This is a genomic window from Paenibacillus sp. J31R98, assembly GCF_056269245.1.
On sequence record NZ_JBWDNO010000001.1, the window covers coordinates 1268353 to 1499038 of the forward strand.

General features: G+C 47.0%; 203 protein-coding genes, 5 pseudogenes and 2 riboswitches (2 of these 210 running past the window's edge). Of the genes and pseudogenes, 152 read left to right on the forward strand and 56 right to left on the reverse strand.

All coding sequences use genetic code 11. The features are described 5' to 3' along the window. On the forward strand, positions 1-4285 hold the 3' portion of the coding sequence (locus AC0YNX_RS05675) for a sugar-binding protein (protein WP_475814655.1). It extends 2951 nt beyond the left edge of the window; the window shows 4285 of its 7236 coding nt (coding positions 2952-7236); the start codon falls outside the window, past its left edge; its stop codon occupies positions 4283-4285. A gap of 92 nt (positions 4286-4377) precedes the next feature. After that, entirely contained in the window at positions 4378-5412 is a 1035-nt protein-coding gene (locus AC0YNX_RS05680; RefSeq protein WP_475814656.1) for an S-layer homology domain-containing protein, read from the forward strand. 255 nt (positions 5413-5667) lie between these two features. Here AC0YNX_RS05680 and AC0YNX_RS05685 read toward each other — a convergent pair whose 3' ends face one another. From AC0YNX_RS05685 to AC0YNX_RS05695, 3 genes are all read right to left on the reverse strand, one after another. Beyond that, on the reverse strand, positions 5668-7065 hold the full coding sequence (locus AC0YNX_RS05685; RefSeq protein WP_475814657.1) for a hypothetical protein: 1398 nt from the start codon (positions 7063-7065) through the stop codon (positions 5668-5670). 193 nt (positions 7066-7258) lie between these two features. Then, positions 7259-7675, reverse strand: a complete 417-nt coding sequence (locus AC0YNX_RS05690; RefSeq protein ID WP_475814658.1) for a VOC family protein — start codon at positions 7673-7675, stop codon at positions 7259-7261. A 58-nt stretch (positions 7676-7733) separates the two neighbouring features. After that, on the reverse strand, positions 7734-8927 hold the full coding sequence (locus AC0YNX_RS05695; protein WP_475814659.1) for a cytochrome P450: 1194 nt from the start codon (positions 8925-8927) through the stop codon (positions 7734-7736). A gap of 162 nt (positions 8928-9089) precedes the next feature. On the opposite strand from AC0YNX_RS05695, the gene AC0YNX_RS05700 reads away from it, so the two are divergent. The 4 genes from AC0YNX_RS05700 (at position 9090) to AC0YNX_RS05715 (ending at position 12265) form a co-directional block, all read left to right on the forward strand. After that, positions 9090-9530: a VOC family protein gene (locus tag AC0YNX_RS05700; RefSeq protein WP_475814660.1), complete on the forward strand. Its 441-nt coding sequence runs from the start codon at positions 9090-9092 to the stop codon at positions 9528-9530. A 55-nt stretch (positions 9531-9585) separates the two neighbouring features. Next, positions 9586-10281 carry a class I SAM-dependent DNA methyltransferase gene (locus tag AC0YNX_RS05705; protein ID WP_475814661.1) on the forward strand — a complete coding sequence of 232 codons (696 nt, stop codon included), beginning with the start codon at positions 9586-9588 and terminating at the stop codon, positions 10279-10281. A 62-nt stretch (positions 10282-10343) separates the two neighbouring features. Continuing rightward, a complete protein-coding gene (locus tag AC0YNX_RS05710; protein WP_475814662.1) occupies positions 10344-11141 on the forward strand; it encodes a methyltransferase domain-containing protein in 798 nt (265 codons plus the stop codon). 77 nt (positions 11142-11218) lie between these two features. Beyond that, positions 11219-12265 (forward strand): phosphotransferase, encoded by a 1047-nt coding sequence (locus AC0YNX_RS05715; RefSeq protein WP_475815190.1) that lies wholly within the window; start codon positions 11219-11221, stop codon positions 12263-12265. Positions 12266-12345: 80 nt separating this feature from the next. On the opposite strand, the gene AC0YNX_RS05720 is transcribed toward AC0YNX_RS05715, so the two are convergent. Continuing rightward, positions 12346-13209: a hypothetical protein gene (locus tag AC0YNX_RS05720; RefSeq protein ID WP_475814663.1), complete on the reverse strand. Its 864-nt coding sequence runs from the start codon at positions 13207-13209 to the stop codon at positions 12346-12348. 110 nt (positions 13210-13319) lie between these two features. Between AC0YNX_RS05720 and AC0YNX_RS05725 the strand changes: the two genes are divergently transcribed. Then, the gene (locus AC0YNX_RS05725) at positions 13320-13787 is read left to right on the forward strand and encodes a hypothetical protein (protein ID WP_475814664.1); all 468 of its coding nucleotides are present in this window, start codon (positions 13320-13322) and stop codon (positions 13785-13787) included. Between the two features lie 90 nt (positions 13788-13877). Here AC0YNX_RS05725 and AC0YNX_RS05730 read toward each other — a convergent pair whose 3' ends face one another. Continuing rightward, positions 13878-14480, reverse strand: coding sequence for a YjgB family protein (locus AC0YNX_RS05730; RefSeq protein WP_475814665.1), 603 nt, complete (start codon positions 14478-14480; stop codon positions 13878-13880). 243 nt (positions 14481-14723) lie between these two features. On the opposite strand from AC0YNX_RS05730, the gene AC0YNX_RS05735 reads away from it, so the two are divergent. The 12 genes from AC0YNX_RS05735 to AC0YNX_RS05790 all read left to right on the forward strand — a co-directional run bounded on the left by AC0YNX_RS05735 (position 14724) and on the right by AC0YNX_RS05790 (position 29549). Then, complete coding sequence (locus AC0YNX_RS05735) at positions 14724-16295, forward strand: FAD-dependent oxidoreductase (RefSeq protein ID WP_475814666.1); 1572 nt, start codon at positions 14724-14726, stop codon at positions 16293-16295. A 454-nt stretch (positions 16296-16749) separates the two neighbouring features. Next, complete coding sequence (locus tag AC0YNX_RS05740) at positions 16750-17628, forward strand: phosphotransferase family protein (protein WP_475814667.1); 879 nt, start codon at positions 16750-16752, stop codon at positions 17626-17628. A 34-nt stretch (positions 17629-17662) separates the two neighbouring features. Then, on the forward strand, positions 17663-18298 hold the full coding sequence (locus AC0YNX_RS05745) for an HAD family hydrolase (RefSeq protein ID WP_475814668.1): 636 nt from the start codon (positions 17663-17665) through the stop codon (positions 18296-18298). Positions 18299-18311: 13 nt separating this feature from the next. Further along, the gene (locus AC0YNX_RS05750; protein WP_475814669.1) at positions 18312-19316 is read left to right on the forward strand and encodes a phosphotransferase enzyme family protein; all 1005 of its coding nucleotides are present in this window, start codon (positions 18312-18314) and stop codon (positions 19314-19316) included. Between the two features lie 28 nt (positions 19317-19344). Further along, complete coding sequence (locus AC0YNX_RS05755; protein ID WP_475814670.1) at positions 19345-19725, forward strand: DUF2500 domain-containing protein; 381 nt, start codon at positions 19345-19347, stop codon at positions 19723-19725. A gap of 57 nt (positions 19726-19782) precedes the next feature. Next, positions 19783-20970, forward strand: a complete 1188-nt coding sequence (locus tag AC0YNX_RS05760) for a hypothetical protein (RefSeq protein WP_475814671.1) — start codon at positions 19783-19785, stop codon at positions 20968-20970. A 132-nt stretch (positions 20971-21102) separates the two neighbouring features. Beyond that, positions 21103-22821 (forward strand): ABC transporter ATP-binding protein, encoded by a 1719-nt coding sequence (locus AC0YNX_RS05765; RefSeq protein WP_475814672.1) that lies wholly within the window; start codon positions 21103-21105, stop codon positions 22819-22821. 199 nt (positions 22822-23020) lie between these two features. After that, the gene (locus tag AC0YNX_RS05770; protein WP_475814673.1) at positions 23021-24010 is read left to right on the forward strand and encodes an ABC transporter substrate-binding protein; all 990 of its coding nucleotides are present in this window, start codon (positions 23021-23023) and stop codon (positions 24008-24010) included. Between the two features lie 118 nt (positions 24011-24128). After that, positions 24129-25745, forward strand: coding sequence for a helix-turn-helix domain-containing protein (locus AC0YNX_RS05775; protein ID WP_475814674.1), 1617 nt, complete (start codon positions 24129-24131; stop codon positions 25743-25745). Positions 25746-25880: 135 nt separating this feature from the next. Then, positions 25881-27344 (forward strand): spore germination protein, encoded by a 1464-nt coding sequence (locus AC0YNX_RS05780; RefSeq protein ID WP_475814675.1) that lies wholly within the window; start codon positions 25881-25883, stop codon positions 27342-27344. Beyond that, positions 27325-28425 (forward strand): GerAB/ArcD/ProY family transporter, encoded by a 1101-nt coding sequence (locus tag AC0YNX_RS05785; RefSeq protein ID WP_475814676.1) that lies wholly within the window; start codon positions 27325-27327, stop codon positions 28423-28425. The genes AC0YNX_RS05780 and AC0YNX_RS05785 overlap by 20 nt, the downstream gene beginning before the upstream one ends. Positions 28426-28442: 17 nt before the next feature. Next, on the forward strand, positions 28443-29549 hold the full coding sequence (locus AC0YNX_RS05790; protein WP_475814677.1) for a Ger(x)C family spore germination protein: 1107 nt from the start codon (positions 28443-28445) through the stop codon (positions 29547-29549). Between the two features lie 31 nt (positions 29550-29580). Here AC0YNX_RS05790 and AC0YNX_RS05795 read toward each other — a convergent pair whose 3' ends face one another. Beyond that, entirely contained in the window at positions 29581-30186 is a 606-nt protein-coding gene (locus tag AC0YNX_RS05795) for a TetR/AcrR family transcriptional regulator C-terminal domain-containing protein (protein WP_475814678.1), read from the reverse strand. Positions 30187-30386: 200 nt separating this feature from the next. Here AC0YNX_RS05795 and AC0YNX_RS05800 point away from each other — a divergent pair, with 200 nt between their 5' ends. Continuing rightward, the gene (locus AC0YNX_RS05800) at positions 30387-31355 is read left to right on the forward strand and encodes a quinone oxidoreductase family protein (RefSeq protein WP_475814679.1); all 969 of its coding nucleotides are present in this window, start codon (positions 30387-30389) and stop codon (positions 31353-31355) included. Between the two features lie 31 nt (positions 31356-31386). Here the strand turns inward: AC0YNX_RS05800 and AC0YNX_RS05805 are convergent, their stop codons facing one another. Further along, a complete protein-coding gene (locus tag AC0YNX_RS05805) occupies positions 31387-31701 on the reverse strand; it encodes a hypothetical protein (RefSeq protein ID WP_475814680.1) in 315 nt (104 codons plus the stop codon). An 84-nt stretch (positions 31702-31785) separates the two neighbouring features. On the opposite strand from AC0YNX_RS05805, the gene AC0YNX_RS05810 reads away from it, so the two are divergent. The 4 genes from AC0YNX_RS05810 to AC0YNX_RS05825 all read left to right on the forward strand — a co-directional run bounded on the left by AC0YNX_RS05810 (position 31786) and on the right by AC0YNX_RS05825 (position 34550). Then, positions 31786-32640, forward strand: a complete 855-nt coding sequence (locus AC0YNX_RS05810; RefSeq protein WP_475814681.1) for an ABC transporter ATP-binding protein — start codon at positions 31786-31788, stop codon at positions 32638-32640. After that, entirely contained in the window at positions 32633-33289 is a 657-nt protein-coding gene (locus AC0YNX_RS05815) for an ABC-2 transporter permease (protein WP_475814682.1), read from the forward strand. The genes AC0YNX_RS05810 and AC0YNX_RS05815 overlap by 8 nt, the downstream gene beginning before the upstream one ends. Further along, the gene (locus tag AC0YNX_RS05820) at positions 33286-33651 is read left to right on the forward strand and encodes a GntR family transcriptional regulator (protein ID WP_475814683.1); all 366 of its coding nucleotides are present in this window, start codon (positions 33286-33288) and stop codon (positions 33649-33651) included. The genes AC0YNX_RS05815 and AC0YNX_RS05820 overlap by 4 nt, the downstream gene beginning before the upstream one ends. A 104-nt stretch (positions 33652-33755) precedes the next feature. Beyond that, on the forward strand, positions 33756-34550 hold the full coding sequence (locus AC0YNX_RS05825) for a class I SAM-dependent methyltransferase (protein ID WP_475814684.1): 795 nt from the start codon (positions 33756-33758) through the stop codon (positions 34548-34550). 77 nt (positions 34551-34627) lie between these two features. Here AC0YNX_RS05825 and AC0YNX_RS05830 read toward each other — a convergent pair whose 3' ends face one another. Genes AC0YNX_RS05830 through AC0YNX_RS05845 form a run of 4 tightly spaced genes read right to left on the reverse strand, consistent with a single transcriptional unit; the run spans position 34628 to position 38723 of the window. Beyond that, positions 34628-34861, reverse strand: coding sequence for a hypothetical protein (locus AC0YNX_RS05830; RefSeq protein WP_475814685.1), 234 nt, complete (start codon positions 34859-34861; stop codon positions 34628-34630). Continuing rightward, positions 34861-36045 (reverse strand): Ger(x)C family spore germination protein, encoded by a 1185-nt coding sequence (locus AC0YNX_RS05835; protein WP_475814686.1) that lies wholly within the window; start codon positions 36043-36045, stop codon positions 34861-34863. Before AC0YNX_RS05835 ends, AC0YNX_RS05830 begins: the two co-directional genes overlap by 1 nt. 4 nt (positions 36046-36049) lie before the next feature. Then, entirely contained in the window at positions 36050-37159 is a 1110-nt protein-coding gene (locus tag AC0YNX_RS05840) for a GerAB/ArcD/ProY family transporter (protein WP_475814687.1), read from the reverse strand. A gap of 28 nt (positions 37160-37187) precedes the next feature. Further along, positions 37188-38723: a spore germination protein gene (locus AC0YNX_RS05845; RefSeq protein WP_475814688.1), complete on the reverse strand. Its 1536-nt coding sequence runs from the start codon at positions 38721-38723 to the stop codon at positions 37188-37190. A gap of 207 nt (positions 38724-38930) precedes the next feature. On the opposite strand from AC0YNX_RS05845, the gene AC0YNX_RS05850 reads away from it, so the two are divergent. From AC0YNX_RS05850 to AC0YNX_RS05905, 12 genes are all read left to right on the forward strand, one after another. Further along, on the forward strand, positions 38931-40409 hold the full coding sequence (locus tag AC0YNX_RS05850) for a sensor histidine kinase (protein ID WP_475814689.1): 1479 nt from the start codon (positions 38931-38933) through the stop codon (positions 40407-40409). A 7-nt stretch (positions 40410-40416) separates the two neighbouring features. Then, positions 40417-41121 (forward strand): response regulator transcription factor, encoded by a 705-nt coding sequence (locus AC0YNX_RS05855; RefSeq protein WP_475814690.1) that lies wholly within the window; start codon positions 40417-40419, stop codon positions 41119-41121. A 138-nt stretch (positions 41122-41259) separates the two neighbouring features. Beyond that, positions 41260-42732, forward strand: a complete 1473-nt coding sequence (locus tag AC0YNX_RS05860) for an S-layer homology domain-containing protein (RefSeq protein WP_475814691.1) — start codon at positions 41260-41262, stop codon at positions 42730-42732. A gap of 173 nt (positions 42733-42905) precedes the next feature. Then, positions 42906-44045, forward strand: coding sequence for an acyltransferase family protein (locus tag AC0YNX_RS05865; RefSeq protein WP_475814692.1), 1140 nt, complete (start codon positions 42906-42908; stop codon positions 44043-44045). A gap of 171 nt (positions 44046-44216) precedes the next feature. Next, positions 44217-45776 (forward strand): spore germination protein, encoded by a 1560-nt coding sequence (locus tag AC0YNX_RS05870; RefSeq protein WP_475814693.1) that lies wholly within the window; start codon positions 44217-44219, stop codon positions 45774-45776. A 13-nt stretch (positions 45777-45789) separates the two neighbouring features. Then, the gene (locus AC0YNX_RS05875) at positions 45790-46980 is read left to right on the forward strand and encodes a Ger(x)C family spore germination protein (protein ID WP_475814694.1); all 1191 of its coding nucleotides are present in this window, start codon (positions 45790-45792) and stop codon (positions 46978-46980) included. 6 nt (positions 46981-46986) lie between these two features. Further along, on the forward strand, positions 46987-47217 hold the full coding sequence (locus AC0YNX_RS05880) for a hypothetical protein (RefSeq protein WP_475814695.1): 231 nt from the start codon (positions 46987-46989) through the stop codon (positions 47215-47217). A gap of 33 nt (positions 47218-47250) precedes the next feature. Further along, positions 47251-48351: a GerAB/ArcD/ProY family transporter gene (locus AC0YNX_RS05885; RefSeq protein ID WP_475814696.1), complete on the forward strand. Its 1101-nt coding sequence runs from the start codon at positions 47251-47253 to the stop codon at positions 48349-48351. A 245-nt stretch (positions 48352-48596) separates the two neighbouring features. After that, the gene (locus AC0YNX_RS05890; RefSeq protein ID WP_475814697.1) at positions 48597-49493 is read left to right on the forward strand and encodes a nucleoside hydrolase; all 897 of its coding nucleotides are present in this window, start codon (positions 48597-48599) and stop codon (positions 49491-49493) included. Between the two features lie 89 nt (positions 49494-49582). Next, a complete protein-coding gene (locus tag AC0YNX_RS05895) occupies positions 49583-50449 on the forward strand; it encodes an ABC transporter permease (RefSeq protein ID WP_475814698.1) in 867 nt (288 codons plus the stop codon). Positions 50450-50488: 39 nt separating this feature from the next. After that, positions 50489-51409: a carbohydrate ABC transporter permease gene (locus tag AC0YNX_RS05900; RefSeq protein WP_475814699.1), complete on the forward strand. Its 921-nt coding sequence runs from the start codon at positions 50489-50491 to the stop codon at positions 51407-51409. Between the two features lie 51 nt (positions 51410-51460). Next, the gene (locus AC0YNX_RS05905) at positions 51461-53029 is read left to right on the forward strand and encodes an ABC transporter substrate-binding protein (RefSeq protein ID WP_475814700.1); all 1569 of its coding nucleotides are present in this window, start codon (positions 51461-51463) and stop codon (positions 53027-53029) included. A gap of 54 nt (positions 53030-53083) precedes the next feature. Here the strand turns inward: AC0YNX_RS05905 and AC0YNX_RS05910 are convergent, their stop codons facing one another. Further along, positions 53084-54886, reverse strand: coding sequence for a sensor histidine kinase (locus AC0YNX_RS05910; RefSeq protein ID WP_475814701.1), 1803 nt, complete (start codon positions 54884-54886; stop codon positions 53084-53086). Next, positions 54883-56463, reverse strand: a complete 1581-nt coding sequence (locus AC0YNX_RS05915) for a response regulator (protein ID WP_475814702.1) — start codon at positions 56461-56463, stop codon at positions 54883-54885. Before AC0YNX_RS05915 ends, AC0YNX_RS05910 begins: the two co-directional genes overlap by 4 nt. A gap of 263 nt (positions 56464-56726) precedes the next feature. Between AC0YNX_RS05915 and AC0YNX_RS05920 the strand changes: the two genes are divergently transcribed. The 3 genes from AC0YNX_RS05920 (at position 56727) to AC0YNX_RS05930 (ending at position 60563) form a co-directional block, all read left to right on the forward strand. Next, entirely contained in the window at positions 56727-57557 is an 831-nt protein-coding gene (locus tag AC0YNX_RS05920; RefSeq protein WP_475814703.1) for a vWA domain-containing protein, read from the forward strand. Between the two features lie 10 nt (positions 57558-57567). After that, the gene (locus AC0YNX_RS05925) at positions 57568-58341 is read left to right on the forward strand and encodes a hypothetical protein (protein ID WP_475814704.1); all 774 of its coding nucleotides are present in this window, start codon (positions 57568-57570) and stop codon (positions 58339-58341) included. Between the two features lie 203 nt (positions 58342-58544). Continuing rightward, positions 58545-60563 carry a BUD32 family EKC/KEOPS complex subunit gene (locus tag AC0YNX_RS05930; RefSeq protein WP_475814705.1) on the forward strand — a complete coding sequence of 673 codons (2019 nt, stop codon included), beginning with the start codon at positions 58545-58547 and terminating at the stop codon, positions 60561-60563. A gap of 80 nt (positions 60564-60643) precedes the next feature. Here AC0YNX_RS05930 and AC0YNX_RS05935 read toward each other — a convergent pair whose 3' ends face one another. The 4 genes from AC0YNX_RS05935 to AC0YNX_RS05950 all read right to left on the reverse strand — a co-directional run bounded on the left by AC0YNX_RS05935 (position 60644) and on the right by AC0YNX_RS05950 (position 67290). After that, the gene (locus tag AC0YNX_RS05935; RefSeq protein WP_475814706.1) at positions 60644-63223 is read right to left on the reverse strand and encodes a bifunctional 2',3'-cyclic-nucleotide 2'-phosphodiesterase/3'-nucleotidase; all 2580 of its coding nucleotides are present in this window, start codon (positions 63221-63223) and stop codon (positions 60644-60646) included. A gap of 186 nt (positions 63224-63409) precedes the next feature. After that, positions 63410-64507 carry a GerAB/ArcD/ProY family transporter gene (locus AC0YNX_RS05940; RefSeq protein WP_475814707.1) on the reverse strand — a complete coding sequence of 366 codons (1098 nt, stop codon included), beginning with the start codon at positions 64505-64507 and terminating at the stop codon, positions 63410-63412. A 14-nt stretch (positions 64508-64521) separates the two neighbouring features. Further along, entirely contained in the window at positions 64522-65700 is a 1179-nt protein-coding gene (locus tag AC0YNX_RS05945; RefSeq protein ID WP_475814708.1) for a Ger(x)C family spore germination protein, read from the reverse strand. A gap of 39 nt (positions 65701-65739) precedes the next feature. Then, positions 65740-67290: a spore germination protein gene (locus AC0YNX_RS05950; protein ID WP_475814709.1), complete on the reverse strand. Its 1551-nt coding sequence runs from the start codon at positions 67288-67290 to the stop codon at positions 65740-65742. A gap of 890 nt (positions 67291-68180) precedes the next feature. Here AC0YNX_RS05950 and AC0YNX_RS05955 point away from each other — a divergent pair. The 11 genes and pseudogenes from AC0YNX_RS05955 to AC0YNX_RS06005 all read left to right on the forward strand — a co-directional run. Then, a pseudogene (locus tag AC0YNX_RS05955) lies at positions 68181-71768 on the forward strand (Ig-like domain-containing protein); the annotation flags it as partial. A gap of 105 nt (positions 71769-71873) precedes the next feature. After that, positions 71874-72407 (forward strand): annotated as a pseudogene (locus AC0YNX_RS05960) (chitinase N-terminal domain-containing protein); the annotation flags it as partial. A gap of 171 nt (positions 72408-72578) precedes the next feature. Continuing rightward, positions 72579-73463, forward strand: a complete 885-nt coding sequence (locus AC0YNX_RS05965; protein WP_475814710.1) for a M15 family metallopeptidase — start codon at positions 72579-72581, stop codon at positions 73461-73463. 122 nt (positions 73464-73585) lie between these two features. Beyond that, positions 73586-74239 carry an alpha/beta hydrolase gene (locus AC0YNX_RS05970; RefSeq protein WP_475814711.1) on the forward strand — a complete coding sequence of 218 codons (654 nt, stop codon included), beginning with the start codon at positions 73586-73588 and terminating at the stop codon, positions 74237-74239. A gap of 53 nt (positions 74240-74292) precedes the next feature. Next, positions 74293-74859 carry a dihydrofolate reductase family protein gene (locus AC0YNX_RS05975; protein ID WP_475814712.1) on the forward strand — a complete coding sequence of 189 codons (567 nt, stop codon included), beginning with the start codon at positions 74293-74295 and terminating at the stop codon, positions 74857-74859. Between the two features lie 35 nt (positions 74860-74894). Continuing rightward, entirely contained in the window at positions 74895-75830 is a 936-nt protein-coding gene (locus AC0YNX_RS05980) for a phosphotransferase family protein (protein WP_475815191.1), read from the forward strand. A 187-nt stretch (positions 75831-76017) separates the two neighbouring features. Then, positions 76018-78261: a glycoside hydrolase family 76 protein gene (locus tag AC0YNX_RS05985; protein WP_475814713.1), complete on the forward strand. Its 2244-nt coding sequence runs from the start codon at positions 76018-76020 to the stop codon at positions 78259-78261. Between the two features lie 46 nt (positions 78262-78307). Further along, a complete protein-coding gene (locus tag AC0YNX_RS05990) occupies positions 78308-79222 on the forward strand; it encodes an acetamidase/formamidase family protein (RefSeq protein WP_475814714.1) in 915 nt (304 codons plus the stop codon). Positions 79223-79435: 213 nt separating this feature from the next. After that, positions 79436-80830 (forward strand): spore germination protein, encoded by a 1395-nt coding sequence (locus AC0YNX_RS05995; protein ID WP_475814715.1) that lies wholly within the window; start codon positions 79436-79438, stop codon positions 80828-80830. After that, positions 80827-82005, forward strand: a complete 1179-nt coding sequence (locus AC0YNX_RS06000) for a Ger(x)C family spore germination protein (RefSeq protein ID WP_475814716.1) — start codon at positions 80827-80829, stop codon at positions 82003-82005. The genes AC0YNX_RS05995 and AC0YNX_RS06000 overlap by 4 nt, the downstream gene beginning before the upstream one ends. Before the next feature lie 31 nt (positions 82006-82036). Further along, the gene (locus AC0YNX_RS06005; protein WP_475814717.1) at positions 82037-83143 is read left to right on the forward strand and encodes a GerAB/ArcD/ProY family transporter; all 1107 of its coding nucleotides are present in this window, start codon (positions 82037-82039) and stop codon (positions 83141-83143) included. 59 nt (positions 83144-83202) lie between these two features. Here the strand turns inward: AC0YNX_RS06005 and AC0YNX_RS06010 are convergent, their stop codons facing one another. Further along, positions 83203-84132 (reverse strand): tyrosine-type recombinase/integrase, encoded by a 930-nt coding sequence (locus AC0YNX_RS06010; RefSeq protein WP_475814718.1) that lies wholly within the window; start codon positions 84130-84132, stop codon positions 83203-83205. A gap of 256 nt (positions 84133-84388) precedes the next feature. On the opposite strand from AC0YNX_RS06010, the gene AC0YNX_RS06015 reads away from it, so the two are divergent. Then, on the forward strand, positions 84389-85255 hold the full coding sequence (locus AC0YNX_RS06015) for an aldo/keto reductase (protein ID WP_475814719.1): 867 nt from the start codon (positions 84389-84391) through the stop codon (positions 85253-85255). Positions 85256-85341: 86 nt separating this feature from the next. Here AC0YNX_RS06015 and AC0YNX_RS06020 read toward each other — a convergent pair whose 3' ends face one another. Beyond that, a complete protein-coding gene (locus AC0YNX_RS06020) occupies positions 85342-86805 on the reverse strand; it encodes an aminotransferase-like domain-containing protein (protein WP_475814720.1) in 1464 nt (487 codons plus the stop codon). 106 nt (positions 86806-86911) lie between these two features. Here AC0YNX_RS06020 and AC0YNX_RS06025 point away from each other — a divergent pair, with 106 nt between their 5' ends. The 11 genes from AC0YNX_RS06025 (at position 86912) to AC0YNX_RS06075 (ending at position 99769) form a co-directional block, all read left to right on the forward strand. Further along, on the forward strand, positions 86912-87814 hold the full coding sequence (locus AC0YNX_RS06025; RefSeq protein WP_475814721.1) for a DMT family transporter: 903 nt from the start codon (positions 86912-86914) through the stop codon (positions 87812-87814). A gap of 103 nt (positions 87815-87917) precedes the next feature. Further along, positions 87918-88814, forward strand: a complete 897-nt coding sequence (locus AC0YNX_RS06030; RefSeq protein ID WP_475814722.1) for an AraC family transcriptional regulator — start codon at positions 87918-87920, stop codon at positions 88812-88814. 229 nt (positions 88815-89043) lie between these two features. Continuing rightward, positions 89044-89916: an SDR family oxidoreductase gene (locus AC0YNX_RS06035; RefSeq protein ID WP_475814723.1), complete on the forward strand. Its 873-nt coding sequence runs from the start codon at positions 89044-89046 to the stop codon at positions 89914-89916. Positions 89917-90041: 125 nt separating this feature from the next. Beyond that, positions 90042-90734: a response regulator transcription factor gene (locus AC0YNX_RS06040; RefSeq protein WP_475814724.1), complete on the forward strand. Its 693-nt coding sequence runs from the start codon at positions 90042-90044 to the stop codon at positions 90732-90734. Positions 90735-90758: 24 nt separating this feature from the next. Then, positions 90759-91889, forward strand: coding sequence for a sensor histidine kinase (locus AC0YNX_RS06045; protein ID WP_475814725.1), 1131 nt, complete (start codon positions 90759-90761; stop codon positions 91887-91889). Positions 91890-91989: 100 nt separating this feature from the next. Continuing rightward, complete coding sequence (locus tag AC0YNX_RS06050) at positions 91990-92925, forward strand: ABC transporter ATP-binding protein (protein ID WP_475814726.1); 936 nt, start codon at positions 91990-91992, stop codon at positions 92923-92925. 28 nt (positions 92926-92953) lie between these two features. Continuing rightward, positions 92954-94069: an ABC transporter permease gene (locus AC0YNX_RS06055; RefSeq protein ID WP_475814727.1), complete on the forward strand. Its 1116-nt coding sequence runs from the start codon at positions 92954-92956 to the stop codon at positions 94067-94069. Positions 94070-94071: 2 nt separating this feature from the next. Then, positions 94072-95223 (forward strand): ABC transporter permease, encoded by a 1152-nt coding sequence (locus tag AC0YNX_RS06060; protein WP_475814728.1) that lies wholly within the window; start codon positions 94072-94074, stop codon positions 95221-95223. Positions 95224-95526: 303 nt separating this feature from the next. Next, positions 95527-96453 (forward strand): alpha/beta hydrolase family protein, encoded by a 927-nt coding sequence (locus tag AC0YNX_RS06065; protein ID WP_475814729.1) that lies wholly within the window; start codon positions 95527-95529, stop codon positions 96451-96453. Positions 96454-96642: 189 nt separating this feature from the next. Next, positions 96643-97599 carry a peptide-methionine (S)-S-oxide reductase MsrA gene (msrA, locus tag AC0YNX_RS06070; protein ID WP_475814730.1) on the forward strand — a complete coding sequence of 319 codons (957 nt, stop codon included), beginning with the start codon at positions 96643-96645 and terminating at the stop codon, positions 97597-97599. A gap of 250 nt (positions 97600-97849) precedes the next feature. After that, entirely contained in the window at positions 97850-99769 is a 1920-nt protein-coding gene (locus tag AC0YNX_RS06075; RefSeq protein ID WP_475814731.1) for an ATP-binding protein, read from the forward strand. Positions 99770-99869: 100 nt separating this feature from the next. On the opposite strand, the gene AC0YNX_RS06080 is transcribed toward AC0YNX_RS06075, so the two are convergent. From AC0YNX_RS06080 to AC0YNX_RS06090, 3 genes are all read right to left on the reverse strand, one after another. Beyond that, on the reverse strand, positions 99870-100103 hold the full coding sequence (locus AC0YNX_RS06080; protein WP_475814732.1) for an NHLP leader peptide family RiPP precursor: 234 nt from the start codon (positions 100101-100103) through the stop codon (positions 99870-99872). Between the two features lie 208 nt (positions 100104-100311). After that, positions 100312-101253: a hypothetical protein gene (locus tag AC0YNX_RS06085; RefSeq protein WP_475814733.1), complete on the reverse strand. Its 942-nt coding sequence runs from the start codon at positions 101251-101253 to the stop codon at positions 100312-100314. A 27-nt stretch (positions 101254-101280) separates the two neighbouring features. Then, positions 101281-102114 (reverse strand): class I SAM-dependent methyltransferase, encoded by an 834-nt coding sequence (locus tag AC0YNX_RS06090; RefSeq protein WP_475814734.1) that lies wholly within the window; start codon positions 102112-102114, stop codon positions 101281-101283. Between the two features lie 159 nt (positions 102115-102273). Here AC0YNX_RS06090 and AC0YNX_RS06095 point away from each other — a divergent pair, with 159 nt between their 5' ends. After that, positions 102274-102627, forward strand: coding sequence for a hypothetical protein (locus tag AC0YNX_RS06095; protein ID WP_475814735.1), 354 nt, complete (start codon positions 102274-102276; stop codon positions 102625-102627). Between the two features lie 43 nt (positions 102628-102670). Here AC0YNX_RS06095 and gcvPB read toward each other — a convergent pair whose 3' ends face one another. Genes gcvPB through gcvT form a run of 3 tightly spaced genes read right to left on the reverse strand, consistent with a single transcriptional unit; the run spans position 102671 to position 106642 of the window. Next, complete coding sequence (gene gcvPB, locus AC0YNX_RS06100; RefSeq protein ID WP_475814736.1) at positions 102671-104134, reverse strand: aminomethyl-transferring glycine dehydrogenase subunit GcvPB; 1464 nt, start codon at positions 104132-104134, stop codon at positions 102671-102673. After that, the gene (gene gcvPA / locus AC0YNX_RS06105; protein WP_475814737.1) at positions 104131-105495 is read right to left on the reverse strand and encodes an aminomethyl-transferring glycine dehydrogenase subunit GcvPA; all 1365 of its coding nucleotides are present in this window, start codon (positions 105493-105495) and stop codon (positions 104131-104133) included. The genes gcvPB and gcvPA overlap by 4 nt, the downstream gene beginning before the upstream one ends. 43 nt (positions 105496-105538) lie before the next feature. Beyond that, complete coding sequence (gcvT, locus tag AC0YNX_RS06110; protein WP_475814738.1) at positions 105539-106642, reverse strand: glycine cleavage system aminomethyltransferase GcvT; 1104 nt, start codon at positions 106640-106642, stop codon at positions 105539-105541. Between the two features lie 138 nt (positions 106643-106780). Beyond that, a riboswitch (glycine riboswitch) is annotated at positions 106781-106892 on the reverse strand. A 3-nt stretch (positions 106893-106895) separates the two neighbouring features. Next, positions 106896-106999, reverse strand: a riboswitch (glycine riboswitch). Between the two features lie 147 nt (positions 107000-107146). On the opposite strand from gcvT, the gene gcvH reads away from it, so the two are divergent. The 7 genes from gcvH to AC0YNX_RS06145 all read left to right on the forward strand — a co-directional run bounded on the left by gcvH (position 107147) and on the right by AC0YNX_RS06145 (position 114126). Beyond that, complete coding sequence (gcvH, locus tag AC0YNX_RS06115; protein WP_475814739.1) at positions 107147-107533, forward strand: glycine cleavage system protein GcvH; 387 nt, start codon at positions 107147-107149, stop codon at positions 107531-107533. After that, entirely contained in the window at positions 107514-108428 is a 915-nt protein-coding gene (locus tag AC0YNX_RS06120) for a lipoate--protein ligase family protein (protein ID WP_475814740.1), read from the forward strand. The genes gcvH and AC0YNX_RS06120 overlap by 20 nt, the downstream gene beginning before the upstream one ends. 84 nt (positions 108429-108512) lie before the next feature. Beyond that, the gene (locus tag AC0YNX_RS06125; protein ID WP_475814741.1) at positions 108513-109343 is read left to right on the forward strand and encodes a gamma-glutamyl-gamma-aminobutyrate hydrolase family protein; all 831 of its coding nucleotides are present in this window, start codon (positions 108513-108515) and stop codon (positions 109341-109343) included. Continuing rightward, positions 109270-110769: an NAD-dependent succinate-semialdehyde dehydrogenase gene (locus AC0YNX_RS06130; protein WP_475814742.1), complete on the forward strand. Its 1500-nt coding sequence runs from the start codon at positions 109270-109272 to the stop codon at positions 110767-110769. Before AC0YNX_RS06125 ends, AC0YNX_RS06130 begins: the two co-directional genes overlap by 74 nt. A gap of 3 nt (positions 110770-110772) precedes the next feature. After that, complete coding sequence (locus AC0YNX_RS06135; protein WP_475814743.1) at positions 110773-112215, forward strand: glutamine synthetase family protein; 1443 nt, start codon at positions 110773-110775, stop codon at positions 112213-112215. 19 nt (positions 112216-112234) lie between these two features. Continuing rightward, positions 112235-113005 carry an SDR family NAD(P)-dependent oxidoreductase gene (locus AC0YNX_RS06140; protein ID WP_475814744.1) on the forward strand — a complete coding sequence of 257 codons (771 nt, stop codon included), beginning with the start codon at positions 112235-112237 and terminating at the stop codon, positions 113003-113005. Between the two features lie 125 nt (positions 113006-113130). After that, entirely contained in the window at positions 113131-114126 is a 996-nt protein-coding gene (locus AC0YNX_RS06145; protein WP_475814745.1) for a Gfo/Idh/MocA family protein, read from the forward strand. Positions 114127-114608: 482 nt separating this feature from the next. On the opposite strand, the gene AC0YNX_RS06150 is transcribed toward AC0YNX_RS06145, so the two are convergent. From AC0YNX_RS06150 to AC0YNX_RS06160, 3 genes are read right to left on the reverse strand one after another with little or no spacing between them, the layout of a single operon-like run. Continuing rightward, positions 114609-115682, reverse strand: coding sequence for a Ger(x)C family spore germination protein (locus AC0YNX_RS06150; RefSeq protein WP_475814746.1), 1074 nt, complete (start codon positions 115680-115682; stop codon positions 114609-114611). After that, on the reverse strand, positions 115666-116745 hold the full coding sequence (locus AC0YNX_RS06155) for a GerAB/ArcD/ProY family transporter (protein ID WP_475814747.1): 1080 nt from the start codon (positions 116743-116745) through the stop codon (positions 115666-115668). The genes AC0YNX_RS06150 and AC0YNX_RS06155 overlap by 17 nt, the downstream gene beginning before the upstream one ends. Continuing rightward, positions 116738-118081, reverse strand: coding sequence for a spore germination protein (locus tag AC0YNX_RS06160; RefSeq protein WP_475815192.1), 1344 nt, complete (start codon positions 118079-118081; stop codon positions 116738-116740). The genes AC0YNX_RS06155 and AC0YNX_RS06160 overlap by 8 nt, the downstream gene beginning before the upstream one ends. 219 nt (positions 118082-118300) lie before the next feature. On the opposite strand from AC0YNX_RS06160, the gene AC0YNX_RS06165 reads away from it, so the two are divergent. The 16 genes from AC0YNX_RS06165 to AC0YNX_RS06240 all read left to right on the forward strand — a co-directional run bounded on the left by AC0YNX_RS06165 (position 118301) and on the right by AC0YNX_RS06240 (position 138771). Continuing rightward, positions 118301-120331 carry a TIM-barrel domain-containing protein gene (locus AC0YNX_RS06165; protein ID WP_475814748.1) on the forward strand — a complete coding sequence of 677 codons (2031 nt, stop codon included), beginning with the start codon at positions 118301-118303 and terminating at the stop codon, positions 120329-120331. A gap of 192 nt (positions 120332-120523) precedes the next feature. Beyond that, positions 120524-121219 carry a response regulator transcription factor gene (locus AC0YNX_RS06170; RefSeq protein WP_475814749.1) on the forward strand — a complete coding sequence of 232 codons (696 nt, stop codon included), beginning with the start codon at positions 120524-120526 and terminating at the stop codon, positions 121217-121219. Beyond that, entirely contained in the window at positions 121209-122672 is a 1464-nt protein-coding gene (locus AC0YNX_RS06175; RefSeq protein WP_475814750.1) for a sensor histidine kinase, read from the forward strand. The genes AC0YNX_RS06170 and AC0YNX_RS06175 overlap by 11 nt, the downstream gene beginning before the upstream one ends. Before the next feature lie 80 nt (positions 122673-122752). Further along, positions 122753-123874 carry a TolB family protein gene (locus tag AC0YNX_RS06180; RefSeq protein ID WP_475814751.1) on the forward strand — a complete coding sequence of 374 codons (1122 nt, stop codon included), beginning with the start codon at positions 122753-122755 and terminating at the stop codon, positions 123872-123874. 26 nt (positions 123875-123900) lie between these two features. After that, positions 123901-124464: a hypothetical protein gene (locus AC0YNX_RS06185; RefSeq protein ID WP_475814752.1), complete on the forward strand. Its 564-nt coding sequence runs from the start codon at positions 123901-123903 to the stop codon at positions 124462-124464. A 216-nt stretch (positions 124465-124680) separates the two neighbouring features. Then, positions 124681-125211 carry a hypothetical protein gene (locus AC0YNX_RS06190; protein WP_475814753.1) on the forward strand — a complete coding sequence of 177 codons (531 nt, stop codon included), beginning with the start codon at positions 124681-124683 and terminating at the stop codon, positions 125209-125211. Positions 125212-125516: 305 nt separating this feature from the next. After that, on the forward strand, positions 125517-126119 hold the full coding sequence (locus AC0YNX_RS06195) for a TetR/AcrR family transcriptional regulator (protein ID WP_475814754.1): 603 nt from the start codon (positions 125517-125519) through the stop codon (positions 126117-126119). 216 nt (positions 126120-126335) lie between these two features. After that, on the forward strand, positions 126336-127379 hold the full coding sequence (locus AC0YNX_RS06200; protein ID WP_475814755.1) for a stalk domain-containing protein: 1044 nt from the start codon (positions 126336-126338) through the stop codon (positions 127377-127379). Positions 127380-127554: 175 nt separating this feature from the next. Further along, on the forward strand, positions 127555-129702 hold the full coding sequence (locus AC0YNX_RS06205; RefSeq protein WP_475814756.1) for a penicillin-binding transpeptidase domain-containing protein: 2148 nt from the start codon (positions 127555-127557) through the stop codon (positions 129700-129702). Positions 129703-129733: 31 nt separating this feature from the next. After that, entirely contained in the window at positions 129734-130402 is a 669-nt protein-coding gene (locus AC0YNX_RS06210) for a DNA alkylation repair protein (protein WP_475814757.1), read from the forward strand. Positions 130403-130522: 120 nt separating this feature from the next. Further along, the gene (locus AC0YNX_RS06215) at positions 130523-132139 is read left to right on the forward strand and encodes a response regulator (RefSeq protein WP_475814758.1); all 1617 of its coding nucleotides are present in this window, start codon (positions 130523-130525) and stop codon (positions 132137-132139) included. Continuing rightward, positions 132129-133910: a sensor histidine kinase gene (locus AC0YNX_RS06220; RefSeq protein WP_475814759.1), complete on the forward strand. Its 1782-nt coding sequence runs from the start codon at positions 132129-132131 to the stop codon at positions 133908-133910. Before AC0YNX_RS06215 ends, AC0YNX_RS06220 begins: the two co-directional genes overlap by 11 nt. Before the next feature lie 178 nt (positions 133911-134088). After that, positions 134089-135021, forward strand: a complete 933-nt coding sequence (locus AC0YNX_RS06225; protein WP_475814760.1) for an ABC transporter permease — start codon at positions 134089-134091, stop codon at positions 135019-135021. 41 nt (positions 135022-135062) lie between these two features. Next, positions 135063-135944 carry a carbohydrate ABC transporter permease gene (locus tag AC0YNX_RS06230; protein ID WP_475815193.1) on the forward strand — a complete coding sequence of 294 codons (882 nt, stop codon included), beginning with the start codon at positions 135063-135065 and terminating at the stop codon, positions 135942-135944. Between the two features lie 74 nt (positions 135945-136018). Then, positions 136019-137647, forward strand: a complete 1629-nt coding sequence (locus AC0YNX_RS06235) for an ABC transporter substrate-binding protein (RefSeq protein ID WP_475814761.1) — start codon at positions 136019-136021, stop codon at positions 137645-137647. 125 nt (positions 137648-137772) lie between these two features. Next, a complete protein-coding gene (locus AC0YNX_RS06240; protein WP_475814762.1) occupies positions 137773-138771 on the forward strand; it encodes a type I glyceraldehyde-3-phosphate dehydrogenase in 999 nt (332 codons plus the stop codon). A 103-nt stretch (positions 138772-138874) separates the two neighbouring features. Here the strand turns inward: AC0YNX_RS06240 and AC0YNX_RS06245 are convergent, their stop codons facing one another. Next, a complete protein-coding gene (locus AC0YNX_RS06245) occupies positions 138875-139126 on the reverse strand; it encodes a hypothetical protein (RefSeq protein ID WP_475814763.1) in 252 nt (83 codons plus the stop codon). A gap of 77 nt (positions 139127-139203) precedes the next feature. After that, a complete protein-coding gene (locus AC0YNX_RS06250) occupies positions 139204-139404 on the reverse strand; it encodes a cold-shock protein (RefSeq protein ID WP_078496932.1) in 201 nt (66 codons plus the stop codon). Positions 139405-139737: 333 nt separating this feature from the next. Between AC0YNX_RS06250 and AC0YNX_RS06255 the strand changes: the two genes are divergently transcribed. Continuing rightward, positions 139738-141465 carry a P-loop domain-containing protein gene (locus tag AC0YNX_RS06255; protein WP_475814764.1) on the forward strand — a complete coding sequence of 576 codons (1728 nt, stop codon included), beginning with the start codon at positions 139738-139740 and terminating at the stop codon, positions 141463-141465. A gap of 218 nt (positions 141466-141683) precedes the next feature. Continuing rightward, entirely contained in the window at positions 141684-142385 is a 702-nt protein-coding gene (locus AC0YNX_RS06260) for a Crp/Fnr family transcriptional regulator (protein ID WP_475814765.1), read from the forward strand. Between the two features lie 112 nt (positions 142386-142497). Here the strand turns inward: AC0YNX_RS06260 and AC0YNX_RS06265 are convergent, their stop codons facing one another. Next, complete coding sequence (locus tag AC0YNX_RS06265; protein ID WP_475814766.1) at positions 142498-142959, reverse strand: cupin domain-containing protein; 462 nt, start codon at positions 142957-142959, stop codon at positions 142498-142500. 278 nt (positions 142960-143237) lie between these two features. Here AC0YNX_RS06265 and AC0YNX_RS06270 point away from each other — a divergent pair, with 278 nt between their 5' ends. The 15 genes and pseudogenes from AC0YNX_RS06270 (at position 143238) to AC0YNX_RS06340 (ending at position 155841) form a co-directional block, all read left to right on the forward strand. After that, on the forward strand, positions 143238-143522 hold the full coding sequence (locus AC0YNX_RS06270; protein ID WP_475814767.1) for a GNAT family N-acetyltransferase: 285 nt from the start codon (positions 143238-143240) through the stop codon (positions 143520-143522). 7 nt (positions 143523-143529) lie between these two features. Continuing rightward, a complete protein-coding gene (locus AC0YNX_RS06275; RefSeq protein ID WP_475814768.1) occupies positions 143530-143703 on the forward strand; it encodes a GNAT family N-acetyltransferase in 174 nt (57 codons plus the stop codon). A 21-nt stretch (positions 143704-143724) separates the two neighbouring features. Further along, a complete protein-coding gene (locus AC0YNX_RS06280; RefSeq protein WP_475814769.1) occupies positions 143725-144438 on the forward strand; it encodes a Crp/Fnr family transcriptional regulator in 714 nt (237 codons plus the stop codon). 92 nt (positions 144439-144530) lie between these two features. Further along, positions 144531-145268 carry a Crp/Fnr family transcriptional regulator gene (locus tag AC0YNX_RS06285; RefSeq protein WP_475814770.1) on the forward strand — a complete coding sequence of 246 codons (738 nt, stop codon included), beginning with the start codon at positions 144531-144533 and terminating at the stop codon, positions 145266-145268. A gap of 178 nt (positions 145269-145446) precedes the next feature. After that, on the forward strand, positions 145447-146553 hold the full coding sequence (locus AC0YNX_RS06290; protein WP_475814771.1) for an oxidoreductase: 1107 nt from the start codon (positions 145447-145449) through the stop codon (positions 146551-146553). 298 nt (positions 146554-146851) lie between these two features. Next, positions 146852-148168 carry a spore germination protein gene (locus AC0YNX_RS06295; protein ID WP_475814772.1) on the forward strand — a complete coding sequence of 439 codons (1317 nt, stop codon included), beginning with the start codon at positions 146852-146854 and terminating at the stop codon, positions 148166-148168. Positions 148169-148199: 31 nt separating this feature from the next. Then, positions 148200-149288, forward strand: coding sequence for a GerAB/ArcD/ProY family transporter (locus AC0YNX_RS06300; RefSeq protein ID WP_475814773.1), 1089 nt, complete (start codon positions 148200-148202; stop codon positions 149286-149288). Beyond that, positions 149278-150348 (forward strand): Ger(x)C family spore germination protein, encoded by a 1071-nt coding sequence (locus AC0YNX_RS06305; protein ID WP_475814774.1) that lies wholly within the window; start codon positions 149278-149280, stop codon positions 150346-150348. The genes AC0YNX_RS06300 and AC0YNX_RS06305 overlap by 11 nt, the downstream gene beginning before the upstream one ends. Before the next feature lie 62 nt (positions 150349-150410). Then, a pseudogene (locus tag AC0YNX_RS06310) lies at positions 150411-150713 on the forward strand (winged helix-turn-helix transcriptional regulator); the annotation flags it as partial. Between the two features lie 6 nt (positions 150714-150719). Beyond that, the gene (locus AC0YNX_RS06315; RefSeq protein ID WP_475815194.1) at positions 150720-151061 is read left to right on the forward strand and encodes a winged helix-turn-helix transcriptional regulator; all 342 of its coding nucleotides are present in this window, start codon (positions 150720-150722) and stop codon (positions 151059-151061) included. Between the two features lie 293 nt (positions 151062-151354). Continuing rightward, a complete protein-coding gene (locus AC0YNX_RS06320; protein ID WP_475814775.1) occupies positions 151355-152095 on the forward strand; it encodes an SDR family oxidoreductase in 741 nt (246 codons plus the stop codon). A gap of 221 nt (positions 152096-152316) precedes the next feature. Then, the gene (locus AC0YNX_RS06325) at positions 152317-153612 is read left to right on the forward strand and encodes an ABC transporter substrate-binding protein (RefSeq protein WP_475814776.1); all 1296 of its coding nucleotides are present in this window, start codon (positions 152317-152319) and stop codon (positions 153610-153612) included. 257 nt (positions 153613-153869) lie between these two features. After that, positions 153870-154847: an alpha/beta fold hydrolase gene (locus AC0YNX_RS06330; protein WP_475814777.1), complete on the forward strand. Its 978-nt coding sequence runs from the start codon at positions 153870-153872 to the stop codon at positions 154845-154847. Between the two features lie 76 nt (positions 154848-154923). After that, a complete protein-coding gene (locus AC0YNX_RS06335) occupies positions 154924-155391 on the forward strand; it encodes a hypothetical protein (protein WP_475814778.1) in 468 nt (155 codons plus the stop codon). Positions 155392-155589: 198 nt separating this feature from the next. Further along, on the forward strand, positions 155590-155841 hold the full coding sequence (locus AC0YNX_RS06340) for a YolD-like family protein (protein WP_475814779.1): 252 nt from the start codon (positions 155590-155592) through the stop codon (positions 155839-155841). Between the two features lie 102 nt (positions 155842-155943). On the opposite strand, the gene AC0YNX_RS06345 is transcribed toward AC0YNX_RS06340, so the two are convergent. Beyond that, positions 155944-156459, reverse strand: coding sequence for a GNAT family N-acetyltransferase (locus tag AC0YNX_RS06345; protein WP_475814780.1), 516 nt, complete (start codon positions 156457-156459; stop codon positions 155944-155946). A 472-nt stretch (positions 156460-156931) separates the two neighbouring features. Here AC0YNX_RS06345 and AC0YNX_RS06350 point away from each other — a divergent pair, with 472 nt between their 5' ends. Then, entirely contained in the window at positions 156932-157381 is a 450-nt protein-coding gene (locus tag AC0YNX_RS06350; protein ID WP_475814781.1) for a hypothetical protein, read from the forward strand. A 350-nt stretch (positions 157382-157731) separates the two neighbouring features. Here AC0YNX_RS06350 and AC0YNX_RS06355 read toward each other — a convergent pair. Beyond that, positions 157732-157914, reverse strand: a pseudogene (locus AC0YNX_RS06355) (tyrosine-type recombinase/integrase); the annotation flags it as partial. Positions 157915-158135: 221 nt separating this feature from the next. Between AC0YNX_RS06355 and AC0YNX_RS06360 the strand changes: the two are divergent. The 3 genes from AC0YNX_RS06360 (at position 158136) to AC0YNX_RS06370 (ending at position 161675) form a co-directional block, all read left to right on the forward strand. Further along, entirely contained in the window at positions 158136-159749 is a 1614-nt protein-coding gene (locus tag AC0YNX_RS06360; RefSeq protein WP_475814782.1) for a type 2 periplasmic-binding domain-containing protein, read from the forward strand. 91 nt (positions 159750-159840) lie between these two features. Further along, entirely contained in the window at positions 159841-160740 is a 900-nt protein-coding gene (locus tag AC0YNX_RS06365; protein WP_475814783.1) for an ABC transporter permease, read from the forward strand. A gap of 44 nt (positions 160741-160784) precedes the next feature. Then, on the forward strand, positions 160785-161675 hold the full coding sequence (locus AC0YNX_RS06370; protein ID WP_475814784.1) for a carbohydrate ABC transporter permease: 891 nt from the start codon (positions 160785-160787) through the stop codon (positions 161673-161675). On the opposite strand, the gene AC0YNX_RS06375 is transcribed toward AC0YNX_RS06370, so the two are convergent. Further along, positions 161672-161854 carry a response regulator gene (locus AC0YNX_RS06375; protein WP_475814785.1) on the reverse strand — a complete coding sequence of 61 codons (183 nt, stop codon included), beginning with the start codon at positions 161852-161854 and terminating at the stop codon, positions 161672-161674. The genes AC0YNX_RS06370 and AC0YNX_RS06375 overlap by 4 nt on opposite strands. A 35-nt stretch (positions 161855-161889) precedes the next feature. On the opposite strand from AC0YNX_RS06375, the gene AC0YNX_RS06380 reads away from it, so the two are divergent. The 15 genes from AC0YNX_RS06380 to AC0YNX_RS06450 all read left to right on the forward strand — a co-directional run bounded on the left by AC0YNX_RS06380 (position 161890) and on the right by AC0YNX_RS06450 (position 177889). Beyond that, entirely contained in the window at positions 161890-162642 is a 753-nt protein-coding gene (locus tag AC0YNX_RS06380) for a phytanoyl-CoA dioxygenase family protein (protein WP_475814786.1), read from the forward strand. A gap of 331 nt (positions 162643-162973) precedes the next feature. Continuing rightward, on the forward strand, positions 162974-163852 hold the full coding sequence (locus tag AC0YNX_RS06385; RefSeq protein ID WP_475814787.1) for a sugar phosphate isomerase/epimerase family protein: 879 nt from the start codon (positions 162974-162976) through the stop codon (positions 163850-163852). 480 nt (positions 163853-164332) lie between these two features. Then, positions 164333-166663, forward strand: coding sequence for a helix-turn-helix domain-containing protein (locus AC0YNX_RS06390; RefSeq protein WP_475814788.1), 2331 nt, complete (start codon positions 164333-164335; stop codon positions 166661-166663). A gap of 192 nt (positions 166664-166855) precedes the next feature. Further along, a complete protein-coding gene (locus AC0YNX_RS06395) occupies positions 166856-167797 on the forward strand; it encodes an ABC transporter permease (RefSeq protein ID WP_475814789.1) in 942 nt (313 codons plus the stop codon). A 7-nt stretch (positions 167798-167804) separates the two neighbouring features. Further along, positions 167805-168698, forward strand: a complete 894-nt coding sequence (locus tag AC0YNX_RS06400) for a carbohydrate ABC transporter permease (protein WP_475814790.1) — start codon at positions 167805-167807, stop codon at positions 168696-168698. Positions 168699-168825: 127 nt separating this feature from the next. After that, positions 168826-170382 (forward strand): ABC transporter substrate-binding protein, encoded by a 1557-nt coding sequence (locus AC0YNX_RS06405; protein ID WP_475814791.1) that lies wholly within the window; start codon positions 168826-168828, stop codon positions 170380-170382. A gap of 141 nt (positions 170383-170523) precedes the next feature. After that, positions 170524-170889, forward strand: a complete 366-nt coding sequence (locus AC0YNX_RS06410; RefSeq protein WP_475814792.1) for a hypothetical protein — start codon at positions 170524-170526, stop codon at positions 170887-170889. A gap of 2 nt (positions 170890-170891) precedes the next feature. After that, positions 170892-171095 (forward strand): hypothetical protein, encoded by a 204-nt coding sequence (locus AC0YNX_RS06415; protein WP_475814793.1) that lies wholly within the window; start codon positions 170892-170894, stop codon positions 171093-171095. 298 nt (positions 171096-171393) lie between these two features. Beyond that, positions 171394-172851 (forward strand): hypothetical protein, encoded by a 1458-nt coding sequence (locus AC0YNX_RS06420; protein WP_475814794.1) that lies wholly within the window; start codon positions 171394-171396, stop codon positions 172849-172851. 315 nt (positions 172852-173166) lie between these two features. Continuing rightward, entirely contained in the window at positions 173167-174036 is an 870-nt protein-coding gene (locus AC0YNX_RS06425; protein WP_475814795.1) for an alpha/beta hydrolase fold domain-containing protein, read from the forward strand. A gap of 617 nt (positions 174037-174653) precedes the next feature. Next, the gene (locus AC0YNX_RS06430; RefSeq protein ID WP_475814796.1) at positions 174654-174824 is read left to right on the forward strand and encodes a glycine zipper domain-containing protein; all 171 of its coding nucleotides are present in this window, start codon (positions 174654-174656) and stop codon (positions 174822-174824) included. Positions 174825-175066: 242 nt separating this feature from the next. Continuing rightward, positions 175067-175981: a phosphotransferase gene (locus AC0YNX_RS06435; RefSeq protein WP_475814797.1), complete on the forward strand. Its 915-nt coding sequence runs from the start codon at positions 175067-175069 to the stop codon at positions 175979-175981. A gap of 369 nt (positions 175982-176350) precedes the next feature. Then, the gene (locus AC0YNX_RS06440; protein ID WP_475814798.1) at positions 176351-176536 is read left to right on the forward strand and encodes a hypothetical protein; all 186 of its coding nucleotides are present in this window, start codon (positions 176351-176353) and stop codon (positions 176534-176536) included. A gap of 450 nt (positions 176537-176986) precedes the next feature. Continuing rightward, the gene (locus AC0YNX_RS06445; RefSeq protein ID WP_475814799.1) at positions 176987-177376 is read left to right on the forward strand and encodes a VOC family protein; all 390 of its coding nucleotides are present in this window, start codon (positions 176987-176989) and stop codon (positions 177374-177376) included. 93 nt (positions 177377-177469) lie between these two features. After that, positions 177470-177889 (forward strand): hypothetical protein, encoded by a 420-nt coding sequence (locus AC0YNX_RS06450; RefSeq protein ID WP_475814800.1) that lies wholly within the window; start codon positions 177470-177472, stop codon positions 177887-177889. 454 nt (positions 177890-178343) lie between these two features. On the opposite strand, the gene AC0YNX_RS06455 is transcribed toward AC0YNX_RS06450, so the two are convergent. After that, positions 178344-178907, reverse strand: coding sequence for a YmaF family protein (locus AC0YNX_RS06455; RefSeq protein WP_475814801.1), 564 nt, complete (start codon positions 178905-178907; stop codon positions 178344-178346). A 243-nt stretch (positions 178908-179150) separates the two neighbouring features. Between AC0YNX_RS06455 and AC0YNX_RS06460 the strand changes: the two genes are divergently transcribed. The 3 genes from AC0YNX_RS06460 (at position 179151) to AC0YNX_RS06470 (ending at position 182636) form a co-directional block, all read left to right on the forward strand. Continuing rightward, positions 179151-181268, forward strand: a complete 2118-nt coding sequence (locus AC0YNX_RS06460; protein WP_475814802.1) for a helix-turn-helix transcriptional regulator — start codon at positions 179151-179153, stop codon at positions 181266-181268. A 65-nt stretch (positions 181269-181333) separates the two neighbouring features. Further along, entirely contained in the window at positions 181334-181987 is a 654-nt protein-coding gene (locus tag AC0YNX_RS06465; RefSeq protein ID WP_475814803.1) for a DUF4386 domain-containing protein, read from the forward strand. Positions 181988-182051: 64 nt separating this feature from the next. Further along, complete coding sequence (locus tag AC0YNX_RS06470) at positions 182052-182636, forward strand: Crp/Fnr family transcriptional regulator (protein ID WP_475815195.1); 585 nt, start codon at positions 182052-182054, stop codon at positions 182634-182636. A 7-nt stretch (positions 182637-182643) separates the two neighbouring features. On the opposite strand, the gene AC0YNX_RS06475 is transcribed toward AC0YNX_RS06470, so the two are convergent. Both AC0YNX_RS06475 and AC0YNX_RS06480 read right to left on the reverse strand, forming a co-directional pair. Beyond that, positions 182644-183363, reverse strand: coding sequence for a DUF4386 domain-containing protein (locus tag AC0YNX_RS06475; protein WP_475814804.1), 720 nt, complete (start codon positions 183361-183363; stop codon positions 182644-182646). Between the two features lie 452 nt (positions 183364-183815). Further along, positions 183816-184358, reverse strand: a complete 543-nt coding sequence (locus tag AC0YNX_RS06480) for a YjgB family protein (protein ID WP_475814805.1) — start codon at positions 184356-184358, stop codon at positions 183816-183818. A gap of 433 nt (positions 184359-184791) precedes the next feature. On the opposite strand from AC0YNX_RS06480, the gene AC0YNX_RS06485 reads away from it, so the two are divergent. The 5 genes from AC0YNX_RS06485 (at position 184792) to AC0YNX_RS06505 (ending at position 187863) form a co-directional block, all read left to right on the forward strand. Then, the gene (locus AC0YNX_RS06485; protein ID WP_475814806.1) at positions 184792-185454 is read left to right on the forward strand and encodes an NAD(P)H-dependent oxidoreductase; all 663 of its coding nucleotides are present in this window, start codon (positions 184792-184794) and stop codon (positions 185452-185454) included. Positions 185455-185485: 31 nt separating this feature from the next. Continuing rightward, the gene (locus AC0YNX_RS06490; protein WP_475814807.1) at positions 185486-186034 is read left to right on the forward strand and encodes an acireductone dioxygenase; all 549 of its coding nucleotides are present in this window, start codon (positions 185486-185488) and stop codon (positions 186032-186034) included. A gap of 14 nt (positions 186035-186048) precedes the next feature. After that, a complete protein-coding gene (locus AC0YNX_RS06495) occupies positions 186049-186768 on the forward strand; it encodes an alpha/beta fold hydrolase (RefSeq protein ID WP_475814808.1) in 720 nt (239 codons plus the stop codon). Positions 186769-186806: 38 nt separating this feature from the next. After that, complete coding sequence (locus tag AC0YNX_RS06500) at positions 186807-187250, forward strand: cupin domain-containing protein (RefSeq protein ID WP_475814809.1); 444 nt, start codon at positions 186807-186809, stop codon at positions 187248-187250. A gap of 484 nt (positions 187251-187734) precedes the next feature. Next, positions 187735-187863 (forward strand): hypothetical protein, encoded by a 129-nt coding sequence (locus tag AC0YNX_RS06505; protein ID WP_475814810.1) that lies wholly within the window; start codon positions 187735-187737, stop codon positions 187861-187863. A 109-nt stretch (positions 187864-187972) separates the two neighbouring features. Here the strand turns inward: AC0YNX_RS06505 and AC0YNX_RS06510 are convergent, their stop codons facing one another. Both AC0YNX_RS06510 and AC0YNX_RS06515 read right to left on the reverse strand, forming a co-directional pair. Next, on the reverse strand, positions 187973-188608 hold the full coding sequence (locus AC0YNX_RS06510) for a nuclear transport factor 2 family protein (RefSeq protein ID WP_475814811.1): 636 nt from the start codon (positions 188606-188608) through the stop codon (positions 187973-187975). 788 nt (positions 188609-189396) lie between these two features. Continuing rightward, positions 189397-189726, reverse strand: a complete 330-nt coding sequence (locus AC0YNX_RS06515; RefSeq protein ID WP_475814812.1) for a winged helix-turn-helix transcriptional regulator — start codon at positions 189724-189726, stop codon at positions 189397-189399. 440 nt (positions 189727-190166) lie between these two features. Here AC0YNX_RS06515 and AC0YNX_RS06520 point away from each other — a divergent pair, with 440 nt between their 5' ends. From AC0YNX_RS06520 to AC0YNX_RS06555, 8 genes and pseudogenes are all read left to right on the forward strand, one after another. Beyond that, positions 190167-191591, forward strand: coding sequence for an MFS transporter (locus AC0YNX_RS06520; RefSeq protein ID WP_475814813.1), 1425 nt, complete (start codon positions 190167-190169; stop codon positions 191589-191591). A 19-nt stretch (positions 191592-191610) separates the two neighbouring features. Further along, positions 191611-192044, forward strand: a pseudogene (locus AC0YNX_RS06525) (cupin domain-containing protein). A gap of 108 nt (positions 192045-192152) precedes the next feature. Beyond that, on the forward strand, positions 192153-192452 hold the full coding sequence (locus tag AC0YNX_RS06530; RefSeq protein WP_475814814.1) for a Dabb family protein: 300 nt from the start codon (positions 192153-192155) through the stop codon (positions 192450-192452). Between the two features lie 207 nt (positions 192453-192659). Beyond that, positions 192660-194087, forward strand: a complete 1428-nt coding sequence (locus AC0YNX_RS06535) for a VanZ family protein (RefSeq protein ID WP_475814815.1) — start codon at positions 192660-192662, stop codon at positions 194085-194087. Between the two features lie 146 nt (positions 194088-194233). Then, positions 194234-194917: a response regulator transcription factor gene (locus AC0YNX_RS06540; RefSeq protein ID WP_475814816.1), complete on the forward strand. Its 684-nt coding sequence runs from the start codon at positions 194234-194236 to the stop codon at positions 194915-194917. 1 nt (position 194918) lies between these two features. Next, a complete protein-coding gene (locus AC0YNX_RS06545; RefSeq protein WP_475815196.1) occupies positions 194919-195920 on the forward strand; it encodes a sensor histidine kinase in 1002 nt (333 codons plus the stop codon). Between the two features lie 98 nt (positions 195921-196018). Continuing rightward, the gene (locus tag AC0YNX_RS06550) at positions 196019-196702 is read left to right on the forward strand and encodes an ABC transporter ATP-binding protein (RefSeq protein ID WP_475814817.1); all 684 of its coding nucleotides are present in this window, start codon (positions 196019-196021) and stop codon (positions 196700-196702) included. A 53-nt stretch (positions 196703-196755) separates the two neighbouring features. After that, a complete protein-coding gene (locus AC0YNX_RS06555) occupies positions 196756-199281 on the forward strand; it encodes an ABC transporter permease (protein WP_475814818.1) in 2526 nt (841 codons plus the stop codon). 46 nt (positions 199282-199327) lie between these two features. Here the strand turns inward: AC0YNX_RS06555 and AC0YNX_RS06560 are convergent, their stop codons facing one another. Then, on the reverse strand, positions 199328-200098 hold the full coding sequence (locus AC0YNX_RS06560) for a class I SAM-dependent methyltransferase (RefSeq protein WP_475814819.1): 771 nt from the start codon (positions 200096-200098) through the stop codon (positions 199328-199330). Positions 200099-200336: 238 nt separating this feature from the next. Between AC0YNX_RS06560 and AC0YNX_RS06565 the strand changes: the two genes are divergently transcribed. The 3 genes from AC0YNX_RS06565 to AC0YNX_RS06575 all read left to right on the forward strand — a co-directional run bounded on the left by AC0YNX_RS06565 (position 200337) and on the right by AC0YNX_RS06575 (position 203977). Continuing rightward, the gene (locus AC0YNX_RS06565) at positions 200337-201206 is read left to right on the forward strand and encodes an alpha/beta fold hydrolase (RefSeq protein WP_475814820.1); all 870 of its coding nucleotides are present in this window, start codon (positions 200337-200339) and stop codon (positions 201204-201206) included. A 105-nt stretch (positions 201207-201311) separates the two neighbouring features. Further along, positions 201312-202826, forward strand: a complete 1515-nt coding sequence (locus AC0YNX_RS06570; protein ID WP_475814821.1) for an ABC transporter substrate-binding protein — start codon at positions 201312-201314, stop codon at positions 202824-202826. A 164-nt stretch (positions 202827-202990) separates the two neighbouring features. Beyond that, entirely contained in the window at positions 202991-203977 is a 987-nt protein-coding gene (locus AC0YNX_RS06575) for an oxidoreductase (RefSeq protein ID WP_475814822.1), read from the forward strand. A gap of 252 nt (positions 203978-204229) precedes the next feature. Here AC0YNX_RS06575 and AC0YNX_RS06580 read toward each other — a convergent pair whose 3' ends face one another. The 3 genes from AC0YNX_RS06580 to AC0YNX_RS06590 all read right to left on the reverse strand — a co-directional run bounded on the left by AC0YNX_RS06580 (position 204230) and on the right by AC0YNX_RS06590 (position 206689). Next, a complete protein-coding gene (locus AC0YNX_RS06580; RefSeq protein WP_475814823.1) occupies positions 204230-204757 on the reverse strand; it encodes a GNAT family N-acetyltransferase in 528 nt (175 codons plus the stop codon). A gap of 278 nt (positions 204758-205035) precedes the next feature. Continuing rightward, on the reverse strand, positions 205036-205554 hold the full coding sequence (locus tag AC0YNX_RS06585) for a nuclear transport factor 2 family protein (RefSeq protein ID WP_475814824.1): 519 nt from the start codon (positions 205552-205554) through the stop codon (positions 205036-205038). Positions 205555-206080: 526 nt separating this feature from the next. After that, positions 206081-206689 carry a TetR/AcrR family transcriptional regulator gene (locus tag AC0YNX_RS06590; RefSeq protein WP_475814825.1) on the reverse strand — a complete coding sequence of 203 codons (609 nt, stop codon included), beginning with the start codon at positions 206687-206689 and terminating at the stop codon, positions 206081-206083. A gap of 312 nt (positions 206690-207001) precedes the next feature. Here AC0YNX_RS06590 and AC0YNX_RS06595 point away from each other — a divergent pair, with 312 nt between their 5' ends. The 5 genes from AC0YNX_RS06595 to AC0YNX_RS06615 all read left to right on the forward strand — a co-directional run bounded on the left by AC0YNX_RS06595 (position 207002) and on the right by AC0YNX_RS06615 (position 212026). Continuing rightward, positions 207002-208432: an MFS transporter gene (locus AC0YNX_RS06595; protein ID WP_475814826.1), complete on the forward strand. Its 1431-nt coding sequence runs from the start codon at positions 207002-207004 to the stop codon at positions 208430-208432. A gap of 18 nt (positions 208433-208450) precedes the next feature. Beyond that, complete coding sequence (locus AC0YNX_RS06600; protein WP_475814827.1) at positions 208451-209479, forward strand: LLM class flavin-dependent oxidoreductase; 1029 nt, start codon at positions 208451-208453, stop codon at positions 209477-209479. 233 nt (positions 209480-209712) lie between these two features. Beyond that, complete coding sequence (locus tag AC0YNX_RS06605; RefSeq protein WP_475814828.1) at positions 209713-210396, forward strand: DsbA family oxidoreductase; 684 nt, start codon at positions 209713-209715, stop codon at positions 210394-210396. Positions 210397-210440: 44 nt separating this feature from the next. Beyond that, positions 210441-210740 (forward strand): Dabb family protein, encoded by a 300-nt coding sequence (locus tag AC0YNX_RS06610; protein ID WP_475814829.1) that lies wholly within the window; start codon positions 210441-210443, stop codon positions 210738-210740. An 884-nt stretch (positions 210741-211624) separates the two neighbouring features. After that, a complete protein-coding gene (locus tag AC0YNX_RS06615; protein WP_475814830.1) occupies positions 211625-212026 on the forward strand; it encodes a hypothetical protein in 402 nt (133 codons plus the stop codon). 168 nt (positions 212027-212194) lie between these two features. Here AC0YNX_RS06615 and msrA (AC0YNX_RS06620) read toward each other — a convergent pair whose 3' ends face one another. After that, positions 212195-213181 (reverse strand): peptide-methionine (S)-S-oxide reductase MsrA, encoded by a 987-nt coding sequence (gene msrA / locus AC0YNX_RS06620; protein ID WP_475814831.1) that lies wholly within the window; start codon positions 213179-213181, stop codon positions 212195-212197. 265 nt (positions 213182-213446) lie between these two features. Here msrA (AC0YNX_RS06620) and AC0YNX_RS06625 point away from each other — a divergent pair, with 265 nt between their 5' ends. Next, a complete protein-coding gene (locus AC0YNX_RS06625; RefSeq protein WP_475814832.1) occupies positions 213447-213932 on the forward strand; it encodes a C40 family peptidase in 486 nt (161 codons plus the stop codon). A gap of 89 nt (positions 213933-214021) precedes the next feature. Here the strand turns inward: AC0YNX_RS06625 and AC0YNX_RS06630 are convergent, their stop codons facing one another. The 6 genes from AC0YNX_RS06630 to AC0YNX_RS06655 all read right to left on the reverse strand — a co-directional run bounded on the left by AC0YNX_RS06630 (position 214022) and on the right by AC0YNX_RS06655 (position 219105). Next, positions 214022-214585, reverse strand: coding sequence for an NUDIX domain-containing protein (locus AC0YNX_RS06630; RefSeq protein WP_475814833.1), 564 nt, complete (start codon positions 214583-214585; stop codon positions 214022-214024). Positions 214586-214704: 119 nt separating this feature from the next. After that, on the reverse strand, positions 214705-216111 hold the full coding sequence (locus tag AC0YNX_RS06635; RefSeq protein WP_475814834.1) for an immunoglobulin-like domain-containing protein: 1407 nt from the start codon (positions 216109-216111) through the stop codon (positions 214705-214707). A 250-nt stretch (positions 216112-216361) separates the two neighbouring features. After that, a complete protein-coding gene (locus AC0YNX_RS06640; RefSeq protein WP_475815197.1) occupies positions 216362-216988 on the reverse strand; it encodes a cell wall hydrolase in 627 nt (208 codons plus the stop codon). Between the two features lie 163 nt (positions 216989-217151). Next, positions 217152-217841: a hypothetical protein gene (locus AC0YNX_RS06645; RefSeq protein WP_475814835.1), complete on the reverse strand. Its 690-nt coding sequence runs from the start codon at positions 217839-217841 to the stop codon at positions 217152-217154. Further along, the gene (locus AC0YNX_RS06650; protein WP_475814836.1) at positions 217841-218737 is read right to left on the reverse strand and encodes an ABC transporter ATP-binding protein; all 897 of its coding nucleotides are present in this window, start codon (positions 218735-218737) and stop codon (positions 217841-217843) included. The genes AC0YNX_RS06645 and AC0YNX_RS06650 overlap by 1 nt, the downstream gene beginning before the upstream one ends. Before the next feature lie 5 nt (positions 218738-218742). Beyond that, positions 218743-219105: a GntR family transcriptional regulator gene (locus AC0YNX_RS06655; RefSeq protein ID WP_475814837.1), complete on the reverse strand. Its 363-nt coding sequence runs from the start codon at positions 219103-219105 to the stop codon at positions 218743-218745. 149 nt (positions 219106-219254) lie between these two features. Between AC0YNX_RS06655 and AC0YNX_RS06660 the strand changes: the two genes are divergently transcribed. Next, positions 219255-219701, forward strand: a complete 447-nt coding sequence (locus AC0YNX_RS06660; protein ID WP_475814838.1) for a hypothetical protein — start codon at positions 219255-219257, stop codon at positions 219699-219701. Between the two features lie 36 nt (positions 219702-219737). Here the strand turns inward: AC0YNX_RS06660 and AC0YNX_RS06665 are convergent, their stop codons facing one another. Continuing rightward, positions 219738-221198, reverse strand: a complete 1461-nt coding sequence (locus AC0YNX_RS06665) for an RCC1 domain-containing protein (RefSeq protein WP_475814839.1) — start codon at positions 221196-221198, stop codon at positions 219738-219740. A gap of 172 nt (positions 221199-221370) precedes the next feature. Between AC0YNX_RS06665 and xerS the strand changes: the two genes are divergently transcribed. Continuing rightward, complete coding sequence (gene xerS, locus AC0YNX_RS06670; protein WP_475814840.1) at positions 221371-222453, forward strand: tyrosine recombinase XerS; 1083 nt, start codon at positions 221371-221373, stop codon at positions 222451-222453. Between the two features lie 77 nt (positions 222454-222530). Here xerS and AC0YNX_RS06675 read toward each other — a convergent pair whose 3' ends face one another. Both AC0YNX_RS06675 and AC0YNX_RS06680 read right to left on the reverse strand, forming a co-directional pair. Continuing rightward, the gene (locus AC0YNX_RS06675) at positions 222531-222983 is read right to left on the reverse strand and encodes a GyrI-like domain-containing protein (protein WP_475814841.1); all 453 of its coding nucleotides are present in this window, start codon (positions 222981-222983) and stop codon (positions 222531-222533) included. A gap of 35 nt (positions 222984-223018) precedes the next feature. Further along, the gene (locus AC0YNX_RS06680; protein WP_475814842.1) at positions 223019-224755 is read right to left on the reverse strand and encodes a proline--tRNA ligase; all 1737 of its coding nucleotides are present in this window, start codon (positions 224753-224755) and stop codon (positions 223019-223021) included. A gap of 511 nt (positions 224756-225266) precedes the next feature. Here AC0YNX_RS06680 and AC0YNX_RS06685 point away from each other — a divergent pair. From AC0YNX_RS06685 to AC0YNX_RS06695, 3 genes are read left to right on the forward strand one after another with little or no spacing between them, the layout of a single operon-like run. Further along, positions 225267-226811, forward strand: a complete 1545-nt coding sequence (locus AC0YNX_RS06685; RefSeq protein WP_475815198.1) for a spore germination protein — start codon at positions 225267-225269, stop codon at positions 226809-226811. Positions 226812-226836: 25 nt separating this feature from the next. Then, positions 226837-227907, forward strand: coding sequence for a Ger(x)C family spore germination protein (locus AC0YNX_RS06690; protein ID WP_475814843.1), 1071 nt, complete (start codon positions 226837-226839; stop codon positions 227905-227907). Then, complete coding sequence (locus AC0YNX_RS06695; protein WP_475815199.1) at positions 227907-229004, forward strand: GerAB/ArcD/ProY family transporter; 1098 nt, start codon at positions 227907-227909, stop codon at positions 229002-229004. Before AC0YNX_RS06690 ends, AC0YNX_RS06695 begins: the two co-directional genes overlap by 1 nt. Positions 229005-229293: 289 nt before the next feature. Here AC0YNX_RS06695 and AC0YNX_RS06700 read toward each other — a convergent pair whose 3' ends face one another. The 3 genes from AC0YNX_RS06700 to AC0YNX_RS06710 all read right to left on the reverse strand — a co-directional run. Further along, complete coding sequence (locus AC0YNX_RS06700; protein WP_475814844.1) at positions 229294-229797, reverse strand: GNAT family N-acetyltransferase; 504 nt, start codon at positions 229795-229797, stop codon at positions 229294-229296. A gap of 38 nt (positions 229798-229835) precedes the next feature. Continuing rightward, a complete protein-coding gene (locus AC0YNX_RS06705) occupies positions 229836-230069 on the reverse strand; it encodes a helix-hairpin-helix domain-containing protein (RefSeq protein ID WP_475814845.1) in 234 nt (77 codons plus the stop codon). 74 nt (positions 230070-230143) lie between these two features. Then, a protein-coding gene (locus AC0YNX_RS06710; protein ID WP_475814846.1) for a DUF4153 domain-containing protein crosses the window boundary here: on the reverse strand, positions 230144-230686 show its end. The gene runs 966 nt beyond the window's last position; the window shows 543 of its 1509 coding nt (coding positions 967-1509); its start codon lies off the right edge, out of view — the gene reads right to left on this strand; the stop codon is at positions 230144-230146.

Genomic DNA, 230686 nt, shown 5'->3' on the forward strand with positions numbered 1-230686 from the left:
GAACACTTCGGGCGGAGACGGCGGACCATGGTCGACGTTTGATACGACTACACAAGGCAAAGCATACTTCAACGCAGCAGGCGGCTGGTGGCATGATTCATGGGCGTATATGTACGACAACTCGAACAACAATGGCGACACGCTCGGATTCACTTTCGACGGTACTGCGGTGTCGGTCTTCATGCGCACCTACAGTGGCGGAGGTCTGCTGGATGCCTATATTGACGGCGTTTATCAGTCGACGATTGATTCCAGAAGCACGGATACGGTATCGAATGCAAAGGTATTCGAGAAAACCGGCTTGCGAGGCGGCGAGCATAAGCTGGAACTGAAGGTGAAGAGCGAATCCGGTCGAGAAGCCGTCGTCATTGACGGGTTCGAGTACGTGTACGACCCGAACGCAGTCGTTCCGGGCTTCACGGCTCCAGCTTCGATCAATGTGGTGCAGGGCCAGAACGCAAGCATCAGCATCACGCGTGACGAGAATGCACAAGAGATGGCTGGTACGTACGAAGTCACGTTCCCAGACACGAATTGGTCTGTCGTATCGGGCGGCAGCTTCTCGGCTGGCAGAGCAAGCGACACGATCGTCGTAAGCGTGCCGGCAAGCTACGCGCTGCCTAACGGAACGATCAAGATTGCGCCGATAGTTAATGGCATTAAATATACAACGCAGACAGTGAACATTGTAGCTCCGAAGATTGCATTGCCTGATCTGGTGACCCTGCAATCACCAGCATACCGGGCGGAAATCAGCGGAGAAACGACGCTGAACTTCACGGTGAAAGGCGGCTACGCTACTGCCAAAGGTTACATGCTTCATCAACCGGACGCATCGCATTCGGATGTATCCGGATATATCGTCAAAGTGGGAGACGTGACTCTGGATGGCGACGGCGAAGGCTCGTTCACGTTCGATGCCGATCAATTCCCTCGTGGACCGGTTGCCGTGAAGGTGACGGCTGCGAAGGCGAATGGCACGTCAATTGATGATTACTTCCAGTTCTACAACACGGGCGGCGTCGAATGGAATATGGGGCTTACTAGTACGCCGATGCCTTCCCAACTGGACAATCTCAACATGCAAGTGACATTCCAAGATGACTTCAAATCCATGCCATCGATATCAAAGACCGGCATCGACGGGAATGGACAGCGCACGACATACACTTCGCATAAACCGGATTATCTCGACTACGGCGATGCTTTATTCGCGAGCCGCGGCTCAGCTTATGATCCATTCGAGCAAGTCGAAGACTATTTGAAGATCAAGACCAAATACTATGAGGATCCGCTTCCTGCGAGCGTTGACGGCTATCAGCGCCATTATACGACGGGCTTCCTCAGCTCCGTCGGCGATGACGGCACGGGCTTCCGAACAAAAGGCTATACGGATCAATACCTGGAGGCACGCTTCTTCGTCGGTGCTAACCCTCGCCAATGGCCAGCCTTCTGGACATTGACCGGCGTCAACGACGGTCCGACCGATGAGCTCGACATTATCGAAGCTTATCCGCCGAACGTATCCGGCTACTCCATCGCGACCCACGCATGGGGCTATGATAATCTGGACGGCGGCGGCAAAGCCGTTAACACGGTCGACTTGATCGGCAGCGACGCGGGTAACATCTCGATGGGCTTCCATACCTATGGCGTGCTGATTCAAGAAGATTACACGACGTATTATTTTGACAACATCGAAGTTTATAAGCAGAAGACGCTTCCGCTGTCGTGGCGCAAAGGAAACTACTTCCTGATCAACAATGCGATGACACAGAGCGACGCATTCCCTCCGGGCTATGGATTCGACCGTTACGGCGATCAATCCGACATGTATATCGACTGGGTCCGCGTGTACGAGAAGCCTGCGAATCCATCGAATGTTGTTTTTGATACAGCGGCTTACAGTCCGGTTAACGTAACGCCAGGCGAGGATCTGAGCCTTGATATTAACCGCGTGACGGATGGGGCGAAAGCGCTTAGCGGCACGTATCAAGTTCAAATGCCGGAAGGCTGGTCGATTGTTTCCGGCGGCTCCTTCAGCACAGGTTCATCCAAAGATACGCTGGTGCTCCACATTCCGGACAATTACGCGAAGTACACGTATGACCTGAAGATCACGCCTGTAGCAACGAGCGGAACGAGCTACAAGACGCTGACCGTTCAAACGAAGAACACAGATGATTCGATTGGCGTTGAGATTTATCCGGTGCAGAACTCCGCGAATAACGGCTGGGATGTGAAAGTCGCACTTACGAACAAGCATGATTCGGGCAGCATTGCTGGAGGTACTGTGCATATTGATGAGCCAGCTGCCGTCTCCGGCGATTATACCTTCGGCGAAATTGCTGGCGGGGAGACGCAATATGTAACGATCCCAGCGTCGATGCTGTCTGCAGACAGCCGTACGCACTTCACGTTCCATATCACGAACGAGGACGGCTATGACCGTTCCTTCGAGAAGAACATTAGCGATCTGACAGCAACACGTGTTAATCCAGAGCATCCGATTGTCGTGGACGGCTCCATTGATGCTGATGCATGGGCAGGTTCGCAGGTCATTCATCTGGGCGAGCAGCAGTCGACTTCGACCGATGGCAAACCATATAGCGCAAGCGATCGCTCGGCTGACCAATACGTGAAATGGGATGACGATTATCTGTATCTCGCCGTTCAAGTGACCGATGATGCGCACAGCATGGACGCGGCAGATGTATATGGCTCATGGGGCTCTGACAGCTTGCAGGTATCTTTCGACCCTGAACGCGCGGGCAGAACGGCATCGAGCGACAGCCATCCGCGCTTTATCGCTTCGTTGAACGCCACAACAGGTGCATCCGCGCTCGGCGTTGAAACGTGGGGCCCGGTCACAACGGGCAACTTGAATGATATTCATTACAAATTTACCCGCGATGAAGCGAATCACCTGACGAATTACGTGATCGCCTTCCCGTGGAGCAGCATACTCACGGATGCGCGCAAACCGGCGACGGAGGATCTGACTGACCTCGGCATCTCCGTACTCGTCAACGATAACGATGGCGCAGGCCGCGAAGGCTGGATCGCTTACATGGATGGCATCGCAACAGGCAAAGATCCGCTCAAGTTCGGTGATTTGATTCTGTCGTCTGAGCAATCCCTGCAGCCGCAGGAGCCTTCGGATTCGCTGCATGCAACATTCACAGGACCATCGTCCGCGCTCATTGGGCTGCCAGTTGGTTTGAAAATCGGTATTGCAGGCGTTAACGACCCGTTCACTTTGGCCGATATCATCGTCCAATACGATCCGAACAGCCTTACATTCGCGACCGACGTAGATGAAGACGGCAAATTAAGCCTTGCAGACGGTGCACTCACTTCGTTGAAAGATGGGTTCCATGTTCTTGGCACGGCGGTCAAACCGGAGCTCGGCCAGATTCGCATTCTGATGGCGAGCGAAGGGGCGAGCAGCGGTGTGACACAAAGCAGTGACCTGCTGCAGCTGCACGGTTTGGTGAAACAGGATGCGGAGCTCGGATCAACATCTGTCTCCTTGTCAAGTTTCAACATCAGCAACGACGGTGATACAGCATCCGTAGATACTTCTTCGGCATCGGTAAGCATCGCGATCGGTACCACCGACAATTCCGCGCTCAGCCAAGCAATCACGGCTGCACAAAGCTTGCACGACAGCGCAGTTGAGGGTACGGCGGACGGTAATTACCAAGTCGGCGCGAAGGCAGCATTGCAATCGGCTATCGACAGTGCAGCAGCGGTGAGAGACGATGCTGCGGCAACGCAAGACGAGGTGAATGCAGCTGCGGCGGCACTTGCGAACGCGGTAACGACGTTCAACAGCAAGAAGGTTGTCATCGTGGTCATCGCCGACAAAACGGCACTGAATGCTGCGATTACGGCTGCGCAAAGCAAGCTTGTTGGAGCTGTAGAAGGAACGAAGCTCGGCAAATACGCGGTCGGCTCGAAGGCTGCGCTGCAATCGTCCATCAATGCAGCAACAGCTGTTACGAATAACGCTTCAGCTACGCAAGCGCAAGTGAATCAGGCTGTCACGGAACTGAATGCTGCGGTGCAGACATTCCTGACCTCTCTGATTACTCTCGTGCCGGGCGAAACAAGCATTACGATCAAGGATCTGTCGCTTGTCGTGAAATACTTCGGCAAGAAATCGACAGACGAGGGCTGGGCTTCCATCGCCGCTGCCGACATATTCGACAATGGCGAAATTACGATTCAGTCGCTTGCTGCGGTTGCCCGCATGATTCTTGACGATTGGCTCGCCGAGTAACGGAAAAGGGAATAGTCGAATTCGATTGTACGGAGGAAGGCTTACGGGCCTTCCTTTCCGTCTTCGTATACCAGGAAGGAAGTGCGATCGTCATGTCGAGGAAAATATGGTTTGGTTTGCTTGTTTGCCTGCTTCTATGCAGCCAGCTGCTTGCGACGGCTAGCGCAGCGGAAGCTCCGGCATTCACGCTTGCAGCGAACTCTCAATCGGCGGCTGGCGGAGGCGAACTCAAAATCTCGCTGCAAGGAAAGAATCTGGCGGATGTTTACGCCTTCGATGTAACGCTTGGCTACGATTCGGACAAACTGCGGTTTAAGAAGGCGGAAAGCAGCATCGCGGGCATGTCGACAGAGCCGATCCTGGAGAAAGGCAAAGTACGCTATGCCCATACGCAGGTCGGCAAGAAGGCTGGAAAAAGCGGCAGCGCGACTTTAGCCGTGCTTACCTTTACGATTATAGGCAACGGTCCGGCCAGGATCGATATCCAGGATTTGAAGCTGGTCAATTCGAAGCTGGCGATGACCTCGCTTCATCCCGATGCAAGCGTGACGGCACAGCTCAATTTGGCGAATGCGTACACGGATCTAGGCTCCAAATGGGCATGGGCGGCGGAGGCGATCGGCTATCTGGCTGAGAGAGGTATTGTAACTGGAACGGGCAACGGCAAGTTCGAGCCTGCGAAGGCAGTCAAGCGCGGAGATCTCATCTTAATGCTCGATCGGGCATTCAAGCTTAAGCCGAAGATGGGAGCGAGCGGATTCTCTGATGTTCCGAAGGGCAAATACTATGCCGAAGCCATCGCCACAGCCCAATCCCTAGGTATCGCAACCGGCGACGGAACAGGCTTTAAACCGGAAGCAGCCGTATCGCGCATGGAGATGATGGTTCTGATCGACCGCACGCTGCATGCGATCGGCAAGGATCTGCCTAAGCCGAGCGGGAAGGAGCTTGATGCATTCCGTGATAAGGACCGTGTATCCGACTATGCCAAGCTGTCCTTAGCCGCTATGGTGAAAGCGGGCATCGTGAAGGGCGGGACCACAGGAATTGAATCGACTCAGCCGACGAACCGTGCCGAGATGGCGGTCATCCTGTACCGGATTCTCACTCTCCCGCAAGCCAAGTAGTGCGTTTTGAATCGAAAAAAGCAGCCGTTAACGCGCAGTTAACGGCTGCTTTTGCCTAGAAGTATCGTGACCCTAGGCACTCAGAGTATAGAAAAACCCATGTTTATTCAAAAACTTTCGTAAGATAAGGACGCTGTCCAGATCTCGGCAGCATGCGAAGCTGAGAGTACAAAAATCGAACTCTCATTCTGTCGAGGTTTTCTCGACAGAATGAAAGCAGCCGCTAACGCGCGGCTGCTTTGTTTTGACAAACTCTTATAGAGGGTCACCGTTCAAATAGTTATAGAACGGGATGTCGGTCCAGAAATCATAGCTCTGAACGTCGACCGAAGGATCTACGTGCTTGAATCCGTCGACGACGGATTTGGATTGCTCCTTCAGAGAGAACGATTGCGCGTAATAGCGGCCGAGCTGGATTTTGTTATTCGTGATTTCCTTATAGTCGGCGAGCGGCGTCAGCGAGTAGTATAGTGGCTGCCACCACGAACTAGCGAGAAGCCCGGTTTGATTTTCTTCGTTTTTCTTGGCGTAGGTGCTTATGATTGTGTTAAAGCGCTGCTTGTCGGCAGCATTCTCGAATTCGAAGGCGATATCGTATTCTTTCGCATATTCGATGTAATTGCCGTTCGCAATTTGACGAACTTCGTATTGATCTGAAACGCCAGGCTCGCCCCATTCTTTCAGATAGACGAAGGCGGAGGTTTTCGGTTCGAATTGGACCTTGGCTTCGATGTCCTCGCTTCGCAGCAGCCCGATCAGCTGGAGGGCGTGTTGGAGATCAGAATGGCCATAGACGAGCTTTAAAGATTCAATGAAATTAGGGTCATAATGGCTATCTTTCAGGTTGTAGCCCGTAACCAATCCCTGCTCCAGCGCACCATCCACGATCTTCTGCAGCTGGTCGTCTTTGATGATGACCGATCCATTATATGCATCGGTAAGTTTGGTATAGATGTCGGAGTCGTCTACATAGCCGAGGTAATGCTTATATTGTCCCTTGAAGACGAGCGTCTTGCCAATCAACAGGTTCGCCAAGTCCGCAGTGACAGGTGCATTAGGAGCGAGCTGGTCAAAATAGGAAGCAGGCAGCAAGCCTGTATCGATTGCCGCGGCTAGCTCCTGCTTCGTTTGCAGGTTGAGTGAGGATAATTTGATCGGAAGCTTGGCGATTGCTTGCTCCGCTTTCGCTTCGGAATAAGTGTTGGCCAGTTCCTTTAAGCCGGACAATCGAAGCGCGAGCTGCACGGCATTGACTGCTTTAAGCGGTGCAGATGCATTCGTAGTATTAGATGACAGCAGCCCGTTCTGATACAGCGCCGCGGCTGCATTGTAGTAAGGGCTCGACGTGTTCAAGTCACTAAAGGTTACGGGCTTGTCCACGGGTGCCAGTTGCAGCGAACGCACTACATCGGCGAAGAACTCGCCGCGGCTCACGTTTGCGGAGAGCGTTAGGCCGAATTTGTCCTTCAGGAACGCGGCGTATTCCGCGGAAGAAATCTCTTTCGACGAGCCCGACTCGATTGAGAGAGCCGAAGCGGAATTCACAGATGTTGCAGATGAGGCATAGGCAGGTGACTGGGCGGTTGCCAGCAAAGCAGCTGATAAAGCAGCTGTTAGGAGAACCCTGTTGCGTACGGATAGAAGAATGGACATGAGAGAAGACCTCCTAGTATTTTTAATTCATATTAATTTGATCTTATTAGTAGGATATACTATCATTCCGTCTATTTCCTGTCAATACTAACCATTAGACTTAACCAATCTTCATTAAGAACCTTATAAAAAAGAGATGATGCCACGAAGGCATCATCTCTTTTTTTATAATGTAACAACGATATCGAACGTCTTAACCCTGCGGAATTGCGCTTTCATCCATATAGCCGATCTCCCATTGATGACCGTCCAGGTCTAGGAAGCTTCGCTGATACATGAAGCCGAGATCTTGTGCCTCATTCGCAATCGTGCCGCCTGCTGCAATCGCACTGTCAACTAACTTGTCCACCTTTTCGCGGCTCTCGACCATTAATGCAATTAAGACTTCGGTTGTCGAGGATGCATCAGTAATCTGTTTCTTGGTGAAGGTCTTGAAATACTCTTCAACCAACAGCATGGCGAAAATGTTTTCACCGATGACCATGCAAGTTGCATTGTGATCAGTAAAGTTTGGGTTGAATGCAAAGCCTACTGTGGAGAAAAATGCAATAGATTTCTTCAGGTCACTTACTGGTAGATTAACAAACATACTTTTGGCTGTTTCTGCCATTTTCGATCACCTCAACTATACAGTAGCATTATGATAAATTGGATGTCAAAGCATTGTGCTAGGTCAGTCGGTTAAACGTAATCGGATAATTTTTTAACCCAAATACGAAAGCGCTATTGATTGGCTTCACCTGGCTGCCTGCTGCCAATTGGATATGATTGATTCGCTTAAGTAGAAATCCTATCGCAATTTGAGCTTCCAAGCGGGCAAGCGGCGCGCCTAAGCAGAAATGAATGCCGAACCCGAACGATAGATGTGGATTTGGTTTACGCTGAGCGACAAACGTATCCGATTCGGTAAACTTCGCTTCATCACGGTTCGCCGCGCCAATCCAAGCGACTACTTGATCCCCGGCACCAATTGTTTGCTCGCCAAATGTTGTACTTTCTTTCGCGACACGTCCGACAGCGACTATAGGCGGATAATAGCGGAGTACTTCCTCGATGAAGGCTGGAATGCCCAATGGATCCGCGGCCAGCTGTCTCTGAAGCTCAGGCTGTTCAGCAAGCAACCGAATGCTGTTTGTAATTAAATTCGTTGTAGTTTCATTGCCGGCAACCAAGAGTAGAATGCAGAAATTGATGATTTCGCGTTCGCTCAGTTTTTCACCTTCGATTGTTGCTTGCAGCAGGGAGGAGATCAGATTGTTGTGGGTTGTTGCGTTCTGGGTGACCAAGATTCGTTTAAAGTAAATGATTAGCTCTTCGATGGTTTTGGTTCGCCTTTGCGTACGTGCTTCGAAAGCTTCGTCGCTCATTTCCTCCGCACTTTCCACTAGGATATCCGACCAGCGTTTGAAGTGGGATCGATCGCTAGCAGGGACCCCAAGCAGTTCTGCGATCACAATGACTGGTAGTGGAGTCGCAAAATCATGAACAATGTCCATGCTCTGATCGGTAACCCCAGCGTATAGGCTCTCCGCAATATCTTCGATGTGCGGCGCCAAGTCTTTTATCGCTTTCGGCGTAAATGCTTTGTTCACGAGATCACGCAGCTGATTATGTTTTGGGGGATCCATAAACAATAAGTTCTGATTGGCTGCCGTACCGCGTGCTGATGAGAATGTATGGGGGTCCTTGAGCACTTTTTGTACATCTTCGTAGTTAAATACATCCCAACATTGCCGCCTGGTATCGAAACGTATAGGAGAGGTCTGAGTCAATTCCTTATATATTGGAAAAGGGTTGAGCTTACATTTAAGTGAATCCAATTCCGGAAGTGTTAATAGATTTGCATACTTTGCTTCAGTCATTAACGCATCTCACCTCTGCTACAAATTCGGGATCCTCTATGGGGTTAAGCATTTAGTCAGATTTCCAAATTTAGTGTTAATTTATTCAAATTAAGATTGATTTAAATATACAAAAGAATGTAAATAAACTAGAATATGGTTATAGATGAGAGGAGGAGTAAGATGAGTGAACAAGTTGTAGAGCCAAGAACCGCGCCTTACATCATCGATTTAATGACACTTTATCTTCCAGCAAAAGATCCATATCTTACAGCTAAATGGTACGTCGACGTATTTGGTTTTAATCCTAATGCATCTAGCCATTCACCTCTCCAGCCAGATAAAGATTTAGTAGTCCTACATACTGTAAGCGGTTTAACATTGTTTTTCATCCAGTCAGAAGACAAATTAACGCTTAGTTTTAACAACGCGGATGGATATAATCATGCGGTTCTTCTCTTTAGAGTGAATGATTCAGAACTGGATGAAATGTATTTGAGAATGAAAGAACATGGGGTAGAGTTAGCGACTGATGGGATCAAGGACCGTGGCGGGTGTGGCAGGGAAATCGCATTTTACGATCCAGATGGACGGAAAATAGAGATTAACACGTATGGAACGTAATTATGTAAAGAACTGGTAGAGCAAAGGCCGCGACATTCGCGGCTTTTATCTGTTCATGGAGCTAATCGGGGAGAATAAGCTGGAGGTGTGGAACATATTGAACGATTCGCAGAATGATAAGACGAAGCTAGCGCAAATGTACGACGAAGTTGCTGAGATTTACGAAGAACATACTTTGCCTCTAACCCACTTTCAAACCTCTATAAAGTCTTTCTTAGAAGAGAACGTTAGGAATGGGCAACGTATACTTGATCTTGGTTGCGGACCTGGACATTTGACTAGCGCACTACCACTTGAAGTGGAGGTGGTCGGACTTGATTTATCGGCTTCTATGGTGGATATTGCGAGACTGAAACGTCCTTCTGGTACTTACTTTGTACATGATTTCCACAATGCGCTACCTACTGAACTCGGCAAGTTTAATCTTATTTTAGCTAACGGATGCTTCGATTTTTGTGAGAACCTAATACAAGTCATCGGTAATTTGTCAGCCGTTCTAGAACGTGGCGGCCGTTTTTACTTCACGATTAACGAGCGCCGTGCTGAATTGCCCTTCCATGATGCCCCTTGGATTGATGCAACTGGGGGATTAACTGATACTCGTATTTTTTTCTGGTCGTTTGTCGAAACGGTTGCCGCAATTGAGCGATTTGGTCTTCGGCCTGTAACCTATCGGCACGCGCATGGTTGGGAGAACAAGGCTTTAGAGACAACGATCTATTACGGCTACTGGGTGGTGGAACGACTTTAGATTCTTGTATGAAGCACAAGGAGCGTATCAGGCTAACCTGACCCATATTGAGGAGTGGTTACATGGACAGCGTGGATATCGTGAGGAAGTTTTATGATGAAACCGTTAACTATGAGTGGCAAAGGCTTGAGCGCCATCAAGTCGAATATGAGCTTAGCAAAAGGTATATAACCCGCTATGTCAAACCGAATGACAAAGTGTTGGACCTTGGTGGGGGGCCAGGCAGGTATTCACTTTACTTATCGCAACTTGGCTGCCAAGTGACCTTGGCGGACCTTTCCCAGAACAACGTAGATTATGCACTAACTAAAGCACAGGAGCTTGGCTTACCACTGAACGCCTTACAGGTGGATTGTCGTGATTTATCAATATTCGAAAATGAACATTTTGACCACATTCTCTGCATGGGGCCGATGTATCATCTGAAAGAGCTGAGCGACAGGGTAAATACGATTCGTGAATGCTTTAGAAAATTAAAGCCGAACGGGACGCTGTTCGTATCTTTCGTGTCTTCTTACTCATTCGTGTGGGATTATCTAATTGGGAATCCAAGCTTGATTCTAGAAGAGGAAAGACGTTCTCAACTTCATGCAATGGTAGAAGACAAGAATTTTACCGGGTACGGGTTTTCGGAGAATTTTTTCATCCGTCCTAGAGATGTGCTTTCTTTCTTCCAACCTTTTGGTCTTGAGAAGCTTCATCTGCTTAATTGCGAAAGTTTCTTGTATCTGCGCGAGGCAGAGCTCTTAAGACAATCGCCAGAAGTGGTTACGGCATGGTTGGACTTAGCGGAGCAAGTGTGTGAACGTGAAGATTTGCTGAGTATGGCGGAACACTTCATGTATATCGGACGTAAGTAGGACTTCTTCTGTGCATCTTCTCAAGATAGGTGGAATGCAAGATATCATTGCTAGCTTAAATCCACCAACATGAGACAATAGATTCAACGTTATCCAACTGGGAAGTCGGCAAAACGATGCCGGATATTCCATCCATCATTGAACTTGCCAAGATTTACGGTCTCTCCTTAGATGAGTTCTTGCTAGGCAAAATCTTTTTTAAGGGAGTAGATACCATGTTTCCAAAATTATCGGAGAATGATATTCAGGCCATAATTCGGAGTAACTACCCTGCGGCAATTGAAGTGAAAGAACTGACAGGAGGCTTAGCTTCACAGAACTACACGTTCGAAGTAAGCGGGCAGCGATACGTATTCAAGACAGGGACACGTATTGAAGTGTACGAGAAAGAACAGTGGGTTTATAAGAATTATCATCATCTGCTACCACTCCGCCACCTTATCCAGATCCATGCCTCAGAACAGCTGCAGCCCTATGCCATATACGACTTTGTCGAAGGGGTCAAAGTATTTGACTTGAACAGCAATGAGCTGTACGATATCGTTCCTTCCGTCCTCGAATTGCTATCTGTTCTCGAATCGATCGAAGTAGGCGAATCGAATGGTTACGGACGTTTTGAAGGCACAGGAAAGGCCCCTTACCCTACATGGATAGATTTTATTGAAGCCATCTATAACGAGAATATCTATAACTGGTCTCAAGTGGAGAAGAAGGGCATTGAGGCTGCATTAATTAATACCGCTATTCAACAGTTAAAGAGGGATGTTACTAGCATAAATGCAGGGAACAGGCAGTTGATCCACGGGGATTTAGGTTCATTTAATCTGATTGCCGAGCAAGGACGAATCTCCGGAATGATTGATTGGAGTTTGTCCATGTATGGCGACCATTTATATGATATTGCTAATTTCATGTTCTGGAATGAAGATAAGCTACAGCCGCTGATTGCACATCTAACTGTTCATTATATGAACTCCTCCGAGAACAGGAAAACCATAGCTTGTTACATGATTCGGATTGGACTGGAAGAACTGTATAATACGGTGATCCTGAATGAAGCAGGTTATGATATAGAATGGGTCACTAACCGTCTGCAAAGTATAATGATGAGTGTGGAATCTTAGCGCGAAGACCAACGTACGGCATCCTGCAATTATTGTCCTCCAAAAAACAACGGCAGCCCACTTCGAGGCTGCCGTTTGTCTTAATATCGATCCATCATCAGCTGAGTTTTCAAGGAGTCTTGCGCCAAGAACCAGCCTTTGCCTTGCAAGAAGCTAACGAGCTCATCATGCTTCGTTGATGCTGTGGATTGGCTAGTTGTTTTTAACGAAGCCTCAACAACGTACTCTGTGCCTGTGCCCGCTGCATCTTTGATCGGCCACACCTCAATATACAACTGCATCCCGCTCCATGTACCGACTGAGCGTTTGGCCAATACCGGACCGAAGTAACGGGAACTTTGGAGCTTGGTTGTTCCCCAGCCGCTGGAAACCCAATTGTTAAACTTGTCTGGCGCGTTATTGATCATGAGGCTGCGTGCATCGCTAATCGATGGCAGGTCCATGCCGCTGTAGCCGGACTTGCTGCCGCTCTTCGTGCGAGTGATGCTGAGCGTTTTCTTCTGATAACCCCATTCTACTTGTGCCTCGTAGTTCGTGTCGCCCGAATTGAATCCTTCATTATTCGCCTGAGTCAAAGCTGCGTTAATATCGTTGTTCGTAATGGTATAGCGTTTCTTATAGCTAAGCTCGAAATCCGATTCGCCCTCGGTTTTACGAATCCGCGGGCTCCAACCATTGTTGTAAATGTCTTTCGCAGAGGTGTCAAGAAACGCTACATTCATTTTGGTCACGGTCGTTGGCATTGCGAAAGTACTTAATACCGTGCTTGTCAGCTTGAAATCGCTGCCGAGAACAGCGGTTGGATTCATCAGCAATTTGACCTCATAGTCGGGTACCATGTTACTTGCTGCGTGTGCCGTTGTCGGTTCCACTGAAGTTCCAGTGAGAAGTGTTGCGCCTACCGTAATCGTAAGAGCTGCTGTCAGAATGAAACGTTTCAACATTATTAATCTCTCCTTTGCGAATTGGATTTCATAATCATAATTGATCGTAAAGGAAGATTATTCACTAATCATTAAAGAATCGTGGATGGTTTGTAAATTATGGTAAGCGTGTGAGCGAAAATAGGTGGGTTGCGCAATTTTTAGATTCTCGTCTATCGTTAAATAATACGTCTAGTGAAGGTACTGGACTTTTAACAGAAATTCCTACTTTATATGGTGATATTGGACTTCAAACGGTTAACGCGCTAGGGACCCCTAACGTAAATGATGTTCGTATTCAACTTTGGGGTATGGTTGGTGTGTATAGAAGTGAACCAAACAATGTCGATATCATCGTTGAAAGGGGAGGTACTGGTGTAATCGGTACAGGAGTTCGTATCTTCCACTTAAATATTGAATTATCTGCAGGCCCGGGCCACAGAGACTTGACCTTTGTTACTGGCGATTTCCCACCAGTATCTGATGTTCTAACCGGTCAGATTAGGTATTGCATGTATTTGTCTGTTAATGAACCAACTGATGTAACTCTTTCAGGTCCAGTTACCTTTATTGGTTCGGCTAGTGCTGGTACGTCTTAAACTTACAAACGGTTTAATAGTAACAAAAAAGAAACCGTCCAAGCTCAGCGAATGCTGTCTTGTGACGGTTTTTTTCTGCTCTAATGTACGTTACGTATTCGCCTTGCCTGCATAGACGTTGATGTGGTCAATATGCGCGATTTTTCCTTTGGCGACTTTGCTTGGGCCGACGAATTTCAGCTCGAATGTTTTGGATGGATGGTAAACATAGATTTTGTCCGTGCCGGTGAAGCGGACTTCCTTAGGCTTGCCAAGCGTTTGGATGACGGACGCGAAGGTCAGCGATTTGATGCCCACCGTCCGATCAACGGACGTCCCGAAATTGCGCAAATCGTAGATGACGCCGGTTTTATTGACGCCGAAGCCGAATGAGCCTCTTCCCATGCCGAAACTGTACATTTCGTAATGGTTGCCTTTCAGGTCACCGCCTACATCCGGTTCGCCCCATTTGTAATGAACGGCGGAGATCGGCGTTTTCCCCGCGATGGCGTTTAAGCCCGGGATTTTTCCTACGCTCGCAAGCTTGTAGATGTTATTAATATAGTCCTTCTGCGTGTTCGCGCTAGCGCTAGCGCTGGCTGCTGCCGCGTGGACAGTCGAATGAGAGATTGCCGTCATGGAGCTTACCGCGATCATTCCGGTCAAGGCCAGCTTGGCGGCTAGTTTATACGAATGTTTTGATTTGTTTAACATGTTGAAATTTTCACCTCTTATTATTATTGGAGACAAGGGACGGTTGGCTTACAAACTCATACTACCCAAATCAGCCTCGATAGGAATGTCAGAACAGTAACGAAACGGTTACAAGAAGGTAACGAAAGATTCGATCTGTAAGAATGTCAAACGATAGAAGCTGGCACAATACAAAATTCCTAATTATGGTTACAATAATAGGTAATAGAACCAGAGTAGAGGAGGAAATCCATGATAAACAACATGAAAACTGACATTGTCATCGTTGGTGGCGGGCTTGGTGGAGTCTCGGCAGCATTGGCTGCCGCCCGTTTAGGCTCGCGTGTCATCCTGACCGAGGAGACGGACTGGATAGGTGGCCAGCTCACTAGCCAAGCCGTACCTCCTGATGAACACCGATGGATTGAACAGTTCGGGTGCACAGCATCCTATCGAGAATTTCGTAACCGAGTTCGAGAGTATTATCGCAACCATTACCCTCTGAATGCTAAAGCAGCAGCCAATGCAACGCTGAATCCAGGTAACGGATGGGTTAGCCGACTCGCGCATGAGCCGAAAGTGGCGCTCAGAGTACTGGAAGACATGCTTGCACCATACGTGAATGGAGGAAGAGTCAGCATTCTGCTCCGTACTCGCCCGATTGAAGTGGTCATAGAAGAAGATGAATGTCGTTCCGTTATCGTCGAGCAATTCGATAGTGGAAGACAGCTTGAGCTCATTGCTCCGATGTATCTGGATGCAACAGAACTTGGCGAGTTACTGTCACTTGGCGGGATCGAGCATGTGACTGGCGCAGAAGCTCGTTCGGACACGGGGGAGCCACATGCTATGGAGCAGGCTGATCCACTCGACATGCAGTCCATTACTCATGTATTCGCCGTCGACTATGTGGAAGGCGGAGATTTCACAATAAACAAGCCGGAGATGTACGATTACTGGCGCAGTTTCACTCCTTCCTTCTCACAGTATTCGATCCTCAACTGGAGAACGATGGACCCTCACAATCCAGACAAAATCAAGGAATATACGATGTTTCGAAACGATCAAAAGATCGTGTCGCTGTGGGACTACCGCCGCATCTTCGATCCTTCTCAACTGGCGGATCCGAATTTATATGATGGCGAAGTGACGCTAGTAAACTGGCCGCAGAACGATTATTTTGTTGGGCCTATCATTGGCGTATCGACTGAAGAAAAGGAGCGTCACTTGTATCAGGCCAAGCAACTCAGTCTATCGTTATTGTATTGGCTGCAGACAGAAGCACCTAGACTCGACGGTGGACGGGGCTACCCTGGCGTTCGCCCGCGTGGCGATGTCCTGGGAACGGTTGACGGACTGGCGAAGTCGGCATACATTCGCGAGTCAAGAAGAATTCGTGCGCGTTACACCATTACGGAACACGATGTCAGCCGAGAAGTACGCGAAGCTAATGGAATTCGTATCTATGAAGATAGTGTTGGAGTCGGCAGCTACCATCTCGACCTGCATCCGACGACTAATTCGCAGCGTGGCTTTTATATCCCGAGCGTTCCTTACGAAATCCCATTGGGAGCCCTATTGCCAATTCGTGTCCGCAACCTGCTCCCGGCTTGTAAGAATATCGGGACTACGCAAGTGTCTAATGGCTGCTATCGGCTTCATCCAACGGAATGGAATATTGGTGAAGCAGCCGGCGCATTAGCAGCTTTCTCTGTCCAGCGGGGTTGTTCGGCTCATGACGTGCAGGATCAAGCACACTTGCTTAAAGCTTATCTGGAGCAGCTTGATGATCTGGGTGTCGAGCGTCATTGGCCGAATCAGGATTTCTGGAAATAGGATGCGATTGTCCCCGTGGATCAGCAAGAGAAATAAGCATCACCATTAAATTTCATGATGAATACGATAGTGTTAAATCACATTGTATGAGGGATATCATGATACTACTTCGAAAGTATATAATTGCGAATCTATTGATTTTTATGCTGTGTAGCCTATTATGGACAGCTGAAGGTACTATTCGCCCTTGGCTAGCCTCAATACCGTTCTTCTTTGCAGTTGTTTATTTACTGAATAGGACGAAGTTTGAGAAGGCGTTATTTGGATGGGATGAGTCATAGAGAAGCTGTAATTTCATATGCGATTAGGAAAGCCGCCTAAGTGCGGCTTTTTTTGCGGATATTGGAAAGGGGGCTTGGTACGGGGACAAAAATATGGTACATGTAAGATATTGGATTTGATTGGCAATCAGTGAAATAAATTGGAAGAAACGCTCCAAAGCAGGAGGTTACCTATGAGTACAATTCTAAAAGTAATAGAAAAGCTAAAGCTGAACGTCTTGAATATTGAAGATGTTCCAGAGTCATATAGTTCTGATGTATACAAGCTTACTCTAGCCAGTGGAGAAAATGTTTTTGTAAAAATCCCATTTAACAAGGATAAGCTATTCCGTGAATTTCAGATGCTTGAAACATTGATGGGCATAATACCTGTTCCCAAGGTATTGGACATTTGGTACGGGGATGACAACACTACTGGAGCGTTGCTTCTTTCCGCAATTCAAGGAATGCCTTGTACAGGACACATTGATGAGAAACTCTCTTATCAAATTGGCGTGTATCATGCTATGCTCCATCAGGTTGAAACGCCTGGCTATGGTTACCATGTAACCGATGGCTTTAAGTTGCTTGAACCAAATAACTGGAGATTATATATCAAAAGTAATTTTGAAAAATGGAAGGAGCCCTGCAACGAGATTCTCGACTCAAAATTGTACGAGAGATGTATTCATCACTTTGATGAAGTATACGCTGCTCTACCGGATCCTGACGGACCATGCATTGTTCATATGGATTTTAGACCAGGCAATATATTGGTGAATGGTAACGAGGTAGCTGGCATTATAGATTTCGAGAGTGCCCGTGGTGGATCGTCGGAAGTAGATTTCACAAAAGTCAATCGATATATTTGGAAAGTCAATCCGAGGACAAAGATACCGTTCATTGAAGGTTATCAATCCATTCGACCTATGTTGGCTCTGGATAGAGTGCTGCCATTTTATGATATGTACGATGCTTTCGGCGCAGTTGTTTGGTGTAAGAATAGAGGAATTGAAAAAAATCAAACGTTCCTTCAAGCAAATATTGATATTTTACAAAATTCGGTGGGTTAATAGTTGTACAGAACTGACAAAGGAGAACGAATCAATGAAAAAGTACATACTCTTCGATCATGATGGTGTTCTGGTGGATACTGAATATTGGTATTACAAAGCGGGAGAACGCGCTTTGGCTGATATTGGATTTACCTTGGATAAGGACCAATACCTTCGCGACATGACCCAAACACTTGGCACTTGGTCCCAAGCTAAGGCGGCAGGTATTGATGAACAGACTATCAGCAAGCAGCGTGAGGTCCGCAACCTCTATTATCAAGAATATCTAAGAACAGAAGCCATAGAGATTGAAGGCGTAGTTGAAACGCTAGCCGAGCTGTCAAATTACGTCCGCATGGCCATCGTGACGACTGCCAAAGGTGCGGATTTTCAACTTATTCATGAAAACCGCCAGATTAGACAATTCATGGACTTCGTCCTTGTTCGTGAAGACTACGAGCACACCAAGCCGCACCCGGAACCATACTTGACCGGCCTAATGCGCTTCGGAGCTGCCAAAGAAGAGACCCTCGTTGTAGAGGATTCCAACCGAGGATTGAGCTCAGCCGTGGCGGCTGGTATCGACTGTGCGATTGTCCATAACGACTTCACAAAAACACATGACTTCTCACAGGCCAACTATCGAATTAAGAATCTGATTGAACTGAAGGATATTATCCAAAAGTGAGGGGGGATACGAATTGAACAGCGGATTTCGGATGGATACCGATCTAAATGTGCGACTTACGCTTAAGCAAACGAAACAAGCAGCGCTATATGCATTGCAAAACTACGATATTGACTGGAATTCCATACATTTCATCCAAGTTTCTGAACATGTGACCTTTCGGATTCACAACAGCGAAGGTGACTCCTATTTATTGAGAATTCATACATTGAATAAATCTTATGATGAAGTCATTTCGGAGCTGAAGTGGTTATCCCATTTAAGAAGTAAGGGCCTTGGTGTTCCGGATGGTGTACGAAATCAGAATGGCGAGCTTATTACTGTCGTGACTGTCGATGAAAATACGAAATATTATGCGACCTTGATGAGATGGATAGAAGGTAATCAATTAAATAAAAAAGCGCTTACCGATGATCATATACGAGCGATGGGACAACTGATGGCGGACCTACACATGGCTAGTATTGATTTCGTTCCTGATAACACTTTTACCCGCCGAATATGGGGGAGCGAAAGTTTTCACCGAGATTGGAATCATTTACAGAAGCATCATAGTCATTTCATAACCAAAGAAGCTTTCAAGTTGTATACAGAAGCTTCTGTTAAAGTACTAAATCAACTCCAAACTTTTACGCCTTATGAACAAAACTATGGAATCATCCATGCCGATCTCCATAATGGAAATGTAGTGTTTTGCAACGATCTCCCTTATGCAATTGATTTTGGTAGATGCGGCTTTGGCTATCATATTTACGATATCGCACAAGCGGTCATGGGACTTCAACCACATCAACGAAAACGATTTATAGAAGGCTATGAGAAGGTCGGAAATTTGGGCGAGAATACGATTTCGATGTTGGAGTGCTTCTTCATCATGGCCATTATTGAAGCTTATAGTTTCCATGCGGAGAGCGAACAGGAGACCGAAGGTCTGATTGAAGAGCAGTCATATGCTCAATTCATATTGAGGGCATACATCAAGGGAGAGCCGTTCTTGTTCCAGACATATGATCACTAAAGAAAATAGTTGATTGAGGAGAGAGTATATGAACGAATTCCCTGATGGTCCTGGCTTCTTTGATTTTTTCAAAGAAATGCCCCTGTTTTTCAAGCTTTTTGGAGGCTCTATTTTTATCATTGTAGTTGGAGGATTTCTCTATGTAATTATTCGTAGTATTTGGACATGGGCGAGGAACAATGCCTCTGAAGTTATTACGTCACCCGTAACGGTAGTTGATAAAAGAACTCAGGTATGGGGAGGATCTGGGAGGTCACGTGCAAGTACCAATTACTACGTGACTTTTGAATTTGATAACGGATCACGCATTGAATTGCAGGTAAGAGCAAATAGATTCGGTTACCTCGTAGTAGGAGACCATGGACAACTCACTTATCAAGGTACGCGGTTTAAAGAATTTCAAAGGTAGGATGTTACCCGCATATGCTACAATCGGAAAAGAACCAAATAAGTAAGGAGCGCGAAGATGGGGACGTTTGTTTCAAATATGCAATTGTTCAGTGGAGCACAGGATAATAGTAAGTTAATGGATCAACTGATGTTTGCTATAAGAGGCTGTCTAGAAGGGGGAATGTATGAAGAAACCGATGATGAACAGTCAGCCGATCGAGCTCTAATTCTACAAATCTCCTCTGATCGCTGGATCTCACTCTACGACCAAAAACTTGATGAGCAGCAGTTGGATGAGATGGATGCGCTTGGCAAAGCTATTTCTCAAATAGGCGTCCCCGTTGTTGGCTCCGTACTGCATGATAGTGATTTACTTGTGATGCGTCTGTATCAGAATGGCCGGATGGCAGATACGATAATCAACGACTTGGACTTGTTTAATGAGATGTTAGAGGGAGACCGTCCTAGGAAAAGGAACGGCCAGCCATCAAAGTGGTCGGAGATCTGCGCGTCAGGCGTGAGCCCGTCGGAATTGAAGGGGATCTGGGAATCTGAGATGGTTTTCGCGGACGACGCGCTAGCATTAGCAGCGGAGTTGCTTGCTATTCCTGACCAGGCAATAATGCGGGGATATGAGGTCGATCAAGAGCATCAACAAGAAAAGGTAATGGACGGTAGTAAGAAGGTTCTCTTTTTCCGCAGCAGAATTCGTCTCTCCGATTTCGTTACTCACTATAATGATCCAAAGCTGGCTTTAACGACCTGGAGCGCGTACGCAGCAGCAGATGTCGGAAGCTCGACTACAATTACATTTGGGCTGAAGAATGAGGGACAAGCCTTTACTGGACTTGACGTGCTTTTGTGGGGGCCAGCCCTTGATGAGCATAATATTGAACTTGGTCATGGGAAGCTGTTCCGTCCTTTAACTCACTCTAATGTTCGAGAAGAGTGGGCAAGCGAACCAGAGATGCTCGAGTTAGAAGCTGAGAGCGAATCAATCAACGGTTATCGATATCGGTTTCCAGAATTGAATTTTCCGGGAGGGGGTCTGCAAGGACTGTATCCTGAGGATGCTGCCAAACTCGGTCTTATGAAAGAATGGATGGCACAGATGTATCAGTCTCAACCATCGTTCCAGCTTACTTTAACGGGGAAATGCTTAAGCAAGTCCAGTCTTTACATTGGATTTGTTCCTAGTGAAACTCCTAATGGACAACTAGGTTTGGGAATACCGATCTATATTGGTTTAGAACCGGATATATAGAAACAAGCTTCGAAGGGTTGACGCCTATCCTCGGTTCATTATAAATTGACAGTTGTATACATTGCTTCAAGAGATCGAAGTGAAGCCGAGGCCAGAAGGTCCGGCTGATGAAGGAGAGGGGATCATTTAACGATGCTTCGTAGGTTTTTCTCGTACTACCGCCCTTACAAAGGCTTATTCTTTCTCGATTTTACTTGCGCGGTCATCGCGGGATTGCTTGAGCTCGGCTTTCCGCTAGCGGTCAGTGAATTTATCGACGATCTGTTGCCGAGTGGCAACTGGAGGATGATCGTGCTAGCCAGTATCGGACTACTCGGAATTTATGTGCTCAATACCGTATTGAACTATGTCGTCACTTATTGGGGACATATGCTAGGCATCAATATTGAAACCGATATGCGCTGGAAAATGTTTGATCATATTCAGAAGCTGTCGTTCCGCTTCTTCGACAACCACAAAACCGGTCATCTCGTCGGCCGGGTCACGAACGACCTGAACGACATCGGGGAGATCGCGCACCATGGGCCTGAAGATATTTTCATCGCGATTATGACGCTTGCAGGCTCATTCACGCTGATGGCGTACATCAACCTGGAGCTGGCCTTGCTAACGTTCGTGATCATTCCGTTCATGGCTTGGCTGATCATCATGTTCGGAGGCCGCATGACGAACACGTACCGGCGGTTGTTCGGCAACGTGGGCAGCTTTAACGCTCGGATCGAAGAGAATGTCGGTGGCATTCGCGTCGTGCAGTCGTTCGCGAACGAGGAACACGAGAAGAAGTTATTCTCCGTTGACAACAACAATTTCCGCGAGACCAAGCTACTCGCCTATAAGACGATGGCTAAGAGCTTCTCGGTGAGTTACATGCTGATGCGTCTCATTACGATATTCGTTATGGTATGCGGCGCGTGGTTTTACATCGACCATAGAATTGAGCTAGGGGAGTTTATGGCGTTCCTGTTGCTGTCGAACATCTTCTTCCGGCCAATCGAGAAGATTAACTCCGTCATTGAGAGCTATCCGAAGGGAATCGCTGGATTCAAACGATACGTCGAGATTATCGACATGGAGCCGGATATTCAGGATGCCAAGGATGCCGTCGAGGCGCACTCGCTTCATGGAGAAATCCGCTTCGAGAACGTCTCGTTCGGCTACGAGGAGAACCGCGAAGTGCTGAAGGGCGTCGATCTGAACGTTCGAGCGGGAGAGACGGTTGCCTTCGTCGGCCCTTCCGGCGCCGGGAAGACGACGATCTGCAGCTTGCTGCCTCGTTTCTACGATGTTACTGGAGGGCGCATTACTGTCGATGGTAAAGACATCCGCAAACTGACGTTGAAGTCGCTTCGTAGAAATATTGGTATCGTACAGCAGGACGTATTCCTGTTCTCAGGCTCAATCCGTGAGAACATCGCTTACGGCGACCTGAAGGCAACTGATGAGCAGATTTGGGAGGCCGCCAGACGGGCCTCGCTGGAGATCATGATTCGGCAGCTGCCGGAAGGCTTGGATACGATCATCGGTGAACGCGGCGTGAAGCTCTCCGGCGGCCAGAAGCAGCGGATGGCGATCGCACGAATGTTCTTGAAGAACCCGCCGATTCTTATTCTTGATGAAGCGACGTCGGCACTGGACACTGAAACCGAAGCGGCAATCCAGCAGTCATTGGCCGAGCTGTCTGTCGGCCGTACGACGCTCGTCATCGCGCATAGGCTGGCAACGATCAAGAACGCGGACCGCATTATCGTCGTCGACGAGAACGGTATCGCCGAACAAGGCAGTCACCTGGACCTGATCGAGTCCGGCGGCATCTACAGCAGACTTCATCAAGCACAGTACACACACGCATAAGCACACGCAAAACCCCATTTTCGGTTCGCTGATAAGCCCCGGAAACGGGGTTTTTATGTGCAATCATGCACTTCGGTCTTGGACAAAACCTAATAAGGTCCTTTGGTTTGTCCATTGAGTCCTTCTTAGGTATCCATTACTATAATCACATACTGATAATGATTATCATTATCCATATCAATGTGTGAGGAGAACGAATATGTATCGAAACGCCAAAACAGTTGCTCTACTGAGCACTTTCGCACTAATGGGCGCATTATTACTAGGGTGCGGCAAGAACAATACAACGGAGAGCAATACGGCAAGCCCTGCAGCAGTTACATCGGAAACGCCAGCCGCAACGGAGGAAGCTGAAACGACGCGCAAGTTCACGGATTGGACCAAACATGAAGTCCAAATTCCAGTAACTCCGCAGCGTGTCATCTATCATGGCGAAACAACGGGCGACTTGCTAGCCCTTGGCGTTAAGCCAATTGCAATCATGAAGGATGGAATTAAAGGAACTGTGATGGAAGATCAGCTGCCGGATGTGGAGGACGTCGGTTTTCCGCTAAATGTGGAGAAAGCCATGACGCTTAAGCCTGATCTTATTATTTTCTCCAATGATGACGCAGAGCAATATAGTGCTATCGCCAAGGTAGCTCCAACTGTCACGTTCAATACGTTCGATCAGCTGGATGTTCGGATGCGGACTTTAGGTGATCTATTAAATAAGAAGCAAGAGGCTGAGGATTGGTTGTCTGCATATACAGTCAAGATGGCCGACATGTGGAAAGATCTGCATGCGAACGGAATTAAAGAAGGCGAGACCGCTTCTGTGTTCACGCTGTATCCAGGCAATAGGCTATTCATTATGGCAGGAGCAGGCCTTCCGCAATTCTTGTATGAAGAAGGAGGCTTCAAACCGCTGCCAAACGTTCAGAAACTAATTGACGAGAAAACAGGCTTCTTGGAAATATCCGCAGAGGTGCTTCCTGAATACGCGGCTGATCGCATCTTTATTCTCAATCCCGTTGATCCTGAAGCGCAAAAGGATACAGATACGCTTATGAATAGCGCAATCTGGAAGGGAATCCCTGCTGTTAAAGACAGTCATGTATACCATTTCGACATCTTAAAAGCGAGCAGCGATGCAACATCAAGAGAGTGGATGATTACGGAGCTGCCGAAGGTTCTATTAAAGAAGTAAATGTAAATGAGGAATCCTCTCAGAAGAAGCTCTTCAACCTCGGTTGAAGAGCTTCTTTCTATTCTCTATAATAGACGTAATTGATAAAAGTTCTCAATCATAGAAAGGGGGCCTCACCATGTCTGTGACTCCGACAACCCAGCTACCGCTTCTTTCGCTCTTTTTTCATTTTGCAAATATCGAATTGCTCAGCTATGGTACTGGCGCGGTATTAGCCGAAGAAGTCGCCCCAAGCTATATGCTCTTTGTATTTAAGAATGGCAACGGCAAACTATATACAGATACGTTCAGCTCATACTTCACGCCTTATAGCTCATATGTGCTCCCACCTTCCAGCGCCTATCAGCTCGAGAGCATCGACGATAGCGAGATTGAATATTATCGTGTCTCCTTTAACATCTTCCATGTCAAGGACGGAGTAGCCGAGAGCTTCGAACAACAGCTCTTCCCGGATCGCGAAGAGCTTCGCATCTATCCGCAGACGCATTGGAGTGATTTACTTGACCAGCTGTATGTTGGCCATACCACGCAAGACGACTTAGAGGCGCACCGTCAACAATTGCGGTTCCAGAGGGTGATTGAATTTATGCTGGAGCTTAATTTGCAGGTTGATCAGCCGCGGAGCTCGGCACAAACGGTAGAGCAAACGATTGGATACATGCAAGCAAACTTTCAGGATCCAATTACGGTCATGCAGCTCGCTAATCTGGCCAATGTTCCATCATGGCAGTATACGTCTATCTTTAAGGAGCTGACCGGCAAGAAGCCGCTGGATTATTTGAACGAACTGCGTATTAATCGTGCCAAAGAGTGGTTAGTCGGAACGGAGAGCACACTCAGGGAAATTGCGGAACATGTCGGATTCACAGACGAGTATTATTTCAGTAGGCGCTTTCGGCTCATGACGGGCATCTCGCCACGGCAATATGCCATATCCATGAGGCAGAATATTCTTGTGAAAGATTGGAACGGTCATGAAGTTCGAATCCCTTCGAACCCGAGCCGTGTACTGTATTGCGGGGAAACGACAGGGGATATGAATGTGCTGGGCATTCCGCTTATGGAGAACCAAATCTTCTGTAAAGATACGCCGCTCTGTCAGAAGCAAGCTTCCAAACTCTCGCCTGACCTCATTATCTTTGATTATGCTGATGAAGCACTCTACTCGGAAATCTCTCGAATTGCTCCGACCCTTACTTACAATTCTCGAGGTTCTCTGGATGACAGGCTATTAATGCTCGGCGAGTGGTTCGGCAAAAGAAGGGAAGCGGAGCAATGGCTTCTACATTATAACAGCCATACATATCAGATGTGGCAGCAGCTTCGGATGCGTATTGACCCGGAGGAGACGGCTTCCGTGTTTGTGTTCCATCGTGGCAAACGTTTATTTGTTATGGGCAATATCGGTTTATCATCCATCTTATATCATCCCGATGGCTTCCGCCCATCAGGCAAAGTGCGACAGATCTTGAATTCAGGCAGGGCCTACAAGGAAATAACGGCTCGAACCATTCATCAATACGCCGGTAATCGTGTGTTCATGATGCTTCCTGAGAGCCCTGAGTCCAGAACAGCGATGGAGGAGCTCATGAACAGCTCGCTATGGCGTAATCTCCCTGCCGTGAAGAATGGCTTCAGCTATTTGCTTGATGAACGGGATTGGAACCATGAGGATGCTGCAACGAGAGAGAGGCTGCTCACTCTGCTCCCGCAGCTCCTTACCCAAACCTCATGAGAGTTTATGAAAACACAAGATACCATCGCAATGATGCGGTGGTTTTTTGTGTATCCGCTTTTGCTTTTGGTAATATTTCCACAATAATCCGTGCATGATATCCTATGTACTTTTTTACTTGAGGAGGTCTCTGCTGTGATTGATGCAACGATTCATGAGACTGGTCAACATTTAGTTCAATTACTCAATGAATCTTCAGATCTAAAACAGCAGTCGATCCGTGTAGGCAACCGCGAAGGCCTCCTCTTTTATTTTGAGACCTTAACGGAAGGAAGCATCATAAGAGAAGAGCTTCTGAGACCCTTACAGCACCATGGCAGTGACCATCCCATTCGCGAAATTCTCCCTTCTAGGGAGACGTACGAGAGGACAGATCCGATCCAGGCGGCAGATGACCTGCTTCGAGGCTTTGCGATTCTTATCCTGCAAGAAGAGCCGTTCATCCTTTCCGTAAATGCAAAGTCGATTTATATCCGCAACATCAGTGAACCCAACAACGAGAAGGTGGTTCGTGGAGCACATGATGGATTTATAGAGAATCTATGCGTCAATATCAATCTCATCCGCAATCGGATCGGGAGCAGGAATCTTGTTGTCAAGTACTTCGATATCGGGGACGAGCTCAAATCGAGGATTGCACTCCTTTACTTACATGATGTAGCCAATCCGGGCATCATCGATCAGATTACGGAGCGGTTGCAAGCTATCCGAATAAATACCATACTCGAGCCTGGTTCCATAGAGGAATTTATTGAAGATTCCACATTCTCTCCTTTTCCGCAGCTGTTCAATACAGAGAGGCCAGACCGTACCGCATTCAACCTCATGGAAGGACGCGCAGTCATAATCACCAACCATCCGACGGCTCTGATTATGCCTGTTACTTTCTTTATCTTCTATCAAACCTTAGACGACTACAGCGCACGCTGGTATGTAGGATCGTTCTACAGACTCATTCGTTATATTAGCTTCCTCATCGCAATGACTCTTCCTGCATTGTACATCGCGATCGTTTCATTCCATTCCGAGGTTCTGCCTGTAAAGCTGATCCTGCCTGTCAAAGAATCCATTGATAATATCCCTTATCCGCCGCTTATTGAGGCGTTTATTATGGAGTTGACGGTAGAGTTAATCCGAGAAGCCGGTATTCGGTTACCAACGTTCATTGGCCAGGTAATTGGCATTGTAGGTGGTTTAGTCATCGGAGAAGCAGTCGTGGAAGCACATCTCGTATCCAATATGATGATCATTGTCGTCGCGGTAACCGCGATCTCTTCTTTCGTCGTGACGTCCAACGAAATGGTCACGGCCTTAAGATTTATTCGCTTCCCACTGATGCTGGCTGGCGCTGCTCTAGGTTTGCTCGGGATTACGATGAGCCTAGCCATACTCCTTATGCACATGTGCACGCTGGAATCATTCGGGACACCTTACTTGGCACCTGTTTCCGTCGGACGCTGGAGCGATTTCAAAGATACATTCATTCGTTTGCCCATGTGGAAATTAAATAAACGCCCACTTGAAGTCAAACCGCAAAAAACAACAATCGTGAAAGACTCGCGAGGATGGGACCGCAAAGATGAATCAAGTGAAGAATAAAATTTCCAATATGCAGCTATTCACCTTTCTCCTGCAAACCATCATCGGTACCGAGACCGTTTCCTTAGCTTATGATGTGCATGAGTATGCGAAACAGGATAGTTGGATTTCGATCCTAGTGATAGGAGTTGCCATTCAGTTCGTTCTTTTCATTCAGTGGTTATTAATGCGTCGACACCCCGGCAAGCATGTGTTTCAGATCATCGACTCGCTTTTCGGGAAAGTAGTAGGCATCGGTTTGAGCTTGATTTTTCTTACCTACTATCTGCTCGGCGTCACGATATCGATGCTTAATAATGTTGGCGTACTAAGCCGATGGGCATACCCCGAGACTCCGAATATCATCATTATAGGGCTTTTCACATTGGTCTCCATCTATATTACGCTGCAGAACTTGAAGGCAATCGCCCGGTTTCAATTTCTAATCACGTTCTTGCATGTATTTGTTCTTGCCATTCTGCTCTATTCGCTAAAAGAGGGTAGTTGGTTAAATCTTCAACCGATCGCTCACAACGGAATCGCCCCGATCCTGCAAGGGGCCAGAACATGTTTATTCGCGATGCTCGGTTTCGAGCTGATTCTCGTGTTGCAACCGTCTGTTGAAGGTAAGAGCCGAAAAATTCTGAAATGGGCGTCAGCTGCCAATTGGTATACGGTGGCCTTTTATCTTTTAGTCATCCTCGCGAGTACGCATTACTTCTCGCCGGAAGAGCTTGACACCATACCGGAGCCGATCTTATTCATTCTGAAAACCATCTCCATTGGCATCGTGGAACGACTCGATCTGTTATTCTTGTCATTCTGGATTATTACCGCCATTACTTCTTTCGTTGGCCTCAGCTATATGAGTTCTGTCATTCTCTCTCATATTTTTGGGAGTAGTCGAAGAACGTTCCACGTTTACAGCGGAAACTTGGTTCCGGCAGTAGTGGCTCTGTTGATGCTTGACGATCCTTTTGCAGGAGAGAAGCTATACCCCTATATAGAAGTGACCTCTATACTATCTACGGTCGTCATTCCGTTCATCCTTCTAGGTGCATCCATACTTAAACATAGTAAGGGAGCGAGCACTCCTTCATGAGGAACCCGAAGAGAATATTGGCTACTTTACTACCGGTTGTTTCATTGCTGTTAGCCGGTTGTTGGGATCAGAATTTGCTTAAGGATAAACATATCGTACTCTGTGCAGGGATCGATTTATCCGAAGGAGGCAAGACGGAGTACACGGTAGCAGCTCATGACGGTAATGCGGATAATGTCAATGAGAGCAGCTCGCGTAAGATGAAGGAGATTGATTCTGCCAGTGGATATACCCCACGTAATGCGCTGAATCAGATCAATCTTAAAACAGCGGAGTTGCTCGATATCTCTAAAATTCAGGTTATTCTCCTTAGTGATGCCATTGCCCGTCAAGGCATATCATCTCAGTTGAATACCTATTACCGCGACCGGGTAAGCAATCTCAACGCGAAGATCGCCATTGTCAGAGGAAATACCAAAGCTCTAATGAATGCGGCAGCGCAAAAAAATCCGCTAGTCGGCCCTTACTTTTTCGATCTCATCCAAAGTCATGAGGTTCGGTTCATCGTTCCTCAGAGAGCAGAGGGGATGCATGGGAATTTGATCATGGCTCCTGGAGTTGATTTTATCCTTCCATTGCTGGAGCTCAAGGATAGCTCACCTAAGCTAGCTGGATCTGCTGTCATTCGAGGAGACAAAATGGTAGGCACCATTAGTATTGAGGAAACATTCATTAGTCTTCTATTTACAAGCCAGACTCCAGACGAGGCGTACGTGACATTAAAGGTAGGAAATGGTTTGAAGCCAACCGTTAGGAACTACGTGACAATATCCGTCATTGATTCAGATCGGAAGATGAAAGTACGGGTTCATAACAATACCGTTTCTGTAAGTTTACATGCGAATATTACGGCTTTTATCCAAGAGTACGATCAGAACCATATCTATACTCCGCAAGAAATCGCAAAATGGAACGAAAAGTTGTCGAAGATCCTGACTGTCAGAGCAGAACGAACACTCCGTAAACTTCAGGAGAACGGATGCGATATGTACGGGGTAGGGAGAGTCATTCGCGCTCGATATCCTGAAGTATGGAAGAATCTCGATTGGGATAAAGAATTTCCTCACGTTGAATTTAAGCCGGTTGTCGATATGAATATTATCCATACCGGAATTACGAATTAGCTCACTGAACCTGAACATGGGCTGGCATCCATTATTGCCTATCAATGATGAGTCTCAGTCCATCATCATAGAGATCATCTGCCGTGCGGCCTGAATTGAAATACTCCTCTATGCCTGCAGCCAGGGTCGGATGGTCCTTGTGGAATCGTTCCATATCAAAGTCCTTAGTCATTTCAGAGTCTAGCGGCGTTTGCTCCTTGATGACATGGCCTAAAGTGAAATGGGTCGCAGTCAGTACGATCAAGCGAGAATCTCGCAAACTAACACCTGCAGTAAGCAGAGTTCTAATCGCCACCTCCATCCAATCTAGCATGGTAAGTGAGAAGTGTGCCCCTGCGGCTACTCGCGCACCATCCGTATAGCTGAGCAACGCTTGTCTCAATTGGTTGAAAACTTGAAACAGCCATTCTTGCCAAGGCTGCTTAACCTCTCGCTGGCGTAATTCTCGTATTACTGGCTGTAATATCCGCTCTGCCATTTCATTGGTTAAAGCTGTTTTGTTCTTGACATGCCAATATAATGTGGGAGGTTTAACGCCCAGTCTATTGGCCAAAGCCCGCAAGCTTACACCTTCAATACCAACCTCGTTCAGCAGTTTCAGCGCTTCTTCTATTACAACGTCCTTGTTCAATGCCATCTTCTGCACAATCTCCTCGACACGATCTTTTTCGTAAATATATCCTCTCGACAGTTTAACACATATAGTTTATACCTCAAATATTTATCAATACATGTTAGAGAGGAATCGTTGACAGTCTAATACATATAGACTAAACTGAAATAAATACTCTATAGATGTTATAGAAAATCATCGACGTTTATAAGGAGGTACACAGTATGAAGGCGGCTGTATTGCATAAATTCGGGGGAAACCCACGGTACGAGGATTATCCAGATCCGATTCCAAGTGAAAATGAAATCGTAATCGATGTAAAGGCAGTTTCGCTTGAGAATGTCGATAAAGCAATGGCAGCCGATAACCATTTCGCTAGTCGTCAGTTTCTTTCGGCGCTTCCGGCAATCGTTGGATTCAGCGGGATTGGAGCGCTTCCGGACGGTACGTTGGTTGGATTTGGCGGGATCAAGGCGCCATACGGATCAATGGCGGAGAAAACAGTCGTACCTAAAGCATACACAGTCCCTATTCCTGATGGAGTGGATGCCATCACCGCGGCAGCAATGCCAGCCCCGGCATTAACATCACTATTCCCCCTCAAATATGGAGCAAAGCTTCAACCCGGAGAGACGGTGTTGATTAACGGAGCGACCGGTGTCGCAGGGAAACTTGCAGTCCAGATTGCCAAGCATCTCGGTGCGGGTCGTATTATTGCAACCGGTCGTAATGAGGAGACGCTCAGGCAAATCCAATCGTTCGGAGCTGATACGATCATCAATTTGAAGCAATCCGATGAACAGCTGGTCGAGATATTTAGGCAAGAAGCTGAACTCGGATTGGATGTCATTCTCGATTTCTTGTGGGGGAATGTCACGGAATCGTTAATTCGCTCACTTGTGCCCAATGAATTGAGCTTCGCCAAGCGGAGAATCCGCCTCGTTCAGATTGGTGAGAAATCAGGTTCAACGCTCACTTTATCTGCTGACGCGCTGCGAACAACTGGCCTTGAGATCATGGGAGCAAGCGCAGGCATCACTCCGGAAGCGATGCAGGAAGGTACTAATCAGGTATGGGACTGGATTCTGAATAACGAGCTTCACATGGATGTTGAACAAGTACCTCTTCAGCATATTGAAGCTGCATGGCGGCGTGATGATTATCCAGGTAAACGATTAGTCATTGTCATGTAAGAAAGGAGGTGAATCCATATGTTGAATTCCATTAAACGCTGGCATCGAAAAAGCGTTCAAAGTATCGCTTCCACATTTGGGCTTTCGGAAGATAGGAGTCATCATCATCTGGTACAAGCTCATCATCATCAGGCACATGCTCGACATCGAGGATTGAACAAAGCTCATCTTCATAACCATCGCAATTCGGAGAGGCATGCTCGGCATATTGCTGAAGTGATGGCCGGAACCAGTTGGTTAAGCAAATGGGAAAGATTCGTATATAAGCAGATTCGACGCATCGCAAGGTAGCAAACGGATCTAGACTGTTCCTGTTGGAGAGGGAGCAGTCTTTTTTGTTTTTCATATATCCAATTGACTCCATTTCATCTACGTGATATATTGTGCATGCACGATATACACAATTTGATTAAGGAGGCTTGGGGACTATATGCTGGCTCTGGACATCCGCAATTTAAATAAGACCTATCCGAACTTCCGGTTGACCGATGTGTCTTTTCAGTTGGAGAAAGGATATATTATGGGATTTATCGGCGCCAACGGCGCGGGAAAGACGACCACCATCAAATCGATCCTGAATATGGTTCGAGTCGATAGCGGCGAGGTCCACGTACTGGGCAAGAACATGGCCGAACACGAGATCGAATTGAAGCAAGAGATCGGCTGCGCGTTTGGAGGCATCGACTTCTATACGCGGAACAAGATCAAGACGTTGACCAATACGATTAAGAAATTTTACGCGAACTGGGACGATAATACGTATTACAACTATTTGAGAAGGTTCAAATTGGACGAAAATAAAAAAATCGTCGAGCTGTCGACGGGCATGAAAGTCAAATACAGTTTGGCGATTGCCTTGTCACACGGCGCCAAGCTGCTGATTCTCGACGAGCCGACTAGCGGCCTCGACCCGGTTGCCAGGGATGATCTGCTCGATCTATTTCAAGAACTCGTGTTGGACGGGGAGATCAGCATTCTGTTCTCCACCCACATTACGTCTGACCTTGAGAAGTGCGCGGATTTCATTACATTCATCGAGAATGGGAGAATCGTCCAAAGTGCCGAGAAAGACGAGTTTATGCAGTCTTATCGCTTATTAAGCGGGAGCGCGAATCAATTGCAGGAGGTGAAGGATCGGCTCATCTCTTGCAAAATTAATTCGTTCGGCTTCACGGGGCTTATCCACGCGGAGAATTTCGATCCTTCGTCCGATCTGAAATCGGTCATTCCGAGTCTTGAGGAAATCATGATCTATTTCGCGAAAAAGGAGGATGTGCATGTATAACCTGATGATCAAGGATTTGAAATTAGGCGTTACTCCGCTGTTTTTCTTTCTCCCTGTAATATTCGGCGCCTTAATGTTGATTCCGGGCTGGGTCTACTTCCTGGTTCCGATGTATTTCAGCTGGATTACGATCCCCAACACATTCGCCGGCTTCAAAACGCAGAACGATTTGATGTTATCTGCGATACTGCCCGTAACCAAACAAGACATTGTGAAGGCGAGAGTCGCCATCATCGTTTTCTTGGAATTGTTGCATCTTGTCATCGCGATGATCTTCGGCATGCTCACGTTACACTTATTTCCGAATATCAATTACTATTTCTTCGCGCCGTATATGGGGTTCTGGGGGCTTTGCTTCGTCATGATGGCGATCTTCAATCTCCTCTTTATCTCTATTTATTACAAGACGGCATATAAATACGGTTTCGCAACCACAGCATCTATTACGGGCGCGATGCTGTTTGCCGGAGGTGCGCAGTGGCTCGGCATCGCAAGTCCGGTCTTTAATGATATTTTCTATGGTGCGGGCATCGATAATACCATGCTGCAGCTGTCCATACTGGCCGCCGGAATCGTCATCTTCGCCCTATTCACCTGGATCGCGTATCGGATTGCGGTCAAGAGGTTCCTGAAAGTGGAGATCGCATGAACGTATCGATATCGCATACATCCGAAAAACCGATTTACCAACAGCTCTTCGAACAAATCAGCGCCCAAATTCTGAAAGGCGAGCTGGCAAGCGGCTACTGTTTGCCGCCGATACGGCAAGCGGCCCTGGAGCTGCGAGTGAGCGTTATTACCGTCAAGAAAGCTTGGGAAGAACTCGAACGCAGCGGCTTAATTAACACGGTAACGGGAAAAGGGTGCTTCGTAGCTGAATTCTCCCCGGAAGAGATGCTTCAACTTCGCAACGAAATGGTTCTGTATCAGATGGCAATCGACGCTTCCTATTACAAATCCTTCGGCCTTCGGATAGATGAGGTTATCGAGATGATGAGGAAGGTTTATTGAATACAGATTGATTACAATCAAATATAACCTGACATCAATGATGGAAGAATAAGGGAATCATGCTATGGTTAAACCATTCCTACTATCAGGGAGGTCATCAACCTATGCAACGACCCCAAATATGGCACTACGGCCTAGTCGCGCAATCGTGGGCGAATGCTACGGAAGCTGGACCGGAAGGGGCGTACTACAAGAAGCTGATTGAGACGTCTGGACAACCGGCGCTTGATCTGGGCTGCGGCAGTGGACGCTTGCTGCTCCACTTGTTGCAGGCTAATCTGGATGTGGACGGCTGCGACTACTCGGAGGATATGCTGGCAGTCTGCAAGGAGCGAGCAGCCGAGCAAGGCCTTTCACCCCGGCTCTATGCGCAGGCTATGCACGAGTTGGATCTGCCCCAGCGCTACAGGACGATATTTGCCTGCGGAGTGATTGGTCTCGGTGGAGAGCATCGTCTGACGATGCAGGCCATGCAGCGCTGCCATGAGCATCTGCGTCATGGCGGCACGTTAGCATTCAATTATACGGTGCGATGGAACGATCCGCCCGCTTGGCTGGCGAGGTTGCCTGAGAACAGGTTGGCGGAAGTCGAGGAGTGGCCTGAATCGAGTGAGCGTCAGCGCCTGGCCGATGGTACAGAGCTGGAAATGGTAGCCCGATCACTTCAGACAGATCCCTTGGAGAACGTCGCGACTCGTCAGATGCGAGTTCGGCTGTGGCACGAAGGAGTCCTTATCAAGGAGGAAATTCAAACGCAAAGGTTGGATGATTATACGAAGAACGAGTTGGTGTTGATGCTTGAACGCGCAGGCTTCAGCGACATACAGATCTTTGGAGATTACACCGACGAACCAGCTACCGCAGACCACCATGAACTGATCTTTATCTGCCGCAAATAGAATCGAGTCCCAAGCCTGCCGGCATTGCCGTCGGGCTTTATTTTTGTCGGACGAGAAGAACATCTATAGGCATGTTACTAGCTCATAAGGTACTTCCCGATCTTCTCAAATGGAATTGTGAATATACTTATTGGATTAAACCAGAACGTCTGGCTTAAGAACACGACCGAATACATCACCACAACGATGACCATTAATACCATGTAGCTGTTGGCTGCCCTCACTTCGCGTTTACGAAATAGACTGCGGACTTGAAAATAAGACACGGCAACCACGAGTAGGCTGAATAACAATACGTTAACAATCTGCATTAATTTACGTCACCTGTTTTCTCATTTCGGTATAAAGGCAATTTTGCGTAACCTGTACCAATTACTGATATTTTAGCCTGAACGGTTACATGAACTTCAGGATAAGCATCTGTCCATGTAGAGGAAAGGCGCTTCCAATCTGAAGGGTGTGTAAGATACAGGCTGCGACCAAACCCGAAGATATCGGCATTGTATTGCTGCTGGCTCTTCTTCACCGACTTCTCGATGGATTGAATGAGCTGAGAGGAGAGAAGTTTATTCAAGAGAGCTATTTGGTTAGGTTGACTAAAGTCAAGCTTCGTCTCATTCTCAATTAACTCGCATTCACCTTCAATAGACACATGCATACGTACCGTATTTCCTTCAATGGACGGATGGAAGCTGTGTTTCGACTTGAGAACTTGTACGCTGACATTACCATCTCCTTGCGGAACGTAGACCGTAACATAAGCATTCGACATATTCTTGGTGGCCCAGTTCAATGCGCGTGTATCTTCGTCGTTGAAATAGCCAATTAATTTCAGCTTCTTAAATAGACCTACTCCATAAAGCTTGATGTGCGGTTCTGATCCCGACGACGGCGAGGGAGAGGAAGCATCCGTTTTTTGTTTTTGAATAACCTCGAATGCCCCCATAATAGGTTCGATCCCCTCCGAGGAGGCGGTAGCATTAAAGTTCATGATGGTAGTTGCTCTGCCGGAAGGTTGCTTATGCAGGTTCTGGAATTGATCCGCAGGAATCGCTTCGAGCGCTACCGGATAATTAAGCAATGTCTGAGCATCCGAACCTTTAGCTAAGAAAACCATGTTTCTCATCCGCATATCCATCTCACGCTCATAGCTATCAAAAACTTTTTCCAAACCATGTCGTGCCATATTCTCTCCAATGATAATGACTCTCCGATGGGAGTAATACAGTTTAAGATGAGTCATTTGCTGCAATCGTTGGCGAGTATCAGCTAGCGTTTTGCCTTTCGCAGCAATGACGAAAAAGGACTTCGGATCACCGCTGCTTCCGCTGGATTGCAGAGGAGTAGGAATTGCGATTTGGACGCTCTGCGTTAAGGTTCCGTCCTTATTGAAATCTAGGCCGCTGGCCGTAACAATCGCTAGAGACTTCACTTCTTTCCGATCCCAGCACCCGGTAATGATTAGCAAACTCATGATAACCCATGCAACGATCATATTCCTAAGTCTCATGAGAAACACTCCATCTTGAACGGATCCAATCGATGCATAATAGAAGGGTTGGAATGAGATTTGCAGCGACGAAGCTTGTAACAGGGAAGGAATAGAAGTAGAACTGCAAAGTAATATCCAAACCCGGAGCAGCCTTGATGATCCATATCGTTCCGATAAATACGATTAATACAACAGGCAGTGTAATCGTTCGCTGATTCTTAACCTGACAGATCTGACTGACACAGAGACAGGTGACGAACAGAAAGGTGGCTAGCTTAATAAAGCCTACGGATATCCATACCGGAAAAAAAACAGGATCGAGCCTTTCTAACACATCGCCTAAACTAATGTAGCGGATTAATGCTGCGTAAGGGAACGGGAATTTCGATACGAGCGGGCCTTCGATAAGTGTACATATAAGTACGGTCTTCAGCATGAACAGGGTAATGATCAGCGTTGAATACATGGATGCCTTAAATGCTTGACTTGGTTGATTCATAGATGGGATTAAGAATGCGATGAGAATCGTTTCCCCTAACCAGCCACTGGGTACAGCTGCCCCCTTCAGGATCGAGAGAAGTCCATTATCAGCAACAGGCTGAAGATACGTAACATTCCAATCACGAATCGATACAAGTGCAATCGTGAGAGCAATGACGATCATTATCGGGAAGATCATCTCGCCACTCCGGCCGATAACACCTATGCCGTACCATGCAGCAATACCACAGACGACGAATAACATGAGCAAGATTACGACATGGGGAGTAAGCTGATGTGAAATCACTGCGATTAGATCTGCGATCACTTTCGAAACCGCGGCTGCGTAGATAAAGAAGAAGCAGAAGTAATAGGCTTCCACTAACTTACTGAACCATTTTCCTAAAATGCTTCTGCTGTACTCCATAATGGTCATATTGGGATATCGAGAGGCTAGCGCAGTAGAAACCACGATACACCAAATGCTAGTAACTGGCGCGACCAAAATGGACAACCATGCATCTTGCTTGGAGAATTGTGCAGGGAAGGCTGCGATATTAAAAATCTCGGTGCCGAGAACCGAGATGCTAATGATAATAATAAATTGCCATTGGGTGAGCTTCTCTTTATGTATCATCTGCGCCTCCGCATTCTAATAGCCGTGTTTACTTTGAATCTGGATGCTGTCTTGGCGGAATTCTTAATCTGTTTTGCCCAGCTGCGGTCTTTGGCCGCAAATTCATTTTGAACCATGGTTTGCGAATGAATACATCCTTTAATCCGTCTATGGAAAGCGGTGCTACTGGATAGAGATATGGTACGCCAAAGGAACGCAATGCAGCTAAATGGACTAGGATTGCAATAACTCCGATCATTAATCCGTAGAAGCCCATGAAACCAGCCAGTAATAGCAGCGGGAATCGCAGCAGACGGAAGGCTAATCCAAAGTTATAACGCGGAACAATGAACGAGGCAATTCCAGTCGTCGCCACAACGATGACCACAGGAGCAGATATAAACCCGGCCTGGACAGCGGCCTGTCCGATAACAATACCGCCGACGATGGTGACAGCGGAACCAACCCCTTTGGGAAGACGTAACCCCGCCTCGCGTAGAGCCTCGAACGTAATTTCCATCAGAAGCGTTTCAATAATAGCAGGGAATGGGGACATTCGTTGCGATGAAGCAATGCTTAATAAGAGGCTGGTTGGTAAGACCGGATGATCATACGTGACTAAAGAAACGTACAAGGAAGGCAGAAATAAAGAAACGGTCGTAAATAAAATGCGCAGCCAGCGAATAGGCGTCGCAATTATCGATCGTTCGTAATAGTCTTCACTTGCTTGCAATCCGGTCCAAAATGTCATTGGTACGACCAAAGAGACAGGGGTACCATCTGTTAATATAGCTACTTTACCTTCAAGAAGACTCCCTATGACCACATCAGGTCTTTCCGTGTTCTGTATTTGAGGAAATGGTGAGTATGGATGATCTGTAATAAGTTCTTCAATATAGCCTGACTCTAAGATCCCGTCGATTTGAATTTGTTGAAGCCGGGTACGAACATCATGAAGTAATTCTTCCTTCGCAATATCTTTTAAGTAAACGATTACGACATCCGTCTGCGATAGTTTTCCAATCGATATGGTTTCCATTTTTAACTTGGCGCTCCGAAGTCTTACACGAATTAATCCTGTGTTCGTCTGCAAACATTCCACGAATCCCTCGCGAGGTCCTCGGATAACAGGCTCTGATTGGGGGTCTTCAATCGCTCTTCTTTCCGAACCTTGAACAGATACTGAAATACCATAGTCCATTCCTTCAAACAGAAATACAACATCGGCCTTAAGGATGCAATCTACGATGTCGCAAAGGAGAGTTACCTTCTTCGTCTTGCTAACGGGGATAAAGTTAGCTTGAATAACTTGTTCTATGCCATCCGACTTCTCGAGGTCCCGAGAGAAATTCGAGAATTGTTTGAGGACCATGTCCTCTAGATGCTTCGTATCGGGCAGGCCGTCGATGTAAATCGCGAGCATATCGATCTGGGTAGGTATTGAAGAAGAATGGAACACAATATCAGAACAATCTTGGAATATGGCCTTGATCATGTGTTCATTTTTCGAAATGCTAGAATCTAACGGGATGTTGTATTCAGGTTCTGATTCATTCCCGATAGGTGGATGGTTTTCTATTTTCATTACAACGGTTCTCCTTTAGCCCAATAAACAAGAAAGCATGAAGTTAATGGAAGTAACTTATCCTAAATTATCCTTTTTTATGCGGATAAGAGGGGGGATAAGGTCATGAGCGAGAATGCAATCGCCGAGTATGAGAGCTGAGTATTGGAATGGCAGCAGGCGTTTTATGATAGAATATGACCTAGACTAGAGAGGAGGGGGTACTTGTTGTCGATCCGCTTTCGCCTTTTATTCTCGTTTACGTCGGTGGTCATCGTGTCGGTAACGCTGTTTATGCTCGCGGCTTACTTGTTGTCCGTGGCGGCGACGGGAGATTACCGGAGCGTGCGAAGCTTCTATACGATTCATTACTCACTTAACCCGCTTTCGGAAGAAGAAGAGAGCATTTTTCTCGATTTGAAATATTTGGCCAAACATGATCCGGCGAAGCTGAATGACATGAAGCTGCTTCAGGATTACGATACCCAGCTCAAAATGGTCAAAGCCGGCTTGCTTGTCCGCAAAGAAGCTCGCTTAATCTATACGACGCCGAATCTGCTGGAGGATAAACTGGCTGATTCACTGCCCGACTACGAGATGGGCAATTATTCGATTCGCAATACGATGAACGTGGGGAGTCGGTTTTTTTCTTACGCCAAATTCGATTTTTATTATGATGCAGCGTCAAAAGAGAAAGGGAGCATCTTCGTCCTTCGGGAACGCAGCCCGTTCGCTGAGATTGTTCGTAAAATGCTGCCTGTCCTCGTAGCCATGTTCGCCTTTATTGTGCTGCTGACTGGACTTATTCTGTATCGATACGTGACGCGCAAAATCGTCATTCCACTCGAAGGGCTCCGCAATTCGGCCGAGAGGATCAAGGAAGGCGATCTGACGAACGAGCTGCCGTCCGCTTCGAAGGATGAAGTCGGACAGCTTGTCATGAGCTTCGATGAAATGAGGCGCCGGCTGCAGGAATCGATTCAGCTGCAGCTTCAATACGAAGAGAATCGCAAGCAGATGCTGTCTAACATTTCTCATGACCTGCGCACTCCGATTACGACCATTAAAGGCTACGCCGAGGGAATCCGCGACGGCGTAGCTCAGACGCCGGAGAAGCTGAAGCAGTATGCGAGTGCGATTCATACCCGTGCGGCAGATATGGAGAGGATGGTGGAGGAGCTCTTCTACTATTCCAAGCTGGATCTGAAGAAAGAGCCTTTTGCATTGGAGGAAGCTGACGCCGTGTCGCTGCTTCGCGAGATCGTGCTTGATCATGAAATCGACTTCGAACGTGAAGGCATTGAGCTTCAATGGAGCAATCTGCCTAAGCAGCCGATCCCGATTCTCGCCGATTACGAGAAGCTGAAACGGGTCATCCGTAACCTAATAGCGAACAGCATCAAATTCATGTCGAGCGAACCGAAAATCATAACCGTTGACATTCGCCTGGATGAGAACGAGGAAGCCGTTACGATTACGATCGCCGACAATGGGCCGGGTATTAAGCAAGAAGCGCTGCCGTATGTGTTCGAGCGTTTCTACAGAGCCGACGACTCCCGTTCTCCCAATGCCGGCGGTAGCGGACTGGGCCTGGCGGTTGTCAAGCAGATTATCGAAGGACATGGCGGGGATATTGCTGTGAGGAGCGAACCCAGCAAGGGAACCGAGATTTATTTTACTCTTCCATTACTAATGAAACGCCGGTGATACTTAAATGAAACAGATATTGATTATAGAAGACGATCCGCTAATTGCCGAACTGCAGAAGGATTACTTTGGACTGCATGGCATGGAAGCTGAGATCGTGCATGACGGACAAGCTGGATTGGAGCGAGCGCTAAGTGGAAACTTCGATCTTCTAATTCTTGATTTGCAGCTCCCTGGCGTAAATGGCTTTGAAATCTGCAGACAATTGAGGGAGAGGCTCGACATTCCGGTGCTCATCGTATCGGCCAAGAACGAGGAAGTCGACAAAATCAGAGGCTTCGGGCTAGGCGCGGACGATTTCGTCACGAAGCCGTTCAGTCCCAGCGAGCTGGTTGCTCGGGCGAAGGCGCATTTGGCCCGATATGAGCGCTTTACGAAAGACCGGGTGAAGGAGCGAATTTCCGCCGATTCGTCCGTGCTGCATGTACGGGAGCTGTCGATTCATAAAGCGGCTTATCGCGTCTTCGTGCATGATCGCGAAGTGTTCTTGACGACGAAGGAGTTCGAGGTGCTGTTGTTTCTTGCCGAGCATCCGAACCGGGTCTTTAGTAAGGAAGAACTGTTCGAGCGAATCTGGGGGCTTGCCTCGAGCGGCGAAATCGCGACCGTAACTGTTCATATCTCAAGAATTCGGGAAAAAATTGAATCGGATCCATCGAAGCCGCAATTTATAGGAACAGTCTGGGGCGCGGGCTACCGGTTTACCGTGTAGCGTGCAAGCTAGTTTACACATTGTTTCCGCTTTGTTTATAAATTGTTTAGATTTCCTTAGAAGCCAGTTTAGCGCCTTCCGTTACGATAAATAGGTCAGAAGGAACGTCACTAAACGTATACGGAAAGGAAGATAAACATGAACAAGACAAAGCTGCAAGCAACAATCATCGCTATGTCAGTCGCAATCGGAGGAGGTACCTTGCTTCCTTACCATACACCTGCATCGGCGGCTTCAGCTATAAGCACGAATGCGGAAATAAGCGCCCAGCAAGCGGTAGAACGGCTTGCTGAACAAGGCATTCTGCAAGGAACCGGCGACGGGAAGCTGCATGCTGAACGGTTCGTCACGAATGCCGAATTCATCAAGATGGCCGTCCTAGCGTTTGGCCTTAAGCCGGAAATCGAGACAGTCTCATCGCCGCAGATCAAATGGTACGAGGCTTATGTGAAAGCCGCAGTTACTGGAGGATTACTAGAGGCGAACGCGGCATTCATGCCGAATGAGCAGGCACAAGCCGCAGAGCTAACTCCGATGATTGCGAAGGCGCTGCAGCGCGACGTCAAATCCGTGCAATATTGGATGATGATCCTGCAAATTGGACAAAGTCACTTGACGCGCGGCCAGGCTTCGCAGCTGCTTCTGATTTCGCAACAAGCGATTAGAAGCGAGTCCGCTTCGATCGTGTCGGTTAAAGCGCTGAACCAAATCACGCTGGAAGTGAAGCTCGACCGTCCTATGACGCTGGAAGATGAGACGACGGCTGCCGCGCAATCGAATTTCGTGCTAAGCAATGGCTTAAAGCTGGTCAACCAGCCAAGATTAAAGACTGGATCGACAGCAACGTACATCGTGCCCGTCCAAACGATGAAGTCTGACGAAGTCTTCACGCTAACTTATAAAGGGAAACAGACATTCCGAATCGCGTCCAGCTCGGAAACGATCCATCTGAAGGACGTGAGGCAGGTGACCAACGATACCTTCGAGATTAGCTCATTGCGCGAGGAAGGCGTCATCGATTACGGCTATGTCATCTCCGCTTATGCCGGCGGTCGCGGTGCGAACGCGATCGTTCTTGAAGAAGACAACAGCTACAACGGCCAGCCGCTTCAAATCATTTCATCGCTGGCAAGCCGTCAGGCGGTGTTGACGCCGGAAGGCGGTTCGCCGATCACCGTCAATTATGTCGGTTTTACGCAGTCGACCGATGGCAAGCAGGAGCCGAAGTTCCGTCTGCCTGCAGGCATGTCCCTCCAGCCTGGTACCACGTATTCGGTAACCTCGGATTGGTTTGAGGTTAAGAACAACACGTTTACCGCCGTCCAGATCGAACCGCTGCGGATAGACGCAGCCTTGAATATTGATGGGGCGTCGATCTCGGTTACATTAGCTGCTGATCCGGGCGACGAGATGTTTGCTTACCGTTCCGTCGAACTGAAAGGAAGTGACGGTTCCGTGTTGACCGCGCAATATCGGGTACAGACGCGGAAAGGGGCAACCGGGATTTTCGATCTGCAAAACGGAGGTAAACTGGTATCAGGGATGAGCTATGAACTAACGCCGGTCGGAGCATGGGCAACGGCGGATGGGGTTAAATTAACGACAAACTAGCATGACGATCGATAGCCGGCTCCGCATGGAGCCGGTTTTTCGTTTCTTCTATTACTGCATGCTAGCTTAGATTGGTCGAAACGAATCTATAATGACATATTTCAACACCTTTTTTTAATTCTATGAGATATACTCCTGAGTAGTCCGCGTAATCAACGAAGGAGTGCATGACTATGGAACGCAATGTCGGTTTGGATCTCATCCGCAGCATCGCTATTTTACTCGTTTTGTTCTGCCATGCACTCGGATTCTTCTTCATGCCATATCACGATTTCAACCCAATCAACTATGTGACGGGCTACTTAGGCGTAGAGCTGTTTTTTGTATTAAGCGGTTTTTTGATCGGGCGGATTTTGTTAAAGGACATCGTTGAGAATGGGTCCCTCTCCGGATTAAAACAATTCTATCTCCGCCGTTGGTTCCGAACGCTGCCGCTGTATTATTTCACGGTGTTCGCTACCTATTGGTTAGTAAGTAAGGATATGGATTTTACAAACCTCATATTTCTGCAAAACTTTAACGAACAACATTTATCGTTTCTACCGATCTCCTGGAGTCTTTCCATCGAGGAATGGTTTTACCTGCTGATTCCGATTCCTCTGCTATGGGTAGGTAAGTTTCGCAATAAATCAGCGGCTTTCTTCGTTATGACATCATTGCTTATCGTTCTTTTTCCACTGCTGCGAATGGCTGAAGTCCAGGGCGGTCAACCTGTCTGGGATTTTGGTATCCGCAAGCAAATCCCGCTTCGTCTCGATAGCCTTGTGTTTGGCGTCATTTTGGCTGGTTTCAGATACTACCATACGACTTTTTACCGTAAGATTCTCGCTGGCAGAACATCATTCGTACTAGCGTTAGCCGGGCTATCGTATTTCAGTGGCTATTTAGTTTACAAAGGCATTCAAGATCAAACTATGGATCAATCCTGGTTTGAAAGGACGATCCTGTTCAGTCTCGTATCTTTGTTTATCGCACTGCTGATTGCCGTGTTGGAGGTGCACTTCCCGCGACTGGATCGTCTTCCGAAGCTGCGCGCTTCGATTCGCTTCATAAGCAACCAGAGCTATGGGTATTACTTGTTTCATTGGAATTTATTCATCTGGTTCAGCAAGGAAAATACGACGCATAGCATCGGACATAGCTTGTATTTGTTGATTTTTGCGCTTATTGTGTTGTTCACGTTTACTTTCCTCATGCACCGGTATTATGAGATCCCTATTATGAAGGTTAGAGAACTGATAACAACGAACTCCAATCGGGCGGAAGCTGTACTTCCGATTTCACGAGAGAAAGGACCTCTCAAGTACGATTAGCTCTTTTCATCAATTCCCCATGATCACTTTAAAGGCCGCGAAAATCGCGGCTTTTTGCATTTATGGCATGACGTTCATGACATAACCAGATGACGTCAGGGTTTGTTAGCATAATCTGGAAACGAGTTGGGAATGATTTCATTGTAATAAACTTCCTTTGGGAGAGAGCCTATGGCATCGTCAGAAAAGCCGAACCAAGCATTAGGGGAGTATTCCCCTTTATATGGAACTATCGCCGAAAACGTGGCGGAAATCAGAAAACGCCTTGGGCATAGCAGCGACAATAAGATCCTGGAATTGGAAATGTCAGCTGGCCGGATGGCCAAGCTGGCATTAGTATACACGGAAGGCTTAGCCGATCAAGTGGCGATTGCCGAATACTCGAAATTATTGATGGAGGTTGATTTGTCAGATGCTGAATTGTCCGAGGATAGAAAGACGATCGGACCTGCAGCCACCTGCAAATTAGCCAAAGAACTAGCCAGTGGTTATGGGCCAATAATAGAATTGAAGGATTTAGAAGGGCTCTTGGATATAGTCATCATTGGCGGAGTAGCGGTACTGTCCGATACGGATCAGGCGTTCGCTATTTCTTTGCAAAAGTGGAAAGAAAGAAGCGTGACGGAGTCGACGACCGAATCCGTTATTCGTGGTCCGAAGGATTCGTTTACAGAATCGATCCGAACGAACACAGCCTTAATCCGGCGTAAAATTCATTATCCCAGTCTATGGCTCGAAACGATAAATGTTGGACGTATGACCAAAACCGATGTTGGCATCATGTATGTGAATGGACTTGCGGAAGAATCGATCGTAGCTGAAGTCCGAAGCCGGATTGAAAAGATCGATATTGACGGTATTTTGGAAAGCGGATATATCGAGGAATCGATTCAAGAGACAAGTTATTCTCCTTTCCCTACGATTTATAATACAGAACGGCCGGATGTTATTGCGGCAGAGTTACTGGAGGGGAAAATTGCAATTCTGGTCGACGGAACCCCATTCGTCCTAATTGTGCCAGCCCTTCTTATTTCTTTCATGCACTCTCCAGAGGATTACTACCAAAGATATGATATCAGCAGCTTGATTCGTATTCTGAGGTTCATCGGCATGTTTATTGCCTTGCTTGGTCCTTCTATGTACGTAGCGGTCACTACCTATCATCAGGAAATGCTGCCGACACCCCTCCTGATTAGTTTGGCGAGTCAGCGTGAAGGTACTCCTTTTCCAGCCTTTATCGAGGCTGTTATTATGGAGGTTACTTTTGAAATTCTGCGTGAAGCGGGTTTACGAATGCCTCGGACGATCGGCATTGCTGTTTCTGTCGTTGGCACGCTCGTCATCGGACAGGCTGCTGTCGCTGCCGGTATCGTTTCGGCTGCGATGGTTATTGTTGTATCGATGACAGCGATCAGCAGCTTTATTTTTCCAGCTTATAGTATTTCCAATACCATTCGGATGCTTCGTTTTCCGCTTATGGGCCTGGCTGCATCATTCGGTTTGGTGGGTGTATTCGTAGGCATGCTAGGTATTATAACCCATTTAGCAGGCTTATCGTCCTTCGGTATCCCCTATACGAGCCCATTCACACAGATGAACAACATGGGCGATGCTAAAGATACGATCTTCCGGATGCCAATATGGGCGATGAAGAAAAGGCCGGCGGTATTTGCCAAACGTAATCCCATCAGATATCGGCGAAATCAAACAAGTCCAAACGATTCAAGCTAAGGAGGGAGATATCATGCGACTAATCGCGCTGATACTCTGCGGATTCGTTTGGCTAGGTGTCTTGAGTGGCTGCTGGAGTAGGAACGAGTTGAATGATCTAAATATCGTTGTAGGTTTGGGAATCGACAAAGTCAAAGATCAGTTTAAGGTAACCGTTCAAGTTGTAAATCCTAGCGCATTTAACGCGATGATGGGGAACAATAGGGCTCCTGTCACAATCTATCACTCCTACGGACCGACCGTATCGGAAGCGATTCGTCGTATGTCGACGATGCAACCGCGGTTCAATTATTTCGCTCATCTCCGCATCTTGATTTTTTCCGAAGAACTGTCGAGAGACGGAATCGAAAGAACATTAGATTATTTTTCGAGAAATCGACAATTTCGGAATGATTTCAGCATCATCGTAGCTAAAGGTACAAAGGCGGACCAATTACTTAATTTAATGACACCGCTTGAGATTAATCCTTCTAATAACATGTTCAAAATACTGGAAGTCTCTTCAAAGAGATGGGCTCCATCCGTTTCAACAGAGCTTGATGATCTGGTGACTTCAATGTCTTTGGAAGGTTCATCTCCGGTATTGACGGGGTTCCGAATACAAGGTGATATCGAGAAGGGGGCAAACCCCTCAAATATTAGCAAGATTAAACCTTCCGCCTATTACGCATATGGGGGATTGGCTATTTTTCGGAGAGACAAACTCGTTGGCTGGATGAATGAGAAAGAGAGCAGGGGATATGCGACGATTATCAATCGTGTGAGTGAATCTTTAGTCACGATCGACTGCCCATCCGGCGGGAAGTTATCCATAAACGGTTTTAGAGTTAAGTCCGTGATAAAAGCAAAGTTGGAGAAACATAAACCGACATTTACGATTAAGATCAAAGCTGAGGGAGACATTGAGGATTTGGAATGTAAGCTTGATCTTAAAAAGGAATCACAGCTGCAGGATCTACAAAAGCGAGTTGAAGTCGAAATAGCCGGCTTCTGCCAAGCTGCTCTGGATAAAGCAAGGAGGGAGAAATCGGATATTTTCGGCTTGGGGAAATCGCTTCATAGATCGAATCCTAGGTACTGGGATAAGGTCAAGGTGAATTGGCAGGACGAATGGACCAAATCAAAGGTGCACATCCATGTTCATTACATTATCAGGCGGATCGGCACAATTGGTTCCGGTGTGATGGATGATATGAAGGAGTGATCATCGGTGAATTTGTTCATAGTGGCGGCTATAGCATGTTTTATCATTTTTGTAGAAGGGATCCCGCTCATAAAAAAAGGATCCAAACGGGATTCGATTACATTTATCGCGCTTCTTGTTATTGCTGTTTCGTTATCGTCGATGCAAAGTTTAGGACTTGCCGTTCTGAATCCGTCGGACTGGTACAAGTGGGCGTTTTCTCCGTTGGCGAAGTTGTTTAAAGGCGTACTTTACTAGGGCGTTGCGAAATTATTGATAGGCGGTGAGGTTATGGAAGGACAACAGGGAATAACAAGCCGTCAGTTTTTCATTTTAGTCTTCCTGTTCACCATCGGCACGGCTATTCTGGCCGTTCCCTCTAGTATGGCGATTGAGGTCGAACAGAATGCATGGCAGCCACCGGCTGTCGGGATAGGCATCGGGATGCTCATTGTTCTGCTTAACGTGTCCGTCAGTAAGAATGGCGGCGCAAAAACCTTATTCGAAATCAATGAAGCTGTACTTGGCAAGTGGATCGGCTGGGCGGTGAATATGTTCCTTGCGTTTACTGCTGTTGTGTTCACCGCGGAATTGTTGTTCTATCTTGGCAACTTCGTACTGACGCAATTTATGCCTGAGACACCGCTTTTCAGTATTAGTCTACTGTTCGGAAGCGTCGGCATCATGGCTGTCCGATCGGGCTTTCAAACACTTATTAGAAGTGCGGAGTTGGTGTTTCCTTGGTTTTGCATGTTTCTTGTACTGCTCGTTATGTTATCTATCCCACAGCTTAAAATAGATAATCTGCTGCCTCTATTCGACGCTAACCTACCGCGTATTCTAAGAAGCGCCTATACCTTCGATAGTTATACGTTTATACCGTTGATCTATATTCTGTGCATGCTTAGTTCCAGTATTATCCCTACAAAAATGGCTTATAGGAATATGTATCTGGCCAGCGCTCTTGGCGGGCTGGTTCTCGTCCTAATCATCCTTTTATCCATTGGCGTGCTGAACTCTCATGAGGTATCAATTGACTTGTATCCCAGCTACGAGTTGGCAAAATCGATAAATATCGCAGGATTCCTGCAACGGATCGAAGCGATTATGGCATTCATCTGGTTTATTTCAGTCTATATAAAGATGGTATTCTACCTGCATTGCGCGGTGCAAGGAATGAAGCATGTATTCCAATTGAAGCATCCTAGGGCGATGGCTATGCCCGTCGGTTGGTTATCTATCATCCTGTCGACTGTTGTCTATCCGAATTCCATCTATTTAAAGGATTTTGACAGCAGAATATGGTCCGTTTTTGCATTAGTGCTTGGTATCGTTTACCCTCTCTTACTTCTTGCATTATCTGCTGTTCGGAGGAAAATTACTAATAAATAACGACTTGTTTACGGTTGATGTGACTCATTAGTTATATGAGAATAGGAAGAGCACTTCGTTTGAATGACGAAGTGCTCTTCGTTTTATTCATGCTTAAAAAAAACGTATATTTTTACTTGAAATCGTACTTTTGTATATAGGAAGCGTTCAGGATTAACTCTAGAATAGAACGTGTAAGCCCTTTCAAAATTGCTGCATGACTAACATCCTATCGATTGTAGAGACCACTTTTATGGAGGGTTAAGATGAATCGAACGAAGATTATCATTGATACGGATATTGGCGACGATATCGATGACGCGCTGGCGATCGCGTTTGCGCTGGAGTCGCCGGAACTCGATGTGATTGGCATTACGACAGTATTCAAGAATGTGTCAGCCCGGGCTCAATTAGCGGTTAACCTGCTAGGTATGGCCGGACGGTCGGATATTCCCGTATATGCCGGAATCGGCAGCCCCATTCTTAACAAGGTCGACATGAATGAGATCCCTTGCCAGTATTCGAAAGAGAAGGATGGACACGCGGATGGTTTTGGCACCAATGGCATCGATTTCATTATCGACACGGTCATGAAATCAGACGGGGATATTACTTTGGTGCCGATCGGCCCCTTGACCAATATCGCAATCGCCATCCTCAAAGAGCCGGCGCTCAAACGCAAAGTGAAGGAAATCGTCATGATGGGAGGCTGCTTCTACAGCCATCTGAGTGAATGGAATATTCGTTGCGACCCGGAAGCAGCTAGAGTCGTGTTCGAATCCGGCATCCCGATCAAGGCTGTTGGTCTGGACGTTACGGTACAATGTGTGCTGACCGAGCAAGACGTGAACCGGTTGAATACTAGCCATAAACAATCGGGTACTTATATTCCGGAATTGATCGAGCGGTGGTATAAGGTAGCGAATCATTATCCAATGATGCATGATCCGCTAGCGATCTGTGCCGTATTTGACGAACGTCTGCTGGAATTCCAGCAGGACGAGATCGTAGTGGAAACGCAGGGCGAGTTTACCCGCGGTCAGACGTATAACCGAAGCGCGCTTTACTGGCGCGGAAATGCAGATCAGTCCGTCATCAAGGCCGCCAAGACTGTGGATGCGGAAGCTTTTATCAAGCTGTATATGGACAGAGTTTGCTTCTAACGCAATGATTCGGGAGACGAAGGAAGTGATAGCGGTTGATCAAGCGCGGCTTTCTCTATGAAATCCGGAAGAATAGAACCTTGTTCTTAATGGCTTTACCTGCAGTGTTATTGGTCATGTTAATCTCCTACATCCCGATGGCGGGAATCATCCTCGCGTTCAAGGATTACAGATTCGATCTTGGCGTATTCGGCAGTCATTGGAACGGGTTCGAGAACTTCAAATACTTCTTTAATTCTGGGACGGGGTTACGGGTAACACGCAATACGATTCTGTACAACTTGCTGAATCTGGCTACCTCGCAGCTGTTTGCCATCATGATCGCGATTTTCATTAATGAGATGAGAGGGAAATATTTCAAGAAAGTATCGCAATCGATCATTTTCCTTCCCTTCTTCATCTCATGGACGATTGTTGGCGTCTTCGTGTACAACATCTTCAATTATGAGACTGGAACGCTGAACTCGGTGCTTAAATCATTGCACATGGACCCAGTGAACCTGTACAGCACACCGACGGTATGGATATTCATCATATGTTTCTTCAACTCCTGGAAGTGGGTCGGCTATACGTCGGTCATTTATATCGCCTCGATCCTCAGCATCGACGCCGAATGCTTTGAAGCGGCTGAAATTGACGGAGCGAATATTTTTCAGAAGGTCTTTTTTATTACGATTCCGTCAATCAGCCCGACGATATTCATTATGTTCCTGCTCAACATAGGCCGGATTTTACGCGGCGATTTCCAGATGTTCTACCAGATTATTGGGAATAATGGCCAGCTATTCGACACAACCGATGTCATCGATACGTTTGTCTTCCGATCGCTTCTTACGAGCGGCGATATCGCGATGCCGGCTGCGGCTACATTCTATCAATCCGTGCTCTGCTTCGTAATCATTATGGTGGTGAATGGCGTCATTCGAAAGACCAGACCGGACAACGCATTGTTCTAAGAGCTGGCTCGATTCCGTTGTCATCAGGAGAGGAGATCTATGGAGAACAATCTTGCTATCGACCGGAAGGCAAGGATTCCGAAGACAGAAGGCGCGAATCTATTATTCAACGTGATCAGCTATACCGTCGTAACCGTGGCGGCTATTCTTTGCCTGCTGCCGTTTGAAATCCTCATAGCCGGATCGTTCACTGACGAGAAGGCAATTGCGCTGCATGGTTATGGCGTCATACCGAGCAAATTCTCACTCGAGGCATATCGCATATTGTTCAAGTTCCCGGAATCGATCATAAGGGCATACGGAGTATCCATCTTCATAACGGTAATCGGGACGACCATCGGGCTATTCGTTACTTCGATGACGGCCTACGTGATGAACCGGAAGGATTTCAAGTACCGGAACAAACTCTCCTTTTTCTTTTATTTTACGACGCTGTTCAACGGCGGCATTCTGTCGACCTATATCTTCTTCGTGAAATACCTGCAATTGAAGAACGATATGCTTTCGTTGATTCTTCCGCTGCTTATCAACGTGTTCTATCTCATCGTGATGCGAACCTTCATCAGTTCAATCCCAGATTCGATCAGCGAATCTGCCAAAATCGACGGAGCCGGAGACTTCACCATCTTCATGAAGCTGATTCTACCGCTTACGAAGCCGGGGCTTGCGACCATCGGTCTGTTCTATGCGTTGGATTACTGGAATGATTGGTACAACGCGATGCTCTATATTACGGATGCGGACAAGTACCCGCTGCAATATTTGCTGTTTTCGACACTGCAATCTGCCGAGGCTATAGCTCGAATATCGAAGATGGCAAGCGTTGCCGCAATTTCTGTTCCTACCTTGTCGTTGAAGCTTGCCATGGCGGTTATTGCGACGGGGCCGATCATTCTCGTTTATCCGTCTGTGCAGAAGTACTTCGTCAAGGGCCTTACGGTTGGCGCGATCAAAGGATAATGCCGGTTCATACGGTTTATCGAATAAACGATTATTTCAAGGGGGAAGCGTATGAGAAGATCAAACGTGTTTACGCTGTTCTTGCCGGTGGTGCTCAGCATGGCGCTTGCACTCACGGGCTGCGGCGGCAATAACTCCGGAAATTCAAAGTCAGATTCAAGCAACGGCGGCAATACGAAGGGGACCACGGATAACGCGGCTGCCGGCAATGCTGCGGCGAAATCGGATATTGATCTCTCCAAGCATGTAAACTTGAATATGTACCTGATCGGCTCGCCTGCCAAGGATTATGACATGGTGCTTGCCGAAGTGAACAAGAAGCTGGAGAAAGACTTGAACGCTACATTAACCGTTAACTGGGTAGGCTGGGCGGATTATGGCACGCAATATCCACTGCTTCTTGCATCTGGCGAACCGATTGACCTGATTTATGCTTCGACGTGGACCAACTTCTATTCCAATGCTCGGAAAGGCGCGTTCATGGCGATTGAAGACCTGGCCAAGAAATATGCGCCGAAGAGTCTTGCGCAGATTACCCCGGACTTCTATACGCAGACGCAAGTGGACGGTCACCTCTTCGCTATGCCCGCAGAGTTCTATCAATACGGAGATATGGGGTATATCGTCAGAGGCGATTTAATGAAGAAATACGGAATGACATCCATCAACAACATCGATGATTACGGCAAATACATGGATGCGGTCGTGAAGAACGATCCGCAGCTCGATCCAAGCGGACAGATCAGTTCATCCGGCGGTCTTGAGACCTATTATGCCGCCGCTAACGGTTACTACAACGTTCTGTCCAGCCAGTTTACTCCTTTCTATGTGAATATGGATGATCCATCTGCCAAAATCTTTAACTTGTATGAGACAGACGGCATCCTGGATTATTTCAAGAAAATGAAAGAGTGGGGGGACAAGAACTATTGGTCGAAATCGATCCTCTCCAACAAAGACGATAAAATGTTCAAGGAAGAGAAGTCTGGATCCATCCTGCACAATCAAGATTCCTGGAGCGGCGCTTACATGGAGCATCCGGATTGGGATGTTCAATTCTATCTGAACAGCAAGTACACGTATAAAACGCAAGCGATGCAGGATGGTATGGCGGTGCCGGCTTCGTCCAAAAATCCCGAACGCGCATTGATGTTCCTTGAATTGCTGCGCACGGATAGAAGCTACAACAATCTCCTTACTTACGGTATCGAGGGCAAGCATTATGAAATTACGGCTGACAATAAACTGAAAGCGCTTGATTTGGATGGCTTCGCGCCGGACGGCTATTGCTCCTGGGGCTTTAAGGCGCCGGAGCTTCGATACGAGGTTGTCGATTCTCCGCCGAACATCGGCGACGTGCGGAAAGCACTGGCTGATCGGGCAAAAGAGAATCCGTATGCACTCTTCACGCCTGATTTCGAGCCTGTCAAGAATGAAATGGCAGCTGTCACCAACGTCGTGCAACAATATTCGTTCCCGCTCAACTACGGATACGTCAAGAGTCCGGAAGAGGGTCTGAAAACGCTCGTTTCAAAAATAAAAGCCGCAGGTTCGGAGAAAATCATGGCCGAGATGCAGAAGCAACTAGACGCATTCCTCGCAGCCAACAAGACCAGCTAAATAAGACAAACAGAAGGTTCAGGAGGGATGGCATCCTTCCTGAACCTTCATTATTCAACGATTAGGTATTCGAATTTCGACCCTTGTTCCGTTACCGGGCGAAGAACGGTAAGTGAGGCCGTATTCCTGACCATAGCAGAGCTTGATCCGGTGGTTAATGTTTCTAACGCCATATCCTTGGACTTCATCATTGCCGTTCCCGTTGGCAAGCAGTCCTTCGGCTTGTTCCGAAGGCATCCCTACGCCATCGTCTTCGACAGCCAAGACAATATCGTTCATTTCCAGCGATCCTGAAATGGTAATGATACCTTCCTCTCTGTTCCTTGCTTCGAGTATGCCGTGGATAATGGAATTTTCAACAAGGGGCTGGAGGATTAACTTCAGGATATTGCAGTCATATAGCTCGTCGGCGATATGAACGTCCAGCTTGATCTTATTGTCGAATCGCAGGTTCTGAATTTGCACATAGGCGCTTATATGATTGATTTCATCTGCGATACTGACGATATCCTTGCCTTTGTTCAAGCTTAATTTGTAAAACTTGGCAAGCGACTGCGAGATGACGGCGATTTCGGGCACATCATTGTCAATGGCTTTCCAATTGATCATTTCAAGCGTGTTATACAGAAAATGCGGATTGATTTGCGCCTGAAGCGCTTTGAGCTCCAGATTTTTAATTTCCTTGCCGTTCTGATACTGTTCTTCTACGAGAATTCCGATTCGTTTGACCATATGATTAAAGCTGTCGGTCAACTCGCCGATCTCGTCGCGAACGGTGGAATGAACTTCCACGCTCAGAACGCCTTCCTGAACCAAACGCATTTTTTTCTTGAGCAGCAAGATGCGCTTGACCGTCGCGCCTGTAATCAAGTAGGCGAGACCATAAGAGAGAAGACCGCATATCAGCATCAATACAAGCATGAGGTCTCTGATTCGCGTGCTTTGCTTGAAGATTTCCGTCAATGGAATCGCCGTAACCATCGTCCAGTCCGTATTCTCGATCGTTCTTTTTTTGATGAGGTAATCGCTGTTGCCGATCTTTGCGTTATTCCACGATAAGCCCTCGTCTTGCGTTTCCTTGATGAGTGCTAGATTCGGGTTGATGCGATAAAAGTTTTGCAAGCTGGAGCAGCTTACGATATCGCCATTCCAATTTTGAATATAAACGACGCCGTCATTCGTGATGTTTGCTTTCTGGATAATCCCTTCAATAATATCTTGTAAAATGTTCAGTTCGATGATGCCGATAATTTCCGAGGTTTGTTCGCTGTTTCGGATTTTCCTAAGCAGCGAAATCACCGGTACCGGGTCAAGATTGCTATTGTTGTTCGTGATGGTATGCTCCGGAAGCCAACTAACCTTATCCTTGGATGCCAGCAACGCACGATAGCTTGCGGTTCTGGAGAAGGCGTCCATGTTCATAAAGTTGAAGTTTTGACCGGCATACATAAGCCAACCGGGGACATAGAGGCTTGCCCGATAGACATCTTCCGAATTCTGAAAACTGTTTAAGAAGTATTCCAGTTTCTGTCTGTCTATGTTCTGTTGCACATAATCATCTTCGAACAACTGCTTGTCCCTTGTCAGCATGGTTTGAACGTCACCGTTGAAATAGATGACATCGGAAGCCTTGATAAGCGTGTTCACCTTATAGGTAAGGAACGTGTAAGCCTGGTCGAACGATTGATCGGCGGAGTGGAGGATTTGTTTCTCGTAATCACGCGATACGTTCTTATACGTAATAGCAGTCATTAGCGCAAGCGGCAAAAAGATGAGAATGAAATAAGAGATTAGGAGTTTTCCCCGAATGTGCATGTTCAAAAATAATCCGGCTATCGTCCGCAGCGCTTTTCTCACGATTTATGTTTTCTCCTAAATTCAGAAGGTGTCATACCGATTATTTTTTTGAACGCCTTTGCGAAGTAATTGGCATCGTTATAGCCCGATAGATCCGCGACCTCGTAAAGCTTGGATTGCGGCTCCATCAATAAGTCTGCGGAACGCTCGATTCTGACCTCCGTTATGTACTCGCTAATCGTTTGGCCCGTTTCTTTCTTAAACAGCGACGACAGATAGGTCGGCGTCAGGTGAACGTGATCGGCCAGCATACTCACTGAAATCTCCTTGTCGCGATAATGGCTTCGTATATACTTTTTTGCGTCAACAACAGCTCTGCTATTGGATTCGATATTGTCGATGCCGTCAAGGATAACGGCCGCCTTTCTCAGGAAGTAATCTTTGAGGTCTTTAAGCGTGCTGATCTTCGACAGCATCGCCCAATCATATTCCTCTTGCCGATGGCCGGAAGAACTTAGATGAAATCCGCGCTTCTCGCCTTGCTGGACGAGCATGCGCATCATCCGATAGAAGAGGTTTTTGACTTCGTCGACCGGCGTTCCGGTCTTTGTCCTTATCACATGATATAAGTGTTCCGTAAACTCGACGATGCTGTCATGGTGGAGCTCCTGCAGAAGCCTTGCATAGGCAGTGATGATTTCTTCACTCCGTACGTATACGGCGGCCGGCTTGTTATTGGCGTATAATATGTTCCCGAATTCGTAGTAAAACAGATGTTCAAGTAAGCCCTCCGCCGTTTCATAGGAATTGCGTATTCCCGACAATTCTGGCGTTGTTCTTCCGACGATCCAGGAAATTGCCGAGCATTTCATTTGCTGTTCTTTCACATGCGCGGATAGAAGATGATATATCGCATCAAAATCTTGCTTATATGTCGGTTTATGTGCGGAGATGACTAGAATGTGGAAGGGTTCTTTCGTGACTGCCAAATGCGTAATGCCGTTCGAAGAATGATGAAGAAACTGGGTGATTCTGTTGGAACAGCTTTGTTTGACGTCACTAGTCACGGCTTCGTCGTAGGCAGGAACGATAATGGAAACCGTGTAAGAGTCGCCTTGGTCAAAAGCGATGCGGGCAAGGTGCAAGTTACGGAATAGTTCGCTGCAATCGATTGGGCTGTGAAGCAGTCCGTTCACAATATTCTGACGAATGAACGGCAGGCTTTCCGAAAGCGCCAAGTTCATATGATTGAATTTTTGATTCTCAAGACAAAGCTGTACGGCCTTCGCAATAACCTCTTGCAGTTCTCCGATATTAATCGGTTTTTCGACATAGCTGACGGCGTTAAGGCGAATAGCGGCTTTGAGATATTCCTTGTCGGAATGACCGCTCAAATAAATGATTTGACATGCCGGAAACTGTTCCCTGATGCAGGAAGTGAATTCGATGCCGTTCATTCCCGGCATTCTGATATCCGATACGACGATATCGGGAAGAATGCGGCGGGCTGCTTCGAGTCCATCAATACCATCCTTGGCTTCTTCAACAACATCGACTCCCAGTTCGTTCCACTTGATGTGCTTCATCAGTCCTTTTCTGGTGGCGGACTCGTCTTCGACGAGCAATAACTTAATCATGCGATTTCACTCCCGATTAAGTAATGACATCACGCACAATTCGTAACTCGATTATCAATTCAAGCCAGCTTCAGGATCAGTAGTAAGTTGTTCCTTTATTAATTTGACAATCCGAGCGTACATCCTTTTCAGATGGGAATTCGGCTAAACGGACCTTTGGTGTACCTGCCGCGGTTCTTCTGCGCCAGCTGCTATTTTTATTGTCAATACTTTGTCTCCTTTCGAATAGGAATAAACATGTACCTATTGTGAGGGGGGAACGTATGTATTCAGCTGAAATCAGCCGTTCGAATCCGTCGTGTATCTTGTTTATTATCGACCAATCCGGGTCGATGTCTGATCCGTTCGGGGCAAGCACCAAGGCAGAGAGCGTTGCGGACGCGATCAACCGGTTATTGCAGAATCTCGTTATCAAGTGCGCGAAATCGGAAGGGATACGAGATTACTATCATGTTGGCGTAATTGGCTATGGCGCCGGTGTCGGACCCGCATTCGGAGGTGTCTTAGCGGGGAAAGAAGTGGTACCCATTAGCGAAATTGCCGATAACCCATCGAAGCTGGATAAGCGTCTGAAAAAAGTGCCGGATGGGGCAGGCGGGCTGGTTGATCAACTCGTCAAGTTTCCGGTCTGGTTTGAACCCGTAGCAAACGGAGGCACGCCGATGTGCGAAGCGGTAAGAACCGCTCATACCGTGCTGACTCAATGGATCAATGAGTACACGCATTGTTTCCCGCCGGTTGTCATTCATATCACGGACGGAGAATCGACCGACGGTGATCCGACAATTGAAATGGACCAACTAAGAGCGCTAACGACGGATGATGGAAATGTACTGCTGTTCAACCTGCACATTTCCGATAGTCCGAGCGCGGTGGAGCTCCGCTTTCCGGAAACTGCGGATGCGCTGCCCGATGCCTATTCCAGGGTGCTTTACGAAGGCTCTAGTCCGCTGACGCCTTTTATGATACGAGTCGCTAATCAGGAATACGATTTGAATCTTTCGGATGGAGCGAGAGGGTTTGTGCTCAATGCGGATTTAACTCTTGTGATCCAAGCGCTTGATATCGGAACGCGTCCGGCCAATCTGCGGTAGGGCTACAGGTATGCGAATCGAAAGCGAATGTTTCTACTTACCGAAGGCAGGCAATCGCAACGATGAATACGAGGATGCTTCCCATAGCAGCACCCATGTTCACAAGGAGATGACAATCTGTAGATTCGCCATAGCGGATGGGGCCAGTGAGTCCTCCTATGCGGAGTTGTGGGCGAAATTGCTCGCTAGCGCTTATTGCTTTGGCAGATTCGGCGGCATGCATATTCATAAATCAGTCTCCCCCTTATCGAAAGCCTGGCAGAAGAAAACAGGCGGCAAAAATCTACCCTGGTATGCGCAAGAAAAGCTCAGCAGCGGGGCGTTTTCCACATTAGCGGGGATTACATTCCAATTCGCGACTGATGCGGAGTCCGCGGGATTTGACGCGATAGCGGTCGGCGACAGTTGTATTTTTCATGTCAGAGGGGATACGATGATCGCCTCATTTCCTTTAAGCACAGCCGATGATTTTGGGCGTCGACCTTTTCTTATCTCGAGTAACACGGCCAATAACGATCAGCTTAAAGCGTTCGTTCGCAGTTGGAGCGGTGACGCCGATGTGGGAGATGTGTTCTGGTTGATGACTGATGCATTAGCCTGTTGGCTATTGACTCGTTACAAGGAAGACCGTAGCGTGATAAGGCTATTACATAAGCTAGCAGGCGAGAGTGACTTTAACCATCTTGTTCATGAAGAAAGACGGCGGCCTCACCCTGAAGGCAATTTCTATCTTAGAAACGATGACGTTACGTTCATTCGTCTAAAACTGATTAAAGGGAAGTGAGGCGTATGTTCTGGCCCACTCCGCAAGACTATAGGGAAGCAATCCAAAATCCACGTATCTGCTTCGCGGATCCGGAACTTCAGGCAGGCCTCCCTGAATTGGATAAGCTCGGCCTGCCTCGTCCGATATCGGGAAGTTTCGCCAGCGTATACAAACTGAAATGCGGTGAGCGCGAGTGGGCGGTCAGGTGCTTCACGAGCAATGTGAAAGATCAGAAGATCCGTTACGATGCCATCAGCTTGCATTTACGTTCCAATCCTCTTCCTTATCTCGTTCCTTTCGAATACCTTTCCGAGGGCATCAACATTAATGGTCAGTGGTTCCCGGTCGTGAAGATGCAGTGGGTGGAGGGAGAGTCGTTACTCGATTATATGGGGCGGAATTTGCATCGTTCCGATCTGCTTCAAGAACTCTCCGATAAATGGATTATCATGACCCGGGAGCTGCACTCGGCTAATATAGGGCATGGCGACTTGCAGCATGGAAATATATTGATCAACAAGGATCAAATCATCCTGATCGACTATGACGGGATGTATGTCCCCGCTTTAAACGGCATGAGAAGCAACGAACTCGGTCATCGAAACTATCAGCATCCAGGAAGGGATGGAGAGCATTTTGGCCCCTATATCCATTACTTTTCAGCTTGGGTAGTTTGGATATCGATCATTGCTGTTTGTGCCGATCCTTCCTTATGGCACTCGCTTGAAGCGGGGGAGCAGGAGGAAAGCCTCCTCTTCCGAAGCAACGACTTTGTTAGTCCGGATGCATCGCGGGCGTTTGAATTGCTAGCGCTTGTGGAAGACGAAGAGGTACGATCATCAGCAAGAGCCCTTCGCGCATTTGCGACGGTGGAAGTACCGGAGGTGCCTAGACTCCATGATCTCGACTCGGAGGAGAATGCTAGACAACTGTCACTGTCAAGCCTCCATATCTCGACTTTTTCTAAAAGGCAGGCACTTGGAACTTCAGTAACAGCCTTGTTTGAACGGCTATTAAAGCGGAAGCCACGGAAAGATTCCGCCCCATCACCGCTGGAAACTTCGTATTCTGGTGGATCGTCGTGGGTCTTGGACCATATTGCGTTGGAAGCTACGCCGCCGCATCAACAGCGCCAGCGATCATCATATCTGTTCTTGCAGGACAGCATCGTTTCCTATCTGATATTACTCGCAGCAGCGTCAGTCGCGGCTGTTTTGTACAGTAGTGCCCCGATCATAGCGCTACTCGTCTGTTCGATAGTAGGTATGGGAACGGAGATGGCTTTTTTAAGTTGGCGTTACGGGAAGGTTCCCGCTGTTCAGGATAAGAGAGCCTTGTTCAATAAAATAATGAGGCTGGAACTTATCCTATCCGAATTGAGAAGCGATCTGAACGAGTTGAACGATATTAGACAAAATTTCAGTCAAATTGAAGAGGAATTGATAAAAGATAGCATGCAAAGGTTCGAAGAAGTAGCCAGTCGGGAACGGCATGAAACGGAAGCGGTGGAGAAGGAGCTTCATCTTCATTTAATGGAGTTAGCCCGCGATAAACGAACCATTGACCAAGAGGAAACAACGGAGCTGTCCAGCAAACTGGTTTCATACCAAAGAACATGGCTGGAAGAGCAAATCATTAAACATAAGCTTAGTCAGGAAACAATTCCGGAGATTGACGATGAGATGAAACGACGATTAAGAACGAACGGCATTCGTACGCCGGCCGATTTCAAGGACATTACGATCAATCAGTCCTATGGCCGCAAACAAATCGACAGGGCCTATTTGATCTTAAAGAACGGCGGTTCGGTTCATGTAGGCATGAGCAAATCTCAAGCAAAGGCGCTGGTTGACTGGAAAAGAAAGATCGAACGCAGGTATCGAACGAAAATTCCTGCAGTCCTTCCTCGCAGTGCAATCTCCGCCATAGCGTTAAAGTATAAGGATCGGAAGTTACAATTTAACGTTGCGGAACAAACGTATAAATCCGCAGCACAGGAAAGGTTAGATGTGATCAAGCAGGCTCACCATCCTGAACGGGATTCCTTAGCGAAGGAAGTGGAGGCTGCGAGAACTCGGTTTGATAACGAGCTTCATCACATGGATAAGCAGATCGATGAAAGAAGTAAACGCATTTCAGACAAACTGGAGGAATATCGCGATCTAAACAAACGAATGGCATCGTACAGGGATGTTCGCTTCTTCAGGTACGTAAAGCAAGTATTCCTATTTCGAGGGTAAACGATCATAGTCTGATAAAAAAATCCCGCAAGCGGTCGCATACAGCGGCCATCCTGCGGGATGATAGTGAATATTAACGTTTATTTCGTCTCCGCTACCGAAGCGTTCGTCATCAACAAATCGATGACCTTCGCTGCTTCGGCACGCGTCGAGGTTGCTTTAGGGACGAACAGATTGCCGCCGCGGCCGTTCATGATGCCTTTACCGGCAACTGCGTCAATACTGGACTTCGCCCATGTGCTGAATGCATCGCTATCTGCGAATGTAGTGCCAGCTGCTTGCTCTTCTGAGCTTGCTTTCTGTGAAATATCCAGCGCGTTCTTCGCCATGACCGCCATTTGCTCGCGAGTGATGCTTGCTCCAGGAGCGAATTGATCCTTGCTGATGCCCTTAACAAGTCCATTGCCGTAAGCCGCAGCAACCGCATCTTCATACCAGCTGCCGGCTGCTACGTCTTTGAAAGCGGGAGCCGTAGCTGTAGACTTCAACTTGAGCGCATTGACGAGCATGCTTGAGAATTCGGCGCGTGTGACTTGTGCGCTCGGGTCGAAATCAGTCTCGTTCTTGCCTTGAATGACTTGCTTGGCCGCAAGACGCTGAATCGCCGCGTAAGCCCAATGGGAAGCAGGGACGTCACGGAATGATTTATTCAAATTGATCGAGAAGAGGCCAAAGCCTTTATCATCCGTTTTGTCCAAGTAGCGGATGTTGCTAGTCGCTTTCGCATACTCTTCCGCTTTCGGGGAAGAAGCGAACGTCACGTTCACGTCGCCGTAAATCGGCGCGATGGACCAGTTGTTGTCGATCGTCGGATTAATCTCTTTGTTCTCCGTGATATAATCCATCAGAATTTGGCGGTTCTCTTCCGTGGAGTCAATGATATATTTGCTTCCTTTGACGCCTGGGAAGTTTCCGCCGCCGCTTGCACGGTAGTTGTTCGTTACGACGATAAAGTCTTGGTTCGGGTCAACCGGCTTGCCGTTGTACTTTAGGTTGATGATCCGGCTGGCATCGGTATTGTTTACTGTACCGTCGACTTTATACTTTGCCGGCTTCGTCACGTCGACTTGATACGTAACGCCATCGATTACGTCAAAGTTATAGACCGGGAAGCTTGCGTTAAGCAGCGCTTGCTCTTCTTTCTTTGCAGGGTCGATCTGGTTGAATTTGCCTGCGGACATCTCGAGCCATTCCTTCACGACGGAGCCTTTCACCAGAATCGCTTTCATCGTGTTGTCGTACAGATACAGATCACCTGCGCTCTTGATCGCAAGAGGGCCTTTCTTGATTTCCGTATATTCCTCGACGCCGTTGCGACCTGCTTTGAAAGGCGCGCCAACCGACAGGATCGGCGTATCTTTGTATTGCGGCAAATTCGCCTTCACGTACTGCTCCACATACCACTTCTGCGCGTTGGTTACAATTTGTACTGAAGGATCGTCCTGAACCAGGGCAAAATAGCTGTGAATCGGCGAAGTCGTCGTACCGATTGGATTGTTCGCATAGGCAATCGTTGCTTCATGATCCGCTTTGACGGCATCTACAATGGCTGGATCTTCTTCAACCAGCGATTTTTTTGCCGTTTTGTCGTATATCGACAAGGTAGACGAGTGGGAGCCCACTACGCTCCACTTATCATCCTTCTTCTCCAGCGTCAAATCGATCAAGCCAAGGTCGCTGCCGCCATAACCAGCTTGTACGGCAGGCACGCCGTTGATCGTACCGTTGGCATTGTCTACTCCTGGCAATACGGCACCGGATGCGTCCTTGAACAACGCGTCGAGCGATTTCTCGTCAGCAGCAGGGAATACTTTGTGCGTGTGAGAGAAGGTAATTGCATCAATCCCGGGAACGAGGCTGAGCGGCAGTACAGCGTCTTCTGCTTTTACGTGAGGCTGCGCGCTGCCGTTAAAGCCGGTATGCGCCATGGCGATGATGATATCTGCGCCTTTGTCTTTCATTACAGGAATGAATTTCTCGGCTGTTTCAACAATATCTTTCGTAATGACTTTGCCTTCAAGCGACGCTTTGTCCCAATCCATAATTTGCGGAGGCACAAAACCGATGACGCCGATTTTGAGCGTTTGTTCGACGCCGGCTTCGTCTTTATATTTTTTTTCGATGATTTTGTAAGGCTCGAATTTATTGACATCGTTATCCGGGTTATTGTCCTTGTCGTCCACGTACACATTCGCGGAGATATAAGGGAAATCGGCGCCTTTAATCGCTTGATTCAAGTAATCCAGGCCATAATTGAACTCATGGTTGCCGAGCGTGGCTACGTCGTAGTCCATCAAATTCATCGCTTTGTAGACCGGATGAATTTCGCCTTCTTTGAGCGGCTCAACCTTCGCCTTGAACGTGCCGAGCGGCGTGCCCTGAATCAAGTCGCCGTTGTCGACCAGGAACGTGTTCTCGGATTCAGCCCGTACTTGCTTGACCAAATTAGAGGTGCGTGCCAATCCGACAGTCGGAGCTGCTGCATCCTTATAATAGTCGTAGGACATCAGGTTTGTATGGATGTCCGTCGTCTCCATAATGCTAAGCTTTAATGTCGAGCTGCCGCCTGTCTCGGCCGAAGCGAGCTGGCTGAACGGAATCGCGAGCATTCCCGCCGTCAATGTTGCAGCAACAAGCTTAGTTGTACGTGATTTACCCATTTTCTCTAATTTCCCCCTAAAAAGTTTGTATGACAACCGTTTTTTGAGCTCCCTTATCTTAAATGAACGGACGTCAATAAAACAACGTTAAAAAATGTAATCTTATCTGATTGTTCATGAAAGAAACGGCAGCCACGATGCTGGCTGCCGTTTCTATGTGCTCCGGGCGAGGACTTTGGCGTAAGTTCAAGTTCTTCCCGGGTCCGGAATCCTACACCCCCGAATTATCGATGTCATCCATAGCAGCAGGGGAATGAGCACCAGAGTGATGGGGAAGATCCAAGGGAGCCAAAGCCGCTCGGGGAAAAGCTTCTGCATGTTGATGATATTATGCGGAAGAAGCGAGCCTACATATCCCGCCACAACGATGATCCATACGCTGCTTTTCCATTTCTTCAGATGAAGCCACTTAGACAGATTATAGGAAGCCATCAGTATAAATAAGGATAATTTAATTACCATGCAATACATCCAGATCAATACTCCGATCGGATCAACACGCTCGATAAAGCCTCCCAAGGATATATACCTAACCGCTCCATAAGCCGGATACCACATTTTGCTGGAGAGATCGGGACCGAATATCATGAGGACAAAAAGCAAGAACAAGGACAGGAACAGCCAAGCGATCAAAATTCCAAGTATAAATCCTCGGCGCTTCTCCTTAACGGAATCACCCATGAAAGGCGGCAGCAGGAGCAACAGTACGGACTCGCATAAATAGCTCATCATGCCAACCGATCCCTTCATAATATTCGCCGCCCCGGTATCGGCGTAAACCGGCTGCAGGTTGTGCAGGTTGACGTCTTTCACCAGCACGATGAGCAGAATCAAAACGAGCGCGTATACGACCGGCCCGATTACCTCACTGCAACGGACCAGCGACTTAAGACCGAACAAGACTAGATATAAGCAAGGCAGGCAGATTAATCCGCTTATAACCGAAATAGGCGTATCCTGAAGCAGGGCGATAGTGACAAAATCGGCGCTTTGTCTAAGGACGAAGGAAATCATCAACAACAACATGACCAAATAAACGAGAGCGATCAGCTTACCGACCCATTTGCCAAGAAGGATCTGGCTAAATTCGCAGAGCGTCTTGTCCGGGAAGAGGCAGGCGAGGCGCAGTGCGACGAACGCCGGAAGAAGAGAGCACGCTCCCGATAAAATAACCGCGATCCAAGCGTCCTGGCCTGCGATTGTAATGGTCCCGGTAAAGCTTAGCAGCACGGTGGTACCGAAATTCATCGTAGCTAGCAGCCACATGATCTGATTGGATGTCATGGAGTAATCGGATTTCATGGAATGACCTGCCTTCGCTCAAGATGCTGGGGAGTACCCGTCAAGCCAATTTTGACGAGGGCGACGCGCGTATCCACCGTAACCTCCGCATTTGGAAAATAAACGGCGTTCCAGTTGTTTTTCAGCCGCTTCCACGTGTAAGGATGTTCGCGGTGCAGTTGTTTGCCAAAATACAGGACGTCGGATCGAAGCCCTTTCTGAGCGCGATCAATCATTTTTTCCGCATCGCTTTTGACGCTCTGGTTCAGCTGTTGCTCAAGGATTTTCAATTCATCATCGGCGCTGAGATTGACCTTGGATTCATTCTCCCGAAGGAAGGCCTTGCCGGTCAACGCGACGCGGAAGGCTAGTTTGTTATTGCTTACAGAGCTGCTGATGCGGCCCCTCAAATGCTGGATGTCCACGGAGGCCACCGCGCCTTCGGATTTCACGGGTAAGGTGTAGGAGAAGTTGGGCTGATGTTGATTCTGTATCCACATTAACAGCTGCGATTCCATCGGGTCCAAATAGCCGATCAATTGCATATTCTCATTGAAAACGCCTTCGCCAGCCCACTTGTAGATATGGTGTTGTTCGGTTCTGAGGTCGGAAGTGAAGGCCGGAATGGACACGCAGCTGCCCCTTTCACCGGCGTCCTGCAGCAGCTGAAGAAAAGACTTTAGCCGGGTTCCAGAGATCGTCCCGAACAGTTTGCTGAATTCTTGCGCAGGCTCGCGCTCGAAGGGCTGATCCGCATTCAGAATCTCTTTGGCCGTCCCGTCCTTGACGACAAAAATATCGGTTCGAAGTCGAACGTTGGGATTGCGGCTGTATTCATCAAGAATTTCATTTAGCCCATAACGAGCCAGCTTTTCCCCGATAAAGATATTTTGCCGATGGCCGGCAAACAGGAAGCGAGATGTTTTCAGCTGGATATCCGACGCCGCCTCCAGAATATCTTGGCCCTTTCCGCTGAGCGTAACATAGGGCGGCGAGTCCTTCCCGCTGCCGCCTTGGCTTAGGCTTATTCGCGATGGAATTGCAATTTGCGCCGAGCCGACATAAGATCCGTTCTTGTCGATGTCCATTCCCCAGCCCATTATTAGGCCCACATCTCTCAGCTCGTGCTTGCTCCAGCAGCCCGTAAGCGGTAGTATAAACGCGAAGGCGAGCAGTATCGCCAATATTCGAATCATTGCGTTTCGCTCCTTATTCGATACCCGCGCCCGAATCGTTCATTCTTTCGTTTGACGATAGCGCCATTTTCTTCGCCCTGCAATGGCGGCAGGCAGCTCGCGTAAGAAGCGGCGCGGGACTCGGACAATGACATCGTTTAAATTATGAGGGCTAACCGGTGCAACCGGGCTAAGATAAGGCACGCCTACAGACTCCAAATTCACCAAATGGATGAGAATTAACATTAACCCGATTGACAGCCCTATGATCCCGAAGAGACCGGATACGATTAGCAATGGAAAACGCAAGATCCGGAACGCAATAGCGAAGCTGTATCGCGGAATGGCGAATGAAGCGATACCGGTAAGCGATACAACGATGACAATGGGAGCGGAGATGATGCCTGCCTGGACGGCGGCCTGCCCGATGACTAAAGCGCCGACGATGCTAATGGCAGAACCGACTTGCTTGGGCAGCCGTATGCCTGCTTCCCGCAGCACCTCAAAAAGAAATTCCATTAGTAATGCTTCGATCAGCGCCGGAAAAGGGCTAGGCTCGACTGCCGATGCGAAGCTGAGCAGCAGACTAGTCGGCATCATCTGAGGGTGGAAGGTTGTTATCGCCACGTAGATCGACGGCAGCATCAAGGAAAGCACCAGCAGCACTAGGCGAAGAATACGAATGAACGACGCATAGATGAAGCGTTCGTAATAGTCTTCCGCCGCCTGCAGCCCGCCCCAGAAGACAAACGGGACGATCAGCGCAAAAGGCGAGCCATCTACCAATATGCCGACCTTAGCCTCGAGAAGATTCGCGGAGAGTACGTCGGGGCGTTCCGTATTCTGCACCTGCGGAAAGGGAGACCACGGTGTATCCTCCAGCCATTCCTCTAAATAGCCGCTCTCCAGAACGCTGTCCAGCTTCACCGTAGCAAGGCGGCGTTTGACTTCGTCAAGAACCTGCAGATTCACGATGCCCGACAGATAGACGATCTCGACCTGAGTCTTGGTGATGTCGCCAATCGTGACCGGTTCCGCCTTCAACCGCTCGCTTTTGATTTTTCGTCTAAGCATGCTCATATTGGTCTGAATATTCTCGATAAATCCTTCTCTCGCACCCCGGAGAGTGAGCTCCGAATTCGGCTCCGTGATAGTACGGTCATGGAGATAAGCCGTCTCGATCAGGATTGCTTCGGCGTTGCCCTCGAACAGAATGGCCGTATTGCCAGATAGAATGCCGTTCACGGTCTCTTCATATGAAGCTACCGTGACGATCGAGAGGGAATGCAGTACTCTGTATCTCATGAAGGATGCCATGTCGAGTCGGTCGTCCTCCGAGATGGTATCCAGCGAGAACATCGGCGTTATTACCGATTTCTCCAGTAACTCGTGACTAATCAGTCCCGGCAAATTAACGATCAGAGCCTCGCAAGTCGTGGCAATTTGAAAGCGATGGAATTTGCAGTCGCCGCATTTATCGAATATGGTATGCAGCTTCGTCTCATTCTCGACAAGCACTCCGCTGAGAGGTCCGTAATAATCGAACTCCGGCTTCAGGCCGACGGATTCCTCCGGAATGTTCCTATTCTGAAGAGAATTCATTGCCATCATGCTCACTCCTTATGCCTTAACATTTCCATTCAGAGAAGGAAATATGTGTCGGGCTTACCAGCAAACTAGTGCTGTCATAGATATCTGGACCGAGACAGTAGACCGGCGGACGTATTCAAGAGTTGGGAAGTATTCATTCGCAAAATACATGAGGTAGGAGAAGAGGTACCGGAAAGTTGCCGGCTGCAAGAGAATAGGTCGTAGAGAAAGGTCTGGGAGAACCAGGCCTTTTTTTATTGAGCCTAAATTTATACTAAAATTAAATTTAAATAGTTAATTTAATGTTGTATTTTAAACTATAAATCAGTAAGATAAGTTTGAAGCACAGATCATCTTGGTCGTGTGCTTGGACTGTTCAAACTCCGTGTAAGGAGGTGTTTTCTAAACTTGTAAGCGCTTTATCGATTTGCGAAACAACAGGAGGAGTTAACGTTCGAACAAATTCTGGGCGTGAGCCCAAAAGAGGGGTTAGGTTATTGATGAAGAGTGGCAGCAGAGGAAAACGAGTAGCTCTATTCTTGACTGCATTGTTATTATTCACAGGTATCATACCCGCAAACTCGACTGCATTTGCTGATGAGAACACCTCAGTGGTATATCAGGGATCACAGGGGTATTCCGGTCAACAGGGAACGAATAATTGGCATTATCAGTACCGCACATTTGATTCAACAGAATTTGTAGACCTTCCTGTTAACTCCAGCAATATCTGGTGGAAGTCGCCATACAACTGGGATTGGGGGAAAGTTGCGACGAATGAAATTACGCCAGGTTCCTTAAGCGATACATCCCGTACTTTTGTTGCACCGGAATCAGGTACGATGGTTATTAAGACTGTCGCACCAATTACGATTAACCCGGGAACATATGGCGGTGCAAGACTGAAGATCATGCAGAATGATTCTCAAATCTGGCCGCAAAACAAAGAATGGGAATCACTTAATGCGAACCAGACGATTGATTCTCAAGATCTGACAGTTACTGTCGTGAAAGGCGACCGTATTTATTTCATCGCTAACAGCGGTGCTGATCATGTGAACGGGCAGGATGATATCAGATGGGATCCGGTCATTACATATTCGGAAATCACTGAGGTGATCTCACCAACAGAAGTTACCTTGGACCAGCATGAATTGACCTTGAATGTAGGTGATGTGACAACTCTGAATGCGGAAATCACTCCCGCTGACGTATCCAATTCAAGGTTAATATGGTCATCGAGCAACGCGAACGTAGCGACGGTTACTAACGGCATCGTGTCGGTACTATCAAGCGGTACGGCCGTGATTACCGTGACTACGCAGGACGGTGGATTAGTGGATACATGTACGATTACAGCAGTCGGATATCCGCTATACAAGGCTTCAGCAAGCTTCTCTGGCCAGCAGGGTGCTGATAATTGGCACAACCAATACCGGCTATTAGGCACTGATGAATTCGTGGATCTCCCTGTCTTCAGCGGAGGCGGCTGGTGGAAAACGAGCAACAATTGGGATTATGGCAAAATATCGAGCAATCTATTAACACCAGGCACTCAGGCCGATACGTCCCGTACCTTCATTGCTCCTGAAACAGGAGAGTTGAAGATAAGTGCTGCACAGCCTATTACGATTCACAAAGATACATACGGCGGTGCACGATTAAAGGTTATGAAGAACGATACCCAGATCTGGCCAGGCGGCGAGGAATGGGCGTCGATTGATAGCGGGGAAACGATCAACTTCCCGGATGTAACGACTTCTGTACTTAAAGGAGATCGTATTTATTTCATCGCAAATAGCGGTGAGAATCATGCGAATGGCTTCGATGATATTGTGTGGGATCCAACGCTGAGATTCAAGGAAGTGTCAGAGACGATTTCACCAACCCAGGTTACTTTGGATCGGCATGATCTTACTCCTGGCATCGGGGAGAACGTCTTGCTGCAAGCTGCAATATTACCTTCTAATGTAACGAATAATCATCTCTACTGGAAATCAAGCAATTCTGCGGTCGCAACGGTTAATAACGGATCGGTAAAAGTAATTGGTCCGGGTACTGCAACAATTACAGTAACGACTGCTGATGGAGGATTAATGGATCAAGCCCAGCTAACAGTAGACGGCGAAGGCGCAACAACCAGAGTCGAGTTAATCTTCATGCTTGCTGAAGCGTTAAAGTTGCCCGTTAAGCCGTATCAGGGAATTTTTAATGATGTAACCGCTGATAATTCTTCCGCTGGAATGCTGCAAAGTGCTTACGACAATGACATTATTGATGCGCATTTGCTGGACAACGGGAATATTCATCCCCAATCTCCGTTAACGAGAGAGGAAGCAGCATCTATTCTTATCAACGGATACAACTTTGCGATGGAACAAGATGCTGTGCTTGGAGACATAAGTGATCTGGAGGATTATGACGCGATTAGCGATTGGGCTCTGAAGTATGTTCAGGCAGATCGTAAACTTGGTGTTGTTCTGCCGAACGATCCGAGTCCGAGTGCATTCCAGCCACATGCAACGTTTACCAGATCTCAGGCTATTGATATGATTCAACGACTGCTGCTCGTCATGGATATTCAGGAAATGATCAAGAAAGCCATTGCAGAGGATAAGAGAACGCTCGTCATTCCGCCAAACACGTATCGGATTGGTCTAAGGGAAGGCAGCGAGTTAATGCCGATCGACAATGCTCATAATCTGAAGATTATCGCTGACGGGGTTACGGTAATCGGGACTACCCTAACGAGAGCCTTGTCGATTTCAAACAGCTCCAATGTAACCATTAAAGGGATGACGATTAACTATGATCCGCTTCCGTTTACGCAAGGTCATGTGAAAACCGTTGCTGCGGATCTGTCATACGTGGATATCAAGCTGGATGCAGGCTACCCTCGTAAGCTCTATTCGAGGCTAACGGTATATGATCCGCAAACCCACTTCCAGAAGCATCGCATTAATCATTTGTGGGGCACATCTGCAAGCTGGAACGATGATGGTACGATACGCATTTCATTAGCAGGTGTTGGCACCAATGTAGCTGCAGGTGATCCGGTGACTTTAGCAGGAGGACCGGAAGAAAGCGGCATCCCGCATGCGATAACGGTTGGAGGCAGCAGCGGCATTGTGTTTAAGGATGTCACGCTTCATACAGCTCCAGGCTTTGGTTTTCTGGAAGCCGGCAGCGAGGGAGGCACGGTTCTTGATGGCTTCAAGCTGATTCCTGGTCCCGCTCCACGAGGAGGAACGGAATTACCATTGCTGACAGCTGTTTGGGATGGAATCCAATTTAAGACCGCTAAAACAGGCCCAATTGTCGAAAACTCCGTCATTAAGAGTGCCGGAGATGATTCCTTCAGCATCCAATCGGGTGACATCGGTGTTGTGAAGGTTCAAGGTGACGAGATTACGATCGTCCTTCGCGATGGAAGCCAAGTCTTGAAGGTGGGCGACAGGCTGAAGCAATTTAGTTCCTCGCCTGAAGCGATCGTTGCTGCTGTGGAGAAAGTGACTAAGGCAACGGCCGACATCGATCCTGCACTATTGCAGAAAATAAACAGTGCTGCGGATTGGACGCCTTGGAGATTTACGGAAGAAACGTATTATAAGATCAAACTGGATCGCCAATCTCCATTTGAGCAAGAGGACTTTATCTTTTCACCTGATCGGATGGGGAATGGCTTCATCTTCCGGAATAATGAAGTATACAGCCCTGGTCGCGGTATGTTGTTGAAAGCAGGCGACGGCCTTATCGAGAATAATATCTTCCGCGGTGGAGACAAGGCTATCATCGTTTCCCCTGAGGTTGTAACCGATTCCCATGCAGGGGCTGCCAATAACCTGATCATCCGCAATAATACCATTATCGGTACCGGGTATCATCATTTTATGCCATGGTCTGATCAAGCTGGTGCGATCGGCTTCGCAGCCGGAAACATCACCAGCAAGAGAGCTTTTGACAACATCCTTATCGAGAACAACACATTTGACTCCGTGAATGGATTAAACCTTAATCTCAGCAGTGTGACGAATGCAACTGTACGGGGCAATAAGTTCCTGAACACACACCTCGAAGATCCGGGTAATAACGGAGCTGATAAAGGCATTGATCCAACCTCCGTCATTTTCGTGCGGAACTCGGATAACGTGACCTTTACTGATAATGTGGTTGATCGTATGGGTCCATATTCGACATTGCCAGTAAATATTCAGCAACCTTCAAGCAATATCGTTGGAGCCGATACGGGGGTTGTTGTTCTGAAAGCTTCTCCACTTAATAAGCTTAACCAATTAACCCTGACAGCGAATGAAACTTCACTTCGCCCTGGGGACACGGCTACAACGAAATTACAAGGCAAATTAAGCAGTGGTGTACCGACCTCGCTTATTGGTGCCGTCATTACTTACCAAACTAGTCAACCAACCGTTGCTACTGTTGATGCTAAAGGCGTAATAACGGCAGTTGCGGATGGCACGGCGATTATTCAGGTCACTGTGAATTTCAACGGGACAGTCAAAACAGGCGCACTCACCATCAAAGTTGCTAAGCCAAAGTATACTGACGTTCCCGGCATTCCGGTTCTGTCCAGTGATAACGGTTATTCCGGACTCAAGGATGGCAACTATGCGATTACCATGAATATGTGGTGGGGGAATAATGGCGATGTGTTCAAGCTGTACGAGAATGGCGTACTCATCTCTACCCAAACTCTCACAGAGAACTCACCATCCGCACAAATTGCTACCTTTAAGATTAGCGGCAAGGCAAACGGAATTTACACCTATACGGCGGAGTTAACTAATGACTTCGGCACGACAACAAGTCAGCCGCTAACCGTTACGGTAACCGATGCAGCACCTGGCAAACCGGTGCTCTCCCAAGATAATTGGGATGGCGACGGAAATTACAAGGTGACCATGAATATGTGGTGGGGAACCAATGCGACGGAGTACCGGTTGTATGAGAACGGAGTTCTGATCGATACGAAGCCGCTGACAGGAGTTACTCCGAAAGCGCAAAGTATTAGTAGCACGATCTCCGGACGTGCTGCCGGAAAATATGATTACTACTGTGAGCTTAAAAATGCGAACGGTACAACAACAAGTATAACAATGACGGTCATAGTGACCCATTAGTTATCCGAGAATAGGAAGAGCACTTCGTTTGAATGACGAAGTGCTTTTCTTTGTGTTAGGGAATAGTAAGGCGTCCACCCGACTCCGGTTTAATAAATCTTTAAGTGTTTCAGCCACTTTTTTTTAACTTTTTTCGTTTAACCTAGAGAAAGAATGAGGGAGGAACGATGAATGAGAAAGTGGCTTGTACTCTTAGGGGCATTGGTGTTAATAGGATTTTTATATAATCGGGTTTCGGTGCCCGATTCCCCGCTTCCGGTCAAACAAGTTGGGAAGGGCAACTCGTCAGAAACGCCATCATCGGTGAATGGAGAGCGGACAAACGAGCTTGAGATCCAAGTGGACGAGAACCAAGTACACGAGGGCAACTTGCTTCTCGTGAATGAAGAACTTGCTGTACCGCCCAACGATGCGGATGCCGAAGCCGTCAACTTGTACGAGCATAAGGAACTGCTGAATGGCTTCGGCTTGTTGAATACCAAGATAAGGCTCTCGCCCGATCTGACAAAGAAATTTGCTTCAATGATTAAGGATGCCGCCGCAGACGGAATCGATCATTTCATGATCAGCAGCGGTTATCGAAACGATAAGGAGCAGCAATCGCTGCGCGACAAACTCGGACCGGATATCGCGGCGCTTCCCGGGCATAGTGAGCATAACTTAGGGCTGGCACTAGACATCGGTTCGACGAAAGGGCAGATGAAAGACGCCCCGGAAGGTAAATGGCTGAAAGAGAATGCCTGGAAGTATGGGTTCATCGTCCGGTATCCGGAGGATAAAACGTATATAACAGACGTCATCAACGAGCCGTGGCACTTTCGATATGTCGGACTTCCCCATAGCGTAATCATGCAAGACAATCATTTTGCGTTCGAGGAATACTTGGACTATTTGAAAGAGCACAAATCGATCACGACCGTTGTCGGGGGCAAAACGTACGTTGTCTATTATTTTCCGGTATCTTCGAAAACGACGCTTCACGTGCCGACAATCGGAAGCTATGAAATATCGGGCAACAATACGGACGGTGTTATTGTAACCGTAATGAAATCGTGACAGTTTAAACGGAATCAATCAATTTGGAGGGTATTCAGGGATTGTAACGAATTAATTGTATATCGGAAATAATTGGTTGTGTTTATTCAGCTTAGCAGCAAATTAAGAGGGGGCTAGCGAGAATGTCATTCATTTCGGGAAAGCTCGTCACCGAGACGTTCGAGTACGATGGTGGTCGACAAGTTACGGTGTACATCCCTCCGGACCCGCCCCAGGCATTCGTATTTGCCGGTGACGGTCAGTTGATCTCGCAGTGGGGCAGAGTCCTCGAGGAGACTGGCGCACCATCCACGATGATCGTCGGCGTGCACCGACTGGACGATGAGACCCTGCGTCTCCATGAATATTCGCCAGTCTTTAACCCGGAACGATTCGCGGCACACGAGAAGTTCTTCGTCGAGGATGTGTACCAATGGACCCAGTCGCGTTTCGGAGTAACGCTAACTGCCGAACGCACATCGGTGTGCGGTGTCTCCGCGGGTGGAGAACTATCACTCGCCATTGGCCTTCGGCATCCGGACCTATTCGGTTCGATCTTCTCCGCCTCACCGGGCGGTGGTTATCGACCACCTGAGTTGATGCCGAGTACGATTCCACGCGCATACCTCGTCGCCGGAACGCTAGAGCCGTTCTTCCTCGATAACGCGACCCGGTGGGCGAATGCACTGCGCGATGCAGGTGCCGACGTGGAAATGAGAGAGCGGGTCGCGTCACACGACGATGTGATGTGGCGCGAAGAGTTCCCACTGATGGTGTCATGGGCTTTTGGACGATAAACCATCCTTAGCTTGGACTTTGAATTCAATTCGAAATTGGAGGAGAAATAAACATGAGAAAACTTGTATTGTTCATGCATGTGTCGCTGGATGGGTATGCAGCGGATTCGAACGGAGGACTCGGTTGGATTCCGTACAACGAGGAATTTGAGAAATACGCCGAGGAAGTTGTAGCCGAAGTCGGCTCTCCCGTATACGGACGCACGACGTATCGAATGATGGAGGGTTACTGGCCTACGGTGCTGGACGATCCGAATGCTTCGACACACGATTTGGAACATGCTAAATGGGTGGAGGATGTGAAGAAGATCGTCATTTCCAGCTCGATGGACAAGGCGGAATGGAACAATACGATGCTGATCAAGGATAATATCGCAGAGGAAATCAAGGCGCTCAAGGAGCAGCCAGGCAAAGATCTCGTCATCTTCGGCAGCCCGGGAGCGGCGAAGACGCTGCTACAGCTCGGTCTGATCGATGAATTCCTGCTTACAATTTGTCCGGTCGTTCTAGGTGACGGCATATCGGTATTCGAAGGCAACGAGAAAATTAAGCTCAAGCTGCTGTCCAGTCGAAATTTCAAGTCGGGCATTATCGCGACCCGTTATGCGTTAGAGAAATAAACGATGAAATAATGAGAGGACATGCCATGAAATCGATGAGATTTGATATCTTAACGATACAAGCTATCTTCGAGAAACATAGTCTCGGACGAATTGATCGTATCGAATATTCGGATCGGGGAATCGTGAATCCTTGTATTTTCATTAACGATCATTATGTAGTTAGAATAAATGCGAGAGATGTGGAGCTCCCGAAATTTGACAATGAGCAGCAAGCGCTTCTAATGATGAAATCGGAAGGCATCCCGGTTCCAGATGTTTATGTATTTGATAACAGCCGGGAGCATTTGCCCTATGAAATATTGATTACTGGCAAAATGCCAGGAGTGGATATATGGAAAGCGTTGGAGACGGCTACCGATGAATCCAAAATCAAATTGGTATACAACTCGGGCGTATTGCTTGCCAAGATTCATGGTATTGGACGGGATAAGTTTGGAGAGCTTGCTCTCTCGTCTAATAATCAATATGAGAGCTGGCAGCAGTATCTAGTAGAGGGAATGAAGCAAAGAACCGATCGTTGTCTGAAGCTGGGAATTTTAACTCCTGAGGAAGCCGAGCGCTATATCTTCGTAATTAAGAGAGCAGCTAGTATATTCAGTGGCATATCAACAGCATCGTTGATTCACAACGACTATCACTTTGCGAACATGCTCTGTGCAGATGGAGAAATTACAGCTATTCTCGATATGGAGTGGTCGATTGCCGGCGATCCGGAGTTCGACTTCAAATCGTTGCATTCCGTATTCACGGATTCGTCGGAGATAGAGCAGGCTTTCATGGCAGGATATTCAACCCTACGCAAGCTGTCACCTTTATTTGATATCAAGCAGCTATATTATCAACTCTTTGAAACAGTCGAGCTCATTTCGGTGTCTTATCTGCATTGGGGAGAAGAATCCTACCAGGGGTTTAAAGCGAGTGCCAAGTCATGGTTGGAGCAGATTGAAGCTGCATGGTCATCGGGATAAGTATAAAAGGATGGCAGAATTCTATAACGAATTCTGCCATTTTGTCATACGCGCAATATTCTTTTCTTCTATAATTTTTAATTGTAAGGGCTTTCATAAAAAGTGGGGGTGAGCGCCAAGTCCAATCAAGTCCATTGCAGTAGGCAGTGTTGTTTAAATTTAAATCATTGAGGAGAGTGCTTAACGAATGTTTAGCCATCAATTGAAGAAATTTAAAACGGCTGTCGTAAAGCTTGTTCTATCTGTATTAGTTGCCTTTCCTGTAATTGCCGGTACATATGCGTCACCTGCTAACGCATTCACGAGCTCTGACGCCGACACAGCAATGAACTCCTTCATTAGTTCGTATTGGATGACCTCTGCGAATCAATTTGCTATTGATACGACGAAATCAGCGAAAGATGAATTTTGGAAGCAGGCTCTCATGCTAGAAGTGCTCGAAGATGCTTATGATCGGACTAACAGCACCACTTATTATAATTACATCGTAATCCTTGCGAATTCGATATTAGCGCAATACGGGAACGATTGGACATATGTTGCAACACTTACGGATGATCCGATGTGGATGACGATCGCGTTCTTGCGAGCGTACTCCATTACGAGCAACGCCAGCTACCGGACTGCTGCGAAGAATACGTTCGACGGCGTGTGGAGTGCGGCTTACGACACACAGTTAGGCGGCGGAATTTGGTGGGATTATGCCAAGACTGCAAAGAATACATGTAACAACATGCCGGCGGCCATCGCGGCAGTGCGTTTATCCAGTGCGCTGGGCGATTCTACTTATTTGACGAAGGCACAAGATCTTTACAGCTGGGAGAAGAGCCGCTTGTTCTTGAATGGTCGCGTGATGGACAATCTGCATAGCGACAACACCACAATCGATAGCTGGGAGTTCTCCTATAATCAAGGCATCTTTATTGGTGCAGCCCACTATCTATATAAAGCTACGAACAATTCCTCATATCTGCAAGATGCAATTGCCGCTGCAGATTATTCCTACCACCATATCACCGACACCAACTACATTTTGAATTTCGACGCCGAGGATGGAGTGGAGGCAGGAGCAGGATTCAAGGGTATTTTTGCCCGTTACATGAACATGCTGATCAACCAAGACGGCCAGAGCCAGTATGCTGCCTGGATGAACTTGAACGCAAACACGGTTTGGAGCAACCGCCGTACAGCAGATAATCTGACCTATAAAGATTGGTCCGTCAAGACGCCGAGTTCCACGATCAAATCCTTCGGCAGCTCGACAGGGGTAGCGCTACTTCAAACGACGGTTCCTGCCAGCGGTTCCATTACGAAATCACCTGCTCCTGCGGCCGTTACCACGGTCGACCTGAAAGCAATTGGCGCCTACAATGAGGATGCGATTAGTACGGATGCATCTCCTGGTAGCTTTAGTTGGAGCGGAGGTCCATACGCTTACCCTGCTGAACAGGTTCCTTCCACCATTACCTTCGAGAACACACCGTACTTAATGGGCCCGAATTATGACGGCAACTGCAATGGCACAGTTAATACCGAGTGCAATGCGATTAAAGCAATTGGTCAAACCATCTCTCTTCCTTCTGGCAAATACACCGAAATTCGCTTGCTTGCGGCAGGCACCTACGGAAGTCAGTTGGCAAAAGAAATCAAAATCAACTACAGCAGCAGCGGCAGTGTTTCGAACCAAGTCAACATCGTGATGTCTGACTGGGCAGCAAGCGACTATACGGGGCAGAAGGCTGCCAAGACTTTCACCTCCATGCATACATCCTCCGGAGACACATCTGGAACCGGAAGAATGTACGCCTACTACTTGAGAACGACGCCTGACTGGAACGTATCGAGTATTACACTGCCTAATAACCCGAACGTCAACATCTTCGCGATCTCGCTCGTTTCCTCCCAGCAAGCAGATTTGTCGTCCTACTATAACGAAGACGGCTGGGCGAGCGACACGAGTCCAAGCAATAACAGCTTTGGTGGAGATGCGGGATATGGTTACTCGGCGAACGTGCTGAGTCTGAATCCGACGTATAGTGGAATCAAGTATACGCTTGGACCGGCAACGGATGGACAGAACAATGAGATCAAGGGAATAGGCCAGACCATTCAACTGCCTCCGAACCGGTATTCGGCAATCAAGCTATTAGGCGCCAGCACCCACGGCAACAAAACAGGAACCTTTATCTTGAATTATTCGGACGGAAGTTCGAGCAGCATAGGTGTTTCCATGCAGGACTGGGCGCTGCCGAATACAACAGCCTACCAGATGCAGGTGATGTCGTCCGCGCATATCAGCGGCGCTATGGGAACGGGTTCGTTCTATGTGTTCGGATACAGCTTATCGCCAACGCCAGGGAAAACGGTCACCAGCATAACGATGCCGGCTAACACGGACATCCATGTCTATGCGATCTCGCTTGTGAATTGATGGTTGACGATCAGCCCCTCTATCCAATTGACGAGGAGGAGTAGCTATGATTTATCAGTTCTTACCACAGCTTTATTATAATACGATAGGCCAACATCCATCTGTATTGACGATTCGGGATGGAGATACGGTCATCACGACGACAGTCGATGCCAGAGGCTGGGACATGTTCGGCGAAAGCGCAGCTACTCGCGGGAATCCGATGACAGGCCCCTTCTATGTGGAAGGCGCGATGCCCGGTGATACGCTAGCGGTTACATTCGAATCCATTACTCCGAACCGCGATTGGGCTTGGACAACCAACATGATTGCCCCAGCTGTTATCGAACCCAATGTTGCTGCTTCATTGCTGGCATCGGACATCGTTCGCTGGACGGTGGATGTTTCACAGGGGATAGCTTTTCTCAAGGAGCCATCGCCGGGGCTGATTGAATTGAAGCTGCCTCTGCGGCCTTTTCTAGGCTGTTTTGGTGTAGCGCCTTCCAATGGTCAGTTCATCTCAACTGCTACGAGCGGCGAGTATGGCGGTAACATGGATTATAAAGGACTGGTCGAAGGTTCTACCGTTTATTTTCCGGTATCTACCGAAGGTGCATTGTTGTATCTAGGTGATGGCCATGCCTTGCAAGGCGATGGAGAAATCATCGGTACAGGGCTCGAAATATCGATGGATGTTCGGTTCACAGTTAGCGTTCTAAAGGGAAAAATGATAGGCTGGCCGAGAGGTGAAACCGATACGCATTGGTTCTGTATCGGCAATGCACGGCCGCTTGACCAGGCACTTCAACATGCAACGACCGAAATGTATCGGCTGCTGCAGGAAGATTACGGCTTAACGTCTTCGGAAGCCAGCTTGTTGCTTGGCCAAGCAGTGGAGTATGAAATTGCCAACATGTTTAACCCAGCTTATAGTGTGGTTTGCAAACTGCCGAAATCGGTTTTATCGCAATTAATAAGATAGAAAAGCGCAGGGGCTGTTGCCCTTGCGCTTCTTTGTTATCAGCTAGCAAGCGCACGATGTCTAGGATTCAAGGAAAGTATGAACGGAACGAAGGCTGGACAACATAACGCTAGAAAATTTTGGCGAGGAATGAAGGGAATGTTCTCTGTTTCGGAAGAGACTGCTCTAGGCGAGAAGCAGGATTTGAGCTCAAACATAAGAGAAAACGAGCAGATGTTGAAGGGGATATTCAAGAACTGCTCCGATGTGGTGATTAGAGCACTTCCCAATGAGCATGAGGATGAAATTCTAATTGCTTACGTGGATGGTCTCGTGGACACGAAACAATTGGAGCAATCCATGAATCATCTCCTGATGTCTGCGGAGAATTCCATAGCCTCTGGTAAGGAATTAAGCCTTGGCAGCCTGATTAGAGATCATCTGGTCTTGTTCGGGCAAACAAAGAATGTCAATAAAGTGGAAGACTTAATTCAAGGGGTGCTCAAAGCCAATATCGCAATTATTACAGCTGGTGAGAGTGATGCATTGCTAGTCGATGCCAGTGGTTTTGAGAAGCGTTCAATTGAGGAATCCAAAACGGAGAATGTCATCTCAGGTCCAAGAGACAGCTTTACTGAAACATTACGGACGAATACAACGCTCTTGAGAAGACGAATTCCATTTTCGCGGTTAAAGATGGAATCGTTCACGATCGGAACGCTAACACAGACGGATTTGGTCCTCGTTTATGTGGAAGGGATTGCGGCCGATGGTCTAGTTGAGAATGTGCGCCAAAGACTGCAAACCGTACAATTGAAGGCGATACTGGATTCCTCCTACATTGAAGAGTATATCCAAGACTCGCCATGGTCGCCTTTCCCGCAAATTCAGAAAACAGATCGTCCCGACACGACGGCTGCAAGCATTATGGAAGGTAGAGTAGCCATCATCGCAAACTGTACCCCCTGCGTATTGATTCTTCCGGTTACGTTTTGGACGGGCATGCAATCTGCGGATGACCATTATGAGCGATTCGATTTTGTCGTAGCCAGAAAAGCCGTGAGATATATAATGATGATGGTTTCATTGATCTTTCCTGCCTTATATGTCGCTTTGACGGCGTACAATCCGGAATTATTACCCGGCTCGTTATATCAAAGTATTGCAACAGCACGCGAGAAATCTCCATTTCCTACGGTTATTGAAGTTGTCATCATGGACTTCATCTTCGAGGGTCTGCAGGAAGCAGGCATTCGAATGCCATCCCAGTTAGGTCCGATTGTAAGCATTGTCGGAGCGCTCGTGGTTGGTGAAGCAGCGGTAAAAGCTAACATTATTTCGGCGCCGATTGTTATCGTGGTTGCCCTAACCGGGATCGCCGCTTACGGAATACCGCGCTACGGATTCTCGATTCCGCTTCGGCTGCTGCGGTTCTTCCTCGTCGTATTAGCTGGAATCTATGGTTTATATGGACTCTCCTTAGGCTTGATCGCCATTCTAATTCACCTGGTGACATTGGAATCGTTCGGAGTACGTTATCTCATGCCCGTTGCACCTCTGAATTTCAAACAGCTGAGAGACGTTGCTCTCCGAACAATGCGCTGGCGGCGGAGGAGACAAAACGAATGAAAAGATGGAATAAACCATGCTTATCTTCCGCGGTTGTTGTAGTCGTTCTGCTTCTTCTTGCGACGACTACAGGCTGCTGGGATATGGTTGAGCCTAACCAGCGTTCCATATGGATTGGGACGGGGCTGGATTGGGCACCTAATAACCGAGTTCTGATTAGTGCGGAAATCAGTATTCCTCAAGCGGCTGTGGGGGATGGTGGCGTTAAAGGGGCCTCTTTCTTAGTGAAATCAGCCGTAGGCAAGAATCTAGAAGATTCTTTCCAGAGGGTTCAATCCAAATTATCCCGGAAAATATTTCTTGGACACCGTGATGCGATTTTTATCGGTGAAAAAGCAGCTTTACGTGGATTTGGGAGTTTGCTTGATGAGTTCGGACGCAATCCGGAAAGCAACATACGCGCGAAATTATTTCTAATCAAAGGGACAAGCGCAAATCAGTTTCTCAAAGAGAAGGCAGAGCTCGAATCTTTTCCCGTCACTCAAGCGATTCGTCAAATCCATTTCAGGGGGATTGATGATCGAAAAACGACGATGATCTTCATCAAGGAAATCATGAAGCGCGATGGTATGAGGGCGATTCTGCAGGTGATCAATCCTGATAAGAAAGAACGGGAAAAAGAGGAGTCAAATCCAGATCAAGATGAAGCCGTCATTACCGAAATTGCCCTGCTCAACCAATCATTGAAATTAGCCGGTTATTTGCAGGATGAAGAAGCAATCGCTGCTCTCTGGGCATCGGATTACCTGCGAAGTCAAATGATTACGGAGTATTTAACTCAAGGAGGTGGTCTAGCGACATTAGCTTTGCATCATATGGGGCGATCTATTGAAACGAAGATTAAAGGCGAAGTTATAGAAGCCAAGCTGACCCTTAGCGGCGAAGGCATGCTGGATGAGAATGATACCGACTTGAAATTAGCCAATTATGCAGATATTCGGATTTTGGAAGATGAGTTCAACAAGAAAGTGCAGCAGCGAGCTTCCGATGTGATCCATAAGGTGCAGAAAAAATACGCTCTTGATGTGTTCGGGGTTGGCGAAGTCATTCACCAAAGGTACCCGGATAAGTGGAAACGACTCAAGGGAAATTGGGATGAGCGATTTCCCGAAGTCCAAGTTACGGTTCTATCTAAGGTTTCCTTGCGCCATATGGGAGAAAAGGGGGGGAGATAACGATTACGACATAACGATGAGGGGGTAGCTCTTGAAGCTCTCAAGCAGCCAATTGTTTTGGATCATATTTTGCTTTCAGGTGCATTATGCACTGAATCCAGCGTTTCAATATGGACATCAAGATGCGTGGATCATCTCGCTTGTAATGGGAATCACCGCGATGCTGCTTACGTTTATCATTGTCAAGGCAAGCTTGTTGTCGAAGGACGAGTCCCTCCCTGCATTGTTTCGTAGGCTGTTAGGTAATTGGCTCGGAAGAGGAGCGGCTTTCTTGTATATCGTAAGCTGGTTTTTATTAACCGCTGTGACGCTTAGAGAGTGGGTAGATTATGTCTTCCTTAAATTGCTGCCTAATACTCCGGCATTCATGGTTCTGATTCCTTTCGTGATTCTAGCCGTGTATGTAAACGTCAGAGGGGGAATTACTGCGATTGGTTATTGCAGCCAAGTTATTGGTCCGTTATATTTTCTGATTAGTTTCGTTCCGTTCTTCCTCATGTTTGACGTCATGGAATGGTCCAATTTGCTGCCCATATACTCGGATACGGGAGGGGAAAACCTGCTGAAAGGAGCGATTCCCGCTTTGGCTGACGTGATGGGGGGATCCATGGTTCCCTTCATGATTATGGGGATGAATATCGATTCCAAGAAAACGATGAAATCGGCTTTATGGGCAATAGGGTTGTCCGCGTTATGGGTCATTCTGTCATCGATTGGATCCGTATTGGTTGTTGGGCCACATCAAGCTTCGGAATTGCTTATCCCTTGGGTGGATTCCATTCGAACGATTTCCATCCTTGATTTCATTCAGAATGTGGATGCCTTTGCGATTTGTATCTATGCATTCGCTCATTTTATCTCGGTATCCGCGAGTATGTTTGGGACAAGCAACGGATTGGCTGAATGGATGAGAGTGAGGAATTGGAAGAAGCTCGTTTGGTTTATTGCTTTTGCGGTGTTCCTGAGCGTCATCCTAACGTCCAATCTAGGCCATATTACGAATGATTATCGGCAATCGATATTGGTGCCATGGATACTGCCGCTAAACATGTTTATGATTCCAATCCTCTTATTGCTGATGGACAGCATTAAGAGATGGCGAATGAAGTCAAAGCAAATGACTTTATTAAATGACTAATGAAAAAGCCCTGCCGCGACGCCAGACAATGGCGAGATGCGGGCAGGGCTTTAACGTTTTCAAAATCCACTGTTGATCGTTTGAGGTAATAGGGGGAGGATGGTCATCATTGCGTCCTTCTTTGCTTGATCATTTACGTGGGTGTAGATTTGTGTTGTTGAGACATCTGCATGACCAAGGAGCTCTTGTAGTGTCCGCAGATCGACCTTGCCGGTTGCGAACAAATTTGTAGCGAATGAATGACGCAATTTATGAGAGGATAATGCGACATCCTTATACTGTGGATGTTCTTGTTTAAATAGCTCAAATGTTTTCTCGGCCACATCTTGAATCGCGCTTTTGGAAATACGACGGCCAAGGCGAGAGATGAAGAATGCATTCTCTTGGATTCTTCTAGGCTGCAATCTTTGGGTCAGGCAATTGTTAAGAAGCATGACTAATGCCGGCTGAAGCGGAATATACCGCCACTTACGGCCTTTGCCTAGTACGGCAAGATGACCGGCATTCACATTGAAATCGATGATGTTAAGTCGATGAACTTCCCCAACGCGGAGTCCACAGTAGGCCATTAGAGCAAGGATCGTAATGTCTCGAGTTTGAAACCGGGTATTCACGTTCTTAAGTAAATCTCCAAGATTATTTTGTTCTATATATACCGGCACCTTGTTTTTTTCTACTTTCGATTTCTGTACTTCGATAGCCGGATTCGCCTGGATCCGGTTAAACTCAATCATAACCTTAAAGAAGAGACGGATCGAGGATAGCGATCGGTTGCGTGCTCCATCTCCCGCGCCGCTGTTTCGTATTTTGGTGAGATGCGACATGATATCGATTTTACGTAAAGTCTCAATAGGCTTCTCAGAGGTGCTGCGCAAGAATGCCCGCACGTCATGGAGATAGCCTTTTTGCGTTTCCTGCGAATAGGATCGATCTTTGAGCCATATCAGAAACATTTCCAATTCTTCCTCATGTTGGACTGCTATATTCATTGATTTTCGCTCCTGATTTAACGTGATGTAGGTCATGTTCATCTAGAAAAATGGCTTAGAAGGCGAACACAATTAAATCCGTATTTAATAGTGTTCAATATTCGACTTTTCTCTCCAAATCTCCTGCAATATAGTTTAGGGAACTAGATGAACTTTTTTTCAGTACTATTAGTGAAGCAGCTTAACTGGTATATTTAATATGGAAATTATTCACTACTCTTGGAAGCTTCATAACTAGATCTAAGGAGGTTTTATAATGTCACTACCACAACGTAAGCTAGGTTCGACGGGGATTATCGTGGGGGAAATCGGGATGGGAGGCATGCCGCTCTCCGTTAACGGACGCCCTTCAGAGGAAGATGGTATCAGAGCGGTACATGCCGCGTTGGAGCAAGGCATTACACTATTCGATACAGCTGATTCGTACTGCTTGAATTCGACCGAAAATGGTCATAACGAACGTCTGCTCGCCAAAGCTTTACATAATCGTCCTGAAGTGCTCATCGCGACAAAAGGCGGCCACATTCGTCCGGATGGACGCTGGGAAACCGATGGCCGTCCTGAACATTTGCGTCAAGCGTGCGAGGACAGTTTGCGTGCGCTCGGCGTAGAAGCAATCACGCTCTATCAATTCCACCGTCCGGATCCTAAGGTTCCGTTTGCGGAATCCGTGGGAACAGTCGCGGAATTGCAACGGGAAGGGAAGATCGTTCACGTGGGACTGTCGAACGTCTCCGTTGCTCAGCTGGAAGAAGCCCGCCAAATTGTAACGGTCGCGTCTGTTCAAAACCGTATGAACTTGTTTGACCATTCGTCCATGGACGTGTTGAAGCGCTGCGAAGAGCTCGGTATTGCCTTCCTACCATACAGCCCGCTTAACGGCATGGGCAACGCACAAGGTATCGGCAGCAATGAGACGCTTTCGCGGATCGCCAGAAGTCATGATGCATCGCCGCAGCAGATCGCAATTGCATGGTTGCTTCAATTATCGCCAGTTATTCTGCCAATTCCCGGCGCCAGCAAAGCGGCGAACATCGTTAATTGCGCGGGTGCATCCAACGTGAAGCTTTCCGCCGAAGACGTGGCTGAATTGAACGGCATCGCAGCTCAAATCACGGCCTAATAGAACACAGATTACGGAAAAACGGCAGCCAACAAATGGCTGTCGTTTTTCATTTAATGGGCAGTTACCGGGCATTTATATATCGTTTATACCGGATCGGCATGATGCAATAGCTGGCAGAGTGTTACAATGGCCTCGTGAATTTGCGCTTGTGGCAGAGCAGCAAAGCCGATTCGTAGACTGTTTCTCTCGGGATTTCCTGAATAGAAGAAAGAGCCTGGGAAGAATAAAATGCCTTGGCGTTCGGCCTGAGCAAACAAGACGTCCGTGTTGACGCCGTCTGTCGATGTCAGCCAAAAAAAGGGGCCGGCAGCCGGAGGCGTCCACGTCCAAACGGAGGGGGCATGACGCTTCAATAGCTGATGAATCTCGTCACGTCTCTTTATTAATTGTCCACGGACATTGTGAAAATGCTCATTCATGTTCTGTTCCAATAGGTATAGCAGAATACGTTGGTTATACAACGGGGTACTTAAATCGGTCACTGCTTTTGCATGGAGTAGCCGTTGGTACACAGAACCTCTTGCCGCGATTACGGATAGACGGAGTCCGGGTGCAATTGATTTGCTAAATCCGTGCAAATAGATCACATGTCCAGTTTGATCCAAGCTAAAAAGGGAACGAGGCGGCAGATCATCGAAGTAAAGTTCCTTCCAGGGGTCATCTTCCACAATCAAGGTGTTATAGCTCTTGGCGATTTCCAGCAAACTCAAGCGTTTTTGGATAGACAAGACATTACCTGTTGGATTCTGACCTGTAGGCAGTGTGTAAATCAATTTAGGGGGATGCATGTCGCACAACTGCTGAAGAATATCCAGTCTCATGCCTGTATGATCTGTAGGAATGGAAATCAAGGTTGCGCCACGCGAGCGAAAAGCATCCAAAGCACCAGGATAAGTAGGAGATTCAACTGCAACGAGATCACCAGGTCCAAGAAACGTTCGCGCAACGAGATCAATGGCTTGCTGGGTACCCGTAGTAATTAACAGTTCGGATGCGGTGAGCGGAGAATTCTTATCCTGAAATAAAGAAGCAAGCTTATTGCGCAACGCTTCGTCTCCTGCAGCCGGTGCATAATCGCCAATTGAAGATCGGTCGGATAAAGCATGTTGAAGTGCCCGTTGAAAGTGTTGAATGGGCAAGAGTTCTTCCGTATGTAGTTTGATCCTGTGTAAGGGGTATTTCACATCTTTGCGGTTCACTGCCCCTACATGCCGGAACATCGACCTTCCTAAATAATCGGGAATCGCCAACTGCCAATCATACGAAGGTTTCGGGGTGTTTTCCTTTAAAATCTCGTCTCTTTCCGAATTTGGGATTCGAATGAACGTACCTTTGCCGTGATGTCGATGTGCATATCCATTTGCTTCTAACTTCTCGTAAGCAAGGACAGCTGTCATCAAACTAACCCCAATCTCACGGCTCAATTCTCGCACGGATGGAAGAGGATCGCCTGCTTTATACAAGCCCGAACGGATGCGGTCCGCCAAGGCTAATTGAATTTGTTCGGCAAGTGGAACACGTGACTTACGATCTAATGTAATTTTCATCTCCATGTCTCACTCCTTTCTGCCAACTGTTATAACACGTCGTTTACTGTTCTAGCAAGTATATGGTGTTATAGAGGGGAATCGAAGAGCTACTGGATAGGAGCAAATGAAGATGATGATTGCGTACATGGCGATGTGTTTGATTTTCGGGACGACTTTTCTGTCGATCAAGGTTGGGATTGAAGGAGGAATGCCTCCGTTTTTCTTTGCGGGCGCTCGGTTTTTCCTCGCAGGGATCATTATTTTGTTCATGCTTGGAGGAGCCAAATCACTCAAGCATCTTACCAAGCAACAAGTGAAAGAGATCACCTTCGGAGGGTTGGGATTGACAGGGATTCAGTTTGCGGCCGTGTATTGGGCAGAACAGTATTTGCCTTCTGGAACAGTTGCGATTCTGGCAGGTACGAGCCCTATATTTACAACATTGCTGTCAATGTGGATTGGTCAACAAAAGAGCAGTTTACACCTTATGATCGGAATAGCCCTTGGCTTTGTGGGGACGTTCTTAGTCGCAACAGGTACTAGCCAGGTGACGTCAACGGGAGAACAGGGACTGGCTAAAGTAGGCATCGCATTGCTCTTGTGCGTAAAATTGATATATGCGTTCGTACTGACTCGGTTTCAAAAACATACACGCTCTGTACCTTCCATGACCAGCAACGGTCTGCAGATGGTAGTAGGTGGTTTGTTTATTCTGTTGCTCTCTCTCTGCGTTGAGCATGTGACTCCAACTGAGTATTCCCCAGAATCTTTCGCAGCTCTAGCGTACTTGATCGTTTTTGGTTCCGTAATAGGCTATTCCATTTTTTATTGGTTACTACGTGTCACGAACACCGTCTTTCCTACCACATTTACGTTTGTTTCACCTGTGATCGCGATATTTGTAGGGGCGCTGTTCATGAACGAAAAACTCACTTTTGTGATGGGGTTAGGGGCGGGTAGTGTCATTTCCAGCGTGGTGTTTCTGAATTGGGGTTTACGGATAAGTTCTAAGCGTCTGCGTTCATAACGGGTTGAGAGAGGGGGAAATAGAATCAGTTAAAACTAATATCTCGATTAGCGGGTTTTATATGTAAATATCCGTTATATTGTATTTGGAGGGAGGTTATGGGATGAATACGATGAAGAAGCTGAACGAAGCGATGCAGTATATCGAAGAGCAGTTATGCGATGAGATTAACTTTGAACACGTATCAAGAATCGCCTGCTGTTCCGAATATCATTTTAGACGGATATTTTCTTACGTAGCTGGAATGTCATTGAGTGAATATATTCGCAAGAGAAAATTGTCGTACGCAGCAACATTATTACAATCCGGCAAAGAAAAAGTTATTGATATTGCATTCCGACTTGGTTACGAATCCCCAGATGCATTCAGCAAGGCCTTTCAAGCCATGCATGGTGTTGGTCCGTCTCATGCACGTAAAGAGGCTGTTATGTTAAAAACATTTCCACCTATGACCTTTCAATTAACATTGCAAGGAGGATATGAAATGAATTATCGTATCGTTGAAAAGGGCAGTTTTAATTTGATGGGTGCGGGAGGTAGAATTCCTTTGATTTACAACGGTCCGAACCCGCATACCGCCAATGTTTGGAGAAAATTGAGGCAGGAAGACCTGCTAGTATTAATGGAATACTCCAAGGTGGAACCGAGAGGCATACTTAATGCATATGCAAATTATGATGACAAGCGGGTTGAAGGGACTGAACTCGATTTATTCGTGGGCATCGCGATGGAAGAACAAATGCCCGATCGGTTTAAAGATAGATTTGATGTATTGCAAGTTGAAGCTTCTACTTGGGCCGTATTTACGACTATCGAGAAACGCCCGTTTGAAACCCAGGACACATGGGGACGAATTTACTCGGAATGGTTCCCCACATCTGGGTATGAAATGACAGATGGACCGGAGATGCTTTGGTATGAGAGTTTTGATTTCAGCAAACCTGATTTCAAGACTGAAATTTGGGTTCCTATCAAAAAGCTGCATGCCGATAGAAATTAACAATTATGAATTATATTATCCAAGTATTGGTAAAGTAATTGCCGCGTATTTGGCGGCTTTTTTTTTATATTTCTACCCCAATCATTCCTTCTAATCAATAAGAATATAACATGAAATGCGTTGGAATAAATAATAGAGATCCAGTATGATGGCATTAACAATTTCAGATTAATTCGTCTCGCTCATGGTAAGTCTATAACGATAAAGCGAGCTTGGAGGAGAAATTATTATGATCCTGATAACTGGAGCAAACGGGAAAGCTGGTCGTGCAGTCATCAAAGCTTTACTTTCTAAAGGAGAGCCGATAAGGGCTCTTGTTCGTAGAACCGAACAAATCGAGGAAATTAGAACATTAGGTGAGATGGAAGTAGTCACAGGAGATATGTTGGATCAACATGCTGTAAATGAAGCTTTTGTAGGAATCAGGGCTGTATACCACATTTGTTCAGCTATGAATCCCGATGAAGTTCAAATCGGTCAAGTGATAGTAACAGCAGCTCGCTTGGCCAAAGTAGAACATTTCGTATTCCATTCCGTTATCCATCCGGTCATTCAAGAAATGCCGCATCATCAGAAAAAACTAATGGTTGAAGAGCTTCTTGTGAATTCAGGGATCCCATATACGATTATTCAGCCAGGAGTATTCATGCAGAATATTCTCGAGTCTTGGAAGTTGCTTAGTCAAGAAGGTATCTTCCAACAGAAGTATTTTACGACTCAAGAAACTCGTATAGGCATGGTTGACTTAGAAGACTTAGCCGAGGCAGCTTCAATCATTCTTACTAGTCCAGGGCATAAATGGGCTACCTATGAGATTTGTGGTCCTGATAATTTATCTTTGTCTGATATGACATCAACAATGGAACAGCATCTTGGCCATGAGATCAAAGTTAAAACGCCTCAAGACGAAATGTTCGCTGAACAATTAAGAAAGCGTGGATCAGGAGACTATCAAGTAAATACAATATTAAAGATGTTCCAACATTACACTGAACATGGATCTATGGGTAATGCTAATGTTCTAACGTGGATCTTAGGTCGTAAACCTAATGATTTTTCCTCCTTCATTCTTCGAACACTAAAAAATAAGAACGGATACTAATAGGCGATTCAAAATAGCGAAACTGTCTTAGGAACGATTCCAGAGGCGGTTTCTTTGCCGTTTCCGCAACTTTCCAGTCGCAGCTCTTATGAGGTAAACTTAGAACAGCAAAGGGGGAAGCCGGAATGAGAATCAAAGTGTTGATTGCAGACGACAATTCGTTCATCCGCGAAGGGATGCGCATTATTCTGAATACGTTTGAGGAATTCGAGGTGCTCGAAGCCGTGGAGGATGGCAAGCAGGCCGTCGATTATTGCCGTGCGCACGACGTCGATGTCGCGTTGCTGGACGTGCGGATGCCGAACATGAACGGCGTGGAAGCGACTCGCCTCATCACAGAGCATACAGCGACGAAGCCTCTTATATTGACCACCTTCGACGACGACGAATCGATCGTTGAGGCGATTCGCTGCGGAGCGAAGGGCTATCTGCTCAAGAACAACGATCCCGAGCGCATCCGCGACGCAATCAAGAGCGTCTATCACGGCAACAATGTACTGCAGGACATCATTCTCGACAAGTTGAAAAGCTCAATCGGTGTGTTGCCCGCGGACGCCGCGACGTCAGCGAATAAAGGTGCCGCAGGGGTTCCGGATGCGGTGCCTGCGGCCAGTCCCATCGACCTCAGTCCGTTCACGGAACGGGAGACTGAAGTGATGGCGCTGATCGCGAAGGGCTACTCCAACAAGGAGATTTCCAAGGAGCTGTTCATCTCCGAAGGCACGACGGCCAACTATATTACGTCGATCCTGAACAAGACGGCGCTGGAGCACCGGACGCAGATCGCCATCTACTACTTGACGGGCAGAACCCGCTAACGCACCGAAGGAGGCTCGTCCGCCGTGGAACTATGGACTGTCGGCAACAAGACGATCGTTTGGCTCTACGTCATCGCGTTGACGTATTTCGCGCATCAAGCAGCCGAGCGGATGCTGGTGCTCTACTTTCTGCTCTATTTGGCGATGAATTTAGTGATCCACATCGTCAAATCGACGCGGCTTAAGCAAGGGCTGATCGTGTCGATGATCGCCTATCTGCTGCTCTGCGGAACGTACGTGAAGCCGGAATTTCTGCTCCTGCTGCCGCTCACTTTCTTCGAATTGGCGTCCTTCTATATTAGTGACCGGCGCATTGTGCTCGTGCTCGTCCTCGCGCCGATGCTGTTCCTGGCGCCATCGCTGCTCGTCCAATACGGCTTTATCGCCGTATTTGTCTTCTTCAACTACGCCATTGTCAAGCGCTATATGGAGCGCGTGAATCTGCTGGAGGACGATCTGGAGCGAGCGCGTCTGCGCCAACAAGGGCTCGACAGACAGTTGAACGGGAATGCGGAGTATGCGCAGGCAAGCGAATATCTCGTGAAGTTGGAGGAACGCAACCGAGTGGCTCAGGAAATCCATGATGGCATCGGGCATGCCATCACAGGTGGCCTCATCCAGATGGAAGCGGCTCGTTTGACGCTACACCGAGACCCCGAAGCCGCAGAGGCGTTGCTTAGCAATGCGATCGCCATTTCCAAGGACGGCATCGAACAAATCCGTCGGACGCTCAAGGACTTGAAGCCGCCTGTTGAGCAGCTCGGCCTTGGCCGATTGCGGTCCGCCGTCGAGGCGTACGGCAACCGGTCAGAGCTGTTGACGACGGTTGTCCATGAAGGCAACATGGAGACGATCACCCCGATTCAGTGGAAGATCATCCACGAGAACGTGATGGAAGCACTCACGAACGCGGCCAAATACGCCTGCGCTTCTGCTATTCACGTCGAGATCCGGGTGATGAACCGGTTCATCAAGGCGGTCGTCGCCGATAACGGTCAAGGCGCGTCCAAGATCATCAAAGGCATGGGACTCATCGGCATGGAAGAGCGGACTGCCGCCGTGAATGGGACGGTGACGGCCGACGGCGCGCACGGCTTCGTCGTCACGACGCTGATCCCGCGAACCGGTCATGAAATCGCCGCGAACAGAATATGAGATTTCCCATGGGTAAGGGATGAACTTATGCACTGACATAAGGGCATCCTTTTTTCCTATACTTAAACTATCTTAAGAACGAGAAAGCGAGTGAGCGGGCATGAACGTGTTGGAAATACGCGGATTGACGAAGAAGTTCGGCGATTTCGCCGCGGTGGACAATATATCGCTTAAAGTGGGTCAGGGCGAAATTTTCGGCTTACTAGGCGCGAACGGCGCAGGGAAGAGCACGACGATCAACATGATCTGTTCCTTGCTTCAGCCGACGGGCGGCGACATCCGAATCCTCGACCGGGACATCAAGACGGAGAGCCGGTTTGCCAAACAGAGCCTAGGCATCGTGCCGCAAGACTTGGCCATCTACGAGGATATGACCGCTTACGAGAATGTCAGTTTTTTCGCTGGCTTGTACGGACTCCGCGGCAAACTGCTTAAGGAGCGGACGGAAGAAGCGCTGGCGTTCGTCGGGCTCGGGGACAAGGCGAAGAGCTTCCCGAAGAATTTCTCAGGTGGGATGAAGCGGCGGCTCAACATCGCGTGCGCCATCGCACACAAGCCGAAGCTGATCATCATGGATGAGCCGACTGTCGGCATCGATCCGCAATCGCGCAATTATATTCTGTCCTCGGTGCGGGAACTGAACGAATCGGGTTGCACGATCATCTACACGAGCCATTATATGGAGGAAGTCGAGGAGATCTGCTCGCGTATCGCCATCGTCGACCATGGCAAAATCATTGCGGAAGGCACGAAAGAACAGCTTACCGCAACCATTACGGATTCGAAAGACATCGTGATCGAGCTGAAGAGCGCGACGGGTAACGAGGGCGAGCAGTTGAAAGGGCTCCCGGGCGTACGCAAGGTCAGCCAAGAAGAGAACGTTATTCGCATTCACAGCGACGCTTCCGTCGACAATTTGAACCGAATCTTGAAGCAGTTGATGGCAGGCGATTCGGAGATCCGCACCGTCGAGGAGAGGGAACCGAATCTGGAGACGGTGTTCCTGACGTTGACGGGCCGGAATCTGAGAGATTAAGGGCAGGAATGAAAGGAGGGAATCACGCATGATAGCTTGGCTGATAACGGTCAAAGAAATAAAGCAGCATCTTCGCGATCACCGCACGCTCTTCTTCATGCTCGCGTTTCCGATCGTTCTCATGCTCATCTTGGGCATCACACTGACGAACGCGTTCGTCAGCGAGATGAAGCTGGACGATATCCATGTGTTGGTGAGCGATACGAGTAGCGGCGAGCTGTCGCAGGCGTTCGCCGCGTATCAGGAAGAACTTGGTCATACGGGCGTCACGTTCGAGCAACTCAAACCAGGCATGAACGGGCGCGAAGAAATCAGCAGCGATCAGTACACTGCATTCGTCGAAGTAAGCAATACCGGCATGACTCAATTCAGCAGCAGCCGAAATACGCTGGAGAATAAAATCGTGGAAGGTATGCTGAGTGCATTTACCGATAAATACAACGCCGCTGCGGCGGTGGCTGAAGAGAGCGGTTCGACGGGGGTTCAGTCCATCCCAGCGGGGGGCGGAGGCGATTACGTGAAAGACCTCTCCGTTGCCGCGGACCGAACACCGGGCTCGATGGATTATTATGCGCTGTCGATGACGGTCATGGTCGGATTGTTCGGCGCGATGTCGGCAGGCGGATTAATCCGTTCTGAACAAGTTCGGGGGACGGGGGTTAGACTGTTCGCCGCGCCGATCCGGCGAAGCGATATCTTTATAGGCAAAGTGCTCGGCAACGTCGTGGCCAATTCGCTTTGTTTACTCGCGCTCGTCGCTTTCAGCAAATGGGTGTTCAAGGCGTATTGGGGTTCTCATCTGAGCGCAGTATTCGCCGTTCTGATCTGCGAAGTCATCATGGCGACTTCCTTTGGGATCGCGGCGAACTCGTGGATCAAGGGCGGCGGGGGCCGCGGACTGGTTATGCTGGTGGTCCAGCTCTCCTCGTTCGTCGGCGGTGCGTATTTCCCCGTCGACGATTCTGGCATTATGGGAACAGTAGCTTGGCTGTCACCGCTCCGGTGGGGGAATCACGCGCTGACGTCGATTATTTATAACGGAAACGCGGCCGCCGCATGGCCTGCTATCGGTCTCTATCTTGGCGCGGCACTGCTACTGCTCGCATCGACAACAAACTTACGGCGGACCAAGGAGGGCATATAGCCATGTGGCAGGAATTATGGTTTCTCGTTGTGTCGACGCTGCGGCGTACGTTCCGCAACCGATCGAATCTATTCATCTATTTCGGCCTGCCGATCGGCGGCGTGATTCTGGCAACCGTGCTCTACGGTTCATCCGCGCAGCCCGATCTTCGAATCGGCGTCGTGAACGGCGACGGCAGCGCCAAGATTGCGGCGGACACGGTACAATTCTTCGGGAAAATGGATCATATCAAGCTGGTGGACGTGACCGAGAACGAGCTCAAGGATCAACTAGCGGCGGGCACGCTCGACAGCGGACTTATTTTATCGCAAGGCTATTCCGATAGTGTTCTAGCGGGCAAACCAGATCATATAGCGCTGCAGTCAGTCAAAGGGACGTCGGTGACGGCCTACTTCAAATCAATGCTGAACAGCTACGTTGACAATGTCAGCACGATGGCGCGGCTATCCGAAGGGGACACCACTAAGTTCGACCGTCTTTATGAGCGATACAGCACGTCGGACTTCAAGCTGACGACATCGACGGTCAATGACTCGTCGGATACGAAGCAAATGTCGTCCCAATCGATCGGATTTCTCCTAATGTTCATGCTGACGTCCGCGGGCAGTCTGTCGGAGTTGATCTTAAGAAACCGGGAAAACCGAACCTACTTCCGGATTCTGTCTTCACCGATCTCGGCGAAAGTGTACGTCCTCTCGAATATCGTCGTCAATCTAATCGTCATGACCGTACAAATCGCCATTGCGTTGTTCTTCATGAGCGTCGTCTTTCATCTGAGCGCCGGCGTTTCGTTCGGCACGCTCGCCCTGCTGCTCGCGGTATACGCGCTGGTATCGGTCAGCCTATCCCTCGCGGTCATATCATTCGCGAAGAGCTCGGGAGCCGCAAGCTCCATGCAGAACTTGATCGTGACGCCGACCTGTCTCATTGCAGGCTGTTTCTTCCCGATCTCGGTCATGCCGCAGCAGATGCAGCGCGTCGCCGATTTCCTGCCGCAGCGCTGGGTGCTGCAAGCGATCGATAAGCTGCAGTCGGGCAGCGGGCTGCCGGATATCGCTCTGAATTTCTTGATCTTGTTTGTGTTCGCGGCTGTCTTCTTCCTCATAGCCGTGTACAAATTCGGACGCAGCAACGATACGCGCAATTTCGTTTAGCGCCATCGCGTTGGAAGGTATGAAGAAACGGCAGCCGCCTTTAGGCTGTCGTTTTTCAATTTATTCGGAAGGCTTGAGATGCTTATTCACACTTGGAGTGGTCTAATCCGCGAACGGGCAGACAAACGCAACGATTGTTCCGTTATTATTGTGGTAATATGATTGTGTAATTTTAACTGTGGGATTTATAAACAATAGTCACGAAACAACAAAGTCTGGGCGAAAGTGGATTTCTGAAAGCCTTCCTAAGCAGTCTAATCTTATTAAAGAAATAATTAGAAAGATAAAAGAGGAGGTTAATAAATGATTGAACACGTAACTGTTGTTGCAAATGTCACTTATCCATTGGATGGAATTCTGACGTTGCCTGATTATCCTACGGAGAAGGTTCCGGCAGTTGTTTTTGTACATGGCTCAGGCCCCTTGGATAAAGATGAAACCATTGGTGCAAATAAGCTGTTTCGAGACCTTGCAGACGGACTTTCCAAAGAAGGGATCGCATCGCTAAGGTATGATAAACGCACTTATACCTATGGCAAGCAGATCATTCAAGAGCTCGGAGGAAAACTTTCAGTAGAAGAAGAGATCATTCAAGATGCGATTAAGGCTGTCTATATGCTAAAAAAAGACCCACGCGTGGATGCAAACCGCGTATTCTTGATTGGACACAGTCAAGGCGGAATGCTTGCCCCCAGAATCAATGCCGAAGGCGGTGACTTGGCTGGATTATGTATCTTAGCAGGTACTGCTCGAACGCTTGAAGAAATGATCATAAACCAAAATGAAGATTCCATAAAGCAACTTGAAGAATCTCAACAAGTGATAGCCTTACAGCAAGTGAAAGAACTTCAAGACAAGTTTGATGCCATAGCTGACATGACGGAAGTGATAGCACAACAGACCATTTTGTTCGGTTCGGTCTATGCTTGGTATCTTAAAGAAATGAAGCAACATCCAATCAATGATTATTTATTGCATAACAACACTCCGATTTTCGTTATACAGGGTGATAAAGATGTTCAAGTATCCGTCGAAAAAGATTTCAACCGATTCCGTGAGATCTTAATAGACCACCCGGATGCCACATTCAAGCTCTATCCTGGTTTGAATCATATGTTTATGAATGCTGTGTATGCTACGCTGAAGGACATCTGGGATGAATATAATATCCCGCAAACCGTGGACAGAACTGTGTTAGAAGATATAGCACAGTGGATATTATCGGATTAGATCGTAACATTGGGTATTATTCAGTAAAGACCGCGAAAATCGCGGTTTTTTGCATTTATGGGACTTCGTCAAAATCCTACCCACAGAAATTGACAAGAACTTGATCTCGTTCCAGGCAGAACATACAATGTGACTTATAAGAACGGTAGAAAGTGGCATAAGCTAATCTACAATGGTGGTGTTTAAGTAATGGATAACTCAACTCAAAGGACAGAGATCGCTACATTTGCAGGAGGCTGTTTCTGGTGCATGGTGCAGCCGTTCGACAAACTTCCCGGGATTGTTTCCGTCGTTTCCGGTTATACAGGTGGCCATACCATCAATCCGACCTACCAAGAAGTCGGTACGGAAACGACAGGTCATTTCGAAGCTGTTCAAATTACATTTCAGCCGGAGTTGTTTCCTTATGAGCGACTGCTTGACATCTATTGGCAACTAATTGATCCGACTGATCGTGGCGGACAATTCGGGGACCGTGGCTCATCATACCGAACTGCGATATTCGTACATAATGAGGAACAGCGCAAGAAGGCAGAAGCCTCTAAGCAAGCGCTGCAGAAGAGCAAACGATTCAAGAAGCCGATTGTGACCGAGATCGTACCCGCGGCGCAATTCTTTCCTGCAGAGGATGAGCATCAGGATTATTACAATACGCACCGAAGATCCTACAATTTGTATCATGACGGAAGCGGACGAGATGAATTCGCCGAACGAAGTTGGAATACGAAGAAAGACATGGATCAACTGCGTCAGCAGTTAACGGAGCTGCAATATAACGTTACACAGAATAGGGAGACAGAACCTGCATTTCAGAATCTATATTGGAATAACGAACGTGAAGGGCTTTATGTCGATGTCATAAACGGAGATCCGTTGTTCAGCTCCAGGGACAAGTACGATGCAGGTACCGGCTGGCCGACCTTCTCAAAGCCCATCGAAGAGGGCTGGATTCGAAAAGAATCCGATCTAAGCAACGGTCAAGTGCGAACGGCGCTGCGCAGTCGAATATCCAAATCGCATTTGGGTCACTTATTCCAAGATCGTAACAAGCCTCAATACCGCGTCAATTCCGCTTCTTTACGCTTTATTCCAGTAGAACAATTGGAGACGGAAAGGTACGGCCGCTATAGGTCCTATTTTGCATAAACAACATCAAGGGTACGTTATGACAGTGCAGAGACGTGTTCTAGCTCGCTCAATTTGACAAAACTAGCCGCGATTCGTGGCTTTTTTATGCTGTTCGCAACCAATATGAGGTAAAATAGACCTGCGCAAGCATAAAAATGAAGGATATTTGTTGTTTTTTCGAATAGCAAGCAGGCAAACCTTGGAATTTAGTCGAATGATAGAAGAAGGGCGTAGTTAAATTTACCTATGTGTTGAGGTGTCGGCAGGAATGAGGCTAAACGTATTCATCCGAATTTTTCTGATCATAGCGAGTATCTTCTCAATCGTACCGAATCTCGCAGGAGCATTCCCGGCTTCGGCCGATTCTTCAATCTCATCCTGGCAGATCAAATGGGAGACGGAAGCGGATCGGCTTGCAGCGCCTGATCAGGCGTTGAAATCTGTTGGGTGGCAGGATGTACAGGCTTCGGAGCCGGCAGTATCCAAACCGGAGAATGCAGTGTCCGCATGGATCCGCATCAAGCTTCCCGTAATCAGTAAGAACGAAGGGGTGTTCTTTCGTTCGATTTATGCCCAGAACATCACCATCTTCCGGGGTGGGGAAGAGGTCTTTCATTCGGAACGCAAGCATTGGTTCGATCTAAACCGCGTTTTGATTCCGCTAGAGAATTACGACTCCGGTCAAGAGCTGGTCCTGCATCTGGAAAGCCAGACGGATAGATTAGGCCTCGGACGCGGAATTAACATCTCGGATTATCAGGATCTCATGCGTTCGTACGCGAAATTCGATTTGCTCGACATCATCTTGGGCAGCGCCTTTGTCTTCGTCGCCTTCGTCATGCTCATATGTTCGGTTTTTCTCGACAGGAGTCAATTGAAGATATGGGTCGCGCTAAGCTTTATCATTCTACCCATCGGAGGGTTATTGATCGGTTACTCGCCGTTCCTATACACCTTCTACGGAAAGTACGGTTACCTTTATCAAGGGATGTTCGATCTGTCCTTGTACCTGTTCTTGCCGTCCTTAATGATATTTTTCGAGCTGTTGTTCGGAAGCGGATATCGCGGCATCGTCAAGCATTTCCGCCGGTTCCAGATCGCCTATTCCATCTTTGGAATCATCGCGCTGATCGTCAATTGGGCTTCGGATTACGCGTTTCAGCACGTGTACTTCTTCGTATCGGTTACGGTTATCGGCCTGATTATGCTGGCACAATTTATCCTGATCCTCAGTATTCTGGTCAGGCAGCTGTGGAATCGCAATATCGATTCGATTATCCTCTCTATCGGATTGGCTGTCTTTGCATTGGTCAGCGTGGCGGAATTGTTGAAATTCTACGAGTCTTCCAAGACGTACGATCTGTCCTGGTGGAAATGGGGGCTGGTCGCCTTCGTGCTATCGCTCATCGTGCTGCTCGGGCGCCGATTCTCCTACCAGCATAAATTGATCATTACCTACTCGCGGGACTTGGAAATTTACAACACCGAGATGCAGCGATCGGAGAAAATGGAGATTATCAGCCAACTTGCGGCTTCCGTAGCGCACGAGGTCCGCAACCCGCTTCAAGTCACGCGCGGCCTGTTGCAACTGCTCGAGAAACGCCACGACATCGCGCCGAATACCGAGAGCTATTACAAGCTTGCCATCGACGAGCTTGACCGGGCTTCGACGATCATTACCGATTTTCTTACCTTCGCGAAGCCGCAGATGGAACAGGTGCACGAATTGAATTTGGCGGACGAATTCAAGCACGTGGAAGGCATTATCGTCCCGCTAGCCAACCTTCAAGGCGGCAGCTTAGAGCTCAGCGTGCCCCGTTCGCTGCGGATCATGGGCAATTCCTCGAAGTTGAAACAAGCATTGATTAACATCATTAAGAATAGTATCGAAGCGCTAGAAGGCTCCGGCGTCGTGAAGATTTGGGCATACGAGGAACGCGAACAGGTCGTCATTCATATTGCGGATAGCGGCGCAGGGATGGATGAGCGGATACTCGAAAAGCTGGGGGAACCGTATTTCACCAACAAGACCAAGGGAACCGGTCTTGGGCTCATGGTGACATTCAGGATCATCGAGGTCATGCAGGGGTCGATTAAATTCAAGAGTCAGAAGGGTGTCGGCACCGAAGCGATGATTCGTTTCCCGGCCGCGCGCTTTAATGAAACAAACGCGAAGGTCTCTATATGACCTTCGCGTTTTTTTTTACACTTATAAGCTGATTACATAGTTGGAAGAAATTCACTGCACCGCTAAAGGATGGCACAACCGACTCTTCTTCCGCTGAGCATTACCAAGTACTGAGCTTGTTGTCCGTTGTTGCGGCGTCGGCCGGGTTTTGAGGGATGACGAACGCGAGCTTGGAAGGCGTTTCTTCAATGACGACCAGTTCCACGTCTTCAGGCAAAGTCAGATTGAAGGCTTCTTGCAACGCTGCTTTCGGATCCGCTAACAATTGGGCTTTGAACGATTCGTCGGACCATGCTTTCTCGATGATCTGTTGTTGCAATTCTTGTTCTGACATCTGGCTGCACCTCTTTAATAGGAATATACTACCATGTAAAGTTTATCACTATTAGTGGGACAATTCTACTATAAATCGCTAGAATGCGACAATTATCGCACTGAATAAGGAACCATTCGACTGACGGAAACGTCCTCTGCCGATAGTACCTTTTGTCATCCTCCCATTCTACCTTTCCGGCAAACTATCAACATCTTTAGTTAGCTCGTTAATTACCGGAATGGGAAGGTTTATTCTGCGAAAGCCAGTACGTAAACCCGCCGCCGAGCAGTTGTTTCTTCGTTTGGCTCAAATGCTCGCTAACCTCCGTCAGCTGGTCAGTCAAATGAGATTGGAACGCGGCCAAATGGGGGAGAGAAAGCTCCAGTCTTGCGAAAGTCTCGCCATTCGCTTGCGCAAGCTGCGAGTAACGGCTTAAGGCACCGCCTATGTAGATGGCATTCCTGATATCGATTCTCGTAATCAAGGAAGGGGACATTGCATTCTCGGAGGCAATCATGCCAATCAGGCTGTTGGCGTTATGCAACTCGAAGTCTTCTTCCCAATCGGCCCAATCGTCAGACATCTGTAGCGTAGCCAATACGAGATCGACCGCCTCGGAAACGGCAGGTTCAAGCTCGTGGCGACCAGCGAGAAGCAGTGCGCCTGTGCTCGCCAATTTGACGGGTGCCGCCTTCTGCGCGAGCTTGGATGGAGATAGGCTGACCATAGGACTTTCGTAGGCAACCGCCATGGACCAGTTAGTCACGTAAGCGCGATAATAGTTCCAAAAAGGGGAGCTGCTTTCAAACAACGTACGGTACAGGTCCAGCATGTTTAGTTGGAACAAATTGCCGAGGGCCAGCTGTTCTTTCCAATCGGACGGGGCGGTATCCATAAGATCGTCCTGGATGAAAAAGTACAGCATGACGAATACGTTAGCGAGCGACAAATCGCGATAACGCCGTGAGTCCAAATCCGTTATGGGCTGCATCCAAAACGGAAGCAGGTAGCAGATATGGTTCTTCGTGCTAGAAGGATTCAGCGGGTTGAAGGCTTGCAAATATTCGCGCCCTTTATCGTTAAGCGGTGCCGGAAAGGCATCGATCAGCCGTTCCGCTTCCCGGAACACATGGGCAAGTTCATGTTCGTAATCGGATCTCCATGTCATCGTTTCTTGGTCCTCCCGGATAGGTTGTCAAATGCGTTGAAGCGATAAAGCGAACATGCCGGCACTATAGGAGAAGGACTCCTCGCTTAGCCATTGGTCCAATTCCTGCTTCCGCTCATCGGACAGATGATGGCTTTGCATGATCCGGGTCACGGTTTCCATATAGCGGTGCATCAGCCGCTTCGTTTCGCCGTCTTCAGCCAGGATGCGAAAAGGCTGCAGCTTCGTTCGAAAGCCGCCGAAGGCGGACGTTAATTCGGCCAGCCGTTCGCCGGCCGGCTTGGGGAAGCGATCCAGCAGCGGCTTGCGCGAAGCCCGGAATAACGACTCGAATCGAGGCAGGCAATCAGCAGGCAAGGGACCGGTTGCGTCGTCGTCCAAATCGATGACGATGATCAAGGAATCGGCATGGGTGATGGTTCGCAGCCAAGTCAGAAAATGCCCGAAGTCCGGGAGATGCAAGGCAACCAGCCTAACGATGACGACATCGAACCGCTCGGCCCATGGCGTCTGCTCCCGATAATCGGCCTGAATAAATTGCAGGCCTGGTGCGGTTCTTGCCGCCGCAAAGCGGTAAATGCGTTCGTCCTTCTCGAGACCGGTGCATCTCAAGTGAGGGTAGTCTTGTTTGATGGCCTCTAAGTAGGCACCGTTTCCACAGCCGATATCGAGTACAGACGAAGCGGCTTGAAGCGGCTCATGCAGGACCAGCGTACGCTCGCGCTCATAGAAGAGTTGTACGGTCAGAGAAAGCATATCGTTGAACAACTTGGTAGAATCGTCGATGCCCAGCGTTAACAGCTCCTTATCGGCAATATGATTGACTAGATTAAGTATAAGGTGAAGAATGCTGTCGAACAATGCCAATAATTCATTTGATATCTGTGCAGCACGCTTGAAAACCAGATGAAGATGTAACAGATAGGGCACTCGTCTAATCGGATAAACCCATGAATGAATAAGATATTATAGTGACATGACTTTCTCATCATATCTTTGATTATGGAAGGGGGAGTATGTATGATTCGTAAATATACGACTGGACCTCTGAATAATTTAACGGAGAAGGATAAGACCGTATCCAAAGATATTGTTGTAAACGCATTAAACCAGAATAGACATGAGAATGTTAAAGTAAGAATTAAAGTGTATGCATTAAATGGGAAGAAGAAATTGATTCATAACGTTGCGTTTATTGTGAAACCGCACGCATCCACATATAATAGCTTTTTTGTGGGAAATGCGAAGCAGTATGAAGTCCAATTTATTACCAATCAAATGAATGTTCAATTTGCTTCGTTTGGGATTAGTCCGAAAGATCGTTTTGTTGCCGCGCATCGAGTAATCAACAGTGAATTAACAAGAATTGTATGAGAAAAGCCGCGAATATCGCGGCTTTTCTCATGTAGATCCTTATTCAGATTCCGCACGAGCAGTTTAATATCGGCTTGCGCGCCGCGTTCGTCTCATCGAGCCGGCGCACGACGGTGCCGTAAGGAGCGCCTATGATGAGCTCGGGAGATGTACGCGCTTCTTCGGCGATCTGAATCATCGTATCGATGAAGTGGTCGAGTGTCTCTTTGCTCTCCGTTTCAGTCGGCTCGATCATTATGGCTTCCTCGACGTTGAGCGGGAAATATATCGTGGGCGGGTGGTAGCCGAAATCGAGAATTCGCTTGGCAACGTCGAGCGTTCGGACGCCGTAAGCCTTCAAGCCGCGACCGGACATAACAAATTCATGCTTGCAGACGCCGGGATACGGAATCTCGTAATGGGAGGAGAGGCGGTGCATCATATAGTTGGCATTCAGCACGGCGCATTCGGACACCTGGCGCAGACCTTCCGATCCATAGGTGCGGATATAGGTGTAAGCTCTGACCAATATGCCGAAGTTGCCGTAGTAGGCTTTGACCCGTCCAATCGATTCTGGGCGGTCATAATCGAAATAATAGGTTCCGTCACTATGGAGACCTACGATCGGCTTGGGCAGATAAGGGATCAACATGCTTTTGACACCGACAGGTCCCGCTCCCGGACCGCCTCCGCCATGCGGCGTACTCATCGTCTTGTGCAGGTTCAAATGGACAACGTCAAAGCCCATATCGCCTGGGCGGGTAATGCCCATTATGGCGTTAGAATTGGCGCCGTCGTAGTAGAGCAGTCCACCGGCCTCGTGGACGATCTGGGCAATCTCTAAGATGTGCTCCTCGAATAGGCCGAGCGTGCTCGGATTCGTTAGCATGAGCGCGGCGGTATCGCTGCCTACGGCCGCGCGCAAAGTATCCAGATCGACCATGCCGCTCGCATCGGATTGAATCGTAATCGTCTCGAACCCTGCGGTCGTCGCGCTTGCCGGGTTCGTGCCATGCGAGGAGTCGGGAACGATCACTTTCGTCCGATTCTCGCCCCTGTTCTCGTGGTAGGCACGGATCATCATGAGTCCGGTCCATTCGCCATGCGCGCCAGCAGCGGGCTGAAGCGATACCTGATCCATGCCGGTGAGCACGGCCAAATCGTTCTGCAGCGTATATAGAAGCTCAAGAGCACCTTGAATGCTACTTTCTGGCTGATAGGGATGGATGTGGGCAAATCCTCCGAGCCGTGCAGTATCCTCATTAATCTTCGGATTGTATTTCATCGTGCACGAGCCGAGAGGGTAGAAACCATTGTCGATGCCGAAGTTCCGCCTCGAAAGCTCCGTGTAATGGCGTACGACGTCGACCTCATAAACCTCTGGCAGTTGAGCGGGCACTTGCCGGATCATCGACGCTGGAATGCAGGTGGCAGCCTCTACTTCGGGCACATCGCAAGCCGGAAGTGAGTAGGCGATACGTCCAGGTTTGCTTAGTTCGAAGATTAGCGCTTTTTCCCCCTTATTCATGCCATTTCCCCCAATCTACTAGCAAAATGATCGATTTCCTCGCGGGTCCGTTTCTCCGTGACGGCAACCAGCATATGCCCTTTAAGCTCCGGATACGCAAGGCTGAGGTCATAGCCGCCTAGGATGCCATGCTTCAGAAGCTCTCGATTGATCTCGCTCACAGATGTTCCTTCATCTGGCAGCCGAATGACGAATTCATTGAAGAATGGAGCGGCGAAAGGAAGCGTGATCCCGTGTTGGCCGGCAAGCTGGCTGCTCGCGTAATGCGCCTTCCGAAGATTCAGATTTGCCACACCGATAAGGCCTTGCTTGCCTAATGTAGACAGGTAGATCGAAGCGCATAGAGCGAGCAGCGCCTGATTCGAGCAAATGTTCGAGGTCGCTTTCTCGCGGCGGATATGCTGCTCCCGCGCTTGCAGCGTCAGCACGAACCCGCGCTTGCCATCGATGTCCTTCGTCTGGCCGACGATTCGGCCGGGCATCCGGCGCATGAGCGGTTCGGCGACGGCAAAGAAGCCGCAGGTCGGCCCGCCGAGCGATTGCGGTATGCCGAGCGGCTGCGCATCGCCAACGACGATGTCGGCGCCGAGCTTGCCTGGCGCTTCGAGAAGTCCGAGCGAGATCGGATTGGCGCTGACGATGAACAACCCTTTGACGCCATGGATGATCGGCTCGATCGCAGCCAAGTCCTCCAGGCAGCCAAAGAAGTTAGGGGATTGGACAAGCACCGCAGCAGTATCGACGGTAACGGCTGCTCGAAGTGCGTCCAGGTCGGTAACGCCGCTTACGGAATAGCCTACCTCGACGATATCAAGTCCAAGTCCCCGTGCCATCGTTCGGACTGTTTCACGTGCTTCCGGATGAACCGTGCGGGAGACGACGAGCTTGCGCCGTTTGGTAGCTCCTGCTGCGAGCGCGCCTGCTTCCGACAGCGCCGTTACTCCGTCGTACATGCTTGCATTTGCGACGGCCATGCCGGTCAATTCGCAAATATAGGATTGAAATTCGAAAATAGCTTGAAGTTCGCCTTGGCTTATTTCCGGCTGGTAGGGGGTATAGGCGGTATAAAATTCGGAGCGGGAGATCATGTGGTTAATGATTACCGGTATATGATGATCATAGATGCCTGCGCCGAGGAAGCTGGCGCAGCTGCTTGTATCCGCGTTGCGGCCAGCCAGCTCTCTCATATGAGCAAGCAGCGAAATTTCATCCAGAGCAGGCGACATCGGCAGGACGCCGTGGTAACGGATCGCATCCGGAATATCACGGAAGAGATCATCGACCTTAGCTACGCCGATCGTGGCCAGCATTTCGGCTCTATCCTGTTCGGTCATTGGGATGTAGCGGTGCGGACTCGTCATTACGCACACTCCTCAATCGCGTATTTAATGTCATTAACCGTACTTATCTTTTGTAGAAAGGGGTTTTGACGACTTCTGCCTTGAGCAGCTTGCCGCGAATCTCAACCCAAACTCCGGTTCCAATTCCAGAGTAGCCAACCTCAATTAGAGCAAGACCAAGATTCCGTTTCAGCGTGGGTGATTGGGTGCCGGAGGTGACCTCGCCGATTGGCGTTCCATCGGCCGTGCAGACAGGATAGTGGCAGCGGGGGATGCCGCGGTCGATCATCTCGATGCCGATGAGCTTGCGGGGCACGCCGTCCGACCTTTGTCGAAGAAGCGCGTCGCGTCCGATGAAGCTGCCTTTATCGAGCTTGACGAAAGGGGTTAGTCCTGCTTCGAGGGGCGAAATCCGAGCGGACAGCTCTTGACCATACAGCGGCAGCCTAGCTTCAAACCGGAGCGTATCTCGGGCGCCAAGACCGGCGGGCTGGAGTCCGTAAGCTGTACCCGCACCAAACAGCGACCGCCATACGTGCTGCGCCTGATCGGCAACCACATAGATTTCAAAGCCATCCTCTCCGGTGTAGCCGGTACGTGAAACGAGAGCTTGGACGCCGCCGACCGAAACCGCGGTCGCGAAGCGGAAGGGAGCGAGCTTATCGCAAACGAATGGGTCCGTGGCCAAAGCCATAATCGCCGCTGCAGACGGCCCTTGGAGCGCAAGCAAAGCAAGCTCGCTCGATTTATTCTCGAGCGTAACGTCGCCGATCAGATGCTCGCGCATCCAATCGAAATCACTGTCGATATTGGCGGCATTGACGACAACCATATATTGATCTGCCGTAATTCGGTATACGAGCAGGTCATCGATGACTCCACCGTCCGGATAGCACATCAGTGTATACTGCGCCTGGCCGTCTACCAGCTTCGAAACATCGTTCGTGGTCACCTGCTGGAGAAAGGCTTCGGCGAAACGGCCAGTGACATAGAATTCACCCATATGCGAAACATCGAAGAGCCCGGCTTGCTGACGCACCGCATCATGCTCTTTTTGAATGCCGGAGAATTGAACAGGGAGCTCCCAACCGCCGAAATCGATGCACCTCGCACCGGGATAGTCGGCGTAGAGCGGATAAAGCGGCGTTCTCTTCAGGTCGATCGCCATTTCGTTCCCTCCTAGACGAGAATACAAGACTTAACCCTTAACGCTATTAAGATTAATGCCATTAAACTTAAAAAAAGACAGCAGCAAAAAGCTCTACGAACGCACAGCTTGGCTGCGCTTGCCCGTTCTCGCTCTTTGCTCTGTCCTTGGTACCTGAGAGTTGCCCCGAACGAAGAAGGCGCATACGTTCGGGTTTCCCCGTGGGTGACGCCGAGGCTGCGATAACCGCCTTCGCGCGTGCTCTCCAGAGATGCGTCCGGCAATGGTCCTTTTGCCTGAGAGATTCACTTCCCGCGAAGCTTACTCCTTCGGCGCCGCCGCTTGAATCCTGCAGGCAGTCTCTCCCGTTACCATCATCCGCTTATTCGGTTTTCTTGGTCGGTATTGGCCTGATGCCTACCGCCATACAATAAGATATACACGCCCACGGGAGAAGATGTTAATGGAAATTAGGCTAAGCGTGTCTGACTAGCGTTTCATAACGATTTTGGGAGGATGCTGAAGATGAGCGTAGTCAAGCCAGGACTAGGATATACGAAGGATCATGAATGGGCGGAAGCAGGAAGCGGTACTGTCAAGATTGGCATTACCGATTTCGCTCAATGTCAACTAGGCGATATCGTGTTTGTCGAGCTTCCGCAGATTGGCCAAGAGGTAGATGAGGGACAGCCAATGGGCACCATTGAATCGGTAAAAACAGTTTCCGAGCTGTACAGTCCGGTTACTGGAAAAGTGACGAAGGTCAATGAAGCGCTGCTCGACGCGCCTGAGCTCGTCAATTCGGATCCATACGGCGAAGGCTGGATCGTCGAAGTCGAGGTCGACGGCGATTCTTCCGCTATCGTGAACAAGCTGCTCAGCGCCGACCAATATGAAGCCATTAATAAATAGCGGGCGGTTGCGGCAAGATGCCGTACACGGTCGGCAGCAGCCATGGCGGTTCTTGCATACAGGAGACCGGTCACCTGCGGACAATATGGCGATTGACGAGGCAATCACGATTGCTCACAGAGAAGGCGCCGTGCCGCCGACGGTACGGTTCTATGGCTGGAGCCCGGCGTCTCTATCAATTGGTTACTTCCAACAGGCGGAGAAGGAAGTAGATTTCAGTGCGCTTCGCGAGCATGGTCTGGGTTTCGTCCGCCGAGCAACCGGAGGACGAGCCGTCCTGCATGATCAAGAGCTGACCTACAGTATCGTCGTCTCCGAACGCTATCAGGGCATGCCTGCGAATGTCGCGGAAGCTTGCGGGGAGTTAAGCAGAGGCTTGTTGATCGGCTTCCGCAAACTGGGACTGGATGCGGCGATGTCGGGACAGGTTGATGAGCGGCAGGGAAATAGCGGGAGCGAGCGCGTGTCAGAGCGGCAGCCGATTACTGCAGCCTGCTTTGACGCGCCGTCCAAGTACGAGCTGGTTGTCGACGGCCGCAAGGTCGCCGGAAGCGCACAGATGCGCGGGAGCGGCGTTATTATGCAGCACGGCTCGATTCTGCTCGAGCTGGATGACGAGAAGCTGTTCTCGGTGCTTCGATTCGCAAGTCCGGAGCTCAAACAGCGGATGCATCGCTTATTCGGACGCAAAGCGGCTGCGATTAATGATTGTCTGCGACGAAGGAACATGTCGCCCGTGTCGATGCAGCGTCTTGAGCAAGTATTCCGTGACAGCTTCGCGGAATGCCTTGGGGTCGAGCTCGTGAACGGGCGGCTAACCGAAGGCGAACTGGAGCTCGCGAACCGGCTCACCAGCGAGAAGTATGGGGCGGATAGCTGGAATTATCGCAGATAGCGGAGATCATGGAAGACCAGAGCTGTGCTTGGTCATTTGTCCCACAGGCCCGGAATAAAATGAAGCGAGAAGGAGGGAGATCGGATGAGAACGATGCCGCTTATCGGCATTACGGGCTATTATGTCGCTGGCGAGGAGGGGGTAGGAGGGAGGTTTCGCGGCATGCCCGGACAAGGGTTTGGCGTGATCGGGCACGATTATATGCATGCCGTGCAGAAGGTCGGCGCGGCGCCGGTTGGCATTCCGGCGTGCGATCCTTCGGCTTGCGGGCGAATTGTAGAGGCGCTCGATGGCCTCGTTCTGGCCGGCGGCGAAGATGTCGATCCGCATCTATACGGGGCGAACCCCGATCTGCGCTGCGGGATCATTGCGCCCGAGCGGGATCGCTTCGAGCTGCGGTTGATCGAAGAGGCGCTTAAGCAGAAGAAGCCGATTCTCGCCATTTGCAGAGGGATGCAGCTGCTCAATGTCAGCTTCGGCGGCACGCTATTTGTGGATGTAGCGGATCATTCGGCTGATGTGCTCGCCCATCAGTTCGCCCGCGCGCCTCGCTGGTACAAGGCGCACCGGGTGAAGCTGCTGGCGGCGGAGCTTCAGCGGCTATACGGGACGGACGAAATCAGGGTGAACAGTTATCACCATCAAGCGGTTCGAAGACTCGGGGATGGTCTTGTCGCGGCAGCTGTTGCGGAGGACGGCATCGTCGAAGCGATCGTTCATCTCGGCCATCCGAGCGTGCTCGCTCTGCAATGGCACCCTGAGATGATGGCCGTCCTCGATGACGAAGGACTTGTTCCGTTCCGCTGGCTAATCGATCAAATCAACGGAAGGAGCGGTAGCCGTGACGAGAGGGAACGAGGAGATGGAGCCGAGAGCGGAATTGGATTTGGACAGATGGAATTTCCAATGGATTAATGGGGAGAAAGTGACAGAGGCGCAAGGCAGCTTGACCGTCTACAATCCGGCGACAGGCGAAGCGGTCGGTAGAGTGCCAAGAGGAGACGGCGAGGGTGCTGCCCGAGCCGTCGATGCAGCGGCGAATGCGCTTCCCGGTTGGGGGCGGCTGACAGCTGGGCAGAGGGCGGCTTTTCTGCACCAGTGGGCGGATCGGATCGAGCGGGAGAGGGATGAGCTTGCGCTCTTAATGTCGCGGGAGCAGGGAAAGCCGGTTCAGGAAGCGGCGGGCGAGCTGGAAGGGTCCGCGCAGTTTATCCGCTGGTATGCCGAGGAAGGCAAGCGCGCTTACGGCGAGACGATACCCGGCTCCCGCCCCAATCAGCGCATCATGGTATGGCGCCAGCCGGTCGGCGTCGTCGGCATGATTACGCCATGGAATTTCCCCGCTGCAATGATTATCCGTAAAGCCGCTCCTGCGCTGGCTGCCGGTTGCACGATCGTCGTCAAGCCGGCGAGCCAGACGCCGCTTATTGCCGTCGCTTTATTCCAGCTGCTGATGGATACCGGTATTCCGAGCGGCGTCGCGAATCTAGTGACCGGAAGCGCTGCTGCGATCAGCGACGTGTTCTTGTCGGATGCCCGCGTGCGCAAAATTTCGTTTACAGGCTCGACTGAAGTGGGCAAATCGATCATGCAGCGAGCAGCGAGCGGACTGAAGAGGCTGTCGCTGGAGCTTGGCGGCATCGCGCCGGTCATCGTTTTCCCCGATGCCGATGTTGAGCTGACGGCGAAGTCGATCGTAGGCAACAAGTTTGAAAATTGCGGGCAAGTGTGCAACGGCATTAATGTGATCTACGCTCATGAGGCGATTCGTAAGGAACTTTGCGAGCGGATTACAGCACATACCCGTGCGCTCCGCGTCGGACCGGGCAATGAGCCGGACGTGGACATCGGCCCGCTGATCGACCGTGAGGCGATCCTTCGGGTCGAGCGGCTTGTAGCCGACGCCAAGTCGAAGGGGGCGTCCATACAGACTGGCGGCTCCCGTCTAATGGAAGAGAAATATGCGCATGGGCATTTTTACGCGCCGACTGTACTGACGGACGTTAATGAGGAGATGGACGTGATGAAGGAGGAAATTTTCGGGCCGGTTGCGCCGATTGCCTCTTTCACTGATGAAGACGAGGTCATCGCCCGCTGCAATGCGACGCCGTACGGACTGGCGGCCTATGTGTTCACCCGCGACGTGAGCCGGGTGTACCGGGTGTGCGAGCAGCTCGAGTTCGGCATGGTTGCCGTGAACGGCACCTCTCTCAGCGTTCCCCAAGCGCCGTTCGGCGGCATTAAGGAGAGCGGGACAGGACGGGAAGGCGGGCATCACGGGCTGGACGATTATATGGAGTTGAAATATATCAATCTGTTTGTGGAGGGAAAGGGGGGATGAACGATGGATGATCAGCCGAAGAAGACCGAGTCTGGATCTGGTTCTGGTTCAAGTACTAGTTCTAGTTCTGGTGGGCTTCTGTCCATAGCGGAGCTGGAAGGAGCGATGAAAGTCGGCGAGATCGACACGTTGATTCTCGCCTTTTGCGATATGCAGGGCCGTTTAATGGGGAAGCGGCTGACCAGCGATTATTGTCTGAGCAGCGGGCTGACGAAAGGAACTCACTTCTGCGTCTATTTGCTCGGCACCGATATGGAGATGAATACGCCTAGCGGGTATGCGCTGATGAATTGGGAAAGCGGCTATGGCGACTGGCTGGCGAAGCCGGATTGGAGCACGCTGCGCGTCATTCCGTGGCAGGAGAAGACTGCGCTCGTGCTATGCGATGTTGAAGATGAGCATACAGGAAGCCGGATCGCGGTTTCACCTCGGGAGATTTTACGTCGGCAGCTTGAGCGGGCGGAGCAGCTCTCCTTCCGCATCATGATGGCTAGCGAGCTGGAGTTTTTTCTGTTCCGGGATACGTATGAACAGCTCCACGCGGACGGCTATCGCACGATGCATATGAACACCGCAGGGCATTACAACGAGGATTATAATTTGCTGCAGGGCACCCGCAACGAACCTCTGTACCGGCTCTTTCGCAACAGCATGAATGAGGCCGGCATTCCGATTGAATCGACGAAAGGCGAAGCAGCCGTCGGACAGCATGAGATTAACATACGTTTTGCGGATGCGCTCACTTCGGCTGATCGGCACGTAATTCTGAAGCATGGCATTAAGGAAATATGTATTCAGCAGGGCTGTTCCGTTACATTTATGGCGAAGCCACATCACGGATGGACCGGCTCGAGCGGCCATATCCATATCAGCGTCTGGGATCAGAAAGGGGAGCGCAATCTGTTCGAGGACCCGGACCAGCAGCCGTATGGCATGTCGGAGAAGATGCGTTATTTTCTCGGCGGAATCTTGGCCTGCACCCGCGACTTCTCGCTGTTCTTTGCCCCGACCGTCAATTCCTATAAGCGGTTCGCGCCCGAGAGCTGGGCGCCGGTTAGCATTGTCTGGAGTCGTGACAACCGGACGAGTGGACTGCGCATTGTCGGCCAGCGGCAAAGTCTGCGGATCGAAAGCCGCATTCCCGGCGCAGATATGAACCCGTATCTCGCCTTTGCGGCCATGATCGCTGCGGGCTTGCATGGCATCGAGAACCGGATCGAGCCGCCGCCGGAGTGGAAAGGGAACGCTTATGCGGCCGAAGGACTTCCACGTGTTCCGGCATCCCTATATGAAGCGATGGCGGTCTGGAAAGCAAGCCCGCTCGTGCGCTCGGCATTCGGCGATTTGGTGACGGACCATTATTACAATATGGCCCGGGTGGAGCAGCAAGCATATGATGCATTCGTCACGGATTGGGAACGAATACGGTATTTTGAACAAGGGTGATGGAGAGGAGATTGCTGCGATGGGACGTTTGCAGGATCGAGTATGTTTGATAACCGGCGCAGGCAGCGGCATGGGACTAACGGCTGCTCGCATGTTTGCTCGGGAAGGCGCGAAGGTCGCCTTGTTCGAGGTGAACGAAGCAGCGGGGCGAGCTGCGGCTGGCGAAATCGGGGAGCAAGGAGGAGAGGCAGCTTTCTTCCCGTGTAACGTCGCTGATGAGCAGAGTGTGCGAACGGCGGTCGGTCTGGCCGTGGAACGCTTCGGTTGTGTCGACGTGCTGTACAACAATGCTGGCATTATGCCCGCGGAGGACGGCTCCGTTATCGATACAACGGTCGAGGTGTGGGACCGGGTAATGGATGTGAACGTGAAAGGGACTTTCCTCATGTGCAAGCACGTCATCCCGCATATGGTCCAGCGAGGGAACGGCTCGATCATCAATATCGCTTCTTTCGTCGCACTCATGGGATGCTCGGTGCCGCAGGATGCCTATACCGCATCCAAAGGAGCGATCGTGTCGTTGACGAGATCGCTTGCGATTCAATTCCGCCCTTACGGCGTGCGCAGCAACGCCATCTGTCCCGGTCCGATCGAGACGCCTTTGCTTACTGAGTGGCTGCTTAAGGATGAAGAGGCTAAGCGGATCCGCCTGAACCGTCAGCCGAGCGGACGTTTCGGACGGCCGGAGGATATCGTGAACAGCGCGATCTACCTCGCGTCGGATGAATCCGATTGGACGAACGGCGCGATCTTGAATATTGACGGCGGGATTACGTGCAATTATTTTTAAGCTTCGCTGTCGGCAGCCCCGATGTTGTTCCGCAAATAATACTCGTTAACTTTGCCCGAAAAGCTTTGCAATCGTTCTCATTTCGGTTAAGGTAGAGTTATCTGATAGGTAAAGGGGACTTAATCATGGCGGAACAACGCATCGTGAAATGGGGCATCATGGGCCCGGGGGGCATCTCGGACAACTTCGCTACTGAACTACCGTACGCGCCGGGAGCGGAGCTCGTCGCCGTCGCGGGACGCTCGCTCGACAAGGCGCAAGCATTCGCCGAGAAATTCAGCATCCCGCGCGCATATGGCAGCTGCGAGGAGCTCGCGGCCGATCCGGACGTCGAGATCGTCTACATTGGCACGCTGCATCCGATCCACGTAGAGAACGCGCTGACGCTGCTGCGCGGAGGCAAGTCCGTGCTCTGCGAGAAGCCGTTCACGATCAACGCGGCCGAGGCGAAGGAGATTGCAGATTTGGCCAGCCAGAAGGGCTTATTCTTGATGGAAGCAATGTGGACGAGGTACCTGCCTGCCATCATCAAGGTGCGTGAGTGGTTGAACAGCGGCGTGATCGGCGAGGTGCGCATTGTGAAGGCCGAGTTCGGATTCGACGCTGGCTGGAATCCCGAGGGGCGGCTGTTGAACAAAGAAAAAGGCGGCGGCACACTGCTCGACGCAGGTATCTACCCGGTGTCGTTCGCATCGATGGTGTACGGCGGAGAGCAGCCTTCCAAGATAGAGAGCTCTGTCTTGATAGGCGAGACAGGCGTCGATGAGCAGTTCTCGCTGCTGTTCGAATACGGCGGCGGCCGCACTGCTTCCCTGCATAGCTCGGTACGACTGTCTATGACCAACGAGGCTGTCATCTATGGGACGAAGGGGCGGATCGAAATACCAGCATTCCTGTTCGCCAAGGCCGCAACCTTGCATGTGAACGGTGAAGAGCCGGTCCTCTTCAAGCAAGAGCTCGAGCCGTCCGGCCACTTCTACCAGGCAATTGAGGCGATGGAGTGCCTGCGCGCAGGCCGTAAGGAGAGCGATGTCTTAACCGTAGAAGAGACTGTGAATATCATGGAGACGCTTGATCGGATCCGCGAGCCATGGGGTCTTAAGTATCCAAGCGAAGCATAATCGGTGTCCCCGAAAGTTAAGGGGTGCGAGTATCCAGTCACGCATTAAATCAAAACGCCAAGGCATTTTGCCTTGGCGTTTTTCATTTTGCTCGAGACACAGATCGAATGTGTGCACATAGAATATTGAAATCAAATAAAGTGTTTGCATAAGGAAAATTGGCTTCATGCGAATGGAGTGGCAAATCATGTATGACTCGTTAAGAAGCGTTAAAATCATTTCGCTCATTCTTATCTCACTCGGAATCTTCTTCTTTTTGTTAGAAATGGTGGCCGCAGGTAACATATCGATATTGGGTCTAGTATTGTTCATGATCGGTTTCGGGCTGAATTCATTGATGCGCGCGGTAAAGAGTGAGCTCGAAAAACTTCGGTTGGAGATTGCTGAAGTAAGGAGACAACTGAAGGACAAATGGAAATAAACTCGAATACAACGGAAGTCGCATAAACTGCGGCTTTTTTAATTTATTTAACGAAACATGATTATGTGAGCCTTGTGTTTCCTTCATTCTGGATAATCGTTTTCACTTTTAAATTTAATTTCAGCTTGGGCAAATACTCGGTTCTCCAATGGCGTAGCTGGGTTCGAGGTAGTTTGTTTCTATAGTATTGTCCCAGCCCAAGAATATCAGCTTCACGGGTTTGTGTCTTATGAAACATAGAATTAAACCGCTTAGTGAGGATGTCTTTCAGCTCTTGCTTAATGAGCTCCGACGATACGCTCCCTTTCGTTTCCAGAATGGAGACACTCATTGTGATTTGAACGTCTAGATAGGGGGTACCTCCTTTAAATTTACTGTGATGCTGCATCGAGCTTTTTAAGATTAGGACGCTCGCTTTGTCCATGACTTCGATCTTCCCTTGTGCACTCTGTCCGGTAAAAGAGTTGAATAGCAACGTTTCTTCTGCCGTGATTTGATCAATCATTTTACCGTTCTTAATGAGAGCGGAGCCCTCGTAATCGATTGTTCCGCTCTTTCCGGATTTAATAATAGGAATAGCGACGTCTCGGGTATAAGAATGAATACTTCTATATACTTGCCATATGTGTGTTATAGCCATCTGAGGATTCCATCCCGCATTTTTCTCAAAGCAGTCGTAAAGAGTCGTCCCTTTTGGCGTCATGGATTTCTTTACAAAATCAAAAAAAGAGCCTATATTTTCATCGCATATGGCAATTATTGCTTTTGGGGATATATCTCTAGACCTCATGAAACTGGAGATTCCGTCTGTAAGGCCTTGCTCTGCGTATCCTTTTTCGATAAGAATTAATTTCAGATGAAGTAGATCGACGCTGCTTTCCATCCTCTCGCTGATCTTATCCACGGCTTCGTTTATGGTTTTACCCGATTGCTTTATGATTCTAATGTTAGTTCCGTCTGGTTCCGGTTCAGGAATTTGCAGTACAACTTCATATAATTTGTTATGGTACGCAAGCCCCATGGTGACAGGTAATGAGCGGTGATCGATATCTCTGTTATCCCAACAACCACATAGAACCCCTAACAGTCCGACAATGATTGTGATTCTCATTGCTTGCTTAATCGATTGCCCCATAGCCCGATCTCCCTTTAAATCGCATTCCAATAAAATAAGTCGAAAGCGGTACGGTTAGCAAGATATAAAATCTTAAGTATGTGCTCCACCAAAAGATCTTCTCGATGTCTTTCCAGTTTGGAATCTGCAAGCAAACGATAAAAACAAATAGAGGAATCCCTAGTAGTAAATACTTGGTTTTCATAAAGGGGAGACTCTGGTTAACGACCCGCATAGTAGACCATATTGAAATCGACATGAGAATCATAAGAAAGGAAGTCAAACTTAAAAGTAAAAATATCGTAATTCGGTCAAACATTAACCACGTTATCGAGATCGTATCGAGCGAAATAATAAACGGAAAGTAGAATGTAGATGCGGTAGCTTTGCCAAAGGTCATTAATGGGATATATACCGAGAAAATAAAGAAGGGCAGCAGAGCCAAGGCCGCAATCATAATGTACTTTCTCCGATAAGCTACATAAGGCTGAACGAAGCCTAGGAACAGAAACCCTCCAGCGCATACAAAAAAGCTAGTCAGGTAACTAGGGGTGGTTAGAAAAGAAGCATTGCTGATCAGAGGGAAAACATAGCGCCAATCGGCATTTTGAAAGGAGGCCGAGAAAAAAAACAAAATGATCGGAACATTGATAAAGCCGAGCAGCACGCTGGTCCTTAAGATGGATGTGATGCCTTGAAAGGATATATAAGTTGAAACCGTCAAGAACAAGAGCATGATTGCCCAGAGTGGTGTACTGGATAAGAAAACGATCGTCATAATCTCCGCCAAAGTACGAACCGCGATGATGCAAACCAACAGGAGATAAACAGCTATCGGAAGCAAGATTAAGAAGGGCATTCCTTTGCCGATTCCTAAATATAGGCTGATGATATCTTTCTTCCCAATATAACTGAGTCCTTTCGTATAGAAGTACAGGACAATAATTTGCACGATGAAGCCGAGGAGGATCGGAATCCAATGACCGTCTTCCGTACAAGCAATTATATCTCCAGGATACAGAAAGAAAATGAGCCCTAGATTTGAAATAAAGTAGGTCAGACCGACTTGCCAGCTTCTATCCATGAGTCATTTCGTCCTTTTCTTTGGAGAAGCTCAGAAACGGGATCCCGTAAGTGTTCAAGCTTGCGATATAAGCACAAATCAATACTAGCCCTTCCAATATCCCGAGTACTCCGTACATGGCTGCTAAGACCACAATGACGTATTTGGATATTCTAAGCGCTAACGACTGCTGCAGACCGACGATCGTCGAGTTTGCAATGGTTGTTGCCGCAAGAATGATGATAAGTAAATTACTGACCAACTTGGCTTGCACGACGGCTTGACCTAGTATAATGCCACCGACCATTGTTATCGTAGTCCCTATGGTTTTGGGTAATCGGATGCTGGCTTCGATAATTAATTCAAGGATGAAGAGCATAAGAATGATTTCGATAATCGCTGGATATGGAACGCCTATCCGCGTCTGTGCAATCGAGAGGGCCATTTCAATTCGAAGTACCTCGGGGTTAATCGATACTAGAGCGACATAGAGTCCTGGTAAGACCGTAGTGACAAATGCTCCCATGACGCGTAAAACACGCAAAAAGTACATCAAGGGTAGTGGGAGGTTGCGATCGCTGTCCAGACAGAAGATGTCCCATAGTATTCCGGGGATGACAAGTGCGTTGGGAAGCCTGTCCACGAAAAGAATAACTCGGCCTTTTCTGAGAAAGTTAGCTGCTTCTTGAGGTAACTCTGTTTGGTTGTAATTTGAGATCAGGCTCCATGAAGAGAAGCCTAGTATTTTTTTCGACAGCTGTTGCAGGTTTTCGGATTGTTTTCGTTTGTTTTTTTCGATTTGATTGATGATTTTATGGACGAGCTCCATATTCGCACGCCCTTCGTAATAAACAAGAGAGAGCTGTGTAATTTCATCGCTGCCGATTTTGAAGGATTTGACCCGCAAGTTGTCTGTGAGAAGCTGCTTCCGTACGATACCAATATTGGTTTCTATGTCCTCGGTAAAAGAGTTAAGAGAACCAAGAAATACGTTTTCGTTAATTGGCGATTCAACCGCACGATTAAGCGGTTTCGGAGCAGGCTCCATCATTATATATGAACCGTCGTTCTCGAAGTATATCAAGAGCTTCCCTTGCAGGAGGCTGGATAAGGCATCTTCGACAGAGGCATTATTGTGAACTTCGCCTAAAATGTTCTTGAATTCATCAATCGTGAGGTTGGCTTCTTTAGCGGCATTGATATATGTTTGCAGACTTAACTTGGTAAGTACCAGGTCAATCAACGAATTAAAACCCATTAATACGATTGGAGTGTCGATGAGTGTCTCTCGGAGATTGAAAAAGTCATCGTTGTTGAGAAACTTTTGCTGTAGCTGCTTAAGAAATGGATTGATAATCGTTCACCCTCTGCAGAGATAATTAATAACGGGAGTATCTCCTATCCAAGGAAAATTATACAAATCAATAAGCTGCCTGCACTGTGACGGATAACGATAATATCGATTTAATCGTTTATGGGCAGGATACTTCCATTCTTTTCGCGAATACGAGTAACTTAAGAATGGATTAGTTGACATAATGCTCGGAATTTAGAGCACTCAAATAAGGGGTGGCGCATGGAGAAGATACAGTGCTTTCCAACAATCTGGAAAGTGAAGCTGGGGACGGCAGAGCAACTAACTCCTCATCATTTTTTTGGAGGACAGGAAAACGAACAACTGAAAAATATGGCGAAGCAGACATTTCCTTTTGCTGAAGGCGAGCTTTCGGCGAAATCGACCTCTCAAGGATTTTTGATAACCCTTCCGCTTGGTGAGGATGAGAAGCTTTATGGGCTTGGCTTACAATTGCAGTCGTTTGTACAGAATGGCAAAAGAAAAAGACTGCGTACGAATGCAGATGCAACAAATGATACCGGCGATGCGCACGCTCCCGTGCCGTTCTATGTGTCGACAAAGGCTTATGGGATTCTTGTGGATACGAGTCGATGCGTTGAATTCGATTGTGGAGCCACAAGACGAGTCTATTCGGAAAACAGCAAAAGTAAAGAGAAAGAGATCGCAATCCGGACAGAGTCGTTATATAGCGAAGAGAAACGGGGAAGCCAAGTATCCATTTTTATTCAAGGATTGGAAGGCGCAGATATTTATATCTTTGCGGGCGAGTCGATCAAGCAAGTCGTTGAAAGCTATAATTTATTCTCAGGCGGTGGAGTACTGCCGCCGATATGGGGGCTAGGAAACTTATATCGCAGCTATGGCCCGGCAGATCAAGGTCAAGTGGAATGTTTGCTGGAAGATATTCAGAACGAACAAATGCCTTTTTCTATGTTAGGATTGGAACCAGGCTGGCATAGCCACGCATATTCGTGTTCATTTAAGTGGGATTCGAATCGCTTCCCAAACCCGGAGCGCCTAGTAGAAAACGTAAAACGTGCGGGTCTGGAGCTGAACCTCTGGGAGCAGGCGTACGTTCATAAGACGGCCGACTTCTATGAGGAACTGCGTCCGTATTCCGGTGACTATGAGGTGTGGGAAGGACTTGTCCCAGATTTTGCTCTACCAGAGGCGAGGAAAATCTATGGGAGCCGGCAAGGCGAGTTGATTGATACGGGAATCGGCGCTGTCAAATTAGATGAATGCGATGGGTCTGACTTTACTGGAGGCTGGTTCTTTCCCGACTTCTCACAGTTTCCGTCGGGAATGGACGGTGAACAAGCTAAAAACTTGTTTGGAGCAATGGTTCAACGCACGATCCAGCAACAGTTTGAACAGCGAAATCTGCGTACATATTCTCAGGTTCGAGCCGGGTGGAGCTACGGGTCGCCAATGAGTTTTGTGTTATATAGCGATTTGTATGATCATGGGCAGTTTGTACGCGGTATTCTGAACGCCGGATTCTCAGGACTACTGTGGTCTCCTGAGGTTCGACAGTGTGGCAGCGGGGAAGAATTTATCCGTAGGATGCAGACAGTCGTGTTTTCGCCGCTTTCAATCATTAATGCTTGGATGGTGCCGAATCCGCCTTGGAAGCAGTATGATATTGACAAAAATGCACAGGGTATCCTGCTTGAAAACAGTGAGCTGCAGGATCAATGCCGCGAGCTGCTGCAACTGCGAAATGCGTTCATTCCTTACTTGTATGAAGCGTATGCCCGTTATGAGAGATATGGAACCCCGCCTTTTCGGGCACTCGTGCTGGATTATCCGGGCGATACACAGGTGCATACCATCGATGATTCGTATATGATGGGAGACAACCTCCTCGTGGCTCCTATTTTGAATGAAGGTACTGGGAGATCCGTCTACTTGCCGGAAGGCGACTGGTATGATTTCTGGAGTGGTACTAGGTATATAGGTAAGCAGTACATCAATGTCGAAACAGCACGGATCCCTCTCTTTGTCAGGGAAGGAACGATTCTACCGTTAGCGATCAACCAAAGCATTACGAAGGACACGATATTTGATCTTGATATCCGCATATATGGCAGCCAGCCTCGCAAGACCTACCTAATCGAGGATGATTGGATTAGTCTGAATTATAAGAACGGAGAACAGAACTGTTACGAATTAGCAGTGGTTGATGGGGAACTAAATATTCCGAGGATGGAGCGCTACCTTATTCATTCTCAATCGAGGATTTATTAATATCCACTTTCCTCTGGTGAGATCACAGAAGAAATTTCCAAAAAATGCGTTACCGTCAAAGCCGCGAAAATCGCGGCTTTTTAGCGTTTCGTCCAAGGTGCATCAATTACTCATGGGGGTAAATATTGGCTCCAGCCGGAAAGAGATTATAATGGATGCATAGGATAACGACATGAGGCAGGTGAGAATGCCATGCAAGTGAAAATTATGGTCATTGAAGACGAAATTGCGATCTCGGACGCGATCTCCTATGCCTTGAAGCGTGAAGGATACGAGGTGGAGATCATCGATCGCGGAGACACTGCGGTGAAACGTCTAGGCGAGACGCGTCCCGATGCTATTATTCTCGATGTGATGCTGCCCGGCATGGACGGCTATGACGTGCTGAAGAAGATGCAGGATAAAGACGGAATCGGCGTCATCATGCTGACAGCCAAGGAAGACATCGTCAATAAGGTGCTCGGGCTGGAACTTGGGGCCGACGACTATTTGACGAAGCCCTTCGACATGCGGGAGTTGCTCGCGCGGCTCAAATCCTTACTGAGAAGAATACAATCCGCTGGAGAGAAGAAGGAGCCGAAAGAGATTCAGCTAGGCGGATTGAAGATACACGTTGGCAGAAGATTGGTTATGGCTGGCGAACGCAAGCTCGAGCTGACGCCTAAGGAATTCGATCTGCTGGCACTGCTGGCAGCCAATCAAGGCAGGGTATACGAGAGGGATCAATTGCTGGACCTCGTGTGGGGAATGGATTATTACGGAGGGACACGTACGGTAGATATTCATGTGCAGCGGCTGCGCAAGAAGCTTGGACCCGACTACGGCGATGCCATTCAAACCGTGCATGGTATCGGCTACAGGGTGTCCGGAGGTTACGGTGAGAATTAGAATTAGCATCAAGTTGAAATTCAGTCTGTTTCTCGCCGGGCTTCTGCTGCTTACGGTATTCGTGCTTAGCATGTTGGTCTTGCAGGGGATCGAACGAAATCAGAGTGCTCAGACGGAAGCGCTTCTCGCTCAGCAAGCCGAAACAGCGAATGTATATTTTATCCAATCCATCATGGAGCAAGCCAATAAAGTTCCTAAAACTTTCTTGGAGACCAATGGCGCAGCGTTCGGCGAGCAATTGGAACTGATAAGCGGTCAGCCCGTCGTACTGTACGATAGGACCGGCGACGTTATTGGGAAGAGAGATGCGGCTCCTCCGTCTGGCAGCATTAAGCAGACGCTAGCGTATGCGCTGGAGAACAAGACTGCTTATTTGGTAGAAGGCGACTCTATGTATTATTTAACCCCGCTTCGTACGGTGGGTGAACAGGTCGGCGTCGTCCAGTTCTATTATTCCCTTCGTGACCATCAAGCTTTCTATAATGAGATCAAACGATTGTTCTTCTATATTGGAGCAGGCGTGTTCGTGCTGAGCTTCCTCCTGGGCTACTTGTTTTTCTTCTCCTTTGCTCGCAGCATCATTAAGCTGAACGATACGGTAGGACGTATTCGGAATGGACAGTTCGCGGTGCCGGACATGAAGCGGAGAGACGAGATTGGGGAGCTCGGAGCGGGTATTGCCGCCATGAGCCAACGCCTTATGGTCACGATGCGGGATAAGGACGAAGAGCAAGAGAAGCTAGCACTTGCGGTTCGCAAGCTATCGAATCTTGATCGGCAGCAGAAGGAGTTCATCGGCAATGTCACGCATGAGTTCAAGACGCCGCTGACCTCAATTAAAGCATACCTCGATCTGCTCGACATGTATCCGGATGACGAGGATCTGCTCGCTAAGGCCAAAACCCATATCGCCGGAGAGACGCGGCGACTTTACGAAATGGTGGAGAAGGTGCTGCAATTATCCGCGTTAGAGAAATACGATTTTGAGTATAACAAGGAAAGGCTCGAGGTACGTGGCACGATTGAGTCGGTCTTGGCGAGGCTAAAGGGGAAAATGGACAAGTTCGGCCTGGCGCTAGAGACGGATTTGCATGAAGCTTATATGGAAGCCGATAAGGATTATATGAATATCGTGCTTGCGAACCTGCTGGACAACGCCATTAAATATAACAAGACGGGCGGATCCATCCGGGTAAGCAGTTTTCTCAGAGACAATAAGGTCATCATCGAAATTACCGACACGGGAATCGGCGTTCCGGGCGAGGTTGCAGATAAAATTTTCGAAGCGTTCTACACGGTGGATCGGAACAGATCCAGGGAGCATGGCGGAGCCGGACTGGGTCTGTCACTGGCCAAGCGGTATGTCGAGACACAGGGAGGCAGCATCTCCATCGTGAAGTCGGATGGCAGCGGCACAACGTTCCGTATGACGTTCAAGGCACAATTCCGATAAGTTTGTTTACAACTTGGAAACAATTCTTCGTTCTTTCGCAACATTCGGTCGGTATTGTAAGCATTAAGGAGGCGGTCACATTGAACAAAACAAAATTATCTATTACGTTATGCGTATCCGCATTGCTGCTTACTTTCACCGCTTGCAGCGAAGATAACGGAGGCAATCGGCAGGTCATACAGGAGCCGGGGAAAACGATCACCGTCATTGATAACGAAAACAACAAGCCGGCGACTGTTCCGGCTCTTACGGTAGACGGCATCAAGCGGTACGAGAAAATGGAGATATTCGGCTGGCTGGACAAGGAGACGGTCATTGTTTCCAAGGTGAACGAGTCCATGGAGAAGATGAAGCTGGAGGAACTGGCGGATACTTATCCGCGCAGCTTGTACCGATTCAATCTGAAGACGGGAGAGCTCGTGCCTCTGAAGGAGCAAGAGAACGCGTTCTTGGGAGACGCCAGCTTGTCTCCGGACAAAAAGCATCTCATCTATTCGGCGTATACGATCGGCGATCCCGCTTATTATGTCATGAATCTGGAAACGTTGAAGTCGTACGGCCTGTCCGGCGAACCCATCGGAGGAGCCATGAGCGCTGGATGGGCGGATGATGGCAACATCATCGGGGCTTCTTATGCAGGCGGAGCTTACACGGCAACCACGAATGGCGATATCGCCGTGCTTGACGCTTTGAGCGATGGGATGTTGATTATCGTAGCCAAGCACGGCAACAGAGTCTACTTTAACTCCAATGCGGATGAAGCGCTGAAAGTGCTAAATTTGAATACCAAGGAGATCAAAGATATGGGGCTTGGTCCCGTAGGTAGCGTCATTCCTTCGCCTGACGGCAAGCAGCTGCTGGTGAAGCAATACGTAGGCTCCGGTGTCAAGCTGGTGCTGTGCGATCTGGATGGAGGAAACGCGAAGACGATCGCGGAAGGCGCGGAGCTTGGAGGAATTTCCTGGTCGAAGGACCAGCGGTTTATCGCGTACAGCAAGCAAGCGGAGGTAAGCGGGGCGACGGTCAAAGGCTTCTACGTCCACGATCTTCTGTCCAATAAAGCGACCCGCATCGCAGCCGACGTAGAGAACGCCGTGAGCTCGTCGTGGAGCCCGTCTGGCAACGAACTGTCCTATTCGGTATGGAACGGCAGCAGTTACGACAGCAGTGTCGTCGAGATCCATACTTCCTTACAACCTTAACTCATATCGGAGGACAAGAACATAAAATGTTTAAAGGGCCGCGTAAATCGCGGCTTTTTAGTCGTTCCGAGTGGAAGAATGAAGCGTTACAACCGATAACGAATAGGAAGAGGCTGCAATTAACGAAGAGGAGTGATGAATGGAAGTTAGACTATTCAGCGCCTGTACACTTGAGTAAAAGAGAGAAAAGGAGACAAATCATGAAGGGCTTCCAAATTATTATTGTTGTCATTTTATTATTTTGCGTGGCATGCGGAAATAATGACAAACCAATAGCACAAAAAGAAATAGTAGGGAAATGGGTTGTAACGAATGAACCTATAGACTTGGAAAAGTTCCAGTCTAAATATGGGCAAATACATGTGTGGGAGTCCATGCGAATCGAACAACATTTTAAAGAAGGAATGAATGTTGAATTTTTATCTGATGGAACCGTTGTATTCGAGGACATCTCAGCTAAGTATTCATTAGAAAGCCAAGATGGATTTAATTATATCAACATTTTAGGTGAAGCATCAGAGTCAGGTCATCCCATTCAATTAAAAGATAATAAACTACACTTAGGTGTTTTTACTTTAGAAAGAATATAAACGGCAGCGCTCGATCCTGCCTTGTGACTTAAACATGATCTCATTAGAACCGCGAAAATCGCGGTTTTTTTGCATTCCTATTGGTAGAATCTTTCGTTACCTACTTGTAACTGTTTCGTTACCATTCTGTCATTCCTTTCGAGGCTGGTCTGGGTAATATGAAGTTGTAAGCCGGCCGTCGCTTAAAAACGAAAAGCTATTGAGGAGGAAATGAATATGAAAAAGAAAACCAAGAGAGCCGCAGCGTTACTGCTGCTGGCTGTTGTCGCCGTATCCGTACCGGCTATAGTGTCTGCAAATAGAGCGAATCAAGGTGAACAGGTAGTACCAATCGTTTCACAAGCGAATGAGGTTCATCAAACCGTCTATGAGAATACCCAGTATGGCTTCCGTTTCACGCTGCCGGACAGTTGGAAAGGGTACACGATTGTAACGGACAAATGGAAAGGACAAGATGCAACAAACGGTAAGGTCGTTGAAAGTGGCGCATCCATCAGCATCCGCCATCCCGAATGGACAGCTGACAAGCCTAGACAGGACATCCCGATTTATGTCTTTACGATCGATCAATGGAACGCACTTCAGCAGGAGAAATTATTCATCGGCGCAGCGCCTATGGGACCAAGCGAACTAACTCGCAATGATAAATACGTGTTCGCACTTCCAGCACGATATAACTTTGCCTACCCTGATGGCTACCAAGAAGTGGAAGATATCTTGAAGGACAAGCCTATTCAACCGATGTAATCGAATAGATAGAAAGAAGAATCCGCTGACACAGCGGATTCTTTTTCATTTGTGTTTTCAATCAGATCCTTTGGTCGCGAAAAGGAAGGAATTTACATGAATGATGGCGATGAATGTCTTGGCAGATTATGGATCAAATTTCACGTAATCATTTAGCAGGACGATGCAAGGTTTAAGCGCTGCCATTTCATTTGTGTCGTTGTTGACCCTGATGCCTTTAGAGGGTAAATTGGAGTATGAGAATAACCAGGCTATCGTTTGGTACTTCATACTTTGTATGAGCACTCGGGAAAGAAGGGAAACCTATGCATGAACGTCAGCTGCGTAAAGATGCTGAGGAACGCCGTCAAACGATCTTAGCGAGAGCTACTCAGCTATTCGCAGAGCATGGCGTTGAGAATGTGAGCATGCGTCACATTGCGCGGGAAGCCGGTGTTGGCCAGGGCACACTTTATAGAAGCTATTCTAATAAAGGGCAGTTGTGCTGGGATCTCATTGGTGAGAGCTGCAACCAGAACTATGCCAGGATAAATGACTATTTAGATAAACACAAGTCGGAACATTCTTTAAGGGAACAGCTCGAGACCGTACTGCTGTATCATTTGGAATCGCTTGAGACGCATTCTTCCGTTCTTGCGGCTATTCAGGCAAGCGGGGGAGGCGAAGAACAGGGAGGCATCCCTTTCTATTCTGAACATTACGAAACCATTCATGCGGTCATGGTTCGGCTATTGTCGGATAGTCAGGCTTCGGATGCGACACAGATTATTGATCCTGTGTTCTACGCGGACGCCATCATGGCAGTATTAAGACCTGATGTTTACATTTTCGAACGGAATCATCGCAAGCTCTCGCCAGAGGAGATTAAGCAGAGATTGTATAAGGTGTTCGTCGATCCATTATTCTAATCATAGAAAAACCACGCACAGGCACAGGCTTGCGTGGTTTTTTCATTATAAGATTGAGAAATTCTACACTCCGATATCATGTGTCGGACGACAATTCGGATTCCTCCGAGAACTCGCAGATGTATGCGAATGTAACTTTTTACCTCGCTGTATCGTCATTTACATGAGTGAATATTCAATTAAAAGGGCTTTGCCCAATAGAGAGGACTAATTTTTATGAGCATGAAACAAAAGAAACGCCTTGTACTCACACTTGCAAAAGCACTCCTTATATCTCCAATTGCTTTGTCGCTCCCATCCGGTCAAGCATCTGCCTCTGCGGCTCAAGCAAAGTTCAATATTACGGATCAAGCCTTCAACATCAATAACATCACAAGCCATATCGGTACGATCAACACCAATGGCTCCACGTATATTGCATTACGCAACTTGAATACAGCTCTAGGCTTGGAAACAAGCTTTGATAAAAGCGCTCAAGTCGCAACCGTTACCGGCCACAATCGAGTTATAAAGCTTGATCTAAAGAATAATACCGTTACATTGAATCGACAAATCATTGACGGCACGCGTGTCATCTTGCAAAACAATACGACGTACCTTCCGCTTCGTTTCGTCTTAGAACGGATGGGCTACGAAGTAACTTACGGTTCGGGAACCAAGCAAATCGCCATAAAAGAAATTGTGGAGAATAACCTGACCATAGAAGCAAAGTCGATAACCGATAGCAGCGGCGGCAAAAAGAGGTTGGTCTATTATCCTGTAATTTCCGGTTTAGGCAATGTCGATGTGCAAACGAAGATCAATGCGCTGTTAAAGCAAGATGCCGAGAAGAAGCTTGCAGCTTCGACGCAAAACAACGAATACGATGTCATCAGTAACAGTAATTTGAAAGGCAGCTTCCAGGTTACTTACAACGAGAATGGAAAGATAAGCCTATATATGAGCTACTCTATCGACTCAGGAGGCGCACATGACATCCAAGTCCGCATACCGTATACGTTTGATCTTACCACAGGCAATCAATTAACTTTGAAAGATGTGACCGCCGGCAAAGCTGATTATGTACAGGTCATCAATGAACAGATTTCTCAGCAGATCAAGGATCGTAAGCTAACTTTGCTGACACCTTTCCAAACGATCGAAGCTAATGGTGATTTCTTCTTAAGCCACAACGGCGTTGTCATTTACTTCACTCCAGGCGAAATCTTGCCAAATGCGCAAGGGATGCCGGAATTTGTCATTCCGTTCTCTAAATTTTAATTTGAGGCTAAGGTCAACCGGCAACAATGACTGGTCACTTAAGTTCTAAAAATAGAAAAAAAAGGAAGGAAACGGTCTTTGAATGGCGAATAAAATATTTTAATGCAACAGCATCACGATTGATAATAGGAATAAGGTGAAGAAAATAACCAAACTTATTAAACTACGTATACTAATGATCGGAGGGATTATTACCCTCCTTTTTATTTTTCTTGTCGGTCGAATCTATTGGGTGCAGGTCGTTAAAGCGGATTTCTGGATAGGGAAAGCGAAAGAGGTATGGTCGCAATCGGACACTCTGATACCGCAGCGCGGAATGATAACTGACCGCACCGGCAGCGTACTAGCGATGGACGTGACTGCTTACACTGTCGCCGTGAACCCTCAAGTCATACACGATTTAAAGATGGAGGAAGTTATTGTAAACAAGCTCAGCTCCATACTGGGCATCTCGAAATCATATGTCCAAAGTGTTGTAGAAGCCAAACAAGCGAATGGCAAGTTTTATCAGCAGCGCGAGCTGCACAACGGCGGTTGGAAGGTCGACAAAGCCGTTGCCGATCGAATCCTATCATTCCGTGAGGATCTGAGTAAGCAAACTAAGCACAAAGACAGCGGCATCTATTTAATCGACGAGAAGAAACGGTTCTACCCGAAGAATACCCTTGCGTCCCACGTGATCGGCTACGAAGATAAGGAAGGCAAAGCCATCATGGGGTTGGAAGCGTCACTGGACAGCCAATTAAGTGGCACAGAGGGGCATATCCAATATGAACGAGATGGCAATGGAGTCATCATCGATAATGGCAACGTCGATTTCAAACCGTCGATCGATGGCAAGAACGTGAAGCTCACGCTCGACATGAACATTCAGTATTATATTGAAGAAGCGCTAGAAGAAGCATTCGAAAAGTACCAACCGAAGAGTATTACGGCTATCGCCGCCGATCCGCAGACGATGGAAATTCTGGGCATGGCGAGTTTACCGAATTTTAATCCTAATACATATTGGACAGCGCCTCAGGCAAATTTCTACGACAATGCAATCAAGTCGCTGTACGAGCCCGGCTCCACGTTCAAGATCGTGACACTCGCGGGTGCAGTGGAGAATAACATCTTCAACCCCACAGCTACCTACAAATCAGGATCGATCAAGGTACCAGGGGATACGCTTCACGATATCCATCAGAACTGGGGTACGATTACGTATCTGGAAGGCTTGAAACGATCCAGTAACGTCGCGTTCGTCAAGCTGGGATACGAGGGTTTGAAGCCGGACAAGTTAATGAGTTACATTAACAATTTTGGCTTTGGTAAGAAGACCGGAATTGAATTACCCGGAGAAGCATCCGGGCGAGTCAATCCTCATTATCCGGTAGAGTACGCGACAGCCGCGTTCGGTCAAGGCAAGGTACAAGTGACTCCTATCCAACAGGTTGCCGCAGTCGCTGCCATAGCAAATGGAGGTAAGCTGCTTGTACCTCATTTGGTCAAGGAAATCGAAGATCCTGTATCGAAGAAAGTAGTCGTAACGAAGCCGCAGCTTGTCCGGCAAGTCGTTACTAAGCAAACGTCCGATCAGGTCGGCGAATATCTAGAACAAGTTGTATCTGACCGTGAAATTGGTTCAGGCAAGAACGCATATATTGAGGGCTATCGCGTCGCTGGGAAGACGGGGACTGCGCAAAAAGTTATACCGGGTACCAATAAGTATGCTGATGACAAATACGTCCTCTCATTCATCGGTTTCGCACCAGTTGGCAATCCGAAGGTCGTGCTCTACATTGTTATGGACGAACCGAACGACCGGCTAGCTTCAGGGGGGTCCGCTGTTGCACCGATTTTCAAGAAAATTATGTCGCAAAGCCTTAGCCACCTTGACGTTAAGCCGGTTCTAACGAATGATGACCGAGAAGGAGACTCTATTAAGGAATTAACCGTCGCAGTTCCAGATGTGACAAACCATACGCTGTCAGAGGCAAAGACGTCCTTAGACGCAATGAAGCTAAGTTATGTTAACGTTGGCACAGGCAGCAAGGTACTGAAACAGATCCCGAAAGCTGGCTCCGCCGTAGGACCTAATCAGAAGATTTACTTGCTGACGCAGGAGCAGAGCAAGCTAGAGGTACCGAGTTTGAAAGGTCTACCTCTTCGTGATGCCATGCAGATGTGCTCGATCTTACAACTACGCTGTACGGTGAGCGGAGAAGGTTTCGTCAAGTCACAAACGAATGCGAAGCTGAATGGGATCCCCGTGCTGCAGTTGAATTTGTTGCCGCCACAGGAGGATGTGCTTGAGAATGGGGATGTGACTGCCAAATAGAATCTGTGCTTTAATAAAGGAGTTGTATATTATGAATGAAAATGAAGGTACAGAAATAAAACGCTCATCGAAAGCAGAGAACATTCTACCTCAGATCACTAGTAACACTAAGCTAGGTGACTTACGAAAAATTGCAAAGGACATTAATAAAGATCACGAACTTGCAATGGAGCTTTGGTCAACGGAAGAGTTTTTGCCAAGATTATTAGCAATCTTAATTATGGATAAAAAACTTCTTTCACAAGAAGTGTTATTTATGCTTGATAAGGATATGCAGACTCACACTTTTGATGAGCGAAATAACATAATGGATTGGTTAATGGCTAATCAGCTCACCAAAGACAAGAAGACAATTGCATTGATGGAGTCATGGGAAAATAGCCCTTCTTCTCTTCAAAGGCGAGCTTTCTGGTATTATCAAGCACGATTGAGATGGACTGGACAAACACCTCCTGATAACACCGCATACTTACTATCTACATTAGAAGTTTGTATTACGAAGGAAGAACCCGAAGTTCAATGGGCAATGAATTTCACCGCAGGCTGGATAGGCGTTTATGATGAAGAGAATCGTGCACGTTGTATTAAGCTTGGTGAGAAAACGGGTCTTTACAAAGATGAAATTGTAGCAAAAGGATGTACTCCCAGCTATTTACCGGAGTTCATTACGATTGAAGTTAACAAACGAAATCATAATTAATTACCTTTGAAAAATTTATTAAACGCCGAACAAGTAAGCGGCATTAGACACCTAATAAATAAGCAGCCCATCTCTTGACGGAGAATGGGCTGTATTTTGTATAATAAATATTGAAAGCGGTTGCAAAGTAGAGAGGGCGGGCGATCGATGATTAATTTGCTTATAGTCGATGACGAAGAAACGACGCGCGACAGTTTGATGGAGCTCGTGCCCTGGTTCGACTGGGGGGTATCAGAAACGCGCTCGGCAGAGAACGGCATTGCTGCGCTGGCGCTTGCAGAGACTTTCAAACCGTCGATTCTGCTTACCGATATCCGCATGCCGAAGATGAACGGCATCGAGCTTGCGACGAAGGTTCGCGACCTCTATCCGGAATGCGAGATCGTGTTCCTAAGCGGCTTCTCAGACAAAGATTACTTGAAATCGGCGATCCAGCTGCATGCGGTCGACTACTTGGATAAGCCAGTGGATCTGGTCCAATTGAAAACCTTGTTCGCCAAGCTCGTCAAGAAGATAGCGGCAGCGGCCAGCAAAGCATCCGAAATCCCGTACAGGCGGGAAGAGATCGTCATTGACTTGATTTGCAACAAAACGGACCTCGCCGTCTGGACGGAGCGCGTCGACGCAGCGACGTTGCAATTGCACGGAGATGGCGCGTACAGGGTGTATACGCTATTGTTCAACTGGTCATCCGGCATAGCTGAGGACGAGAAGACGCTCATCAAGAAAAGGATCGTGCAGCTTCTGAATCAGCCGGATAACGTATATGAAGGCGGCGCTGGAGCGCCCTTCAACTATATTGCTGGTTTCGTCGGCGAAGGCTGCCTAGCCATCGCGGCGGGCGATGACGCCGCCCAGGAAGCGGAGTCTTTCGCGCGGCAAATGCTGAAGCGCGTGCAAGCGGCGTTCCCTTGCGCCTATACCTTATCCGCCGGCTGCAGCGAACGTTCGGAGAGGACGGATGCATTCTCTTCCCTCTATAAGGCGGCCTTCGAAGCGTCTAAACGGCAGTTTTACACCGGCAAGAACCGGGTTTATTTGGCGGCAGCCGGCAGCACGGCGTCGTCCGCGCACTACGAAATCGATAAATCCGCCTACCTGCGCTTCAAAAAGATGCTTCGAAGCGATCCGCCGGAAGCGATCCTGGATTACGTGAAGCAAATGACCGGGGATATCGCCGCGGCCGGCGACCCCGATACGAACAAGATCCGGAACCTGTATTTCAATCATCTGCGGCTGCTGTATGAAGTGACGATGCAGTGGGATGCGGCTGATTCGGGCGACGAACAAGAAGCGACGTACATGTGGCGCGAAATCGATACCCGGACTACGCTTGGCGAGCTCGCCGAGTTCCTAATGTCGAATATCGGGATGGCGATGCAGAAGCCCGAGAGCAAATCGGGCGGCATTGAGAAGATCGAAGAGATCAAGAAATATATCTCAAATCATTACGACAGCAATCAGCTGTCGATCCAAACGATTGCCCAACATACGTTTCTGAGCCAAACGTATCTATGCGCGTTTTTCAAGAAATCGACGGGCCGCACTTTAAACGAATACGTGACCGAGCTTCGGATTGAGAAGGCCAAAGCGCTTCTGCTCGACCGGAACAAGAAGCTGTACGAGATTACGGCCGAGCTGGGATTGACGGACACGAACTACTTCTCGACGCTGTTCAAGAAATACACGGGTACCTCACCTTCCGAGTATAGGATGAAGCAGCTCTATGAGAGTTAACTTCTACCGTGATTTAAACCTGCACTACAAGCTGTTTCTGCAATATTTGCTGCTGCTTGCCATCCCATTCACGCTGTTCATTGCCGTCAACTACCGCATTACTTCCAAAGATCTCGAGGAGCAAGCAAGCTATTCATCCCGGCAAGTGTTCGAGCAGAGCCGCTCCTACTTAGAGTACAAGCTGTACGTGGCGAAAAACTTCCTCACCATTCTGGCCTCCAATGAACGGCTGCAGGATATTTTGCATCGGAACGCCGACTATTACAGCAACCATTACGGGCTGTGGAGCTTCGATGTCGAGGATATCCGCAAGCAGTTTTACATCACGAAGCCGAGCGAAGATATCATCAAGACGAGCTTATATACGCCCCAGGCGGTTGCCGCGACCAATGAAACGGACGACGTAATGAGCACCAAGCGCATCGATGGCATGTCCTGGTATGAGAGCTTGAATCACAGCGTGACGACCTTCGAAATTTATCCGAACCGGATTCGCCTGAACGAGCTGAAGAATGAAGATATCCCGACGTTCACGATCGCCAGAAGCATCTTCAACAATGAAAGCTTCCAAAACGTCCTCGGGGTGCTTACCGTCGATATTCCCAAAGACATTTTCGCATCGATTCTGGATCGCGTCGCGTTCACGGAATCGTCGTCCGTATTCCTGACGAATAAGGACGGCAACGAGCTTGTGCGCTCTTCAAGCGCCAATGCGGGCAAGATGTCGTTCAAGAACGACATCCTGAAAGCGAGCACGACCGATCAGCTGAAGGAAGGCGTTTGGAGCAAGCGCACGCTCGGCGATGTCGAATATTGGGTCGGCGCACAGAAGGTCGAGAACACGGAATGGTACTTGATCAGCTTGACGCCCTATAAAGAAATATTGGGGTCGCAGAAGAAAGCGATGAAGCAAATGCTGCTCCTTACGTTTCTCATCGCCATCTTTCTGCTCCCGCTTGCGTTCCTCGCGGCTTCGTCCAGCACAAGGAGAATTCGCCGCCTGATCGCGCAGATGAAGAGCGTCAAGCAGGGCGATTTCGATATTTTCGTCCCGTATGAAGGTAAAGACGAAATCGGCGAATTGACGCGGAATTTCAAGTCGATGATCGCCAAGGTGTCCCAGCTGCTGGATGAGAAATACGCGCTCGGACAAGAGGTCAAGTCGATGGAGCTCAAAGCGCTGCAGGCGCAGATCAATCCGCATTTTCTGTACAACACGCTCGATCTGATTTATTGGAAAGCGATGCGCATCCAGGAGCAGGGCATCTATGAGCTCGTCCAGTCGCTGTCGAAATTCTACAAGCTAAGCTTGAGCAAAGGCGAGGATATCGTTTCGCTGCGCAACGAGATCGAGCACATAGTGGCCTACATCGATATCCAGAACGCAAGGTTCAAGAACGGGATTGCCCTCGTCATCGACATTCCCGAAATTTTATATGATCACCGGATGCCCAAAATAACGCTCCAGCCTTTGGTGGAGAATGCTATCATTCACGGCATTCTGGAAACGGAGAGTGAGACAGGGACGATCACGATCAGCGCGAGCGCCGCCGGCGGCAAGCTGACGATCAAAGTGACCGACAACGGCGTCGGCATTCCTCCGGAGCGCCTCCACGATATTTTCGCCAAGAATAAGACCGATCCGCATCATGGGTACGGAGCCGGCAATATCCATACGCGCATCAAGCTGCTCTATGGGGAAGAGTACGGCCTTTTGTACCGCCGCAACGAGGGGCCGGGCGTCTCGGCCGTTATCGAGCTGCCTTATTAAGCGAGGCCCGCATCCCGTGAGCCATCCGGCCGCGGCATGCGGCCTTTTTATTCTATGAGTGCCTCCAAAGGTGCGTAAGAAAAAAAAGAGATCGTAATTTTCCCTCGTAGCAGCGATTATGAAAACGCTTTATTATTAAGGCAGGCAAACAGACGAAGCGAGAGTTAGAGGTGGAGGCATGCGGGAAGTACGCCGAAAGAAAGGCTTTCTGTACGAAATCGTGAAAAACCGGATTCTCTATTTAATGTTCTTGCCCGTCGGGCTCTATTTTCTCGTACTTGCTTATCTCCCGATGCCGGGCATCGTTATCGCGTTTAAGGAGTACACGTACGACGGCGGCATCTTCGGCAGCAAATGGAACGGGATGAAAAATTTCGATTACTTCCTCGAATCCGGCAAGCTGTGGCTGGTGACGAAAAACACGTTGCTTTACAATCTGGTGTTTCTCACCGCCAGCACGATCCTCTCCATTATCGTCGCGATTATGATCGCGGAGATGGCGGGCAAATGGTTCAAAAAAACGGCCCAGACGTTCATGTTTCTTCCTTACTTCATCTCCTGGGTTACCGTCTCGGCATTCTTCTACAATATTTTCAACTACGATTACGGTGCATTGAACAGTTGGCTCGGCTCCTTCGGAGCGGAACGCATCGACATTTATTCAAACCCGAATATATGGCTGCTCCTGCTGCCGCTCTTCTATGTATGGAAAGGAATCGGATTCTCCAGCGTGCTCTATCTGGCCGCGATTATGGGGACCGACCAGGAAAGCTACGAATCGGCCAAAATCGACGGTGCGAATATGTTTCAGCGCATCTGGCATATTACGATCCCGATGCTGAAGCCGACCATCATTACGCTGGTGCTGCTCGGATTGTCGAGAATCATGCGCGGGGAATTCGATATGTTCTACCAGCTCATCGGCGATAACGGCCTTCTGGCAGACAAGACGGATATCATCGATACGTTCGTCTTTCGGTCGCTGGTCTTCGCTAACGACTTCGGCATGTCTTCGGCAGGCGGCGTCTATCAATCTGTTCTTAGTTTCTTCATCATCTATGCGGTCAATTGGCTCGTGAAGAGGTGGAATCGGGATTATGCACTTTACTAGAACTCGGACCAAGCAAGGGAAGGCGGGAATAAGCCGTGAAAATGGGAAAAGATGTCATCGCGTTCAATATCATCGCATACATGATTGTGGGCTTCGTGGGCATGGCCTGCATCTTGCCATTCATTATGCTGCTTGTCGGCTCGTTCCAATCGGAGAGCTCGATTCTGACGCATGGGTATTCACTCCTTCCGAGAACCTTTGACCTCGGCGCCTATAAGTTTATTTTTTTGGAGCCCGACAAAATCATCCACAGCTACCTGGTGACGATTTCATTAACCGTCGCTGGCACGGCGATCTCGATCTTTTTCTCATCGATGACAGCTTACGTACTTTCGAGAAAAGACGTGAAATACCGCGGAGGGATGGCGTTCTATCTATTCTTCACGACGCTGTTCAGCGGCGGCTTGGTGCCTTACTATTTGCTGATGTCCAACTATCTGGAGCTGCGGAACACCTACGCGATTCTTCTCTTGAACGGGATGTTCAATGTGCTCTATATCTTGATCCTGCGAACCTACATTTCGAGCAGCATTCCGGATTCGATCTCCGAATCGGCGAAGATAGACGGCGCGAACGACTTCTCCATCTTCATCAAGGTAGTCTTTCCGCTGCTGAAGCCAGCGCTCGCCTCCATCGGACTGTTCATCGCGCTCGGTTACTGGAACGACTGGTATACGGCCACGCTGTTCATTACCAAGGATAATCTGTATCCGCTCCAATATACGCTCTACCGGATACTGAGCTCGACCACCTTCGCGAAGCAGATGCTGCAGAACAACGGCGCCGCTTCCGTCATCGACCTGCCGGAACAAACCGTTAAGCTTGCGCTTACTGTCGTCGCGACGGGGCCAATCGTATTCGCCTACCCGTTCGTTCAGAAGTACTTCGTAGCCGGTCTCACGATCGGTTCCGTAAAAGGCTAGTCAGCCGAGGTTATGCCCGCCTTCAAAGCGGTTCTAACATACAGCACGATAAATAAATGGGAGGTTATACGAAGATGAGCCACAAATCAACAACGTTCCGTCTTGGTTTATCGCTTATGCTCTGCCTCATGCTCGTTTTATCGGCTTGCTCAAACAACAGCGGCAATAACAAGAACGGGAATGCCGGCACGGATGCGGCGAATTCAAGCAGCAATAAGGGCAGTAACACTAGCAGCGATTCGAATGCCGAAGCGACGAACACCGGAAACGATGCCGCCGCGAACGAGGAGAAGCCTCAGCTGGACAAGGTGACGCTCAAATTCGTTCTTCTCGGCGAAGCGCCGAAGGACAACGAAGCGGTTATGGCGGAAATCAACAAGAAGCTCGAAGCGGACATTAACGCGACGATCGAGCTGACGTACATTCCGTTCGCCGACATTAACACGAAATATCCGCTCGTGCTGGCATCCCCGCAGGATTGGGACGTTATTTTCGGTAACATCAATTACGGCTCGAACGCGTCCAAAGGCGGCTACCACGAGATCACGATGGATGACGTGAACAAATTTATGCCTTTGACGGCGCAGGCGACGTCTGAGGGACAATGGGCCGATGCCATCGTCAATGGAAAGATCTTCATGATTCCGCAGACGTTCAAAGAGCTGGACGTAGGCACAGGCTTCTACCGTGAGGATTTGCGCAAGAAGTACAACGTCCCTGAAATCAAGACGTTCAAGGACTTGGGCCCTTATTTCCAGGCGCTGAAGGACAACGAGAAAGGGATGCTTCCGGTTGACGGCTCGGCATCGGATATCCAAGGGATCTTCGGCGGATTGATGAAGAACTACGTCATTCGGGAGGCTCCGTACGTGACCGGCTTCTTCCCGGACGATCCGAACTACGTAATCACGGGCTTGCTCGACGATTCGTTCAAGACGAAGTTTATTGAAGCAGCGAAGATCATGAAGGATTGGGCGGACAAAGGGCTGCTGCCGAAAAATGCTTTCGCCCAGAAAACGGCGGCCTCCGATCTGGCCAAAGAAGGCAAATCCGGCTACTGGGCGAACGCGTTCGAAAACTATGCCCAGTACAGCTCCGATATGATCGCGAAGGGCTGGGAGCTTGGCGCCGTCAATAACATCACGGACAGCGGCGTCGTCATGACCCGCCCGGCGACGGGCAACGGCTTCTCCATGTCGCCGAAGACGCCTAACTACGAGCGAGCGCTCATGGCGATCGACCTGCTCCATCAAGACAAAGCGTACAACATGCTGCTTGCTTTCGGCATCGAAGGCAAGAATTATACGATTAACGGCGATGGCAAGCTGGTCGTGACGCAATCCGATCCGAATCCGTACCCGATGTACGGCGCGGGTTGGTGGTCCAATAACCGCGACCAATGGCCGCCGCTGGAGAGCTACACGCAGCAGTACATCGATACGAAGAACGCTCTGCTGGAGAAGGCGCAGCCATTCCTGCTGAACGGCTTTAACATCGATACGACGAATATCAAGACAGAGCTTGCGAACATCATGAACATCGACAAGCAGTACAGTGCTCCGATTCAGCTGGGGCTCGTGAAAGACGTGGATGCAGCGGTTAACGACCTCGTCGAGCGGTACAAGAAAGCCGGCGCCGAGAAAGTCGTGGAAGAAGTGAAGAAGCAAGCGGCGGCATTCGTCGCGTCGAAGCAATCGAATTAACAGGATCGGCAAAAAGGGCTTCTACCTCCTCAGGGTAGCGGCCCTTTTTTCTTGGGGAAGATTAGGTCGACTAAATATGCATACACTATTCTCGTTGACAATAACACGCAAATGGAGGATGACTCTTGGAGAAGATTGCAATATTTGGGTTTGGACGCATCGGCAGAATACTGTTGCGCGTGGCGCTTCAGGATAAGCTCTTCGTTCCGGTTTCTGTATCGGATATTAAGGACGAGGGGACGCTTGCTGCGCTGTTCGAAGTGGATTCAAACTATAAGCGTTGGCATGAGGACGTATCCGCCAAAGAAGGTGCATTGGTCATCGGCGGACGAGAGATTATTTATATGAATGCATCGCAGGAAGTGCCGGATTGGAAGGCGCTCGGTGTCAAGCTCGTCGTCGATTGCACAGGCCGTGCCGTTGTCCGTTCCGTCGCACAGGTACATCTCGACCGTGGCGCGAAGCGAGTCCTGGTCAGCGGGCCAAGCAAAACCCTCGACGATTGCGACGCTGTACTGCTGAAGGGCATTAATCTCGACAGTTTTGATCCTGACAAGCACCGAATTATAAGCGTAGCTAGTTGCACGACTAACGCTTTGGCCGCCGTCATCAAGCTGGTCAAAGAAAACTATGGGATCAAATTCGGCCTGTTCTCTACGGTCCATTCCTATACAAACACGCAATCGTTGACGGATCAGCCGATGCGCGACCGTCGGGACTCATGGGCGGCGGCAGAGAACATCATCCCGTCTTCCTCTGGCGCGGCCAAGGCCCTCAAGTTCATCTGGCCGGAGCTGCAGATCACGGGCAAAGCGTACCGCATACCTACCCGAACAGGCAGCATCGCTGAGCTTAACCTGATCACGGAGAAGCCATGCTCTGTGCAGGAAGTGAATGATATGTTCCGCCGCGCCTCGAGAGAAGGCGACCTGAAAGGCGTTATGGATGTACTTGAAGGAGAGTGGGCGTCGTCGCGCATTGTTGGTGATCCGCATACGTCGATCATCGATCTGCCGCTCACTCACGTGGAAGGTGAGCTCTTGTCCGTTGCGACATGGTACGACAATGAATGGGGCTTTGCTACGCGTCTGGCAGAGGTTGCCGCTTTCTTGGCGAATAAATAAAGGAAATTGCCTAACGTTGAAAAAAACCATTGTCCAATTCATTGGACAATGGTTTTTTTATCCCAATCCCGACAAGGGGCAGGGGAGAGGGAGACGCTTCAAATTATAGACTTGACATGTATTTCACTCTATCTTCTTCACTTAAAGTGTAGAATCTACTTGAGCCACGGACGATGGTTGTTCCATCGACAATACGTACGGAGTGTTCATTGTACGATTTAATTGTCGAAATAGGTCTCATACGCATTCGATCTTGGTAGGCTTCAATTGGTTCTTTATGCATCTTCGCTAATTCGAAATCTTGGTCAGTCTTTAGTTCTTGTTTCGCAGCGAATAGCGGTTTTTCATTTGCCATGATTAGGTTAACCTCTTTTCAAAAGGTACTTGTTAAAAAACTGTCCTTAACAAGTGTTAAGGACAGTTCATTGTGTATTACAGTTTTACAACATTTTCGGCTTGAGGACCGCGGTTGCCTTGAACGACATTAAATTCAACGCGTTGTCCTTCGTCCAACGATTTGAATCCATCTCCTTGAATTGCGGAGAAATGAACGAATACGTCATTTCCGCCTTCCACTTCAATAAATCCAAAACCTTTCTCTGCGTTAAACCATTTCACTGTTCCTGTTTCCATAATAAAATTACCTCCAAATTGTTATTAACATGCTTATTTGAAACAAAAAAACTCGCATATTGAGAAAGTTACCATTACACAAATGATCACTTTTTCAATATGTGAGTTTATGTCAAAGCTGCTTATGTAGTAATAGTAGCACACAAAAGTGTGATAAGCAAATTGTTCTTCTTTTTATATATGATATCCCGACGATAAGCTGGAAATCGCACAAAGAATATCGTTAACCCGTCTCACAAATAACATGATAATAAAAAACAGTTAAATAAAAAAGTTACTTTGTAATGAAATGGGGGAACTGTCACAATTATAGCCATATACAACAGGAGGCGAATGGCTATTAACAGACTCATCAAATTATTAGGCTCATGTGATCTCTCCGATGTGACTTCATTAAGAGCCTTATATAACAACGATAACGTTTATTCATACAACGGAGTCACGATCGTTTGCAATGAAACGCATAAATCAAAACCTGAATTTGTAAAGTTTACGCTTCAGATTCCCGCCCAGATGTTAAGCCTAGAACGCCGCGACAGAACTTTAGATGCATCAACGGCCGACTTTTGTTTGCGGGCTTTTGTTACTCTTATCGAAAAGATAGATATGGCACAAGAGCATAAGACAGGGAAAGAGAAGTTCACAGGCAAAATATACGTTCATGAACCTAACCAAAAAGTAATTGTCCGCAACAGCTGTTTTTTTAAAGATGACATGTTGAATCTCGCGATGGTCATCCGTTTCCCTGTGCACATGATGGCGAAACGGAATGTTGTTGCAGGCAAATTATCCGTAAAGATCGTGAGAAAGGAATTAGGAAAGGCGATCCGAGATTTTGTTGACTTCTTCGACCATGATGCCTGCGTTCAATTTAATATCGTGCATAGAAGACAGCTGGAAATCAGAGGTTTATTGCAGGAGCGGAAGCTTGTATGCTTTATAGCCAATAATAGTGTTCTCCCGCGGGGGCAAGGAGACAAACCGCTAAGCGAGGCTATTCCCTTTATTTCCCCGACTGAAGATGAAATCGAACTTACATTATCGGACGGCTTTGTTATTAAGGGAATGGGGATCGCCGAAGGCGTTACTGTTATAACTGGAGGAGGCTATTCAGGGAAAAGCACTCTGTTAGACAGTATGCTATCGGGCATTTACAATCATGTTCCCCAGGATGGGCGCGAATACTGCATAACCGAAGAGAAAAGCTGCAAAATCATCGCAGAGGATGGTCGCAGTGTAACTTCCCTGGACATTACTCCTTTTATACGGGATATTCCGCATTCCAATACCAAGGCTTTTAGTTCCAATCATGCCAGCGGAAGCACCTCGCAAGCGGCCAATATTATCGAGGCCATATCCTTCGGATGCAAAGCATTGCTGATTGATGAAGACCGAACAGCTACCAACTTTATGATACGCGATTCCCGTATGAAGCAAATTATTCAAGATGATCCCATCGTCCCTTTTACGGATCGCGTCCGTCATTTGTATAACAAAGCGGGGGTTTCGACCATTCTTATCATTGGCGGAACCAGTGAATATCTGGATTTGGCTGATAATGTGTACATGATGAAAAACTATACCCTGCATAACTTTAATCGCGAATTAAAGCCTTTCAGGCAACATTCATATGAATTCTACGGAAGAGAAGATGAACATGAGGTGCAGTGGAAGCTGGAGAGATGGGTGAAAACGGACTCTCTCTCCACCTTCAAAAAGGATGCGGAGAGTAATCGGATCTTCGAATATGTGAATGTCGGCAGTAATATGATTCATCTGGGTAAAGATACGGTGGATGTTTCTCGCTTGGATACGATCATTTCACAGCAGCAATTAGCGACAATTGCTTATATAATCCGATATTTGGCCAACCGGACGAGGGAACCGAGATTCAATCTATATCATTCCGTTCAAGAAGTATTCGCCCTTCTCTCCGAACAAGGACTTGATGCCATATATTCAAACAGCTTTGACATTCCTCATGACCTGGAATTACCCGCGTTGCACGATGTTCTGTTTTCTTTCTCCAGAATGAGTTCGCCGGTATATGAGTTAGAGTAGAACGACAAGAAGTTCACAAAAAAAGAACCCGCTGCTTCTATTAAAGCAGCGGGTTCTTTTTTAAGTTAGGCAAGCTCTTCTTCAAGCTTACGCAGGGATAAAGGGATACTTCCTGACGAACAGGAAAAGCTGTGAGTGAATGATATCAGATGAACCAACCATGTAAATGTACATTGCACAGCCGAATAAATAACGGTTCAACACATAAGGAGTCACCGATGTTAGATAAGCGCTTATATTTATCAAAGATGAGCATCTTTGAAGTATTGACCCCGGATGACTTGGCGGAGCTTGATCATATTTCGCCGATGACCCATTTTAGTCCAATTCCTAAAGGAACCTTAATACAAACGCCTGAAACAGCTAAAGACGGTCTGTTTTTTCTTAAAGAAGGTAAACTTCGTTTGTATAGAACGAATATGGAAGGTAAGCAATTCACACTAGCCATTTTGGGCAAAGGGAATATTTTCGGAGAGATTGACACGTTCTCTTTTGGGACGAAAGAACTTTATATCGAAACGATTGAGGAAACCTTAATTTGCTCGGTGCCAAAACAAGATTTTGAACATTTCTTGGCAGAGCGTCCGTTACTCGCCATGAAAATGCTAACGGAATTGAGCAAGATTCTTAAGGAGAGGGACGGCATGCTCGAGAAGATAGCGCTTGGCGATGTCCGGGATCGCATTCTCCATTTATTACTCAAGCTATCTGAACAATTTGGAATAGAGGATGGAGAGTATGTAAGGATTGACTTGCCGTTAACGCATCAGGAAGTTGCGAATATGGTTGGGGCCACACGCGAGGCGGTCTCTGTGATTCTGAAGACGCTAAAGAGGGATAGTGTTATTCAAACAGGTAGGAAATCGATATCCATTTCGCCCGTAAAAGTAGCTGAAATACTGGAATTGACTTATTCGTAGATCGGCGGGCTTTTGATTGCAAAAAAATAGCGATTGAACGAGGGAATTCCCGTTCAATCGCTATTTTCTTTCTAAAGCAAATGCATCCTTATGTGAACTGTGGCTAGTGTGCTTATCCTAATTTGATGCCGATCGATGCATTGTCATCAGGTGTTCCGAGCCAATACCCGTAGGCGATGGCTACTTTAACAAAATGGTTCAATACTTCTGGAGAAGGAGGACCCAGTGGAACCGAATCGGTTGGACGGCCGATTTCAACGAAGAAATCTCCCATTTTCGCAGTCGATGCGACTACCAATTTCACAGTTTCATTGGTGGAATTTCTCCATGCGTGCTTTACGTGTCCCGGAATGTCAACCGTTTGACCAGCTTGAACCGTTTGCCAGCTGTCATCTGTAAATGCTTCAAGTTGACCCTCGAGTACGACAAAGGTTTCGCGGTCATCATGACTATGAACTGGAACGACCACACCTGGCGGAACTTCCGCTTCCATAAGGCTGTAATCCCGATTATTCGCTAAATCCGTTAGAAGTTTGATACGTGGTCCCATAACATCCAAAAATGTTGACATCATTGTATTCCTCCATCAATGTAATTTTTTATAATCCCCTGCTTGATTCCTATCATAGTGTCTTGCTATCTATTTATCTGTAATCTGTTTCACAAATAGTGTTACGCCTTACTTAGCGCCGTAAGTATCTGTAAATGTGTTCATTTTTATTCGGTTTTAACCAGATGTAATCTGGATTACAGATGCAGAAATTTTGGTAGTTTATGATGAATATATCAATTTAATAGTATGACAATAAACAAAGCGCCGAACTGGCGGGAGAACAGTGAGGAAACTGGGGAATGTTTAAGACGTACGATGCGAAATATAAAAATGAGATCGTCGATCTGATTCTGTTCGTTCAAAATTCGGAATTTCAACTAAATATCGGTATCGAGGAGCAGTCTGATGTTCTTGACATTCCAACGCATTACTTGGCTAAAGGAGGAAACTTCTGGGTTGCATTAAATGAAGGCGGAAACGTAATCGGATCGATTGGATTGCAGCAACTAACGGAAGACATTTACATCTTGAAGAAGTTTTTTATTTTTAACGAATACCGGGGTAACGCGGGGGCTATTCAATGAATTAGTCATGTACGCGAAGCAACAGGGTATAAAGACGATTATCTTAGATACGCCTTCCATAGCGACGCGATCGCATCGCTTCTACGAAAAGAATGGATTCAAGGTAATATCCAAACATGACTTGCCGGTTTCTTATGACTATCCGGATCGGGACTCATTACTTTACCGATTGGATTTGTAATATCGAGGAGGTAATTTGAATATGCAGTCACATTTGCGATTATCGTCGTCCAAGCTTTTCGCGTCGCTCCCAAGTGAAATATTAAATGAGCTAGATCAATTAGTTTCCATAACGGACTTTCATTTTCTGAATAAAAAGACTGTTATTCAAACACCAGGGAACGAAAGGGTTGGCTTGTCCTTCGTCATTGAAGGAAAGCTGCGCCTCTATAAAACAAATTCGTCCGGAAAGCAATATACGGTCGGGATACTGAGTCCAGGAAGCATGTTTGGTGAGAGCGATTCATTCTCACTGGGGACACATGGGAATTATATTGAAGTCATGGAAGACGTATGTTTTTGCTCAATTCCGAATCAGTCTTTCGAAAATTTATTAGTGAAATATCCGGAGCTGATCGTACGAATTTTGAAGGAGTTAAGCACGCGATTGAAAGAGCGGGACGAGATGTTGGAGATAATTACCTCAAAGGACCTCCGAGGTAAAGTTCTATTCTTCATGTCGAAATTATCATCCAAATTGGGCATCGATAATGGAAATCAAGAAATCGATCTGCCCTTAACTCATCAGGAGCTTGCTAATATGATTGGTGCTTCACGAGAAGCTGTATCCGTTATTTTACTAGAGTTGTCCAATGAAGGCATCATAAGTACAGGACGGAATTCAATCATTGTACATAAAGATAAACTGAATGAAATTAGAAAGCAGAATAGTAGTCCTTACCGCTTGGATTTATGATTTTTGAACCTTTGGTAAGCTAGATTACAGATATATGTCCCTTGCTGAGCTAAGATGAGCACATAACAAGGAGGGATGCACAATGAATAGAATTGAAAATCAAGCGCATTTCAAGCGGAGAAATAAAAATGATGGAACAGGTTAAAACCAGGTTTTCACTATTATCGCAATTCAAGATATTTGAGTCGCTCCCAGCGGAAATCATTCATGAAATCGAACAGTTGACTAAGGGAACAAACGCCTATACGCTGCACAAGAACGCCATCATTCAAACGCCTGGTAACGAGAAGAATAGCTTATTTTTCGTCATCGCTGGCAAACTTCGGTTATATAAAACCAATCCGGTCGGTAAACAATATACGGTTTGCATTCTTAGCGAGGGCGGGATGTTCGGCAGAGTTGAATCGTTTTCTCTGGGCACAAGCGAAACTTACGTGGAAACGATGGAAGAATCTGTGATTTATTCGATACCGTCGGAACAATTCGAACCGCTTTTAAGCAAACATTCGGAACTCGCTTTGCGATTTTTATCGGAAATGAGTACGAGATTGCGAGATCAGGATGAATTAGTAGAAAAGATGGTCTTTAGAGATCTTCGAGGTAAAGTGCTTTACTTTCTCATCCGGCTTTCAAAAAAATTCAGCGTGGAAGTAAACGGGTATCGCAAAATAGATATTCCACTGACTCATCAGGAATTGGCTAATATGATTGGAGCTACAAGAGAAGCGGTATCTCTTGTATTGCAAGAGCTATCCAATGAGGGAATTCTTGTTACCAGCCGAAGAACGGTCATGATTCATATCGATAAAGCCATGGAAGAGTTATCTTGATTGATTTTTCTATAGGATTAATTCTCCTTCCGTTACAGGCTGCTAAAGTAATCTACATTACTGAGAAATCATTCATTTAGGGTTATGATTACTTCATCCTTTTGGAGGTACTAGAGGAGCCTCAGCTGCAACCGAAAAAGGGAAAAATAACTTTTTGACATAAAAGGAGATACTCATCATGACAACAACTAAAAAACTTCTTTCCACATATAAACTAGGAAATCTTACCTTGAAAAACCGAGTAGTACTTGCCCCGATGACTCGCGTATCTGCGGAAAAGAATGGAAATGCAACCGATAGAATGGCGCGATATTATGAAAGCTTTGCTGCGAATGGATTTGGTCTTGTGATTACCGAAGGAACATACCCAGATGAAGAATACAGTCAAGCATATAGCGGGGAACCAGGAATCGCAAATGTCGAACATGTCGGAGCATGGAAGCAAGTAACTGAAGCTGTTCATGCAAAGGATGGTAAAATTATATTGCAAATTGCCCATGCTGGTGCGCTCTCAATGGGTAATATTTATAAAAATGGGACTGTAGCACCTTCGGCTGTGAAGCCATTAGGTGAGCAATCACCTGCATTTGGAGGTACTGATGGCGATTATTTAACCCCGAGGGAGCTTACGCTAGAAGAAATCAAAGCAATCATAGCCGGTTTTGCGGAAGCAGCTTTAAGAGCCGAACAAGCAGGGTTCGACGGGGTAGAGATACACGCGGCAAGCGGTTATTTATTGGACGAATTTTTGACGGATTACACAAATCTACGTCAAGATGAATATGGCGGACCAATTGAGAACCGTGTTCGTTTTGTAACCGAAATTATTAGAGCCGTCAAAGAGAAAGTTGGTCAACGTATTGTTGTCGGCGTTCGAATATCGCAGGCTAAATCCAATTACTATCTGCACAAGTGGGCGAACGGTGAAGAAGACGCCCGAATCATTTTCGAAGCCATTGGCGCAGAAAAGCCTGATTATATCCACGTCACTGAATATAATGCCCATGCACCGGCCTTCGGAGATAGCGGTTCAACGCTAGCTGAATTAGCGAAAAAATATGGAAATACAGCTGTTATTGCTAATGGGCAACTGGATCAGCCAGCGGATGCCGAAAAGGCGCTGGATGCAGGTTCAGATTTAATTTCACTAGGAAAAGCCGCATTAGCTAATCATGACTGGGTGTTCAAAGCAGAGAATGGTCTTCCGATGGGATCATCTTTAGACAATATTTTGGGTCCTACACCTAATCTAAAGGACGAAGAATTGTATGGGCATGCGGTGTAAAGAAAAGAACTATTTGAAATCGTTCAATGGACAAAATAAGGAACATGGAAATGATGTCCACCAGACAATTGGATAGGGTAGTTGAACAGAACCTTATTATGAGGTTCTGTTTTTTTGCTTCATTCTGCCCTACATACAGTATGCGTCCGTAATTTACACAGTTAGTTAGCTAAATGTGTATGGCGTCAACTACACAAAAGCCAAGTCAATAGAATAAGCGCAGGAGCATTTGGGAACCTTTAACAGGGATCACCTTAAATGGATGAGAAGGAAATTGTGCTAAAAAGGAGGTTAGATCTTGGAGAATTTATTGCATATTTATCTTAAAAAGGCGGAATTGAATTATGATTTGAAAGTTAAGCCTCTGAATTTAGGGGCAGATTCTTTATGGATGGTGTACTATGAGTCGATCGTACATTATCAAGAAACGATGGATTATATTTGGAATTCCGATATTAAACCTACTTATGCGTTCAGTGATATTTGTATTCGGCTAAATGGCGAAGAATTGGAATCCGAGGAAATGAATGACCTTAAGCAAAATCTTGTTGTTTTAATTGATACGAACGGTGAACGGGCATTCAGTGTTCCCGGCAAGCTTCGCAATTTGTCTAAGGCGATTGACAAGGCACAGAACGAATCCTTACCGCTTGTTTCCGCGATCGGATTTGTGGAATCGTTAAAGACCAATATCGGACTCTTACGTAATGAAAGCAATTCCTCGGACATTCTAACGGAAGGCTTTACTTTCTCTGGAGATTCAACGAAAGAGGCCGCTCTGATCTACCACTCTAAGAGGGTGAATAAGGAACTATTAGACCAAATAAGAGGCTGTTTAGTGAGAGCGGCAGATAGGGATATTCAGAATGGACAAGAACTGGCTAAAGTATTGGGATGTAATCGATTTAACATTTTTCCGCCTTACTTCAAAACAGAGGTTCCGCTCCAAGCGCTTGCATCCATCTTGAAAGGCAGGGTGTTATTGATTATTGATGGAGAGCCCGTATCCTATGTGCTCCCGCTAATATTTAGCGACTTTATAGCGCTGGAAGCTGATAAACATCTCCCTTTACTCATCATGCTCGGTCTTCGGAGCATGCGTATGCTCAGTTTATTGATTGCTCTATTGACCCCTGGACTCTATGTTGCATTGGTCTCCGTTAATCCAGAAGCATTGCGCACCGAGCTTGCGCTGTCTGTTGCAAGCAGCCGAGTCGGAATTCCAATGCCTACATTTCTGGAAATCCTGTGTTTATTAATTATCAGTGAGATTAGCATTGAAGCAACGCAGCGATTGCCCAATGTCATTGCTTCTACCGTTAGTATTACCAGTGGTATTGTGCTTGGAACAGCTATTGTAGATGCGAAGCTTGTAAGCAGTCTTGTCATCATCATTCTATCGATATCACAAACCGCCAACTTTGCGTATGCCAACTATCTGAACTCGTTTGTCGTTCGACTCATGAGAGTAGGGATCATCATCCCTGCAGGAATGTTTGGCGTATTTGGCTTGTTCGGTGCCTTTATCGCGATATGCTTTTATGCGTGCGGCATTGAACGTTTCGGTGTACCCTTCATGAGCTTCCTGGACACACGAAGATTAAGACAAACCTAGAATTAGGAAGGTGACACAGTTGATAAACCGGATGAATTCCAATCTGACCATCCCAATATTCTTCTTCGGAACTCATTGTGGTATCCTTTTTCTGTTATTTCCTAGGGCGTTGTTACGCACAACGAAGCATGGTCATTGGGAAGTGTCTTTACTGTACGTGCTGATTGAATTCATTCTTCTCGTCATTTTGATCAAGGGATTAAATAAAGCCGGTGATTTAGATTATGCGGACTTATTTCTGCCGCTCGGCAGATGGATGAGTACCTTGCTGTTGCTTCCATTAATTTCGTACTTGCTCCTAATTGGGATTATGGGCATTCGGGGCTTCGCTGAACTGATGCAAATCGTCTTCGTGATCCGATCACCCTTATATTCTTTACTTCTTCTGCTGTGCCTCATCGCTTATGTAGGATCATCCATTGGTTCCAAAGGAATCTTAAGGGCTAGCACTTTACTGTCTTTATTATTTTTGCCGTCCCTTTTTTTTGCATTACTCGGTTGCTTGAAGAATTCGACGCTCGAGAACATTTACCCGCTTATGAATACAAGCTTCGACTTTATGCAAGAAGGGAAGTTTCTAATTCCTTTATTCTCGATCTGTCCTTATCTCTTTCTGGGCATGCTTCCGCCAGTAAACAGAGTTCGGATGAAACCGATATTGCTTACATTGGTGCCGCTAACTGTTGTTTATATAGCTATTGCTTACATTCCCATCCTTATTTTTGGGGCTAATGCTGCTACGCTTATGAACTACCCTCTGGCAACAAGCGTTGATTCAGTCAATATTACATGGACGTTGTTCAATCGGATTGCCTTATTCTATGCCGCTGCATTAATGGGATTTGTTATGTTAGTCACTTCATTCGTAATCTGGTCAGCCGCCGTATTAGTGAGGAAAATGATACCCGTGTTCAACGAATGCTACATCAGGCCTGTACTTAGCTTGCTTATTTTTGTCATAGCCATGATAATTCCAACCTGGAATTCGTACGTGCATATCTACGAACATGATATTGGGTTCCGCCTCTCTATCTTCTTCGTCATCCCCGTGGCAGTCTATATTCGAGGTGGCTTCATTCAGCGGAAGGAAAGAAAGAAGGGGATCGCGAGTGATACGTAACAAATTCTATATAGGAGCTTTATTGATCGGATGTGCGACATTATTAACGGGCTGTTGGGACATCAAGGATCTCAATCATCGCGTTCTTCCTGTCGTCATGGGCGTTTCTTATGGGACAACACATAAATATCGCGTCCATATTCAAGTTCCTCTCCCTGAGCGGAAGCGTCTCATCTCTAAGGTCTATTACAAGGAGGCTGATACCTTAAGTAAAGCGCTTTCCGACATCGATACGGACATTGAAGCGGGTATTGATTTCATGCATGTGCAATTAATCGTAATTGATCGCAAAGTTGCTGAAGATGGCATTCAAGATGAAATTGCGTTCGTCCTTAGAAGCGAGCAAATTCCGAGCAAAGCACTATTGGCGATCACTTCGGAAGATATGCAGACTCTCTTGGCACACACGGGGAATATTATCCAAAATGAAGAGAGTGCACTTATTAACTTTTTCAATAAGAACGCCGGTTGGAGTCCTGAGATTAATTTGGCCTACATTTGGAGTACCTTTGCTGCCATCCATTCTGACACCGAAGACATCACCATACCGATACTTCGATCGGGGAAATCAACGATGTTGGAATTTTTAGGTTCAGCAGTCATGGCCAAAGGTAAAATGAAAGGTGAAATTCAGAAAGAACAATCTCTAATGATCAACTTATTTAAAGAGTTGTTCGAAGGCTCTGTGGTCCAAGTAACTCAACAGTCAAGCGTTTCTATCGTAAAATGCAAAAATAAGCTGCATAGTGAATGGAGGGAGAATCGTCCTTTACTACGCATGAACATGCGGCTCTCTCTTCACCTGATCGAGAAGGATGAAAGGCTCACTGACAATGAGATAGAAGAGGCTTTTGCAAACGATATTAAAATCCGTTATGAGAAATTATTTAACCGGTTAAAATTGCTTGGATCCGATGCTCTAGGATCGGGGCAATACTTCAGAAACTCGATTCCCTTTAATCAGCTGCCAGAATGGCGTCAGTTGTATTATCCCAAACTAGAAACTGATATTCATGTCAGTTGCATTATTACGAACAGTGGAGATATTACGGATAATTAACCTTTGCAATATTTGGTGGGCATGAGTTCGGTACATCGAACTCAGTTACGCGTCATTAGGAGATGAACACAGTGAGCCATGAAAAACTCAGTGAAGAGGTGACATTGTCTGTTCTAGAAGGGAAAAAGAAGCTCATCATTCTATGCTACCTAGGATTAAAAGGGAAAAAACGGTTTACAGAACTTAAACATTTAATCCCTGACATTTCGCAGCAAATGCTGACAAATCAACTAAGGGAACTAGAGGCAGACGAACTGGTTTATCGAGAGGTATTGCCCGTTGCTCCACCTAGAGTAGATTACTCATTGACTGAAAAAGGGGACAGCTTATTGCCAATCTTAAAAAAGTTGGAGTGGTGGGGCAAGAACTATTTGAAATCGTTCAATGAACAAAATAAGGGCTTTGATTGCGAAAAGGAACTAACTTTGTCAGTGATAGAAGGCAAATGGAAACTAAACATTTTATGCCATTTGAGGTTCAAAGGAACAAAAAGATTCGCGGAACTTAAAAGTTTAATCCCTCGCATTACGCAGAAAATGTTAACCCAGCAGCTAAGAAAGTTAGAAGAGCATGGATTGGTTCATCGAGAGGTATATCCGGTTGTTCCTCCTAGAGTCGAATATTCCTTAACTGAACAAGGAGAAAGTTTAAAACCGATTCTGGATATGTTGGACGAGTGGGGTAAGAGCTATTCTGTCAAAGGCTCTCATTAGTCTACTTTTATATACTATGACCAATAAAAGTGCCTACTCCCTGAAAGCATTTTTAATATGTATGATGGTTCTTGTGTCCATACTTGCATAATCAAGAAATGGTAAGAAGGAGGTTATGGGACTAATTGGATGCGCGGCGCATTATATTCTAAGCACTTTCTGAGTAGTCTATTTTAGTGGATACATTTGCTGTTTATTTCCTAGACTTTATGAGCGCGGTTGATTTATCTATGCGCCTTAAGCTTCAATGAGAGATTTGTTAAATCCTAATACACTCACAGAGGAGAGACATTATGAATAACGGTATTGAAAACAAAGTTGTACTGATCACAGGTGGAGGTTCCGGTCTCGGAGCAGAGACCGCGCGTCTTCTTGCGTCAAAGGGGGCAATTGTTGCGGTTGCCGCGCGCCGGAAGGACAAGCTTGACGAAGTGGTTGCGCAGATTAAGGAAGCTGGTGGCAAAGCTAGCGCTTACTCGCTCGATGTAAGTGACAAGAATCAGTTCAAAGCTGTCGTCGATGCGATCATTGCCGAGTTCGGCAAACTGGACGTTCTCGTTAACAACGCTGGTATTATGCCGATCCGGCCTATGGCCGAGGTAAACACCGACGAGTGGGATGCAATGATTGATATTAACCTCAAGGGGGTTCTGTACGGCATCGCTGCAGCTTTGCCGGTCTTCCTTGGCCAGGAAAGCGGTCAATTCGTCAACATTAGCTCGGTTGCCGGTATTAAGGTCTTTTCGCCGGGCGGTACCGTCTACTCAGGTACGAAATTCGCGGTGCGCGCCATATCCGAGGGCCTGCGTCATGAAGTAGGCAATAAGATTCGGGTAACATCTATCGAACCCGGGGCTGTGGAAAGCGACCTGAAGTTCAACACTACGGGCACAGCGCAGTCAAACGTAATGGATTTCTACAAAATTGCTATTCCCTCAAGCGCAGTGGCGCGTGCCATCGCCTACGCCATCGAGCAACCGGCGGAGGTCGATATCAACGAGATCGTGCTGCGTCCAACCGCGCAGGAGTTCTAATAGCCCTTACCAAAGAAAAGTCGCGAAAATCGCGGCTTTTTTTTATTTATGGGATCAAGTCAGAAGTAACCGACTACACTTCGTTCTGGTAACGGGCAGGATTGTTTAGTATCCGTAGAGAACATATGTGTAATAAATCATGATTCACTTGGTGGAGCGGGTCTTCTAATCGTAAATTATGGAAAGAGAAGGAAGAAACCTTATATAAAGGTGGTATCGCTGTGAGAAGAGGAGTCTTATGCGTCACTACGATTTTGCTTGCGACGGCGTTAGTCGCGTGCAACAACGAGAATTTACCGACCGGAATAGAGCAGCCTGCGTCGGCGGGTGACAGTACAACGAAAGTGCCCCTATTGTTCGCTGCGCTTGGGGGAGTTCCGCAAGAGATGCAAGACGATTTAAACAATCATTTTACGGATTACGACATTTCATACTCACAACTCGGATTGAATGGACTTGAAGGGCATGTGGTAGACGATACATTCCCGGATCTGGTAATGGATGTTGAGCATATTGCGACGCCGTCTGATATTTGGGAGCAAGTCCGATTAGATCTAACCGATCATATTCAAACGCAAGAAATGAATCTCAGTCTGTTTAGTCCTGGTCTGGTCGAGCGAATCAATGCGTTTGACAACAAAGATGGGCATATTTATGAATTGCCATTTAACCAATACTTAAGCGCTCTATTTTATAATAAGAAAGTATTCGATGCTATGAATATCAGTTATCCGCATGACGGCATGACGTGGAAGGACCTTGCCGAACTAAATCAACAATTCGCCGGATCAAGTTATGTCGGATTTACACCGTTCACGAGCCAAATCAGCATCTTTAATATGATAGACGAGTATGGCTTGCATTTCCTGGATGCGACAACGGATCAATCCATCGTATTAAGTCCGAAATGGGTGGAGTTGGCAACGCTAATTCACGATCTGATTGCTCCTACAGCTAACCAGGAAACAGAGGCAGTTAATTCGTCGTCCGCAGAAACGAAGTTTGCTTATGGCGGAAACATCGCGATGGCGCTTGGAGATGGAGTGAATTTATTAGTAGAAGGTGCGACAGGCGGGCAGGATCTCGATCTTGTTAGCTTTCCGACCGTAGAGGAGGGAAGCAAGATTGGACCGTTCCCGAAGACATCTACCTTATACGTATCGTCGACTTCCAAACACCAGACGGATGCTTTCCAGATCATCGCGTATTTGTTGTCCGAGGAGAAACAACTGGAATTTGCAAAGCAAGGGGTCGGCCCCGTAATTCGCACGCCTGAAATTAGGGAACAATTCGGCACATTGGTCAATGAGACAATCGGTAAGAATGTGCAGGCGTTATTCGAGAATACTGCCATGGCATATACGGAGAAAAGTGAGTACGAGAATGTAGCTTTGCAAGTAGCGGTACAGCAAATTCCCAATCTAGCGGATCCAAGTATAACTGTAGATGACTTCCTGAAGCAATTGGATAGCATGATTAACAGCGTCGTCGAGGAAAGCAAGGCGAAGAAGTCATAGCACGAATGGACCAGAAGCTCATCTCGCGATCGGAACAATAGCACAACAAGGAATAGGCTGCCGAATCTACTCGGCAGCCTATTAAGTTTGTTTCAATTTAATGGTGGAAATTGCTGCCCAGACTTATGTCTAGTCGATTCCAGTGCCGAGGTCCATTTTAACGTTCATTCGGGCTTGATAAGATAAAGCTAACTTTTTTGTTCCATCTTTCTGGCAAGCACAATTAATAAATATAAAATGAATAAGGAGAATCAATTGTGAAGAAATTACAAAAGATAATAGGATACGGTGTAGGGGGAATTGTAAGTCTTCTAATAATAGCTACTTTAGTTACAATCATCAATCATAAAATCCATTTGAGTAAGGAAGATGCATTAGTTAAGCCCATGGGTCAAATGGTTACAGTAGATGGACATAAGATGAGCGTTTATTCAGAAGGTCAGGGAAATACGACCCTAGTATTTCTGGCAGGAGGCGGAACAGCTTCGCCTATATTAGATTTTAAAAGCCTGTATTCTCGATTAAGTGATCAATATAAAATCGCAGTACCAGAAAGAATAGGGTATGGTTTCAGTGATGTTGCGGACGTTCCACGAGATCTTGACACCGTATTGGAGGAGGACAGACAAGCGTTATTATTAGCAGGTTTGAAGCCTCCCTATGTATTAGTTCCTCACTCCATTACTGGATTGGAGTCAATGTATTGGGCTCAAAAATATCCGCAAGAGGTATCCGCCATTGTTGGAATAGATGTAGGCACTGTAAATGCTTATTTCGACCCCAGTACGCCAAAAGTATCTGATTTTATAACTAAAATAAAGGTACTTGCATTTGCAGAAAATAAGGGAGTAACGCGGTTTATCCCGTCCTTGGTTGAAAGTGAAGCAGCAATAAAGGCTGGGGATTTGACAGATCATGAAAAAGATATATATAGAGCAATCTATTATAGGAGAACGAATACTCCACCGATGGTAGAAGAGCTAGTGGATCTTATGGATAATGCTCATAAAGTAGATGCATTGCCAGCACCACAGTTACCAGTATTGTTCTTCATATCGAATGGTGATGGGATTGGTCTTGGTTATAGTAAAGAACAATGGCAAGGGTTCCAAATATCCTATCTTTCAAAAATAGCTAATAGCAAGTATGTATTAATGGATTATGGACATTATCTTCAAGATTTTGCACCCGATGTACTTGCGCAGAAAATTAAAGATTTTGTACCAGCTACCTAAGGTTAAGGTATAGATGCAAGAAACGAATGGCGTCAATAATCGTAAAACAGAATAAATTAAATACGGAGGTGTTCGGATGAATATGCTGAAAGGGATAGGAAAGATGGCAGGTGGTTTTACAGGCAGAGTACTTGGAGGTACTGTGCGTGTTGCCGGGGAGCTTGTTCATAGTGAGTACATTAAAGAGATCGGCAATGATGTGGAAAGAGTGACTGCAAAGACAGGTGAACTAGCAGGCCAAGCAGCGAGCGGTGTATGGGATGTTGGTGCCGGTTTAATAACGGCGGATAAGCAGCAGGCGAAGACTGGATTGGATGATCTTGGAGATGTGGTCACGACTACGGTTAGAGGTGCTGGCCAAGGAATCGAATACGTGGTTGAAAGCGGAAAAGATGTTGTGACAGGCATTAAGGAAAACGATAAGCAGCTGATTAAAGATAGTTTTAAGAAACTAGGTAAAGCAGCTGCAGTATCCATAATTGCTGTTGGTGTAATCGACTTCGTCGATGGTCCGGATGGAATGGATACGTCAGAGACAATCTAATAATCTAATGAAGGCAGCTGATTGCTGCCTTTTTTTTGTTTTTTGATCCCGCTAACGAAGCAGTTTGACGCAACGCTCTCGGGTGCCAAGAACATTAAGGCAAGTTCTTGTGCGTATTCGCGAACGAAAATAGAAGACGTGTCGGGTGAAAAGATATTATAATAGAGATTCAAGATATTAAGCGAAGGCGTGACGAATGTGGCAAAAGCGAAAGTACCGAAGAGACCTACCAGAGACGAATTCGTTCTGGAGGAGATAGGAAATCAGCTGACGGAGGCTTTTCAGGAGGAATCCGTGATTCTGTTGACCGTTTGGGGAAGAGAAGAGAGCGTGCGGGGACAAATCGTAGCGATGGATTCCAGAACGGGCAAGGTCCATGTGAATACGGCAGACGGATTGGATAAGGTTCCTTTCATGGATATAATGAACATGAATTATCCAAGGGATTGAGTTGGTCTGCTCAAATGATTACGACTCAATTGTTTGTCAGGCGTCCCGATTACTCGGGATGCCTGATCTGTTACTGAAAATGGACGGCTAGCAGCATTATGCTCATTTTGTTCGCTCTACAGAATACAGAAAAAATTCCATATCTACATTCCTAAAATTCTTAATATCTTTATCAATAATATTCATACCGTTTCGAACAGCAACTTTTTGAGAGGCTATATTTGTGTCCCTAATAATAGAATAAACCCTATTTGCATGAAGAACTGAGAAAGCGTATTCCTTGCAAGCAATTGCCGCTTCTGTTGCGTAACCTTTGTGCCAATACGCTTTTTGAAACAAAAATCCTATTTCCAAAATTTCTTTTTCTCTCCAGCCTTGCTTTGTCAAGCCACATTGACCAATCATTTCGTTTGTTTCTTTTAATACAACAGCCCAAAGCCCAAAACCATACTCTTCATATCTTTTAAGATGTCTGTTAAGCCAATTTTGTGCTTCTTCTAAATTGAATGCACTTTCATAAGCAGCACGCATTACTTCCTCATCACACAATATTCCGCACAATGCATCATAATCGGACTGCACCATTTCTCTAATTAATAGACGGTTTGTTTCTATCAAAAATCTTCCACCTTTCTAACGATCAGGCTGCCGACGTAAATCGATTGTCGGATGACAAGAAACATTATCTCATTAATGGCTGCGTATATCGCGGCTTTTTTTCCCATTTCCGAAAATGACAATAACGTGTCATTCCAACAACGCACTTATAGGAGGAATTTACCTATAAATGTCGAATTTTGCAAATTCCTCCTTGGTGGAGAGTAGTTTAAGATCTTGAATGATAATTCAAAGTAATCGATTACTTTTTCGAATAATACTGTAATCATGCTTTGGTCCATTCTGCTCTCGGTCCGACCCGAGCATCATTACGTTAACGGGTACTATTGCTCAATAAACCTCAATAAAAACCTAAAACGATGCTGCCGGCACGATTTGGCGGCTTCATTACGTTAAAGGGCGGACTAGCGCAACAATCTATTCTTCATTACGTTTTAAATTACTAGCAAGCAAGCAATAGAGGAGGGAAATCTTGAAGAACATCTTTAGAACCATTATGACTTGTATCGTTGTATTCTTTCTGACTTCGTGCAGTGATTCATCGGATACACAGCAATTCGACTTACTTAATGTGAAACGCTTAGACCCATTGCATCAATCTGATAAAGGATTTGAAAAGAGCATTCAAGACAAAGCGGAGATTGGAAGGTTATACGAAAAAATAGTTAGCCTTCCTCCATTCCCTCAAGGGATAATTCACTGTCCTGGTGATAATGGAGTTGAATATGAACTGACGTTTACCCTTGCATCCAAGTCCGTTTCTAAAGCACTGTTAAGTGCAACTGGATGCCAACAAGTGACAATGAATGAAAAAACTTATTGGGCTATGGAGCCTAAGGGAAGCGGCTTTAGAGCGTTACTTGAAAATGCACTTGGTATTAATGATGAAGAATTTATGGTAGGGGTTGCCACTCGTAGCTAACACTATGTGGAAGGTTATTACGTTAACGGAGAACTATTGCTCAATAAACACCAAGAAACCGCGGTCCTTCGTTATGCTTACGGGGCAGGATAATTGATATCTTCAAGGAGGGGAAATGGTGAGCTGGATTTCGTTGGAAGATGAAGAAGAGAAAAAAGGAAGAACTTGAGGATATTATTAAACGGATAGAAACGGGGAACTTCGAATATCAAGATAATGATTGAAATTTAAGAACAGGCTGCTGATTTTCGGCAGCCTGTTGAGCTAACGAGGCATTATCGCTCAATACAACACGACGGCAGCTGGCCTAGTGATCAAGGTGGTAGGATAGTTGAATTAAAACCAAGAGCTTATCTTTGTATTCCTGCCTCTAGCTTGTCGGCGGCTGCTTGATCGGCAGAGCGGAGCGCGTGGCCGTATATGTTCATCGTAGTTGTGATATTACCATGTCCGAGCCGCTCGGAGATTATCTTCGCATGCACGCCTTGATTAATAAGGAGCGTCGCAGAGGTGTGACGTAGATCGTGTTGATTAAACTTCTCAACAAATGATTATGAGATATAAATATTTTTTAAAATTTTCTGACAGATTCATTCAGTGAAAGGGGAGTATCGACAAAGTAACCTTTAATTTCCAAATTTCAGTCGGGGATAAATGACAGACTTCTCAACTTATCTTGATATACAATTATTGCATAACGAAGAGTTAATTTTGAAAGCGGTTACAAAATAATATTCTTAAAGGAGGAAGAAAAATGTACAAACGTGTACTTGGAATTGTATTGGCAATTGCCCTTATAATTTCAGTCGCAGCATGTTCAAACTCTGCCCCTACCAACTCGGAAAACAAGGATACTACGAAACAAGAATCCGAGGATACTACGAATAAAGAACCCATCACGGTTAGCGTGGGACTTCCTGAGATTGTAAACGCTAAGTTCGCACAAGGCGAGGATTACTCCAATAATCTTTGGACCAAATTGTTCAAGGAAAAATTCAATATTGATGTGAAAGCGGATTGGGTAACGACTGAGTACGACACAAAGATCAACCTTGCGATTGCATCCGGCGAATTGCCAGATATGTTCACGGTAAATATCGTACAACTCAACCAGCTTATGGAAGCTGGTATGCTTGAGGATTTAACGAGTACTTACGAGTCATATGCCTCACCATCTCTTGTAAAGATGATTAAACCAAACCAGGACATCGTTGATACTGCCATGCATGATGGTAAGCTAATGGCTATACCCAGACTTCACTATGGTGATGAAACTTCCACTTCGTTCCTATGGGTAAGAAAAGACTGGTTAGAGGGAAACGACATTAAAGAAGTCAAAACTATTGCGGATTTTGAGAAAATGATGGAGGCGTTTAAAACGAACAATGGTGCTAAATTCGGTACCATGCTCGATAAAACCCTCGGTGCATTCTTCGAAATGGCTAGTTCATTCCACGCTTATCCCAAGATCTGGGTGGATGGCCCCGACGGTAAAATCGTCTATGGCGCAACCTTGCCAGAGACTAAAAATGCGCTTGCCAAATGGGCTGAATGGTATAAAAAAGGCTATTTAAATAAGGACTTTGCCACAAAGGACAGCGCTGCCATGCTGCGCGATGCATATAATGGAGAAGTCGGTACATATGCACAGCAAAACTGGGCTGGCTGGCAAGTTGGGGCAGACATGGTTAAGAATAAAGGAGATGGCACCTACTTTGTGTCCTTGAACCTGCCCAGTGTAGATGGAGAGCAAATCCTTTATCCAAGACAATTCAGCAACAGCACATACAGTGTTGTCCGTAAGGGCTACGAACACCCAGAGGTGCTTGTCGAGCTGATAAACACATACATTGATGTTCTGAATGACTCCATTGGCAACGGAACCATGTCCCTTGAGCAAGTCCTGCCCTTTAACACCAATGAGATGCACCATATCACCGGTCCGTTCAAGGTTGAGTTCGCCCATTATCAAGACATCAAGGATGTATCTTCTTCGGCCATTACAGGTAAAGAGAATCTTGGATCAGGCAATGCGGTGTTGTTCTACAATGAAATCTTGAAGTGGAAGAATGACAAAGATTTGGTTGGTTTAGGCCGTTATCTTCAGATGGGTTATGAAAATGCATCACTCGTCCAGGCACTCTCTCATGTTGACAATGAGCAGATCAAAAAAACCAAGGTATGGGGTGCAATGCCACAGGCCATGCTTGATTACGGTACCACACTCGATGACCTGCTGACTGAGGGTTATACAAAAATTATCACGGGTGTTGAAGATATCAGCTATTACGATACCTTGATTGAAGCTTGGAGACACGCTGGCGGTGAAGAAGTAACGGAAGCCGTCAATAAGATGTACGGAAAGTAATGAAATAGTTAAACTGTCAGCGATCTCCTTGCGTCATATGATGCAAGGAGATCTCTACAGTGTAAAGTCCGTATTCTAGGAGGATTCAGCGATGCAATCATTACTGTTTACGTTACGTAAGCAATGGCCATATCATGTTTTGTTAATCCCTGCAGTTGTCATGATATTTATATTCAATTACATCCCTCTATATGGACTTATCATTGCATTTCAAAGATACAATCCGGCCATGGGCTTTCAGTCTCCTTGGGTCGGTCTCGACAATTTTATACGTGTGTTTAGCCAGCCTAACTTTGTACACATCATTTGGAACACGATATTCATAGCAGGATTCCAAATTATAGGTGGTATTATTGTGCCTGTTGTGTTTTCGCTCCTGCTCAACGAGGTGCGTAAAAATTCGGCAAAGCGTGTTTTTCAAACCGTTGTCTATTTGCCTTATTTTCTGTCTTGGGTTATCCTCGCAGGCGTTATGATTGATATTCTAAGTCGTGAGGGGATCATGAATAATTTCCTGTCTTTATTTAACATAGGGCCTATTTCATTTTTAGGTGACCCGAAAACATTTCGATGGACGATGATTGTATCAGAGATATGGAAAAGCTTTGGTTTCGGAACTGTTATTTTTTTGGCTGCGCTGACCAGTATAGACCCCGGTCTGTATGAATCAGCTATCGTAGACGGGGCAAAACGATGGAAGCAGACATGGTACATCACCCTTCCTTCGATCATGCCCATAATTGTTCTGATGACCATTCTATCACTGGGAAACTTATTGAACGCTGGTTTCGATCAGATCTACAACCTATACTCACCGATCGTTTATTCTACTGGCGATATCATTGACACCTATGTGTACCGTTTGGGTATCCAGCAGGCTCAGTATTCAGTCGGTACGGCGGTTGGAATGTTCAAGGCCTTGATTTCAGCCTTTATGATTTTGACGTCCTATTATCTTGCTGACAGGTTTGCCGGTTACAGGGTATTATAGTTGTTTGTCTATTCATAGGATATTGAAAAGAGGGGATTTAAGTTATGGTGCATTATCGATCACCGGCTCGTACAGCTTTTGTTGTGTTTAATACGATCTTTTTATCTCTTACAGCTATTGCTTGTATTATACCTTTCATTCATCTTCTGGCCATATCATTCAGTGGATCTTCCGCTGTTGCAGCTGGCAGGGTTGTTTTCTGGCCTGTTGACTTAACGACGGTATCGTATGAATTCGCCTTCAGGGGAGGTAAGTTTTTACCAGCTTTGTGGGTAAGCATTGAGCGGGTGTTGCTTGGTGTGATCGTAAACCTTGTGCTGATTGTTATTACCGCCTATCCTCTCTCAAAGAATAAGGACAAGGTTCTCGGGCGCAATTTATATATGATGTTCTTTGTTGTAACAATAATTATTAATGGGGGTTTGATCCCTACATATATATTAGTCACAAAAATTGGTCTTTTGAATAGTATATGGTCGTTAATTCTGCCTGGAGCGCTGCCAATATTCAGCATGATCATAGTGATGAACTTTATGAGAGGCCTGCCGGAAGAAATAGAGCAGGCTGCGATGATAGATGGTGCCGGAGTGTTTGCTACCTTGTTCCGTGTTATGCTGCCACTGTTGACTCCAGCGTTGGCGACAGTAGGTCTGTTTTCAATTGTTAGTCACTGGAACGATTGGTTTAGTGGATTGATTTACATGCAAGACAGCAAAAATTATCCTTTGCAGACTTATTTGCATACGCTGATCATTAATTTTGAAGATGTCATACGTATGGCTCAGGGCGACACTGCTAAGATTCTTGCTTACATGAATGTCCGCACAGGCCGGGCGGCTCAGTTGTTCCTTGCAACAATACCTGTCTTGCTGGTTTACCCATTCATCCAGAAATATTTCACTACAGGATTAGTCCTTGGAAGTGTTAAGGGCTAAATTGTGTTACGTATATCCGAGATTATGATATCTACAGAATAGGTCATTCTGATCTCGAGCGCTTCATCACCTGAATAAGCGTTGAATACTTGCTGGATATCGTTCTCGATCCAAGGGATGTTGTCAGCTAAACTGTCGACATAATCTGGTTCATCGTCTACGATCATCATTTCAAACAAACAAGGACAACCCCCATTTATGAGGAGGAATCAACATGGTGTTGACGTTTGAAGATGTAACTCGCTATGAAAGAGATGGCTATTTGCTCGTGAATAAGCTATTTACCCGTGAGGAAGTTGACCGAATGATTCAAGAGGTCGAAGGCGGAGGGCGAGTAGCCGGTTCTACATACAGCAACAGTGACAGCCAGGGCCTTAAAGCAAAACTTGCGCTTTGGTTCGAGCTTGGTGCAGATATGTGGTCTGACGTATCGAGCTGCCCGCGCATAGTTAATGGCGTTCGTATTTTATTAGGCGAAGACGCGGCTTTCTTTCATGGAAAAGTGATGCTGAAGGAAGCGCATTCGGGCGGCGCTTGGGAGTGGCATCAAGATTACGGCTATTGGTACGATCAAGGGTTTATATATCCGAATATGATCAGCGTGTTTATTTCCTTAGATGCTGCAACGCGCGAGAACGGATGTTTACAGGTGCTGCGTGGCTCTCATAAGCTTGGCCGGCTGGAGCATGGAAGAGTGGGGCAGCAAACTGGTGCCGATACGAATCGTATTAGGCAAGTGGAGAAGATGTTTGAGTTGGTCCACTGCGAGATGGAACCAGGCTCTGCACTGTTCTTTCATAGTAATTTGCTGCACTGCTCTGCTCCGAACTTGTCGGAACGTCATCGGCGTTCATTTATCGTCTGTTACAATGCGACAGGCAATCCGCAGCTTCAAGGAGACGAGCTGAAGCATTACACATCTTGCCCGGTAGGTACAGACGATTGGCTGCAGAAGATGGACAAATAATAAAAGCGCGGGCCTGCTTTCGCGATAGGGGGTACGCGTAAATCGCGGGATTCTTAAGTTATCGGATCAGAAATTTCAATAACGCCTTTAAACTAATGAGAAACGATAGCTCAATCACGACTGCCGAGAAGGATCGGCAACCTTCTCAAATAATGGGCATTTTTCTTCAGAGTGCGGAGCTGGAAGCGTACAAGGTAAAGGAAGAAGCAAAGGCGGATCCCAAAGAAGCAAAAAAGGCTGCGACAATATTAGAATCATATAAGAGAGGTGGATCTATCGAGCTTTGTGTTAACTTGGGATTAGAAAATTATTGGTAAGGAGAAGGAAATATATGGGATTACATATGAATGATGGAAGCAAAAAGCCACCTCGAATCGAAATTCACCAAGCCATGTGGGGTATGGTCGGTCTTGGGGAGAACGGTCGTGAATGGACGGTCGAGGAGAAACTGGACAAAATCGCTGAGGCGGGCTTCACGGGAATTGCCGGGGTTCCTGATTCGGAAGGGTTTAAAAAGAGGGTAGAACGTTATGGATTGCATTATGGCAGCGGGGGATTTCCATGGACAGCAGACGATCTTGAACCCATGATGAATAGAGCCAAAGAGCAAGGAGCCATGTATTTCAATTCTCAAGTTCTGGATAATTTCATTATAGGAGAAGAGGCTATTCACAGGCTGAATCAGATGACGGAAACTGCGCAGAAGGTCGGTCTCCCACATTTTGTAGAGACGCATCGGGGAAGAATCACCCAGGATCTGATCCGTACCGCGGACTATGTCAAGGCGATCCCCGATTTGAGGCTCACGATTGATTTCTCGCATTATGTTGTGAATGGAGAATTGGATGATTTTATACCGGAAACAGCGGAGACAGCGGAATCGTACTTTCAACTTTTGTTGCAAAGAGCTTCTAGCATTCATGCAAGGATTTCGAACGGCCATCAGGTACAGGCCGATATCGGGGAAGAGGGTAATGAGACTCAAGCCGAGAGATTCTATAAATGGTGGGAAACTGGGATGCACCATTGGCTCAAACAAGCCGGACCCGGCGACATTTTCCCGTTTATCGTCGAACTAGGGCCACCGCCTTATGCGCTTACAAGAACATTGCACAGCTATGCGGATACTGAAATTACTGACCGCTGGAAGCAATGTTTGGCAATTAAGAAACGGATGGAAAGCATCATAGACGGCTTGATGGAAACTTAAGAGTACCCGCTCAGACACAGATATAGGCGATACGCAGCCAAGGTATGCGGGTGGACGGAAAAGACGGCGGCATGGATGGCTAACGAGGTAACGATAGCACAAAAAACACAAACAAACGGCAGCCGAAATAAGGACTGCCGTTTTCTCATGGAACTGTTAAACTAACGGGGCAGGATGGTGCAACTTTTAAGGACTTTGTTGTCGGATGACAAGAACATTATCTCATTATAGGTTGCGGAAATCGCGGCTTTTTTTATTTATGGATAGTAAAACTAAGAACAGGCTGCCATTAACATGAACTGGAGTCAAAACCGTCCCTGATCGTGCCGGAGCACGTTATTCCGCTAAGCAATTCCTCTTCAACCACATCTATCCTAAACCTCTACAGATATGGTAAATTTATAATTACACATCGAGCCCACTACTAGCCATCGTTTCCTGACCGTATTCGAACTAATACGACGGAAAGGTATGACCCCCATGCGGCTTTTGAAAATCTATCAATCGAAGAAGTATCTGCTCCGTATTCTGCTATCTATATCTGTATTAACGGTTATTTTCCTTATTGGTTCCTCTGCCACGCTGTTTTATACCTCCAGAAATTCTGTCGTCGAGATGCAAAAAGAGTACAATGAAGCAACATTGGCACAAATCAACTACAATATTAACTCCATGGAAGAAATCGCCAAAAATATGGTGTCCGCCCTGTTTTGGGACGTTCAGCTCAAGCCTCTGATGTCCAACCAGGAAGTTTTTATTTTCGATTTGACCCATAAACTCCGTAGAATGGAAACAATCGTTAACTCTACTTCCTTCCTAGATTCCATTATCATTTATAACGGCTACAGCGACCAGATCTTCGCAGGAGGGAATTCAGCACTCAAAAGCCAAAGCAGCGAATCTACGCAGCATATGCTCGAATTCCTCCATAACAGCGATGCTGTACAGAAAATGAAGTTCATTCCCATGAAGCTGAAGGAGAAGAGCACGGGAATCGATGTATTCTCTTATGTCATGTACGACTCGCTCGGTAAGTACAAGCCGGATGAAGGCGCACTTGTGTTGAATATTAAGCCGGAATGGCTATTTAACAATATCAAGCTGATCAATGGACTGGGGCTGAAGAAGGAAGGCTCCATCATGCTGGTGAACAGCGAAGGCCAAATATTATATACGAATGAGAGCTCCGATCTGAACAGGGCCGGCTTCCAAGATTTGTTCTCCGGTTCCGTCCGCGAAAACAAATCAAACGGGTACATGATTCAGCGAGTTGGCGACCAAAAACAAATCATCTCCTACTCCAAGTTGGTCATACCCAATTGGTATATCGTAAGCGCGCAGCCTTACGACGCCGTCATTCACAGCATCGATCAAATCCGCCAAACAACCATTGGCTTAACGGTCGTATTCTTAATTCTGTCGATTATTGCCGCCGTCTTTGTATCTCGAAGGCTGTACAAGCCAATTGACAGGCTCATGAGCCAAATCCAAAGTAATCCGTTTGGTATCGGGGATCAAGCGGCCAAAGACGAGCTCGCTTACTTATCCGAAGTATATTCCAACGTCGTAGATAATCTGCATGATATGAGAAAGATGCATCGAGATAACCGGGACATTATCGATTCTTATCATATCCGTCAATTACTTACGAGCAGCATGGTGCTCAGTGACGAACAATTCATCGGCATCATCCGATCCAACCAAATGAACATTCAGGAGAACGGATCTTATATCGTGATCGTCATCGCGATAGATAACCTCCGGAAAATTAGTCAACTGCTTCGGCCCAGCCAAATGAAGCTGTTTCATTTTGCGATCTTGAACATTGCAGAAGAGCTCATTGGGAGCCGCTATCACTGCGTCGGAGCCGAATTGAGATCTGATCATCTGGCGTTCTTGGTCAGTGCGGAGCATGATCTCGGCGATACAATCGAGCTGCTGAAGGAAAAGGTGGTGCTGGTTCAGGAAACCGTGCAGCGCTACTACAAAATACCGATCAGCGCTGCCATAAGCGAGAGTATCATTCATTTCTCGGATATCTCCAAGCAGTACCATCAAGCTCAGCAGATCATTATGTATAAGCTCATTTACGGAAGAAACACACTGCTTACCCTCGATTCCGTTGAGGAAAACATGCGCAATAGGAGTGAACCTCTGCTTCCCGAGCTGGAAAAAAGACTCGTCGAAGGAATCAAATCGGACGATGCCGTGCTTCTTGAAGATACGCTGGACAAGCTTATACGCCATATTGCCGCATGCAACTATGATCAAATTATGACGGGCATTACCCAGATACCGGTGATTATTAGGCAAACCCTGAAGGAAATCAATCAAAACCGCGTACAGCCCATTGACATCGATATCAATAAAGTTAGCTTAAGTATGCTGGAGATGGATACGCTTGAAGATATTCATCGGCAGCTATGGCAGACGCTTCATGACATTACGCAGCAGAAACGCAGCGGATTGGTGGAACGCAACGATATCCTGGTTGAGACGATCAAGGAGATTGTCAAACAAAACTACGGCGACATTAACCTCAGCCTCCAATCTATTGCCGGTATGATGAAATTGTCCGCGGACTACGTAGGCCGATTATTCCGCAAGAACGAGCTCATTTCCGTTGCCGACTATATTAGCGAGGTCCGGCTGGGTGTCGCCAGAGAACTGCTTGAACACAAAAATCACAGTGTACACGAAATTATGGAGCAAGCCGGATTCGCCAATCAAAGCTACTTCTTCAAGCTGTTTAAAAAGAAGATCGGTTGTACACCCGGCGAGTATCGGTTGAAAAAATCGATTGGGCGATAGCTTTATCTCTAAAGGCCGACCGCTTAGGTTGGCCTTTAAGCGTGTTATTCACGAATTGTAGGAGTAAAACACAAAAAGCACAGTTCAAAACGCCAATAATACCTTGATTGTGCACTAGATGCGATAGGGTCAAAACAGCAATAATGAGGGCAACAACCAAGAACCAATTACTCAGGAAAGGGGTAAAGCAATTTGGACAAGGGATTGTGGAAACGGATCACGCACGAATGGCGCCACTTCAAAAAAAATCACGAATTGTTTACGCTTGGCATCCCTGGAGTCGTGTACATTCTCATTTTTGCTTATTTACCCATGATCGGCATCATTATGGCATTCAAAAATTTCCACTACGACAAAGGGATGTTTGGCAGCGAGTGGATTGGCTTTAAGAACTTCGAGTTTTTTTTCGTATCTGAATATGCCATTCGCATTACGCGTAATACGGTGCTGTATGAAATCGGCTACATCTTCTTTACAACGGTGTTCGCGCTTCTCTTCGCGGTATTATTGAACGAAATATCCCGTAAAGCAGTGAAGATGTACCAAACCGCGTTGTTCCTTCCTCACTTTCTGTCTTGGGTCGTGGTGTATTATATCGTGTTCACCTTGCTCGATATTAACAACGGGATACTGAACAAGCTGCTCGAAATGGTGGGCTTGCAGACACATGATTGGTATATGGAAGCCGGCCCTTGGCCGTACATATTAAACATTGTTGCGCTTTGGAAACGGATCGGGTTCAGCGCGCTGGTCTATTATGCCGGCATTATTGCCATCAATCCCGAGTATTACGAAGCAGCCAAAATCGATGGGGCCACGCGGTTTCAAATCGCCCGCAAAGTCACCATCCCGATGATTATGCCATTAATTATGATTTTGCTCATCTTGGCTATCGGCGGGCTCATTTCCGGAGACTTCGGCTTGCATTATTTTGTTCCAAATGGCGGCTTGGCCGGCATGACCTATCCGACGACCGACATTATTGATACTTACGTTTACCGGGCGCTGACCAAAATTGGAGATGTCGGCATGGCTACAGCAGTCGGCTTGTTCCAGTCCGTAGTTGGACTGATCCTCGTTCTAAGCGCTAATCTATGGGTCAAAAAAATAAATCCGGAAAATTCATTGTGGTAGGTGGATCATGATCAGGACAGGGCCTAAAGTATCCTACGTCGAAATTGGGATCAATCTCTTGTTTGTTCTCGTCACGCTGTCGATGGTTGTACCTTTTCTGCTCGTTATCGCCATCTCGTTAACGAGTGAAGAGTCGATTATTACCCAGGGCTATCATTTGATTCCTCACCAATTCAGCACGGATGCCTACCATTATATTTTTAGATCACCTATGATCTTGATCCAAGCTTACTGGGTCACCATTATGACGACGGTTATCGGTACGTTGGCTAGTTTAGCTCTCACATCCATGACGGCTTACGTCGTGTCCCGTAAAGACTACCGTTACGTGAAGCCGATGACGTTCTATATCTTCTTCACCATGCTGTTCAGCGGGGGGCTGGTTCCTTCCTATATTTTAATGACACAGTACTTGCACCTAAAGGATACGGTATGGGCGTTAATTCTCCCAGGGATGCTTTCCCCCTTCTATATCCTTATTATGAAAGGCTTCATTGGAGAGATCCCCAAGGAGCTTATCGAGTCCTCGAAGGTGGATGGCGCCAGCGAATGGCGGATTTATTTCCAGATGATCCTACCGCTTTCTAAGCCCGCGCTCGCCACACTGGGCCTGTTCATCTCGTTTAACTACTGGAATTCCTGGTTTCCGGCGATGCTCTACATTAACAGCGAGAAGCTCGTTCCGATTCAGCTGCTGCTTACGCGAATGATGAGTACCATCAATTTCTTGACCACCAGCTCTCAGTTTATGAGTGGTCTGCATATCGATACGAGCAAATTTCCTAACTTATCCGCGAGGATGGCAATGACGGTGCTGGCAGCGGGTCCGATGATGTTCATCTTCCCGTTTTTTCAGAAATATTTTGTCAAAGGCTTAACCGTGGGTTCCTTGAAAGGATAACGGTAGTAATCAATTCATTGTAAGTTGACTCCACGAGAGGGGGTACAAGAATCACAGTTGGTCGGTAAGGTACTCGGGCAGGGTTAATTCAAAGTGCGAGACAATTACTTAGGAGGGTAAGCTAAATATGAAAAAGACAGCCTTTCTGAAATTGCTATTGGCAAGTATGTTAATCGTTTTACTTGTAAGCGCTTGCGGTGGGAATAATAAGAACAACGAATCTAACACGTCAACGAATGAGCCGGCAACAACCACGAACACAGAGTCCACTACTTCAGAGACGGCTACTAACGAACCGGCAGAGCCTGAGAAGGAAGAACTGCCGCCTGTAGAATTGACCTATTATATTCCTCAACCTGAATTGCAGCCGGATCTTACTTCGGTTGAAGCTGCGGTAAATGAGTACATCAAGCCGAAAATCAATGCGACCGTTAAACTACTGCCGATTACTTTCGGTGACTATGATCAGAAAATGAACACAATTGTCTCTGCTGGTGAAACGTTCGATATGATGTGGACGTCAAACTGGGCATTCAACTATGAGAACAACTCCCTCAAAGGTGCGTTCAAGGACCTAGAGTCGCTAGTTACCACTTACGCACCTGATTTCATCAACAGCCTGCCGAAAGCGGCAATTGAAGGGGCAAGAAACTCGCAAGGCAAATTATACGCCATTCCTAACTATCAAATTATTGCACAAGGCGGCGGCTTCGTTATTCAGAAGGAAATGGTCGACAAGTACGGCTTGGATATTAGCACAATCAAGACGTATAAAGACTTGGAGCCATTCCTGCAGAAGGTTAAAGCCGGTGAACCGGACAAAATTGCTTTTGGTTCCAGATCTAACTCATTTGTTCCTTATATGCATGGCTTTGACGGACTTGCCGGAATTGAGTACAGAACCGGCGATCCTAACTACAAGCTCGAATATGTACTGGAAGCACCGGAATATTTAGCTTTTCATCAATTGCTACATGATTGGTTTAAGAAAGGTTATGTCAATAAAGACGTAGCCACAGCTACGTTCGCTGATTATCAGAAGGCAGGAAAAATCGTCTCTTTCTACGAGTGGACGCTCAAGCCGGGCGGAGAAATCGAGATGAAACAAAACCTGGGCGGCAAAGATGTCGTCTTCATCCCACTCTACGAACCACGTTTCTCCGGCGTTCAGCCGACTATGACGGCAATCAGCAATACTTCAAAAAACCCGGAGAGAGCGATGATGTTCCTCAATCTGGCAAATACGGATCCGGCGTTGTTTAATCTCCTAGCCTTCGGCGTTGAAGGCAAACATTATGATAAACTCGATGCCACTCATATCAAGGTGAAGACAGACGGTGGCTATGCTCCGAACGTTGCATGGGCAATGGGTAACGTTACAATCGGTTACTTGCTGGAAGGCCAATCGGACGATACATGGCCGAAAACAATCGAGCTAAACAACTCGGCTATGGTACCGGAAATTTGGGGCTTCCAATTCAACCAAGAGCCGGTCAAGACGGAGTTGGCCAACATGGATGCTGTTTACAAAGAATACGAAGCCGCAGTCACTACAGGCGCAGTTGATCCGAACGAGTACATGCCTAAGCTGCTTGACGCCATGAAGAAGGCCGGCTCCGCGAAAGTAATCGAAGAGAAGCAGAAACAACTGGACGAATGGTTGAAAGCGAAAGGCAAGAAGTAAGCGGAGGGCTGACACACTTGTAAGAGAAAAAACCTGGGATCGGAGGATCTCAGGCTTTTTCCTTTTATGTCGGTTGGCCGCGTATGGGTAGGATGGAAGGAGCACTTTATAGTAGTATTGTTGAAAGGAGAGTGGAATTAGTTGGGAACGAAACCATGGTACCACGGATCGCCATTGATGCTGGATGAACTTTTGGAAGGCATTACGATTACACAGGAGCAAGAATATGCTCGGGTCTTCTCACACAAACCTACCGTTGTTTCGGTAGATGCTAACGGATCGATATTACATAACGGTTCAATGAAAGGGTTTCTTTATGTGATTGATGAGCCGATTTCATCTGACGATATCTTCCCTCATCCGAATACAACCATGAGTCCTGGCATCGAATGGCTTACACTCAGGGCGCTCAAAGTAAGAAAAGTAGCTGACACTACACCATATCCCGATGAATTGCTATCGGAAGAGAAGCTTAGACAACTTCTAGTCAATCAAAAGGAGCGATGATTATGGCTCGTATTTCATTAACAGCAATGTTCACTTGTTGGATTATTGTTCTACTTTTTGAAATTTTGAGGTTTTATAATTCAATTCATGAAGTCCATCAGCTTGATGATACATTATTTAATATTGTTCTCATTACAATTACATTGGTGGTAGGAGCAGTCGGTATTATTGTTTCTGCAATAGTAACGCAGAGAAATAGAAATTGAGGCAGTGATACAATCTAGCAATCTGGAATCTTACTAAGCTCCGAAGGGTACGATAGCACAAAAAATGTAACATAATTGAAAGCTAATCTTTAGCTCAGCTTAATGTAACAGGTCTATAATAAATATTGACCCCCCTTTATTAAATATAACTTAGACCCGTAGCCCGTTGCTGCGGGTCTCTTTTTTATTTGATGTAAAGGACAGGATGCTTTGCAACATTCCTTGTTTTTCCAATGTCTATAGTATAGATGTAATTATTGCAAGTTTTAGATGCACTGAATGTGGAGGAATGGCGGTTTTGAATAAGAAAATAGTTTTGCAAATTTCGATCTTCACTCTTCTGATTAGTATTCTTATTACAGCAAACTGGCTATATGATAATCGCAGCGAAGCGGTGTACGATCGGATTATTAACCAGAAAGGATATAGCTTGTCTCTTGTTAAGGAAGGCATATCGGTGGACTTCTTCCTGAAGCCGGAATGGATTCCGAAGGAGGTCGGTGAAACAAAGCTTGATCTTGTTATTGCGAGAAAATTCGATTCGGACATTGTTCTGGAGAAAGTAGGCAAGCGGGAGACTGATTTCTATATTCAAATTAATGTCGTTCCGCATCCAAACCGAACCTCCGGCCAGTTGTTGAGCATCTTCAATATCACTAATCATACTTTTACATCTACAACAGGATTCAAGTGGAAAATCACCGATGACGCAGGTACCGATTTGCTTGGAAATAAGTATGGCACAGGCGAGGGACCAGGAAACATGTCCGATATTTTCATTGAGGATACAGATCGCAACAAGTTCTCGCAGGGGGCTAACATCCATTACTCCGGCTACTCTTTGTATGGGTACCATCAATATAACAAGTCGTCCTCCGGGGTTTTACTCCCTATCTTCATCTTCGCGTTGATAATTGGCAGTCTGGTCATGCTTTACAGTAGGCGTACAGATCAGGAGAACGGACTGGGCTGGAAGCTTATTGGCCATATGCTGTTAGGAGGATTTACGTTTACCGTGAACGGTTTTCGGCTGCCTCTGGGCTTAGCTATATACCTGCTATTTTTCCGAAGGCCAAGACCCAATCTCGGGGTTAAGCATAAGGCAGCCATGCTTGGTTTGATCATATATGTTCTGCAGTTGGTAGTTCCCTCGGTAGTGAATTATTCTGCTTCAGAGCCTAGAAGTACAACCATGCGCCATATATCGGTGGAGGAGCTTGGGGTCTACGGGGTTTGGAAAATGGTTGCAGCTCGTACACCGGTAAGTAATCAGGCCAGGATTCAGGACTTTGAGACCGTTCTCTCGGAACATGGTGAAGTGGAGGAGCTCTCCTTCCAATTTATAGAGCATAACGCGGCAACAGGCCGGTTCCTTCATACCACTGCCATTTACCATTCAGCGGATCAAACCTTTGCTATAAAACGCAGCAGCACAGATGAGTGGATTCAGTTCCCTCAGCAGACGTTGGCAGAGCATTTCTTTGAGCGGGTAGAAACCCTCAAATTGATGAACTTGAAGCCAGCAGGCGGGAAACATCGGTATGTGATGCTTGAGCTAGAACGCGCATTTAATGGAACTCAGGGAAGTTATGCATTGAAAGAAGAGAATAACTTTGGAGTCGACGAGAAGGGCGTCTACCCTATCAGCGACAAGCAACCAGACGCATTAATTGACACTCCTTCTGAGAAGGATTTTTTGAGATACTGTGGTCGACGGATGGAAACAAATGTGATGAGGTCCTGGGATGTTCGGTGACTTAGATGTAAGGAGGGATGTAATCGTGGAATTTCTTATCAAACCATATGAAAGTGTGGGTTCTATTGTCTTCGGCATGACGGAGATAGATGCGATTATATCCAATAAATCGGAGATGAATGATTATTCGTTGTATTCTATTACAAATGATTTTATAAGCGCACTGAGGCGTACACTGAGTTAACGGCGATCAATAGCATGATCAGCTGCCGTTTTTCATTGAAGTAACGGGAAGGATAGTGTAATCACTTTGTACTTTGTGAATACCTTAAAGTAAAGCATTAATGAGGCAAGGTTCGGAAGGAGACATAGAAGATGAAAGAAACAAAGATTTTTAAACAAGTGAATAATTGTTCTATTAACGCTGACATATATTACCAAGGGAGAAATTCGCCTGTCATTATTTACATTCATGGTGGAGGCTTTATTGCTGGAAATAGAGCTTGGATGCCTTTAGAACAAATTGAGTATTTTTGTCAGGCTGGATTTAGTGTTGTGAATATTGATCACCGACTGGCTCCTGAAACAAAATTGGAATCGATTGTAGAAGATATTAGAGATGCACTTGAATGGGCTCGAACCAAAGCAACGGAATGGTATGATTTTGATACAAATAACATTGCTCTATTTGGTAAAGCCTCTGGTGGTTATCTAAGCTTGTTAATAGGCACTATGGACATTAAACCAAAAGCGATAGTTTCTTGTTTTGGACATGATATTCTAGGGGAATGGGCGACGAAACCGAGTGAACATTTCCGCCAACAATATGAAATCGTTGATAAGCAAAGCGCCTATCAATTCATAGGGGAAAAAGAAATAACGAATGGTCAGTGGGAAGAACGGGGCAATTTATTATTTTATTGTTTTCAGCAAGGTGTTTGGGTTAATGAAGTGACCGGATTCGATCCGGCTAATGATTATAATAAATTAACACAATATAGCCCTATTCATAATATCACTTCGGAGTATCCGCCTACGTTATTTCTACATGGAGATAAAGATAAAATAACGCCATATGAGCAATCGGTGATGATGTATAAGAAGCTTCAAGAACATGGAGTATATACTGAGTTGATAACGATTGAAGGAGCGGATCATGATTTTGATCAAAATTTTCATGATCCGATGGTTCAAAGTGCATTTCAAAATGCTGTTGATTTTTTAAGAACACATTTATGCAAATAATTCTCAGAAATGGCGCACGTCAGTTAAAAACCGAATTTACGCTTCGAGGCATTATTAATCATTAAGCTAACGGGCACTATAGCTCAATACATACCTATAACGAAGCTGCCGGTACGATCGGCGGCTTCATTACATTAAAGGGCAGTTTAATGAGGTCAAGGATAGGAAACTATGTTTCTTAATGAGATTTGATGAAGGCAGCAGATCGCGGAGGCATGTTCAAAGGAAGCGAAGCAACCTATCAGTAACATGGCGGTGCGTCGTTATTTGGAGGCAACCGAAGGCGGGGTGGTTGCTGGCATTCCAGCATCGTACCAGGCACCACCGAATCAGATAAAGGCTGTTGTAAAATCATTCCCTGATCGTATTCAGCGACTGTAAGGGCTTTTCGGACGATTGGAACGGGAACGATAGTACTATGATGAACAGGCCGCCTATTGTTCGCGGCCTGTTGAGCTAACGGGCACTTTAGCTGAACAAACAAGGAGCAGTTGCCGGCGGCAGCTGCTCCTTGTTTCGTTGAAGTAACGGGCAGTTTACATGATTGTGTAATATAGAAACCGCCCGTTTAGATGGACGTATTTAATAAAATCAGCAATTATGGAGGTAGTGGAATTATGAATAGGAAGAACAAGATGAAACCCGCAATGGCGCTTGCATTAGGAATCGCCCTTGGTGTAGCCATTGGTGTGGCAATGGATAATATCTCTGTTGGTATCGGTCTTGGAATAGCGTTTAGCGTAGTATTAGGTGGATTTAGAATAAAAAAGAATCCACCGGATGCCTGAAAATGATCAGTAAATAAATGGTGCCGGCACATGTCGGCACCATTTATTTCAATTTTTAACTGGATACTGACGAGGTTGCCACGAATATGGTGACCGTTGAAGTAACGGGCAGGAGAGTTAAATGATTTTACGAATACCTTAAGTATTGTGTAGTTCAGGGAATGAGGTTGAATAGCTAATGACATTCTTCCAGGTGAATGTAAACATCTAAATAACGTAAGGAACGAGGAGGCAGACAATTCATGGGAGGAACGAATGTATGGGATGCGGAGTGGGAGGTTAACGAAGAGCAGGCGCGGACGCTGATCGGCAGACAATTCCCTCAGCTGTCATCGAAGCTAGTGAAGCGATTGGGCTGGGGCTGGGACAATACGGTTTTTCTCATCGGTGACGAGTACGTGTTCCGGTTTCCAAGAAGAACGATTGCAGTTGGCTCGATTCGTATGGAAGGGAAGCTGCTGCCGAAGCTGGAGGCATATATGACCATCCCCTATCCGAAACCGTTGTTTTATGGCGAAGCAAGTGACGAATACCCGGCACCATTTCTTGGCTATGCCTACGTGCCAGGAGATTTCCCAATCGGTTTGACGGAAGAACGCCGGGCTTTATCGGCAGAGACGCTGGCGAATTTTTTGCGGAGATTGCATGAGTTTCCGGTGCAGGCGGCGCTGAAGTGCGGAGTTCAGCAAGATCATCGAAACTTGACGGACATAGCATCGCGCAAAGTGAAATTGGAGGGCTTTCTATCGAAGGTGGTTGAACACTTGTCGCCGGAGGAGTCCGGAGTGATCGAAGCGTATATTAGCAGGCTGCAAAAGGACCGTGTCGAGGCGGTGAATGCACTGCTACATGGCGATCTTCATTTCAAAAATATGCTTGTGAATGAGAACGGGATCGTTTCCGGCATCATTGATTGGGGCGATCTGAGCGTAGGCCATCCGGCTTGCGATTTGAGCGTTGCTTATAGCTTTTTACCACCTTACGCTCGCGGCGAGTTTTTTGAAACGTACGGAGGAGCGGACGAGGAAACGAAGCTGCTGGCGCGGCTGGTCGCGGTATACATCCCCATACTGATCTTAATGCAAGCGGTCGATGACGGGAATGAAGCGATTGCGGCAGAGGCGAAATCCAACATCATGCGGGCACTATCGGATTAGGCTCATTATTTCGTTGCGGCTATGGGGCTATGGCTATCAGCACCATTTTGTCGTTTAAAGGCCGCGATAAGGTACGATCCTCCTTCTCTGAACGGGGTAAAAGTCGCCGTAGCTTTAATATCTTCATTACTTCTGTGCTTGCTGATGGCTCTTATATATTATACTCCTGTATCTGAACACGAAGAGGGGAGCTTGTACTGGTCATTCTCAAGCCTCATGATTGTTTACCTCATTTATTCTGCTCCAGTACCGCGGCCAGAATTCTTAGAGTTATACCTAAATCTTTTGAAATGTCGTTGTATGAGGCGAAACTGTCACAGCAGCAGTAAAGCCTTCCTTTGGAATGAAATTAAGAAGAGGAGAGATTATTTGAAAATGAAAGATGTCGGAAATGGTGCTTTCAGCGTTAGAATTGCTATAGGTGCCGCTTTTGGTGCCGCTTTTGGTGTCGCATTTGATGCAGTATTCGGTATTGCAGGTCTTGCAATTGCATTTGGAGCTGGAGTCGGAGTAGTAATCGCTATATTTATAAATAACAAAAATAAAGATAAATAATTAAGGAATAACTCAAATGAGCTAACGGGACACAAGAGTTGAATAATCTACATCACGAGGCTGTCGAAGATTCTATCGGCAGCCTCGTTCCGTTAATGGCGCTAACGGGCACGTTAACTCAATACATATATAAATGTCCAAGGACACAAAATAGGGGACTTAACTTATTGAAAAAAAGCTTGAGAAATCAAGCTTTTTTATTTTTATGTCCGAACACTTCTGTCGTACAAAAAAGCACAAATGTAGGGACATTGTACTCTAACGACACAATTCTTAAGACATTGTCGCGGGATTAAACTATACGAGTCGACTGACCGAGCTTGATGTCATTCCAGACGGAACGGCCTTAAGCGGGAATTGTTAAACTAACGGCAGGATTGTACATCACAAAATAGAATGTATTGTTGGAGTGGACCGAATTTGTAATTTAAAGTAATGGGGGAATATCAGATGTCTAAAGTGGTGATTAACCGTGTGTCTCATGTAATGGTGCCTGTTCAAAATCTCGAACAGTCTATTTCATGGTATGTAGAAAACTTAGGTTTTAAGGTGGGATGGAAGCGCGGGGATAATAAAATGGTCATTCTTGAGCTTACATCTGGACCACACTTCTTTTTATGGGAAACGGAACATGATACATATGCTCATTTTCAACTGAGGGATGGTATACAACCTGTTATTGGAATCGAAGCAGCAGATATCCGGAGTCTTTTGGATGACTTGCGGGACAATGGGGTTCGTATAGGCGAAGTTAGAGAAGAAAGAGGGGAAGGCATGGATTTTGAGTTTTTTGACCCTAGCGGTAACATGCTCGTTGTGCACGAACCATTTAAAGGATGATATCTTTAATCACTAATTGAACTAACGGGCACGATCGTTCAACTATAACAGCCATCCAATGAAAGCGGCTGAAGGATCAAAGAGGTGTTTTATTTGTCCAAAGAAGAGAAGTTAGTTTATTTCCGTTGGAAAGACGGTTCTCAATCTAAGGAGAACTTAGAAGATTATGAAGAGGCACCGGATGACGAGGATAAGGTTTTGTTAAGTATAAGAGTTGGTGAAGAACAAATAAGTTTCAAAAGCGAGAACTTCTCTGATGCACTGAAACAGCTCAGACAACACCTGGAGGAACGTCATATACAAATCGAGTGTAATGGGGCAGCGTTAAAAGTTTATCCATCGCCAATGGCATTGTCCATGGGGGCTGGACGCTTAGCTTACAGGTTAACTTTTGGAAGACAGGCAAAGACAAGTGATATGGTTGATATTTTTGAATGTGATAACGATCTAACTTTTGTAAGCATTGACGAGCAATTAAATTTCTATAAAAGTTGGCTCAAGAGTTTAGGCTAATGTGAGTGGTACCAAATGGCGAAGTTAATTAACAAAGCAAAATTGGACGAGAATGATGTTACTGTCGGATGACAAGAACATTATCTCATTAAAGGTCGCGAAAATCGCGGCTTTTTTTATTTATGGGATCAAGTTCTTGTCAAAACCAGATGACAAGAACTTGATCTCATTGCCGAAATTGACAAGAACTTGATCTCATTGCCGACGAAACGCCGGTATTCGCATATTGAAGCAGTCCGCCAGAGGTAACTGACTACACTTCGTTCTGCTAACGGGCAGTTATCTTCAATAGTGAGATGTTAATTATAGAAGAAGGGATCTATTGTTTTTCCTTCCAATTGCCCAAAGGAGAGCTTATTAAACAGTAACGAGTGGTTAACGGAAATTAGAAAATAACCTGGACAGTCGGGCCAGGTTATTTATCTATACTTGGCAGGGGATATATCGCATTATGCTACATCGTACTAACTTCATTGCCTGTCTGTCCGCTATACCTATGTGAATGCGGGTTGATGCCATTAATCGTTGTAAATCCTTCAAACATATGATAATGCCCGCCACCTGGTATGGCGATCGCAGGACCTGTTGTACCTTGAATCAAATGGGTATGTCCCTGACTGACAAATGTCATCATATTATAGCTGTGTGCATGTGGCACACCGGTTGGAGCGGGAGCAGTCCAACTCGCATATTGATGGGAATGCCCATCATCTATCGATGTCACCCCAGACATGGCGTGAACATGATTTTGTCTAGGATTGCCGTTCCATGATGTTATATAGAGCCTATGAGCGTGAAGAGGGTCATCATCACCTGATTGCATGATAAATCCGGATATCGGGATTCTCATAGCATACTCCTTCCTTACATGAAATCGTAACGGGATAATGTATGGCGGAGAATTGATTCGGTGAAACGGTGACCGCCTATGGGCTGGCTTTTCTAAAAGCAACCGAAATAGGCTTGGGTAGAGATATCGACATAATAGAAATAGATTACCTCGGGTGGCTGGTACCATGTTTGCCTTAGCCCTCTTTTTCACCGTTGGTATTGTAGGCGTATACAGGGGTTCTCACCTTGTGAACCCTATTTATATTGTTTTTCGTGATATGCAGTTCTTCAATTTCATACTTACGATTATTATCTGTGTTCATTAAAAGGGTCTTGGAGTAAGATCACGAATATGATAGGTGTCCAAAAATAAGCTTGATTTGTTTTTAAGCTAAGAGGCAGGGTGGTTAAATATATGTCTACTCCAATAATGGCCACCAAATTTTATATCCCTAAACCTCGGCCGAACGCGGTTCTCCGCTCACGATTGACTGAAAGGCTCAGTAGGGGTTTTTACCGCAAGTTTACCTTAATCTCCGCACCAGCGGGGTATGGCAAAACTACTTTAGTTTGTGAATGGCTCGCTAACTGCGGACGGCCTGTAGCATGGCTGTCGCTAGAAGAAGGGGACAACGAACTTACCCGCTTTTTAACATGCATGATCTCCGCTCTAAAGACAATTGAGGAGAATATAGGAATAGGCGTACTTGCTATGCTTCAACTACCTCAACTGCCGCCGACTGAGTCGATCTTGACTGCTCTTCTTAATGAGATCGCGGCCATTCCGACTCCTTTCATGCTTGTTCTTGACGATTATCACACGGCGAATTCAAAACCAGTCTCCGATGCCATGTGCTTCTTGCTTGATCATCTTCCTTTTCAGATGCACCTTGTCATGTCGACCCGCGAGGACCCGAGCATTCCGTTGGCTCGATTGCGAGCCGTGGACCAATTGACCGAGTTGCGATCAGCCGACATGAGATTTACTCTCTCCGAAACTGAAGATTTTTTGAACCGTATCATGGGCCTTAACTTGCACATGGATAAAATAGCCTCGTTGGAGTCACGCACCGAAGGCTGGGTTGCGGGTCTGCAATTGGCTGCGATCTCCATCCAGGGAGACTATGACGCCGATGGGTTTATTAAGTCTTTCAGTGGCAGACATCATTTCGTGTTAGATTATCTTGTTGAAGAAGTCCTGCGGCGGCAGCCTGAGGCCGTTCAAAGCTTTTTGCTGCGGACATCGATCCTCGACCGTATGAGCGGTCCTCTTTGCGATGACATTATGCTCGATCCCACGGTTTCCGGTATCCAAACTTTAATGGATCTTGAACACAAGAACTTATTCGTCGTGCCTTTGGACAATGAACGACGGTGGTATCGCTATCACCATTTGTTTGCAGATTTACTTCGCAAAAGGCTACAGGAAACTCTCAAGGGAGGTAATATCGCGGAATTGCATAAACGAGCAAGTGACTGGTATGAAACCAATGGTTTCGAACTCGAAGCCTTTAGCCATGCTGTGGAATCCCATGACATCAATTGCGCCGCACGTCTGCTCGAAGGCAAAGGAATGCCGCTGCATCTTCGCGGTGCTGTTAGCATTTCTCTTAACTGGCTTGAGTCATTGCCTGCCGCTGAATTGGATGTCAGACCCGCGTTGTGGGTGATATATGGTTCAGCTCTTCTGATTACGGGAAAGCTGACTGGCGTCGAACACAAGCTGCGAGCGGCAGAGGCGGCACTGGAAGGTGTGGAACAAGACGTTCGTGTCAGGGACCTGATTGGACTGATTGCAGCGACTCGGGCTACATTGGCATCATTGGTGTTAAATGGTAATACAAACCGTGATGAAAGAGAATTACAGGTAGCCGAAGCGGCAATGCAAAACACGGAACACGGCGACAAGACCGATAAACTTGTCGGACTGATTGCACCTACAAGTGATGTAGGGATAAGCGGAAATCAAGGAATTGAGAATGTAATAATCCAATCACGCCGTGCGTTGGCGTACGTGCGACCGGATAATATTCCCGTTCGAACGGCAGCCGCTTGGATGCTGGGCGTCGCTTGCCAGCGAATCGGAGATCATTCCACCGCTCGTGAAGCCTACTGCGAAGTCATTTCGAATAGCCTAAAGATGGGTCATCAACTGATGGCTGTAATGGCCATGATTGGAATGGGTCAAATAGAGGAAGCTGAAAATCGAAGAAGTCTAGCGGAGGAATTTTACCAAGAGGCTCTGCGTCTAGGCGGTGATCTACCGATTCCAGCTCTCCGTGAAGCACAACTTTGTTTGGAACGTGTGAGCAACCGTGAAAAGAGCAACCTGATCGAACCGCTCAGCCAGCGAGAAATCGAAGTGCTCGAGCTTATAGCTAAGGGGCTCTCGAACAGAGAAATCGGAGAGAAACTCTTTTTGGCCTTGGACACGGTCAAAGGGCATAATCGCAGGATTTTTGAAAAGCTTCAGGTGCAAAGACGTACGGAAGCGATCGCTCGTGCCAGTGAATTGAATTTATTCCCCAAATTCCGTAAACCACACTAAAGTGTCTACAAGCCCCAACCCTCTTCGAGCTATACTTCTTATAAATTAGCCAAGAGGTGATAGGCATGAATAAGATTGCAAGAGTGGCAGGGGCATTATTTCTGGTTTCGACAGGTACTTACTTGATAGGAAACGGACTTCTAGATCCGGTTCTAAATCGACCGGATTTTCTCGCCAAACTTTATCCAGACCGAACAAACGTGGTTTCCGGATCTTTTTTGGAGTTGATAAACGCCTTAGCAGTAGTGGGGATTGCTATGCTTTTGTACCCCATCTTAAAAAAGCATAACGAAGCATTTGCGCTGGGATACTTCGGATCTCGTATCATGGAGTCTACACTACTTATCATTAGTACAATCGGTCCGTTTGTACTTATCGAGCTGAGCAAAAATTACATCTCACTAGGTACTCCCAAGAGTTCGTACTTTGAGACGATAGGGAAATCATTGATAGAAGCACATTCTATGCTCTTCCATATGGCCATGATTGTTCTAAGTTTAGGCAGCTTATTGCTGTGTGAAATTCTCTATCGATCAAAACTGGTTCCACGATTTTTGTCAGTCATCGGTTTCATCGGGTATGCGGCATTATTGGCGAACAGCTGTCAGGTGATCCTCGGACAAGAAATCTGGCCCGTTTTATATGCTCCAGGAGCAATATTCGAAATCGTATTTCCCATTTGGATAATTGTTAAGGGTTTCAATCGCACAGAGATCTAAATAATGTAGGGTAATAATGTAAATTGGAGAGAGTCAGAGGAGAGGAGATGAAAGGAAATTGAAAATGAAGGACATATTATTCAAGTATTTGGCTAGATTGACTTCCCTTAACGAAGAAGAACAACAAGCAATTGTTAATGAGATACAGATTGAAGAAAATAAAAAAGGAACCATTCTACTGAGGCAAGGGGATGTTCCCACGAAATGTTATTTCGTCTTGAAGGGATGCGTAAGGCAGTACTCGATAGATGAAGCAGGAAGAGAAGTCACATCGAATTTCTACACCGAAGAGCAAGCCATTTCATTATTCAATCATCATAAACTAGATAAGTCATCTGAATACACCTTTACGTGTCTTGAAGATTCTGTGATGGTCGTTGGTCACCTAGATACTGAAGAGGACGTGTATAACAAATACGCTCAATTGGAATCTATGACACACAAGATGATCGTGGAGAACTTTGGTCAAGTACAAAATGAATTCGCTGCTTTTATCGCTTCTTCACCAGAAGACCGCTTCAAAGGACTATTAATGAAACGCCCTTATTTAATCGATCGCGTACCCCAACATCAATTGGCGAGTTATCTCGGTATTACTCCAGAGTCATTAAGCAGAATTAAGAAGAGAGTCCATAAAGATAAAGATTAGCCAGATGTCACGCCTTTGCCGAGACTTTCCCTCCTCTGAACAGCAGCCATAACCCGAAGCCTAATTCTCCTACAATCATGGGTACAGTAAATACAAATTCAAGTATCATAATGATCTCATCGTATTCTGGAAGAAATGACTTACATAAGTGAATAAGAATATAGCCGATTGAAGCAATCAACAATAAGATGCTAATCCAAATAGGTACGATGTCTGATTTGAGAGCCACCCACCCCACAACTAGTAGATGCCCGCCAAAAACAATTAAGCCGATAGACCATATTGAATCAAAGGCTTCTAGATACAACATAACATGTACTTGAAGTTGATTTGTTGTAATTAATGATAAATAGTCTGTATTGTTCGAGAGACGCAACACAAATAATAAATTCATTATGGCATTTCCCAATATAGTTGCATAAGTAAGTCGTAGCCATGCACCGAGCAATGAAAGATTTTTATTAATTGGCTTCAGGTATATGTAGAAAGACCAAGCGACCACAATGTCACAAATTAGGATGATGATCCAACCAAAGATTTCAGCTTTGAAAAGCATATTTTGTGAAATGATATTCTGAAGTGTGGCATTGGCATCCCCTTGCACGAGAAGACTTTCATGGACAAAGCCATACGAAAAAAATGCAGAAAGCGTCATGATAATAAGTGATGTGCCAGCTGTTAGAGCAGACTTTCGCTGATCCGATAGAATTTTTACTGAGGTAACCATCAAAAACCCCCCCTTAGTTCTTATAGTAGTGAGTCCATTGTAACAGGCAGGGTTATGATGTTCATTGACTTAAGTCAAGAGGGTTATGGGAACGCATGTTCCTAAATGTAGGGGGATGTGAGACAAAATCGCAAACGGATGTCGGGCGACAAGAACATCTATACACGAATCAGCAGGATTTGTTATCATCGGCCTCACTGATACACCAGGCGGACCGGCATTTCGAATGCACCTTGATGTTCAAAACTAAATTAAAAACTAAATTAAATGTACATTGTCAAAATCCCGACAACTCAGGGAAGAGGAGAGACGCTTCAATGCCGACCGGGGAGAACCGGGTTACAGCCGTATGCAAACAAGGCATGCTCATGAGAAGCATGCCTTGTGGTTTTCGCTTTCGCGTTTGGCGTGAAAGCTTCAATAAGTGTTAGCGTGAGCGACAGTAAATGGGGTTACTTAACTGACTTGTTCACGAGGTTGATATGGTCAATTCCCATTCCGGTCGTGCCATTGAAAATGAATTCCAGTTGGTACTTGCCGCGGAAATAGGTGATTTTCTTTTGTACGGTTTTGCCCGATTTAATTAGAACCGATTTATTCGGTGCGCCCCAGTGCTGGATGAGCATGCGGACGGAAATACCGCCGAGGTTAGTCTGGCGCTCGACGTTCGTTCCGAAGTAGCGCATTTCCCGTATTCTGTCCAGCTTATAGTTTATCGCGTAGCCGGGATGTCCCATTTCCGCATGATAAACATCGAAGCTGTCGGCATCTTTGGCCGGAGATTCGGCTTTGCCTATCGCTTTAATGACCGATCCGTGCGTGGTCGAACCGAGAGTAAAGCCGTGGAAATTCGGAAACTGGCCTTGGAGAGCTGGTTTGTAGAAGCTCATCAGCGTTTCGAGAGCCTTCGTATGGGCGTCAACCGGAGTAGCGGCGGCGGATACATTAGTAGGAATGGCACCGGCGGCGGACAGAGCCAAGGTTCCAGCAACCACAGCGGCAATCGCCGTTTTTTTCGCAGATGTACATCGAAATCGATCGTCCTGTCGGATGACAAGAATATTATCTCATTAAAGGTCGCGAAAATCGCGGCCTTTTTATTTATGGGATCAAGTTCTTGTCAAAACCAGATGACAAGAACTTGATCCCATTACCGAAATTGACAAGAACTTTATCTCATTCCCTATGATAACCAGGGAAGCGTATAACGAAGGCAACCCCGAAGTTCTCCCATTACCAAGTGACCTCGATTAAGCGGCAGGATACGACAAGCCATGAAGCGTGACTTTACTTTTCTAAAGCATATTAAAAAAAATAGCCTCCTTATGAAAATAATGAATACCTGTTATAGTTGACCCCACAGCGATTGAAGCTTAATCAATATCCTAATTGGCCAAAAAAATCCACTCACGAGGTGAACATTAATAAATGGATATCGAAGTAAAAAAAACGGAATTGTTGTCCACGTTTTATTTCAGGCATGCAACCAAAGAATTCGATCCAACGAAAAAAATATCTGATGAGGATTTTCAATTCATTCTCGAGGCCGGCCGCCTTTCTCCGAGCTCTGGAGGCAATGAACCTTGGAAATTCATCGTCGTGCAAAGTCCGGAATTCAGACTGGAGCTTGCACCGCTTGTATCCGGTGCAATTCGTTCGCTACCTACGTCAAGCCACTTCGTTATCATTTTGGCTAGAAAAGGGCTCACTCACGATTCCTCGTACGTTATCGAACAGCAAACTCAAGTGAAGGGTATGCCTATAGAAATTTATCAAAGCATGAAGCAAGCTTACGCCCAATTCTACGATACCCTTCATCTGGATTCCGAACGGGCGTTGCTGGACTGGTCGTCGAAGTCGACGTACTTGGCGATGGCCAATATGATGACGGCCGCGGCGCATATCGGCATCGATTCGTGTCCGATCGAAGGCTTTGAATTGGATGCCGTCAATGATCTGCTCGACAAAAAAGGGTTGCTTGGAGACGGCGAATTCGGTTTGAGCGTGATGACGGCATTCGGCTACCGGTCCAAAGAGCCGGGGCGCGCTAAAACAAGACGGCCTATAGAAGAACTCGTCCAATTCGTATAATACGGTGACATAGTAGAGAGAAGGAATACACGTGGCTCAAATTAGAATTCGGAATACGAATGAACGTATTGAAGCTGAAGATCAAGTGCGTTCTTTCCTAGGTAAGCAGGCCGTCTTGTACGAGCACTGGGATACTGCCAAGCTGCCGGACGAACTCAAAGAAAAATTCGTGTTGAGCGAAGAGGAGAAACAGCGAATTCTTGTCATCTACGACACAGAAATCAAAGATTTGGCCAATCGGCGCGGCTATAAGTTATGGGATGTCATCACCCTGTCCGAAGCAACGCCCGGTTTGGACGAGCTGCTTCAAAAGTTCGAAGCGGTGCATACGCATTCCGAAGATGAAATCCGCGCCATTACTGCCGGAAAAGGGATCTTTATTATTAAGGGCACGGAAGATATCGGCTACTTCGACGTAGAGCTTGAAGCCGGCGACGTCATTTCCGTTCCGGAATCGAAGCCGCATTTCTTCACCCTGATGGATACACGTGAAATCGTAGCGATCCGCCTCTTCATTGAGACTGAAGGTTGGATTGCTTCACCATATAACGATGCAGAGTTCGAGAGAAATAAAGGCTAATTGGAGTGATAGTGATGAGTACGTTTGTACTGGTACACGGATCGTGGCATGGAGCTTGGTGTTGGGAAAAAATAATGCCCATGCTCGAAGACGCGGGACACCGGGTAATCGCATTTGACTTACCTGGGCACGGCCAAGATCATACGCCGATGTCCGATATTAACTTTACAAGCTACACGGATCGTCTGGGCACTATTCTGGATAAGGAATCCGAGAAGGTCATTCTAGTGGGGCACAGTATGGCAGGGATGGTCATCAGCCAGACAGCCGAATATTTCCCCGATAAAATCGAGAAGCTTGTTTATTTGTGCGCGTTTCTTCCGGGGAATGGTCAGTCCATGTTTCAAGCCTTCGCAACCGTTGATCTAGGAGATGACGCTCCTACGGCAGTCTTCATAGACGAGGATCAAACCTATATGGGTCTTAGAGATGAAGCGATCCGGAGTCACCTATTTGCCGAGTGTTCTGAATTGGACTTTAGGATTGCAAAAGAAAAGCTTTGTCTAGACCCGCTGGTACCGTTGGTTACGCCAGTACAGCTGTCGGACGAAAAATTCGGTTCTGTCCCCCGCGTATATATCGAAGCGCTGAAAGATAAAGCAATTCCAATCCAATTACAGCGCGCGATGCACACTCGAACGCCTTGTGAACGAGTCATTACCATGGACACGGACCACTCGCCATTCTATTCGCACACCGAAGAATTGGCGGTTAATCTGCTGAAGCTAACCTAACAATAATCCACATTAGAAAAAAGGAGAATGACAAAATAATGAATAAAACAGTCGTTAATTACGCTAAGGATCTCGAATGGTTCGACACAATACCAGGAGAGAAGATGACTGTACGCCTTCACAGTAATCAGGTTGGAGGAACAATGACGATCATTGAAGCACGTGTACCGTCTCTGATGGGCCCGCCGAAGCATATCCATAACGAACGCGAGGAAACGTTTGAAATTCTTGAGGGCACTTTCCGTTTCCAAGTTGGCGACGAGGAATTCGATGCCACCGCTGGAACAAGTGTCTGGGTTCCTCGCGGCGTACCTCACGCATGGGCTAACGTAGGTCCTGACACGGGGCGGATGCTGTTCATATTCACGCCGGGTGGGATCGACGATTTCTTCCCTGAAATCGGTCGTCATTCTCTTGAAGATATTGTTCAAATTGCGGCGAATAACGATACCGTAATTATCGGACCGCCGATGATGTTATAATAATCAAGCGCGAATTCATCAGATAGCAATCAAAGAAGAGCGGGACAGAGCGGAATTATTTTCGCTTTGTCCCGCTCTATGTGTATGTCGGTTCTGCTGCCGGTGGAATTCAGACGTTGCTTGAGCAGGCAGCCATCAAAGAAACGCGTGGGGCGTATCGCGTTAGCTCTGCCTTGTCCGCTATAATGATCTCTAATATGGTACTGGCGCTTATTAGTATGAAATACGGGATCTACGGATCTTCGATTCCCTGGTCACGGCGTGCTTGACCGGCAATACTGCGATTGGTGAAGCTTACCGTGCCGCTTGCTAAAGACAGCGGTTCTTACCAGGCCATGAAGATGAAGATGGCGATACATGAGGCGGGCATCAAGCTTGATGAAGTCTCATGCTACCAGCACGAAAGTTGGCGACCATAATGAAACACTTGCTATAAAAAACTATTAGGTCCCGCGATCGTATATCCGTAACCGCCAATAAGTCGATGACCGGTCATTTACTTGGCGCCTTTGGTGAATTGGAAGTAATCGCCCTTGTTAAGACACTTCAGAATATCATCATTTCTCCTACGATCAACCATGACCATTTCGACTTTCGGGTTTGGCGGACATGATGCAGTGATGTCTTGCAAGCATACGAGAAATATTATTTCGGGTTGGAGCCATGCAAATTACCCCTTTAGCGCTCGATTGGAGCGTCTAGAGGGGTAATTTTTTCATCGCTTATTTGGATACGGGCTGTCCAGTGACAGGGTCAGTACTCGGATCCCAGTTCTTAAGAGGATCCATACGGAAGCGCGTTAGTTCTGTGCTGCTGATTTTCCAAACTCCATTTACTTTTTTATACGTTTCGTGATATTGGCCATATCCGTGATGTCCTGGATAAGCGCCCTTCGCGTCAGGGAAGGTTAACAAATCCTCCATCGCCCAAACACCCTTGGCATTCTCCTTATCAATCATCTCAATTTCGGGCATATAGCCATGGTGGACCGTAGGTGCTTTACCTACAAGATCCCCGATCATCTTCCCGTATGCTGCTCCCCCGCCTTTGGAATAGTCTACGCCTTCGGACATGATTTTGGCATCCGAAGTAAACAGCTCCCCAAACTCGGTCCATTTCTTCTCGTCAACAAAACGGAAATAACGTGCTTTTAATTGTTTGATTTGCTCAATATCCTCCAAGCGTTGATATTTGTCTTCAAGCTCAGTGATATTCGCTACTTGATTCGCCTGAACATTTTGCAAACCTGCCTGAGCAGCTTGCTTGGTCGTATTATTTTGCGCCGAGCATCCCGAGAGTATAGTTGTTAGAAAGACGACACCTAAAATAACACTGATAAAAAAATTCTTCTTCAACATATGATCATATCCTTTGTATGGGTTTTTGTTTATTCATTTTTCCTGATTGCAGCTAAATAACGAGTTCCGTCAAAATTACTCCTTAAGTTAATGGCTCCGCAAGTGTATCTTTCCTCTGATAGGTATCTTTATTCGTATATTGTGAGCTCCCCTACATATGTGAAAACCTCTTCTCATTTGGGATGGTAATTGTGCTTCAATTGCCTCGGGGTCAACTATAACAGGTAATCTTGTTCTTCATAAGAACGTACTTTTTTTAAATATGCTTTAGAAATTTAAAGTCAAGAGTCCGAATGGCGAAAAAGAGGTTAGGTTAGATATGGAGTAGGGGCTAAGGCAACGTTAGCATGGATAGAAACAGATGCTTCTGCTTTAATTCGCTAGTTACTTTATTAGAAGAAGCTTTATTACAGACAATTATGTCATGTTCCGGAACACAATCTTCAGTCTCTATGACTTGTATTGACTTTCAACAAAAACAGGAGAGGAGGACTTTACTTTTCTAAAGCATACTTAAAATAATAGCCTTCTTACGAAAAGTAAGAAGGCCTGTTATAGTTGATCCCGAAGCAAGTGAAGCTCACTTACAATCCTAATGAGAAGAAGGTTGCATATGTAGGCAAACAACATATATCGAAATTCGAGTAGGATCCGCTAATGGAAGAGAATCACTCGGAGATGTATATAGAAGGTTCCTGTTAAGCAGGAGGAAACTGGAGAAAGCGATAGATTCTGTAATGAGGTGGAGGTGGATGAGTCGGGCGGATTACAAAATACGAGCAGATTCATTACCCCTCAATCGTTTGAGGTTGAACAGAAGATTCCCATTCGGTTTTCCAGCGATTAATCTCAGTAAATACGCTCGAGAAGGATTCTCCCTTTTCCGTAATTGAATATTCGACTGTCACTGGAACGGTGGGAAATACTTTGCGTTTGATCATTTGATGTTCTTCCAAATTCCGTAATGTATCTGTTAAACCTTTCGTATTCACGTTGCCTAAATTTCTTCTCAATTGATTAAAACGCTGAGGCTCCTTTAGAAGCTCTGTAATGACTAGAAAAGTCCATTTTCCTGAAAGAAATTGCAATACTTCGGAAATCGATTCAATGCAAGGCATATCAAAATTTGAACATTTCAATGTTATCGACTCGCTTTCTTTTATAGCATTGGACTAAAAAGTAAACTTACTTTAATTTAGTATATTAAATAACGTTTTGTATGTCACTGGTAGTACTAACCAATTGGAGGAATTAGAAATGAAAAAAGCTTACAAATCCATTTTCGAACCGCCCGCAGCGGCCGACAGGAGTTGCAGCTTTCCAACACCTTTTGGGAAATGAATGAACACTTCAGCCCGTTTGCAGATTAACCATAGCGTTCAACAGATTGAGGATAATTTATTATGGATATATCTTGCGCAAAATCGTTTCAGGGCATTCCCTAAGCATGCAGCTGATCCTAAGATCAGATGTGTAATTTGCAAGATCAAGGTTAAACAGGACGAGCGAATGTATCGTTCCTCGTATTCATCATAGATAACTATAGGAGTGAGAAATAGTGAGTGATCGTATATCGAAAGCGAATATGTTGTTGTTGATTATTGTTTGTTTTGCCCAATTTATCGAGGTTATGAATGGTTCGACCGTAACCGTCGCGCTGCCTTCCATTCAAACGGCGCTTCACATGCAGGCGAACGATTTGCAATGGATCGTCACTTCTTATGTGCTGACGTTCGCTTGTTTTCTGATGATCGGAGGACGGGCAAGCGATTTGCTTGGAAGAAAACGCGTATTAATCATAGGTTTGGCGATCTTCGCGTTATCTTCGCTGGCTGGCGCCTTGGCGACAGGTCCGGTCTGGCTGATTGCTAGTAGGGCAATTCAAGGAATCGGGGCGGCCCTTTCCATTCCAGCGGCGATGTCGCTCATAAGTAACAATTTCCCGGTCGGACCGCAGCGCAACAAAGCTTTCGGGATTTTCGGTGCCTTAGGGTCAGCGGGAGCCGCGGGAGGATCGATCGTCGGCGGATTGCTAACGGATTCGGTGGGCTGGAGATCGTTGTTCTATTTGAACGTGCCGCTCGGCACCTTGCTTATCATCGGATTAATGTTCGTGAAAGTAAGTCCTGCAGTAAAGGGCGAAAAACAATCCATCGACTGGTTCGGATTGATTTCCGTACTGGCTGGTATCTTCGTTCTGGTCTATGGCATCTCCATGCCGGATGTCGACGGCAGCTGGTCGGCTGCGAAGATTACCTTGTTGATTGCAGGAGTATTGCTGGTGGGCATGTTCATAATGGTTGAAAAATTCGCCAAGAATCCGTTAATGCCGCTTCGTCTGTTCAAGTTTCGCTCGCTTGTCACGTCCAATATCATCGGATTTCTGATGTATTCTTATTTGACCGGCTTCATGTATTTCTCGACGCTGTATTTCCACGAGCTTGGTTATTCGTCTTTAGCTACCGGCATGGCTTTCTTGCCACTTGGTTTGGCATCGATCGTAGTCACGCAAATCACGCCTTTCTTCATGCGTAAGTTCGGGGCAAAAAGACTCCTGATCGTCACGCAATTGATCAACGCGATTGGAATGTTCTGGTTAAGCACTATGGATATGGATAAAAGTTACGTCTCGTTTATTCTTCCGGCCTTTATCGTGCTCGGTTTGTCGATCGGCGCGTCCTTTACAGCCGTTATCGCAGGTTCCGTGCAGGATGTGAATCCTGAAGAGCACGGAATTGCCGGCGGAATCGTGAACACGTTCCTGCAGCTCGGGGGGAGCTTGGGCTTGTCTATATTGGCAACCATCGCGACGACGGTTACCGCTTCGGCAATGAATGAATCTGCAAATCAGGCCATGTTATCGGGCTTCCATACGGCATTAATCGTAAGCGGATGTTTTGCAATCGCTGCGTTGATTCTTGCGTTCATGAACGGCGGCAAGAGTGAGATTACGGATGCCGTTCCTCAAGAGTTGCATGTTTAAAAAGGGAGAGGGAATGCACATGGCACGAATTCGCATTCGCAATACAAATGAGCGCATTGAAGCCGAAGAGAAAGTAATTGCTTTCCTAGACAGGCAGTCCGTCTTGTACAAGTACTGGGATACAGACGAGTTGCCTGATGTACTCAAAGAAAAGTTCGTGCTAAGCGATGAAGAGAGGCTGAAAATTCTCGCCGTCGTCATCACCTTATCCACAGCCATGCCAAATCTAGACGAACTGCTTCAAAAGTCGGCAGCGATGAATACGCATGTCGAAGACGAAATTCGAGCAATGACTGCCGGAAAAGGGATTCTTATTATAAAGGGTTCGGAAGATGTCGGATACTTCGATGTTGAGCTTGACGTAGGCGACGTTCTTTTCGTTCCGGAATCGAAACCGCATTTCTTCAGACTGATGGAAACCGTAAAATCGTTGCAGTCCGCTTCTTAATTTAGTTTTTCGGTTCTTACAAATCAAAGCATAACAACAACGCAGATAAACTTGAATTCGAAATTGTCCTTTTCATCGATTTTTTGTTTGTCCGAATAGAGGAGAACACACAAATGGAAAAAACGAACATTCATCATATGATTATTTTTAGCCTTAAACATGAAGCCGGTTCTGAGGCTGCCGAGGCCTTCATGCGCGATGCAGAGCAGCAACTGACTATGATCCCAGGCGTAAAGCAATTCCGTGCTTTCAAGCTAAAAGCAAATAACCATATGGATTACGGAATTTCTATGGTATTCGACAGCCAGGAGGAGTATGCGGCGTATGCGGCCCATCCGTTGCATGACGAATTTGAGGAGAATCGTTGGAAACGGGAGGCCACGCGTGCCATGGTGATCGATTACGATTATTGACCCCACTCATAAGCACAATCAAAATTACAACCCCCTTGACGGGGGTTGTTTTATTTAATCGGAAAGAGTCCATATTGTTTCACTTCAATCTATTGAAGTGACTATTTAGTAACATAGAAGTCACTTAATAGTCACTGTCGGAACGTATAATTCTCAGTAATGACAAGAAAAGAGCAAGGCAAAAAGAATAGGGAGAATGATGGCTATATGGACTTAATTACGATCTCTTCTGAATTACTTAAATGGGCATTCATGGCCACGATAGGATGCCTAGGTATCCTTGTGCTGCTGGTCGGCAGCTATTTAATCTATAAAAAAGTCTTGCGGGGAAATAGCAGCATGTCCAAAAACCAATGGGTCATACTCACTCTCCTTGTCGGCTGGTTTTTAGTTGTATTGGGCTTAACAACAATTAGCCGGGGCGCAAGCTACACAGGCGATATCAATGCCGACTTACTCAGCGGCTATGTGAATGCATGGAATAAATGGTCCATTAGTGAACTGCAGTTGATTCTATTCAATATACTAATGTTCGTTCCTTTGGGCTTGCTGTTGCCGCTGCTCATGCGCAAAGCACAAGCATTTTGGATAACTTGTCTTGTTACTCTGTTAACGACTGCCGGCATTGAGAGTATTCAGCTCATTACCGGGAAAGGCATTTTTGAACTGGATGACATTTTCCACAATTTAGCAGGAGGTCTGGCTGGGTACTTCTTCGTCATGGCGATCCTGGTCTGTATCAGGCAGAAGCGCGTTGTGATCAAATCAGTTCTGCTTGGTGTAATGATTCCCGCGTTGTTCGGTGCTCTGATTGGCGGAGCAATAATGAAGTATCAAACGCAGGAATTTGGGAACATGCCAATCCTCCCCGGATCGAAGCAGAATATGGATGCAGTGACGATTGTAAATAAAATGCTCTTGTCTGAGGACACAGGTATGGCGTCGGTTTACCGGAATATCTACGCCAATCATTTGCAACGAGGCAAAGATATTGCAGAGCAGTTATCGAAGAAATTTACTGTGAATTTCTCCGGAGCAATTCGCCGAGGAGGCGACGACAATCGTATATTTAGGGGCACAACATCGAACGGCCGGCAAGCCGACTTGAATTATGGGATAAAGGATGGCGGGTGGCACTTCAGTACGGGGGACGAAGGGGTAAATCTCTCGGAAAATCAGGTAACCCTACTAAGGGAAGACACGGAGCAATGGTCTTCACACAACGGTCTTTTGCCTGCCAAGGCTATATTCAGCGTGCAGGACAAGAACATTTTACGGTGGGACGCGAAGACACCTGAGGATCTCGCTCATAAGGAAAATGATTTTGTTTCTGGCATGATTATGGAGCAGTTCGCTAAGGATGGTACTTTGAGTGATTTATTTAATCAAATGATTTGGAACAAATTTGAACGCAAGTTGGAGATCATCTCTCCTAAACAGGCGTTTGAGCAAATTCAAGCCGGTAATTTTTATATGTACGCTTCATTTCACAAGGGTGACAAGCTTGTTGTGAATGGGTACGGACTGACCTATGTGTACGATACCAAAGGATTTTATCAGCCAGTGTATGAATTCAAAGGCTATATCAATGATCACGAGCATGCATTTTATTGCCAGATCCCGGCTCGTGTATAATATTCCCCAAATATGACAATAAGGCCAAGAGATTTAACCTCAAGGCCTTCTTTTCATTTATCGAGATCCACGTAATCCAGTTGAGGAAGCTGAATGCGTATTCGGTTTTGTAATCATAATGCTACAAAAGGAGATAGGTGCGAATCATGAAAATTTTAGTGGTTGAGGATGATAAGACGATTACCACCGCTTTAGAATATTCCCTTCAGCAGGAGCATTTCCAGACCGTGCTTTGCTTAGACGTCGCTTCGGCTAAGGATGCAATAAAGCAACATGCAGGAGAGCTGGCACTCTGTTTGTTCGATGTGACGCTTCCTGATGGAAACGGCTATGAGCTATGCCGAATAGTCAAGGCGGAGCGGGATATTCCGGTGATCTTCCTAACAGCCTTAGACGATGAAGTGAACGTGGTCATGGGGCTTGATATGGGAGGGGACGATTATATCACCAAGCCCTTCCGGGTAAGGGAGCTCATCTCGAGGATCAAGACCGTGATGCGCCGATACCAGAAGCTTCCCCAAAGTAAAAGTGTTATTGAACTTGGCGACATTCGAGTAAACCCCTTGGAGGGTAAAGTATATAAACAAGGCGGGGAAATTCAGTTAACGGCTCTGGAGTATCGGTTGCTGCTCATTTTCGTAAATCATTTAGGGCAGGTGCTTTCCAGGAATCAACTACTGGAACAGATCTGGGACATTGCGGGGGAATTTGTGAACGACAATACGTTAACCGTCTATATCAAGCGCCTGCGGGAGAAGCTCGAAGATGACCCTAAAGAGCCTGTAATCATAAGAACGATTCGGGGTTTAGGTTATAAGGCGGGTGATTGAAATACTGCGAAACCGTGAAATTCGGATTTTGGTGATGGCGATGTCATTTACCGGTCTAAGTTTAGCTGCAGTAGCAGCTTTTTTGTCTACTGTAGCTTCGGTGATCGTTCTCTTGGCCGCTGCGCTTCTTATTTTCTATTCCCTCATATTTACGAAATGGAGATATAAGCAACTCGCAGGATTGGCGAGCTACTTGCAGCAAATCAGCAATGGCGATTACGGGTTGGATGTTCGAGATAATCAAGAAGGCGAGCTTAGCTTGCTCAAGAACGACATTTACAAAGTCACCGTCAGACTATCCGAACAGAACGCTTTGTTGTTGAAAGATAAAGATTACCTCAAAAATGCCATTTCGGATATCTCCCATCAGATCAAGACGCCATTGACTTCAATGACGGCTATGACCGATTTGTTGAATGATCCGAATATGCCGGAGGAGAGGCGAATCGAGTTCACCCGCAAAATCAGCGTTCAACTGGAGCGGATAGACTGGTTAGTGTCCTCTCTGCTAAAACTATCCAAAATCGATGCAGGCACCGTGGGATTCAGAACAGACCGTATCAGAGCAAGCGAATTGATCCTGAAAGCCATTCAGCCAGTCCTGATTCCGATCGACATCAAGGGACAAGTCTTATCCATTACCGGTGAGGAAGGCGTATCCTTCACAGGTGATTTGAACTGGACGTCGGAAGCGTTGATCAATATATTGAAAAACTGCGTGGAACATACGCCGGAAGGTGGCGAACTGATGATTCATTATTCAGAGAACGCGCTGTTCACGGAGATTGTCATCGCAGATCAAGGCAAGGGGATAGTAAAGGAAGAACTTCCGCTTATCTTCAAGCGGTTCTATAAAGGGAAGGACGCGGGGGAAAGCAGCGCAGGGATCGGATTGTCACTGGCTCACAGCATCATATCGAATCAAAATGGCGACATCTACGTAACAAGCGAGCCGGGTCAGGGAACCCAGTTCCGTATCCGGTTCTACAAGCGAATCATTTAGTGGAGGTTTAAGTGACCAAAGCGTCACTTTCATAGTCACTCCACCGTCACTTTGGACAGCTATACTAAATCTATTCATTCATGATTGGAGGAGCTTACATGCCTATATTGAAAATAGAACAACTGTCCAAAGTGTATGGAAGAGGGGATACCGCCGTTAAAGCGCTTGATGAAATATCCTTGTCAGTTGAGAAAGGAGAGTTCGTCGCCATCGTTGGTCCGTCCGGCTCGGGAAAATCCACATTGATGCATATGCTGGGAGGCGTCGACTGCCCAACCAGCGGGAAGGTGCTCATTGAAGATATCGATATATACACTTTGAACGAGACACAATTGGCTATCTTCAGACGCAGACAGATCGGATTGATTTACCAGTTCTATAACCTGCTTCCTGTATTAACCGTGGAGGAAAACATTCAGCTGCCGCTTCTGTTGGACGAGCAGAAAGTCGATAAGCGTAAATACGACGAATTGGTGAGCTTGTTAGGGCTTGGACAGCGACTGGGCCATCTGCCAAACCAGCTGTCCGGCGGTCAGCAGCAGCGCGTATCCATCGGCAGGGCGCTTATGAATAATCCAGCAATTATTTTGGCTGATGAACCGACGGGCAATCTAGATAGCAAAAACAGCGGTGAAATTGTCGATTTGCTGAAAATGCTGAATAGAACGTATAAACAGACCTTGATCGTTATCACGCACGATGAACGGATTGCCCTACAGGCAGATCGCATTATTTCCATCGAAGACGGGAAGATCGCGAAAGACGAGGTTCTCCGGCGATGAATATTGTTAGTAAATTAACCTTAAGACACTTACGTCAGAATAAGCGGAGAACGATGGTTACCATCATAGGCGTGATGATCTCCGTAGCGATGGTAACTGCGGTAGCGACCTTGTTTTTTTCTTTCCAGGAACTGATGAAGAAGCAAGCGATCGCTAACAACGGATTGTGGCATGTGCGGTATCATGATGTAACCCGGAATCAACTAAAGGCGATCGAGAATGACAAAAAGACGAAAGACGTCATCCTGACCGAAAGCCTGGGCTATGCGGCGTTGTCTGGCTCGCAAAATGCTTATAAGCCTTACTTGTATATCGAAGCCTATAATACGGTTGGTTTCAGCGATTTCCCTATCGAGCTCAAGCAAGGCCGCTTTCCCCAACATCCCAACGAGGTAGTCATTTCCGATGAAATTGTTACTAAAGCGGGCGTTGCGTTCAAGATGGGGGAAAGGCTTTCCCTTCAGGTCGGGGAAAGGGAAGATATAAGCAAGGGAAACGCGCTCCACGAAGTATTGAAGCAAAACACCCGTTTACGGATGGAAGGTGGGAAATCGGTAGAGGCTCTCGTCCACATGAAGCCGGAAACCTTCACCATCGTGGGCATCATTGTCCGTCCAGCCTTGGAGCCCGCCGAAGCTCCTGGATATACGATTCTTACTTATGTGGATGAGAACACGATCAGGCCTGCGGATACAGTGGATGCGAGCGTAGTACTAACGAAGCTCGACCGTTCCTTGTACGGGCATGCCAGAGCGTTGGCGAAACAAATTCACGTTAACCTTGTGGGTTTTAACGATCCTTTGCTTCAATATTCGGGCGTGACTAGCAATACACAAACCAATGCAACCTTGCTAGCATTAAGCGTGATCATCGTCGGGATTATCATGGCAGGTTCCATCGTTTTGATTTATAACGCATTCGCGATTTCCGTCTCTGAGCGTTCCCGCTATTTGGGCCTGCTATCCAGCGTAGGGGCGACGAAGAGGCAGAAGCGGAACGCTGTTTTCTTTGAAGGAGCAATTATCGGGTTAATCAGTATTCCTTTGGGCTTCCTGTGCGGGTTGGCGGGCATGGCGATAACGTTTAAGGGCGTGAATGCAAGCATTCGTGGCGTGTTCGGTATTGATCAGGATCTCACGATAGTGGTTACGCCATTATCCGTCATGATTACTGGTGCGGTCTCCCTAATTACGATCGGGATATCAACGTATGTTCCCGCCCGAAGAGCATCCAGCATATCCGCCATCGATGCCCTTAGGCAGACCAAGGATATCAAACTGAAGGGCGAAGACGTCAGAACCTCCAAACTCGTACGGAACTTGCTTGGCATTGAAGCTGAACTAGGTTTGAAAAACCTGAAAAGAAACCATCGTCGCTACCGAACCGTGGTCATATCGCTCATGAGCAGCATTGTGCTCTTCTTAACGGTATCGTTCTTCACTGCTAATTTGGAGAAGTCATTCCGGCTGTCGCAAGTCGGCCTCAATTATGACATGCAAGTTGAGCCCTCCGTCGAGAGACCGGCGTTGGATAAGAGACAAGTCCAGTCGTTTGTTTCGCTTCGCGATGTGACGGCATTCAGTCTCATTCACCGCTATACCTTCAACAGCTTGATTCCTTCCTCGCTCGTGCCGGAAGCCGTTCGAAAGTGGTTCGACTACAACGGCTTTCCGACCCAATCGGGAAACTATTCGTATGTGGTGGAAGTGAATGGCGTGAGCGACGAACAACTGCAAGCTTTTGCGAAGAGGACAGGTGCGGACATCCGGTCCTTGCGGAATCCTGACAAGGTGTCCGCAATCGTTATCGACACGTCCTCGTTCGAGGATCGTGTATCTAATAAATTCATTGCGTCGCGGGTCCTAGCTGCTCAGAAGGGGGATTCGATTACACTCGGATTCGATAAGCTTTCAAGCGTGCGCATTGCAGCCTTGACGGATCAAGTGCCGATAGGCGTATCCCAGCCGTGGAACACCGTCAAACTTAAGCTGGTCATGTCGGAGGCCGTGTTGGAATCCCTTCATCTCAAGGGTCCCGGCGGTGTTGAATCCACGAGCCTGTTCCTCGACAGTAAGGATCCGCTGGATACCCAGCGTCAAATCGAAAAGATGGATAGCAATGTATTCGTGCGGAACGAATATCAGTCCAGACAGCGGGATCAACAGCTCATGTTGCTGTTTAACGTATTCGCTTACGGGTTTGTCGCGTTAATCACGATTATTTCAATCGCGACGATATTTAATACGATATCGACCAGCCTGATTCTTAGGACAAGAGAAATCGCCATGCTTAGATCGATGGGCATGACGTCCAAGGGCATCAATAAGATGTTTCATTCCGAAAGCATTTTTTATGGAGTCAAATCGCTGGTTTACGGGTTGCCACTTGGGATTTCTATGATGTACCTCATTTATAGAGCATTCATGAACCGTTTCTATTATGGTTTTAACCCTCCATGGATTAGCATGCTTTATATGATCGCTGCAGTGTTTGTCATCATCAGTACAGCGATGTTGTACGCAAGTTCCAAGGTCAAAAAGGTCAATATCATCGATGCTTTGAAGCAGGAGAGCCAGTGAGGTTTAGCTCGGACGGAACTGGGAATAGCTCCAGGTTGTATGTGCTTTATGCCTTCCGTGCTTTCAACATCATGTAGCTTCCCTCGAAGCTGAGCAGATTGCCGTTCTCGCTACGGACTTTAAGCTGCTGCTGATCAGAATCTGACCAGTTCAGCATATCCGATTGCAACGCTTCCTGGACCTGCTCAGAGACATTCATTCGAGCGCACCAGGCAGCGAATTCGAACGGCTTGCCTGTCTGCAACAGTTGTTCCACCTGGAAACCGGTCAGTTCGATGCGACGGATCCACTCTGTTTTCTTCCAAGCGCGGAAGTGGCTGGGATCCCGCCGTTGTTCAATATCATTATAGAGGGTGTCGATCCGATCCGCTTCCGGAGCGATGTTGTCCATCAGAATGAAGCTTCCTCCACGCTTCAATACGCGCCATACTTCCTGTACGAACTTGTCGGGGTCAGGAAAGTGATGAGCGGCGATGCGGCAGGCGACCAGATCGAAGTGTTCTTGGACAAAAGGAAGGTTCTCCGCGTCCCCGACGACGTACTTGATATTCGTGCATCCCTTCCCGGTAAGAAAAGCTTCCGCTTCTTCCAGCATCTCGGTCGTAATATCCAGGGTGGTCACTTCACCGACGACGGAGGCCAATGCCAAGGCGCAATGTCCGCCTCCGGTTGCGATATCGAGCGCCTGCGTGGCTTTCTCTTCTCGGGACCACTCGAGCAGCAGGTTCAAATCTTGACCTGATGCATGACGTGGGCTAGCGACATACTTAGAAGCGTTAGCTCCAAATTGGGCTTTTACCTGTTCCTTCTTATCCATACCATCACCCCTGTTGTTTCATTGTATAAAACAAAGTTTCAATAAGTGATCCTTCCATGCAAACATAGCATGCTTAGTTATTTTTGTAAATAAGGCGAATCAATTAGTGAATCAAAGAGAGTCACTTTATTCTTATAAAGCATATTTAAAAAAAGTGCTCTCTTATGAGGAGCATTTATACCTGATATAGTGGACCCCTAGCAAAAAGTATTCATATCGATAGAGAGAAGGTAATTTCATGAACGAAGCACTAACACCCGGTACGCACGAGATCATAATCGATGGAATACGGCAGACCTATCACGTTGCAGGCAGTGGACCCGTTTGTCTTGTCCATCCCGGAGGACCCGGTTTCCATTGGAACTATTTACGCATGCCTCTGCTGGAGAAGTCTATGACGACTATATATATAGAGCCGATTGGAACAGGTCAATCAGGAATGCTGCCGGATGGAGAATACAGTATGTCCAAATACGCTTATTTCTCCCGAAAAGTGCTCGAGTACGCAGGGGCACTGGATGGCTATTTTCTAGGGCATTCGCATGGCGGATTTGTGGGTCTTCAATACGCGCTCGATTATCCGAATGAGCTCGCAGGGTTGATCGTTTATGACGGAGCGCCGTGCAATGGGAAAGATTTGGGTATTGAAGCGACCAAGCAAATGGATCTCTTTGCACAGCGGTGGTCGGACCAGCGGGAAGCCCGAGAAGCAAAGCAGGCTTGGGCGGACATGGGGACTGGCGCAATCTCCGTCCATGACAGAGATTCCTTCCTTGGCGTCATGCAAAGTCTGCTGCCCGCTTACTTCGGTGACTATTGGGACATGCCTCAGGATTTCGATGACTGGAAAGATTCTATAGATGCGACCATCGACCCAAATCGAAAACCAACGAATTGGGATGTGCGTGATGTCATGAATACGATCCAGACCCCAACGCTCATCTTGGTCGGAGAGCATGACTTCATCTGTGGGACAAGATGGGCACACGAGATGTCGGCAGCAATTCCAGAGTCGCAGCTTGTAGTCATCAGTGAATGTGGGCATATGGGACATGTGGAAAAACCGGTACAATTTTCTAGTTCCATAAATGATTTTGTCATTAGATAGTTGCCGGTCAGTCGCTCAAGTTAAGGAGAACAAGATCAGAAATCACATACTCTTGCGATACGCTAGTCATCCTTGAACCGCACATATTATTGGAGGATTAATCAGATGGAGAAACAAGTAAGATCGAAGAAGAAACAGTTATTGAAGGCATCGGCGATGGCGCTGTCGACTGCGCTGATCGCCTCTGGTCTGTCGGCCTGCAGCACTGGATCAGGTAACGACGATGCCAAGCAGCATGTGCTGCGAGTCGGTGTTGTCACATCGAGCGCAGGCACCGATCAATCTATGCGCCAACAGTACACCGACACCTATGAGTTGATGCATCCCAATATAACCATCGAAACCGTATCCGCCATAAACTTCGACGATATGCGTTACGAAACGCCAGATCCGAATAAGAAGCAACCTGACATCTACGAGAAAGTCACAGAAATGATGAAGGGCACCAATCCGCCGGACGTTGTCATCGTGGATGCCGGCAATTTTCAACGTCTCGTACAGGATAACTTAATTCTAAAGCTCGATAGCATTATTCGGGAGAAAGGATTCGATATCGATGATATCGTACCGTCGGTCATTGACGGCATTAAGGAGGCTGGCGGGGGAAGTATGTATGGACTGTCGCCGAATTTCTCCTCTTCCGCGTTGTTCTATAACAAGAAGATGTTTATCGATGCGGGCGTAGAGCCGCCGACCGATAACATGACCTGGACGGATATCTTCAACTTAGCGAAACTCGTCGCGAAAGGAGAAGGCAAGGATCGGAAGTTCGGCCTGGCCTTTAACCACTACAATAGTGATCCATACTGGGATCTCCAGACCTACGCCGCGCCGCTTCAATTAAAGATGTTCGATACTAAGGCGGAGAAGATGTCCGTCGATACGGCGATGTGGAAGAAGGTATGGAACGACTTTGCCGATCTCTATCAGTCGAAAATCATACCGAGTCAAGAAGATTTGAATCTCGGAGGCGGAGACAACATCAAAGCTAGCGTCATCATCACTGATTCTTTCCAGGGCGACATATTCATGAACGGTCGCGTGGCCATGACGATCGGCGGCTACGACTATGTCTCGCAGCTCACTCAAGCGAATGACGCCGCAACCAAGAACCCAAAAATCTCGACCGTGGACTGGGATGTCGTCACCATGCCGCAGTTCGCCGAAGTTCCAGGCATCGGCGGGAACATTATGCTGAACAATCTCATGGCGATAAATGCGAATGCGCAGAACGGCGAAGACGCATGGGATTTCATTGCCTTCAACAACAGCAGGGAATGGGCGAAACTCAAGTCCCGCAGCAGCTTCGAGATGGTCTCCCGAAAGTCGTTTTTGAAGCCGAAAGACGGCAAAAACTATAACATCTCAGCTTTCTATTCACTTAAGCCGGTACCCCAGGATCCGGCCAGCGATAGACTTTATGAGGAGAAACCGAGCTTGTACCAGGTTCGTCAGCTGGCACAGCCGTTGATCCTGGAAGTGCTAGAGAAGAAGAAATCCGTCGAAGAGGCACTCAAATCATGGCAAACGCAAGGTGATGTCCTCCTGAAGCAATTTATAACGAACCCGACCGGTCCGCTTGACGGCACGAATACGAATGATGGAGGTGGCACAACCTGACGCCGATTGAATAATTCGAACTTTAAAACGTAGCTTTATTTTTATAAAGCATATTTAAAAATAGTGCCTTCTTATGAAATAAAAATAGACCTGTTATAGTAGTCCTTGAGGCACGAATAGCTCTAGATTATCCCTTAAATTCTAAGATCATGGAGGTTACACCTATGAAAATTCAAAAGAACTCCGAGCTTCAAACACCTATATTCTCCGGATTCGGGCCAAGAACGACTGCCCAGATGGTAATTGAAGGACAGGATCTGACTGGTAAGATTGCTATCGTAACTGGGGGTTATTCAGGACTTGGCCTTGAAGCAGTCAAAGCCCTTGCAACCGCAGGGGCAAAGGTTATCGTACCTGCTCGCTCTCCGGAAAAAGCCAGGACGGCACTTGAAGGATTGCCGGGTGTGGAGCTGGAACGCTTAGAACTCATGGATCCGGAGTCTATTGATGAGTTTGCAAAACGTTTTCTTTCTTCCGACCGGTCCTTGCACATGCTAATTAATGCAGCAGGCATAATGGCCACTCCGATTGTTCGCGATGCCCGTGGGTTCGAGTCCCAGCTTGCAACCAATCATTTGGGACATTTTCAGCTTGTGTTAAGGCTATGGCCTGCACTTAAGAAGGCCAGAGGCGCAAGGATCGTTTCTGTATCGTCTCGTGCTCTGCAGCTCAGCAGCTTTGATTTCGAAGATCCTAACTTCAATACTCGTGAGTATGACAAATGGCTAGCGTATGCTAAATCCAAGACAGCGAACGCATTATTTGCTGTTGCGATGGACAAGCGTGGAGAACCTCATGGAGTACGCGCTTTTTCTGTTCATCCGGGGACGATCGTGACGGATTTGGCCCGTCATTTAACGGATGATGAATTACGAGCAATGGGTGCGATAAACGAACAAGGCGAACGTGCTTTTAGCGAATATAACGATGAAATTAAAACAACTCAAGAAGGGGCAGCCACATTAATTTGGTGCGCAGTCCATCCTCAGCTAGAAGGAAAAGGCGGCGTTTACTGCGAGAACGGAGACATAGCGGTTATGACGGGTACACCACATACTCCCGGCGTATTTGAGTGGGCGGTGGATCCCGAAGCAGCTGAACGTTTATGGCAGTTAAGCGAACAACTTATTGGTTCAAAGTTTGCGATGTAACCGACGAATATGAGGGAGTGAACGTAGAAAAATACAAGAGGAGTGAATTATTAAGTGAGTGAATTGATATCAGAAATTACAGCACAGTGTGAAAAACTTTCTGAAACAGAGATGGAAATGATTACGGATGCCCTTTCAAAAGCGTTTTGATATGCCCAATAAAATTTCTTTTGGTAGGATGACACAAGATTAAACAAACGGAAAACGTATATTAAATATTAGGAGGGCTGCCAACTGTCAGCCCTTCTAACTTCATTCCTGACCGAAAATTTTGTACCAATATAGAGTCGTACCAATGTTTGGATTTCCTGTTTGCTTAAGTGTGTCCACACCGCCAAGAACGAAACCGTGTTTTGCATAGAAGCGACACGCCGCGAGATTGTCGTCCTGCGCTTCTAGGGACAAACCGATCAATTGCTTATCCTTGGCCCATGCTTCTGCCTGGTCTAGCAGCTTCTTGCCGACTCCTGAACGGCGGTACGCCTGAATCGTAGCTATGTTCTCGATATAACCGAATCGGCTCCAATCGCGAACAATCCGGATATGTCCGACACACGCCTCGACGTCATAGGCCAAGAACAAGGCTTTGTTTTCCTGGCTAATGTAGTCGTTCCAGTTCAATCGATCCTTTGGGAAGCAGGTTTCCTTAGACTCGTCAAATAGGAGCTCCTCGAAGGTCCATGCCCCGTTCTGCAACTGGGGAACAATTCTTCCAAGCAGATTGAACGGCTCGTTTGTAATGTTTATATCCTCGATCAATTCGGGCTGTAACGCTCTCATCACAATTTTAGATTTATTGTTCAAGTATTTTCCTTCTTTCAATAAGCTTTACGTATATTTTGGCCTAGTTTCGGTTTTGAAAGTAATACGGAGTAGATCGATATTTTCGTACTTATTGAGAGCTAAAGGGCAATATAGTTCGAATAACAAAATGAAACGGCAGCCGGCAAAGGCTGCCGTTTCTCAAATTAACGGGCAGGATTTTACAAGATCATTTCTTTCGATACAATCCCGATTACATCGTTCTTAAGCAGACTGGAAACTGCTAAGATAACAATTTAATTATTAGTTACAGGCTGTCCGGTCACAGGATCTGTATTCGGATCCCAATTTTTTAGAGGGTCCATACGGAAGCGAGTTAATACCGTGCTACTGATTTTCCAAACACCATTCTCTTTACGATAAGTTTCACGGTATTGGCCATACCCGTTATGCCCCGGATATGCGTTCTCCGCGTCAGGGAAAGTCAATAAATCCTCCATAGCCCAAACCCCATTCGCATTTTCCTTATCAACAATTTCAATTTCAGGCATATGGCCGTGGTGAACCGTTGGTGCCTTACCAACAACGTCATCAATCATTTTTCCGTAACCTGCACCTCCGAGCTGAGAGAAATCTTGACCTTGTGAAACTAATTTAGCGTCTGATGTAAAGAGCTCGCCAAATTCTGTCCATTTTTTTTCATCAACAAACCGAAAAAACCGCGCTTTAAGTTGTTTGATTTGTTCAATATCTTCCAGTCTTTGAAATTTCGCTTCTAGTTCTTCAATTTTTGCTACTAGTTCTTGAGTTGTCATATAATCCACGTCCTTTTTATTATTATTTGTCGATTAAATACTCGAAATTTACTTATTAAGCTTTCACTTCACTAGATGATCTAAGCCTAAAATATATATTCATATGGATCAAATCCAAATGTGAATGAAGTTTTTTCTGCGCTACATAAGGAAAACCTCTTTTCATTCAAGATGGGGGAGTGGAGTATCGCTCCCTTGGACACAACTATAGCAGTTCATTTTTATTATTGTAAGAAGGCTAATTATTTAAAGTAACTTTAGAAAAGTAAACTTTTGTCTGGGTAACTCACATCAGTATTCCATCAGTATTCCATCGATCGAGAAAGCTATCCCTTTGGATGCTGTAATAAATTGCTCGTCAAAAAAGGATTGCTTGGAAATATACTTCAGCCCAAAAAAGTTACCCCTTAAGTCGCTCTAATATAGCGCTTTAGGGGTAACTTTTATTATTTCCGATACAATATGTGACTTCGGGAATTTTGTTTTCTGTTTGCTAAGGATGTGCGAGTACATCATCTTAAGCTATTTAAGTTGTTTGCTTTGAGAATAACCTTTCAATATAGGTCTGGAAAAAGTTTGTTTTAATTTCCTCGGATGAATAACCACGTTGTTCTTTAAAAAACAGATAAACCTCCGCACTAATCGTTGACAACATCGCATCCGCACTAAAAATCGGATCTATGGAACGATAGTCAGTCAATTCGTTGTACTCCTGGAGCAGTTTAATGAGGATGGAATGAATCGAGTCATAATCCTCTCTGGAGGATGCATTTCTACCTGTCTCTGTATTGTGATTGTTTTGAATAATAGCAAGGATGTCAGAGTGGGTATCCAACAATTCCAAGTGCAAGTCGAGCACGGTAATTAGACGTTCTTTTAACGAAGTCGAAGCATTCTTTGAAAGATATTGATCCATTTTTATTCGACTTTGAATACAGCTTTCCCCAATCAAATCCCAGCATAAATCACTCTTATTCGTGTAGCTTCTATACAAGGTTCCTTGCCCGACGCCAGCTTCTCTCGCGATTTGCCGCATACTAACGTTCTCGACACCATACTCAGCGAACAACTTAGCCGCCTTATCAATTATGGTCAGTCTACGCACTTCGGCATCCTTACGTAGATTACGCTCCAACACAAAAAATCCTCCTTCAAAATGATATTGACAACCGGACAGCAGTCCGGTTATATTGTTATTGTTCGAAGCGGATCACAGTCCGGATGTCTGCTGCTTGATTTTTATAGTAACTCTCCACAACTCAACGGTCAATCAAGCAGTAGGAAGCGGGGGAAAAATCATGCAGGAAAATATTAGGGGGAGCATCATGTATCCATTCAATAATAGAAAAAAATAGCTACGATCCTTATACATTCAACAAATACAGAATAGAAGAAGAGTGGAAAAAAGATGCTTTTCAAAAAAATAAAATTATGGAGTGAAAATATAATGGATGATCGCATTTCAAAAGCAAATATGTTCTTGCTTATCGTTGTCAGCTTAGCGCAATTTATCGAAGTAATGAATGGAACTACCGTAACCGTAGCGTTGCCGTCCATCCAAAGCGCTCTTCATATGAATGCTAACGATTTACAATGGATTGTTACTTCGTATGTGCTTACCTTTGCTACATTCTTGATGATTGGGGGACGCGCGAGCGATTTGTTTGGGAGAAAACGAATGTTGGTGATCGGTCTCTCCATCTTCGCACTTGCTTCGCTCGCAGGAGCATTAGCGATGAATCCGGTTTGGCTGATTACAAGCAGAGCGATTCAAGGTATTGGATCGGCGCTTTCGGTTCCGGCGGCGATGTCGCTAATCAGTAACAATTTGCCGGCCGGACCGCAGCGGAACAAAGCCTTTGGGATTTTCGGCGCTTTAGCATCTGCTGGGGCGGCTTCCGGATCGATTTTAGGCGGTTTATTGACGGAGACGGCAGGCTGGAGATCCTTATTCTACCTGAACGTTCCGATGGGAATTTTGCTCATTCTAGGTTTGCTTTTCGTTAAAATGACTCCTTCGCCTAAGTCGGTAAAACAATCGATGGATTGGCTCGGTTTGCTTATGGTATTGGCAGGGATCTTCATTCTGGTCTATGGCATTTCGATGCCTGACGTCGGCGGTAGTTGGTCCGCAGCGAAAATCACCATGTTGATTATAGGGATAGCGGTACTGGTCCTGTTTATTTTGATCGAAAAAATCGTAAAAAATCCATTGATGCCGCTTCGTCTTTTCAAATTCCGTTCGCTGGCCATATCCAATATTATCGGGTTTTTGATGTTTTCGTACTTGACGGGGTTCAACTATTTCTCTACGTTGTACTTCCATGCGCTCGGCTTCTCGGCATTGGAAAACGGTTTGGCTTTCTTGCCACTCGGTTTGACATCGATTATCGTTACACAAATCACACCGATTTTCTTGCGTAAGTTCGGTGCAAAAAAAGTGTTGATTGTCACTCAGGCCATCAATGCGATCGGGATGTTTTGGCTCAGTACGATGAGCATGGATAAACATTATGGGTCATTTATTCTTCCTGCGTTTATTGTACTCGGTTTGTCGATCGGGGCGTCGTATACGGCCGTAATCGTAGGTTCGGTTCAGGATGTTAAACCTGAAGAACACGGTATTGCAGGCGGAATTGTAAATACGTTCATTCAGTTGGGGGGCAGTCTAGGCTTGTCCATTCTGGCTAGCATCGCGACTTCGGTTACAGCATCTCATCATGCATCGGCTAATCAATCCATGATAGCTGGGTTCCATACGGCACTAATCGTAAGCGGCTTTTTCGCAATTGCCGCAATGCTCTTAGGTTTCGTGAGCAGCAAAGGTAAAAACAAAAATACCGATACCGATACGGCTCATCAAGCGGCGCATATATAAAAAAAGGAGAGGGTTCAAATGACAGCTATTAAAACGTTTCAAGGGGTTCCATTATCCATTCTTGACACGAGCAACATTTCAGCCGGCGGAACAGCACGGAAATCATTCTTAGAAAGCGTTGAATTGGCGCAAAAAGCCGAAGATTGGGGTTATAACCGAATCTGGTTTACTGAGCACCACAATATGCCTTCCGTGGCAAGCGCGGCAACATCTCTAGTAATCGGCCATATCGCGGCTGCAACCGAACGAATTCGAGTCGGATCCGGGGGCATTATGCTGAACAATCATGCTCCACTAATGGTTGCCGAGCAGTTTGGCACCTTAGAGTCGATGTATCCCGGTCGCATTGATCTCGGCCTCGGACGCGGGCCTGGTGGGGACTCGGCGGCATTCGCTGCCGTTCGACGACTCTCAAAACACGGAGATGACTTTTCAAAAATGCTACAAGAACTAAGAGGATATTTTAATGATGACGATGATTCGGCGAAAGTTCGCGCATACCCTGGTGATGGACTTGAAATTCCCATCTGGCTATTAGGCTCCAGCGATTATAATGCCCGACTTGCTGCGAATTTAGGCTTGCCGTTTTCTTTCGCAGGTCATTTCTCATCTGACTACACTGTAGAGGCAGTAAAATTGTACCGGGAGTCGTTCCAACCTTCAAGCGTCCTAAGTGAACCTTACGTAATGGTAAGCATGAATGTCACAATTGCGGACACGATTGATCAGGCACAATACTTGGCTTCAACGCAAAAGCAGCTGTTTTTGAGTTCCTACAAAGGACGAATGGCTCCAATACAGCCTCCGGTTCAAGATATGAACCAAGTCGCTACCAAGGATGAGATTCAAATGATCGAGCATAGTCCATTATTCCGCACACTCGTCATTGGAGATCGAGATACGATAAGGAATCGCATGGAGAAATTATTGCAGGAAACGTCAGCCAATGAGATCATTCTTACGACACAGATGTACAGACATACAGATCGTCTACGCAATTTTGAAATTATTGCAGAGTTGCTGCAGCCGAATAGCACAAATGAGTAAGAGCTAAAGTTTGCTCTTCTGCTAATTGGAGTAATTCCAAAGCATGCTACAAACCAATAGCCAATCATGGCTATTTTGTAGGGTTACCTCGACTTTAATTTTCTAAAGCTTATTTAATAAAATAGCCTTCTTATCTTAATTTCGAATATCTGATATAGTTTTCCCAACAAAGAAATAATCAATAGAGTAGAACGATTGTATAGCTCTAAGAGCGTGGTATAAGGAGGATAATCATGAAAGTGGAAGTTTGGTCGGATATTATGTGTCCTTATTGTTATATTGGAAAACGTCGCTTGGAAGCAGCATTGCAAGTGTTCGAAAACCGCGATCAAGTGGAAGTTGTTCATCGCAGTTATGAATTGGATCCGAATTCTACGAAGCATACCGATCAGAATTATTTAGAATATGCAGCCGCCAAGTACGGCACTACGATAGAAAGTGTCGCGAAGCAAAGCCGTTCTATTACTGAAAGGGCACAACAAGATGGATTGATTCTGAATTACGATACCGTAAAAAATGCGAATACAAATGACGCGCATCGCTTACTTCATTTCGCGAGGGAATTCGGCAAAGAACAAGAACTTCTCGAATTATTATATAAAGCTTACTTCACGGATTCTCTGCCAATCGGGCAACATGAAACGCTTCTGTCACTAGCCGAACAAGTAGGGTTGGATCCACAACAAGCAACGGAAATACTCCGTAGCACAAGTTATGGGAGCGCCGTAAGAGAAGAGCAAATAGAGGCCGTTAGATTAGGTGTACAAGGCGTTCCTTTCTTCTTGATTGACGGCAAGTACGCCATCTCTGGTGCCCAATCGATCGGTGCTTTTACTGAAGTACTTGAGTCAGCATGGAAAGAAGTTAAAACTCAAGATGATTATAATACAGAGATTTGCGGTGGTGGTACTTGTTAAAGAACCGTTTTTAATATCCAATCTATATTGAGGAGAAATACGTTATGTACAAACCAAGTATTCATCATAAGGTTATCTTTAACCTGAAACATGAGGCAGGTTCGGAGGCTGCAGAAACCTTCATGCGAGATGCCGAGAGTCAGTTGACTAAGATCCCAGGCGTGAAGCAGTTCCGTGCGTTCCGGCTATATTCAAATAACCCTTTTGATTACGGGATTTCTATGGTTTTCGGCACCAAAGAGGACTATGCTGCATACACAAGGCACGCGTTGCATAATGATTTTGAGGTTAATCGTTGGAAACTCGAGGCGACACGTGCTATGGTAATCGATTACGATTATTGACAGCAAACCAGTACTTTTCAGCTCAATTACACTAGACATTGTAATAACAACGACTCGTGATGTGTTCCCTTAAGAATACGGGAACAAATCGGCGATGCAATAAAGTATCAAAATAAACAGCGACAGCCTGGACCGGGACAACTCGATAGAGTTGTCCCATGATTGTTTACAACGCAGCAGATATCCAAAGAAAGAACGGAGAATCAAATGACACGCCCGTCGGTATGATTAGAGATAGGGAAAGGGAATGTCTGATATGTCTGATAATTTGTGTCGCTTATGTCTGATAATTTGTGTCGTTAGACAAGCAGAATATCGGTGAACAATAAGGGTTTCAATCTACATATAGACATATGTATAAAATACGGGTTTTGTGAAGTAGTTTTGTAACAACGCATTTTCCCGTGGCCTTTTTTGGAGCTTTTGTTATTCTTTCATTTCTCTTTCATTTCCAACTGTTATATTTCCATTAATCAGCTTCTTCAGGATCGCTCGATCTATAACATAATAGATATGTGCTATGTGCCAGATTCTAATCTGATCTGACTACAGATCTGACTAATATATCTGATCTATGGATTGATTCATTTCCAAATTCAATGATCCTAATCCTGAGTCACATTTCTAATCCTAGCTCATTTTAATTACATAACTAATATTATGTTAACCAATCTTGATTTCCCTCATTCATTATTCATCGATGTGTTCCAATCACTTGATTCACCGATTCCTCCGTAAGCTCATCTTTTACTAACTCCGTTACATGTCATCTCACAATGCGCTGTACAACAAGTTGCGTCAACTAAACGCATTTACATACTCTTAATATTAAATAGCGAAACTTTCCCGATCTCCTTGACGTTTAATCGTCTGGAGGTGAAATCATGAAAAACATACATATTAAGAAGCTGTCCATCATTGCTGTCGTTCTCTCCTTGACAATTATTGGAACAGCTTGCGGTAACAGCAGCAACAATACTGCTGAGAACGCTACAGCAAACGCTTCGAGTTCGAATACCGCTAGCAACTCCTCGTCGAATACAGCAGCAACGAACAACAGTTCTTCGACGAACGAAGCTGTTTCCGAGGACAATGCTCCTGTCGTTATGTCTGGCATATTCAATGGAATTAATGCCGATAAGACGGTTGAAATCGAAACCGGCGTAGGTGCGCTCTCCTATAAGATTAGCGCTGAGCTTGCCGATAAGGTATCCAAGTGGGAACAAGGTACGAAAGTAAAGTTTGAGTACAAGGAAGACACGATCACCACAATTGATAAAGAGTAAAATCGTTCGTGGTGGAGGTCTATAGGGGTCAAGGCAGTGTTGCATGCATGAATCACAAAAAGGGACCAAGGAGTATTTACTCCAAGGTCCCTTTCCCGTTTTTCTCTATCTATTTTACCTTTTTACCTTTTATCATATCCGCCCTAAAGCCCTGCTCCTGCTACACTCCTACAATTCTTTCAGAAAATAACCGTATCCCTCTTGCTCCATCTCTTCCTTCGGAATAAAGCGAAGCGCAGCCGAGTTAATACAGTAACGCAGCTTTGTCGGTCCAGGACCGTCGTCGAACACATGGCCAAGATGGGAATCTGCCCCAACACTGCGCACTTCCATCCGGACCATACGATGGCTGAGATCCTGTTTCTCTTTTACATTAGAGCTCACGATTGGCTTCGTGAAGCTTGGCCAGCCGCAGTGGGAATCGAATTTATCAGCGGAACTGAATAAAGGCTCGCCAGATACAATATCGACGTAGATTCCTTCTCCATTGAAATCCCAATATTCATTGGTGAATGGCGCCTCGGTGCCGCTATTTTGGGTAACTTCATATTGAATCGGCGTTAGCTTGCTGCGTCTTGCTTCACGATCCTCGGCCGTATTCCAGTGCTGCTGGATGAAAGAATCCCGGCCAGAGCCCTGGCGATACATCCGATAACGAAGCGGATTCTTATGATGATAATCTTGATGGTAATCTTCAGCCGGATAGAACGGTGCTGCTGGCACGATCTCCGTCGCGATCGGCTTATCGAAGCGGCCGCTTGAAGCTAGTTCTGCCTTGGAACGTTCAGCTATGACGCGTTGTTCCTCGGTATGATAGAAGATTGCGCTCCGATAGGAACTGCCACGGTCATGGAACTGTCCCCCTGCATCGGTTGGATCAATTTGACGCCAATACACTTCAAGCAGTTTCTCGTATGGAAAAATAGCAGGATCAAACGTAATTTGCACGACTTCTGCATGCCCAGTTGTCTCCGAACACACTTCCTGATAAGTCGGATTCACTGTATGTCCGCCCATATAACCTGATACGACACTCTCGATACCCGGCTGCTCATCGAAAGGCGTCACCATACACCAGAAGCATCCCCCTGCGAAAGTCGCTTGCTCGAAGCGCCCTTCTTGCCCATTAACAACTTGATTCTCATCATTATGCATAGCTCTAATCACCTTTCTTACTTCGAATATTTCCGTAACTCTATCATAACTCAAGCTGCCCGATCTTTCCAAATCAGACAGCCTCCCATGCCTTCTCATCTTTCTCACAGAAATAATGAGAAATTTCTCACGGAATTCTCATAAAACCTCTCCAGCCCTTGAAAACGCCTGCATTCGACTCCTAATGGGAAAAAGTGGGCGTTTTTCCGTGTGTTATAGTGGTTAATGACAAATGGCAACTTGTAGAAGCTGGAGGGATTAAACATTGAAAGCAATAAATAAACGTTTACTCAAGAGCGCCCTAAGTGTGAGCCTTTGCGCCACGACCTTATTTGCAGCACTAACAATCGGCACGGCAACGCAAGCGCATGCCGCAACAGAGAAAGCCAAAGAACTAATCACGTACGGTGAGAAATACATAGGTACTCCTTATCTATACGGTGCAGTTCCATATATGACGAATGCTTTCGATTGTTCATCCTTTACGCAATATGTTTATGATAACTTCGATATCAACCTTCCGCGTACATCCATTGATCAAGCCTTGAAAGGCCAGAAAGTGGCAAAAGGCTACCTCAGCGTAGGTGATCTCGTCTTCTTCAAAACAAATGGATACGGCATCAGCCATGTTGCGATCTACGCAGGCAACAACAAGATCTTGCATAGCGCGAACAAAGGCGTAGAGATCTCGGATTTGAGCTCAAGCTACTGGAAGAAAGCTTATGTTACGGCAAGAAGAGTTATAAGCTAATGAAAACATATCTCGAAACAAAGAAGAGCTGGATGAAATGAGTGCATGAGCACTGATTTCAATCCAGCTCTTCTTGCTCTTACACAAGCTTAGATGCGGAACAATCCGTAGCCGTCGAACTTGACGATCGGGTCTTTGTCCTCAGCTAATCCTTCGCCGCCCCGGTGAAGCGCTACATCAACGAGCCACTTCGTAAAGCCGGCGACATTCATCGATTCCATCTCTTGCAGGCTGTAGAAGCCAGCCGCATCTACCTCGATGCCGTCCGGAACGGGCTCTCCGCCAACGTAATCCATTGCGAATGCAATGTACACGTTATGAATGCCTCGCGGATGATCACGCACGGCTACGACGCTGCGAACCTCTGCATCAATGCCGGACTCCTCTTTGACCTCGCGGCGGATCGTCTCATGAATGAGCTCATGCTGCTCGATATAGCCGCCTGGATTCGTCCAATAGCCTTTGCCCGGCTCCTGCGCTCTGCGAACGAGAAGCACTTTCTCCTGTCTTACAACGAGCGCGCCGACACCGACGCTATAATTGCCCCAATGCACAAAGCTACAACCTTCTGCCGTACACGCTTTACGAGGTGTACCGTCTACGTCACGCACTTCAAGCGGTGCGCCGCAGGTCATGCAATAATTAATCTCCATCGCCTTTTAGTCTCCCAGTTCGAATTGGAATAGAAGAATGCGAATACTGCTCTCGTTTATAATAGCTCCGAGTCTTGCAGAGTTCAACCATTTCTATCCCCTGAACCAAGCTTTCTTTTCTACAGATGCTTCACTTTCACCGTGAAAGTCTTAATATCTCCGGAGTCGCCATTGCTAATGAAAGCTGTCAAGGTAATGGTGATATCGCTTTGGTTGTACGCTGGTCGATAGAGCAGCGTACCGTTGTCAGTCAGCAAGGATGGATTGCTTGAGTACCAGACGATCTTGCTACCGTAATATCCGCTAGTCGGCAAAGTGACCGCTCCGGTAACGCTTGATGCAACGTCGCCAACCTTATAGCCAATTGAGAGATCCTCTTTATCTGCAGCGACCTTCTCTGCATTCGCAAATTGCGGTTTAACGGCCAAGATGAATACTTTCACATCGGTAGCGGAGCCGCTCGAGATGACCGCTGTCATCGCAACGTAGCTCGCTGAAGAGCCTGCTGCAGGACGGTGAATCGTCTTGCCATCCGCCGACAATACATTAGACGCGCTGGACGACCACGTAATCTTCGAACCATTCGGTCCAACGCTAGGTAGAACGACTGGTCTTGTTACGCGATTAATCGTATCGGTTCCGCCAAAAGTAATTTGCAGCGCTGCCTTGTCAGCCGCGACTCGCTGAGCATCCGGGAGACCCGCTTTTACAGTGAGCACGAATATCTTGGTCTCGGAGTAGTTGCCGGATTTAATGTCTGCCGTGAAGACGACGACTGCATTGCCAGAACCATAGTCAGGTCTTACCACGGTTTTGCCGTCACCCGAGATGACATTCGGCAGCATGGAGGTCCATTTGATCGTCGAGCCATTCACGCCTCTTGTGGGCAGCTCTTTCAGAGGCTGCGTTACGCTGTTCATGGTGTCAGAGCCGTTGAACGTAATCGTTAACGCCGCAGAATCCGTCTGTACGCGCTGTGTATCGGTCATTTGGGGCAGATTCGCTTTGACAACAACACGGAACGTCTTGCTGACAGAGGCGCTGTTATACTTGATGACAGCCGTTAGATTAACGACAATATCGGCGTTCGTTGAACGACGAATGGTCAAACCGTCATTAGAGATAACGTTCGGATTGCTGGATACCCAGCTGATCTTCGAGCCTTTCTTGCCCGTCTGTGACAAAATAATCGGCAATGTAACCGAGTTTGCGTTGTCATTGCCCAAGTAAGTAAGAGCGAGCGCGGATTTATCCGCATTCACGAGATTAGAGTCATTCTGGCTGCCATTGCTGCTGCCTTGTGTACATTCTGTCTTGAAGTCTGCGATCATCCGCTTGAGAACCGTTCGAGTCCAGCCATTCTTCACCTTAGCAAGCATGGTATTCAGACTTGCGACTACCTCATTGCAGGATTGCAGCTTACCCTTGCTCCAGTCGTCCCTATGATCATTGCCATGCGCCATAGCGGTGCTGCTTGTGAATGCGAACATTGATAGGACGAGCATGACGACTGCCCACTTCTTCATGTGCTTCTCTCCCCACACCATAAATTAGTGAAAACGCTCCACTATAGATACGTTTCGTCATCATCTGCTGTGTTCAGGGGGTAAATTAGAAAAATATGTTTTTAATGGTGTTAATTGTAATTCACCCCTGTTAACTTCCCTGGTATCGCGTTCTCTATACTCTCCAAACGTACCGTAGCTTCAATAGGTTGCGGCTACAACAAAAAAATCCGCCCGAAGGCGGATTCATCAATAAAACAAAATATTAATACTAAACCGCAAACACGTGGCTGCCGATCTTCGTTGTCACTTTACGAGTCAAGATCCACTTCGACTTCGCCGTTATTGGATTGTAGTAGTAGAGCGCGTTTTTCGTCGGATCCCATCCACGCACTGCATCCTTCGCAGCGAGAAATGCGGAGTTGTTCGGAAGCAGCCAGTACTGGCCATCTGCCACAGCTGTGAAGGCGTATGGCTCGAATATCACGTCATTGAGCGTCTTCGGGAAGAGCGGCGACATTAGACGGTTCATAACGACTGCTCCAACCGCAACCTGGCCTTTGTACACCTCTCCCCGAGCTTCGGAGTAGATGATGCGAGCGAGCTTCGAGAGCTCTGGCTTGTTGACCGAGAGCTTCTTCAGCTTCCTCCACGTCTGAGGGCCGGCAATGCCGTCCGCCTTAATACCGTTTGCCTTCTGAAAATTTATGACAGCGCTGCGGGTAGTCATGCCATATGTGGTCGTGATTGTGTCTTTATAATAGCCGAGCGTCTGCAACCGGAATTGCAAATCCGCTACGTCATTGCTCTTACTGCCTTGTTTGAGTACAGGGGCAGCTGCAGCAGATACAGGTGCTTGTTCCGCGAGAACCCCCGTTACAAGCATGACGAATGCCATCGCCGCCAACTTTTTCTGTTTGAACAAGATGCTTCATTCCTCTCATAACGTTTGGTATGACGCTGATTGTAGCACCTTCACACGCCTGCCATGTTGTTTAAGGGGAATTTCTAATCTTCTAAAAAATCTCTCATACTTACAGATTGAGGTAAGCGGTCCCTTGCTATACCGTCGCTCTACGCAGTAAGAGATAGGCAATGAAGCCTAGGATCACCGAGACTGGCAGCAGCGCATACCCCAGTTGGACAGCAGAATGATCCGCAAAGTAATTAACAATCGGGACCCACCATCCGAGATAGCTTGCGAGGTAGGCAAACAAAGTTATTACAGCGATGCTGCCGATTGCAAGCACAGTCATCCCAGTCTTGCCGAACCGACGGAAGAAGCAACCGATTGTTAAACCGACAACGTATAGAAATAGCATAATCGAGAAGAAGAAGATGATCTGCTCAGCTGCATTGCCATCGCTGATATAGGGCAAATGGAAGAAATACAGCCCCACTCCCCATCCTACTAAGCCATAGGCTTCAATCGAGGATAACAGATAGAGAATAATTGAGGTGATGATGCTGACGAGCAGAACCATCAGCAGTGTGCCGATGAAGAAATCCTTTCGACGGACGCTAAGCCCAAGAGTGAATGGAAAGGTCTGTGACATCGACAGAATGCCAGCAACGCCGATATAAATAAAGATCGATAGCAGACCGCCAGTCGTGACCTGATCATCTATCGGAATGATTGCGGCAATAAGCAAATTGACGAAGAAGCTTGAGGAGAGAATGACCCACGGAAGGTAAAACCATCCCCAGCGATCTCTCAGATACATTTTCACAACGCCTTGTACAGGATGCATTAGACGATAGCCTCCTTGCGTGATTTGCTGTTATTCGTTAAATAAACAATGAGCTGCTGAATCGTTACAGGGGCAAAATCAAGCCCAAGCGACTCGGCCTTCCGCTGCTCGGACGCTACTAAGCTCTCATAGATCGACACGGACTTGAAGCCGCCAAGCAGCTCTTCGTGAATGACTTTCTTTCCTGAGGCGAATGTATCGACTTTCGCCGCTGGACCTGTTATCGTATACGCTCGCCCGCGCAATAAATCCGCCTCTTCATCGAGAAGCAGCTTGCCGCCATCAATCACGATGATATGCTCAAGCAGCCTGCTTACTTCATCAATCAGATGCGTCGACAGAAGAATCGTCCGCGGATGCTCGGCGTAATCCTCCATTAGTCGGTCATAGAACAAGCTTCTCGCCACGGCGTCAAGCCCCAGATAAGGCTCGTCGAAGATGGTCAGTGGAGCTCGGCTCGCAAGCCCCATAACGATACCGACAGAAGAGAGCATGCCTCTCGACAACTTCTTCATCCGACGCTTCAGCGGAACGCGGAATTCCTCAAGCAACTCAAGCGCATAGGTCTTATCCCAGTTGGGGAAGAATAAAGCAGCTGCTGCGAGCACATCACTGACGCGGAATGAATCCGGGTACTTCTGGCTTTCTTTAATAAAGCAGATTTGGCGCAGCACCTGATTATTCTCATAAGGCGATTCACCGAATACGCGGAGCTCACCGCTTGACTGGAATAGCTGGGCGGTAATCATATGCATGATAGTTGTCTTACCCGCTCCATTACGGCCAAGCAAACCATAGATTTTGTTCGGTTCAATAGTAAGACTAACATCGTCCACCGCTTTCACAGAACCGTATGTCTTGCTTAGATGTATCGCTTCTACGACTTTCGTACTCACTGCACTCATCCTCTCTTATGGATCATTTCGGTCAATTGCTCCGTTGTAATGCCAAGCTTCTCGGCTTCTCGAATCATTGTGATCACGTATTGCTCGTAGAACTGTTCCTTCCGCTTCTCCATCAGCTTCGCTTTGGCTCCAGCTGCCACAAACATGCCGATCCCTCTCTTCTTGTACAGGATTTGCTCATCCACAAGCATATTGACGCCTTTGGCTGCCGTGGCTGGATTAATGCCGTAGAAAGCAGCAAATTGATTGGTTGAGGGGACCTGCGTTTCTTCAGGCATTCCGCCTTCAATAATGTCATCCTCAATTCGTTCGGCGATTTGCACGAAGATGGGACGACTGTCGTCGATTTGATTAGCCATTGTTTGTCGCACCACCACATTGGTTAGTTGCTCATGTAACTAACTATACAAGTAACTGAGTAGTACGTCAATCCATCCTTTTTATTTCCCGCATGTGCCTAGCGTAACTTAAACAATGAAACATCCCATTTCCAAGGAGTTGACCCCGCTTGAGCAAATGGATTGCCTCGCTCCTAACGGCATTTACACTAGCCTTCATAACTGCATTATGGGGACATGATGAAGTCATTGCTGAGCTGGATTACTTCTATTCTTTCGAGCGGCAGCTGACGGTTGGTTCATTACTCATGCTTGCTGTCACTGTCTTAATCATTGTCCCGCTTTCATTATTCGCGGACGCTTGTGCAGCGAGATTGATCCCATACCCCGGGATTGAACGTCAGCTGGGTGCTCTAATCGGCTACTTCGTCATCCCAAGCGCTCTCGCGTTTATTGTGCTGCTGGTCTTCACTTCGAGCATGCAAGTACCCGCTTCGATCGCCTTGTTATTCGGCATAAGCGGTTTGCTGCTCTGGATCTACCAGACGCTGCTTGGGTGGATCTTTACCCGCTCCACAGATAAGAACAACAAAAAGCCGCACCCTAGAGACTCCTAGTGAGTGCGGCTTCGCCAGCTTGATTAACCTGTAAAATTAACCGGTAATATTGAGAGTACCTGTCTGCGAGTTCCACGAACAGCCAATCCCGATCTTCTTCAATACGCCACACGGAATCATTGTGACACCTGATGTCGAACCGATGTTCGCTGGAACTGTCACGCCTGTAGCTATACCGTTCAACAGCACCTGTGAGCCTTGATATTGCACTTCGTACTGCTTGCCTTTATACGTAATCGCCATGACGGACTGCGCATTGCTGTTCACCGTCACCTTGTAGTCGCCGCCTAAGCTGCGAAGCGTATCCTTGAGCGGTACGGAGATTGAACTGCCTACCATGATAGCTGGGAAGATTGTGGCGAGTGGCTTCCCGTTCGACAACATCGTAATATCACGACGCACCTGCATGGGAGCATACACCATATGATCCGGCGACACGGCTGGACCGCCTGTTTCGTTCCAATTATCCGCACCCCATCCGAAAACTCTACCTTCGCCATCCAGCGCTAATCCGTGATAAGTTCCGGCTGCAATCGATTGAATCGGTGATGCGAGGCGGATCTTCTTGCCTTTGTCCGCGCTGTTAAACATGTCGATGCTGTACACATCTCCGCTTTGCGTTAACAGCAGCGTCAAGCTGTAGGCACCGGTGCTAATCGCCTTCACTTTCAGCTCTGGATGGAACAGCTTCGGCTTCGCGCCAGGCGTGAATGAGATGATCCATGTCTGACCCTTCAGGTCGAGCGCTAATGCACCGTTAAAGTTCGGGGCAAATTGCTGCAGGGCTGGAAGCCCTGTAATTCTTGCCGCCGATGTCAATTGAACCTGAGATGAACTCGTTGCAGCGGAGTCCAGCTTGGCAGCGAACTGCCAGACCGATCCGTCTGACTTCAGTACATAGACCGTATCTCCAACTGACGTGATCTGCTTCACATTGGTTAGACCGCTCACTTGCGAAGGCACCACAGTGACGGCAGCGCCTCCTGCGGATGGCTCCTTGCTGCGCGGCCATGCCCATACCGTACCGTCAGAGCGAAGGCCGAACCCGAACGCGAAACCGGCTATCGCCTTGCTCATCCCGCTTAGCGGCTTAAGCTGCCTCGGAAGGATTCCTTTCTTCACATTCTCTAGCGATGAGCCCCACTCCCATACGGTGCCGTCCTTTTTCACCGCCAACTGATAGCCGCCTTTGTTCGTCGAGATCGCTACGATATCTGTTAGCCCTGCAAGCCGCACGGGTGCAGCAACTGAGGTAGATGCCATCTGTTCCTGAATACCAAGCTCCGACCATAGATTCCGTCCCCATGCCCATACCGATCCGTCATTGCGCAACGCGGCAGAATAGTATGTGCCTGCAATGATTTGGGTGAAGGCAGGCTTGGATATGGGAGCTTGCTCAGCCAGTGCCAGACTCGGCAGTGAACTTGCCAACATTGTGATTATCATGATGAGCGTAATGAGTGGCTTCTGAATGAAGCTGCGGCGATACTGTCTCATTGGATAAAGTCTCCTTCTATCATCAATCTGAATAGCTTGCGTACACGTATATTCCTATGACGCTTATGCTTCTATGAATGTTGCGCTGCATTACGGATAATGATTACAATAAAGCATATAGATTACATACCGCGCGTAATCATTCCGTGGACGTTAGGAGGTAGGCACGAGCTTGAATATCATTAAAGTAAAAGACCGCAAGGAGCTCGACCGCAGAACGCCATCCATGCCTTGGTATATTGAGAAGTTTATCGGGTACAAGCTGCCCGACCTCTCCCCTTCTTCACTGCTCGAATACGTACGCGACTATGACACGTTCCTTGGCTGGCTCCTAGCGGAAGGCTTGGCAGCAGGACCGACCATTCGTGATGTGACGCTGGAAGAGCTGGAGAAGCTGCACATGGACAGTATTGATACGTTCAAAATGCATCTCGCGACGCGGCCAGACTCATCCAATAGCAGAACGACGATATCCCGCAAACTCTCCTCGCTTCGCTCGCTCTTTCATTATTTGAGCCAGATTGCCGAGGACGATCAGTTCTACCCGCTACTGAAGCGCAACGTCATGGCTAAAGTATCCATTAAACGGACTTCGAAGCCCAAGGATACCGCGGCTAAGCTGGAGGGCAAGCTGCTGCAGGAGCAGGAAATCGACGAATTTATCCGCTATATCAACGAGGATTACGGCACCGAGGTCGCGACGAATAAGCAGGCGCTCTACTCCTATCAGAACAACCGGACTAGAGACACGAGTATCGTTAGCCTCATTCTCAATTCTGGTCTACGCGTATCGGAAGTATTCAATCTGAACGTAGATGATCTCGACATGAAGAAGCGGCTGCTCTACGTCTATCGAAAAGGAAAGAACGACGATACGTTCAAGACGCCCGTCTACTTCCGCCAAGAAGCGATACGCGATCTGCAGCTCTATCTCGCTCAGCGGGAAGCGCAGTACAAAGCGCCTAAGCGGGAGAAAGCACTCTTCCTCGCCATTGCCAATGGCAAGAAGGAAGGCGCACGCATGACGAAGCGCGCCATTCAAGAGATGGTCATCAAGTATGCGAAGCGGTTCGGCAAACCATACTTGTCCGTCCATAAGCTGCGCCACTCATTCGCAACCGATTATTACTTGCGTAATGATTTGTACAAGACGCAAGAGCAGCTGGGCCACGCTTCACCGGAAACGACGCAAATCTATGCGCATCTGACAGACAAAACGATGTCTGAGGCGATTGATAGGCAGAAGGAAGCGTAAAGTTGTAAAAGAGCAAACTACTGAAAAACCGCCCTTACAAAGGGCGGTTTTTCAGATTGTAGAGAAACCTGTGTTTGTTACTCAACCGACTGATAGATTTCCGTCTCGAGCTTGGAGGCGTCTTCATTCCAATGACCATATACCTCGATACCGGGTTGCGTGAGCTTCAACCCTGCTTCTGCGGCAGCCGAACGAATCCGATCATACGCATCACACAGCCGATCATAAGGGCCGATATGTTTGTAATGTGCATAGGAGCTAAGCGTAATCGTAAATAGCTTCAAGCTGTGCGTTATCTCCGCCGCTTCCGGCTTCAGTTCAACACCAGCAATCACTTCATGATCTTGCGCATAGATCATATGATTGATCCCAAGATGGGGCAGCTTCTTCGCGCCTATCTCGCCCCACAGCTGATTCATTAGCACTTGAACATCCTCACTGTAGCTTGTGCCTTCCTGATGCGTTCTCGATACGCCATATATCGTAATTGTCTTCGGCTCGCGAATCACTTGTACGTCTTTCAAGTTCATTGGCACTCCTCTCGTACGATCAGACTAAGGATACTCTATGATTGTGCAATATGCGCATGAATGGAAGCCAATACTTCCGTAATCGCGATTCGTTCTGCCGGTGCCGAGCTGCGGCGTTCCTTCCACTCGACCATACCTTCCGCGATCCCTTTCCCGATGACGACACGCAGAGGGGTCCCGATTAAATCACTGTCCTTCAGCTTCACGCCAAGCCGCTCTTCTCGGTCATCTAGCAGTACATCAATACCAGCTGCGATCAACTCCGCATACAGTCGTTCAGCCGCCTCCATCTGTGCGGCGTCTTGATACGCGACTGGGATTAGATGCACCGTGTATGGCGCGATTGACGCTGGCCAGATCATGCCGCCTTCGTCGTGATTTTGCTCGATGATCGCGGAGAGCAAGCGGCTTACTCCAATCCCGTAGCAGCCCATAATCATTGGATTCGCATCTCCTGCAGCATTCACGAATTGAGCGCCGAGCTTCTCGCTGTATTTGGTCCCCAGCTTGAAGACATGCCCGATCTCGATTCCTCTGATAATCGATAACTTGCCTTCTGAACAGCTCGGGCAAGCATCGCCTTCCTGAACATTGCGGAAATCACCGACCTTCGCGAGTGCAAAATCACGACCAGGCACGACATGACGGCTATGGTAATCCGTCACGTTAGCGCCAGCAACCGCCTTCGGCATGATGCTGACTTCGTTATCAACGAGGAGCTGCACCGATAGGCCGACCGGGCCTGCGAAGCCTGTTGCTGCACCAGTTATTCGTTTGACCGTTTCTGTATCTGCAAGCTCGAGCGTAATGGCATCAAGCGCATTCTTCACTTTCTTCTCATTGATGCTATGATCGCCGCGTACGAGGACTGCAACCGGCTTACCATCAGCTACATAGAGGAGCGTCTTAATCAGCTCCGTGCTGCTTACACCAAGTCCTGCGACCAATTCTTCTATGGTGCGCATGCCTGGTGTATGGAAATTCTCTAGATCAGCCGTTTCCCGCTGGATTCCGGACAAGTGAGGTCCATCCGATGCAAAATCCACCGTCTCCCGGCTGATCGCCTTCTCCATATTCGCGGCGTACGTACAGCAGCTGCAAGTGACGACGTCATCCTCGCCAGATTCGGCAATCGCCATGAATTCATGTGTGCCGCCTTCGCCGCCAATAGAGCCGGCATCGGCTTCTACCGCGCGGAATTGCAGCCCGCACCGTTCAAATATCCGGTGGTACGCGTCGTACATCGCGCGATACGTCTTATCTAGCCCTGCCCATTCCGTATCGAAGGAATAAGCATCCTTCATCACGAATTCTCTGCAGCGCAGCAAGCCGAATCGCGGGCGGCGTTCATCACGGAACTTCGTCTGCACCTGATAGAGCGTGACCGGCAGCTTGCGGTACGTCGAGATTTCGCCGGCTACGAGCTGCGTGATTACTTCCTCATGCGTAGGGCCAAGTGCGAACTCGCGCCCGTTGCGATCCTGCAGCCGAACGAGCTCCGGTCCGTACACCTCGTAGCGTCCGGATTGCTGCCACAGATCAGCCGGCTGCAGTGCAGGCAGTAGCACCTCTTGCGCGCCGGTGCGATCGATCTCTTCACGTACGATTGCTTCAATGTTGCGAAGAACTCGGCGACCGAGCGGCAGGAACGAATAGACGCCTGCTGTCAGCTGGCGGATGTAACCGGCTTTCACGAGCAGCTGATGGCTAATCGCTTCGGCATCTGCTGGTATTTCTCTCAATGTTGGGATGAAAGCTTGTTTTTGTCTCATCGGATACGGGTCCCCCTCCAAATAAATAAGCGCGCACCCATCCCTGGTTAAGGGACGAGTGCGCGCTCTCGTGGTACCACCCAAAATTCAGCCCATAATAGGCTCTTTTGCTACTGATAACGGGAATGACCCGGCTGCAAATACGAAAGCATGTTCCTTGCAGCGACTACAAGGCTGGGCGACTTTAGCAGCTGCGGGAAGCTTCTCAGCCTAGAGCTCCCTCTCTGAGCGCAGTCAATCGTCTAAAGTGCGTATCCTTGATCAATGTCGTTCAATTTGTTGTCAAATAAATTACAACAAGTTGCGGAAGATGTCAACGGGCATATTACGGTGTTATGCCTCAACCTATCAATCACTAATTTACGTAATTTAAGTTATGTTAACTAAATTAAATGGATTAACAATTTCCAGATCATTACAAAGGATGATGCCGATCAGAACAACTGAAAATTGGATCTCATGCGTTTTTCTTTAAAGTCTTTTACTCCGACAACATTTTTTCTTTCATTAAATTATAGGTTTAACCTCTTCGCCGGAACACCATAATAATACGAGTTATTTTTTTGGACAGGTGGAATATTGTATGCTTCCAGACGTACATAGGATTTTGAAAGAGAGTATAAAATCCGACGACTTTCTACAAACAACTTTAGCTACAAATGGCAAATGCGTTTATTTTTCTTACTATAAAACATTGATCAGCCAAGAACAATTCCACCATGATGTGCTCTCTTTTATTCAAGTCTCAAATGAAGAAATCAACGACTTGCACGACTTAAAAGCTTTAATTCCTATAGACGGGATTAAAGCCTCTTCAAACCTGCAGGACATTTTACGCAGTTTGGCTCGCGGATCCATTTTTCTACAGCTGGATTCAAATCTTGACGAAGGACTTATCGTAGACATCGCGGATTTAAAACGGGGGCATCGCGATAATAACGATACCGAGAATGAATACAGCGTCATCGGTCCTAAGGTTGGATTTGTCGAAAATATAGATACTAACTTGTCTTTGCTTCGGAGAGGGATTATATCCGAGAAGCTCATCTTCGAAGAACTCATCATCGGTTCTCTTTCAAGCACGAGAATCGTAATCGCTTATTTGGACGGAATCACGAATCCTCTGTATGTAAATACGGCAAGACAGAGGCTCAAGGATCTGGATTATGACGTACTGTTTGAGACGTCTCTTCTTGAACAGCTTATTACCGACAATTCGAATACTCCCTTCCCATTATTTCTGTCCAGCGAACGTCTGGACAGAATCATGTATTCGTTGATAAACGGGGAACTTGCAATTCTATGCGACGGATCTCCGATAGTCATAACTGCCCCCTCCTGCTTATTTAGCTATATCATTTCTCCTGAAGATTATTATTTGCCATGGATTATGGGTTCGTTCTTTCGTCTCATTCGCTATTTGGGAATCATGTTTTCCATCCTGGCTACCTCTCTTTATGTTGCGATTCTAACCTTCCATTACACCGTCATTCCCAGGGATCTATTAGGTCCGATTATCGAATCGCGAACAAACGTTCCTTTCCCTCCGCTGCTGGAAGTGCTGTTCCTGGAAACAACCATCGAGCTGCTTCGCGAAGCCGGATCCAGATTGCCTACGAAGGTCAGTCAAACTCTGGGCATCGTTGGAGGCATTATACTTGGGCAAGCTGCGGTTCAAGCAGGTTTAACCAGCAATATATTGCTCATCATCGTGTCTTTGTCTGCCTTGGCTTCCTTTACCACGCCGATTTTTAAAATCTCAAATACAATACGATTCTTACGTTTTCCGTTGATTATCTTAGCAGCCCTATGTGGCGGTTTAGGCATTATGATCGGGTTAATGTTTATTTTAGGCCATTTGTTACGCCTGAAATCGTTGGGTATGCCTTATATTGTGCCTATGTACCCTTTTCGCCCTAACAGTTTCAAGGACAGTGTTATTCGCTCTTCCTTCCCGTTTCTTTCTAATCGCTTTCCTGCTACGCGTCCAAACTCGAGCAGAAGATTTTTCGCTAAAAAAAGAAATGATATCGGAGACGACTTCACTAATGAATAACTTTGCGTTGAGAGGAGGGTGAAACATGAAATGTCATATCAGGCTTCTCTTCTGTTGTTGCCTTTACCTGTTATTATCAAGCTGCACGCGAGAACAAATCGTAGACCGGATTAATATCATCCAAAGCCTAGGGTTAGACATCGAAGGAGATACGATTAAGCTGAGCGCTTCTTATCCGTCCTATATTGAAGCCACCAAAGATCAAACCTCATCTCCAATCGTAGCGGAGTCGAAAATCATGTATGGGACGATTACAGCCCTTAAAACCAAGACTTCCCAATCGAATGAATTGGGACAATTGCGTACCATGGTCATTAGCGAAACATTCGCAAGAGAAGCGATCTCCGATTTTGCCGATATCATCAATCAAGAGTTCATCAAGAGCAGTAATGCAACTCTTGTAATAACAAAGCAGCAAGCAAGCTCGATCATAGCCGAAGCTTCAAAAAAACCGTCTTTTTTCTTGTCAGAGCTTATCGAACAAAACATGAAGAATGGAAACATGCCTAAGATGAACTATCATTCCTTCCTAAATCAATATTACGGAGAAGGTCAGGACGTTTATTTACCCGTGATCAAACAAGACCACGGTATATTACGTATGGATGGCCTCGGCGTCTTTAAAGGAAGCGAACTGAAGCTTTGGTTAACCAACGAAGAAGGACTATTTGTAAAGCTGCTTAATGACAAAATGCTCACTGGCGAATATAATTTCGAGACTCGTCCAAAAGAGATGTATTCCTTTGTCATCCTGCACGGAAAAAGCAAGATAGACACTTCGCAAAATGGTAAGGCTGCGATATCCCTTCAATTATCCGTAACGCTAAGAGAACATCCGAAAACGTATAACATTCGGAATCAAGACGATTTGCAAAAGGTAAAGAAGCAAATCGAATCCCGATTATCATCGGAAGTGAAAACAATGCTGCTTCGGTTACAAAAGAACAACGCTGACCCGATCGGCTTCGGAGAGCAATACAGGTGGCAGCATAGAGCTTATAACGAGCTGGGTTTTTACGATGACATCTATCCGAAGCTCTATTTCGATGTGAAAACGAAAATCGTTATTTTACATGTAGGGGTTGGGCAGCAGTGATGAATCGGGTAAAGGAAAACTATACGATTTCCGGATACTTTGTATTTTTCTTAATCGGCGCCTCGCAGGCTGCCGCTAACATTTTTAATTTTCAAAGTCTTGTTGTCACACATGCCGGACAAGACGCATGGTTATCGATAATATTAATTGGCTTGAGCTTGCATCTCATCATCTGGATGATGTATAAGGTGCTCGGCAATCCCGCAAAAGACGTCATTGACTTGCATCAATTGATTTTCGGTAAAATACTAGGCAATGTCATTTCGCTGTTATTAATCGGATATTACTTCATCCTGGCACTATTTTACTTCAGAGCTTACATTGAAGTCATTCAAGTATGGGTATTTCCAACCTTTCGAACATGGGCGATGGCCGGGCTCTTCATTAGCTTAATCTATTATGTCGTGTCCGGTGGATTCAGAGTTGTTGCGGGGTACAGCTTTTTCTATTTGGCTGTGGTCCCTATGCTTATGCTGCTGTACTTCCCGATTCGACAAGGTAGTATTCACCAATTAATGCCATTAATCAATCATTCTATGGTTGATTTGCTGAAGGGCTCTACATCTTCCGGTTTCATTTTCTTCGGATTTGAAGCGCTGCTGATTTATTTTCCATTTTTAAAAAAGGCAGAAGAAAACGCAAAATGGGCTCATTTCGCCTTGTTGTTCACGACGTTCAAATATACGTTAATCGTCGCTGTGACCCTCATGTATTTTAGACAGGGACTACTTAGACAGACGCAATGGCCAACTTTGGCGATGTCGAAAATCATCGAGCTGTCCTTCTTTGCAAGGTTCGAATATCTATATATTTTCATATGGCTTTTGATCATCATTCCGACGGTTTGCATACCGATTTGGTGCTGTACAAGAATTTTGAAAAGAGTTGCTTCGTTTAATCCTCGACTATCTTTGCCAGTAATACTGGCAGCTTTTTTCATCGCATCGCTTATGTTTAATGAACGATCGAAGATCGATGCGTTCGGAAAATTCATAAATGAGATCGGATTTTATTTCATCTTTGCCTATATCCCGTTATTATTTGTTATGGCCAGCCTAGCATTTAAATTGCGTAATTACACAAAAAAGAATCTTTAGTACGAACCTTCTTAGCAACTTAATCTTTAACACTCAAACTCACAAATACCCAAATACTAAACGGTCAATTTCGATTCGACAAGGTACAAAGACACGTCTAATTAATATCTCCACCGATATTCGCATGAACCGCGCTGTCCGAGCGGGCTTCGACCGGCTCAACTTCACTTTGTGACCAGGGTGTGGTGCACTAATGAAACAAGGAACTGTCCCTTGGATGGGATAGCTCCTTGTTTGTATACGCTCCTCATGGAGTCTCTAGTTGTTTACATAACTAAGTTTATGTAACCTAACGAGCAACTGCTCTCTCCATTACATAATCATCCATCACGTAACCATTTCCAATATCTGCAACTAGCTCCCGCACAATCTGGAAGCTTTTCTTCTCATACACCGCAATACTTGATTCATTATGTCGATTGACCGTCAGCCAAATATGGCTAAGATTCCGGTCCTGGCACAGCTGCACGAGGAACGACATCGCTTGGCTTGCATAGCCGCGTCCTCGATGCTCTTTGGCCATATAGAACTTACTCAGGAATAGCTTCTCTTCTTCCTGTTTCACCGACATATATCCGACCACTGAAGCGTCATGCAGTATCAGATAATACTCATAGCCCTGGTGATTGATCTGATCCGTCATGGCCTCACTGGATTGGAACTTGCCGATCATATAGTCGATCTGCTCCATCGTTATGATGGAAACGTAATATTCGCGCCAAATATCTGCCGCCAACCCAGCAAGTTCCGTGATTTGATCCTCTGTCTCCACGCGTGGGAAAGAGATACTCATTCTACATCCGCCTTTCATTGCAATCCACCTGCAACGGCTTAGTTCTCTGCAAAAGCAATCCCTCTTGTCTCGAAAGCGGCCACAATGATTCTCACCGCTTTGGGTCCGATGCCATGCAGCTTCCTGAAATCCGATTCTTTCATCGTTGCGATGTCAGCCAGACTATTCAGACCGGCATTACTGATCGCACGTAGCGCCGGCTGCGAAAGGCCTGGCGGGATGTCACTTTGTGCATTATTCGCATGATTCGTAGCATTAGCATCCTGTTTCATGTGTCAGTTCCCTCTCTAACTCAAATAATTAATGCTGTGAATTATCGCTGCTCATTATCAATTAACCTCGTTAATTACCTATCCAGATCCCTTGCCTGCTGCATCGGCCAGCTCCAGGATTGCCAGCTGTTATGCTTGAGAGCACCCTTCTTGATGCTGTCGATAACAGAAGATAAGGCTTCCAGATTGCCATCACTTTGATGTTCCTTCTGCAGCACTACAAGTGCTGGAAGCGCATCTGAGGATAATGTAGCTAAGTAATCAATATCTATTTGGCCGGTGGCTGTGTATCGTTCGCTATTGCTCTGCGCCACGATGGCATCAATATTGATATAGTTCATAATAACATACGCGGCAACGGCAAGACCGATATATGCTTTGGCGAGCGAGAAATGCTCCCTCCATATCCGGATGAGCGCCACAAGCAGAATGCAGCCAAGAAACAGCATGAATCCGTGCACGAGAAGCCGGGTTTGCGTGAATCCGTACGCCTGTTCGTAGAGCGAGAGTCTGCTGAAGGCGGATACGAGCATGATGATTGTACAACCGACTAGCATGCTGAGCGACAGCTTACGGACCATTTCGGCCGTTTGCCCTTCTCGTTTCACAAGGTGAAG

What these genes read in the sequence shown, in the direction of transcription:
- AC0YNX_RS05680 (WP_475814656.1), top strand. Translation starts at nt 4,378, where the DNA reads ATGTCGAGGAAAATATGGTTTGGTTTGCTTGTTTGCCTGCTTCTATGC.
- AC0YNX_RS05685 (WP_475814657.1), bottom strand. Translation starts at nt 7,065, where the DNA reads ATGTCCATTCTTCTATCCGTACGCAACAGGGTTCTCCTAACAGCTGCT.
- AC0YNX_RS05690 (WP_475814658.1), bottom strand. Translation starts at nt 7,675, where the DNA reads ATGGCAGAAACAGCCAAAAGTATGTTTGTTAATCTACCAGTAAGTGAC.
- AC0YNX_RS05695 (WP_475814659.1), bottom strand. Translation starts at nt 8,927, where the DNA reads ATGACTGAAGCAAAGTATGCAAATCTATTAACACTTCCGGAATTGGAT.
- AC0YNX_RS05700 (WP_475814660.1), top strand. Translation starts at nt 9,090, where the DNA reads ATGAGTGAACAAGTTGTAGAGCCAAGAACCGCGCCTTACATCATCGAT.
- AC0YNX_RS05705 (WP_475814661.1), top strand. Translation starts at nt 9,586, where the DNA reads ATGGAGCTAATCGGGGAGAATAAGCTGGAGGTGTGGAACATATTGAAC.
- AC0YNX_RS05710 (WP_475814662.1), top strand. Translation starts at nt 10,344, where the DNA reads ATGGACAGCGTGGATATCGTGAGGAAGTTTTATGATGAAACCGTTAAC.
- AC0YNX_RS05720 (WP_475814663.1), bottom strand. Translation starts at nt 13,209, where the DNA reads ATGTTGAAACGTTTCATTCTGACAGCAGCTCTTACGATTACGGTAGGC.
- AC0YNX_RS05730 (WP_475814665.1), bottom strand. Translation starts at nt 14,480, where the DNA reads ATGTTAAACAAATCAAAACATTCGTATAAACTAGCCGCCAAGCTGGCC.
- AC0YNX_RS05735 (WP_475814666.1), top strand. Translation starts at nt 14,724, where the DNA reads ATGAAAACTGACATTGTCATCGTTGGTGGCGGGCTTGGTGGAGTCTCG.
- AC0YNX_RS05740 (WP_475814667.1), top strand. Translation starts at nt 16,750, where the DNA reads ATGAGTACAATTCTAAAAGTAATAGAAAAGCTAAAGCTGAACGTCTTG.
- AC0YNX_RS05745 (WP_475814668.1), top strand. Translation starts at nt 17,663, where the DNA reads ATGAAAAAGTACATACTCTTCGATCATGATGGTGTTCTGGTGGATACT.
- AC0YNX_RS05755 (WP_475814670.1), top strand. Translation starts at nt 19,345, where the DNA reads ATGAACGAATTCCCTGATGGTCCTGGCTTCTTTGATTTTTTCAAAGAA.
- AC0YNX_RS05760 (WP_475814671.1), top strand. Translation starts at nt 19,783, where the DNA reads ATGGGGACGTTTGTTTCAAATATGCAATTGTTCAGTGGAGCACAGGAT.
- AC0YNX_RS05765 (WP_475814672.1), top strand. Translation starts at nt 21,103, where the DNA reads ATGCTTCGTAGGTTTTTCTCGTACTACCGCCCTTACAAAGGCTTATTC.
- AC0YNX_RS05770 (WP_475814673.1), top strand. Translation starts at nt 23,021, where the DNA reads ATGTATCGAAACGCCAAAACAGTTGCTCTACTGAGCACTTTCGCACTA.
- AC0YNX_RS05775 (WP_475814674.1), top strand. Translation starts at nt 24,129, where the DNA reads ATGTCTGTGACTCCGACAACCCAGCTACCGCTTCTTTCGCTCTTTTTT.
- AC0YNX_RS05785 (WP_475814676.1), top strand. Translation starts at nt 27,325, where the DNA reads ATGAATCAAGTGAAGAATAAAATTTCCAATATGCAGCTATTCACCTTT.
- AC0YNX_RS05795 (WP_475814678.1), bottom strand. Translation starts at nt 30,186, where the DNA reads ATGGCATTGAACAAGGACGTTGTAATAGAAGAAGCGCTGAAACTGCTG.
- AC0YNX_RS05800 (WP_475814679.1), top strand. Translation starts at nt 30,387, where the DNA reads ATGAAGGCGGCTGTATTGCATAAATTCGGGGGAAACCCACGGTACGAG.
- AC0YNX_RS05805 (WP_475814680.1), bottom strand. Translation starts at nt 31,701, where the DNA reads ATGAAAAACAAAAAAGACTGCTCCCTCTCCAACAGGAACAGTCTAGAT.
- AC0YNX_RS05810 (WP_475814681.1), top strand. Translation starts at nt 31,786, where the DNA reads ATGCTGGCTCTGGACATCCGCAATTTAAATAAGACCTATCCGAACTTC.
- AC0YNX_RS05815 (WP_475814682.1), top strand. Translation starts at nt 32,633, where the DNA reads ATGTATAACCTGATGATCAAGGATTTGAAATTAGGCGTTACTCCGCTG.
- AC0YNX_RS05820 (WP_475814683.1), top strand. Translation starts at nt 33,286, where the DNA reads ATGAACGTATCGATATCGCATACATCCGAAAAACCGATTTACCAACAG.
- AC0YNX_RS05825 (WP_475814684.1), top strand. Translation starts at nt 33,756, where the DNA reads ATGCAACGACCCCAAATATGGCACTACGGCCTAGTCGCGCAATCGTGG.
- AC0YNX_RS05830 (WP_475814685.1), bottom strand. Translation starts at nt 34,861, where the DNA reads ATGCAGATTGTTAACGTATTGTTATTCAGCCTACTCGTGGTTGCCGTG.
- AC0YNX_RS05835 (WP_475814686.1), bottom strand. Translation starts at nt 36,045, where the DNA reads ATGATCGTTGCATGGGTTATCATGAGTTTGCTAATCATTACCGGGTGC.
- AC0YNX_RS05840 (WP_475814687.1), bottom strand. Translation starts at nt 37,159, where the DNA reads ATGATACATAAAGAGAAGCTCACCCAATGGCAATTTATTATTATCATT.
- AC0YNX_RS05845 (WP_475814688.1), bottom strand. Translation starts at nt 38,723, where the DNA reads ATGAAAATAGAAAACCATCCACCTATCGGGAATGAATCAGAACCTGAA.
- AC0YNX_RS05855 (WP_475814690.1), top strand. Translation starts at nt 40,417, where the DNA reads ATGAAACAGATATTGATTATAGAAGACGATCCGCTAATTGCCGAACTG.
- AC0YNX_RS05860 (WP_475814691.1), top strand. Translation starts at nt 41,260, where the DNA reads ATGAACAAGACAAAGCTGCAAGCAACAATCATCGCTATGTCAGTCGCA.
- AC0YNX_RS05865 (WP_475814692.1), top strand. Translation starts at nt 42,906, where the DNA reads ATGGAACGCAATGTCGGTTTGGATCTCATCCGCAGCATCGCTATTTTA.
- AC0YNX_RS05870 (WP_475814693.1), top strand. Translation starts at nt 44,217, where the DNA reads ATGGCATCGTCAGAAAAGCCGAACCAAGCATTAGGGGAGTATTCCCCT.
- AC0YNX_RS05875 (WP_475814694.1), top strand. Translation starts at nt 45,790, where the DNA reads ATGCGACTAATCGCGCTGATACTCTGCGGATTCGTTTGGCTAGGTGTC.
- AC0YNX_RS05885 (WP_475814696.1), top strand. Translation starts at nt 47,251, where the DNA reads ATGGAAGGACAACAGGGAATAACAAGCCGTCAGTTTTTCATTTTAGTC.
- AC0YNX_RS05890 (WP_475814697.1), top strand. Translation starts at nt 48,597, where the DNA reads ATGAATCGAACGAAGATTATCATTGATACGGATATTGGCGACGATATC.
- AC0YNX_RS05895 (WP_475814698.1), top strand. Translation starts at nt 49,583, where the DNA reads ATGGCTTTACCTGCAGTGTTATTGGTCATGTTAATCTCCTACATCCCG.
- AC0YNX_RS05900 (WP_475814699.1), top strand. Translation starts at nt 50,489, where the DNA reads ATGGAGAACAATCTTGCTATCGACCGGAAGGCAAGGATTCCGAAGACA.
- AC0YNX_RS05905 (WP_475814700.1), top strand. Translation starts at nt 51,461, where the DNA reads ATGAGAAGATCAAACGTGTTTACGCTGTTCTTGCCGGTGGTGCTCAGC.
- AC0YNX_RS05915 (WP_475814702.1), bottom strand. Translation starts at nt 56,463, where the DNA reads ATGATTAAGTTATTGCTCGTCGAAGACGAGTCCGCCACCAGAAAAGGA.
- AC0YNX_RS05920 (WP_475814703.1), top strand. Translation starts at nt 56,727, where the DNA reads ATGTATTCAGCTGAAATCAGCCGTTCGAATCCGTCGTGTATCTTGTTT.
- AC0YNX_RS05925 (WP_475814704.1), top strand. Translation starts at nt 57,568, where the DNA reads ATGCGAATCGAAAGCGAATGTTTCTACTTACCGAAGGCAGGCAATCGC.
- AC0YNX_RS05935 (WP_475814706.1), bottom strand. Translation starts at nt 63,223, where the DNA reads ATGGGTAAATCACGTACAACTAAGCTTGTTGCTGCAACATTGACGGCG.
- AC0YNX_RS05940 (WP_475814707.1), bottom strand. Translation starts at nt 64,507, where the DNA reads ATGACATCCAATCAGATCATGTGGCTGCTAGCTACGATGAATTTCGGT.
- AC0YNX_RS05945 (WP_475814708.1), bottom strand. Translation starts at nt 65,700, where the DNA reads ATGATTCGAATATTGGCGATACTGCTCGCCTTCGCGTTTATACTACCG.
- AC0YNX_RS05950 (WP_475814709.1), bottom strand. Translation starts at nt 67,290, where the DNA reads ATGATGGCAATGAATTCTCTTCAGAATAGGAACATTCCGGAGGAATCC.
- AC0YNX_RS05965 (WP_475814710.1), top strand. Translation starts at nt 72,579, where the DNA reads ATGAGAAAGTGGCTTGTACTCTTAGGGGCATTGGTGTTAATAGGATTT.
- AC0YNX_RS05970 (WP_475814711.1), top strand. Translation starts at nt 73,586, where the DNA reads ATGTCATTCATTTCGGGAAAGCTCGTCACCGAGACGTTCGAGTACGAT.
- AC0YNX_RS05975 (WP_475814712.1), top strand. Translation starts at nt 74,293, where the DNA reads ATGAGAAAACTTGTATTGTTCATGCATGTGTCGCTGGATGGGTATGCA.
- AC0YNX_RS05980 (WP_475815191.1), top strand. Translation starts at nt 74,895, where the DNA reads ATGAGATTTGATATCTTAACGATACAAGCTATCTTCGAGAAACATAGT.
- AC0YNX_RS05985 (WP_475814713.1), top strand. Translation starts at nt 76,018, where the DNA reads ATGTTTAGCCATCAATTGAAGAAATTTAAAACGGCTGTCGTAAAGCTT.
- AC0YNX_RS05990 (WP_475814714.1), top strand. Translation starts at nt 78,308, where the DNA reads ATGATTTATCAGTTCTTACCACAGCTTTATTATAATACGATAGGCCAA.
- AC0YNX_RS05995 (WP_475814715.1), top strand. Translation starts at nt 79,436, where the DNA reads ATGTTGAAGGGGATATTCAAGAACTGCTCCGATGTGGTGATTAGAGCA.
- AC0YNX_RS06000 (WP_475814716.1), top strand. Translation starts at nt 80,827, where the DNA reads ATGAAAAGATGGAATAAACCATGCTTATCTTCCGCGGTTGTTGTAGTC.
- AC0YNX_RS06010 (WP_475814718.1), bottom strand. Translation starts at nt 84,132, where the DNA reads ATGAATATAGCAGTCCAACATGAGGAAGAATTGGAAATGTTTCTGATA.
- AC0YNX_RS06015 (WP_475814719.1), top strand. Translation starts at nt 84,389, where the DNA reads ATGTCACTACCACAACGTAAGCTAGGTTCGACGGGGATTATCGTGGGG.
- AC0YNX_RS06020 (WP_475814720.1), bottom strand. Translation starts at nt 86,805, where the DNA reads ATGAAAATTACATTAGATCGTAAGTCACGTGTTCCACTTGCCGAACAA.
- AC0YNX_RS06025 (WP_475814721.1), top strand. Translation starts at nt 86,912, where the DNA reads ATGAAGATGATGATTGCGTACATGGCGATGTGTTTGATTTTCGGGACG.
- AC0YNX_RS06030 (WP_475814722.1), top strand. Translation starts at nt 87,918, where the DNA reads ATGAATACGATGAAGAAGCTGAACGAAGCGATGCAGTATATCGAAGAG.
- AC0YNX_RS06035 (WP_475814723.1), top strand. Translation starts at nt 89,044, where the DNA reads ATGATCCTGATAACTGGAGCAAACGGGAAAGCTGGTCGTGCAGTCATC.
- AC0YNX_RS06040 (WP_475814724.1), top strand. Translation starts at nt 90,042, where the DNA reads ATGAGAATCAAAGTGTTGATTGCAGACGACAATTCGTTCATCCGCGAA.
- AC0YNX_RS06050 (WP_475814726.1), top strand. Translation starts at nt 91,990, where the DNA reads ATGAACGTGTTGGAAATACGCGGATTGACGAAGAAGTTCGGCGATTTC.
- AC0YNX_RS06055 (WP_475814727.1), top strand. Translation starts at nt 92,954, where the DNA reads ATGATAGCTTGGCTGATAACGGTCAAAGAAATAAAGCAGCATCTTCGC.
- AC0YNX_RS06060 (WP_475814728.1), top strand. Translation starts at nt 94,072, where the DNA reads ATGTGGCAGGAATTATGGTTTCTCGTTGTGTCGACGCTGCGGCGTACG.
- AC0YNX_RS06065 (WP_475814729.1), top strand. Translation starts at nt 95,527, where the DNA reads ATGATTGAACACGTAACTGTTGTTGCAAATGTCACTTATCCATTGGAT.
- msrA (WP_475814730.1), top strand. Translation starts at nt 96,643, where the DNA reads ATGGATAACTCAACTCAAAGGACAGAGATCGCTACATTTGCAGGAGGC.
- AC0YNX_RS06075 (WP_475814731.1), top strand. Translation starts at nt 97,850, where the DNA reads ATGAGGCTAAACGTATTCATCCGAATTTTTCTGATCATAGCGAGTATC.
- AC0YNX_RS06080 (WP_475814732.1), bottom strand. Translation starts at nt 100,103, where the DNA reads ATGTCAGAACAAGAATTGCAACAACAGATCATCGAGAAAGCATGGTCC.
- AC0YNX_RS06085 (WP_475814733.1), bottom strand. Translation starts at nt 101,253, where the DNA reads ATGACATGGAGATCCGATTACGAACATGAACTTGCCCATGTGTTCCGG.
- AC0YNX_RS06095 (WP_475814735.1), top strand. Translation starts at nt 102,274, where the DNA reads ATGATTCGTAAATATACGACTGGACCTCTGAATAATTTAACGGAGAAG.
- gcvPB (WP_475814736.1), bottom strand. Translation starts at nt 104,134, where the DNA reads ATGAATAAGGGGGAAAAAGCGCTAATCTTCGAACTAAGCAAACCTGGA.
- gcvPA (WP_475814737.1), bottom strand. Translation starts at nt 105,495, where the DNA reads ATGACGAGTCCGCACCGCTACATCCCAATGACCGAACAGGATAGAGCC.
- gcvT (WP_475814738.1), bottom strand. Translation starts at nt 106,642, where the DNA reads ATGGCGATCGACCTGAAGAGAACGCCGCTTTATCCGCTCTACGCCGAC.
- gcvH (WP_475814739.1), top strand. Translation starts at nt 107,147, where the DNA reads ATGAGCGTAGTCAAGCCAGGACTAGGATATACGAAGGATCATGAATGG.
- AC0YNX_RS06120 (WP_475814740.1), top strand. Translation starts at nt 107,514, where the DNA reads ATGAAGCCATTAATAAATAGCGGGCGGTTGCGGCAAGATGCCGTACAC.
- AC0YNX_RS06125 (WP_475814741.1), top strand. Translation starts at nt 108,513, where the DNA reads ATGAGAACGATGCCGCTTATCGGCATTACGGGCTATTATGTCGCTGGC.
- AC0YNX_RS06135 (WP_475814743.1), top strand. Translation starts at nt 110,773, where the DNA reads ATGGATGATCAGCCGAAGAAGACCGAGTCTGGATCTGGTTCTGGTTCA.
- AC0YNX_RS06140 (WP_475814744.1), top strand. Translation starts at nt 112,235, where the DNA reads ATGGGACGTTTGCAGGATCGAGTATGTTTGATAACCGGCGCAGGCAGC.
- AC0YNX_RS06145 (WP_475814745.1), top strand. Translation starts at nt 113,131, where the DNA reads ATGGCGGAACAACGCATCGTGAAATGGGGCATCATGGGCCCGGGGGGC.
- AC0YNX_RS06150 (WP_475814746.1), bottom strand. Translation starts at nt 115,682, where the DNA reads ATGGGGCAATCGATTAAGCAAGCAATGAGAATCACAATCATTGTCGGA.
- AC0YNX_RS06155 (WP_475814747.1), bottom strand. Translation starts at nt 116,745, where the DNA reads ATGGATAGAAGCTGGCAAGTCGGTCTGACCTACTTTATTTCAAATCTA.
- AC0YNX_RS06165 (WP_475814748.1), top strand. Translation starts at nt 118,301, where the DNA reads ATGGAGAAGATACAGTGCTTTCCAACAATCTGGAAAGTGAAGCTGGGG.
- AC0YNX_RS06170 (WP_475814749.1), top strand. Translation starts at nt 120,524, where the DNA reads ATGCAAGTGAAAATTATGGTCATTGAAGACGAAATTGCGATCTCGGAC.
- AC0YNX_RS06185 (WP_475814752.1), top strand. Translation starts at nt 123,901, where the DNA reads ATGTTTAAAGGGCCGCGTAAATCGCGGCTTTTTAGTCGTTCCGAGTGG.
- AC0YNX_RS06190 (WP_475814753.1), top strand. Translation starts at nt 124,681, where the DNA reads ATGAAAAAGAAAACCAAGAGAGCCGCAGCGTTACTGCTGCTGGCTGTT.
- AC0YNX_RS06195 (WP_475814754.1), top strand. Translation starts at nt 125,517, where the DNA reads ATGCATGAACGTCAGCTGCGTAAAGATGCTGAGGAACGCCGTCAAACG.
- AC0YNX_RS06200 (WP_475814755.1), top strand. Translation starts at nt 126,336, where the DNA reads ATGAGCATGAAACAAAAGAAACGCCTTGTACTCACACTTGCAAAAGCA.
- AC0YNX_RS06205 (WP_475814756.1), top strand. Translation starts at nt 127,555, where the DNA reads ATGATCGGAGGGATTATTACCCTCCTTTTTATTTTTCTTGTCGGTCGA.
- AC0YNX_RS06210 (WP_475814757.1), top strand. Translation starts at nt 129,734, where the DNA reads ATGAATGAAAATGAAGGTACAGAAATAAAACGCTCATCGAAAGCAGAG.
- AC0YNX_RS06220 (WP_475814759.1), top strand. Translation starts at nt 132,129, where the DNA reads ATGAGAGTTAACTTCTACCGTGATTTAAACCTGCACTACAAGCTGTTT.
- AC0YNX_RS06225 (WP_475814760.1), top strand. Translation starts at nt 134,089, where the DNA reads ATGCGGGAAGTACGCCGAAAGAAAGGCTTTCTGTACGAAATCGTGAAA.
- AC0YNX_RS06230 (WP_475815193.1), top strand. Translation starts at nt 135,063, where the DNA reads ATGGGAAAAGATGTCATCGCGTTCAATATCATCGCATACATGATTGTG.
- AC0YNX_RS06235 (WP_475814761.1), top strand. Translation starts at nt 136,019, where the DNA reads ATGAGCCACAAATCAACAACGTTCCGTCTTGGTTTATCGCTTATGCTC.
- AC0YNX_RS06245 (WP_475814763.1), bottom strand. Translation starts at nt 139,126, where the DNA reads ATGGCAAATGAAAAACCGCTATTCGCTGCGAAACAAGAACTAAAGACT.
- AC0YNX_RS06250 (WP_078496932.1), bottom strand. Translation starts at nt 139,404, where the DNA reads ATGGAAACAGGAACAGTGAAATGGTTTAACGCAGAGAAAGGTTTTGGA.
- AC0YNX_RS06255 (WP_475814764.1), top strand. Translation starts at nt 139,738, where the DNA reads ATGGCTATTAACAGACTCATCAAATTATTAGGCTCATGTGATCTCTCC.
- AC0YNX_RS06260 (WP_475814765.1), top strand. Translation starts at nt 141,684, where the DNA reads ATGTTAGATAAGCGCTTATATTTATCAAAGATGAGCATCTTTGAAGTA.
- AC0YNX_RS06265 (WP_475814766.1), bottom strand. Translation starts at nt 142,959, where the DNA reads ATGATGTCAACATTTTTGGATGTTATGGGACCACGTATCAAACTTCTA.
- AC0YNX_RS06270 (WP_475814767.1), top strand. Translation starts at nt 143,238, where the DNA reads ATGTTTAAGACGTACGATGCGAAATATAAAAATGAGATCGTCGATCTG.
- AC0YNX_RS06275 (WP_475814768.1), top strand. Translation starts at nt 143,530, where the DNA reads ATGTACGCGAAGCAACAGGGTATAAAGACGATTATCTTAGATACGCCT.
- AC0YNX_RS06280 (WP_475814769.1), top strand. Translation starts at nt 143,725, where the DNA reads ATGCAGTCACATTTGCGATTATCGTCGTCCAAGCTTTTCGCGTCGCTC.
- AC0YNX_RS06290 (WP_475814771.1), top strand. Translation starts at nt 145,447, where the DNA reads ATGACAACAACTAAAAAACTTCTTTCCACATATAAACTAGGAAATCTT.
- AC0YNX_RS06300 (WP_475814773.1), top strand. Translation starts at nt 148,200, where the DNA reads ATGAATTCCAATCTGACCATCCCAATATTCTTCTTCGGAACTCATTGT.
- AC0YNX_RS06320 (WP_475814775.1), top strand. Translation starts at nt 151,355, where the DNA reads ATGAATAACGGTATTGAAAACAAAGTTGTACTGATCACAGGTGGAGGT.
- AC0YNX_RS06335 (WP_475814778.1), top strand. Translation starts at nt 154,924, where the DNA reads ATGAATATGCTGAAAGGGATAGGAAAGATGGCAGGTGGTTTTACAGGC.
- AC0YNX_RS06360 (WP_475814782.1), top strand. Translation starts at nt 158,136, where the DNA reads ATGTACAAACGTGTACTTGGAATTGTATTGGCAATTGCCCTTATAATT.
- AC0YNX_RS06365 (WP_475814783.1), top strand. Translation starts at nt 159,841, where the DNA reads ATGCAATCATTACTGTTTACGTTACGTAAGCAATGGCCATATCATGTT.
- AC0YNX_RS06370 (WP_475814784.1), top strand. Translation starts at nt 160,785, where the DNA reads ATGGTGCATTATCGATCACCGGCTCGTACAGCTTTTGTTGTGTTTAAT.
- AC0YNX_RS06380 (WP_475814786.1), top strand. Translation starts at nt 161,890, where the DNA reads ATGGTGTTGACGTTTGAAGATGTAACTCGCTATGAAAGAGATGGCTAT.
- AC0YNX_RS06385 (WP_475814787.1), top strand. Translation starts at nt 162,974, where the DNA reads ATGGGATTACATATGAATGATGGAAGCAAAAAGCCACCTCGAATCGAA.
- AC0YNX_RS06390 (WP_475814788.1), top strand. Translation starts at nt 164,333, where the DNA reads ATGCGGCTTTTGAAAATCTATCAATCGAAGAAGTATCTGCTCCGTATT.
- AC0YNX_RS06400 (WP_475814790.1), top strand. Translation starts at nt 167,805, where the DNA reads ATGATCAGGACAGGGCCTAAAGTATCCTACGTCGAAATTGGGATCAAT.
- AC0YNX_RS06405 (WP_475814791.1), top strand. Translation starts at nt 168,826, where the DNA reads ATGAAAAAGACAGCCTTTCTGAAATTGCTATTGGCAAGTATGTTAATC.
- AC0YNX_RS06415 (WP_475814793.1), top strand. Translation starts at nt 170,892, where the DNA reads ATGGCTCGTATTTCATTAACAGCAATGTTCACTTGTTGGATTATTGTT.
- AC0YNX_RS06425 (WP_475814795.1), top strand. Translation starts at nt 173,167, where the DNA reads ATGAAAGAAACAAAGATTTTTAAACAAGTGAATAATTGTTCTATTAAC.
- AC0YNX_RS06430 (WP_475814796.1), top strand. Translation starts at nt 174,654, where the DNA reads ATGAATAGGAAGAACAAGATGAAACCCGCAATGGCGCTTGCATTAGGA.
- AC0YNX_RS06435 (WP_475814797.1), top strand. Translation starts at nt 175,067, where the DNA reads ATGGGAGGAACGAATGTATGGGATGCGGAGTGGGAGGTTAACGAAGAG.
- AC0YNX_RS06445 (WP_475814799.1), top strand. Translation starts at nt 176,987, where the DNA reads ATGTCTAAAGTGGTGATTAACCGTGTGTCTCATGTAATGGTGCCTGTT.
- AC0YNX_RS06455 (WP_475814801.1), bottom strand. Translation starts at nt 178,907, where the DNA reads ATGGTACCAGCCACCCGAGGTAATCTATTTCTATTATGTCGATATCTC.
- AC0YNX_RS06460 (WP_475814802.1), top strand. Translation starts at nt 179,151, where the DNA reads ATGGCCACCAAATTTTATATCCCTAAACCTCGGCCGAACGCGGTTCTC.
- AC0YNX_RS06465 (WP_475814803.1), top strand. Translation starts at nt 181,334, where the DNA reads ATGAATAAGATTGCAAGAGTGGCAGGGGCATTATTTCTGGTTTCGACA.
- AC0YNX_RS06470 (WP_475815195.1), top strand. Translation starts at nt 182,052, where the DNA reads ATGAAGGACATATTATTCAAGTATTTGGCTAGATTGACTTCCCTTAAC.
- AC0YNX_RS06475 (WP_475814804.1), bottom strand. Translation starts at nt 183,363, where the DNA reads ATGGTTACCTCAGTAAAAATTCTATCGGATCAGCGAAAGTCTGCTCTA.
- AC0YNX_RS06485 (WP_475814806.1), top strand. Translation starts at nt 184,792, where the DNA reads ATGGATATCGAAGTAAAAAAAACGGAATTGTTGTCCACGTTTTATTTC.
- AC0YNX_RS06495 (WP_475814808.1), top strand. Translation starts at nt 186,049, where the DNA reads ATGAGTACGTTTGTACTGGTACACGGATCGTGGCATGGAGCTTGGTGT.
- AC0YNX_RS06500 (WP_475814809.1), top strand. Translation starts at nt 186,807, where the DNA reads ATGAATAAAACAGTCGTTAATTACGCTAAGGATCTCGAATGGTTCGAC.
- AC0YNX_RS06505 (WP_475814810.1), top strand. Translation starts at nt 187,735, where the DNA reads ATGACCGGTCATTTACTTGGCGCCTTTGGTGAATTGGAAGTAATCGCC.
- AC0YNX_RS06510 (WP_475814811.1), bottom strand. Translation starts at nt 188,608, where the DNA reads ATGTTGAAGAAGAATTTTTTTATCAGTGTTATTTTAGGTGTCGTCTTT.
- AC0YNX_RS06515 (WP_475814812.1), bottom strand. Translation starts at nt 189,726, where the DNA reads ATGCCTTGCATTGAATCGATTTCCGAAGTATTGCAATTTCTTTCAGGA.
- AC0YNX_RS06530 (WP_475814814.1), top strand. Translation starts at nt 192,153, where the DNA reads ATGGAAAAAACGAACATTCATCATATGATTATTTTTAGCCTTAAACAT.
- AC0YNX_RS06535 (WP_475814815.1), top strand. Translation starts at nt 192,660, where the DNA reads ATGGACTTAATTACGATCTCTTCTGAATTACTTAAATGGGCATTCATG.
- AC0YNX_RS06540 (WP_475814816.1), top strand. Translation starts at nt 194,234, where the DNA reads ATGAAAATTTTAGTGGTTGAGGATGATAAGACGATTACCACCGCTTTA.
- AC0YNX_RS06550 (WP_475814817.1), top strand. Translation starts at nt 196,019, where the DNA reads ATGCCTATATTGAAAATAGAACAACTGTCCAAAGTGTATGGAAGAGGG.
- AC0YNX_RS06555 (WP_475814818.1), top strand. Translation starts at nt 196,756, where the DNA reads ATGGTTACCATCATAGGCGTGATGATCTCCGTAGCGATGGTAACTGCG.
- AC0YNX_RS06560 (WP_475814819.1), bottom strand. Translation starts at nt 200,098, where the DNA reads ATGGATAAGAAGGAACAGGTAAAAGCCCAATTTGGAGCTAACGCTTCT.
- AC0YNX_RS06565 (WP_475814820.1), top strand. Translation starts at nt 200,337, where the DNA reads ATGAACGAAGCACTAACACCCGGTACGCACGAGATCATAATCGATGGA.
- AC0YNX_RS06570 (WP_475814821.1), top strand. Translation starts at nt 201,312, where the DNA reads ATGGAGAAACAAGTAAGATCGAAGAAGAAACAGTTATTGAAGGCATCG.
- AC0YNX_RS06575 (WP_475814822.1), top strand. Translation starts at nt 202,991, where the DNA reads ATGAAAATTCAAAAGAACTCCGAGCTTCAAACACCTATATTCTCCGGA.
- AC0YNX_RS06580 (WP_475814823.1), bottom strand. Translation starts at nt 204,757, where the DNA reads ATGAGAGCGTTACAGCCCGAATTGATCGAGGATATAAACATTACAAAC.
- AC0YNX_RS06585 (WP_475814824.1), bottom strand. Translation starts at nt 205,554, where the DNA reads ATGACAACTCAAGAACTAGTAGCAAAAATTGAAGAACTAGAAGCGAAA.
- AC0YNX_RS06595 (WP_475814826.1), top strand. Translation starts at nt 207,002, where the DNA reads ATGGATGATCGCATTTCAAAAGCAAATATGTTCTTGCTTATCGTTGTC.
- AC0YNX_RS06600 (WP_475814827.1), top strand. Translation starts at nt 208,451, where the DNA reads ATGACAGCTATTAAAACGTTTCAAGGGGTTCCATTATCCATTCTTGAC.
- AC0YNX_RS06605 (WP_475814828.1), top strand. Translation starts at nt 209,713, where the DNA reads ATGAAAGTGGAAGTTTGGTCGGATATTATGTGTCCTTATTGTTATATT.
- AC0YNX_RS06610 (WP_475814829.1), top strand. Translation starts at nt 210,441, where the DNA reads ATGTACAAACCAAGTATTCATCATAAGGTTATCTTTAACCTGAAACAT.
- AC0YNX_RS06615 (WP_475814830.1), top strand. Translation starts at nt 211,625, where the DNA reads ATGAAAAACATACATATTAAGAAGCTGTCCATCATTGCTGTCGTTCTC.
- msrA (WP_475814831.1), bottom strand. Translation starts at nt 213,181, where the DNA reads ATGCATAATGATGAGAATCAAGTTGTTAATGGGCAAGAAGGGCGCTTC.
- AC0YNX_RS06630 (WP_475814833.1), bottom strand. Translation starts at nt 214,585, where the DNA reads ATGGAGATTAATTATTGCATGACCTGCGGCGCACCGCTTGAAGTGCGT.
- AC0YNX_RS06635 (WP_475814834.1), bottom strand. Translation starts at nt 216,111, where the DNA reads ATGAAGAAGTGGGCAGTCGTCATGCTCGTCCTATCAATGTTCGCATTC.
- AC0YNX_RS06640 (WP_475815197.1), bottom strand. Translation starts at nt 216,988, where the DNA reads ATGGCATTCGTCATGCTTGTAACGGGGGTTCTCGCGGAACAAGCACCT.
- AC0YNX_RS06645 (WP_475814835.1), bottom strand. Translation starts at nt 217,841, where the DNA reads ATGCATCCTGTACAAGGCGTTGTGAAAATGTATCTGAGAGATCGCTGG.
- AC0YNX_RS06655 (WP_475814837.1), bottom strand. Translation starts at nt 219,105, where the DNA reads ATGGCTAATCAAATCGACGACAGTCGTCCCATCTTCGTGCAAATCGCC.
- AC0YNX_RS06665 (WP_475814839.1), bottom strand. Translation starts at nt 221,198, where the DNA reads ATGAGACAGTATCGCCGCAGCTTCATTCAGAAGCCACTCATTACGCTC.
- AC0YNX_RS06675 (WP_475814841.1), bottom strand. Translation starts at nt 222,983, where the DNA reads ATGAACTTGAAAGACGTACAAGTGATTCGCGAGCCGAAGACAATTACG.
- AC0YNX_RS06680 (WP_475814842.1), bottom strand. Translation starts at nt 224,755, where the DNA reads ATGAGACAAAAACAAGCTTTCATCCCAACATTGAGAGAAATACCAGCA.
- AC0YNX_RS06690 (WP_475814843.1), top strand. Translation starts at nt 226,837, where the DNA reads ATGAAATGTCATATCAGGCTTCTCTTCTGTTGTTGCCTTTACCTGTTA.
- AC0YNX_RS06695 (WP_475815199.1), top strand. Translation starts at nt 227,907, where the DNA reads ATGAATCGGGTAAAGGAAAACTATACGATTTCCGGATACTTTGTATTT.
- AC0YNX_RS06700 (WP_475814844.1), bottom strand. Translation starts at nt 229,797, where the DNA reads ATGAGTATCTCTTTCCCACGCGTGGAGACAGAGGATCAAATCACGGAA.
- AC0YNX_RS06705 (WP_475814845.1), bottom strand. Translation starts at nt 230,069, where the DNA reads ATGAAACAGGATGCTAATGCTACGAATCATGCGAATAATGCACAAAGT.